Source organism: Pirellulales bacterium (assembly GCA_019694435.1).
Taxonomy (GTDB): Bacteria; Planctomycetota; Planctomycetia; order Pirellulales; family JAEUIK01; genus JAIBBZ01.
The window spans coordinates 57,672-251,721 of sequence record JAIBBZ010000005.1 but is presented as its reverse complement, the minus strand read 5'-3'; the positions used below and the strand labels follow the sequence as shown (position 1 = coordinate 251,721).

Below are 194,050 nucleotides of genomic sequence, written 5' to 3'. Positions count from 1 at the left end.
CGGCGTCGGCTGCGCCGCGGCGGTGTCGGCCGCGGTCGGCTGGCGCTGGCCATGCAGGAAACCTGCCAGTTCGTCCTTCGATGCCGGTTCGTTGTCCTGCATCAGGCTCTCGTCGTCGCGATCGCCTTTATGGGCTTCGTTGTTCAGCAGGTCGTTGGCCAGCGCGCCCTCGGTGGCCGACGCTTCGTCGTCCTCGGGGCTGCGCATCACCAGGCGGATCTTACCCAGCTCGGTGGCGAGCGTGATCAACTCGGCGTCTTGGGGCGTGACCAGCAGCGTGATCGTTTTGGCGGCAATGGCCGATTCTTCGGCTTCTTTTTCTTCGTTGCGGAAGACCTCGTTGATGGCGAACACCTGCACGTCCTGCAGGATCGTGCGTGTCACGGTCTGGCCGATGCCGCGGGCCGGGTCGGACTTGATGTGTACCAACACGTCGACGCGGTCGTTGGGCAGGATCAAACCGCTGCCGCCGCTGACCGAGTCGACCCGCACGGAGACCGCACGGAAGCCCTTGGGAATCAGGCCCGTCGCGCCGGTCTTGCTGGCGCCGGGGCTCAAGAGCTTGGCTTCGAGGATCGGTTCGCCCTGATAGATCTTGGTCCGCACGCGGCGGCCGTCGAGATTGTCGAGGGTCTTAATCGCCCCGGCCGGGATGCGTTCGCGCGGCCAGTCCTCGAGCTTGACGTTCTGAACCGACAAGGGTTCCCAGGTATCGACGTCGGCAATCGCGACGAAAATCGCATCGGTCTCGCCGCGCGGCGAGTCGGGCTGCGCGCGGCGGTTCGCTAGCACCTGGTTGATGCCGATCGAGGCCACGAGGCCGCAGCCCAGGGCCAGCAGCAAGAGCACCAGCGACTTCGGACGCATGCACGCCTCCTGGCTACCGCGCACCGCACGGGGACCCGACGCGGGTCCCGGCGGCCGCCGCCGTACTTATTGGGCGGTCTCTCGGCGCATAGTGGTAGTGGCGCTGAGAGTCTTCCCCCCCAGGTACAACGGCGTAGGCAACCAGCTGACTTGATTAAATGGTACGGACACCGACACGTTCACCGGCGCGCCATAGCCAGCACTACTCGGCGGGCTCGGCGTGACCGATACAGTTGCACCGCTGATGTTGGCACTGAGCAGGTACGTATCGACCGCGTCTTCGACGTCAGCCGTCGTGGTCCCGTCCAGGACACCGAGCCGGGCGCCTTCGCGCGAGGCGTTGGTCAGCACTTGCTGCACCATCACCATGCGCCCGTACTCGATCATGCCGAACACGAGGAGAAACAAGATCGGCGCCACGATGGCGAACTCGACCAGTGCAGCTCCCTTTCGGTTCCTTCGGCAGGACCGCCAGACTTTCTCCACGCGGAACGGCCCGACCTGGCCAAAGTTTTCTCCGACGGCGGCTTTGTGCCCGCGTGCGGTGAGCGAATTTGCCAGCAAGTTCATAGCAGCATCCCCGTCCAGGCGAAGTACACGATGGTGCCAATGGCGATCGGAATCCCGTAGGGCAGCAACAACATCGAGCTCTTGCGCTCGGCCGCGATCACTGCTAGCTGATTCGGGTCGCGGATCGTGAGGATCTCGTTGAGGATCACCTCAAACTGGGCTCGGTGCTTCGGCCAGGCCCGGCGATAGAGCACCATGCCGACGGCGATCACGGCGCCGAACACGGCCGACACGCAGAAGGCATAGAAGGTGATAGTGCCCCAGACCCAGGCGCCGACGCCGGCGAGCAGTTTCACGTCGCCCGCGCCCATGCCGCCGATCGCATAGGCGGGCAGCAACAGCGCCAGGCCCACGGCGGTACCGGCCAGGCTCCAGCCCAGCCCGGCGAAGCCATAGAAGGCCAGGCTGTAGATCCAGCCGCTGATGATCATCGGGAAGGTGATGTAGTTCGGCACCTTCAGCTTCCAGCCGTCGATCACGGCCGCGTAGATCAACACGACGGACACCAGCCACACGTGCCAGTTTTCGATAATCCCAGCCATCATTCAGTCCCTTCTCGATGCGCACTGTCGGGGGCACGACGCCGCTTGCGGCACGCCCCCCCGAGGGCGCCGCGGCAGATCAGGTCCGCACTGCGAAACAGTAGCTCATGATTGCGGTGAAGCAGGCACAGACCCCCATGGCGATCGCCAATAGAGAGTCGGCCGGTGCGTGATGCAGCAATGGATACATCGCTACGTCTCCGGGGTAGGCAGTCGATCGGCGGAAAAACTCGCCGGTCCCTTTAGCAAAGCAGCCCCTCGGGGTCCGTGAGGACCCCGAGGGGTGCAGCAATCCAAACATGTCTTGTGGACCGCGCCGTGGCCAAAGGCTGGCGACGCGACCCGTTCTGGACTTAGGCAATCGAGTTGGCGACGTTCGTGAAGGTCGTATTGGCGTTGGTGCCAATCGAGCTGATCGCCGTCAAGCACACGATCACGATCAGGGCCAGCATCACGGCGTATTCGACCGCGGTCGGGCCATCTTCCGAGACGAGGAAACGGTGCAACTTCGTAGCGAGCGACTTCATAGGTTTTCCTCCCGTTAGTGTGGATAGCCTCATGGTCGCCGTGACGTGACGACCGGGTGATGTGAAGCTACCGACAGGATTGCAGTCTTCGCCGCCGCTTAGCGCACCGAACGGTCCGCTAACGGCCTGTCAGGGCGACGACGAAAACTCCCGTGTCCCGTACAAACCCCCTCGTCCGCTCGCCGCTGGGAAGGCACACGCCATCCTTTCGGCAGCCAGGCTGCCGCTCGGGCTTGCGCCGCGAGTGGCCCTGTGCTTTGCGTCCCGGCCTTGCGACCGGTTTGCCTTTTTCGAGGATGAAGAGGCAACAGGCCCTTTCGTACTCCGAGGCCGCGCGGCCCCCGAGCCGCAACGGACACACGTGGTGTCTGTCGCGTCATTGCAAACCTAGGTCAGCTTCGTCCCTTGTCAAATCACGCACGGGCCCGCGACTTGAGATTTTCCCGCAAGATTTTCCCCGTTGCCGACATTCCACGTCGCGCGTGGTGCGCCTGGCACGGGTTCGTCGCTTTATGTCGGCGCGCGTCGCGTTACGACAACGGACAACGCGCGCCAAGCGCATAATGCGACGCGCGTGACGCAATCGGGATCAGCGGCCCGCCGTCGAGACGCCGAAAAAAATCTACTGCGCGGGTGGAAAGATCACTGCGGCGATCGGGTGACCGGCCTTGTCGAAGATCAAGACTTCGCGATCGCCGGGAACCCGTGGCACCGCGGTGTCGATCCAGGCGAATTGGCCCGCGTTCTGCGCCACCGCGAGACTTGTCGCGCGCATCTCCGCGGGGGCGAACGCCCCGTCAGCGACAATCTGCAGTTCGTTGCGATCGGCTCCCAGATAGGCCAGTGGCCAAAACGACCACCAGTCGTGCGCAACGATCGGCAACGGGCGCACGGACTCGTTTCGGCGCGCGGCGCGGCACGCCAATTCCAGCGCGGCTTGTTTCGGCTCGACCGCGCCCGTGCGAAACGCGCGATGAGGATGCCCCCAGCCGCGATCGAGCGGTACGAGATAGCAGGCGACGAACACGAGCAGCGCCGTCCACGCCAGCACCATGCCGGCCAATCGCGCCGGGACGCGCGTCGCCTGGTGGATCGCGGCCTGCCATCCGCGCGCGAGCACCAGCACGCCGACGCCGATCAGGCCTTGACCGTAGCGCTCGTAATGGGGTTGCAAGGCGCCCGCGCCTGCAACCAGGTAGAAGCCGACCAGCGTCACGGCCCAGGCCGCGAGCACCTGCGCGTCGCGATGCTCGCACGGCCGGCGCTGCAGCCAGCCCCAGGCAGCGGCCAGCGCCAAGAGCAGGCCCCCGACCGTGAGCCCGATGGCCCCCGGCGCGTACGCGTCGAGCAAGGTGCCCGGCACGAAACGAAAGACGGTCAAGCCGGTGAACAAGTCGAGGTACAACCGCAGAAAAGCGGCCAATTCGTGCGGCGAAATCAGCCGCGAGCCGGCCAGTACCCACCACCGGCGACCCAGCCAGGCGAAGGCGACGAACAACAGCAAACCCAACGCGCCGGCAGCGAACTGTGGAGCACCACCCAGTCGCCGTGACAGTTCGGTCCGGTGCTGCCAGGCCAGGACGATCAGCGGAACCACGAGCAGCGGCGCCGCAAACACGTTCGTGGGATGGACCAGCACAGCAGCCGCCAGCGCGACGCCGCCGAGGGCCCACCAGCGCCACGCAGAGCGACCGCGGGCAGCGATCAGTGGCGCGTACAACACCGGCAATGTGAACAGCAACGATTGGCTCGCGTCCCACGCAAACCGGCTGTAGACCAGGTTCACCGGCAGCACCGCCAACACGGCGCTGGTAGTCCAAGCCGTTTCACGATCGTACGCTCGCCGGCATAATCGATAATTCACGGCGATTGCCAGCAGCCCGCTGGCGACGGCAACCCAGCGCAAATGGGCGACGCTCGGCGCAAACAGCGCATGCGATGCGACCAAGGGCAGGATCGCAAACGGATTCAGCGGGTTGCCGGTCGGTGTGTGCCAGGCAACCTCTTGCCCGCCGAGCCAGTGCAGGGCCTGCACCCCCGACCAGGCCTCGTCGCCATTGAGGCCCGGTAGGCGATCGATCGCCACGATGCGGAGCAGCGCGGCGACCACGAATAGCGCCACCCCCTGCCAGCGCAGCGGCACGCGGCACCCGGCGTCTTGCCGATCTGGCTCGATCGCATCGATTGCAACCGGCAACGGCTCGATTTCGGCGACGAGAGACATGGCCGGACGTGTGGAGAGCGTTGGGGGATTCGGGGACACCTCGGTCACAGCAAACCTAGCCGCCAATTCCGTGCGATTTGCACCACAAGCTAGGGTTTCTTGCGGCGCTCGTGCTGCGCGCCGAGCTGCCAGCACGGCGCAGCCCCCCACCGCTCGTTATCACCCCTGCGACCCCTACAACTGCGACGCATGGCATCTGGGCCAATGACCTTTGGACCGAATCGGCGCTGCGCCGAGCGGCAGCTCGCCGCTTGGACGGTGCTCTGCGCGCTGGCGCTGTTTGCGGTCCTGTCGCTGCCCTTCTATTTGGGCCAGGTGTACACGGCCGACGATCTGGCGGCGTTTCATCTGCCCCTGCGGGCGTTCTACGCGACGTGCCTGGCACGCGGCGTAGATTTCGCGTGGCTACCCGACGTATTCAACGGCTACTACGCCCACGGCGAAGGGCAGGGCGGTTTCTATCACCCGTTGCACTTGTTCGTTTACCGCTGGTTGCCGTTGCGGGCGGCGTTTTGCTGGGAGGTGTTGGCCAGCTATCCCCTGATCTGCGTCGGCACTTTTGCGCTGCTGCGGCGGCAGGCGTTGCCGCGCTCGGCCGCATGGTTCGGTGGTGTGCTCGCCGCCGCCAGCGGGTTCAGCCTGTTGCACCTGATGCATATCAACGCCCTGGCTGTGCTGGCGCATACGCCCTGGCTGCTCTGGGCCGATGAGATCCGCCTGCGGACGCACCAACGCCGTACCGCGGCGCGTTGCGAGCTGGCGATCGCCTTGCTCACAGGTTCGCAACTGCTGCTGGGCTATCCGCAGTATGTCTGGATGTCGCTGGTGGCCGAGGGTGCCTACCTCGCGTGGCGCAGCCGCGCGTTGCGCGTCGGCTGGCGGCCGTTGCTCTGGATTGCCGGAGCAAAGCTGCTGGGCCTGGGCCTGGCGGCCATTCAACTGTTGCCGACGCTCGAAATGCTGCAACACTCGACCCGCGAGACCGTCGCGCGCGACTTTGCCGGGTGGGGTTCGTTGCAGCCGGCGAACCTGGTGCAGCTCGTCGCGCCGTACGCGCTGGCCAACCGCGTGGTAGGCGGCAACACGCACGAGTTGGGCCTGTACCTGGGCAGCGTTCCGTTGACCTTGATCGTCTGGCTCGTGGCGGCGCGGCCCCGGATGTCGGCCGCTCGTCGCCGACTGGCCTGGGCGGCGGGCCTGATGGCCGTGGTCGCGCTGCTGTTTGCCTGCGGCGAATACGCTGGTCTTTATCGTTGGCAAACGTGGCTGCCGGTCGTGGGCAAGTTTCGCTTTCCGTGCCGGTACCTGGCCCTCGTGCACCTGTCCATCGCGGTGTTGGCCGCGGTCGCGCTGGCTGCGCTCGCGAAGCAACCGCAACTCCACACGGCACAAATCGAACGCGGCCGACGCGCTTTGGCCCTGCTGCCCCTTGCGGCGATCGTCGCCGCGACGGCCATCGCGCTGGTCTTTCCGCGTGAGCAGCAGGCCGCCTGGCCGCTGATGCTCGTCGGTCCGCTACTGCTTGCCATTGCGGCCCTGCTGATCGAGCGCGCCGCGTGCCTGGCACCCTGGGCCCTGCCCGGGTTGATCGCCTTCGGCTTCGTCGACCTGGGCGTCTATGGGTTGAGCTACTCGGTGTGGCCGCATCACGGGCCGCTGCCGGCCGCGTATGCCGAACGCGACTTGCCGCCGTCGCTTGCTTCCGAGCGCGTCGTACTCGACCTGGCACCCTTCAATCGCCCGGCACAGCATCGCGGCAACCAAGCGGCGCTCGACGGATATCAGCGCGTCGACGGCTACGCTGGCCTGCAACCGGCCCGGCGCCTCGACTACACGCGCAGCAAGACTTTGCGCGTCGCGGGGGTCGGCTGGGCGAGTGCGCTGGCCGCGACGCGGGTGACGGACCTCACGCCAGACCCAACCACGGGCGCGGGCGGTGTGCATCTCGCCAATCCTCTGCCGCGCTGCCGGCTGGTTTCCCGGGTGCTCGTTACGCGCGATCCGGCCCGCGACCTCGAAGCCATCGACCCGGCGGAGACGGCCCTGGTCGATCGGCCCGTTGAGCTGGACGCGGCCGCGCCGGGCTGCGTGGCAATGGCCGACGAGCAGCCGGGCCGCGTGCGCCTGCTCACTGATGCGCCGGGCAGACAACTGCTGGTCGTCGCCGACAGCTTCGATGCCGGATGGCAGGCAGCGATCGACGGACAGCCCTGCCCCGTCGTTCGGGCGTATGGCGACTTTCTCGCCTGCGTCGTGCCGCCGGGCATCCACCAGGTCGAGTTCACGTTTCGCCCGCGCAGCTTGCGGCAGGGTGCGATTGTTTCGGCCGTAACGCTTCTGGCGACGCTGGCGTTGTTCCTCGGGCGTGCCTGCCTGGTCCCCGTCGATTGCAAGGCGAAACGTATAGTTTCGAAAACCCTGCCTACTGAGCCCATGCCATGACCACGACCTACCCGACCACCCCAACGATCGCCTCGCGCGGGGGCACCGTCAGCATCGTCTTGCCGGTGTTCAACGAGCGCCGCGTCCTGGAGTCGCTCGTCGCTCAGGTCAGCGCCGCCGCGCAAGCGACCGGGCTGGACTACGAAATCGTGTTCATCAACGACGGCTCGACCGACGGCAGCACCGAGCTACTCGACCGGCTCGCAGCCGCCGACCGACGAATCGTCGTACTGCACTTGTCGCGCAATTTCGGCCACCAGGCCGCGGTCCAAGCGGGTCTCGCGCACGCTCGCGGCGATTGCCTCGTCGTGATGGACAGCGATCTGCAGGATGCCCCCAGTGCGATCGGCCGGTTTGTCGATCAATGGCGCCAGGGCTACGACGTGGTCTACGCCGTGCGCGTGGGTCGCAAGGAAGGTCGCGTCAAGCGATTCTTGTTTACCGGCTTTTACCGGCTGCTCTCTGCGATCGCCAATACCCGGTTGCCGCTCGATGCGGGTAACTTCGGGTTGATGGATCGCCGCGTGGCGCAACAGATCGTCGCCCTGCCCGAACGCGATCGCTACTTCGCGGGCCTGCGCAGTTGGGTCGGCTATCGCCAGGTGGGGATCGTCGTCGAGCGCAACTCGCGCTACGACGACACGCCGCGAGTCTCGCTGTGGGGGCTGTTCCGACTGGCAAAGACGGCCATCTTTTCCTTTTCGACCGCACCGCTGGCGCTGTTCACCGTGATCGGCGCGGCGGCCGGCACGATCTTTCTGGGACTGGCCGGGTTCTCGCTGTTTTGCAAGTTGTTTACCGATCTGGCGATCCCCGGCTGGACGTCGCACATCCTCAGCGCGAGCTTCTTCGGGGCACTCAACGCCCTGGGAATCAGCGTGCTGGGCGAATACGTCGTGCGAATCTACGACCAGGTGCGCGCGCGGCCGTTGTTCCTCGTCGGCCGGAAAGTGAACGGCGATGCGGCCCGAGAAGTGTCTGGCCTCCGGCAGCAGGTCAACTGCGGCGACGATCTGTACGCCGAACTGCTCGAAGATGCCAACCATCTGGTGGCCGAGGCAGAACGCTTGCGGGCCGATGCCGACGCCAGCGCCGTCGCCGGCGTTCGTTGACCGGTTCGGCAGCCTATCCGAGACGAGCTGTCGGCTCCCGATCCGGCGCGCCACCCGCGGCCGCTTGCCTCAGCTCGAAGAGGGCCTTGACCGACGCCGCCGCGCCGAAGCAGAGCAGCGGCGCGAGCATCGAGCCCCAGTATTGATTGAACGGCTGGCCGACGATCGCGAACGCCACAAGAAACATCATCGTCGTCGTGGCCAAGCGCCAGCCGGCCGGCGACTGCCACGCCGCGAGACCCAAGATGGCCAGCGGCAAGTAAACGGCCGCAGCCCATTGCGGCGAAACGAGCAGGTAGGCGTTCATTTGCGCGATCGCGATTAGGAACGCCCACCCGCCGAAGCATACCCAACCCTGGTCGTGGGCCCGGGCCCCTGGGTCGATGAGCGTCTGCACCATCGCCCAATGCTGGCTCAAGTAGAAGCCGTACACTGCCAGGCTCACGGTCCAACATGCCGCCTCGCGCCAGCGCCGCTGTGTCGCGGCCAGCACCAGGCACCATCCGGCATAAGGCAGAATCAATTCGCGCGTAAACAGCGCCGCCAGGCCAGCCGCAAAGCCCAACCGGCGGCGATCGACTCCATAAGCCGCCACCGACAGGGCCAGCAACACGCCTGCCCAGACTTCGGACATCAGATACAGGTCGCCCAGGATGCAGGGCATCACCGCGCCGCACAGTAAGACGCCGCCCAGCAGCGCGGTCCCCATACCGAGCTGCTGGTCGAGCCAGGCGAAGCCCACGCCGATGAGCGCGAGTGCGGCCAGCCCCAGTACGACCTGACCCCACACCGGGTCGGGCGCTTTGCCGATGGCCCACAGCAACAGCGGCGGCCGCCAATTGAAGACGCTGGCCGTCGGATAGCCGCGTTCGGCGAGCTCCCGGGCGACGGCCGGGTAATACGCCGCACCTTGTTGCACCCGATCGACGATCGCCCGGTAGAGTGCCACGTCGCCGGGGCGAGCGCGGACCGCATCGGTCTGATCGCTCCCGAGCGGTGACAAACTGATCGCCACGCTCGCCACGATCGCCACAATCGTCACGCCCAGTACCGCGCGCGCGGCAGTCGGTCCCAGTTGGGCGAACGACGTCCTCAGGACCGGATACATAGCTGTCTTCCTCCGGACGGCCGGCCGCTCGCCGGCAGCGTCCCGGATGAAGCCTAGGTCATCCCCCGCGCGGTTTCCGCGGGCGCTATGCCGCGGCGGCCGCCTGCCGCTCGGCCGAACGGTCGTGGAAACCGAACCAGAAGAAGACGAGCGTCGCCCCGGCCAGGCCCGCCGCCAAGAACCAGATGCTGGGCCAGTCGTTACGCTGGGCCCGTCGCCACTCTTCGCGCGTGACCTCGCCGTTGCGGTCCTCGTCGGCCACTTGGATGGCCTCTTCGAGCGTAGTCTTCATCGGCAAGCCGGCGTACTTCGCTTCGACCGCGGCGGCCGTGAGCCGGCCGTCGGCCGCCAGGCCCAGCTCCTGCGCAAAGCCGGTCTTGCCCGTCGGATCCCAATCGGGCAGCGGTTGTTGCGAGCTCGATCCGTCGGCCGCGGTCGTCGTGACCCGGGGCGGGTGGAAGTAGTCCTTCGTCCAGCCCGAGGCATTGCTGCCGACGAACATTCCCAGCCCCAGGGTGATGATTGCAAAGAAGCTCTGAGCCCGGGCGCGTTGCGAGACCTCGGCCTTCTTGTCGACATAGATGTAGCTGGCCACGAAGTAGAAGTCGTAGCACACGCCGTGCAGTATCAGGCCCACGATCACCAGCGGGAACGACATGCTGCCGAAGAACAGGTAGCGCACGACCCAGGCCAGCATGCCCACGGCCAGCATGCGCTTGATGCCCAGCCAGGCCACGAACAACGGCATCGCGGCCATGAAGAACACTTCGGAGATCTGCCCGAGCGTCTGCAGCACCGCGGGATAGGGATAGTCGCACTGGCTGAGAAACACGTTGCACAGCGTGTAGTAGAACGACAGCGGAATGCACAGCACGAACGACGCGACGAGGAACACGACGAACGACGGCTCGCGCAACAGGTGCAGCAGGCCCTCGCGTCCCGCGGCGTGCGATTCCTTCGATTTGGGCGGCGTGTGCGGCAGCAACAAGCTGAACAGCCCGAGCACCACCGAGCTACAAGACGCCATGACGAGGATGTTTTGCGACTGGTCCCAGTGCATCGCCCCCACGACCCAGTTGGCCCCGATCCAGCCAAACGTGCCGAACACGCGGATCAGCGGAAACTCCTTTTCCGGGTCCTTGATGTTCTCGAAGCTGATCGAGTTGGTCAGCGCCAAGGTCGGCATATAGCACAACGCATAGGCAATCATCGTGGGGAACAACTGCTCGTAGCTCGTGAGCGTCGACGCATACCAGAGCAGCCCGCCGCCCACGAGGTGCAACACGGCCAGGAGCCGTTCGGTGGCAAACAGGCGGTCGGCGATATAGCCGACCAGGAACGGCGACAAGATCGCGGCGATCGCCGTGGTGCCGAAGATCGAGCCCTGTTGTGCGCCGGTGAACTTGAGCTTCTGGTCCATGTACCCGCCGATGGCGACGCCCCAGGAGCCCCAGACGTAGTACTGGATGAACATCATCATGCACAGGCGTGCGTAGACCGATCCCATGGCGGCAATTCCTCGAGGCCTGACCGACGGCGAGCGAAAAAGACGTCGAAACCAGCGGCGGTTCAATCCAACCCCAACCAACGAAAGGGGGCATTCTAAGGAGCCCACCCGCTGGAAGGAAGCGCGGCCGCCGCACGGCACCCGGCGACAAGCGCGGAAGGTGTTTTGGTCAGGATCGCGCGGACGCCGCTGCGCGTAGGTTGCCGCCGCGTCATGCTGTTGGCCGTCTCGGCTTGCGGCTGCGACTCGCGGTATGCGTCTGCCCCGAACCTCCCGCTTCAGGCGACGCTCGCGATAGCTCCGACGGACTTTTCGGCCAGGGCAATTGGAGACCCATGCCGTGTATCAGGCACGAAAACCGGAATGTGCCGCCTGAGGAAGACCTGAGAGAAGACTCTCAGTAAGCAGTACCAAAACGAAGCAGCACGGCACCGTCGTCGACCGAAAACGCCTCGGCGTAAATCGCGTCTGTGCACACCCCAAACAAATACAGTGACTTCCCCTCGAGAATTGGTGCCAGTTCGTGAAATACAATTCCCGAGCCCCCTCCATGGGGATCTGCACACCAGACGTCACGGCTCCATGCGATCTCATGCTTGTTTGAATCGACACCATACAAACGATATGTACTTGACAGACACGAATAGACAGCAACCACTACCTTGTGCTTGGAAATAGGCACCGCGACAAGATTGACCAACTCGCCAAGCCGGTCCACAGAAGACAACAGGGCGCTGGTTGGAATCGCATACCAGACCCCAAAAACGGAAACAAGAACGTCGCTGGAATTACCGTCTTGCCTGATCGGGTGCCTTGAATTGACTTGCACGCCGGCCACCCTCCATGCCGACCGTTCGCCAAGCACCTGCTCGCTGTCGGCCCCGTCAAACGAGTAGTCAACATAGAACGTTTCGCGCGAAACATATCGACTGAAGAAGAACGCCGCCTGCCACGAATCGGGGATGTGCGCGCGCAAGCGACCTTCGACGAATCCCAGAAACCGCTGCAGCGACGGTGCATCGATCTTCTTTCCAACATTATTTTCGCCGTCGTCCATGGCCCGCCGCACTTCTTCCCATGCCGCGCGCACTGCGATGCTGGGGTTGCGGTGTCGCTTGAGGGCTGCGAGCGAACTCTGACTGGCGTTGGCAAACAACGCGTCGTATCGCTCAAAGACGTCCGAATCAATTGCGGGGTGATAATCGCGTGTGATGAGTTCTTCTAGCCGCTCGACAGCAGTCGGCTCGCAAGCATGCGACAGACAAGGAAAACAGACACCTGAAGACACAACGATTGCGTAGCAGAGGCGCATTACACAATCGTTCAAACACCTTGTTCTTTGAAGATTCATCGTGCCAATACCTTGGTGAGTCGGATCGACGGTGGCATGAAGCCCCGTCATCCCTGTGCAACAAGACCATTCCAGTCGGCAATCACGAACCTCGGGTTGCGCCGAACGACGAGTTGAAACCCGGGGCCAGAGAGTGACGCGGAGCATGGATTCGCAGGAGCGGCTTCCAGGCGAAAACATAACAGGAACATCGACAAGCCTCCTCCGAGATTCAACTCCGGACAATTCCTGCGCCCTCCAAGCGAGTTCGCAACAACCTGCGGCCATCTCGGCAAGCCGCCCGCTGGCGGGAATTCACTTGCGGAGCGCGTGGCCGTGCCTTACTATCCGCGAAGAGGGCAGTCTCGCAGATGAGTGAATCTGCCCGGCTTCATGGATTGCCGGTTGGTCGCGCGACCAGCGTGGACCGGTGATCCTCATACAGAGGGCCGCTCGTGACGTTCCGCCGGTGAAGCTCCGCGGAACCTCCGGTTTTCTTCGTCGGTGCACAGATCGGGCGATCCGCCGATTTGTTGTCATACATCGCAAACCGGATAGCGGTTTCTGCTCGCCATCTATGCAGGTTTACGAGTTGCCCGATCGCGCCCAGTGCTGCGCGTTATGGCTCTGTGCTGCGAGTTGGGCTCGTGCTTCTCCACAGAACGTCGCCGCGGCGCATTCGTAAAAGGGGAGAGCGAAGTGATGAGGCATTGCCTGGCATGGCTGGTATTTGTGTCGCTCTGCGTGTCGAGTTGCCCGACCATGGCGCGCGATATCCTGTTGATCGACGATTTTGCCACGGGCTTCGGACCTGCCGTCGGTCTGCTGACAGGTGCAGGTCATAACGTCACGCAGATCTTCAACGAGCGCGCCGGCGGCTACACGCATCTGAGCGATGCCAGCTACCTGTCCAACTTCGATATGGTCGTTTACTCGGTGCGCAGCCGAGTGATTCCCAACGCCGCGATCCTGGGTGTGGCCGAGAACTACGCCGCCCAAGGCGGCGACTTGTTGCTCACCTCGCTGGGTGAAAGCATCTCTCTGGACGACCCGAACGACACCCTGGCAGCGTTTCAGTTCGCTCGGCTGATGGGGCCCGAGTACGTATTTGGTACGCCGCCGGTACCGCAACAAGTCACGACGATCGATAATTTCATCACTCATGGCCCCTTTGGCGATTTTCGCGGAGCGGCGAGTGCGAACTCCAACGGCTACGATCAGTTTCACGCGAACACGGCCATCGGCGCCGTGCCGCTGGTCAGCGTGGCCGACGGCCGGACGGACAAGGTGGTGTTCACCGACTTGCCCGGCAGCGGTGGCTCGATCGGCATCTGGCAGGGCCATCAATTTCAGGCACCGGGCCTGCCCGCGCAGCCCGACTTTTTCGACGGCGACGTGTTTCAAGGCCTGTTCCTGAATTGGGCCCAGGGAGGGACCACCACGCAAACCGAAATCACCCCACAGGTATTCACCACCGAGGCTCACCCGCAGGCCTCGAGCATCACGCTCGACATCTACCTGGGAAACCCCACGACCGACGGTGTGCTCCTGGCCTCGGCCGGGCCGTTCCCCGTGCATGGCACGGCCAAGGTCGTCGGCTCGGTCGACGGCTCCGGCGATGGAACAGTCGCCTTGGCCGAAGGCATCGCCCACGTCGACGACGTCAACAATGCGTTGCTCGATCTCGGCGTGCTCGGCTCGCTGCGCATCGACGTGTCGAACACGACGATGTTCTTGAACAGCCGCGCCGTCGACGTGCTCGGCAATCAATATGACATTACACAGAACTACTACACGGCTGGGCTGTTGAGCGGGTCATTCAACGTCCACTCGCCGACCGGCGCGGTCGCGGCGCTGCTGCCCGGCACCTTCCCGGTCGTCCTCGACGTTCCCTCCTTTTACTTGGGAGGCCCAGACGACTTCGACGGCGCCACATTTGACGGGACGTTCGACGAAGGCGCCGGGTTGCTCGCGCCGGGCGCTGAATTCAACCTGAACGTCGACCGGGCCGGTTTACCCCTGATCTATTTGCCGGGCCTGGGCGATCTGTACGCCGTGCCGCGGAGCGATTTGCACTTCGCCGCGGTGCCCGAGCCGTCGTCGCTGGTGTTGATGCTGGCCGCCCTGGCGTGCGGCGCGTTGCTGCCGGCGAGGCGCAAGCTGCGGTAGCGGGCCGGCAATTAGAAGGTGCTCCACCCGCCGGCGGAAGGTCAGTACAAGATGTACTGGAACGGTGACGTGCCGCTCATGTCCATGGTCCACAGCAGCAGGCAATACAGCACGATCACGACGGCCAACGGAATCATCCACCAGAGCTTGTAGGCCCACAGCCCGCCGGCCAGTCGGGCCATCAGGCCGCGGTGACGGGGTCCGTGGGCGCCCGGTTCGGAAGGATGGTCGTGGGTTGGTTTCATGGGGCCTCGGTCTGCGAAGATTCCAGCGGCGGCTTCAGCACGGTCGTCGTCAATCCTCGGGCAATCGCCTCGGCGAGGATCTGGTGTCCCTGCGCGTTGGGGTGCGCGTCGCCAGGCGAGACCCAGAGCGTGGGCGGGTTCTGTCCGTCAAAGGCACTCGTCAAGTCGAGCACGCTTACCTGGGGGCCCTGGGCCAGCGCGGCGACCTTTTGGTGCACGTAGCGAAAGGGATAGTCGTTGCCCAATTGGTGCAGCTCCGGAATCAGCAACACGACCAGCGGCAGCTGGTGTTCGTGGCACAGGTCGATCAACTCGGCGATCGCCCCCCGACACGCCTGCCAGCCGGGCGCGGAGTCGCGATACAAGCCGGCGTAGTAGTCGCGCCAATCGCTGTGCAGGCCCCAGCCGCGCGAAAGTGAATCGTAGCCCGACGCCGCAAACACGTACAAATAGGAATTGCGAGCCAGGAAGTGCCGGGCCGGGTGCGACTGCGGCTCCGCGTCGTTGAGAAAGAAACCCAACATCACCAGGTCCGGTTGCAAGGCCAGACCGCGCTCGCGGAAATAGGCGACCTCCTGCACGGTGTTGTAGTTGCCCACGCCCGAGTTGATGACTTCGTAGCGCCGCACGGTGGCTGCCGGATCGGCCGGCGCCGTCGCGGCGGAGCGGTTCAAGATGCCTTGCAGCACGGCCGGATAGCTCGCGTCGAACGCGGCCCCCCAGCCAAACGTAATCGAATCGCCCAAGGCCAGGATGCGGTATACGCCGGGGGGCTTGGCGACGGAGAGCTCGGGGCCACGCAGACCCTGCGAGTTGATCTCGACGTCGACGCCCATCAACCGGGCCCGGCCGCCGGGAATGTGTTCGTGGCCCATGCCCGCCACCGGGCTCGGCCGCTTGAGCAGCCGCGCATATTTCCACATTTCGATCGCGTAGTGCATTCCGTGGCGATCGAAAATCGCGCGCGTGGCCAATTCGAGCGCGACTAGGCTGACGAGCGTCGCGAAACTGGCGGCCAAGACGCGCGGCAACCAGCGTCGTAGGAGCGATGCTCGAGGCGGTCGCCCGGGCAAAGTCCCCTGCGGTTCGCCCTGGCCGGTGGTCGCTGGATCAGCCATCTTCAACGCCCGTTGTCCTCGATTTCCAGAAAACCCGGCACATCGGTCCGGAGCCAACTCACGGTCGCCTCGGCCGCCAGAGCGTGTGCCTGGCTGTTGGGATGATGATCCGTGGCGTAAACCCAAAGGTCCGAAGTCCGGCGCCCTCGAAATACGTCGAGCAGGTCCAAGGTGGGCAACCCCGCCTCGCGCGCCATGCGGCCGACGAGCTCGTGAATCGGCGTCAAGGGATACCCGCTCTCCAAGTCGATCAGCAAGGGATACAGCACCAGTGCCACCGGGCAGTCGCGCTGTGCGGCCAGAGCCGCGATGGACTCGCGCATTCGCTCGAGGTTGTCGGCATTCTGCCGTGGATCATAGCAGTCGAGATACCATTGCTTGGTTTGTCCGGCAACGGCGCCCAATTCCCGGGACAGCATCAACGAAGTCAGCACCCAGGAGTGACCGTACCATTTCCCTGCCAGGTGCGCTTGGAGGGCGAGGTCCCGGGTATTCACCAGGTCGTTGATCACGTTCATGCGCTGTTGCAGCGAATCGGTCAGCAGGATGTCGTTCGGCGTGAAGACCACGAGCACACGCCGGCAACCGTACGCCTGGATCAGCTGCGGCAACAGGGCCACCATTTCGGCGGTCTTCATCCCGGGCCAGGCGGCATTGACCACCTCGCAATTCGGCCCCAATCGACTCTCCATCTTTCGAAACAGGCTCTTGTCGAGCGGCACCCCCTCGCCGAAAGCAAAAGACGCGCCGAGACCGCCAATGCGTAACACGCCCGCGGCGGGCGGACCGCCGTACGCTCGATCGCGCGTGCCTTGCTGGGAATACTCGTACTCGACGACCCAGGGTGTCTGGCGAAGCGCCGTCAACGGGTACTCGCGCTTGGCAAAATCAATCAACCGCCAGGCGCCGTGCGAGACATCGGGGGCTGGCGCGAAGTCGCCATGCGGATTCGTCGGGTAGCAGTGATAGTCCAAGCGGGGCTGGTGCCCGACGGCGATCAGATAGCGCTTCGACAGTGGTACGGGATTGGCACCCGCCAGCCGCAATGCGACCTCCAGCGCCAAACCGCCCAAGACCAGCCCCAAGACAACCATCGCGGCGCGCATTGCCAGGCGGGTCGAGCGACGCGAATGGGCCGCCGACGCGGGAGTTTCGAGAGCAGCGCGATCTGCCAAGGCTGTGGCTCGCCCAAACTTGCCTAGGGGGGCAAAACACCCATTCTACGTGCTCACCTGCCCGCGTTCACAGACGGACGAAGCGGGGGCACTCCCCGCGAGTTTGCCGGAGCCTGCGACGCCGCGACACGGTCGCGCTCGCCTGCCAGAGGACTCAACCTCCTGGTTTGGGCATCGCTCTTCTTGCCTACCGGCAAGTTGCCTGGTGCTCTCCCAGGGCCGCGCGATCGGCCAAGAGGGCAAGCCGCTAGAATACTTGACGCGCAGAGAGTGTTCCGAGGCTTCGCCCCACTGGGGCTTGAATGAGCGTGCGCCACATGCAGGCCTTGAGAATTACAACCGTCGTCGCTTGCTGTGCTCTTGTGTTCGGGGGGATGGCGCACGACGCATGTGCAGGAGCGCCTGCCGCGGGCAGTTGGCGAACCGTGGGATCGACCGCGGTGGGCCACGAGTCGGCGGGGCTGGCACTGCTGGGCGATGGCCGCGTACTCGTCGCCGGAGGTCACGCGCTCACGCGACGAAAGAAGTGGGTCTTGATCGACTCGGCGGAGCTGTACGATTCCAAGACCGAAACCTGGCAAGCCACCGGATCGCTTGTCGAAAAGCGACAGGGCATTTGGTCGCTCGTGGTTCTGAAAAACGGCAACGTCTTGCTCGCCGGCGAACACGACACGCTCCGTGGTACGGAGATCTACGATCCAAAGTCCGGCGCATGGTCCGAAACCGGCAAGCTGCTGACCGGCCGCGGCGGCCATTCCACGACGCTCTTGTCCGATGGCAAGGTCCTCGTTGCCGGCGGCATCGACTATTCAGCAACCGGGACGCCGATCTTTGCCTCGGCCGAGTTGTTCGACGTCGACCAAGGGGCCTGGAACGCAACCGGCTCGATGGCGGTGCCCCGCTTCAAGCACGCGGCGGTTCGACTGGCCAGCGGCGAAGTCTTGGTTGCCGGCGGAACATCGACTGAGCCAAGCGACGATCGCGCCCTGGCGAGTGCCGAGATTTACAATCCGGCAACTCGAACCTGGAGGACTGTCGGCGCGATGGCGACGGGCCGGGAATTGGTCAAGACGGTGTTGCTGACCGATGGAAGGGTGCTGGCCGTGGGGGGCTCGATCGGTCACTTCGGCAAGTACAAGGCACTGTCCAGCGCTGAACTCTATGACCCCCGAACGGAGCGCTGGACATCGACGGGAGCGCTTGCCGTGGCCCGTACGCAATTCACGATGACCGTGCTCGGCGACGGGCGGGTGCTGGTCGCGGGCGGTGCGCGACCCTACACGACCGCACTGTCGACGGCCGAACTCTACGATCCAGCTTCCGGCAATTGGAGCACGGCGGGATCGATGGAAACCGGCCGCTGGAATCACCGGGCAGTCCTCTTACCCAGCGGCGACGTGCTCGTCGTCGGCGGTTGTGATCTTTTGGGCGAGCTCACGAGTGTCGAGCTGTACTCGCCGGGACCGCGCGAAACGGAGAAGTAACTGCAGGCATGCACGCGCATACTTGCGCCCAAAGTTCGGTCCAGTGCACCGACTGCAAAGCGAAGCCGTCGAGCCCGGCGCATAAAAAAACCCTGGTCTTCCCAGTCTCTGCGCTTAGCGACGAGACTCGGCAAAACCAGGGAGTGGAGGATAGGGGACTTGAACTTCCCCCGGTTTCCTCGGGAAATATCGAGGCCCCGGCCAAAAGCGGCGCAGAATGCGGCGCACTTGACGCCGGAACGGTTCAGTCTACGGACCTCGCGGCCTTGCTGGCCGACCCGGACCTCGTGGCCGTCGTGCGTGCCTGGCCCGAGCTGCCGGCGGAGGCGTGGGCGGGCATCCTGGCCATGATCCCCGGACTGCCTGACGCATAGTCATATCCAATTGCTTTTTGCAAGAACCGAGGCGCGGCAATGGGCGGTTTCGGCAGCGGGCGGCGGGGGCGATGGGACGCCAAGAAAACCACCGAACAATGCTTCACGCTCCGGGTTGAGCATCTGGCCCGACAAGCGTGCCTGAGGCCCGGCGCGCGAAGCGTGGCTGAGACGAAGTTCAAACACCCGCTCCAACCGGCCGCCGCGTCTCGGTTGGGCTGCGCTGCTTTGTGCAGCCAAACGGCTGGCGTTATCTGTCAATTGCCTATTCGGCGAATGGTGATCCGATTGAGCTGTGGGTCAGCTTGGTGGCGACCCAACCGCATCTAGGCGGTTGTCGGTGGTGGTTTATCTGTCCGCAATGCGGTTGCCGCGTCGGGCGACTGTCCCTCGTGCGGCGACAATTTGCCTGTCGCCAGTGTCACGGACTGGCATACAGAAGCACTCAAACCGCGCACCAGCAAGAGCGATTGTGGACCTTGTTGCGTAAGCTGCCATAGCCAAGAAGACGCGACTGACGGTTGGATTTCGCCGCTAGGAAGCACCGCGGAGTTCCCAGCGTTGGACTGCGCCGATCGCGAACGCGTGCTGGCGGCAGCAATGGAGGCAATTGTGGGACGGGTACCAGTCGTCGCTGGGACTCACGAATACTGTACCTATCGCAGCCGTCCGAAACGGCTCGACGTGCTCTGTAGAAAAGCTGCCTTGCGACGCCTCGCTCGTATCAAGTCCGCAAATGCCAGTTGCTATTCTCTCAAGAAATTCGGGGCAACTACCTTGCGCACCGCGGAGTGATGCGACCAAGATCAGGGGTTTCTACAGAGCCGCTCGACGAGGTTTTTGCACAGGACGGGAGTGGCGCCAGCGCGTTTTCAGTCAGGTCCGGCCGGAACCGTAAGCGACTCGAGGATAGTAAACACCAGTTGATCTGGGCTGCGAAACCCGAAGTTCGATCCGTCAATTGGAAGAGTGCAATGGTACGAATTCACATCCCTGCCATCTGGGGTTGCGTGAATTACTGTCTCAAATCGCCTAGATGGATTCGCGCTGTCTACTACGCAAATTGAAATCGTGCGAGAATACGCCGGAGCAACGTCTGACCCGCGGGCAACGCTCCCCCATGTGTCATTCACGTATCTGCCGACCTCTTCATCGACTACGCCGAATACAACTACTGACATTGCTTTATGAATCGCGGACTCCCGTGACGGCATGCCGACTGGGCGGTATTCGCGGGATACGCATTGAATTACAAAGGGCGCGCGGAATTCGCGAGCCGTAGTCCGACCTGGATCGAAGGCCGTCAATGCCGAGAGATCATTGAGCAGCCTTTCGTTTCTGGCTTGAGTCTCAACCATTACCTTGAATCGTTTAGCTGCCTCTGCTCGATGTGACGACTTTGGAAACCTTTCCATAAAATCTTGGTAGCTACTTGGCCTGTCTAACGAAGTGGCAACCCTCCACGCGGGAGCTTCAAAACTCATCAGTATTGTCGCGATGACAAACCATCCAAAGCACGCCGCCAGTCCGGCTATCCAAGAAAAATGCTCTGCACGTAACGCGCCCCTGACCGTTACACCGAAAATCAACAGAGCCGCAATTGCAAAAAAACCGTCTGATAGATAACCGAACGCACTAAGCAGCATGCTGCCAAGCAGAACGAAAACACTCCACGGATGCGAGCCAACACCATGGCGAAGCCAACTGAATACCCGATACATTGCACACCATTTCTTTCGAGGCTGCCAAACAACCTCGCGCAATAACACTTTCACTTCGGCATGACATTTGCGCCCATCGAGTGCAAGCTTTTATCGAGACTACTTCCAGATTTGGCGTATCCTACAAGAAGCTCGTATACGTTGTGACACATGCGACGGCCCCCGCCGCGGAAACGTAGTAACCGTCCAACTCGACGGCCGGCATTTTCGCCCGCCGGCAACTCATTTTCAAGCTACGCCGCCCGCTGGGCCGCTTCCGCTCTGAAGTTGACTTCGGCTGCGTCTCAGCCAACTTCTCCGCTCCAGCCGCGCAGCGATCACCTACCCCCAGATTCTCTCATACACAACGGTCTATAGATCGGGGGAAGGTCACTTGGAATCCTGGCCCCGGCTGTGGCATTCGATGCGGGCAAGCTGCGAAACGGACCTGGCCCGACAATTCCCGCTAGCTGTGGTGGCCAAGTGGCTGGGCAACACGCAAGCCGTTGCCATGCGGCACTATGTAGACGTGACCGACACGGATTTTGAGCGTGCGGTGGGCCTCGATACGACGGCCAAAAAAGCGGCGCAGAAAGCGGCGCAGTTGGGTAGCGCCGAGCAGCGCCGGGAAGCGCAGGCGGGGAGCCTCGCGCATGAAAAAACCCCGGTTTTCCCGGTCTCGGCGCTATGCGGCGAGACTCGGCAAAACCAGGGAGTGGAGGATAGGGGACTTGAACCCCTGACCTTCTGGCTGCCAGCCAGACGCTCTCCCAACTGAGCTAATCCCCCCAATGTGCGAAACCCAGCATGGCGTGTCCCGCTCGCGGGACGTGCGGCCCATGCTGCGGGCCAGCACGATAGCAAAGACCGCAAGCTGCCGGCCTTCGCCGTCGCGTGGGCCATTGTACCGACTTTGCCAGCCAGGGCTACCCGGCGGCGGCGAGACCGCTACGACCGTGCGCAGCGAACCTCGACTATTCTTCGGCGCGACCGCCGGGGTTTCTTCGGCGTGGCCCGGCGAAATCCTCCGAATTGGCAGCGAGGTCCTCGAGCTGCCACGAGAAGCCGTCCGGACGAGAGCGACCCCGGTCGGCATGTTGTAAGATTTGCCTGGCAGCCGATTTGCCTATTGCCGCGCGTAGTTCGAGATGCAGTCCATCGAACGGCGGTCGCCGGGGAGGCAGCCGCGCGGGCCGTCCCCCCTTCTCAGCCCGGCCATGCTGCCGGCAAAATGGCGGCAACCCAACCCGATCGTGGAGCGATGGCTTGAACAAGTGGGTCTCCATCCTGGTGCGGTTGAGCGTCTCGCTCGCCATCCTGGGTTTCGTGGTGTGGAACGCCTGGAAGGACGCCACATTCCGCGACAATTTCTGGAAGCTGGTCAGCTCGCCGGCGGCCAACTGGTACATCCTGGTCGCGGCCTGGCTCGTCTCGTTGGCAGCCGTGATGATCACGATGGTCCGCTGGCACTTGCTGGTCGTGGCCCTGGGGCTGCCGTTCAAATTCCGCGACGCCCTGCGGCTGGGCTTCCTGGGCTACATGCTCAATCTCGTCTCACCGGGCAGCGTCGGCGGCGACCTGTTCAAGGCCATCTTTATCGCTCGCGAGCACCCGCAGCGCCGCGCCGAGGCCGTCGCCACGGTCGTACTCGACCGGATCATCGGTCTCTACGGGCTGTTCCTGGTCGCCTCGATCGCGATTTTCTCCGACGGGCTGCTGCACGAAAACATGCCGCGTCCGATACGAGTGATCGTCGTGGCGACGCTGGTCTGCACGGCCATCGGGGCCGTCGGCATCGCCATGCTGCTAATTCCCGGCGTCACCAGCGGGCGGATGAGCGAGCGCCTATCGCGGCTGCCCAAGGTTGGCGGCATCGCCGTCAAGCTGATCGAGGCGATCCGCATCTACAGCCAAAAGCCGCTCGTCCTGGCGATCAACGTCGTGCTGAGCATGATCGTGCACCTGTTCGCAACGACCAGCGTGTACATGATCGCCACCGGCACCCCGGGCGTCGTCCCGACGTGGCTCGATCACTTCGTGGCCGTGCCGCTGGCGATGGTGGCCGGGGCCATTCCGGCCCTGCCCGCCGGCCTGGGGGCCATCGAGATCGTGATCGACTATCTGTACACGAATCTGCCCACTGGTTTGAAGGTCACCCCCGGCCAGGGGCTGCTGGTCGCCGTGGGTTACCGCATCACGACCTTGCTCAATGCGGCCGTCGGTGGCGTGATCTACTTGTTCAACCGCCGCGAGGTCGACGAGTTGATGCACGAGGCCCAAGAGCCGCACGCCCTCGAGCATGAGCTCGATCGCGATCGGCCGTCGGACAACAACGCCGAATGCCATGGCGATCGCGATCTGCACGGTGCGACGCCTGCCTCGAACTGAGTCGCTCGACCCGCGCGGCTCGAAGCGGACCGCTGTCCGTCCATCGAACTCGGCGCCCTTTTCCTAGCGGCTCTCTGCGCTATACTGCCCGCATGGCGGTCACTTCAACCGGAGCGCAGTCGCAATGAAGGTCCACGTCGTTTTCTACAGCACCTACGGGCACGTCTACCAGATGGCCGAAAGCGTCGCCGCGGGCGCCCGCGAAGTCGAGGGCGCGGAGGTCGAGCTGTTTCAAGTGCCGGAGCTGATGCCCGAGGCAGCACTGGAAAAAAGCGGCGCCAAAGCCACGCGGGCCACGTTTGCCCAGGTGCCGGTGATTCAGCCGGGACAACTGGCCGATGCCGACGCGATCATCTTCGGCACGCCCACGCGATTCGGGAACATGGCCGCGCAGATGCGCAACCTGCTCGATCAAACCGGCGGCCTCTGGGCGCAGGGCAAGTTGATCGGCAAAGTCGGCAGCGTGTTCACCTCGACCGGCACGCAACACGGCGGCCACGAATCGACCATTACCAGCTTTCACACGACGCTGCTGCACCACGGCATGATCATCGTGGGCGTGCCGTACTCGTGCCAGGAACTGGTCAATATGACCGAAATCACCGGCGGTTCGCCGTACGGCGCCGGCACGCTGGCCGGCGGCGACGGCTCGCGGCGCCCCACAGAAAACGAGCTGGCGATCGCGCGGTTCCAAGGCCGGCACGTGGCCGAGATTACCCGCAAATTGGTCGGCGGCTGAACCGGGTCGCGGCGCCGAACGTTTACCAGCGTCGCGGGGCCTTGGCGGCGTCTTCGACCAGTTTGCCGTCGAGATAGACCTCACCGCTCCGCTGGACAATGGGCGGCGCCGTGTTGCCGATCAGATCGCAACGGGCCACCGTGGCCACGGCGGGGCCTTCGCAATAGAGCTGTGCCCGGCCGTTGTCCCCCAATACGCAGTCAAGCACCTGCACGTGACTGGCGCCAGCGACCGTGAGCCCGGCACGCCCGTTGCCGCGGCAGGTGATGCCGGCCAAGACCGTCTCGCCGACTACATCGTTGGCGTTGATGCCGTCGAGGTGAAATCCCTGCACAGTGATGTTCGCCAGAATGATGTCGTGCGCGTGGTACAGCGTGATGCCCGTCTGCAAACCGGCGTGTGTCAGGTGGTAGTCGCGCACCAGCTTCTCGGCCTCGACGCGGAGATAGACGTAGCCGTCGAACAGGCACCACTCGAGCGGCTGCAACTCCGGCGGAATTCCGTCGGCCGTCAGCTCGCGGCGCACCAGCGGCAACTGATCGCGAAAGAGCTGCTGATAGGCCTGCCGCCGGGGGCGAAAGCGATAAACGTCGTCGCGAAAGTGTTCCCAGGCCATCAAGGGAACCTCGACCGAACCGTCGAGTACGGCCCCGCGCCCGTCGAGCACAAAAGGCGTGAAGCCGTTGCCGCTGTGCTTGTGGCCCACCAGCGCCAGCGACTCGCGATACGGCTGTCCGGTGGCCGTCAAGCGTACGCGATCGCCCTTGTAGGCCAGCGCCAACGCCCGGTTGATCGACCGGACCGGTCCGGTGCCTCCACCGCTGGCTCGTTCGGCGCTACCGTCGAACCCGTCGTCGCCGGCGACATTGTTGACGTAGTAATCGCGCGCAGCGGCTGGCCCTACGCCCACCAAGACCAACGCGAACACGAGCCAACGCAACCGGATGCACATCGAACAGCTCTCCTTATCGACTTTCGATCGGCTGCCGTGGCGCGATGGATGGTGTCGGCCGTGACCGCCCGGCTATGATCCGTACAATCCTCACAACCGCGACCCTGCGGTAGACAGCGTCTCTGCAACACGGCCCGGCGGTGGCAACCATGTGGCGCTCGCTCGGCAAGAAGCGATTGGAACTCGTCCAAGGCGACGTTACCGCCCAACAAGTCGACGCCCTGGTGAACGCCGCGAACTGCGCCCTGGCGGGGGGCGGCGGCGTCGACGGAGCGGTCCATCGGCGCGGCGGCCCGCAGATCATGGCCGAAACGCGCCAACGCTATCCCGAAGGCTGCCCGACTGGTTCGGCCGTGGTCACGCGCGGCGGCGCTCTCGCCGCGCGCTACGTGATTCACGCGGTTGGGCCCGTGTGGCGCGGCGGAAATTCGGGCGAGGCCCAACTGCTCGCCTCGGCCTATCGCACGTCGCTCGCCCTGGCCGCGGCGCACGATTGCCGCACCGTCGCCTTACCGGCCTTGAGCACGGGGGCCTACGGCTACCCCATGGACCTGGCCGCTCGCGTGGCCTTGAACACCGTGGCCGAATTCCTGCTCGACACGGGCCAGGCCCTGCCCGAGCTGGCGCGATTCGTCCTGTTCGACGCGGGCAGCTTCGGCGCTTTTTCGGCGGCGCTCGAAGAGCTTTCAGCCGCCTGGCCTCATCTACAGTGAACATCGCCGGCGAAGACCGGCGTCACTTCACGACGAAATTCACCATCCGCCCCGGCACGACAACGGCTTTGACGATCGATTTGCCGGCCAGGTGCTCGGCGATGCGACTGTCGGCCTTGGCAGCTCGCTCCAGGTCGTCTGCCGCGGCGTCGCTCGGCACGACGATGCGGGCCCGGACCTTGCCGTTCACCTGTACGGGCACTTCGACCGAGCTCTCGATCAGCCGCGCCGGGTCGTGCACGGGCCAGGGCTCGTAGGCCAGCGTCCGAGCGTGCCCCAGCAGTTGCCATAGCTCCTCGGCCAGGTGCGGAGCGAAGGGCGACAGCAACAGCACAAACGGTTCGAGGACGGCGCGCGGCCGAGGGTCGGCCTTAGTGAAGTAGTTGGTGAACTCCATCATCTTGGCGATGGCCGTGTTGAATCCCAACGATTCGACGTCGGCCGTCACTCCGGCGATCGTCTTGTGCAAGACGCGCAACTGCTCCTCGTTCGGTTCAATGTCCTGAACCGCGGGATTCAGCAATGCGGCCTCGGCCCGATCGTCGACCAGCATCCGCCAGACCCGGTCGAGGAATCCGCGTACGCCGTTCACACCGGTCATGCTCCAGGGCTTCGTCGCTTCGAGCGGCCCCATGAACATCTCGTACAGCCGCAGGGCGTCGGCGCCATATTCACGCACCACCGCGTCGGGGTTCACCACGTTCCCGCGGCTTTTCGACATCTTATAGCTGCGGCTGTCGAGACGGATCGACGGATCGGCCGCGAGGACGAAATGTTCGCCCTGCTTTTGCGCCGCATCGGGCGGCAGCTTCACGGCCTGCACCGCCGCGCCGTCCGCCGCGCAAATCGGCTTGCCCGCAGCATCCTCCGCAATTTCTGCCGCACTCACCCACCGGCCGGCCGCGTCCTGATAGCCGGTGATCTCCATTTCGCCGAGGATCATGCCCTGATTGACCAGCCGCGTGAACGGCTCCGGCGTCGCCACCAAGCCGCGATCGTAAAGCACCTTGTGCCAGAAACGCGAATAGAGCAGGTGCAAAACCGCATGCTCGGCGCCGCCGACATACAAGTCGACCGGCATCCACGCGCGCTCGACCTCGGGGTCGATCAGCCGTTGGTCGTTTCGCGGATCGAGAAACCGCAGGTAGTACCAGCACGAGCCCGCCCACTGCGGCATGGTGTTCGTCTCGCGCAGGTAGCGGCGTCCCTCGATCACCGGATACAGCCACTCCTCGGGCGCCTCGGCCCAAGGTGGCTCGGGCCGGCCGTGCGGTTTGAATTCTTTCATCTCGGGCAGGAGCACCGGCAACTCGTGCTCCGGCACCGGGCGCAGCAGTCCCGTGGGGCGTCCGGCGTCGTCCAACTCGTGCAAGATCGGGAACGGCTCGCCCCAAAAATGCTGCCGGCTGAACAACCAGTCGCGGAGCTTGTAGTTCACGGCGCCGCGGCCGCAGCCCGCGGCGGCCAGATCCGCGGCGATGCGCTGCTTGAACTCCACCGTCGTGAGTCCGTTGTAGCTGCCCGAGTTGATGGCCGTGCCGACGGCGGTGAAGGCCTGCTTGCCGGCCAGCACAGCTGCGCGCTGCGCCGCTTCGAGCTGCTCGCCCGGATCGACGACCGCGCGAACCGGCAGGCCATATTGCACGGCAAACTCGAAATCGCGGTTGTCGTGGGCCGGCACGGCCATGATGGCCCCGGTGCCGTAGCCCATCAGCACATAATCGGCGACCCAGATCGGCACCTCGGCGCCGTTGACCGGATTGAGAGCGTGACTTCCCGTGAACACGCCTGACTTGGTCTTGGCCAGGTCCGTTCGATCGAGGTCACTCTTGAGGCGTGCTTGTTGGCAGTAGGCCTCGACCGCCGCGCGCTGGGCCGACGTCGTCAACCGCTCGACCGCCGGATGCTCGGGCGCAATGACCATATAGGTCGCGCCGAACAGCGTGTCCGGGCGCGTCGTGTAGATCCGCAGCACGTCGCTGCCGGGCTGCCTCGGAAAACCATCGGCCCGCCGCTGTGCGCGCCAGGCCTCGAGCGCCCGCGCGGGATTCGCCCCGGCGGGGGGTAGCAAGAAGTCGACCTCGGCGCCCGTGCTACGGCCGATCCAGTTGCGCTGCAGCAGCTTGATGCTCTCGGGCCAGGCGACCAGGTCGAGATCCTGCTCCAAGCGATCGCCATAGGCCGTGATCCGCAGCATCCATTGCCGCATGGGCAACCGCTCGACCGGGTGCCCGCCGCGCTCGCTCACACCGCCGATCACCTCTTCGTTGGCCAAGACGGTGCCCAGGGCAGGGCACCAGTTGACCGGCGCTTCGAGCTGGTAGGCAAGCCGATGATCGTCCTGATAGCGCCGCACGGCCTCGACTCCGGCCGCCCGGACGTCGACCGGAATAGGTAACTCGGCGATCGGCCGGCCGCGCTGCTCGTCGGCGTCGAACCAGGTGTCGAAGAGTGTGAGAAAGATCCACTGCGTCCAGCGAAAATAGCTCACGTCGGTCGTCGCCACCTCGCGGTCCCAGTCGTAGCTGAAACCGAGCATCTTCAACTGCCGGCGAAAGTTGGCGATGTTTCTCTCGGTGGTGATGCGGGGCGGCGTGCCGGTCTTGATCGCGTGCTGCTCGGCAGGCAGGCCGAACGCGTCCCAGCCCATCGGATGCATCACGCTGCGACCGCGCATGCGGTGATAGCGGCACACGATATCGGTGGCCGTATACCCCTCGGGATGGCCGACGTGCAGCCCGTCGCCGCTGGGGTAGGGGAACATATCGAGGACGTAGACCTTTTCGCCCTGCGGCATCGCGGGCGCGGCAAAGGTCCGGTTCTGCTCCCAGTACTGCTGCCACTTCGGCTCGATCGTGGCCGGGTTGTATCGAGGCATGGGGCCTGTGCTTATTGCTCTAACAGTCTGGAATTCCACAAGTTGCGCGCAACTCGCCCGGCAATTTCGGCGGGGGCTCGATTCTACTTCTCGGAACCAACTGCGGCAAACCGGTGCCCGCCACGGCCAACTGACATTGAAGCCACCGCGCACGTTCGGGTACTTACTTCCACCCCGTCTTTGCGATCTTGTCCCGACACGGCCGCCCGCTGGGAGGCTCACCATGCCTGCGCGGATCTTATGGGCCGCGATGATTTGCGCCGCGATCGTCGCGCCGGCGACTGCCGAAGAGTTTCCCTACGTCGCCTTTGTCGTCGCTGACGACGTCTACGTGCGTGGCGGACCCGGCGAAAACTACTATCCGACCGATCGCCTGGCGCGCGGCGCGCAAGTCGAGGTCTACCGCCACGATCCGGGCGGCTGGTACGCCATCCGCCCGCCGGAGAACAGCTTTAGCTGGGTGTCGGGCGAGTTCCTGGAGATCAAGGAAGACAATCTCGCGGTCGTCAAAGGCGACCGCGTGGCCGCGCGCGTCGGCAGCATGCTGGGCGACCAGCGCGACGTGATCCAGGTGCAGCTCTATCGCGGCGAGGAAGTAGAAATCCTGGGTGCCAAGCGTTTCGGCGAGGGACCCAACGAACAGACCTGGTACCAGATCGCCCCGCCATCGGGCGAGTTTCGCTGGATTGCCGGACGCCTGGTCGATCGCAATCCGGCCTCGGTCGATCAGCCTCGCAATCGCCAGGCCTACAAGAACCGCATCATCGCGCGCCTTGAACGCGGCGGCGACTCGCCCGACGACGAGGCACTCGACGAGCTGGACGGCGCGCCAATCGTGCATGGTGAAGACGAGCCCCCGCAGCGCAGCTACGCAGGCACGCCCGGTAGCCGACGCGTCGCCTCGCGCGATCGCGATTTTGTCGTCGAGCCCGAGCCCGGCGACGCCGTCGACCTCGACCGGCAGCCGCGCACCGAAGAGGCGCCGCGCCGCAAACGAACCTCGAAACGCCTGTCGAGCGTACCGGCCGACGACTTCGACACCGAACTGACCGAGTTAGAACTCTACCTGTCGTTGATGGTCACCGAAGAGCCGGCCGATTGGTCGCTCGACGAGGTGCGTGCCCGCGCCGAACGGGCCTATTCGATTGCGACGACGGCGCTGGAACGCGGCCGCGCACGCGATCTGATCGCTCGCATCCAGCGGTTCGCCGATCTGCAACAGCGCGCGCGGCTGGTCGAGGCCGTCGACGAGCAGGCTCAATACGCCGCCAACGACCCGGCGGGCACGAGCGTCGGCAGCCCGCGCTACGACGGGCAGGGTCGCCTGGCACGCGTCAAATCGAGCCACGCGGGCGCTCCCGCCTTTGCGCTACTCGACCCCAACGGTGTGATCCGCAGCTTCGTGACCTCGGCGCCGGGGCTGAACCTGGGCCTGTACGTCGGCCGCGAGGTCGGCGTGATTGGCACCATCGGCTATGTGCCCGAGTTCGACAAACCGCACGTCACCGCGAAGCGAGTGACGATTCTCGAGCAGGCGCCGCGGCGTTAGGTCGCGCACGCAGGCCTGAACATCGAACGCGAACAGCCCAGGGTGCATGCCCCTGGGCTGTCGGTTTTTCGTCGTCCGCCAGGTTGCGAACGGAGCGGCTTAGAACTTCAACTCGCCGCCCAAGTTGATGCCCTGCAACCAGTAGTCGGTGTCGCGCAGATACGCGGCCGGTTCGGGCGAGCCGACGAGCACGCCGCCGCCCGCTTGCGAGAGGTTCAGGTTCAGGTCGATCTGATCGTCCGCGCGGACCACGCTGCTGATGTAGATAAACGTGTAGCCGAACGTCACGCGGAAGTAATCGGTCACCGAGAGGCCGACTTTCGCCCCGAACTCCGGAATTGCGCAGAACTCGTCTACGCGATGCATGCCGATGTTCGTGCTTTGGGCCAACAGGCCGTCGTTCACCACGGCCTGGTTGATCGTATCGTCGATCACGCTGTAGCCCTGCACCTCCATACGCTGCCGCATGTTGCCCAAGGCCACGCGTCCTAACAGGTCCAACGACCAGACGCTCTTGCGGAACTCGAGCAACATGCCGATCTCGCCGCCGTGAAATTCGTTCTCGGTGTCGAACAGATCAAACGTCTGGAAGCTCGTGCCCGGTACGAACGGGCCGCCCTGCGGGAAGACCGTATCGTGGATCGAGACGCCCTCGTCGAGGCGAAAGTAGCGATAGCCTCCCAGCAGATTAACCCGATAGTTGTCGTCGAAACTGACCCAGGTGGGCTTGCGCAGCCCGATGCCGCCGCCCTGCGTGCGGCTATGCGTGTCGATCACGATGCTGCCATCGAGATCGACCAGGGCCGTACCGAAGCGCGGATCGGTGATGCCGTTGCCGGCGATGATCGAGGCGTCGGGCGTCATCGTCTGTACGTTGTTGAACGGTCGCGCCAGGATGGGATCGCCCGTCGACTCCGCTGAGAAGGTGTTCTTCTCTTCGTCCAGCGCGAAGTAGTCGCCCTGGACACCGAGGAACTGACCGTCGATCAGCCAGAGGCCGAAGTTGATTCGGCCACCGGCACGCGGATCGTTGTCGAGATCCTGATTGCCGAACAGCACGGTCGTCGTCGGCTGTCCCAACACGCCCGCTACGGCTTGGGGTGTTCCGTCCGGGCTCGAGGTGGCCAATGGCGGATAGTTGATCGAGCGCGTGTACCAGCTCAGGGCTTGGGTCTCGAACCAAATGCGCCGGCCGGAATGCACCTCGTGCCAGAAGCTCTCAAACATCGAGCCGCAGGCGCACCAGCGGCTCAGCAACCCACCGCGGCACGCGCCACAACCGGCACCGCCACAGCCCCCACAGGCATCGCAGCCGCCGCACCCGCCGTACGCATCGCACGAGCCGTTGCAGGCGCCATCGCATCCCCCGTTGCAGTCGCCGACGGCACACGAGCCCGGGCTGCCGGTCGGACAGCCGGTCTGGCAGCCTTCGTCCGTGGCCATCGCGGCCCCGGCGTTCGGACCAGGCATCGTTTCGATCGGAAGTTCCGAGGCCGGCATCTCCGGCAACGCGGTCGGCGCCTGGTCTTCGACGACGGGGGCGTCGGTGGCGATGGCCGGATCGGGCTCGGGCTCGAGCATTTGCTCGTCCTGGGCCAACCGCACAGGCGTGACATCGCTGGCCATGGTGGCCCGCTTGGGGGCCGCCGGCGCCTGCTTCTCCTGCTCTGCGAAGGGAGTGTACTGTCGCGGGTCGCTCACGCGGGTTCGCGCAGTTTTCTTGGTACGCGGCGGCAGCAGCGGCTCGCCGGTATTCTCGGCCCAGGCCAGGCCATCAAAGGCGGCCAGGCCACAGAGGGCAACCAACATCCAAATGGCGCGTTTCACAGTCTTCCCTTTCGCGCTTTGCCGGGTCGAATGACGGTCGAAAGGATGGTCAGACGGGTTGCACGGGTAGTGCACGTTGTATCGATTCGACCGTCTGTGCCGACGATTCCAACAGAAACGCGCCCGGCCGTACGATCGTCCCGGCTTACCAGGTCGACCGAGCTTGCGATTTAACCACTCGCCGGGGCAAATTGCGGTGAGTATGGCGGCCCGCACAGGCAAAACAGGGCGTCTAGAAAAACACACAGCCGCGCTAGCAAGCGCGGCTGGCGGCCCCTGGCCATGGGATCGGAACTCCCCCTGGTCGCGTTAGCGACTACAGGAAGTTCTCGTTCGACGATAGCAAGTAGCTTTGTACGGCGCGCCAGTTCCAACCGCCGCTACGGAGCAGTTGCAAGAAGGTGTTCTTGCTCGGCGTGTCGGCGTTGCGTCCGAGGTAGCGGTCGTACCATCCGCCGAACGACACGTTGCCGTCGAGCAGCAGGCCCCGCATTTCGTCGCTGGAGAGCACGATGTCGATCAACTGCGTGCGGCTGTAACGCGAAAGTTGCTGCACGTCCGTGGCGCTCGGCACACGGCCCAGCAGATCTGCAAACAGCGCCGTCGTGAAGCCGCTCGTCGTGCCGCCGTGCTTGGCATAGTACTCGGGCGATCCAAGGATGAAGGCCAGCACCTGCTCTTCGGTCCAGCCGGCGTTCATCAGTGTGAAGAACTGGCCCAGGCCATAGTTGTCAATGTCGCGGCCGAGGTACTTCTGGAAGTACGACTTGATCAGGTTGCCGCGGTACTCGTACGAGTTGAGGAACGCGTTGACCACGGCCGTGCGCGACATTGCGCCCGTGTTGAGCTGCGTGGTCCAGTACGATACGCCGTAGGCGTCGCCTTCACGGAACAGCACTTCGTAATACAGATTGGCCACAAACGTGGCGCTCGTGCCGTCGCCGGTGCCGTTGCCGGTGATGAACAGGCTCGAGAGGAACTGGGGCGCCGCGTCGGTGGCCAGGAAGAAGCGGTTCGACACGTTGGCCGCCGCCGCATCGGCCCGCAGGCCGCGCTCGCCAAAGTTGAAGCCGATCGCCGCGCCGCCTGGAGTGAGCGTAATCGTGCCCAACAGGTCGTTCGCGACGACGCCCGGCGCCGGCGCGCCGGCCGTGTCGATGCCGTCGTTGAACTGCTGCGGATGGATTTCGACGATCGTATAGACGCCGCCCGGGAGCACAGGCTTGCCGGCGCCCTCGGCGAATAAATACTGCCCATCGGCGTCGGTCGTGACGATCAGGCCTTGGAACGTGTAGGGACCGTCGTCCTTGCGCAGCGTCACCATGACGCCCGGGATTCCCGCCTCGCCCGGATCGCGCACGCCGTTGTTGTTCAAGTCGGCATAGACTTGCCCGGCCAACTGCACGGGAGCCCCGATGCGGATCGTGACCCGGGCCGTGTTGGAAAGACCGCCATTGGTGTCCTTCACGCGGTATTCAAACAAATCGCCGCCCGTCTGGCCCGGCGAAGGAGTGTACAGAATGCCGCCGTTGGCTTGCGGCAGCGCAATCCCCTTGGTCGGATTCGTGACGATCTCGATGGTCGCCGGGTCGAGCGAACCGTCGACATCCGCGTCGTTGACCAAGACCGGGATGAACACGGCCGCGTTGATCGCGGTGGTCGCCTGGTCGTTGCCGGCCACGGGCAGGTCGTTGACTGGTACGACCGTGATGTTCACGTTGGCCACCGAGCTGCGCTTCGTGTCGTTGTCGGCAACCGAGTAGCGGAAATTGTCGGGCCCGTTGTAGTTGGCGAACGGCGTGTAGGTCACCTGGCCGGTCACCGGATTGACCGCGATCGTCCCGTGATCGGGCAGCTTGGCGATCTGCACGGTGGACGGGATGATCGCGCCGTCGACATCGAAATCGTTCGCCAGAATGTTGATGACGATAGACGTGTCTTCCGGCACGTTGACGACATCGGTAACGGCATTCGGGGCCGCGTTCGTATCGATATCCCAACCGATGAGGTCCAGAAACTGCGCCGTTGCCTGATCGAGCAGATTCGGAAATACGACGTTATTGTCATTGAAGAACGCCAGCCCGGCGGGAACGAACTCCTCGGTGCCGTCGTCGTACGTGTCATTCACACTCGGCGAGATCGAGCGGGCAAACGTTTGGAAGTCACTGATCGACTGCGGGTCCTTGCCGGGCAGGTTGTCGGCAAAGCGGAACAAGTCGCCGATCGTGATCGGCACCTGTCCAGCGAATCCCAGCGGCGGACGTTTCGGCACGAGCGATTCGGCCGTGCCCAGCCCCATGGTCTCCAGCAGCCGGTAGATGACCTCGTCGAGGACGTTGATTACGCCATCCTCGGCAGGCTGAATTCCGTTCGTTGGGTCGCCGTCTTCGTCGTATTTGAAGTTACTGTCGAAGATGATCTGGGCATCGGCAAAGCACTGTTGGCCAGCGTCGGTAGCCAGCACAGTCTGCAATCCGTAATCCACGGCTTCGTCGCTGGTGCCGGCGACGATTACCTCGTCGTCCAACGCGTAGGGTGTGAACGAGGGATCGAGCAGCGGTGGAAACGCGCTCCAAGAACGCATCTGCGTCTTGGTCATTACCAACTGGTTGTTCCAGAAATACGGAAATCTGGCTTCGACCTTCAACTGCCCCGGTAGTGGCAACGCGCCGACGATGCCGTCGTCCGGTTCATTCAAGGCGTCGCCGAACAAGGCGTTACGGACGAAGGTGTAGTCGACCAGGCTCGTACGCGGGATCAACTGCGTGGCGCCTGCCCCCGAGAACACGGGCACAAACGGCACATCGGGAGTCACCAACAGCGACTCCTTCGAAAGCACGATCGGGATGATCACATTGTTCGGGGGCTCGGCCGCAAACTGATCGATGATGTCCGTGAAATTGAACGCGTTCTTGACCGCCTCGGCCGCTGCCAATGCGTGGGCCAGCACGCCCGGATCGGCCTCTGGAAATGCACTGGAGCGCAACAAGAACACGAAATCGACCGCGAGCAGATCGCGGCGTTCGAGCGCTTCGCCCAGGCGTGGTTTGCGGCCAACAGACGGCTTACGGCGTGCGGAACGAGCCACGGGGCGCCCCCGACGGTTAGTGGAGCGACGGGCAGGTGACCTGCTCCGCCTTGCCGGCGCGCCCAATGCAACCTGGGCCGTCCACCGGAGAAATTCCACTCTTTACCGAGTCTGCGGGGGTGTCAAGGTATGCGCATCGCGCAAAAAACTCGGATCGTGCAATCGCGCGCGAGGGGGAATAACTTCTGCGGGCAGGCACGAAGTGCTTAATTGGCCGCAGAATCCGCACTACTCATCCAAACCGAACAGCAAGTCGATCTGCGCGGCCACGGGCGAGCGGCGGACCCCCACTGGTAGCAGGTCGGCCATCAAGTCCGTACCGTTGGCGGCCGTGTCCTCCAAGCCCAAGACGTGCCCCAATTCGTGGGCCAGCACGGTCAAGAGGTCGATCTTCGTTGCCGCCGCCGAGCCAGCTTGCGCCTGTTTCTGCCCGGCCACGGCCGCGGCGAATTCGCTGTCGTCCTGCGGCGAAGCATCGACGAACCAGCCATTCCCCGCGGCGGTCGTGTCGAGAAAGATCTGGCTGGCCACCGTGCGCGCGATCTGCGTACCCGGCAGATCGACAATCTGCACTTGGGCCAGCGCAGCCTGAGCGGCGCCCGCCGGATTCAGTCCTGCGGCCAGCCAGCGCGCCGCGGCCTCGTTCAAGAGCGCGCCGACCTGGCCCGGGGTCAGCGCGGCGCCGGCCGTCGCACTGCTCGTCGGCGTATCGAGCGAATACCCGGACACCGTCGTGACGGCGGTCCAGTGTCCGGCCAGCGGCCGCCAGTTGGGCGCGCCATACAGGAACGGTGGAAAATCGGCAGCGCCGCTGTTGTTGGTGTTGCGCAAGAAGAACCGCGCCGTCGCCGGATCGAACACGCCGATCGTGTCGATCAGGTCGCCGTTCCAATCACCCACGAACGGCACAAAGGTCGAGGCCCCGAAGGCAAACGTCGGAATGTCGTTGGGGCCCGTGCTGTTCGCGTTGCGCAGATAGAACGCGGCCTGCGTGGGATTGAAGACGCCGATCGTATCGGTGCCGTCGCCGTTCCAGTCGCCCGTGACGGCCGTCCACCCCGGCAGTCCGTAGAGGAACGTTCCACCGTCGGCTGCGCCCGCGCTATTGCTGTTGCGCAGATAGAAGACGCCGTTGTTGGGGTTGAACACGCCGACCGTGTCGACGCCGTCGCCGTTCCAGTCGCCCGCGAGCGGCTGCCAGCCCGCACCGCCGAATGGAAACGGCGCCACGTTCACCGGCCCAGAGCCGTTCGAGTTGCGCAGATAGAACGTCGCATTCACCGGATCGAACACGCCGATGGTCGTGCTGCCGTTGCCGTCCCAATCGCCGTACACCGCCTGCCAGCCGGGCGCGCCGAACGGGAACGGCGTGAAGTCGGGCAAGCCCGATCCGTTCGTGTTGCGCAAGTAGAACATCGCCGTGCTCGGATCGAACGCGCCGATCGTCTCCACGGCATCGGGCCCCGGCACTACGGCGGCCCCCGCCGAAACGTACAAGTCGACGCTCGAATTCGTGCCTTCGAGCTTGAGAAAATAGGGGCCCGTCGTCGAACCGGGATACGTAATCGCCGCGTTGCCCGCCGTCCTGGACGTGGCCAGTTGGCGGAACTGATTGTCGTACAGCGAAACTTGCGCGCTGCCCAACAGCGTGTTGGACGTCGCGTTCACGCTCAATGGGCCGACCCAGCCGCCGTCGAGCGCAAACCAGACGGGCCCTTGTGCGAGATTGATGTCTTGCGAGGACCCGCCCGCGGGCAGTACCAGGCCGCCGAGACCCGCCGAGGCCGTGAAGTAGGTGCCGCCAGCGATCTGCGCCAGGAAATCGGCCCGCAGCCCCAGCTCCGCAAAGTTGAGTTGGATGGCCTGCTGCGCGGCGCCGATCAGGTACGGGCCAAAACGGTCGTCGGCACCCGGCAAGGTACTCAGGATTTCGTTTCCTGGGCCGATCCGATACCCGGTGCCGGTGGTTCCCTGGTGGAACGCGGCCGGTTGGATTTCGGTCACGCTGTAGGTGCCTGCCGGCAGCAGCAAGTTGGGGACGTCGGCTTCGGTCAGCGAGTAATTGCCGTTTCCGTCGGTGACCACGACCCGATCCACGGCCAACGGCCAGGACTGGCCGGTGATGTGCACGCGCGCCCCGGGAATGCCAACTTCGCCCAGATCGAACGCGTTATTGCCGTTGGCGTCGACAAACACCTGACCCGAGAACGCGACGGCACCGCCGACGCGGATCTGCACCGACGCGACGTTCGACAGAGCTCCCTCGGCATCGCGCAGGCGATATTCGAACGTATCGCCGCCCGAGTAGCCGGCCTGCGGCGTATAGCGCAGCAACCCGCCGACGTCGGCAAACGTCCCATGATAGGGACCCGAAACGGGAATGAACGACGACGCTCCCAGGGGCCCGTCGTCGGTATCGTTGGCCAGGATGTTGATGTCGATCGGCTGGTTGATCGCCGTCGCGGCGCGATCGTCGCCGGCCTTCGGCGTCTGGTTGCCGGCCGCCGGCGCCGTCTTGACGTGGATCTCCGTATCGAACACGTAATTCGGCAGGCCTGGCAGATTGGGAAACACGAACTCGAGGAAGAACGCCGTGCCGCCGCCTGGCGGCGGTTGGACGCTGCCCAAATACGTCCCCAGCCCGATCGGCGAGACCACGCTCATGGTCCAGAACGGTGGATTAGGTTGACTGGCGCGGAAGTCGCGCCCATCGACGTCCGTGGCCTGCCAGAGCCGCACTTCCAGCGGCGGGGTGCTGACCAGAGCCAGGATCGAATCGTCGGCCTGGACGGTCCACGTGAACTGCGGTCGCGGCGTCCCGAGAATCGTCGACGTGACAAACGGCACCAGCGCCTCGGTCACCGCGGCAACGGTGCCGCCGGGCAGGTTGAGCCCGTGGCCCGTATTGGGGAAATAGCGCAAGTACGAGTCGCCGACCAGATCGTGGAAGTAGAATTGGGCCGAATCGACGACGAAGAATTCGTCGCCCGTCGAGTTGATCCCCAGCTTCGGCAGCGTCAGCCGGTCGCGATACTCGTACGGATCGACGATCGACAGCAATTCCTGCCCGCGCGGCGTGAACGCCCTGCCGGGAATGTCGGCCGCCACGTAATCGTCAAGCGCCGGCCCCAGCTCGCCGTAGACGGAAATCTGGTGCACAAATTGCTCGTCGAGGTTCAGCGCATCGAACACGACCGGCACGATGGCCCGCACGCGCTCGTCGACGGCGGCCGTCAGCCAGGTGGTCCACCCGCGCTTCGAGGCACCGGTCACGATAAAGTCGTTGATCGGCCGCGGGATCGGCAGGTGCGAGAGAAAGTCTTGCGCGGTGTCCATGCCGCGCACCGCCGATTTGACCATCGGCAGCAGGGCCGGCCACGTCGGGTCGCCCGTGTCGATAAACTTGTCGAAGGTATACGCGATGATCGCGTCTTCGCTCCGGGTGAAATTCTCGTCGGCGAACTGCAACGGCTCGCTGGGAATCGTCGGCACGTGCACCAACACCATGTTGGCGGCCAGCGCGGCTTGGACCAGCTCGGGCGTGACGGGCGGCGGCGTGGTGTGATCGTTGTTGCCGCCGCTGACGACGAGCACCGCCGTACCCGGGAGGGCCGTGGTGGGTACGACGATCTCGACCCAGTGCTGCCAGATGGGCTTGTCGACCTCTTGGGCCGTGCGCCATTGCTGCGACGTCATGTCGATGAGGTAGTGCGTAAAATTCGGCCCCGGCGTGGTCGCGACCAGCGAATAGTGATAGTTCGGATCGAACGCCGCGACGTAATCGTCGAGCGCGGTCAAGAGTTGCCGGCTTTCGAGCGCCTCGCACGCCAGCTGCGTGACGTAGGCCCCGTGGTCGCCGGCCGTGCTGCGAAGCCTGCCGCCGGCGCGGCGTCCGCCGCGCATGGTCAAACGCTTTGCTTGGCCGAACCTGATCACCTGGCACCTCGCAGACCGTTGGCAGGACTCCGCGCACATCCCTGAGCCGCGAAGCAAGTGGAGAGTATTTCGTACGCGAAAGGCCGCTACGCCGGCACCGAGGCTGTTCCGTGGCCCCGGCGATCCCCCCTGGAGCGCTCGGTCTGCACGCTAGAATGACTGGCGCGGATTATGTTTGCGCCCGACAGTGGCGTCAAGCAAACCGGGGTGTCGAGCAAGCCGGGGCCGGCCGCCGCTGCTGGTCGGCCCACTCAACGGTGTGTGCGGCGCCGCGCGGACGATCGCTGGGGAACAAGGAGAGCAGGCGTTGCTACTCGGAGATTGGCGGATCGATTTGGTCAGCGGAGGGCATTTTCGCCTCGATGGCGGAGCCATGTTCGGCGTCGTCCCGAAGCCGCTTTGGGAACCCCTCCAACCGCCCGATGACCGCAATCGCATTCGGATGGCGGCCAATTGCCTGCTGTTGCGCAACGGGCAACGGACGATCCTGGTCGACACCGGGTACGGCGCCAAAAACTCACCCCGCGAATGCGCGATCTATGCCATTGCGCCCGGCGAACCTCTGCTGGACAGCCTGCAGGCGATCGACGTCGCCCCCGAACAGGTCGACACCGTCGTCCTGACCCATTTGCATTTCGACCACGCCGGCGGAGCGACCCAACGCACCGCCGACGGTCGATTGCAGCCCACGTTTCCCAGGGCCAAGTATGTCGTCTCGCGGCGCGAATGGGCCGACGCGGTGGCCCAACTGCCCGAGTTGCAGGCCGCTTACCCGACCGACAATTTCCTGCCGCTGCGTACGGCCGGTTGCCTCGAGATCGTCGAGGGGGCCAGCGAGCTTGCCCCGGGAGTGCGCCTGGTGCCAACGCCGGGACATACGCGGGGTCATCAGTCGCTGGTGATCGCTGCCGGCGGCGAGACGCTGTTCTACCCGGCCGACCTCTGTCCGCAGTCGCATCATCTGCGGCATCTGTGGTGCATGGCGTTCGACGTCGAGGTCCTCGAGACGCGTCGCTTGAAGCCGCAGTGGCTGGGACGCGCCGCCGACGAAGGCTGGCTGGTCGTCTTCGAGCACGATCCGGACGTCGTGGCCGCGCGACTGGCGCGCGACGCGAAGCGCGAGTTTCAGCTCGTCGAGCCGCGCGCGACGCTCTAGCCGAGACCGCGGCAGCGGCGCACTTTGGCAGCCGTGCAACGTCGGCTAGGATGAGCCGCGCCTCGACACGACCAGTCACTCACACGGAACTCTGTTGCATGGCACCAGCGGCTTTCACCACGCTGCGTTGGGTTGACGGGCTCGACGGCCATCTCGCGCTGATCGATCAGACCTTGCTCCCGATGCAGTTGACCGAAATCCCCTGCCGCGACGTCGCCACGGTGTGGGAAGCGATCAAATCATTGCGCGTGCGCGGGGCGCCGGCCATCGGCATCGCCGCGGCGTACGGCGTGTGCCTGGGCCTGCAGACCGTCGCAGGGCAGGGCGAAGCCGCTTTCTTCGCCCGGTTGCACGAGGTCGAGGACTATCTCGCCTCGAGCCGGCCCACGGCCGTGAACCTGTTTTGGGCACTGGAGCGCATGCGGCGCAAGGCCGTATCGATGCGCGGCCGGGCCGAGCCCGAGGCGATCGCCGCCGCGCTGCTCGACGAGGCCCGGGCGATCCACGAGGAAGATCGGCAGATGTGCCGGGCCATCGGCCGGCACGGCGCCGAGCTGCTGGCCACAGGGCAGGGCGTGCTCACGCACTGCAACGCCGGCGGCCTGGCGACGGCCGACTACGGCACGGCGCTGGCCGTGTTTTTCGCGGCGCACGAGCAGGGCAAGACGTTGCACGTGTTCGTCGACGAAACGCGGCCGCTCTTGCAAGGCGCGCGGCTCACCGCCTGGGAACTGCAGCAGCGCGGCATCGACGCCACCTTAATCTGCGACAACATGGCGGCGCAAGTGATGCGCGAGGGGCGCGTACAGGCGGTCGTGACCGGCGCCGACCGCATCGCGGCCAACGGCGACTCGGCGAACAAGATCGGCACCTACGGCGTCGCGGTGCTCGCCGCCGCGCACAACATTCCCTTTTACATCGCGGCCCCGTCGAGCACGTTCGACCTTTCGATCGCGACCGGCGACGAGATCCCGATCGAGCAACGCGACCACCGTGAGATTACCCACGGTTTCGGCCGGCAGACCGCTCCCGAGGGCATCCAGGTCTACAACCCGGCGTTCGACGTGACACCGGCCCGGCTGATCGCCGCCATCATCTGCGAGCGCGGCGTCATTCGCCCCGTCACGCGCGAAGCGATTGCCGCGATGCTCGAGTCGAGCGAGGCGACAGGATCGCAACGCTAGTTCGCGACCCGGCCGGGCACTTCTGCAAACAGGCGCTCGGCGAAGTTTTGATACCCGGCACGATCCGCCCGTATACTGGCGGCGCTGCACCGCCCCAGGGATGTGCGCATTGCGCGAGGCAGACGCTCCATGTCGCCGACATTCGAACAATTCATACGCATCAACAACCTGCTGCTGTTGCTCTGCATCTACGTCGAATTCGTTTATCGAATCTATCGTTGGTGGGCGGCACGTAAACGGACCGGGGAACTGGGCGCTTTGATGACCGCAATTTTCATGCCCTGGTCGTCGGGGTACGCGACACCCATCCTGCACAAGATCGGCGCTGCACTCGCGATGTTTTGGGGACTGCTGGGTATCGTACTGTCCGTGATCTTACTCGTCGCCCTTCCGAAGGAGCCCTTTTACCTGGCAGAGTTCGCTGCCGGATTGATCATTAGCCGTACGTGCTGCCTGGCGGCACTAAGGCTGCGCGGCGGAAACCTGCAGTTCTACGGCCGCGGGCTCCGCTGGCACAACGAGGTGTGCACCTGGAACGACATCTTCAACTATCGCTGGAAGTTCGACAGCGGACGCGACGTGCTCGTGATCAGTCGCCGTGGGCTCTACTCTTCCGTGCCGCTGCGATTGTTCTGCACGTGCTCGCCGGCCGACGTCGCACGGATCGCCCAGTTGATGAGTCAATCGGCGAGCAACGCCGACCAATCGCAGCCGCGCACACCGCAAGTGGCTGCGAGCGCTGCCTGAGCGCGGGCAGCACTTTCCACCGGCAACATCGACGCGAGACTCTAAGCAATCCGACCGCGGGCCTTGAAGAGGCCGATTGCGGCTTACGCCTGGCGGCAAATTAGCCGACCAGTTCGCGGATCGGTTCGTGGCGGTCGACCAAGAACGTCGGGCGTCCGGCGCGGTCGACAATCGCCGTATTGAGCGTGTCGATGCCGATCGTGTGGTAGAGCGTCGCCAACACTTCCTGTATGTGGACGGGCCGGTCCTTCGGCACTTCGCCCAGGCGGTTCGTCGAGCCGATCACCTGCCCGGTCCGCATGCCGCCGCCGGCCAACAGCGCGCACGAGACGGCCGGCCAGTGGTCGCGGCCCGCGTCTTTGTTAATCCGCGGCGTGCGGCCGAATTCGCCCCACACGACGATCGACACGTCGTCGAGCATGCCGCGCTCTTCCAGGTCGTCGACCAAGGCCGTCAGGGCCTGATCGAGCATCGGCATCTCGGTCCGGCCCTGGGCAAAGTTGCCCCCGTGCCAGTCCCAACGGCTGAAGGCCAGGGTCACGCAGCGCACTCCGGCCGATACCAGGCGACGCGCGACGAGGAATTGATCGAGGGTTCGCGGGCCGCCGTCGTCCTTGTTTTCGTTGATGCCCCGGCCGTAGCGCTCGCGCAGCGCCGGGTCTTCGCGCTCGATATCGAGCGCCTCGAGCAGCTTGCTGCTGGTGAGCACGTCGAAGGCCCGCTGCGTGAACGCATCGAGGCCTTCCATCATCCCCCGGGCATCGACCTCGCTGCGGAACCGATCGAGCGCCATCCGCACGGCCTTGCGATCGTTCAGCCGATCGACCGAGACGCCGTTCAGGAGCATGTTTCCCCGTCCCTCGCCGTCGGGCTTGAACGGCCCGTGCGCGGGGCCCAGGAACCCCGGCTCGCCGGCATTGGCCCAGGGCATATGACCCATCCGCGGCGCCAAGCCGACGAACGGCGGCACCGCGCGATCGACGGGTCCCAGCAGTTTCGAGGCGACCGCGCCCACGCACGGATGACCGCCGGCGGGCTGCGGACCGCGGGCAGGCCAGCCGCTGTGACATTGGTAAGAGGCGTGATCACCATCGCAGCCGTAGAGCGACCGGATGATGGCGAACTTGTCCATCCGCTGGGCAATGCGCGGAAACAGTTCGCAAATCTCGATCCCCGACACGCTGGTCGAAATCGGGTTGAACTCGCCGCGAATCTCGGCCGGGGCGTCGGGTTTCAGGTCCCACATGTCTTGATGGGGGGGCCCTCCCGGCAGAAAGACCATGATCACGGCCTTATGACCCAGCCGTCCGCGGCTCACCTGCTCGGCCTGCAACAGCTCCGGCATCGACAGCCCGCCCATGGCGAGCCCGCCGATCTGTAGAAAACCGCGCCGGGTAATGCCGTCGCAGAAGCGTGAAGGACGACCGGGGATGGTAAGCATGGCGAGCACTCCTCTGCGGGGGCTGCGGCAACCATCGGGCAAACGCGTCCTGCCTGCCCGACAAGCCCTAAGGCCTCTGCCGCGAGCAGCTACCGCCTCGAAGTATAACGGCCCGCGCAGGGCGATTGCCAGAACAGATCAACAAAAGCTGATGGGTTTTTTGGGCATCCCCTTGGGGCGCTCGTGGTTGCGTCGATGCGGGCGGCAAATTCTGCTGGGGCAAGAATTTTATCTGGGAAAGGACTGCCGATGTTTGCGCCCAAGCGTACTGTGAAAAGCCCGCGGCCGGTCGTGACGCCGGCCGTCGCGCTGCTGGCCGTGTTGGTCGTGCAGTCCGCAGCCGGCAACCCGGCGCCGCGACGCCCGAACGTCCTGTTGCTGATCGCCGACGATATGAATTGCGATCTGGGCTGCTACGGTCACACGATCGCGCAGACGCCCCATCTCGATCGCCTGGCCGCCCGCGGGGTGCGCTTCGATCGGGCCTATGTGCAGTACACCGTCTGTAACCCGAGCCGGGCTTCGTTCTTGACGGGCCTGCGGCCCACCACGACCGGCGTTTGGGACAACGAAACGCAATTTCGACGCAACCTGCCGGACGTCGTGACGCTGCCGCAGTTGTTTCGGCAGCACGGGTACTTCACCGCCGGACTGGGCAAGGTGTTTCATCGCGGTCTTTCGCCCGACGACGTGCGACCTGAGCGTGATGACCCTGCTTCTTGGGACCACACCTTCTACGGCCAGGCAACCGAAACCGGCAATCGCGGCGAGCAGCGCGACATGTCGGGCGGCCGCGTGCGCTGGTGCCGCTGGAACGCCGCCGCAGGGACCGACCAGGATCAAGCCGACGGCCAACTCGCGGCCGAAGCGATCCGCCTGCTCGAGAACCGCGACGAGCGGCCATTTTTTCTGGCGGTCGGCTTTTACCGGCCGCACGATCCGTTTCAGAGTCCACGGGCCTATTTCGATCGCTACGCTCTAGAGCGGCTGCCGCTGCCGCCGGCGCTTGCGCCCGACGCACGCATGCCCGAGCTGGCGCTGCCGGCCGGTCCGATGCGACAGGTGTTCGCCGAATTCACGGCCACGGACCAGCGCGAATTCCTGCGGGCCTACTACGCAGGCATTTCGTTTGTCGACGCGCAGGTCGGCCGGCTGCTGGCGGAACTCGATCGCCAGGATCTGTGGGACCATACGATCGTGGTCTTGATCGGCGATCACGGCTATGAGCTGGGTGCCCGAGGCTGGTGGAACAAGAACACGTTATTCGAGCGGTCATGCCGTGCGCCGTTGATCGTCTGGGCCCCCGGGGCCGCAGGTAACGGGCAGTCGACACAGGCCATCACGGAGTTCATCGATCTCTATCCCACGCTGGCCGATCTTTGCGGAATCGCGGGGCCGGCGCAACTGGAAGGGCGAAGCCTGCGCCCTGTTCTCGACCGACCGGAACTTCCGGGCAAAGACTTTGCCCTGACCACCATTCGCCGTGGTCCGCAGGTTTGGGGCCAAAGCCTGCGGACCCGTGAATGGCGCTACACCGAGTGGGACCAAGGGCGGCAGGGACGCGAGCTCTATGGGCACGACGATGACCCCGGCGAGACGCGCAATGTGGCCAGCGAAGCACGTTTCGGCGACCGGGTCGAAGCGCTTCATCAACTCCTGCTGAGCACGGCTCAACCCGGCGATCTGGCCGGTGCGAAATCTCACGAAACTAAATAAAGTGAATATTGACTTTTGATTATTTAATTCTAAAGTTGATTCAGAATTGAATTTTTCGCAGGCATGGCCTCCGAGGACGGCCCGTGGGTAATCGGCCGCTGCGCGTGATCGACGTCGAGCAACCCGCCACCGAGCGGTGGTTCGATCGGCTGAGCGACGAAGACCTGGCGTTCGTCCGCCGGTTCATTCTTTGCTCCGGTTCGCTCAAAGAATTGGCGTCGATCTACAGCATTTCGTACCCCACGGTGCGTCTGCGCCTCGATCGCTTGATCGAGCGGATCAAGCTGCTCGAAAGCGCAGAGATCCGCAGCGAGTTCGAGCGCACGGCGCGGCTGCTCTATGCCGACGGCAAACTCGACCTGGCGTCGCTCAAGGCCTTGTTGGCGGCACATCGCAAAGAAGTCGAGGGGACCGAATCATGAACCGGCGCGTCGTCGGGGCGGGGATCGCTTGCCTGGTTGCTGCTTTGTGCCTGATCGGGCACAACCAGCCGGCCCAGGCGGCGAACAAGGTCGTCCGGGTGATCCGCTGGAGCGAATTAGCCAAGGCGGGAAGCCTGCTCTCCGGTGAATTGGCGAAACCCAGCGACAATAGGCAGCCCGACGCGCTTGTCGTGCGCGTTGCCGAAGGCGCGGCTCCGCTCGCAAAGGTCTGCGTGATCGACCAGCCTGGTGTCGGCGGTCCCGCCTACATGCTGCGCGGCAAGGTGCGCTGCGAAGGCGTCACCGAGCCCGGCTTTGTTGAAATGTGGAACCATTTCCCAGAGGGGTTCGCGTACTTTACCCGAACGCTGGCCGAGACGGGCCCCATGGGCCATCTGGCTGGCACGCAAGACTGGCGCGAGCTGGCCTTGCCGTTCGCGATTTCTCAACCCGGCGAGCCGGTCGATGCGGCGAAGCGCCCCCTGCGGCTCGAAATCAACGTCGTCTTGCCGCGCGGCGGCACGGTCTACCTCAGCGACTTGGAACTCGTACAGGTGAGCGATCTTGCGGGCCTCAATCAGGCACTGTCGCCGCAGGGCGCCGGCTTCGGCTGGCCAACGCTGGCGGCGGCTCTGTTGCTCGGCGGACAAATGCTCCTGGTCGTGCTGCTTTCCGCGCTTGCTGCACGGGGCCTGGCAAGCCCGACCTGGATGATGCGCCTGGCCGGCGCGTTTGCCGGTGTGAGCGCACTTTCGTTGCTCTGCGGTCTGCTCGCAGTGGCCTTGCCGGTCGAGCGCGCCGTGCAATTGCAGCTGCTCTTGGGGGGGCTTGCCGGCATCGGCGCGTCGGCCCTGTTGATTCCCGGATTACGTCGAAAGCTCCACGAACGAGAGCTGCGCCAAATGCAAGCACTCGACGTCTAGACGATCGGCGCCAGGCTGTCGAAACCGAGACGTCCGTGCAATGCAATCACCCCCGGCGCGTTGCATGAGCGGCTTCGCGCCAGTGTGACGCAACCGCTCAACCCCAAGAATTCCCAGCCCGCACACCGCTCTTCGTGCGTCATGGCCTTTCGTCCGGCAATCGGGCTTGGACCGGCCATTTCCTGGCTGCGCTGCAAAAGGAAGTGTCGCTGGGTTGTCGTGCGGCCACCCGTCACAACGCGTTGGAATGCGAATTGCTCACAATTCAGCTGGGGGAAGATATCCATTGGCAAGGTGAGTTGCGAAGCCGCGACCAGCGCTCGCTTCGCGGGAGGCAACCATGGCCAGCAAGACTACGTCGCGCGGGCGAAGCATCGTCGTCCGCCCCACGCCCGAGCAGTTGCATCGCGAACACCGCGCCTGGCTGGGAGAAGATGCGCTATGGCGCGATCAGATTCGCGCTTGGCAATCCGAACTGAAGCAGTCGGCCGCTGACCTGAAGAAGGTGGAAAAGGCCCTCGACGCACATGCCAAGGCGCTGGCTCGACACGCAGCGGCGATTCGGTTGTACGAACAGTCGATGCTGGAGCACGAGCACCTGCTGGTGCAAGCCATCAAGGGGGGCAACGGACAGGTTCCGCCGAACCTGATGCCGAGCCACGATGCCGTGGCCATCGAGCACTCCGCACAGCGCGAGCAACACGAACGGATCAAGCAGCGTCATCACACGGTGCTGGCGCATCTGCGCGTGTTGAGCCAGGCGCTGAGCAACGTCGAGTAGCGTGAATCGTGTGTTCTGCATTGCCGCATGAACCGGTTAGCGCAGTGACGCGCTGCATACAAGGAGACATAGCCATGCGTATCAGGATTACCGCGAGCGCCTTACTGGGCGCTGTCTTGCTTGCCTGCGTGGCGAGCATCGCTTGGGCCGAAGAGGCCGCAACCAGCGAGACCAAGACACCCCAGGTGCCCGAAGGGTGGCTGGTGCTCGAAGACGATGTTTGGTTTCAGCTCGCCGACGAGCCGAACCTGCACTTTCATCGCGCGCGGATCAGCTTTCTGAGCCGTGAAAAAGCCGAGGCGGCGAACAACATCCGCAAGGGCGGCGCCATGCTCAAGCTGGCCCTGGTCAATGCCCGGGGCAGTGCCAAGAAAGACCTGCAAGCGTCGGTCTTCGAGCTGTATGCCCTGGCAGAGGGCCTGAAGGCCGATAAGCCGGTGAACATCAAGCTGATGGACCGCGTGTTCGCCCGGGCTCACTTTGCCCTGGCCAAATACAACCAGGAAGCGGCCCGTGAACACTTTGATCGCAACGACGCCCGGGGGGCCGGCATGCACCTGCGTGCAGCGGCACATGCGATTGAACATGGCCTGGCCTGGGCCGGCGACGAGAAGAACGCTTCGCCGACCGTGGAAGTGCTCTCGGCCGAGAAGCTGGCCGAGGACCTGATCGCCGGGTCGCAAGTGGCCGCGATGGAAGTGCTCAAGGCCCTGCAAGTCGTCGCCGATGAGGTCGCGCGCATGCAAAAACTGCAAGACATGTTCAAATAGTCCGCTCGGCGGCCGACGCCGCGTGGTCTGAACCGTCCTGCTGAACAGAGAAAGGTCGATACCCATGAGGTGGCTAAATGGATTGGTAGCAGCCGCGGTGATCGCCGCGACGGCGACGATCGCCACGGCGCAGGAGCCCGAGGGTGAACAGCCCATGAGTGTCTGGATGAAGCGCAAGCTCGAGGCCTCGCAGCACACGCTCGAGGCGCTGGCGCTCGAGGACTACGACATGATCCGCAAGAGTGCCGAGTCGATGTACAACATGAGCCGGCTCGAAGGGCTCGTGCGACGGCGCGATACGGCCGACTACCGCACGCAGTTGCGGATCTTTCGCGACGCGAACCAGCAGTTGATGACCGCGGCCGACGATCACAATCTGGATGCCGCGGCCCTGGCGTTTACCCAACTGACGCTTAGTTGCGTGAATTGCCACAAGCAACTGCGCAACGCCGAGAAATAGGCCAGCATTTTTTCGCACCACGGCGGACGGCCGCGCACGAACCGGCGTGGCTTGTCCGCCGCAATGCTTGGGGATCGGATCTTTCCGGCACAGGCCCGTCGCAGTTCGGCGAACGGATCGGCCGGCAACCTCGTCCGGGCACGGCGCGGCCGCGCGCAACGAAATCGGCGGGCCTGCCCAAGATTCGCCGCGGAGGGCCGAATCTAGTTTACCGGCCGGATACCGTGCTTTGCGGCGCTGGGGCCCCGGTCGAACGTTACCATGGGAGCCGTCGCCTTCACTGCACGACGCGAGATCGCCGATGAACCGCCAGCTCGCTGCCCGGTGTCGATTGCTCGTAGGCCTGGCCGGTGTCGTTCTGAACTGCTGCGCTGCGCTGGCTGCCGAGGCACCGACGCAAGCGGCGATCGAGGCGGCCGTCGTTCCTTTGGTGTCGTACGATGACGAACCGGCACAGGCCACTTTGGTCGAGCGGATGAAGCACTACGGAGTGCCCGGCGTGAGCGTGGCCGTGGTTGCCGAAGGAAAGCTCGCCTGGGCCGCCGGCTACGGCACGACCGACGTCGCTCAGGGTTCGCCGGTGACGCCCGAGACGTTGTTCCAGGCCGCCTCGATCAGCAAGCCCGTCGCGATGCTGGGCACCTTGCAACTCGTCGCGGCGGGACGGCTCGAGCTGGATGCCGACGTGCAGAAATATTTGCAGCGCTGGCAGATTCCAGCGAACACGTTCACCACCCAACAGCCGGTCACGCTGCGATTGCTGATGAGCCATCGTGGCGGTACGACCGTGCACGGCTTTCGCGGCTACCAGGTCGACGAGCCGCTGCCGACGCTGGTGCAGATCCTTGCTGGTACCAAGCCGGCAAACAACGACCCGGTCCTGGTCGTCCGCACGCCGGGCGAGTCGTTCGTCTATTCCGGCGGCGGCACGACGATCGTGCAAACCGTCGTGAAGGACGTGACCGGCGAACCGCTCGCGGCGCTGCTCGAGCGCGAGGTGCTCAGGCCGCTGGAGATGCACGCCAGTAGCTATGCGCAGCCGCTGCCGACGGACCGACAAGACCAGGCCGCCAGCGGGCACACCAACGATGGAAAGGTTCTCGCAGGTCGCTGGCACGTTTATCCCGAGCAGGCGGCCGCGGGACTGTGGACTACGAGCAGCGATCTGTGCCGGTATGTGATGGGCGTGCAACGGGCGCTGGCCGGCGAACCGGGCGCTGTGTTGCCTCGTGAGTTGGCCGAGCAAATGGTCACGCCGGTGGGCGAGGGGCCGTTCGGCCTGGGACCGTTTCTGACGCTGAGCGACGGCCGCGTCGTGCGGTTCTCGCACGGCGGGTCGAACGCCGGCTTTCGCTGCGAGGTGGCCGGGACGATCGAGGGCGGCTGCGGCGCCGCCGTGATGACCAATTCGGATAACGGCGGCGAACTGGCCTCTGAAATCTTGCGCACGATTGCCCGCGCCTATGGCTGGCCCGGTGCGGCGCTCGAGAGCCGTCGGGCCATTCGGGTCGACGATCCAACGCTGCAGTCGTACGTGGGCAAATATGCCGCGGGGCCGCTACCGGTGGGCGAACTGGCCGTGCGCGACGGCCGCGTGTTCATCCAGGCCTCGGGCGGCGCGCTCGAGCTGTTTTTCGTTTCACCGACGACGTTCTTCAGCACGGCCGCCGAACTGGAAGGCGAGATCCACGTCGCCGAGGACGGCACGGTGACGATCCTGGCCGAGCTGGGCGGCAATCCGCTCAAACTCAGAAAACTCACGCCGCAGCCGCAGCCTGCTGCGGCCGGCAAGTGAAGCTTGAGATTTCAGCGCGCCTCCAGCGGCGCGTAGCGCGCCATGACCGCCTTCGCGGCCCGGAGCCCGTCGATCGCCGCGCTGACGATTCCACCGGCGAAGCCGGCACCTTCGCCGATCGGGTACAGCCCGCCGATCGTGGTGCTTTCGAGCGAGTCGTGATCGCGGAGGATGCGCAGCGGCGAGCTACCGCGCGCCTCGGGGCCGACGAGCGTCGCGTTGCGCAAGAACTGCCCCCGCCAGCGCCGGTCGAGCACCGGCAGATTGCGCTTGAGCGACTGCAGGACGACCGGCGGAATCAACTCGGCCAACGTCCCCGGCACCACGCCGCGACGGCAGCTCGAAGGCGGGCGGTCGCGCGTCGGTCGGTCGGCGAGAAAATCGGAGGCCCATTGAATGGGGGTCAGGTAGTCTCCACGCCCAGCGGCAAAGGCCAGCGCTTCGTAATGGCGTTGCAGCCGCATGCCGGCCAACGGATCGTCGCCGCCGAACTCATGCGGCTCGAGCGTGATCATCAGCCCGCTATTGGCAAACGGCGAACTGCGATTCGACAGACTCATCCCATTGGTGCAGAAATGCCCGAGCTCCGAGACACTCGGAATGACCTGTCCGCCGGCGCACATGCAGAAGCTGAATAGATCCTTGGGGCCCCGGGCCACGACGCTGTAATCGGCCGCTCCGAGGCGCTCCTCGAGGTGCGCGGCGCCGTATTGCACGCGGTTGACCTGCTCTTGCGGCTGCTCGATCCGCACGCCGAGTTGAAACGGCTTGGCGACCATCGCCACGCCCCGCTGCCAAAGCATCGTCAGCGTGTCGCGCGCGCTGTGACCGACGCCGAACAGCGCCACGCTGGTCGCGATGCGACCCGAAGAAGTCAACAAGGCCTTGACCCGGCCCTCGACAATCTCGACGTCTTCGACCCGGCACTCAAAGCGCACTTCGCCACCCGACTCGATGATCTTGCGCCGCAGTGCTTTGACCACGGCCGGCAGGCGGTTGCTGCCCAAATGCGGTCGATACTCGTAGACGATCGACGGTTTACCTTTGCACTCGGCGAACAGTTCGAGAATCCGCCGCAGATCCGGCCCCGTGGCGCGGCAGGTGAGCTTGCCGTCGCTGAAGGTGCCTGCGCCCCCTTCGCCGAACAGATAATTGCTTTCCGGATCGATCGGTCCGCCGGCCTCGAGCGCACGAACGTCGAAAATACGCTGCCGCACGCGGCGGCCGCGCTCGAGCAACAGCGGGCGATAGCCCTGCTGCGCCAGGAAGTAGGCGGCCACCAGGCCCGCCGGGCCGGAACCGACGATCACCGGCCGTTCGCCCAGCGGCACGGCGCCGCGCGGTGGCAATTCGAAGGGCGGCTCGCTGAACAACTCGGGCCGCAGCGCCGGGCGCCGTCGCGAGGCGCGAGCCACGAGCTGGGCCTCGTCCTCGGGCAACACCACCTCGGCCGAGTAGACAAAACGCAGGTTGCGCTTGTCGCGATAATCGAGACTCTTGCGCAAGATCCGCCAGCGATCGATCGCCTCCGGACGTACGTCGAGCGCCGCAGCGATCTCGGGCACCAGCGCCTGCTCGCCTTGGTCGATACCCAATCGCAGATTCGACAGGCGGATCGGCACGGGCAGATCGTCACTTTGCGCGGCTGGTGGGCCGCAGGCCGCGGAAGCCGATGTGTTCTTCCAGCACCCGGCGATACTCGTCGACTTCGACGTCGCGCTCGCTGCAGACCAGCAGCAGCGTGCCTTCGTTGGTGAAATTGTCGTCCCAGGCCATCAACTGCTCGTCGCTCCAGGCGGGGTCGTAGCTGAGCAGCCGATCGTCCGTCATCCGGCTGAAGTACGCGCGGAGATTGATGTCCGTTTCGTCCATTTCCATGCCGGCAGGCAGACGCTCGTAATTCACATTCGGATCCGAAGGCATGGCCACAACTCCCAGGGGTTCGCGACGCCAGACGGCCGTAAGGGGGCAACTGGCCGGGCCCTGACTCCGGGGCCCTGACTTTCCGTCCGGATTGGCCCTCAGTTTACCACGCCGCCGGACCGCGTCAGGAGGGAGCCCTAGCGGCCCATGCGCAAGGCAAGTCTGGCTTGCTGCACGCACCGTGCGGGGGCAGAATGTGGAGTGCCAAACAGGGGTTTTTCCGCTGCCTTGGGGAGCACGATCCGATGTCGTCGCACGATCGCTTTCAATCGTTCACCGAGTTCTGGCCCTACTACGTCGGCGAACACAGCCACTCGGGCTGCCGTTGGCTGCACTTTATCGGCACGACCCTGGTCATCGGCCTGGTCGGCTACATCATCTATGCCCAGAACTGGTGGCTGCTGCTGCTGGCCCCGGTCGTCGGCTACGGCTTCGCCTGGGTCGGCCATTTCGGCCTCGAAAAGAACCGCCCGGCCACGTTCACCTATCCGCTCTGGTCGCTGATCGGCGACTTCAAGATGTGGGGCCTGATGGTCACCGGACAGATGAACGCCGAGATTGCGCGAATCCACACCCTGGCGCAATCGCGTTAGCCTCGCATCGAACCGACGCGAGCGGAGTTCCAGGACGGTGCTCTCGGCGCAAGCCGCACAGCGCGGGGCTGCGCTTGTGCGCAGATTCCAACGCGCCATCTACCTACCGAGTGATAGTCCGGTCGTAATGGGCCCCGTGATCATGGGCCCGGGAGTGATGGCACCGATACGGACCTTGCGTTGCGGCGTTCACTGCATCTGCGACGCTAGACGAGCAGCAGACTGATCCCGCCTTGGCAGTGCGACGCGTCGTAGAGCGTGTCGTTTTGTGGCTCGATCAGCCAGAGCTTGCTGGTCGAGTCGAGGAACCAGTTGACTGCGTGATAGCCGCTCACCCAATCGAAATTGCCCCAGACGATACCCAGGCACAGGCCATAGGCCAGGTCGCCGGTGTCGTAGGCGTGAACACTGGCTTCGCCTTTGAGAGCGTACGCGAAATCGTCGCAATCAAACCGCTCGGCAAGCCAGGTGCGTCGATCGAGTTGACTCGCCGACAGCAACTGTTCGACTTCGTTGCGCGTGGGCAGATAGAACATCGAATCGCCCAGGCGAATACCCGGGTCGCTACTGAACTTGCCGTTCAACTGCTGTTGCGCCACGGTCTGGACGTAAGAGCTTTTCGCCACGGTTCCGCCGGCCGCGGGCGTCTCCCCTGCTCCGCGCGTGCCGCCAAACCTGCGCCCCGTCAACACGCCCGATGCCGGGCGAGTGCGCGTGAAAGCGCCGCCTGAGTTTGCTCCTCGCGCATCGGCTCCCGCCGGAGGTGCGTCCGTGCAAAACGGCCTTTGGTTCCGAAAACCGTCGGTCACCGGCCCATACTCGTTGTACTGGGCATCCTGACCGCCGAGCTTGGCGCGGATCGCCTCGAGAAACGGCCGATACGAGCCTTGGAACGCGCCGTTCTTCCAAACTTCGCACGTAGCGACGGTGAACGCGCCACCCGCTTGGTAGCCGGCCGACGTCGCGCCGTCTCGACAACCGCCGAAATGGATCATTTGCGCCCGCATCGACTCGGCGGTTGCCGCGTCCAAGGGCATGATCGGAGATGCATCCGCTAAGGCGACGTCCCGGATTGCGCGATAGTTCGTGCCCGAGTTACAACTATCGCTCACCATGACGATCCGGACGCCGGGGCGAAACTTCAGCCAGATAGCGTTAAGGTCATCGTCAATGAGTTCACCGTCGTACATGCACAGGGTTTCGTCCTGTCCGTCGGTTTCGTCGCCGTTCTTGTCGGGTTGCTGGCCCCCGTGTCCCGAATAGTAAAACACGAGAATATCCCCGCTCTTGAGCGAAGTCGCCGCGGCGGAGAGAGCCTTTTTGACACGTGTACAGGTCGCCGCGCCCGTCTTGATGACCTCGATGCTGTACCCGACCTCCGACAGAACTCGCTCCATATTGTCGACATCGAGCTCACAGCCCCAGCAGCCATTCACGCCCTCCCAGCCGTTGTATTTCGTGGGATCCACCTTCTTCAGGCCGACCAGGATGGCAATTGCTTTACTCATGGCAGATACTCTCGCCGTGGTTCATTGTTGAGACAGAATTGTCTTCTATCGATGTAAAACATCGAGATGGGCGATAACCTACCAAGGCAAATTGACACCTGCAAGCAACGCCATCTTTTACATCGCCACTTCGCCGGCAATCACCTTGCACCCTACAGATATAGTAAGAATTAACATCCAAGGCAGGGCACCGGCGAAGTGCGCGGCAAGGCCAGACGCCCGGCGTGGCTGGAAAACTGCCGCTGGGGCGCCGTCGTGTGCGGCGCGCGCGAGGAGGCCAGGGCGATAGAAATGAGCTACAGCGTCACGCCGATGCGCTTCGCGCGGATGCGTAGCGCCTGTTGGAAATAGGGAAAAGGCGTGCGCGGCTTGCGGCTGGCCCAGGCATAGGTCGATTGAACGAGCGTCACCGGCAGCGTCTTGTTTTCGACCAGCGCTACAACCCGGGCGATGAACACGAAGTCCTCGGGCTTGCGGGCCCGTAGGCCTTTTTCGAGTGTCGTCTTGAGATCGGTTGTTTGCGACGAACTGCCAGGCGTGCGGAACCGGGCCATGGCTCGAGCCGCGGGCGACAGTGGCTGGGCCGCCGATACGGGAACGGCCTGAGCCACGGCTGCAAAGACAAGAGCCCCCAAGGCAATTGCGCCAAGGCGCATGTCGGCGCTCCTTCCTGTGATCGCCCCGAACGGGGCGCACGGACGAAATGCAAGATCAGACGCGCATCTCCGAGCGACGGTAATTACCCGACGCGAAGGCCGCGCAGCAAGAGCGCCCGCGTCACGCCAGCCCCCTGGTTCCTGGCAGCTAGCAGCAGGCGCGGCGCCGACGAAGCCAGGGCCGTCAATCTGGCAGCGTGGCAATCACCCAGCCATCTTCGACGCGCGTCGGATAGCTAGCCACGGGCAGAGCGTGGGTGAGGCCCTGGCCGGTGCGGACATCGAACCGCCACGCGTGCCAGGGGCAGACAATCTCGTGACCGCACAGCTTACCCTTGGCCAAGGGAGCCCCGACGTGCGGGCAGGAATTCGCCAGCGTGTAGTACCGGCCTTCGACGTGAAAAACCGCCAGCTCGCGGCGCCAGCCTTTGACCAGGCGTGCCTCGCCCGGCGGCACCTCGCCGGTCGCAATCAGGCGTCGGTCAACGGGCATCGGGAAAGCGATCCTCGAGCGGACAGTTCGGGGTCTTGCCTGAGCGTAATCGAACGCGGTCCGGGGCCCAAGCGAGCTGCCAGCCGGCACCGACCCTGGGCACGCGCGGTGACTGGCGGTATGCTTGCGGCGCGTGAAATTGGCACTCGCGGAGGGTCGCGGAAGATGACATCGAGCGCGCCGCTGGCAGCTTGGCTGCTGTTCGCACAACGCGAAACGTTGGGCTACGCCATCACGGCGTTCGTGGTCCTGCTGCTGATTTTGATCGGCGTGATCCTGGCGATTGCCTTCCTCGCCTACGGCCGGCTGTGGCTGCAGGCACTGATGTCGAACGCCCACGTCGGCTTTGCAAGGCTCATCGCCATGAGCCTGCGTCAGGTCAACGCGCGGACGATCATCCAGGCCCGGATCATGGCGATGCAAGCCGGGCTGAGCCGGGACAAGAAATCAGGAATCACCAATCAGCGGCTCGAGGCGCATTATCTGGCCGGCGGCAATGTGATGCGCGTGATCGAAGCCCTGATCGCCGCGCAGCGTGCCGATCTCGACCTGGACTTTGATCGCGCCGCGGCGATCGACCTGGCCGGTCGCGACGTGCTCGACGCCGTGCAGACGAGCGTCAATCCGAAGGTTATCGACTGCCCCGACCCGGCCAAATCGGGCCGCACCATGCTCAGCGCGATCGCCAAGAACGGCGTCGAGTTGAAGGTCCGTGCACGCGTGACGGTGCGCACGAACCTGGCCCAGTTGATCGGCGGTGCCACCGAAGACACGATCATCGCCCGCGTCGGCGAGGGCATCATCACGGCCATCGGCTCGGCCGAGAGCCATCTGACCGTGATGGAAAACCCCGACTTGATTTCCAAGGCCGTGCTTCGCCGCGGGCTCGATGCACAAACGGCCTTCGAGATCGTCTCGATCGACATCGCCGACATCGACGTCGGCGAAAACATCGGTGCCCGGTTGCAGGCCGACCAGGCCGAGGCCGATACCCGCGTCGCCCGCGCCCGGGCCGAAGTGCGCCGCGCGATCGCGATTGCCGAAGAACAAGAGAACCGGGCCAAGGTGTCGGAGAATCGGGCCCGCGTCTTGCTGGCCGAGGCAGACGTCCCGTTGGCCATGGCCGAAGCGCTCAAGGGCGGCCGGCTGCACGTCGACGGCAAGAAAGGCATCTAGGCCGCAGCGGTATTCAGCTGCCCAGCACTGCTTTCGACGGACCGATCGCCAATCTTGGTGCCCTGCTCACCGCGATTCCGCAGGCGTCGACCCCGGCGGCGATGATTGGCGGAAAATATCGGAGCGCGACACGGCGGCTCAGGCCAGCAGCGCCGCAACAATACTCGACAACACGATCCCGTCGAACGTTCCAGCGCCGCCGATCGACATCATGCCGGTCGAAATCCTGCGCAGGTCTTTGAGATGTAGCAGATCGGCGCCGACCACCGGCCCGGCCACGCCGGCCACAAAAGCCACGGCCGGTCGCAGCGCCGCGTACTCATCGCCGGCGAGCAGCAGCCAGGTGATCCCCACCGCCACCAAGGGTGACACGAACCAGGGCATGCCGATGCCTAACCCTCGAATCGGCCGTGCCACGCGGTAGCACGCGGCCACGTTGGCGATCACGGCGATTCCCAGCGCGGCCAGCGGCCACCCCCCGGACGCGGCCACGAACCGCAACTGCCACAGCGCCACCAGCACCGGGATGACGCAGCCGCCGACGTTCACGGCGACGACGGTTTCATACTGTGGCGAGGAAACCTGCGGCACCCAGGTCCAGACGCCCAGCATCGGCCGCATCTCGTAAAGCTGCGGCGCATCGCGGGTCACGCGAAACAGCGGCAGGTTGATCAGGCTGCCGAGCACGATTCCGACCAGCGCCAAGGTCGCCCCGGCCGACGACAGGTGCAGCCGCTGCAGAGCGCCGTGCATCGCATCGACCAATAACACAGGCATCAGGCACATCAGCACCAGCACGAGGGCCAACACGAAACAACCCGCCGTTTGCATGCGTCGAAAACCGCGGACTTCGTAGCTGTTCATCGAATACCCTTTGCGTTCGCGCGACGTGCGCCGCCGCACGACGATTCCAGAGCCTGTCGGTAGGCAATATTGTTGGCGATTTTCTCCGGGGGGAAACCCTTGACCCGCGCCGAACGGAGGGATTGAATAGAGGCGACGAGGGACGAGCTTCGATCCAGGTGCCGCGTATGACCCGCGGTTGCCGTAACCGAAATCCTGGGATGAGCTCGCAAGCCACCTGGCTATGTGTTCGACGCCACGCTCCGCGATTGCTCGCGGTCGGCGCCGCGTTGGCGCAATTGGTGCTTGCCTCGGGGTTCCCGCTCTGGCCGGCCAACGTACACCCGGTCGCTGCCAAATCTGCCGAACACCAGCGATATCCCTGCGAAGACCATCGCTGCGGGTGCCTTTCGGCCGACCAATGCTGGCGGTCTTGCTGCTGCCATACTCACGCTGAAAAGCTGCAATGGGCCCGGAGCCAGGGCATCCGCCCGCCTGATTACCTGCTGGCGCTGGTGGAAGCCGAGACTCGCGAGCGCCAAGTGGCAAGTCCACGTCGCAGTTGCTGCCATGCCCGGCCGGCGGCCGCGCCGCGATACGCCGCCGCGAAACCGGCGCGCGGCCCCGCGGCCGCGCCGCAACGCCCCGCGCGTGGCGGTTGGGTGATCGGATTTCAAGCCCAGCAATGCCAGGGGCTCATCACGACTTGGGTTGCCTTGGGAGCCGTCGTGCCGCCTCCGCCGCGCGTGGTTGCGCCCGGCGAGCAAATCTCGATCGACACCCTTGCCTTCTGCACCTGGCGGCCCATTGCTGTCGTCCACCGGCCGGAAGTGCCGCCCCCGCGCTGCGCTTGACGCGCCGCTTTCGTTTGCCCTCAGGTCGCGAGACCACCCTGCGCCAACGCCTGTAGGCTTGCGCGCAGGCGTCCGGCGATTTGCAGTCGGCAGATGTTGGCCGCGCGTCGGTGTGGCGCGGTGATCCGGCGCGCTCGCGCCGGTCTTCAGGCAGCTCGTTCCTCGTCCGTCCGATCTGTACGAGATCACGCGAGCGCGCCGGATTGCCGAATTTGCCCGCATTTGTTTTGCAGTTTTGAACCGGCAGGCCCTCGCCGGCCAGCCGTTCGGCCCGAAGTGTGTTGCCATGTCGACCGTTCCCGACTCGCCGCGCCTTGCCCGCCTGGGTCATCCTGCGCTGGGTTTTGGCGTAGGCCTCCGGAGCGTCCACTTCTCGCACGTCCTCGAACACTGGCCGGCGGTCGATTGGTTCGAAATCATCTCGGAAAACTTCATGGACTCGCGGGGGCGACCGCGCGCCGTGCTCGACCAGGTGGCCGAGCGCTACCCGATCGTCATGCACGGCGTTTCGCTGTCGATCGGCAGTACCGACCCCCTGAATTTCGAATATCTGCATAAGCTCAAGCGGCTGGCGACCGAAGTTCGGGCCCGCTGGATCTCGGACCATGTCTGCTGGACGGGCGTGCTGGGCCGCAATACGCACGACCTGTTGCCTTTGCCCCTGAACGAGGAGTCGCTGGCTCACGTGGCCCACCGGGTGCGCGTCGTTCAAGACGTGCTCGAGCGTCGCATCGTGCTCGAGAACCCCAGTTCGTATGTCACCTTCGTCGATTCGACGCTTCCCGAGTGGGAATTCATCTCTCGCTTGGCCGAGGAGACCGACTGCGGCCTGCTGCTCGACGTGAACAATGTGTATGTCTCCAGCGTCAATCACGACTTCTGCCCGGAACACTACTTGCGATCATTGCCGCACCACCGGGTCGTTCAGTTTCACCTCGCCGGGCACACCGACTTGGGCACGCACTGCATCGATACGCACGATGGTCGCGTGGTCGAGCGCGTCTGGGAGCTGTATCGCCTGGCGAACACCTTGACCGACGGCGTCTCGACCTTGCTCGAATGGGACGCGCGAATCCCGACGTTTCCCGAGGTCCATGCCGAGGTGCTCAAGGCCCGACGCTACCTGGCCGGCAGCGACGAGCGGTCGCCGGACGCCGGCGAAGCGGTGGTGGCGGCGCACGACGCTTCGGCCGTGCCGCACCCAGTGCACCTGGTCACTCCGGAGGTGGTGTGATGGGGGCATCCCGTTCGCTCGAACAGATTCAGCTCTGGATGCAGACCGTGGTCACCGATCCCGGCGGGGTCCTCAACGGCGCGTCGTCGCCCGACGCACAAGCGGCGGCGGGCACGGACCGCACACGGGTCGAGGATCTGATCTTGCCGAGCCGGGCGTTGTCGAGCGTCGACCGGCTGGCCGTGTATGCCAACGCCTACTACACCCGGTTGCTGCATTGCTTGCAGGAGCTGTTTCCGGCGCTGCGGTTCGCCGTGGGCGAAGAGGTCTTCGACGATTTCGCCTTCGCCTATCTCCAGCGTTACCCGTCGCAAAGCTACACGCTGGGGCACCTGGCCGATCGCTTCGCGCAATTCCTCGACGAAACGCGGGTCGAGTATTTTGCCGCCGAAGCGTCGCCGCCTGCCGGCGAGGGTGACGATGCCAGAGCCGACTTGCCTGCGTGGTCGGATTTCATCGTCGAGCTAGCGCGGCTGGAATACACGATCGACGACGTGTTCGACGGACCGGGAATCGAAAACGAGCCGCCGACGTTTGCCGAACAGTTCGCCGCGCTCGACCCGGCGCAGGCCGAACAAGCTCGCTTCGAGTTGGCCTGCTGCGTGCGGCTGTTGGCGTTCGAGTACCCTGTGAGCGAGTATTTCACGGCCTTCAAACGCGGAGCAACGCCCGAATTGCCCGAGCGGCAGGCGACGTGGCTCGCCGTCACGCGCCGCGATTACGTCGTGCGTCGCTATCCGCTCAGCAGCGAGCAATATGCCCTGCTGACGGCGCTGCAATCCGGCGCCAGCCTTGGCGACGCCCTGGCAGCGGCACTGGCCACAGGCCTTGAGGAAGACCGCCTGGCCGCCGCTCTCAAGGCCTGGTTTGCCCAGTGGGCCCATGATCGGTTTTTCGTCCACGTCGGTGTTCCCGGTTCTTCCGTTTAACCCTTGGAGCGATTCGATGAGCGAAAGCAATCATCCCAACCGCCGCGATTTCACGCGGCTCACGCTGGCCGCAATGGGCGGACTCGTAGCTGGTCTGCAGGCGTCGGACCAGGCCCGCGCCGCGGACGAGCCGGCCGAGGAGGGCAAGGAGAAGAAGAAAGAGCTGCATGTCTGCCGGGGCCTGAACGCATGCAAAGGCCAGGGTGCCGAGGTCGATCTCGACGGCGACGGCAAAGTTGATCCGAATGCCTGCGCTGGCCAAGGTGCATGCGCCACGGCCAAACACATCACCTGCGGCGGACAAAACGACTGCAAAGGCCAAGGCGGCTGCGGCGCAACGCCGGGCGAAAACGATTGCAAGGGCGAAGGCCATTGCCACGTGCCGCTGATGGATAACGCCTGGAAGAAAGCACGGGCCCGCTTCGAGGCACGGATGAAAAAAGCCAAAAAGGAATTCGGCATGCCGCCGGCGAAAGAAAAGACGCCGCAAGGCAAGAAGAAATAATCCGGCCGCGGCAACGCGAGCCGCGACGCAATGGCCCCATTGCGGCGCGTCCGGCTCGCGTTGCCAAGTGCCTCCGTGCGAAGAAGCAAGCGACAAGCCAGGGGGGCAGGTCGTTGATCGAGCGCGCGCTCACGATCGATCCCGACAAGCGCTGCGCTTACAGATTATTAGCACCGCGCGAGTAAAGGATTCTTCAGAAATACTTGCATCGTGTCGCCGGCGGTCGCATCATTACGCCGCCCGCTTTTTCCTCTTCGATTCTGGAGACTTGACGATGAAACGTGGATTGACGCTCGGTTTGTGCGTGATGATCGCGCTGGCTTGTTCTTGGCATGCCGTGGCGCAGGTCAAGCAAGGCAAGACCCGCGCCGCGAAGACGAAGCAATTGATGAAGGGTCTCGTGGCTGCGAACTGCGGCCCGTTGGGCGAAGGACTGAAGGCGGCTCCGACCGACGACAAGGGCTGGGAAGATCTTGCCCTCAAAGCGGCACTCTTGAACGAAGCCGGATACCTCTTAATGGACGACGGCCGCTGCCCCGATGGCGACTGGGCCGGCGCCGCCAAGACGCTGCAAGAGGGCAGTGCCGCCGTACTGGCGAAGCTCGACGCCAAAGACGCCGCCGGCGCGCAGGAGGCCTTCAAGGCGATGACGCAAGCCTGCGGCGCCTGTCACAAGGCGCACAAGAAGTAGGCGCCGCTAAAGCGGATGCGACCGATACCTGTCGCCGCGATTCAAGCTGGGACCGTGCGCCCGCTTGAGTCGCGGCGACATCAATCAGCGAAGGATAAGTGCAGCCGACTGCGGCCAGGCTCGCGCCTAGCGTGCGGCCGGCTGGCCTTTGTCCGTCGGCGCCGTCTCATCGGAGATATCCGGCAGCGTGAACGTGTGCTGCGACGCCACGTGCTGGAGCAGGTCTTCTTTGCGCCAATAGGTCGGCTTGAGCTTCCGCTTCGAGTACAGCTCGCGCCCTTGGTCCATGTAATGCGGTGACTCGGGATCGCCCGATTGTCCCCACATGACGCAGCTATACGATTCCACGCCATCTGGCCCGAAGAACATCAGGATCGGCGAACAGGTGCCATTGTAAGCGAGGTAGCGTTTGTCGTCGCTGGCATCGGGCTTCGACTCGACGTCGAACAACGTCTCGGAGTAGTTGTACTCGTCCTTGCGGTCGCCGAAATCGGTGCCCGGCGCCGGCGCGAATTGGCCGCCGCGCCCCAGGCGATACACCTCGCCCCAGGCGACGTCCCAGCGACCGTAACGTTGGCGGACCTCGTCCCACGCTTGAGCGAGCGTCTTGACCAGCTCGCGCTGAGCCTCGCTCGACAAGGGCTGCTTCTTGGCCAAGGGCGCGAACTCCTCGCGATGTTCGAGCTTCTCACGCCACGACTTGAGCAGCACGGTCTGTTGCGCTTCGGGCGTGAATTGTCCGTCCCACGACAGGATGGCCTGCGTGGCGGCGGCGAATTCGGGTGCATCAGGCCGTTCGAGGCCCGGTACGCCGAGCGCGTCGCGCAGCGCCTGCTGCCAGGCCTGGGCCAGCAGATCGTAGACGTCGGTCGCGTAGCGTAAGGCCGCGTCCTCGGTGACCTTGCCATCCTCGCGCAACAACTGCGTCGCCCGCAGGCCGCGCGGCCCCTGCTCCCAGCTATACACGTTGAAGATATACGGGGGATACTTGTCGCGCACCAACGGCGAGTCGTGCATCATGGCCGCCGGGCTGATGTTGCAGTTCTGCATGTAGCCGGTCGGCGGATTGAAGATCTGCACGAGGTCTGCCAACGGGTGAATCCCTTTCCAGGCCGTGGCCGAGCTGTCGCCGGGCACCGGGGCGTTCCAGTCGTAGCCGTCGGGCCTGATCGGCGTGCGACCGTTGCGGACATAGGCGATGGTCCCCTGGGTGTCGGCGAACATCACGTTTTGCTCGTTGTATTCGAGCATGGCCAGCGCGTCGTAGATCTCCTGGGAATTCTTGGCCAGGTTCATCTTGTAGAACTGTTCGAACAACCGCGTCGCATCGAAATACGGACAGGCAGCGGCATAGGCCACGTCGCCCTCGGGCGCAGAGACCAGCGGTCCCAGGTGTGTGTACAACGCCGGCCGGCCCACCGGCTTGCTGTCTTTCACCTCGATGCGGTTGAACACGAGCTTCATGGGCCGCCACTGGCCGTCGTAGAGGTATTCGTAGACGGGAATGAGCCCGGGCTTCTTGCGGACAGTCAGCTTGTAGACGTCGGCCGTGTCGGGCCCGCCGGTCGTATTGGCCCAGCCGACATGCTGGTTGTGGCCGTAACCCATGATCGGCGTACCGATCAAGAAGAAGCCGCACATGTGCAAATCGCCCGCATGGACCCGGGCCTCGTACAACACGGCGAGGCCGTCCCAGGTCATATGCGGGTCGGCCAGCAAAATGGCGCGGTGGTCGGCGGTGCGTGCCGGCGACACCGACCATTCGTTCGACCGCATCAGCACATGTTCGCGCTCCCGGTTTTCCAGGTCGTCCTGGATCGTGCCCAGGGGCCAGCGCAGGATCATCGCCCGGCCCACGGTGCCAAACATCCACGGTTCGAGCGGCAGCGCGCTCTTCGGCACGCGATCCGGGTGCTCGGCGATATAGGCCTCGATGCCGGCGTGAAACGCGCGGGCGAACTGGACCAGCTCGGGCGGGCACTTCGGCCACGCCTCGCGCATCACCTCCTCGTTGCGGCAGAGCCGCATGATGTAGTCCTGATCGACCCAGTCGGGTCCATAGGCCTCGGCCATGCGGCCCAGGCCCGTGCGTACGGCGAAATAGATATCCTCGAGCCGATCTTCGGCCTGGGCGTACCCAAGCCCGAACGCGCCGCCGGCCGGCGTGTCGGCATAGATATGGGGCACGCCCCAGTCGTCGCGATAGACGGTCACCTGCTCGCCGGAGTTGGCGCCCACGAGGTGACAGGCGCAGACCAGCGCCAAGGTTGCAGCATTCACGATGGCGGAACTCCGGCACGAAGGGATGGCGGCCCCGAGCCACCTATCGTACGTGCGGCGATCGCTCGACGACAGCCGCCGGGACGAATTGTCGGCCCTCAAGTCGCCCCACGGCAGCGCCGTCGGTTATCATCGCGGAGACTTCCTGCCGCACGAACGATATCTCACGCATCGCGACGTTTGCATGACGCATCAAGAACGCACCCCCACGCTGTCGCCGGAGTTGCTGCGCCTCGCCTGGATGACCGTGGCCCTGCTCTGGCCCGTCGCCCTGCTCAACTATCTCGACCGCCAGATGTTGGCGGCGATGAAGTTTTCGGTGATGGGCGAAATCACCTCGATCGGCAGCGAGACCAACTGGGGCCACATGCTGGGCCAGTTCAAATGGGTCTATGCGGTGCTCAGCCCGGTCGGCGGCTATATCGCGGACCGTTTCAGCCGCCGGCTGGTGATCGTCAGCAGCCTGTTCGTCTGGTCGGCCGTGACCTGGGCCACGGGGCACGTGACGGACTTTCACGGCCTGCTGTGGACGCGCACCTTGATGGGCATCAGCGAGGCGTTCTACTTTCCGGCGGCTTTGGCGCTGATCGCCGACCATCACACCGGCGATACGCGGTCCCGGGCCGTGGGCGTGCACCAGATGGGCATCTACTGCGGCGTGATCGTCGGCGGCTTCAGCGGTTACGTCGCCGATTCGCCGCAGCTCGGCTGGCGCTTCGCCTTCGACATCACCGGCATCGTCGGGGTGCTATATGCGATTCCCTTGTTCTTGTTCCTGCGCAATGCCCCACGCAGCGAGCAGCGTCGGGCGGACGCCCAGGCGGTCAAACCAACGCTGGCCCTCGCCGTTGGCGAATTGTTGACGAACCGCTTCTACTTACTATTGGTCGGGTACTTCACCCTGCCGTCGCTGGCCGGTTGGGTGGTGCGCGATTGGATGCCCGCAATCCTCAAGGAACGCTTCGACATCACACAAGGGGCCTCCGGCGTGTTTGCCACGCTGCCGATGAACGTGGCGGCACTGGGCGGCGCATTCCTGGGTGGCTGGATTGCCGACCAATTGATGGGCCGCACGCTGCGCGGTCGCATCTACACCAGTGCGTTTGGCATGAGCTTGTTGATCCCCTCGCTGTTTGGCGTGGGCAACGCCGGGTCGCTCTCGATGGCGATCTTGTTCCTCGCACTGTTCGGCATCGGCTGGGGTTTCTTCGACTGCAACAACATGCCCATCCTGTCCCAGATCGTGCGGCCCGAGCTACGGGCCACAGGCTATGGCATCATGAACCTGGTGGGTATCAGCGTCGGGGGCTTCGCCGATCGGGGATTCGGCATGCTGCTCGACCGGCACGTACCGCTGAACGTGATCTTCGCCGTCTTCGCCAGTACGGCGTTGCTCTCGGTCATCCTGGTCTTGTTGATTCGCCCGCAGCGCCACGGGGATTAGTCGTACCGCGAGGACCACGCATGCAGCCTGCGCCGTTTCGCTTGTGCCACCCTGAGATTCGAACGGTACTCTTCGCGCTGCTCCTGGTCGCGATGACAACGCCGGTCAGCCGCGCCGCCGACGCAGAGCCGGCGCCGGCCGACGCGCGCGGGCAAGCGACCGCGGCGATCCGTGAATACCTCCGCCTGCGCGTGCAAGAGCTGCACAAGGCCGAGCCCGCCGCGACGTTCGATCCGGCGACCTGGCAACGCCGCCGCGGCGAGCTGCGTGGCCAGTTGTTCGAGATGCTGGGCCTGGCACCGCTGCCGGAAAAAGGCGACCTACGCGCGACGGTCGTCGGCCAGGTCGAACGCGACGGCATCGTCGTCCAGCGGCTGCATTTTCAATCGCTGCCCGGCTTGTATGTGACCGCCAACTTCTACCGGCCAGCCACGGTCGACCAACCGCTGCCGACGATCCTCTATCTCAACGGCCACGCGCGGAACGCAGCCAACGGCGTCTCCTACGGCAACAAGGTCTCCTACCAACAGCATGGCACCTGGTTCGCTCGACACGGCTACTGCTGCCTGTCGATCGACACGCTGCAATTGGGAGAAATCGAAGGTGTACATCATGGCACTTATCGCCTGGGGATGATGTGGTGGATCGCTCGCGGCTACACACCGGCCGGCGTCGAGGCCTGGAACGCGATCCGCGCCTTGGACTATCTCGAAACCCGGCCCGAGGCTGATCGCACGCGAATCGGCGTCACCGGTCGCAGCGGCGGCGGTGCCTACACCTGGTGGCTGGCGGCGCTCGACGATCGGCCCGCTTGCCTGGTGCCGGTCGCCGGAATCACCGACCTGGAGAACCACGTCGTCGACGACTGCGCCTATGGCCATTGCGACTGCATGTACCACTTGAACCAATACGGCTGGGATTTCGGCACGATTGCCGCCTTGGCGGCGCCGCGGCCGTGCTTGCTGGCCAATACCGACAAGGACACGATCTTTCCCTTGAGCGGTGTGCTCAGGGTCCACGAGCGCTTGCGACGCGTCTACGCCGGCTATCACGCGGCCGAGCGGCTGGGCCTGTTCATCAGCGAGGGACCGCACGCCGATACGCAGGAACTGCAACTCGCGGCGTTCCGTTGGATGAACCGCTGGCTGAAGAACACGAACGAACCGATCGAGGCCCCCGGCGAAAAGCCGTTCACGCCGCAGGAGCTAAGGGTCTTTGATCAGCTGCCGGTTGACGAGCGCAACACCACCATCCAGGAATCGTTCGTCCGCATCGCCGACCTGGCCCCCGCTACGACCATGGACGATTGGGAGCGCCAGCAGGCGACCTTGATCGCGGCTCTGGCACGCCAATGTTTTGCATCGCGCATGCAAACCGAGGGCAGCGTGTCGACGGATTCGACCGCGCCGGTCGCGGTTGCGGCGCCGCGCGTGGTCGCCGACGTGCAACGCCACGGACTGCGGCTGCAGTCGATCGAGTTCACCAGCGAAGCCAATCTGAAATTTGTGGTGCACGTGGTTACGGCGGCGGACGAACGCCCGGTCGATCGCATCGTGTTCGAAGTCGCCGCGGACCCTGCCTGGGAACGATTCGTCAGCCGCTTCGGTGGCAGCTTTCCCGAACTCTCCCCGGGAAGCGCGCCCGCGACCTCTACTGCCGCAGGGAATGGCACTGCTCTCGCACCGGGCGAGGCACTGGCTTGCATCGCTCCGCGCGGCTGGGGCCCCAACGCGTGGTCCGACGATGAACGATTCAACACCCACTTGCCCCGACAACACGTGCTGCTCGGCACGACCATCGACGAAGGCCGGATGTGGGACGTGCGCCGCGCGATCCAGACGCTGAGCGAAACAGGACTGCGGGCCCCCGAGCTCGAGTTGCGCGGCGAAGGGATCGCGGCGGGCGTTGCCTTGTATGCCGGTCTCTTCGAGCCCAGCGTGACGCGCTTCGACCTGACAAGCTTGCCCAGCACCCATCGCGAAGGGCCCTCGCTAATCGGTGTCGAGCGCGTGCTGGACATGCCGCAGGCGGTGTCCCTGGCTTTTCCGCGCCAGGTCACGCTGCACAAGGCCGATGCGCGGGCCTGGCAGTGGCCGCTGGCCATCGCGGGGCTCTACGGCGAGAAGCCCCCCTTGCAGGTGTCTGCCGACGGCGCGCCTTGAGCCAACAAGCAACGAGCGCAGCCGTTTCAGGCCTCGCTGTTCTGGGCGCAGCGGCGCGGAACTTTTCCGGCCGCGCGGGGTTCAGTGGGCAGACCATACGGCGAACGATCTTAAGATTTGTTCAGTAGATGGTCCGCAACTACATTGTGGCTCGCTCTAGCGGCTCTCCAGGGGATTCATCGAGAGCCTCGCTGCATGCGGCACGCCCTAGGAGCCCCCACCACGTGCTCAATACGCCTGGTCTGCGTAAAAAACCTACCCCGCGGTCCGCTTGCCGCCGTCCTTATCGCCTGCCGTCCAGCCCGGCTGCCATCGAGCAACTCGAAACGCGTTCCCTCCTGAGTGCGTCGCCGCTGGGCAGCGAATCTGTCGTCAACACGACCGTGGCGAACGATCAGCGCACGATCGCGATCGCTTCCAACCCACATAGCGCCCAGGTCGTCATGGCCTGGGTCAGCGTCGGCGAAGACGGCAGCGGCGACGGCGTGTATGCCCAGCGATACGATCGGTATGGCGGGGCGATTGGCACGCCGTTTCGCGTGGCGAACACGACCAGCGGCAATCAGTCGGCGCCGGCCGTCGGCATGGATTCGCTCGGCAGCTTCGTGGTCGCGTGGCAGTCGTCCGATGGTGCAAGCGACGGCGTCTACGCGCGGCGCTTCAACTACGACGGCACGGCGATCGCCAACGAATTCCGGGTCAACTCGTCGACGACCGGGGCGCAGCAGGCCCCCTCGATCGCCATGAACGACGACGGCGCCTTCGTCATCGGCTTCCAAAGCGCCAACCGCGACAGTAGCGGCAATGCGGCCATCGCCCGGCTGTATTCCGCGGCCGGTACTGCGGTGACGACCGACATGATCGTCAACACCACGACTTCGGGCAACCAGCAAGCCGTGAGCGTGGCCATCGACGCGACGGGACAGTTCATCGTCGCCTGGCAAAGCGCCTCGCAGGACGGTAACGGCGACGCCGTCATCGGGCGACGCTACGGTAACACCGGCACGGCCCTGGCCGGCGAGTTCCAGATCAATCAGTTCACCAGCGGCAACCAGAACAACCCCTCGGTTTCCGCGGCCAGCGACGGCTCGTTCGTCGTCGCCTGGCAGAGTGCCGGCCAGGACGGCAACAGCGACACGATTGTCGCCCGGCGTTACGACGCGGCGGGCGCTGCCCTGGGCAACGAGTTTGTCGTCAACCAGTTCACCACGGGCAGCCAGGCAAACCCCTCGATCGCCAACTCGGACACGGCCGGGTTCGTCGTCGCCTGGCAAAGCGCGGCGCAGGACGGCAACCTCGACACGGTCGTCGCGCGGACCTACGACGCGGCCGGCGCGTCGCTGGGCAACGAGTTCATCGTCAACGGCTTCACGACCGGCGCCCAGAACAACCCCGCCGCGACGATCGACGACAATGGCGACCTGCTCATCGGCTGGCAAAGCCCCGGACAAGAAACCGGCGGCGGCACCAGCCTGGGCGTGTTCGCGCGGCGCTATACCCAGGCCAACGACGCGCCCGAGCTGAAACAGATCGCCAACCAGGTGATCGACATCGGTTCGACGCTGACGTTTTCGGCCCTGGCCAAGGACCAGGATCTACCCGTCGACTCGCTGACGTTCAGCCTCGCACCCGGGGCTCCGGCCGGCGCCTCGATCAACCCGACTACGGGCCAGTTCACCTGGTCGCCCGACGGCAGTGTCACCCCGGGCCGCTACTCGGTGACGGTTCGAGTACAGGATCTCGGCAGCGCGGTCGACCAGAAGGTCGTGCCGATTACGGTCTTCGCCAGCGGTGGCATCGGCGTGCTCGACCAGTATGTGAACACCATCGAATCGAACTACAAGTGGGAGATTCGTAACCGCATCGATGGCGACGGGTTTACGAAATACAACATCCAGCTCACGTCCGGCACCTGGCGCACGGCGGCCGAAGTCAACAAGCCCACCTGGACGCACTGGCTCGTGGCGTACGTGCCCGACGAGATCACCAACAACAAGGCCCTGGTATTCATCGACGGCGGCAGCAACAGCAGCTCGCCTCCCGCGACGACCGACCTCGACTCGTATGCCGGTCCCTTGGCCGCCTCGACGGGTGCGGTCTTCGTCGACCTGTTGACTGTCCCGAACGAGCCGCTGCTCTTCGCCGGCGAGAGCAGCTCGCGCACTGAAGACGAGATCATCGCGTATTCCTGGCGCAAGTTCCTGGAAACGGGCGATGAGACCTGGCCCGTGAACCTGCCAATGACCCGGTCCGCGATGCGAGCCATGGATGCGATTTCCGATTTTGTCGGGTCGCCGTTCGGCGGCAACGTGGACATCGAGTCGTTTATCGTCTCGGGCGGCTCCAAACGCGGTTGGACGACGTGGTTGACCATGGCCACCGACCCGCGCGTCTCGACCGGCGCGCCGATCGTGGCCGACTTGCTCAACATGCAAGCCAGCTTCGTGCACCACTATGCCTATTACGACGGGACCTTCTCGGCGGCCGTGCAAGACTATGTCGACGAAGGCATTCTCGACGTCGACAACTTCGGCACCGAGGCGATCAACGAACTGCTGACGATCGTCGATCCGTATACCTATCGCGACCGCCTGACCGCGCAGAAGTTCATGGTCTATGCCAGCGGCGACGAATTCTTCGTGCCCGACTCTTGGCAGTTCTATTACGACGCCCTGCCCGGCCCCAAGGCGATTCGCTATCTGCCCAATTCGGGCCACGGCATTTCCGACCCGGCCTATTTATTGGACGCGGTCAATCTGCTGGCCACGTTCCTCGAAGACGGTTTTGCGCCCGAGTACAGCTTTCACCAGCTGGCAAACGGCTCGATCGAGCTGACGACCTCGGCCACGGTGACCGACGCCAAACTGTGGCGTGCGACGAACGCGAACGATCGCGATTTCCGCTATGCCGTCGTGGGTTCGATCTTCACCTCGAATCAATTGTCCGACCAGGGAGGCGGCGTCTATCGCGGCAATGTGCCGACGCCCGCCCAAGGCTGGACGGCCTATTTCATCCAAGTATCGCTCGCCAATCCCATCGGCGGGCTGCCGATCACGGTCTCGTCGGGCGTGTACTACAAGGGACCGCCGACGAACCAGCAGCCGACGATGGACCCGATCGCCGACCTGGTGTGGCAAGAGGGTGTTCCGCTGGTGCTGCCGGTCGTCGCCAGTGACCCCGACGCCGGCCAGACGCTGACCTACAGCCTCGAGCCGGGCGCGCCGGCGGGGTTCTCGATCAACCCGACCACCGGCGTCATCACAGGGTCCTTCGCCGATCAGGTACTGGCGCCGGTGCCAATCACGGTGACGGCTTGGGACAACGGCAGCACTCCGTTGCCGGCGCGGCAGACCTTCCGCATCAGCGCGACCAATGTGGCGCCGACGGCCAGTGCCGGCGGCCCCTATGCGACCGACGAGGGGAGCGGTGTCTCCCTGTTGGCGAACGCCAGCGACCCAGCCGGCGCGAATGACCCGCTCACTTACACCTGGGACATCAACGGCGATCTGGTATTCGGCGACGCCGTGGGAGCCAATCCCACGCTCAGTTGGGCACAGCTCAACGCTCTGGGCATCACCGACGGAACACCAGGTTCGATATACAGCGTCCGTGTTCGGGTCGACGACGGCGACGGCGGTGTTACCACATCGGCCCCGATGACCCTGACCATCAACAACCTCGCGCCGACGGCCAGCGCCGGTGGTCTCTACGCGACCGATGAGGGAAGCGGCGTCACGCTTTTGGCCACCGGTGCCGATCCGATCGGCCCCCTCGACCCGCTCACCTTTTCCTGGGACGTCAACGGCGATCTGGTATTCGGCGACGCCGTGGGAGCCAATCCCACGCTCAGTTGGGCACAGCTCAACTCTCTGGGCATCACCGACGGAACACCAGGTTCGATATACAGCGTCCGTGTTCGGGTCGACGACGGCGACGGCGGTGTCACCACATCGGCCCCGACGACCCTGACCATCAACAACCTCGCGCCGACGGCCAGCGCCGGTGGTCTCTACGCGACCGATGAGGGAAGCGGCGTCACGCTTTCGGCCACCGGTGCCGATCCGATCGGCCCCCTCGATCCGCTCACCTTTTCCTGGGACATCAATGGCGATCTGGTGTTCGGCGACGCCGTGGGGGCAACGCCGACGCTGTCGTGGGCCCAATTGCAGGCACTCGGGATCGACGACGGGAACGCCACATCGATCTACAACGTCCGCGTACAAGTCGACGACGGCGACGGCGGCGTCACCGTTTCTGCGCCGGCGACGCTCACGATCGACAACCTGCCGCCCACCGCGTCGGCCAATGGTGCGTATGCTGCGAGCGAAGGCTCAGGCGTGTCGCTGTCGGCCACCGGTAGTGATCCGGTCGGCGCCAACGACCCCCTGACCTACAGTTGGGACATCAACGGCGATCTGGTCTTTGGCGATGCAACCGGCTCGAACCCAACGCTCAGTTGGGCGCAGCTCGTGGCCCTGGGCATCGACGATGGCAACGCAACTGCGATTCACGATGTCCGTGTGCGCATCGACGATGGCGACGGCGGTCTGACCACCTCGGCGGCCACGACGTTGACCATCGGCAACGTCGCGCCCGCCGCGGCAATTTCCGCGGCCGTCGCGGCACAATTCCGCGGCGAAAGTGTCACCTACAGCCTCACGACCACGGACCCGTCGCCGGTCGATCAGGCGGCGAGTTTCGCCTGGGACATCGACTGGGACAACGACGGCGTGTTCGATCAGACCGTCGCCGGCCCGAGCGGTACCACCGTGACCCACGCCTACCCGACCATCGGCACGAAGAACTTCGTTGTCCGCGCCACCGACCAGGACGGTGGTCTAGGGCTCGTCTCTTCCCCGGTCAGCGTCAACGTGAGCAAGTATGTGGTCCGCAACAACGGCGCGACGAACGACCTGCTCTGGGGCGGCACGCCCGGACTCGACGCGGTGTTCCTCTTCGGCAGCGGGACCTCGGTGACTCTGATCACCCAGTTCGAAAACTCGGTGCTCGGCTTCAGCACGACGGTCATCCCCGGCGTCAATGGCCGCGTCAAGCTCTATGGCCACGGCAGTCTCGACGTGCTCGATGCGGAGTTCATCAGCTCGCGCGTGGTCGAGCTTTACGGCGGCGACGGTGACGACGCCCTCTATGGCGGTTCGCGCGGCGATTCGCTCTACGGCGGCCAGGGCAATGACCTGCTCATCGGCGGTACGCAGGGCACCGACCTGGGCGACCGACTGTTCGGCGAAGACGGCTTCGACGTGCTGATCGGCTACTACGGCGCCGACTCCCTCGACGGCGGCGCCGGCGAGGACCTGCTCGTGGCCGACGTCGTCAGCTATCCCGACGATTACTACGGGCTGGTCGGCGGCACGCAAGGCGTCTGGTCTTCGGGCGACGCGTATCCCGATCGCGTCGCGTCCCTGTTGTTCGACACGCTCCTGCCCGGCGAGACGGTGTTCGACGACGGCGCCGTCGATCGACTCACCGGCGGCAGCGAACTCGACTGGCTCTTCTACAGCTTTGGCCAGGATATCGTCAACGGCTTGCAACCCGGCGAAACCGAGACCGATACCTGATCCGCCGCGCAAGCGTCGCTATTCACTCTCGCTCGCTGGTGCCGGGGGCGCGGCGGCATCGGCCGGGCCAAGTTTGCGCCGCAACGTGACCCGATGCAGCCCGAGCTGCCGCGACGCCGCGAGGTATTGTCCACCGTGCCGCTGCAGGACCGCCCGGAGCAACGGCGGTTCGACCGTCTGCAACAGTCGTTCGTGAAGATCGCAAGCGTCGGGCTCGATCGCGAGTTGTTGCCGGGTCCAGCGGTCGATGACTTGCTCGAGCGACAATTCGGCTGCTGCGTTCGGCGACTGCGGGGACGACGCCGGCGGCGGCAGATGCTCGGGCAAGATCGATCCGCCGCGTGCCAGGATCATGGCATGTTCGAGCGCGTTGCGCAGCTCCCGCGCGTTGCCCCACCAGGGGCGTCGCTCGAGTTCCTCGACGGTCTCCGGTGCCAGCGCAGGACATGCGCTGCGGTTCTTCGCGGCCAGACGCTGCAGAAAGTGTTGGGCCAGATCGCGAATGTCGCCGGCGCGCTCGCGCAACGGCGGCAACAAGATTTCGAACGCCCGCAGGCGAAAATAGAGATCGTGCCGAAACTGGCCCTCGGCGACCATGGCGCCGAGCTGTTGATGCGTCGCCGTGACCACGCGGAAGTCGCACAGAAGGGGCCGCTCGGCGCCCACCGGCCAGATCTCGCCGCGCTCCAGCACGCGCAACAGCTTGACCTGCACGTTCAGCGGAATGTCGGCCACCTCGTCGAAAAAGACGGTACCGCCATGGGCCTGCTCGAGCAGCCCTTTGCGTTGGACTTCGGCGCCGGTGAACGAACCCTTCACGTGGCCGAACAGCTCGCTCTCGGCCAGGCTGGGGCTGAGTGCCGCCAGATTGACCGGCACAAAAGGTCCGGCGTGCCTGCGGCTGAAGCGGTGAATGGCCCTGGCAATGAGCTCCTTGCCCGAGCCGCTCTCGCCTTGCACGTGCACGCAAGCGTCGGTCGCGGCGACCATGGCGACTTGCTTGAACACCTCTTGCATGCCGGGCGACGAGCCGATGATTTCGTCGTCGGTCTCGCTCGTGACTGGTCCCGGCGGAGTGCGCTGGTCGACTGCTGCGGATGGCGAGGCAATGGCCCGTTCGATGGCACGTTGCGCGACCTTCAGGTCGAACGGCTTGACGAGGTAGTCGAAGGCGCCCTTGCGCACGGCGGCCACGGCCACGGCCAATTCGCCAAACGCCGTGATGACGATGATCGGCACCTGCCCGAGCCGCTGCCGAAATCGATCGATGGCCGAGATGCCGTCGATGCCCGGCAGCCGGACGTCGAGCACGATGACGTCGGGCGCAATCGTGTCGAGCCGGTCGAACGCCTGCTCGGCCGACGACGCCGTCGAAGCCGTATGGCCCAGCTCGCGCACCAACTGCGCAAGACCCCAACAAACCGCCTGCTCGTCGTCAACAAGAAAGACGTGCGCCATGTTCCTGACTCACCCGGGGAAACTCGAAAACAAACCGCGTGCGTCCCGCCACGCGCTCGTACCGCAAACTGCCGCCGTGCCGCTGCGCCGCCTGCTGGGCGCAATACAGGCCCAGCCCCACGCCGTTGCGCTTAGTCGTGACGAATGATTGAAACAATCGTGGCGCGATGGCTGCTGGCACGCCCGCGCCGGTGTCCTCGACAATCAAGTTGCCGGTCTCTTCACCGCTTGCGGCGAGCTCGACGCGGACCTCGGCCGCCGTGGCCGATTCCACGCGCGCCGCCTCGAGCGCGTTGAGCAGCAGGTTCGTTGCCAACTGGTGCAGCGATTCGCGATCGCCGAGCAGCCTGGCAGGCTCGATCTGGCTGGTATCGAGACGCACGTCGGCGTGGGCAAACAGCGGCGCCACGAGCTCGACGGCGTCGGCCACGATCTCGCCGAAATCGACGCTCCGCAACTCGATTGGTTCGTGATTGTCCACTGCCAGAAACTGCCGCAGGAACGATTCCATCAAGCGGAGTTGACGCAAAACCACGGCCAGCGATTCGTCGCTCTCGGCCGTCAGGCACCGCCGTTGGTGCAGTTCGACGGCGATTCGCGTGCCGGCGGCCGTGTTGCGCAACTGGTGCGCCATCGCCCCGGCCAATTCGCCCATCGAGCGCAGCCGCTCGTGTTGGCGCACCTCGCGCTCGTACGAGGCCAAGCGCCGCGCCATGGCGTTGATCGATTCGGCCAGATCTCGGAACTCGTCGTTGCGATCCGGCGTGGGCAGGGGGGCGAATCGCCCCACCGAGATCGCCGCCGTCTGGCGAACCAACTCGCGGATCGGCAATGTGAAGCGGCGTGCCAGCCAACTGGCGATCGCCGACGAAATGATCGCCGCCAGCCCGCCCGCGAGAATCGCCGGCAATACCGACTGGCGGATTTGCGCGGTCAATTCGTCGCGCGGCTGGAGCACGACCAGGATGGTCGCGTCGCCGGTGGGCTGCCTGGCGAGCCGCGCCGCGCGGGCCAGGTATCTGCCGCGCGCGCAATCCAGTTCGAAAGAATCAGCGAACGGCCCTGGGCCTTGGTCGGCCAGCCGCGCCGCTACGACGCGCGCATCGGCCGCCGGCAACTCGAGCGTGGACTGTGCGATCGCGTGGTCCGCGTCGAGAATCACGAACTCGGCGCCGGACAGCGCGCGCGATTGCTCCAGCACCCGCGCCGTCAGGGGAAACGTGGCCTCGGCCAGCGTTGCGGCGGTTTGCTCCAACCGCTGCGCCTGCTCTTGGCGCACTCGGCGCACGGTCCATGCGGCCGTCAATCCCGTGGCCAGGCAGGTCGTCAGCAGGACCAGCGCAATCGACGGCCCCAGCAACTGCGCCTGTAACGGCCACCGCAGGCGGTGCGTGCGGGGTGCCCGATCGGCGTGCGCAAATGACGGGTGTTCGTCGGTCATCATGCCATCGCGTCGATGCGAGGGAGCCTGAATGCAAACGGTGTCGAGGAAATCGCGAATACCACGATCCTAATGCCTCGCCGCCTGGCGCCCTAGATGCCCCGTCGAGGCCAGCATGCCCAGGCTCTTGTCAGCCTGTCGCGTCGATAGCCGCGTGTGTCGCGCCGTTCGACATGCCCCATCGCGGTCGGCAGCCTGGTCGGACGTCGCAGTGTGCAAGAATTGCCGTAAATCGCCGGGGATTGCCTGGCATCGACCCGTGGCATGGACATTGCCTGGGACGGTCAGCGGCCTGCGGTCGGCACATCACGCCACGGTGCGTCGACGACGGCCGCGCTGCATTCCAGGCCGTGGCTCGGTGGAAGATTCTCGGCCAGCGAACGCACGCACAGGCTCTGCAGCGCCCACGACGAGCGCAGACCCGCCGCGCGATGCCGACGACTAAGCGCTCGCCTTACCGCCGGTGAGGATCTGCATCAAGTTGCCGCCGGTCGCGGCGTCGATCGCGAACACCGCAACGATCGTGATCGTCACGAAGGCGAACCACAGCCAGAAATCGGACCAGCGCGAAGGCGCCAGCCGCGGATCGGTGCGGCGGTAGCGCAGGTAGAGCGCCGCGCCGGCGATGATCGGCAGCGTCGCGGCCTGCACAAAACCGCCGATGATCACCATCAGCTTCGGATCGCGGTAATACAGATAGAGCAGCAGCCCCACGGCGGGGTAGATCACGCAGAACACGCCGGTCCACCAGTGGCGCTGCGCGTCGCTGCGATACCGGACCGCCTTGACCAGGCCCAAGAAGTCGGCCGTCAATCGGCTGTTGGCCGCCGAAGCCACGTACAGCGTCTTGAACAGCACGGCCCAGACCCCGATGAGGAAGAAGATCTTCGTCCACTCGCCAAAGGCCGGGACGTACATCTCGGCCAGTGTGGCGATCATCTGCCCCTTTTCCGGATGCAACCCTTGGCGGTGCAGCACGGTCGCCCCCAGCAGGTAGAACGCGACGGTAGCCGTGGTGAACACCACCATGCTGACCCAAGCATCGAGATACATCACCCGCAACCAGCCCTTGGCACGATCGACCCATCGCGGATCGGGACTGCAGGGGCCCGTGAATCGCGCATAGCCCTTTTCCAGGCACCAATACGGATAGGCGTACAGCTCCGAAGCCCCGACGCCGGTGATGCCAAACGCGCCAAACGCCGCCGCGATCGCGGTACTCGACAAGAACAACGCATCGAGTGAAAAACCCTCGCGCAGGTCGCCCAGCCGTAGCGGGTAACCCGTCGCCGGCAGCATGCACACGCAAGCCACGGTGATCAGCGTTACGGCGGCCACGAGCAGCGTGGTGATGCGCTCGATGCGCCGGTACCCGCCGCTGAGCAACAGCAAGATCGCGGCCATCGCGGCCAGCACGGCCCACGGGTGCTCGGGCTTTTCGGCGATCGCCTGGCTGATGCCCGGCCAGATGCCTTTCAACCGTTCGGCCAGCCACGGCGAACCCTGGGGAAAGGCCAGGTGCACGGCCTGGCCCACGCCACCGGCCATGGCGCCCAGTTGCACGACGGTGATCAACAACATGATGAACCACCACCAGACGAGCCAATGCGTCCCCAGGCGCGGTCCCGGCAAATCATCGAGCCCGGCGAGGGTCGGCTTGCCGGAAGAAATGGCGTAGCGCCCGAGCTCGATCTGGACGAAGACCTTGATCACGCAACTGAACAAGATCAGCCACAGAAACACGAAGCCGTATTGCGCGCCAAGCGCGGTGGTCAGCAGCAATTCGCCCGAGCCGACGATGCTGCCGGCCAAAATGATGCCGGGCCCGATTTTGCGCAGGGCCGCCGGCAGGCTGCGCGGCGGCTCCTGAATCGTTTCGTTCGACAGGGCGTACGGTTCGTACGGCGCTTGGTTTTCCATGCCGAGAAGCGGCCCCCTGGGACTCGCGGCCATCGAGCAAAGCAACTCCCCGACGGCAACTTGCTCCTCCAGCCGGCTGCCGTCGGCGTCCCGTTCTAACACGACACCGGGCGCAACCCAAGCTGGGGAATCCAGTCTTCGTGTTCGGCAAACGAGCCGCGAAGGCTGATCGTGCCTGCCTGCGAATTTGCTTGACTTCGCCCACTCTCTGGCTACGATTCACCGACGTACGTCGTACAGACGTAGACAGATCACTCCCCCGGGAATGGCTGCCTTTCACGGAACAACATGGCACATTTCGACGTCAAGTCGCTGGGTCCGCTGCAACGACAGCTCATTGAATTCCTCTGGGATCGAGGGCCGGCGACCGTGGCCGAACTGCACGAACGCCTCGGTGCCGCCGGCCACGAAGTGACTTATACGACCGTTCTGGTTGCCCTGCAGAAGCTCGAAAAAAAGGGCTGGGTACAACACCGCGCGCGGGGTCGCGCCTATCAATACTCGGCGCGCGTTAGCCGCAAACAAAACCGCACCAGCAGTCTCGGCGAACTGCTGCACAAGCATTTCGCCGGCGATGCCCGAGAGCTCGTTTCGCAGCTATTGGAACTCCATCCTGCGTCCGACGAGGAATTGCGCGAGCTGCGGCAACTGATCGAACAACGTCGCCGGGAGCTGCGCCATGGCTGAACTCGGGGCGGATATCCTGGCCAGTTTGATGTCGCTGGTCGAGCGCGACGCCTGGCAACTGTTTGCCTGGAACTGCCTTTGGCAATCGACCGTCGTTTGCCTGATTGGCTTGGCGGTCGAGCGGCTGTGCCGCAAGCAGTCGGGGGCTTGGAGGGCGGAGGTCTGCCTGGCGACGGTGTGCCTGGCGGTGGTGACGCCGCTGTTGACGACTGCCCTCCGCTCGACCAGGCATGAAATCACCTGGTCGCTGCCGCACGCGTGGTCAACTGCGCTGCCAGTACCGGAGGCGGCTACGGGAAGCGTTGCATACAGCAGGTCGATGCCCGGCGCATCAACTGCCGGGGCCAAGCCGGCGCCAGTTGCGGCAACACACCCAACACTGCGGTCATTGTTCGTACCGCAAGGCGAATTACCTGACAGCGAACCGTTCGCGGACCAGGCAACCGCCGATACAGCGGCGCTGAATGCGGAGCCTGCAAGGGTCCCCAGGCATGTTCCAGCGGCGAGCAGCCTCGATGACACGGCCTTGCTGCCTGAATTCACGTCGGCCGCGCAGCTCGAATCGCTGGCCGAGCATGACTCGAGACTTCTGCCCAATCCTTGGCTCGTCACAGCAATGGGCTGGGTATTACTGGTTGGTTGGCGATTTGCAAGGATCGCGCACGACGTCCAAACCCTGGCCCGGCTTCGACGACGCTCGTTGTACGATGTACCGGCGAAGATCACGGCTGAGTTTAACCGTGCGGCAGCGGCCCTGAGATTCGCCGGTCGATTCCAGGTGCGCCACTCATCCGACATTAAGGTGCCGACGTTGTCGGGCATCCGTCGGCCAGTTGTCCTAATTCCCACTCAGGCGCCCAGGAATGCAGACTGGTACCAGGTCGCCTGTCACGAACTGGCGCATGCCCAGCGCCGGGATAATCTGGCCCAGGCAAGCTTTCAGCTCGCGTTGCTCGTCCTGCCGTGGCAACCGCTGTTGTACGTTGTGCGGCGCGCATTTCTTGTCGCCGCGGAACAAGCTGCCGATCACCGTGCCGTGCGTGGCGGGATCCATCCTGTGGACCTGGCCGAGCAGCTCACGATGTGGCTCGCGGCCACGGGAAACGCGCGCTCGCCAGGAACTGCCATGGCCCATCGTCACCCTTCAACGAGGAGGAGAATCATGGATTTGCTCGCTTTACCTCCAGAAAACTGCCCCCAAGCCATGCGCCCCGTGATGCACTGGTTCGTCCTCGCCTCGGCACTGCTACTCTGCCTGGCACTGTCGACGCTTCGGATCAACGCAGAAGAAACCGCGCCTCCTTCCACCGGCGGCGCCAATCGACCCGCGCCCGTAATCGCCGTGGCACCTCCCGTGAGCGAAGTCGCGACTGACGAGGAGCGGCAACCACGATCCAATGACGAGATCAATGCGGCCATCGTCGAGCGTGACGCTTTCCGCCTCGGGCCGGGTGACCGATTGCGAATCGACGTCAGGCTAACGCCCCGCGACGAGCGAATGCTCCAGCCCGGCGATGTGGTGCATGTTTCGGTCAGTAACACGCTGGCCAGTGAGCCGGTCGAAGGCCCGTATGTCGTCGCCTTTGACCATAGCCTGCACTTCAATGCCAGCTATGGCGCTGTCGACGTGAAAGGCAAAAACCTTGCCGCCGCCCGGGACGCGGCCGCAAGTCACTTCAAGTCGATGTTGGGCGATTCCGAGCTGCAAATGTATTACGCTCCCGCTGCCTTTACGCTCAACGCGCTTGTCGATTCGGCGCCCAGGTCAATTCAGGACGACAAGCAGCCGAGGGAGCCGACGTGGAGGGTAGCACCCGACGGCACGCTGAAAATCCCACGATTCGGCAGTTTTGCAGTCATTGGCAAAACGCTCGCCCAGGTCGAACAGGCGATTGCCATTCGGTGCGAGGAGCAAGGGTTCGACGCTCGAGTCGAAGTGATCCTCGACGACATGGGTCAGCACTATTGTTTCGTCGGGGTCATGGATCAACCGGGCACTGTGAAACGTCGTCCGCTACACGGTGGCGAGACGGTGCTGGATATGTTGACGGACCAGGACGCAGGAATTAGCGCGTTATTGTCGGAGGGCGCGGTTGTCGAGTACATCGGCCGAGCGCCGGTTGGGGTCGCCAATCAAATCGTTCTTACACTCAACGCGATCATTCGCGATTCCAGCGGTGAGCAAAACCCTCGCGTGCATCATGGCGACCGGATCCTCCTTCGCCCGCTGGAACAGCGAAAAACAGGTTCTGGCCAATTCTGAAGAACGCTTCCTAGAAAAGTTCAAGCGGTGCCTCCCTATTTTGGCCACGGTCTACCTGATCGAGTTCAGTCCGGCTAGCCTCCCATGGTAGTCTGCGTTCTGTCGCAGCTAACCAGGGAGAGTATTGCCATGTCCGACCGCCTACTTACCGTTGCGCTTTCCGTGATGGCGACCTATGGCCTGCTGAAGCTGGCGCCCGGCGATGCGGTGGCGCCCCGGGAACTCGTGGTCGATCGGCTGGTCGTGCGACACGAGCTGATCGTTTCCGACACCGAGCAGCCCTGGGAGTCGGGCTACGAGCGCCAACAGATTCCACGCGGCCTGTATGCCCGGGCGCTCCACGACGGCCCCGGCGGGCTCTGGGTGCGCAGCCGGCTGATCAAGGGCGAAATCGACGATCCGTTCGACGACCGGTTTCACGCCCTGGAGCGCGACGGCTCGCTGCGCCGCGCGCCGGGTCACATCTCGTGGAACGTCTGGCTCGACGACGCGTGGCGACAAACGACCATCATTCAGGGCGAAGGCGTCGAGCTGTCCGAAGTCCCGCGCGAGCAATGGAACGGCGCCACGCATCCCGGTCGATTTCGCGTGCAGACTTTTCGACCCGGACACAGCGAGCCACTGACCGATGCCTTGATCGGGCAGGGCATGATGTCGCTCGGCGGCGGCGGATACGGCGGCGGAGGGCTGCCCTCGGCCGACGAGGTGCTCGAGCTCTGGGGCGGCCGCGTGCAGGAAATGCCACTTCCCGTGCCGGCCGCTCCGCAGATCGTCCGCACCGACGGGACCGACCCGCATCGTTATGCATTAATCGCCGTCGGCGCCCAAGGTCTGCGGTCCGCGGCTTCGCCGGCGGTGGCAAGCCGGGGACTGGCGACCTTGGCCTGGGACAGCGTGGCAGGGGCCGACGCTTACATGGTGCTGCGCGACGGTCAAGAAGTTGCCGGCCCGCTGCGCATCGAAGGCGCGCGGAAGGAATGGCGCGACTCGGGCCGTGCACCTTGACCAGGTGAACGGCGCGCGGCGAGGCGTTATAGTGCCCCCTTGCGGAAACGAATAAGGGGCCTTGGGCAACGACGAACAGAGCATCCGGTCGCCATGAGCAAGCAAAAACAATCCGTCAATGTCGCCATCATCGGCCTGGGCTTCGGGGCTGAGTTTATCCCGATTTACCAGGCGCATCCGCAGGCCAACATGTATGCGGTTTGCCAGCGGAACGAGGCGCATATGCGCGAGATCGGCGAGCGGTTCGGCATCGAGCGCCGATACTCCCGCTACGAAGACGTCCTGAAGGACCCGGACGTCGACTTCGTACACATCAACAGCCCGATTCCGGACCATGCGGCCATGTCGCTGGCCGCGCTCGACGCCGGCAAGCACGTCATGTGCACCGTGCCGATGGCCACGACGGTGGCCGAGTGTGAACAAATCGTCGCCAAGGTTCGCGCGACGGGCCTCAAGTACATGATGGCCGAGACGGTCGTTTACAGCCGCGAGTTTCTGTTCATCAAGGACCTGTACGACCGCGGCGAGTTGGGCAAGATCCAGCACCTGGCCGCCTCGCACCCGCAGGACATGGACGGCTGGCCGGCCTACTGGGAACGGATGATCCCCATGCATTACGCCACGCACGTGGTCAGCCCCTGCCTGGGCCTGCTCGACGCGCGGGCCGAGTACGTGAGCTGCTTCGGCTCGGGCACCGTGCGCGAAGACATTCAGCAGAAGTCGGGCAACCGCTTCGCCGTCGAGTCGTGCCACATCAAGATCAAGGACAGCGACGTCACGGCCCACATCTGGCGGTTTCTCTACGATGTGGCGCGCCAATACCGCGAGAGCTTCGACGTGTACGGCACGAAGCAGAGCTTCGAGTGGACGCTCGTCGAGGGCGAGCCGCACGTCCTGCACACGGCCAAGAAGCCCGAACCGGAAATCGCCTCGAAGGTCGAGGTGCCCGACTTTGCCCATCGGCTGCCGGAGCCGATCCAGAAATTCACGCGCTCGATCCAGGACGCCGATCACCTGTCGTTCATCCAGGGTGGCGGCCACGGTGGCTCGCATCCGCATCTCGTCCACGAGTTCGTCAGCGCACTGCTCGAAGACCGCGACCCGTGGCCCAACGCCGTGCAATCGGCCAACTGGACCTGCGTGGGAATCTGCGCTCACGAATCGGCCCTCAAGGGCGGCGAGATCGTACGGTTGCCGGCATTCACGCTGGTCTAAGTCCCAAGCCAAGGTGAGGTCGTCATGACGCTGCCGTTGTCGCAACCGCTTCGCGCGGTCTTCGCGTTCGTGGTCGCCGGTCTGGGCCTGCTGTCGGCCCGCCCGGCTTCACTGCAACAAGCCTGGCGGACGAGCCCGCTTTGCCAGCCGTCACCGATCCCGGGCCGAACACGGCCGATGAGCCGCTGGGAAGCTTTTCGGTGGCTCGGGCCGCCCAGTTTCTCGACAACGCCTCGCTCCATTGGCAAGAGCAGCGCAAGTGCATGACCTGCCACACGAACTACCTGTACTTGCTGGCCCGGCCCCAAATGCCGACCCGTTCCCCGGCCGAGGCGGCCGTGCGGACGTTTGCCGAGCAGATCGTCACCGAGCGTTGGCCCGACAAGGGGCCGCGCTGGGACGCCGAAGTGGTGATGACGGCCGCGGTGCTGGCCTCGCACGACGCCGCCACGACGGGCAAGCTGCACCCCACGACGCGCTTGGCCCTGGATCGGATGTGGGAAGTGCAGCGTGCCGACGGCGGCTTCGACTGGATCAGTTGCAACTGGCCGCCGATGGAATCGGACGAACACTTTGGTGCCACGATGGCCGCCTTGGCGGCCGGTTGGGCGCCCGAGGGCTACGCGCGCGAAGCGGCCGTTGTCGCAAATCTAGACAAGCTGCGGGCCTATTTCCGCGAGCACCCGCCGACGATGCTACACCACCGCGCGATGCTGCTGTGGGCCTCGGCCAAGGTGGACGGCATTCTCACGGCCGATGAACAGCAGGCCGTGCTCGACGAGTTGCTCGCCTTGCAGCGACCTGACGGAGGCTGGGTGTTTGCCAGCTTGGGCAATTGGGATCGCTCCGACAGCTCGCCACAGGACCTCGAACATAGCGACGGCTATGCGACCGGACTGGTTGTCTATCTCGCGCGTGTTGCCGGGGTGGCCGCCAACGATCCACGCCTGGTGCGCGGCGTCGACTGGCTTCGTCAGAATCAGCGGGCCAGTGGACGCTGGTTTACGCGATCGGCCTGGGCCGACGGTAAGCACTACATCACCCACGCAGGCACGGCGATGGCCGTCATGGCGCTGGCCGCCTGCAATGCCCTGGACCCCGCGCCCGAAGGCACGGCGAGCGCAGCGACGAACTGACCCGGCCGCGCTGGCCGGATCGTACTTCAGGAGTGCAGACGTGAACATCAATCGACGTCTTGGGAACGCTTCGCTGGGCGTGCTGCTGACAGCGTTGGTCGTCGGGCACACGACGGCGGGCGTGGCCGCCGACTGGGCCCAAGTGACCGAGGACGAACGGGCCATCAAGATCGAGACCGAGCAGCTCGAAGCCGTCATTCCCAAGCGCAATCCCAAGCATTGGATGACCGGGATCGAGAAGGGTTCGTTTCTCGACAAGGCCACCGGGTTTCGCGAGGTGGGCGACGGACTGATGGTCATCGACTGGCTCATGGAGCCCGGCAGCGACGCCGAATGGGCCGAGCAGGTGTTCGCGCCCGACGGCAACGGCGTGGGCCGTTACACCTGGTACGAAAACGAGACTGACCCGGCGCGGCGCGAATATGCACTGATGGCGCACGGCAGCAGCCACCGCAAGCGGATGGTGGAAGGCCCGCAGCTTTGCCACCGCATGAAACCGGTCGAGCCCGAGGTGATCCGTGGCGCCGATTACGTGGCCGTGCGGACGCGCTACAAGTTCGAGTACGCCGCCCCCGGCCGCAAGGCGGGATCGCAATGGACGCAGCTCATCGTCTTTCCGCGCGGGCAGCGGTTCTTTGTCTTGATGGACAAGATCGACTCGGTGAACGACGCCGAAGAATTGTTTCTTCGCAACGACACGCCCGGCTGCGTGCGCCACGAGCGCGGCGATACGTTCAGCGAGATGTACCTCAGCTACCTGAGCGGGCCGCAAGGCGTGCATATCCCGGCCAGCGAATTCTTCGCGCCGTTTCCGCCCGATCTGAAATTCGGCTATCGCCGCGACACGCACCACACGCCCGAGCGGTTCATCCGCGCGTATCATCTGCGCGATCCGCAAACGGGGCGCGATGGGCCGTGGCTCGCCGGGCTCACGCTCGATCCGGAGATCGTTTACGAGGCGTGGTGCAGCCAACGCCCCGGCGGCATCATCGTGATGATCGAAGAAGTGTACGGCCGGCCGATTCGCGCGGGGCAATCGTTCAGCGCGGCACACGTCGTCGGCTTCTTCGACGATCTCGACGCGATGAACGCCACCTACGACCGATACCGGGGGCACACGGCCCTGGAAGTCGACGGGCAGGGCTGGCGGCTGGTGAAATAGCCGCTGCCTCCGCGGCCGGTCACGGTGTGCTCTGGGCACACGGTTGGCCGCCGGCTTCTCCGCAAACTCGCCGCAGGCCGCATAGGCGGAACAGACAGCGAGGGCTCGCCCCGCCGAATGGGCCGTGTCTCCTGCTTGCCAGCGTGCTCCGCGGCTGACCGGCCCGATGAATCTCAGTGACCCGGAATCGTTGACATTGCCGGAACGGTCGTAACCCTGGTCGCATTGGGCTCATGTCGCGCGCTTGGCTGCTTGCGATTCTGCTGTTGGCGGTCTGCGGCATGTCGCCCGGCCCAGTAGCTTGCCGGATCTGCAGGGCGGTCGAGTTGCAATCGGCATCCTCGCCGACCGCGGCGAGCAGCGCAGCCAAAGCACCCGCAACCGACCCTATCTGGCGGCGCACCTGGCAGCTCTCTCCGACGGTCACCTTGAAGCTGCGGGGGCGCATCGACACCGACTCGCTGTGGGTCGTGCAAAGTGCCGCGAGCGAGGCGATCGTCGGCCACTACGGCGACGTCACCGGGTTGCGCCGGGCTCGCGTCGGCGCCGAGGGCAAGTTCGACGATTGGGGCCGCTACGTCACCGAGATCGACGTGGCCACCGGCGAGGTCGTGCCGCAAGACGTGTTCGTCGGCCTGGGCAATCAGGGCGAGGAGGGCGAGTTTCGCTGCGGCCACTTCCGCGAACCCTTTAACCTCGAAGGCTATACGAGCGCTCGTTTCTTGCCATTCATCGAACGCTCTCCCGCCGGCGTGTTCGACCCGGTGCGCAACTGGGGACTCGGCTGGTTTGCCACAATGTTCGAACAGCGCGGCACCTGGGCCGTCGTGGCGGCGCACGCCGGTGACGGTCCCGGAGACTTCGCCTCGGGCGCGGGCAGCACGGTCGATTTCACCGAGCGGCTGACCTATGCCCCCGTCGTCGAAGATTCCGGGCGCCGGCTGCTGCACTTCGGATTGGCACTTTCCGAGCGGCTGCCCGAGCATGGCGAGATCGACGTCGCGCAGCGACAGCAATCGTTGCTGCTCGATGTGGATAATCCGCCGGCGGGGGCCTTCTCAAGGCAAATCAAGATCCCAGCCAACTATCAGCAATTGGTCAATCTGCAAGCGGCGGCGGTTCGCGACGGCTGGTGGGCGCAGGCCGAGTGGTATGGATCGTGGATCGATCAGCCCGACGCCGGCGCGGTCTTCTACCATGGCTGTTACGCGGCCGGCGGCTGGTTCCTCACGGGCGAGCATCGCCTCTATTCAAAAGAGATGGGGACCTTCCGCAACGTCGAAGTACGTCGCCCATTCTTACGCGGATCAAACACCGAAGACCGCTCGCGCGGGCCCGGCGCCTGGGAACTCACCACGCGCTTCGCCTGGCTCGACACGGTCGACGGAAACGCGCCGCTCGGATCGAACGGGTTCCCCCAGGGCCAGCAGCTGCCGCAGTTTACGTGCGGCGTCAATTGGTACCTGTCCGACTACGTGCGTCTGATGTTCAACTACAGCTACGAGTCGCCCGTCTACCCGGACCGAGGCACGGGCGTCGGGCAACTGCTCGCCGCGCGGCTGGCCGTGTGGTGGTAAGACCGCTTTCGGCCAGCCGCCGCGCACGATGAGCGCTCGCGTTCAGTGCTGCTGAGGCTTCTGCAGCGAATCCAGGACCTCGTCCAGGTTGAAGGACGCCGCCTTCTGGCGCTGCGGAAACTCTCGGAAGGTCATCAAGAACTTGGCGACGTAATCCTGTGCCGGCACCAGCATGAAGGCGCGGTCGATCATCCAGTCGTAATAGGTGTTCGACGTGATGTCGGCGCGCTCGAATGGGTCCAACCGGATATTGAAAATCTTCGGCACGCGGAGGGTCGTAAACGGCTCGGCCCAGACGCGCAGAGTGCCGGGAGCCCGCTGCTCCATGAACACAAACTTCCAGTTGTTATAGCGCAGGCAGGTCAGCTCCTGGTCGTCGTTGCAATAGAGGAACGACTCGCGCGGGCTCTTTTCCTGCTGACCCGTGAGGTAGGGCACAAGGTTGAATCCGTCGAGATGCACCTTGTATTGCATCTCTCCGACCTGAGCCCCCTTGGCCAGTCGCGCGACCACGTCCGAATCACCCGCCACGGCGAGCAGCGTCGGCAACCAGTCGTGATGGCCGACAATCTGGTTGGAGACCTTGCCCGGCTTGATCTTGCCCGGCCATCGGACGATGCACGGCACCCGATAGGCGCCTTCCCAGTTCGAGTTCTTCTCGTTGCGGAAGGGCGTCATCGCGCCGTCGGGCCAGGTGTTCATGTGCGGTCCGTTGTCGGTGCTGTACATCACGAACGTGTTGTCGGCGACACCCGCGTCGTCGAGCGCCTTGAGCACCGTGCCGACGTTCTTGTCATGATCGATCATCGCGTCGACGTATTCGCTCATGCCTGGGCCCGACTGGCCGCGGCTTTCTGCCTTGACGTGCGTGCGGAAATGCATGTGCGTGAAATTCACCCACACGAAGAACGGCTTGCCGGCCGTGGCCTGTCGCGAAATGAATTCGGACGCGCGGTTGGCGACGTCGTCGTCGATCGTTTCCATCCGCTTGCGCGTCAGGGGCCCAGTATCCTTGATCACCTGTTTGCCGACCTTGCCGAACCGCGGATCGACCGTCGGATCGTCCTGATCGGTCGCCTTGCAATCGAGCACGCCGCGCGGACCGTACTTCTCGCGGAAAGCCGGATCCTTCGGATAATCCGGGTGCTCCGGCTCTTCCTCGGCGTTCAGGTGGTAAAGGTTGCCGTAGAACTCATCGAACCCATGCACCGTGGGCAGGAATTCGTTGCGATCACCCAGGTGGTTCTTGCCAAACTGGCCGGTCGCATAGCCCAACGGCTTGAGCAACTCGGCGATCGTCGGGTCTTCCTTGCGCAGGCCCAGGGTGGCGCCGGGCAGGCCCACCTTGGTGAGCCCGGTGCGCAGCCCGTGCTGCCCGGTCAGAAACGACGCACGACCCGCCGTGCAGCTCTGCTCGCCGTAGTAATCGGTGAACATCATCCCTTCGCGGGCGATGCGGTCGATGTTCGTCGTGGTATAGCCCATCAGCCCCAAGGAGTACGCGCTGATGTTCGTCAGCCCGATGTCGTCGCCCCAGATGATGCAGATATTCGGCTTTTTTCCAGTCGCCTGGGCATTGGCCGCAACGACGGCGTTGTGCTTGTTCACCATGGCCACGAGCGTCGCATCGCAGCAGGGCTGCTGCGTTGGCGCAGGGCTGCTTGCTGCTTGCTGTTCCGCTATCAGGCCAGCGACCGGCCCGGCGGCAATCGGCTGTTCCACGACTCCACTGGAGGCGGCAAACCAGCCCAAGACACCGCCGATCGCCACGCAAACCAGCGCAGCAGACAAAGATTGAATTCGCATCGCGCGATCTCCCGAGCATGACAAGAGCCGAACTGAGAACAATTGTCGAGCGACAATTGTGCCCATCTTAGCGGCCGGAACTCGCTTGCCAAGCGAATTGCAGATCGAAGAGCGGCTGATGATCGACGCGCACCATGCCGCGGGCAGGCCGGTCGAAGTCGAGCACGACGAACAACACCAGGGCCAACAGCACGTTCGAGGCGACCCACAAGCCCGCGTGCCGGCGCTCGACCTGGCCCGACGAGTGACCGATCAAGACGCTCGAGACAAGCGTGCACGTGACCAGCAGCGCCAGCACGGCCGGGGGCACATGATTGCGCACGGCCCAGGTTCGCGTCGCGTGCAAATCGATGACCGCGTTCGCGGCCGGCACAACCATGCTCGTGAGCGTGAGCTGCTGGTTCGCCTTCGCGGCGGCGCTCACGGCGCGCCATAGCGCGTCCAGATGCCCATCAATCTCGCGATTCGTGGTCTCGACGACTTGCGGTTCGAGGGCATGCGCATGCTGGTGGAGGCGCGCCGCAAGGTAGCTGGCGAGCGCCTGGCGGATCGGCTCGCCGGCCGAGCCGTCGAGTAGGCCCGCGCGCAGATAACAGGTACCTAGGGCGTTGGCCTCGTCGAGCACGACCCGACGGCGGACGTCATGGCGCGCGGCCGTCATGGAGAAGGTGAACCCCAGGAGCAAGGCCGACAAGCCGAACACACTGGCCTTGAGCGTGGACGAAACGTGACGCGAATCCTCGTTCTCGCAGCGATGCCGGCTCCGTCCCAGCCAAAACCCCAACTCGTCGCACACGAACATCAACGCGAGCAGCAACACGACCAGGGGCCACGTCGGCCAAACATAGATCCAATTCATCGAGGCGACCTACGGCAAGCGTACGCAGCGAAAACCCACGTGTGACATGCCCGTGTCGGGCGTGCAGCCGTGCCGCGCGCTGGGCCGATAGCGCGAGCAGTAGCTGTCGTTGCACAGAAACGAGCCGCCGCGCTGAGCGCGCCGCTGCTCATACGGATGCAGCGGATCGTTGCTGGCGGCGGGGCCTTCTGGGTTGACCGTCAACGCGTCCGCCCGGCGCGGGTACAGCTCGCGATCGTACCAATCGTTGCACCATTCCCAAACATTGCCGGCCATGTCGTACAGCCCGTAGCCGTTGGCCGCGAACGAACCGACGGGGGCCGTCCGAGGATAACCGTCGGCCTCGGAGTTCCGGTCAGGAAAGCTGCCTTGCCAGAGATTGGCCATGCAGCGCAGGTCGTTGGGCGGTTGATCGCCCCAGACATATGGCTGCCGGCTCAGACCGCCGCGCGCCGCACATTCCCATTGCGCCTCGGTCGGCAGTTGCTTCTCGGCCCAGCGCGCATAGGCCTGACAGTCGTCCCAGGAAACCTGCACGACCGGATGCTGCTGGCGACCCTCGAGCGTGCTGCCTGGCCCCTCGGGATGACGCCAAGATGCCCCCGGCGTCCAGCGCCACCACTGCGCATAGTCGTCGAGCGGCACCGGATGATCTGGCGGAGTGAATACCAAGGAACCGGGCACAAGAACTTCCGGGGGCGGCGGTGGAGTGCCTGGTGGAGACTGGCGCAACAACTCCTCGACATTCGGCGCGCGTTCCGCGGTCGTTCGATATCCGGTCGCTTCGACAAACTTTTCGAACTGCGCGTTGGTGATCTCGTAGCGATCCATCCAGAAGCCGTCGACTCGAACACGGTGGGCGGGCCGCTCGTCGTCCCAGGCCGACGGATCATCCGAGCCCATCCAGAACTCGCCGCCGGGGACCCACACCATACCCTCGGGCGCCGCTCCTCCCGCGGCGGGCGCGTTGGGAACGCCCTGAGATGACTTCGAACCAGCTTCGCCTGCAGTTGCCGCAACAGTCGCCGCGTCGGGTTCGCTACTACTACCTTTGGAGGGTGCAGGTCGCAGCGCAGCGCGGGCCAGGAAAGCTAAACCAAACGCCAAAACAGCCAACAGCGCCAAACGCCATCCGGACATCGGTCGTGTTCTCGCGGTGCGCGGGTCCTTGAACACAATGCGAACAAAGTCTCGCATCAGCCGCTGTGGTCCGCAACGGACGGCAACGGTCTGCGTGCCCGAAAACCATCTCCCCAACAGCCGACGCCGGCACGCGAGAATTTTTGTTTTTTGCTACCAATCGTCCTGAGATTGCGTAATCTGAAGCCGTCTTATGGGGGTTGTTAGGGAGACGTGTCGTGACGCGAACATTGGCTCGCAGTTTGTCGCTCCTTGCGGTTTCGCTTGCCCTGGCGTGTGGAATCGGCAGTTCGCTCGCCGTGGACTCGGATGACGCGGCCGCGGTGCGCAAGGCGCTCGCCGCGCTCGTCGAGGCTGTCAATCGACATGATGCGGCCGCGGTCGCTGCCGGCTGGAGCGAAGACGCCGTATACGTCGATCCGGCGGATGGACTGCAGCTCAACGGGCGAAGCGAGATTCAAGCCCGTTACGAGGCCATCTTCAAGGAACAGCCCCAATTGAAGCTCGTCGCGACGATTACCGAATTGCAGCTCGACGGCGACAGTTCGGCCCGCGTGCGCGGCACGACCGAAACCGACGACGGCAGCGGCAACAAGACGGCCGGCGCCTTTCTCGCCGAGCTGGAGCGCAAGGAAGATCGCTGGCTGATCCTGGCCGCCGAGGAAACCGATCCCGATCCGTTGACCGACCTCGCGTGGCTCGTCGGCGATTGGGCGGACGAAGCCAGCGCGACGAGCACGCAATCGACCTTTGCCTGGGCGGCCGACGGACGCATGCTCGTACGGACCTATTCGCTGACCACCGAAAACGGTCCGCAGGAAGGCACGCAATACATCGCCTGGGACGCGCGCCGTGACGAGATCCGCACCTGGGTCTTCACTTCGATCGGAACCTGGGCCGAAGGCACCTGGACTCCGCAGGAAGACCATTGGGCGATTCACTGGACCGGAACGCTGGCCGACGGCCGCGCCGCTTCGGCGACCCAAGTGCTCAAGCCGATCGATGAAGACACCTTCCAGGTGCAATGGACCGACATCGACCTCGACGGCGAGTTGCGCCCGGCCACTGAGCTGGTTACGGTCCGCCGTGTCGCCCCGACCGCGAACGCCAACGAACCCGCCCAACCCTCGCAGGAAGGCGATTCCCCATGAGCACGTGCTCTTCAAAACTCCGCTCGCTGGCCTTGGCCGCAATCGCCTGCGCTGGCGCTGCAATGATGTGTGAACAGGCGTTTGCCATCGGCGCACGGGGTGGCGGCGGACGAGCCGGCGGCGGTGCCAGGATGGGTGGCGGCGGCCGCCCGGCGCCGCGCCCGGCGTCACGGCCAGCATCTCGCCCCGCGTCTCGACCCACGACGCGGCCCGTTTCGCGGCCGCAATCTCGTCCCCCGGGACATCCTGTCTCCGGCGGACGTGGCGGGGCCGGCAATCTCGCGGGCGGGAACTTGGGTGCAAATCGCCCGAGCCGCCCGGGCAATCTGCCCGCACCCACCCGGCCCTCCAAGCCGGGCGGCGCATTAGCGGATCGTCGCCCCAGTCCCGGTTCGGCACCACATTTTGGCGGCGGCGATGGCCTCGGTCGGCCCGGCAACGGCAACCCGGCAGGTCGTCCCACGACGCTGCCCGGTCGCGTGCCCGGTGCCGGTCGGCCTGGTGGCGATCGACCCGGCTTGGATCGGCCTGGCATCGATCGGCCGGGAGCAGGGCGACCCGGTACCGGACGTCCTGGCGTAGGTCGCCCCGGCGACGTCGGTCGGCCGACGACTTTGCCCGGCAGGGTACGGCCCGATCAACTCGGGAACTTTCTCGGCATGGACGGCCTGCGTCCCAACGCGCAGCGACCGCCCTGGCAGAACCTGGGCCCGGATCGCATCGGCCAGATCAACAATCAGTGGAACACGGCGATCGGCAACCACTTCAACAATTTCAACGTCAACAACTGGAACAACCTGCATCCCGATCGCGCCGGCTACTGGAACGGTTGGGCCGACGGCGTGCGCCGCAACTGGGCCACGACGTTGCCGGCATACCGGCCCTGGTTTAACGGCTCGTGGTGGGCGTCGCATCCCATCCACCACGGCTACTGGCACTACGGTTACATGAATCGTCCGTGGCGCTATTGGTGGACGGTGCCGACCTGGGCGGCGGTCACCTCGTGGTTTCCCAGCTATGGCTGGTCCGACAACGGCTACTACTATGACTATGGCACCGGCGGCAATGTCGTCTATCAAGACAACCGCGTGATGTGCGACGGCGAAGACGTCGGCAGCGCCGAGGAATACTCGCAGTCGGCTGCCGATCTGGCGGCCGTCGATCCGCCGGCCGACGACCAGGCAGCGGCCGATTCCGAGTGGTTGCCCCTGGGCACCTTCGGGCTCTCGACCTCGAAAGACGACACCGACCTGACGCGCGTGTTGCAGTTGGCCGTGAACAAACAAGGCGTCGTCAGCGGCACGATGTACAACACCAAGACCGACGCCACCTACACCTTGCAAGGGCGCGTCGACAAACAATCGCAACGCGTGGCGTTTTCCGTGGTCGATCGTCCCAATTCGGTGATCGAAACGGGGCTCTACAACCTGACGCAGGATGACGCGCCGGCCCTGATCCACCACGGCAACAACAAGACGGAGCAGATTCTCCTCGTCCGCATGGAGGCTCCGGAAGATACCAGCCAGGAATTTTAGGCGCAACGCTCGTCGCACCCTTGCACCCGGAGAATCCCACTTGAACCGTATCCTGCTTGCCTCGTCGGCGGGCCTGCTGGCTTGCTGCGTGTTCGCACCGCCGCTGACCACCGCACCGGCCCAGGCCGCCGAAGCCGCGGCCGGCACGCCCGACGTGCTGCCACGGCCCGACTTCCGGTTCCCGGGCAAGGTGGGCCGCACCTACCTCGAATCCGACCCACCGCAATTCCCGCAGCCGATCGAGGCGCCCGCCGGGGCGCCCAACGTGTTGTTGATCCTGCTCGACGATACGGGCTTCGGTCAGTATTCGACGTTCGGCGGCGGGGTACCGTCGCCCACGCTCGACCGCCTGGCGACCGAGGGGTTGCGCTACAACTGCTTCCACACCACGGCCCTGTGCAGCCCCACGCGCGCGGCCTTGATCACGGGCCGCAATCATCACTCGACCGCCACGGGCGTGATCACCGAAGCGGCTACGGGCTACGACGGTTACACCTGCGTGTTGCCGCGTAGTTGCGGGACCATCGGCGAGGTGCTCCGTCAAAACGGTTATGCAACCGCGTGGTTTGGCAAGAACCACAACACGCCGGCCTGGGAAACCAGCGTGATCGGCCCGTTTGACCGTTGGCCCAACGGCTTGGGCTTCGATTATTTCTACGGCTTCAACGGCGGCGACATGAACCAATGGGACCCGGTGCTGTTCGAAAACCGCAACCTGGTGCCGCGCGATCCGAATCCCAACTATCACCTGACGGAAGACCTGGCTGACAAGGCCATCGCCTGGGTCCGCCGGGCGAAGAGCATCTCGCCCGATCGCCCATACTTCCTTTACGTGGCCCCCGGCGCCAATCACGCGCCGCACCACGCTCCGCAGGATTGGATTGACCGGTTCAAGGGTCAATTCGACGGGGGCTGGGATGCCTATCGCGAAGCGACGTTCCAACGCCAACTGAAGCTGGGTGTCATCCCGCCGGGCACCAAGCTGACGGCCCGCAGCGAGGGGCTCCCGGCCTGGGACTCGTTGTCGGCCGACCAGCGACGCGTGTATGCCCGGATGATGGAGGTCTTCGCCGGCTTTGCCGCGCACGTCGATCATCACATGGGCCGGATCGTCGACGCCGTCAAGCAAATGCCCGATGCGGACAACACGATCATCGTCTACATCGTCGGCGATAACGGGGCCAGCGCCGAGGGCGGCATCGAAGGGAGCCTCAACGAAAACTTGTTCTTCAACGGCTACCCGGAGTCGTGGAAAGACAACTTCAAGCACATCGACGAACTGGGCGGACCGAAATGGTTCAACCATTTTCCGTGCGCTTGGGCGCACGCGATGAACACGCCGTTTCAATGGACCAAGCAGGTCGCCAGCCATTTCGGCGGCACGCGCAACCCGCTGATCGTCTCTTGGCCGGCGAAAATCAAAGAGCGCGGCGGCGTGTGTTCGCAGTTCCTGCACGTGATCGACCTCGTACCGACGTTGTACGAGGCCATCGGCATCACGGCCCCCAAGGAACTCAACGGCATCGAGCAAAAGCCGATCGAAGGCACGAGCTTTGCCGCCACGTTCACCAACCTGAAAGCTCCGGAGACACGGCCGACGCAATACTTTGAGCTGCTCGTCAATCGTGGCATTTACCACGAGGGTTGGATGGCCTCGAGCCGCAGCTTTGTCCCCTGGTCGCCGGTGCGCGGCAAGTTCGATCCGCTTACAGCGCCGTGGGAGCTGTATCACGTGACCGAAGATTTCTCGCAAGCCAACAACGTCGCCGCGAAATATCCCGAACGCGTGAAGGAGCTCGAGGCATTGTTCTGGAAAGAAGCCGAGCGATATCAGGTGCTGCCGCTCGATTGGCGCGCCGTCGAACGGCTCAACGGCGAGTTGCAACACCGGCCGAGCCTGGCCGGGCATCGAAAACAGTACACTTATTACCCGGGCCAGGTCGCGCTGCCCAGCGGCGCGGCGCCCCCCGTGTTGAACAATTCTTTCTCCCTGACGGCCGATCTCGATCTACCCGCCGGAGGAGCAGAAGGCATGATCTACACCCAGGGCGGGCTGACCGGCGGTTTCGGGCTCTATCTGCACCAGGGCAAGGCCCACTTCGTCTATAACCTGCTCGCGCTGGACCGGTTCACGATCTCGTCGTCCGCGTTGCCCGCGGGCAAGGTGCGCATCGAGGTCGATTTCGCCTACGACGGCAAACCCGGCGAACTCGGCAAATCGGCCACGGTGACGCTGCGCGCCAACGACAAAGTCGTCGGCACCGGCAAGTTGCCGCGCACGATTCCGCTGGTCATGTCGCTCGGCGAAGGCGTCGATGTGGGCCTCGACACCGGTTCGGCGGTGTCCTTCGACTACGAGCTGCCGTTTGCCTTCCAAGGCACGATCGAGCGCGTCACCGTCGAACTGAAATAGCGTCGCTGGCGCGGCTCTACAGGGGCGTCGCTGGCGCGACGATGTAAGCACTTGAATCTTTTTCAATGCAGGCCTGACCGCTGCGCGCGAACTGCAGCGGGCCGCGCAAAGCTTACCGGCTAGGCAGCCGCTTCCGACGTCGGCGCAAAGCCCCATCGCAACGCGGCTTGAAAGCCGCCGGGAACACGCCGGTCTTTTTTCAGGCTCCCGGCACACTGGTTGCTCTTCTGACGAACGGCGGCCGGTCAACCCCTGGCCCGCCCATCCCGTCCCCCGGGGCGTTCGAGCCCTGACGTTGCGATTGATCTGCTTCCCGCTCCGTTCGGAGCTTACCAGGAGTTCACATCATGGTGCATGCGCATGTCTGCGTTCTGGTCGCCGACGAAGATGAATTGGCCCGCGGCGTGAGCGAGCCGGCGCTGCGCGAGGTCGCCCCTTGGACCGATCCGCTGATTTCCCAATTGCTCGTGGGCCGCGGTTGGCGGCTGCCTCTGGCCGACATGCTGGCCCGCTACGAGGACACCCCGGGAGAACCCGTCGTCGTCGATCCGACGCGCTGCGAGCTGCGCAGCGATGAGCCGCGGCTACGCCGCGACTGGGATCGCGCCTGAACCGCCGCCACGCTCAGACGACGTCCGAATCGTCCCCAACGACAACCCGGGAGTGCCCCAAGATGCGGCACCTTTGGACCACGACGGTTGATTGGCTGCGCTCGCGGCGCAGCCGCATATCACTGGCCCGCGCTCGCGCCGTAATACCCTTCGACCGCCAAACCCGTCCGCGTGCGAACCCGTTCGACGATTTCGTCCACCTGCGCGTCCGCCAATGGCGCGACGAACGACTCGGCCGGCTGTCGGGCGACCGTATAGATCTGCACGAGCCTTAATTGGCCTCCGGCGGCGATTTCGGCGAGACGATCGCAGAAGGCGTCGAGCTCATTGGCCGAGGGCGGTTGGCCGTCGAGCAGCATGAACAGCGCCTGAATCGTCACGGGCCAACGCTGGGCCGTGGCCGTGATATTGGCTAACACTCTGGCCAACGGCACGCTGGTGCGCTCGACGCGCCGGTAGTAGGCCTCGGTGCCCGCTTCGAGCTTGGCCCAAATCTCGCCGCCGGCGGCCATCATCGCTTCGAGCCCCGCAATCACCGCTGGCCGGTGCAACATGGTGGCATTCGTGATCAGCACCAGTTTCACCGCGCCGAGCGCGCGGCGCCGCTTCAACTCGACAACCTGAGTCATCAACTCGGCAAAACGGCGATAAGTCGTCGGCTCGCCGTCGCCGCTAAAGGCGATGTCATTCAGCCGGCGCAGCTCGGGCGGAGTGGCGGCAAAGCGCGGATGTGCGAAAAGCTGTCCGCCAAGCACCAGGTCGAGCGCCGCCTCCAACTCGCCCAGCAACTGCGCTTCGTCGACTTCGCGAACCGCCGGCGGCGTGCTGCGATCGACCTGGCAATAGACGCAATCGAAGTTGCAGACCTTGTCGGGGTTCAGATTCACCCCGATTGAAACGCCGCGGCTGCGGCGGCTGACCACCGGGTAGACGTAGCGAAACTGCTCGAACAAGCGCGGATGCGTCGTGAAGAGCGACGCGACTTGCGCCGGCAACTCGGTTCCGGCCGCCGGTTCCTTGCCGCGCGGCAAGGTGGGCCGCTCGGTGCGATCATCGGCTGCGCCCATGGCAAACCTCGGCGCCCGATCAACCCCGGGCAGCGGAGTGGCCGCCCCGTGCGAGCCCGGAGCGTCTCAGGCCCGATACAATTCCGTCCACTCGTCGATGGTGACGGTGGTCAACTCGCCGTCGTCGCGTTTTAACAAGATCAAGTCGCTCCAGACCTTGTCGTCAACGTTGCGGCGATTGTGCAAACCGTGGCGGCGGCGGTCGGTAGAGACCACCGTGCCGCGGGTCTCAGTCTTCCAGGTCTTCAGCCCGACCTTGACTTCGTGCACCACGCGCACGCGATCGCCGGGCTTGAGCTCGGTGAACAGCCGACGGGTCGCCAATTCAAACGTCGTTTGCGGCATCGTTCGATTCCTGGGCCGAATCGTCGGGGTCGTCGATCTCTGTCGGTACGCGTCCCGATCCTCGTGTTATTCTCCGGCTACCGCTCCCCCAGACAAGGGCAAACTCTGACGAGTGCAAACCAAAACAAGGGCAATTGCCCCCCCGCAGCGAGCGCTCACACCACCTTGGCGTTGATCCACGACATCAGGCTCCGCAGCTCGCGGCCCACCGTTTCGATGGCGTGACCCCGCTCGCGGCGGCGTTGGGCCTTGAATGCCGGGGCATTGGCCTTGTTTTCCAGGATCCATTCCTTGGCGAACTGGCCGGACTGGATCTCGTTGAGGATTTTCTTCATCTCGGCCCGGGTCTCGTCGGTGATGATCCGCGGACCCCGGGTGTAGTCGCCGAATTCGGCCGTGTTCGAGATGCTGTATCGCATGTAGTTGAGCCCGCCCTGGTAGAGCAGGTCGACGATCAGCTTCAGCTCGTGCATGCACTCGAAGTAGGCCATCTCGGGCTGGTAGCCGGCCTCGACCAGCGTCTCGAAGCCCGCCTTGACCAGGGCGCTGACGCCGCCGCAGAGCACGACCTGCTCGCCGAACAGGTCGGTTTCCGTCTCTTCGGCGAACGTGGTCTCGATCACGCCGGCGCGGGTACCGCCGATGCCCTTGGCATAGGCGAGGCCCAACTTGCGCGATTGCTCCGAGGCCCCTTCGCTCAGCGCGATCAGGCACGGCACGCCGCCGCCACGTTCGAATTCGCTGCGCACGAGATGCCCGGGACCCTTCGGGGCGACCAGAACGATGTCGACGCCCTGCGGTGCCACGACCTGGCCGAAGTGCACGTTGAACCCGTGCGAGCACATCAAGATGCTGCCCGGCTTCAGGTTGTCGCGCACGCTGCGGTTGTAGATATCGGCCGCGACCTCGTCGGGCAGCAGCATGTTCACCATGTCGCCCCGTTTCGTAGCCTCTTCGACACTCACCGGCTCGAAGCCATGCTTCTTGGCAAGGTCGTAATTGGCACTGCCCGGCCGCTGGCCGACGATCACGTTGCAGCCGCTGTCGCGCAGGTTCTGGGCGTGCGCGTGCCCTTGCGATCCGTAGCCGAGAATCGCGATCGTCTTTCCCTTGAGCAGCGACAGATCGGCATCGTTGTCGTAGTAGATCGTTACGGGCATGGCAGAATAATTCCCATCGCTAAGGTGATTGACCCGGACCAGGGGTGCAGGCTGCCGGTCACTGGCCGAACTAGCCGTCGCCGCCGCGCCGGGATTGTGTGCCTGTCAGCCTTCGCGAACCTCGGCCGGTTCGCGGGCATCGCGGCGGGCGGCATCGCCCAGTCCGCTGCGGACCATCGCGATCCGCCCGGTACGCACCAGTTCGCAAATGCCGTACGGCCGCATCAGTTCGATAAACGCACCGATCTTGCGCTCCTGGCCCGAAATCTCGACCGTCACCTCCTCGGGGCTGACGTCAACGATCCGGCCGCGGAACACCTCGGTCAGCTCTTTCACGGCGCTGCGGGCAGCGCCGCTGGGGGCCGCGACCTTGATCAGCATCAGGTCGCGCTCGACGAAGTTTTGCGAGCTGATGTCCATGACCCGTACGACGGTCACGATCTTCTCGAGCTGCTTGCGAACCTGTTCCAAGAGGCTGTCGTCCCCCTCGAGCACGACCGTCATCCGTGAGAGGTGCGCGTCCTCGGTTTCGCCCACCGCGAGGCTCTCGATGTTGTAGCCCCGCGAGGCCAGCATGCCGGAAATGTGCGCCAACACCCCGGGCACGTTCTGCACGAGGGCCGATAACACGTGGCGCATGGACAACTCCCTAGAGAAACAGAGGAAAGGGTGATAATAATCGGCGCGCCGCAGGCGGACAAGGGCCCGCGCAACGGCGCAGCCCGAGCCCGAAATACCTTGGGCGCCGGCAATTGCGACACAGACCGAACGGCCCGTGTTCGCGCGGAAGTTGTCGCTGGACGAGGGCTCTGGTAGCTTCGCAAGTTTGTGACCGTGCCGGCACAGGCTCCCTGGTCCAACGACCCCGCCGCGATGTCTACCCGAACGACGCAAGGCCCCCCTGCTTCCGCGCCCGCCGCCCCCCCGGAGCCGGCTTCTCCGGGCGCCAACGGCAGCCCCGAGGCCATCCGCATTCGCGGCGCCCGGGTCCACAACCTCAAAAACATCAGTCTCGATATCCCCCGCGACCAGTTGGTCGTCATCACGGGCCTGAGCGGATCGGGCAAGAGTTCGCTCGCCTTCGATACGGTCTACGCCGAGGGCCAGCGCCAGTACATCGAGAGCCTGTCCACCTACTCGCGCCAGTTTTTCCATCAACTCGAACGGCCCGACGCCGACCTGATCGAGGGCCTGCAGCCGACGATCTCGATCGACCAACGAGCCGGCAGCCACAATCCGCGCAGCACGGTCGCCACAGTCACCGAGATTTACGACTACTTGCGGCTGTTATTTAGCCGCGCAGGCGAGGCGTTTTGCTATCGCTGCGGCGAGCCGATCCGGCAGCAAAGCCCCCAACAGATCCTCGACCTGATCCTGGGCTTTCCCGAGGGCACCAAGGCGATGCTCTTGGCGCCCCTGGTCCGCGGGCGCAAAGGGAGCCACGCTGAGGTCTTCGAATCGATCCGCAAGGCCGGGTTCCAGCGGGTCCGCGTCGATGGCCAGGTGCACGACGTCGAGGCGGTGCCCGAGCTGGTGCCGCAGCGCGCTCACGAGATCGAGGCCGTGATCGACCGTATCATCGTCAAGCCGGCGGCGCGCTCGCGGCTGGCCGAAAGCCTGCAACTGGCCATCAAACACGGCGAAGGCGCCGTAGTCATCACATCGCAGAACCCTCAGGGGGCATGGATCGATCGTCTGTTCAGCACGGAGTATGCGTGTCCCAAGTGCCAGCTCAGCTACGAAGAGCTCGAGCCGCGGACGTTCAGTTTCAACAGTCCTTACGGCGCCTGCCCCACGTGCCAGGGACTCGGCGGACAAGTCGAATTCGATCCCGAGCTGGTGATCCCCGACCCGAGCCTGTCGATCGCCGGCGGCGCGATCGCACCCTGGCGCAACGGGGCCCTGCCCAAGCGGCTGCGCACGCTGATCGACGAACTGCTTGCCGGCGGCGGTGCGAGCTCTCAGGTGCCCGTCGCCGATCTCAAGCCCAAGTTGCTCGACAAGCTGCTCCGGGGCGACGGCCAGAGTTGGCCCGGCGTGCTGCCGCTGTTGACCCAACAATACGACGCCAGCGAAGACGATCAGCGCGAGCCGCATGAGGCGTTCCGGGGCTGGGTGGCGTGCCCCGACTGCGCAGGTTCCAGGCTCCGCCCCGAGGCCCGGTCGGTGCGGATCGGGGGCCGCGCCATTCATCAATGCACGGCCGAAACCGTGGCCGCGGCCGAGGCGCTGTTTACCGAGCTGAAATTCCTCCCGGAGCATGCGCCCATCGCCGAGCCGCTCGTGCGCGAGGTGCTCGCTCGCCTGCGGTTCTTGCAAAAGGTCGGGCTCGGCTACCTGACGCTCGATCGGCGCGCCGACACTCTGAGCGGCGGCGAATCGCAGCGGATTCGCCTGGCCGCCGGTATCGGTTCGGCGCTGGTCGGCGTGTGTTACGTGCTGGACGAACCGTCGATCGGCCTGCACCCGCGCGACAATGGCCGCTTGATCGAGGCCTTGCGCGAGCTGCAGCAACAGGGCAACTCGGTGCTGGTCGTCGAACATGACGAGGCCCTGATGCGCGAGGCCGATCATCTGATCGACCTGGGGCCCGGCGCCGGGCTGCACGGCGGCACCCTGGTTGCTCAAGGCACGCCCGTCGAGGTGATGGCCGACGCGCGCAGCATCACCGGCCAATACCTGACCGGGGCGCGGACGATTGCGGTGCCTCCCGCGCGCCGCAAGGTCTCGTTCAAACGCGCCATCACGCTCGAAGGCGCGTCGATCAACAACCTAAAGCAGATCACCGTGCGGTTTCCGCTGGGGGCGCTGGTCTGCGTGAGCGGTGTGAGCGGCTCGGGCAAGAGCTCCCTGCTCAACGAAACACTGGCACCCGCCTTGACGCGACGGTTGGGCGGCGTGGCTCCCAAGCCCGGCGCGCACGACAGCCTGCGCGGCGCCAGCCTGATCGACAAGCTGGTCGTCATCGACCAATCGCCCATCGGGCGCACGCCGCGCAGCAACCCGGCCACATTCACCGGCGTGTTCGACGAGATTCGCAAGATGATGGCCACGACCCGCGAGGCCCGCGCCCGGGGTTACAAGGCGGGGCGGTTCAGCTTCAACAGCAAGGGCGGCCGCTGCGAGACCTGCCAAGGGCAGGGCGTGCAGCGCCTCGCCATGAACTTCCTGCCCGACCTGCACGTCACCTGTCCCGAATGCCAGGGCGCGCGTTTCAACCGGCAAACGCTCGAGGTCCGCTACAAGGGGCGCAATATCGCCGAGCTATTGGAACTGCGGATCGACGAGGCGGTCGAGTTCTTCGCCAATTTCCCGGCCATTACCCGCGTGCTCGCCAAGTTGCACGACGTGGGCCTGGGCTATTTGACGCTCGGCCAGGCCTCGACCACGCTGTCCGGCGGCGAGGCCCAGCGGATCAAGCTGGCCACCGAGCTGGGCCGCACGAACACCGGGAACACGCTGTACATTCTCGACGAGCCCACCACAGGGCTGCACTTCGACGACGTGCGCAATCTCCTCGCCGTGCTCAACCGGCTGGTCGACCTGGGCAACACGGTGCTCGTCATCGAGCACCATCTCGAAGTGCTCAAGTCGGCCGATTGGATCATCGACTTGGGCCCCGAGGGCGGCGCGGCGGGCGGCCAACTCGTCGCCGAGGGCACGCCCGAGCAGATCGCCGCGTTGGCCGACAATCACACGGGCAGGTTCCTCCAACCCCTGCTGGCGTCATGACCACGGCCGTCGACGAACGCCCGCGCGGGCGCATCGAGCGCTGGATGGCGCACCCGGTCAGTTGGCTGGCCTGGTTCGCGCTGCTGGCGATCTGGCGCTCGCCCAACTTCGACTTGCCACCCAATTACGGCGCCACGCTCGCCATGTGCCGCGAGGCCGATTACCTGGCTCGCACCGATTTCGACTACTACGCGCTGCGCTATGCCGAGCCCACGCATTACCAGCACGGCAACCGGGTCTACATGACCAGCTTCGTGCCGTCGTTGGTGGCCCTGGGCATGCGCTTCGCGCCTTCGCCCGCGACCAACCTGATCTGGTTTCACTGCCTGGGAATCGCCGCGGCCACGGTCATCGGCGTTGGTTCGACGGCCCTGGCCGCGCGGTGGGTGCATCCGGGCGTGGCGCTGCTCGCGACGGCCACGGCGCTCACGTTTCCGGCCATGGTGGTCCAGATGGACAACGCCGGCATGGACTTGTTCCTCGGTGCGTTTGTCGTCGCGTCGGCGCTGGCCGTGGCGCACGAGCGCTGGTTGCTGGCCAGCTTGCTCATCGTGCTGGGCTTCCTGGCAAAGTCGACCGGCATGGTCCATACGCTGGCCCTGGCATTGTCCTTGGCCTGGCTCGCGCTGTGGGGATGGCGCGGTTCCCCGGCGCGGCGCCAGACGGCGCAGCGCTTCGCGGTCGTGCTGCTCGCCGCAGCGCTGGTCGGCCAATATGCGCTGATCCGGTGGGGCGGCACGATGAATGTCCTGTTCAAAGACCTCGGCGCCGAATCGCGCAGCAAGGGTCTGGCCGAAGTGCTGCTGTTCACGCCCGAGTTCGCGGCGTTGAGTCTCGCGATCCTGGGCTGGTATGCCTGGCGCTCTGCGCGGCTGGTGCTGGTCGCCCGGCGCGGGCCGGAGACCTGGGCCGCCTTGGGCCGTGAGTTTCACGCCGACCGCGTCGCCCTGGTGCTGGCGGTGGGGTTGCTCGGCATGTACCTGGCCGGCGAATTCTTCGAAATCATTCCCCGCTACCAGGCCAGTATGATTCCCGCGGCCATGATCCTGCTGACGATGGCCGTGCGCCACTGGTCGCCGCGCTGGGCCGCGGCCTGTTTCGCCCTGCTCATCGTCGTCAATCTGACCGACGTCGAGCAGCGGTTCTGGCGCCACTGGGTCGAATCGGGACTGCGCCGCGGCGCGCTCGAAGCAGGATATGACCAATCGTCGATCGTGCGGACCGACACCGGGCGTAGCCGGGCAATCGCCGAGAAGTATCGCGACTTGCCCTTGCTTGCGATGGGCTTCTATGAGAGCTATCTCATGTTGCCCACGCACGGTTGCGTCGAGCGACCTCTGCAAGGTTATGCCGTCGACAACAATCTGGTGCCGGGTCTGAAGAACCGCATCGATTTGCTGATCGACCAGCCGGACGACGTGGTGGTCGTCGTGGCTCCCATCGCGCTGGCGGGCGAGCCGCGCGTCCCCGATCCCGTGCCCGGCGACGAGATCCTGTTCCGCGAGCCGGAGCCCGACGGTTCGTATGCCTATCGCAAGCGCTGGAGCAATGCCGACGCGCGCCGCGGTGAGATCCTCGACTGGTACCTCAGCTGGCTGCAAAACCGGGTCGAGCCCGAAGTCGTGGTCGCCGCGCTGTTGCGCGCGGGCCGCGAGGCCGACGCCTGGAGCTTTGCGGCGCGGCGTGAGGCGACCGCATCGACCACGCTGGCCAAGGCCGGCGGCCTGCTCGTCGAGCGCGGCGACCTGCCGCTGGCAGACAAGGCCGTAGCGGCCGCACTGGCACGCCAGGCCGACAATGCCGATGCGGTCTTCATTCTGGCACTGATCCAGTTGCGCCGGGGAGAACTGCAGGCGGCCGTCGATTCGCTGCAACGGTCATTGGCGATCGAACCGGGTCATGAGCACGCCGCCAAGGTGCTGGCCTCGATCTTGCTCCAGGCGCGGCAGCCGGCGAATGCCCTGGCGGTGCTGCGCTCCGCGACTCGGCACAACCTGACCAGCCAGGGACTTTGGGAAGACTACTTGCGGCGGCTGCAAGAGCTACTGTCCGACCCCCAGACCCAATCCCTGGTCCGTGCCGACGAGATGGAACAGGCCGAGCAGCGGCTCGAGACAATCATCCGGGAAACTCCCCCCTAGCCTGCCGCCGGGCGTCGAGAGGTCGGGCCGAACCTTCATCGGCCCGCGAATGTCGAGGTAAACTTGACCTGCGGCAATCTCGGCCAGCGGTTCGGTTGAACCCCCCCGAGAACGGCCCTAGGATAGGGTGTTTCGCCCGTCCTGCCGGGCGGAACGGGCCGCGGTCCTGGCGAGGAGGGTCGCCGGGAACCATTGGGGCTCTGTTCAATATTTGATGGGTCTTTGCAAGGGAACACTTACACCGTGGCTACCATTTCGCGCTCGACCGAAACGGAACTCATGTCAGGCGCCGACATCGTCGTGCAGTCGCTGGTCAACCACGGGGTTGAAGTGATCTTTGCCTATCCGGGCGGCGCCAGCATGCCGCTGCACCAGGCGCTCACCCGGTATAAGGACCGCATCCGCACGATCTTGCCGCGCCACGAGCAAGGCGGCGGCTTTGCGGCCCAAGGCCTGGCCCGCTCGACCGGCAAGCCGGGCGTGTGCATGGCCACGAGCGGCCCGGGCGCGACGAATCTGGTGACGGCCATCGCCGACGCCAAGCTCGACAGCATCCCGCTGGTTTGCCTGACCGGCCAGGTGCCCACGCGCGTGATCGGCACCGACGCCTTCCAAGAAACGCCGATCGTCGAGATCTGCCGCGGCATCACCAAGCATCACTACCTGGTCACGCGCGTCGAAGACGTCGCGCGCGTCATGCGCGAGGCTTTCCACGTCGCCACGACCGGGCGCCCGGGCCCGGTGCTGGTCGATCTGCCCAAGGACGTGCAACTCGCGACGACGGTGCCCAACTTCGACGCCCCGATGGACCTGCCGGGCTACCGCGTCATGCGCCCCACGGCGCGGCCCGAGCAGTTGGCGCAAGTGGCCGCGGCGATCAAGCGTTCGCGCCGTCCGGTGATCTACGCCGGCGGCGGCATCATCACCGGCGAGGCCAGCGCCGAGCTGCAGGCCCTGGCCCGTAAAACGGCCATTCCGGTCACGACCACCTTGATGGGCATCGGCTGCTTCCCGGGCGACGATATTCAGTCGCTCGACATGCTGGGCATGCACGGCAGCGTGTATTCCAACTATGCCGTCGATCAATGCGATCTGCTGTTGGCGCTCGGCGTGCGATTCGACGATCGCGTGACCGGCCAGGTCTCGGCTTTCGCCAAGAACGCGAAGATCGTCCACATCGACGTCGATGCCTCGGAGATCAACAAGAACAAGGCCGCGCACATCCCGATTTGCAGCGACGTCAAGTATGCCCTGACCGAGCTGAACAAGATCGTCGAGGCGCCGGACGATCTCTCGGACTGGTACGCCCAAATCGCCGAGTGGAAGCAGAGCGATCCATTCACCTACAACAAACAGTCGGAACACATCCTGCCGCAGCACGCCATCGAAACCCTGTGGCAGATCACCAAGGAAATGGACCCGGTGATTTCGGTCGGCGTCGGCCAGCACCAGATGTGGGCCGCCCAGTTCTACAAGTTCCGCAAGCCCCGCACCTGGCTCTCCAGCTCGGGCCTGGGCACGATGGGCTTCGGCCTGCCCGCGGCGATGGGTGTGCAAGCGGCCTTCCCGGGCCGGCTGGTCGTCGACATCGACGGCGACGGCAGCATGCTGATCAACATCCAGGAACTGGCCACCTGCTACTGCGAGAACCTGCCGGTCAAGGTGCTGCTGTTGAACAATCAGCATTTGGGCATGGTCGTGCAATGGGAAGACCGGTTCCACGCCGGCAATCGGGCGCACACGTATCTCGGCCCGATCGACAATCCCGAGGCCGTCGGCCAGGGCGAAGGTCTTGGCCCCGACCAGCGTTATCCCGATTTCGTGACGATCGCCAAGGGTTTCGGCTGCGGCGCGGCCCACGTGCAGAAGAAGGCCGATCTGGCCGACGCGATCCGCGCGATGCTCGCCTACCCGGGTCCCTACGTCCTCGACGTCGCCGTGCCTTACCAGGAACACGTGTTGCCGATGATTCCCGCCGGCAAGACGGTGCACGACCTGATCAAGGCGTAGTGAAAAGGCGTAGTGAAGTAGTGAAGCTGATCAAGGCGTAGAGAAGCCCCAACTGTGGGATAACCTCCCGCAGTCCGTGCGGTAGCGTCCAGGATCGGGTAGCCGTTAGGCCAGCACGCTTTCGATCGGCCGGCCGCCGTGGGCGATTTCGACGGGGCGGCCTTGCGCGTCGCGGACGCGCATCGCCGGGTCGATGCCCAGCAGGCGATAGATCGTTGCACAGACGTCGCCGGGGCTGACCGGGTCGGTCTTGGGGAATGCGGCCTGCGCGTCGCTGGCCCCGTGGATCGTCCCGCCACGGATGCCGGCGCCCGCCAGCAGGACCGAGTAGCAATGGGTCCAATGATCACGGCCGCCCTTCGCGTTGTGCCGCGCCGTGCGGCCGAAATCGCTCATCACCACCACGAGCGTCTCGTCGAGTAGCCCGCGCGCGTCGAGATCCTCGATCAAGGCGCTGTAGGTCAGATCCAACTGCGGCAAGTTGTAATCGCGCAGCACGCCGGCGTTGCGCTCGTGCGTGTCCCAGCATTCGTACTGCAATTTCAACCGTTCCCAATAGCAGTCCCAGGTGACGTTCACGAAACGCACGCCGGCCTCGACCAAGCGCCGGGCCACGAGCGTGCTCGCGCCGAACAACGAGTTGCCGTAGCGCTCGCGCAACGCCGTGGGCTCCTGGTCGAGGTCGAATGCGTCGCGCACGCGCGACGACAACAGGATGTCCCAGGCCTGGCGCTGCTGCCGGTCGAACTGCGCAATGGCCAGTTGCGGCTCGATTTCACGGCGCGCATCGTCGATCTGCGCGAGCAGGTCGCGCCGGCCGTCGAGCCGGTCGATCGTCATGCCGTCAAGCAGCTTGCTGTTAGGCAACACCGGCCGGCCCCGCAGCACTTGGGCGTGGTACGGCGTGTCCGGCGGGTTGTCGACATACGGCTCGCACTCGGTGAACAGCGGGTCGAAGCGTTTGCCCAAGAAGCCGGCGTAGGGTCCCGGGCGGCGAATGGCCTGCCCCCAGCCCAGGTAGCACGGCAGGTAGAAATAGGCCGGCGTGTGCGGATCGTCGTTGAGATACTCGCAGATCGAGCCCATGCTCGGCGGGTAGCTGTCGCGGGTCGAAACGATATCGGGCAGGACTGCGCCGTAGCCCGTGTAGCTGGGCAGCGTGTTGTGGCAGCCGCCCGTGTGGTTGACGGTCCGCACCAGCGCCGCGCGATGCATCCACTGCGCTGTCCGGGGCAACAGCTCGCAAATCTCCACGCCCGGGGCGCTGGTGGAAATCGGGCGGAACTCACCGCGGACTTCCTCGGCAGCCTGAGGCTTCAGATCGTACATGTCCTGCGTCGGTGCGCCGCCGAGCAGGTACAGCACGATCACGCTCTTCGCCTTGGGCGGCACACCGGGCGCTAATTCCTGGGCGCGGAGCAGATCGACCAACCCCAACCCGCCCAGCGCCGAAAGCGCTCCGACTTTGAGCGTTTCGCGCCGCGAGATGCCGTCGCAGCAGTGCCGCCGACTGCCGAGCATGGTCCACATGGCACGACCTCCCGTCATCGTGACTCCCGCGGAAAACCCCGACGCCCCCCGATCGTACAAGGCCGCGCGTGTCGAAGCGAAACAATTCTCAGCCGGTCGGCGCCGCAGATGGCGCTAGGCCGGCGCCTTGCGCAGCTCGTAGATCCGCGCCACGCCGTCGTGCTCGGCCGTCGCCACGAGCAGGCCGGCCGGGTGCAACGCCAAATCCCGGGCGCTGGCGGCCAGCTTCAGCCGGTGAAACTCGAACTCTTCCTCGGGCCGCCAAAAGGCGAGAAAGCCACCGGCGCTACCGCCCAGTGCGCCGATCAGGTAGCCGTCGGGATGATAGGCCACGTTCCAGAGCACATCGTTGATCGCTTCCTTGATCCGATGCACCACCTTCTGCTGGCCGGCGGCAAAATCGAACGTCGCCGCGATGGGCTGCCCGAGTCCGGCAAACGCATTGGTGACGTTCGTAATTCCCGCGCAGGCCAACAGCGCGCGGTCGGCCCGCAGCGCCATTCCGCGCACGCCGCCGATGTCGGCGCGAAAGCCTTCGTCGTATTTCCACAGCACGGCGGCGTCGAGCTTGCGCGTTTCGCTGCCGGCGGCAACATCCCATTGCCGGACGACACCCTTGAGATCGCCCGATAGCAGCGACTTGCCGTCGCTATCGAAGAGCAGGCTGTAAACGTGCGATTCGTGGCCGGGCAGTTCGCGCACCAAGGTGCCTTCGCCGAGCGACCAGAGCCGGACCACCAGATCGTTGCCGGCACTGGCCACCAGTTGCCCGTCGGGACTGACGGCCACGGCACGAATCCAGCCGGCATGCGCATCGAGCGCCCTGCTCGGTTGCGGCGCCGGCGCGTCGGCCGGCCACCACAGCAGCCGCCCGTCGCAGCCGCCCGAGACGAGCGTCTTGCCCGAGGGATCGATCGCCAGCGCGAGCGGCCAGCTTTGATGCCCGGCGAGCGCGATGTGCTCGTCGCCGTCGAGCCGGAAGCGGCGCAAGGTGTTGTCTTGAGCCGCGGCGAAGAGAAACTGCCCCGCCGGATCAAACCGGCAAGCCAGCAGCGGGCTGCCGTGCTTCAACTCTCGCAGCACGTGCGTCTGCGTCGGATCGGTCGCGGGGGCCTGCATCGGCGATGCTCTTTCTTCGACCGACTTAGCTGGGGATCGCCTGCCGGGCGCAACGGCTCACGCCAGAACCTCTTCGATGGCATGCGCCGAAGGATCGGCGATGGGCAGCGGTCGTCCGTTGATCGTGAACGACTCGCGCGAATCGAGACCGAGAGCGCGAAAATAGGTGTGGAACAAGTGCCCGCCGTTCACCTGGCCATCGACGACTTCCGTGCCGCGGTCGTTCGTGGCGCCGTACACGCCGCCGGAGTGCAGTCCGCAGCCGGCCAGGGCGACGCTCCAGGCCTTGCTCCAGTGATCGCGGCCGAACAGGTGGTTGATGTTCGGCGTGCGGCCGAACTCCGATTTGACGACGACCAGCGTCGAATCGAGCATGCCGCGCTGGGCCAGGTCGTCGATTAACGTGGCAAAAGTGCGGTCGAACTCGCCGAGCTGTTCGATGTGGAAATTGAAATTCTCGTTGTGCGTGTCGTAGTTCGAGTGCGAGACTTTTACGAACGTCACGCCGTTTTCCAGCAGCCGCCGCGCGAGCAGGCAATGCCGGCCGAGGTCGTGGTTGCCATACCGCTCCTGGTCGGCGGCCGGCTCCTTCGTGACGTCGAACAGCTCGCGCTTGCGCATCAGCGCCGCGGCCTGGTCGTAGGTGGCGCTGTAGGCCTCGGTCTCGGCCGTCCGCCGGCGGCGCGAGAAGTGATCGTTGACCTGACCGCGAAATGAATTCCGCGCTGCATCGGCGGTTTCGGTAATCGCTTGCGGCAGCACCGTGTTCTGCGGCGGCGCGCCGTTACCCAGCGTCACCGAGCCGAACCGTGGCCCCAGGTATGCCGCCTCGCTCGCGGCCAATCCCCCGCCGCCGCCCGGCGTGATGTGAATATAACCGGGGAGGCTGGCGTCGGCCGGTTCGAGCAAACGCGCCGCGAGCGAACCAAAGTGCGGATACTCGATCGATGGCTCCGGCCGGCGGCCGGTGTGCATGATCTGGTACCCCTTGCCGTGGTCGTCTTCGGCGGTGTTGACGCCGCGAATCAACAGCAGCCGGTGCATCTGTTGCGCCGTGTGCGGCAGCAGGTCGGCAATCTGCACGCCGGGCACGCTCGTCGAGATCGCTCGCGTGGGCCCGCCGGTGTCGGTGCCGGGCTTGGGGTCCCAAGTCTCCAATTGGCTCACGCCGCCCGACAGCCAGATCACCAATACCCGCTTATGCGCCTTGGCGATCTGCTCGGCGATCGCCGGCCGCACGAACGTCCCCAACCCCGCGGCGGCCAGACCTCCGGCCGAGAGTCCGGCGGCGACGCTCCCCAGGAATTGACGACGGGCCAGCAGATGATCCGCAGTGCCGCAGGCATAGGTGCACTTCATGATCGAACCTCCTGCAAACCGGATCGGGCGTTAGTGATTGAATCGAAACTCGGTCGAAGTCAGCAGCCCCCAGGCCATTTCCTGGATCGCGACGGTGCGGTCACCGGGGCGCGCCGCCAAGTAACCGACCACCATCCCGCGCTCGGCATCGTCGGGATGCCGCGCCAACACGCTCAGGTACAACTCGTCGGCCAGCGCCGAGTTATCCGCGATCGCGGCCAGCCTGGCCGTCAGATCGTTGCCGCCGGGGGTCAGCCAGCTTTGCAGCACGCCCGCGTTGGCCAGGAACAACGCCTGGTGCACGGTCGACTGGCTGTTGTCCTGCGGGCTGCCGGCCGGCAATCCGAACAGCGCCGTGAAACTGCCCAAGTTCGGTGCCAGCCGGGCATACAGGGCCCGTTCGAGCAGATCGTCGCGCCGCGCAGCCTCGTCGGCCGTGAGCGGCAGCAAGTCGCTCAGCTTGGGATCGACCGTGGGAAACTCGCTGGCCACAGCGGTACGCTGCACGTCGGTCTGACCCGTGGCTTGCAGCAGCGCAAGTCCTAGCTGTTCGGGCGACAGCGGCTTGAGCGGAGCGACGCCGTAACTCTGCGGCGGCAGCGAATCCTCGGATTGTCCCGCGGGGAGCTGGCTGGTGCGTTGATAGGTCTCGCTCAACGCGATCTCGCGCATCAACGACCGCACGTTAAAACCCGACGCCACGAGCTCGTTGGTGAGCAGCGCCAGCAATTCCGGATGCGACGGTGGATTGTCGGCGTGATGCATATCGGGCGGATGCACGATGCCCCGGCCCAGCATGAAGGCCCACAGCCGATTGGCCAGGTTGCGATTGAAGGCCGCGTTCTGTCCGCCGCAGGCATCGTGCGCCAACTGCTGCCGGCGGCTGAAACGCGGGACCGGCATCACGCCGTCGGCCGGGGCGACGACATGCTCGCAGCCGGCCAGGTACTTCGGCTCGGCCGGTACCGATCCGCCGGGCAACTGCGGAGTGGCCTGAGCCGATTCGCCGGTGAACACCGACTTGAAGGTCACCGGCTCGGACGCGCCCTTCTCGGCGTAAAACACCTTCTTGGCCTTGTCGGTAAACAACACGCCGCGTTCGAGGTAGGCCAGCAGGCCGTAATAGTGCGCTTGCTCATAATCGTTGACCAGCGGATGGTCGTGACACTGCGCACATTGCAGGTCCATCCCGAACATCAGCCGGCCAACGTCGCGGACCAGCAGGTTCGTGTCGCCATTGCGATCGAGATAGAACTTGGCCGCCGGCCGCGCGACCGGATCGGTGCCGTCGGCACTGAGGATTTCGCACAACAATTGGTTCAACGGGCGGTTTTCGCGAAACGCGGTCCGCAGATATTCCTGCCATTCGGGCGCGGCCACGTTCGCGTCTGGACGGCGTTCCATCCAGGTCACGTCGAACCAGGTGGCCAGACGCCGAGCGTGCTCGGGCCGCTCCAGCAATTCGTCGATCAGCCGCACCCGCTTGTCGGACCGCTCGTCGGCCAGGAAGCGTTGGACTTCGTCGAATGCAGGGACCGACCCCAACAGATCGAGATAGATGCGCCGGACGAACTCCTCGTCGCTCGATCGTTCGGCCGCAGGCGCCGGAAGCGCTTGGGCGATCATGTGGTCGATCTGCTCGTGGAGCGGCGCCGTCGAGGGAGTTGGCGTGCTATCGGCGGCCCGCGCCAAGGGCACGGCGACGGCAAGACAAACGAGTAACCACGCGACGAGGTCGGCTCGCGGCGCGGCGCGCCCGAATCCGATCGTGAGCCAGGTGCTCAATCGCGCCACCCGGCGTGAACGAGGCCACGGCATACGCAATTCCCGCGTGTTGGTGGGGCAGGGCTTGGGTGGGGGGGTTCGCGGCCCGGTGGGCCCAAGTGCCCATCAGCGGCCGCTGCTCCGGTTACTCCTGGACCCGTTCAAGGCCAGAGGTCGCACGGAGCCCATCTCGGCGGAGTGCGATCCATGAATGCTGGTGCATATGTTAGCGCCGGAAGAAACAGGCGTCAAACATTTGCCCCCCCAATGCAGGGGCCACTGGGTAGACCGGAAACTGAGCTATTCGATCGGTTCCTGCGGCGCTGCCGTCTCGGCCGCCTCGGCACCTTCGGTTTCGGCCGAATCGCTCGATTGCTGCAACTTGGCCGGCGGCTTTCGAGGACCGTGCAGCTTTATCACGTCGGCCAAGATGAACGGATCGGGGAACGGCTCGTCGAGCTGCTTGAGAATGTTGGCATATCGCGCCGTGGTCCGCACCAGCTCGTCGCCCGTCAGGCCATCGGCGATCAGCCGCGGGTACTTGTCGAGCACCGCGCGCCACAGCTTCAGCCCCTCTTCGTAGCTGGCCCGAGCCGTCTTCAAGTCGGCATTGCCGAGCGCCGCATTGCCCTCGAAGATCAGCCGCCGCGCGGCGATGCAGTCGTTGCCCTTCTCCGCTTCGCAGCGGACTTTCCAATAGTCGTAATTCACCTGGTGCCGGAAATTGCCGATGGTGCTGGCCTTGTCGCCGTATTGACGGATCTCGCTGGCCAGTTCGCGCCCCTTGGCGCGCAGCTCGGGGGGCAGCTCGTCGGCCAGCTCCCAGGCCGTGGGCACCAGCCGCTGGTCGAGCTGCTGGCGCGCCATGATCTCGCTATACGACAAATCGTCCGGATTCTTCTTCGCCAAGGCCTGCTGCTCGGGCAGCAACTGTTCCAAGCGGCGATCGCGAATCTGTTGTGCCAGGCCAGGTGCCAGGCTGAGCAACTCCTCCTGCTTTTCCCGCGTCAACTGGGCCATGACGTCGTCGTTCAGACGGATCTTGACGCCCTCGCTCATGACGAATTCGCGATCGCCATAGCGGGCCCAGTCGCTGGCCGCGCGGCTCCAGGCCACGGCGGCGCGTTCGCCAAAGGTGCCGTCTTCCTCGAGGCCCACGGCGTAGTTGATCTGCGCGAGACCCGGTTCCGAGTAGAAGATGATCGGGCTGATGCCCATCAACACGGCGCCCTGGTTATCGACCAGGTCCTCAGCCTCGAGAAAGTAGCGTTTGCCCACGAGCCAGTTGTCGCGGAGTGCCTCGGGCACGTCGGGGCCGTGAAAATCGTCATCCTTCTTGAACAGGGCGCGGAACAGCTTGCGCTCGTCGGAACGGCCGATCTTGTGGCTGATGAAGTGCCCCATCTCGGCGCGCAGCCTGGGCTCGCGCTGGTTATAGCGAATCCCTTCCTTGAGAAAGTTGATGCCCTTGATCACCCAGAAGTAGCGGTCGCGATAGTCGTCGAACTCGACCGAGACGTTGTAGGAGAGGTTCCAGCACTGAAAGCGCCAGGCGCTGATGTAGTTGGGCTGCAACTTGGTGATCTGCTCATACAACGCCGACAAGGTGTTGTAATCCTCGTCCTTGTTCATGGCCTGAAAGGCCTTGGACCAGAGCAGTTGGGCGGCGACGCCGCGCATCCCCAAGGTGGCCAGCTTGAGCGCCTCGCTGGTCGGATCGATCTGACCCAGGTTGGCCTGGCTCAGCCCCAGCCGGTCGCGCATTTGCGATAGCTTCCCGCCGGCCGACGCACCCGGCGTGCCGGGGGCCCCGGTCGAAGGGCGGCTCAACCAGGTAATCGCCAACAGCAGCGCGCCGATGCCGACGAAATAGGGCACCTTTCGCATCAACCGCCGACGAGCGTTCATCGCGCCACCTCGCGCATCTTGAAGAACAAATAGCCCACCACGAACACCGGCACGACGTATGCCAGCGCCATGAGCACCTGGCTTACCAGCGGATTCCACGGGATGTCGTAGCCCCGGGCGACGAGCGTCGTGCCGCTGAGCGACGACAAGTCGGGCACCGCGTTCGCCATCACCTTCAGCGCGGCCCGATATCCCACGTCAAGCGACTTGATCGCCGTGGTCGTGAAGCCGGGCTCGAGAGGAATCGTCTGGTTCATCTGCCTGACGATGCGCACCAGCGATTCGATCGGTCCGCCGCCGATGACGCGATCCGTGGCCACATCGAGGATGTATGGCTTGACGAAGCCACCCAGGATCAGGACCAGGTTGCCGAGCATCGCCACGGCGGCGTTGAGAAACGTGCTCAGGGTGACGCCGACCGTCGTGATGATCAGCATCTGCAACCAGATGCCGATGTAGCCTTTGAAGAAGTTGAGTGCGAACGAGCCGTCGGTGGGCCGCAGATAAGCGTCGGTCTGGCCCATGCCGAGGTATTGTTCGCCCTGCAAGCAGGTGATCTCGATTTCCAATCGTCCGTCGTGCACCAGGTCGCGGTACAGGTCGAGCGTCGAGCCGTCGGGAGCTTGCACTTCGCGCGGAATCCGGTGCAGGTCGCTCTTGTAGTCCTGGGCCACAAAATTGCGCGGCGCGCTGACCTTCGTCCGATCGTGCGGATTGCGCAGCGTGATCGCACCGAGCACGCCCTGGCTGACGTCGCCCTGCGCTGTGCGAAACACGCCCAGCGTCAATTCGAGTGGCAACCCGTCGGGAAACTGCTGTTCGCTCAGACCCGAAAAGGTCCAGATGGCCGCGGCCTGCGTCCCGCCTTCGATCCAGGACTGCCGTTTCGATTCCTTGCCGATATCGATGCCGCCGGGCTCGCCTTGCCGGTTGAGCATCTGCAACTGGCCGTAGATTGGCCGCCGGGCGACCAGGTGGCCTCGCGGTGGCCCCAGGCGGTAGCGCGTCTTGCCGCCGACTTCGACCCGGGTCACATCGTGATCGTGTCCCTGGTCGAACGACGTTTGCCCCGTGCCGCTTTGAGCGTCGATCCGCACCTGGTGGCGATGATTGTGCACGGCCGAGGTCCGCCCGACGAGCGCACCGCTCGAGCCCGCGGCGCTCGCCTCGGGTTCGAGCGAGGCGTCGACCACTTCGTGGCTGTGGTCCAAGCCGCGCAATACGAAGAAATAGCTCGAGACACCCGTCAGCAGCAGCATCACGGTGCCAATCAATGAGAACCCCAGGATCCGGCCGAGCACGATTTCGCTGGGCCGAACGGGCTTGGTCACCACCGTGTAAATCGTACGCGTCCGGATGTCGTTGGGCAGGCTGAAGACGCTCAGGAACAACGCCAGCAGGGCGCTTAGCAAGCTGGTGGCCGAGAGCACGAAGCTCAGATACAACCGCGCCGGATTGCTGCTCGTGGGGTCGAGATACCACCCCGCGAACAGCAGGATCACGACGAACACGACGAAAGCTGCCAGCACCATGCGGCGAATCGATTCGAGCACCGCCAGCCGGGCCAGCGCGAATACGCGACGCGGCGAAATCCGGGCCAAATCTCCCACGGCCGACGCGACGAACCGACCCACGCGGCGCGCCCCGGCCAGGGGACCCAGGCGAACGCTCGACAGCACAAACCCCACGATCAGCCCCAGGACCGTCAGCGCAGCGATTTGCAGGCCCCAGTCGGCAGCCGCCGCGGGGAACCATTTCGCCAAATCGAAATCGGGATTGAGCTCGGGCATACGTTCCGTGATCGGCGCGGGAAGCCTGGCAGGCAGCCGCCAGGAAGTCGATGGTCAGTTGTGCGATGCCGGAGCGGTGCCGTCGGCGCGATCCGGCACACCGCCGGAGGTGCCGTCCGTCGTGGCCCGGCGGCCAGGTCGCGATTCGCTTTCGCGCACGATTTTCAGGAACAGCTCTTCGAGCGTCGTCGTGGGATTGTCCATGCTCAGCAACTGGCCGTGATGCCTTTCGATCACGCTCCGTAGCTCGGACTTCGCCTCTTCCGACAGGCCCGAGACGCGGACTTCGGTCAGATCCTGCACTTTGAGCAGCGCGTCGACGCGCCCCAGCTCCTTGAGCTCGCCCTGATGCAGGATGGCGATTCGATCGCACACGTCTTGGACGTCGGCCAGCAGGTGGCTCGACATGACAACCGTCTTGCCGTCGGCCTTGAGCTGCAGGATCAAGTCCTTCATCTCGCGCGTGCCGATCGGGTCGAGGCCGCTCGTCGGCTCGTCGAGCAGAATCAGTTCGGGATCGTTGATCAGCGCCTGCGCCAGGCCGATGCGGCGCGTCATGCCCTTCGAGTATTCGCGCAGCTGGCGGCGGCGAGCCCAGGTCAGCCCGACCATGTCGATCAGCCGCTCGATCCGCTGCTTGCGAATTGCCCGGGGCATGTCGAACAGCCGGCCGTAGAAATCGAGCGTCTCTTCGGCGTTGAGAAATCGGTACAGGTACGATTCCTCGGGCAGGTAGCCGATGCGCTCGTTTTTTTGCACGTCGTCGGCCGGCTTCCCCAGCACGAAGGCCTCGCCGCTGGTGGGAAACAATAGCCCCAAGAGCAGCTTCATCGTGGTCGTCTTGCCCGAACCGTTGGGTCCGAGCAGTCCGAAGATTTCGCCGCGCCGCACTTCGAGGTCGAGCGCCTTGAGGGCCCGTACTTTCTGGCGTCCCCAGAAATCGCGATAGACCTTGGACAAATTACGCGTCTGAATGACGACCGAATCGTTCATGCGGCCATGGCCCTGGGCAAAAGTTAGTCGACCAGCGATTGGGCGCGTGGGCACCGCCAGCGCAGCACGTCCCCCGACGGCGCCGGCTCAACCGCTCGACGATGCGAGCTGCCGGAGAACCTCAAGCGTGGCCTCTTCTCGCTACGCCCAAGTGCTAGCGACAGTTCGACGCGGCCTCGGCCCGCACTCGCGGCATCGCGCCGGAAGCGAGCGTAGACCCGAAATCGCGATTTGTTCCGAGTGTTCCGCCACTATAGATGCCTGCTCGCCAGGTGACAAGCAACCTGCTATGGCCTAACGGTTTGCGCAATCCGCCTGAACAGCGGCCACGATCGACGCGCGGCGACACACGGCAGGAAAAAACGCCTAGCGGACCGCTTCCCCCGCCAATTCGCCTGTGATACAGTGCGGGGCTCCGGCATCCGTTGCATTGAAACCCGACCGAGCCTGATCCATGCCCCGTCCGTCTTCGCCCAGCGGTAGCTCGAAGAAACGCTCGAAAACCAGCGCCCGCAAGCGCAAGGACCCGCTGTTTGTCGACGGCGCGCGTCCGCGGCCGTTGTGGATCGACTACAAGGACTTGGACCTGCTGTCGAAGATGTGCAGCCGCCACGGCAAGATCACCGGTCGCCGCAAGACGGGCTGCACGGCCGTCAGTCAGCACGCCGTGAGCAAGGCGATCAAGCGGGCCCGATTCATGGCCTTGCTGCCGTACGTCGGCGAGTAAGTACGTCGGGCCACTGTCTGCCAAGGGCCGCCGTCTGCGAAAAAACGCGTGAACCACGAGCGCCTCGGAGCACGGCTCCGCGGCGTTTTTCTTTGACGCTCGCTGCGGCGATCTACCTCGTGCCGAGGCGGCAAGATTCTCGCCCTGGCCATTGTTGACAAGCCAGTGCCGAGCTGTACAATCGGCCGCAGCAATCTTGATACTGAGTCTCAATTGCTTTAAGCAACCTCGCCTCCCGAGACTCGACGTCGATTGACACGGCCTTCACCCAGCGCCGTCAAGCCTGAGGTCTTGCTCCACCCCTTTGGTTGGCATGAGGCACGTCGATGGAGTCCTCGCGAAAAGGCCGGATGTCAGGCTTTACCCTCGTCGAACTGTTGGTCGTCGTCGCGATCATCGCGATTCTGATCGCCTTGCTCCTGCCCGCTGTGCAGTCGGCGCGTGGCGCCGCGCGGCGGACCCAATGCACGAACAACCTGAAGCAGATCGGTCTCGCTCTGCACAACTACGAACTGAGCTGGACGACTTACCCGCCGAGCCGTTGCGGAGTGATGGGCGACCAGGGCGGTACCTGGTCCGCGCAGGCACGGCTGCTGCCCTACCTGGAAAAGGGCAACCTGTATGCCGTGATCGATTTCGGCAAACCCTATGCGAATGTCCTGTTCGACGGGGCGAAGGTGGCCAGCATTCGGCCCGAGGGCTTCATGTGCCCCGCGGAAACCCACGATCAACAGCGCTATGACAGCACCGGCAAACCCGAGCATTGGCCGATCAATTACGCGGTGAACCAAGGCACCTGGATGGTCTGGGACCCGGCCGACCCCTACCAGAGCGGCGACGGCGTTTTTCACCCTAACTTGGAAGTCCGGCCCGCGCATCTGTTGGACGGCTTGTCGAACACGCTGGGATTCTCCGAGGTCAAGGCCTTCACCTCGGGACTTCGCAACGCGTCGAAGCCCAAGCCCCTCGCGATGCCGCAGACGATTGCGGAATTGCTCGCCCTGGGTGGCGATGTGAAGCTCGGCCCCAACCTCGCCAACAACTCCGGCCACACGGAATGGGTCGATGGCAAGGTTCACGAGACCGGATTTACGACCGTGTTTAGCCCCAACCAGAAAGTGCTCTACCAACACTCGACCGGGCAATACGATGTCGACTGGATCAACTCGACCGAGGCCAAGACGCTGACGATCCCCACGTATGCCGCGGTCACCGCACGCAGTTACCACGAAGGCGTCGTTCACGGCCTGCTGATGGACGGCTCCGTACGCGTCTACACCGACGGGACCGACATCTTTCTTTGGCGCGCACTTTCCACGCGGGCCGGCGCCGAGGTCATGTCCACTGGATCGTCCAACTAGACGGTCGCTGCTTGCTACGGCGACATGCCGCCGCGAACCTCCTGACGCAACCGATCTGGGTACGGCCGAAACCTCGGCCGTACCCAGATCGCCTTGCAATTCTTACAACGCACGGCACGATGCTGGCGCTAGATGCGAGTGCCGCCAAGCGCGGTGCTCTCGCCCCAAGTACTTCATTGCAAGTCGCTTAGGATTCAAGACTGGCCGCGCGCCAGCATTGCCAGCCTGGTTGGCGGCATGAGAGTTGCCCTTGGCCCGGGGCGTTTGACCCGAAACGCCTTTCCTCGCCGCTGCAAAGGGAGCCTGTCATGGAACGACGAGCCAAGTTCTTGTGGATGAAGGACGTGCTCGATCATCTGACCCGATCGTTCCAGGCCTGGGAGTTGGCCGACGGCCGCGACGAGCGCCTGCTGGCCGACACGGTGCGGCGCGACCTCGACGAGATCCGCCGGATTTGCGAGTCGCTGCACGTCGAAGCACGCGGTCGCGGCCTGCGCGAATTGGTCGCCTGAGCGGCTCGCCGCGGCGGTCCGCCGCGCGAAGCTGGGTCAAGCAGACAACCGACACGCACGTCGGTAGAATGGGCCATCGCTTCTCAGACCCTTTGTTGTGCGGGCAAGAGACCCGATGGACCCGATCGTCGCCGGCGAGCCCCCTTCGGGTCCTTATGCAGCCGCCCTTGAGTTCCTCTATGGGCGGATCAATTACGAGCGGTCGCTGCGGATGCCGTATGGCGCCGGGGTGCTGAAGCTCGATCGCATGCGGCGGCTGCTGGAAGAACTCGGCTCGCCGCACCAAGAGCTGAATTTCGTCCACGTCGCCGGCACCAAGGGCAAAGGTTCCACCTCGGCGATGACGGCGGCCGTGTTGACCGCCGCCGGCTACCGCACGGGCCTGTTCAGCTCGCCGCACCTGTTTCGTGTCGAAGAACGCGTGGCGATCGACGGAGTGTCCTGCTCTCCCGAGCGGCTGGCCGAGTTGGTCGAAATCGTCCGGCCCGTGGTCGAGTGGCTCGACGCACAAGGCGAAGAGAGCGATTTGCGCTCCCCTACCTATTTCGAAGTCTTGACGGCCATGGCGCTGGTCGATTTTGCGCGCCAAGGGGTCGATGCCGCGGTGCTCGAAGTCGGGCTTGGCGGACGCCTCGACTCGACCAACGTCGTCACACCCCGCACGGCGCTGATCACGAGCATCAGTTACGACCACACGCGTCAGTTGGGCAACACGCTGGAATTAATCGCCCGCGAAAAGGCCGGCATCGTCAAGCCGCAGGTACCGACCGTGAGCGGTGTCGGCGAGCCCACGGCGCGGGCCGCGATCTGCGAAATCTGCCGCGAACGTCGCGCGCCGCTGATCGAGCTCAACGTGGAATTCAAGGCCGAGTATCATGCCCCTGCCCGGCTCGATCTGGCCGATCAGTGCCCGACGATCGATTTTCACTACGACGATGGTGCCGGCAAAACGCACCTGGCGGACGTCGAGCTGGGGTTGGTCGGCCAGCACCAGGCGGCCAATGCGGCCGTGGCCATCGCCGCCCTGGTACAGTTGCGCCGCCAGGGATGGGACTTGCCCGAAGCGGCGATCCGCCGGGGATTGGCCCAGGTGCGCTGGCCGGCGCGGATCGAGGTGATCTCTCGGCAGCCGACCGTGGTGGTGGACGCGGCACACAATGTCGCGTCGGTCGTGGCCCTGCTCCAGGCGCTCGAGGAGAGCTTCGTGGCGCGCCGGCGGACGTTGCTGTTCGCCACGAGTAGCGACAAGGACGCACCCGGCATGCTGCGCGAGCTGCTCCCCCACTTCGAGCGCGTCGTGATGACGCGGTTCTTGAGCAATCCCCGCGCGCAGTCGCCCGAAAGCCTCGTCGCCTGCGCCGCGGAATTGGGCCGGTCCGATTGCCTGGCCGTGGCCGATCCCCTCGCGGCGTGGCGGACGGCGCGCGAGTCGCTCGACCCGGCCGACTTGCTGTGCGTGACAGGTTCGTTCTTCATCGCCGCGGAAATCCAGGCCGAGTTCAACGGACGGCCGATCCAGATTCCCGGCTCGCTGGTGTAAACCGCCCGAGCCCGATCGTTGTTCCAAGGAGGGTCGTTGTCGATGAACGCGCAAGTGCGTTGCTCGATCGTCTGCCTGGGCTGGCTCTGCTTCGCGCCGGTCGCGAGCCTGGCCGCCCAGCCAAGCGAGCCCCCGCCGGTCGCCGTGCCCGATGCCGTGACGGAGCGGATCGAACTGTTTTTCCGCGATATTTCGGCCGACCGCGTGCGCGACGCGTTTACCGGGCTGCTCGCGGGATCGCCGCTGGCAAAGCAGACGGCGGCCGTCGACGCGCTGGTCACCAAGACGCCCGAATTGGCGCGGCTCTATGGCCCCGCGCGCAATTTCGAGCAGATCACGGCCCGGCGCATCGGCACCGACGTCTTGGTGCTCAAGTATCTCTATAAATGCGAAACCTTTCCGGTGGTCTGGTATTTCACCGTCTACCGCACGTTCGATCGCACGGCCGCGGCCAACGACCCCGGCCGGTGGATTGTCGTGGCGGTGCGCTTCGACACGGAGATCGAGCGGCTGGCCGAATAATCTCGCGCGCCCTCCCTCTCGCCGCAGCCTGAGACCATAATGCGGGCCGGTTTGGGGGAGTTTCGAGATCGCGGCAGGCTACGGCCGCCGCTTGCGCCAGGATGCGTCGATGGACTTTCAACTTTCGCAAGAACAGCGGTTGATCCGCGACCTGGCCCATAATTTTGCGGCCAAGGAAATTGTCCCCGTTGCGGCCAAGCACGACCGCGAACAGAGCTTTCCGCACGAGCTGTACGCGCGGGCCCGAGAGCTGGGGCTGGTGAACCTGACGGTTGCGCCGGCCTACGGCGGCGCGGGATTGGGCGTGCTCGACCTGGCCGTCGTCACCGAACAGTTGGCCTGGGGCTGCACGGGCATCGGCGGTGCGCTGGGACTGAACGCCGTCTCGGCCGATGCGCTGGCCGTGGCCGGGACCGAAGCGCAAAAGCGCGAATACCTCGGCCGGCTCACCAGCGGTCAATTCGGTTGCTACGCCGCGACCGAACCGGCCGCCGGATCGGACGTCGCCGGCATCCAGTCGACCGCGCTGCGCCGCGGCGACCGCTATTTGCTCAACGGTACGAAGATCTGGATCAGCAATGCCACGGTGTCGAGCTTTGCCATCGTGTTTGCCAAGACCGATCCGACGCAACGACATCACGGCATCTCGGCCTTCGTCGTCGACCTGGATCAGCCGGGCGTGACGGTCGGCCGCAAGCTGGAAAAACTCGGCCAGCGCGCCTCACCCGCCGCGGAGTTGAATTTCGTCGACGTCGAACTGGAGCCCGCGCGGCTGCTGGGCGAAGAAGGTGCCGGGTTCCAAATCGCCATGCGGGTCTTCGATCGTTCGCGACCGATGATCGCCGCCTCGGCGGTGGGCCTGATCCAGCGCTGCCTGGACGAAGCGCTGGCCTATGCCAAGGAGCGCACCTCGATGGGACAGCCGCTCATCGCGCATCAGGCGATCGGCCACAAGCTGGCCGACATGGCGATCCGGCTCGAAGCGGCGCGGCTGCTGACGCTCGAAGCCTCTTGGCTGATCGACTCGGGCCAGCGGAACACGATGCAAGCCGCCTATGCCAAGGCTTTTGCCGCCGACTCGGCCACCTGGGCCGCGAGCGAAGCTGTCCAGGTCTTCGGCGGCATGGGCTACAGCACCGAGTTTCCCGTCGAGAAGCTCTATCGCGACGCCAAGGTGCTGCAAATCTACGAAGGCACGAGCGAAATTCAGCGCAACATCATTGCCCGCGAACTGAGCCGCAAGTAACCGCCTGCGCCGGCCCCGCGCGACCCTCTGGGAGATCTCCGCACATGCACGGACTGATGATGGACTTTCAGCTGACGCTGCCCGCTATGCTGCGCCGCTGCCAGCAGCGGTTTCGCGACAAGCCCATCGTCACGCAGCGCACGGACAAGTCGATCCATCGCTACACCTACGGCGACATGCTGGACCGCATGCAGCGATTGTCGCTGGCGCTGGCCAACCTGGGCATCGGCTCCGGAGATCGCGTCGGCACGCTCTGCTGGAACCACTACCAGCATCTCGAGGCGTACTTCGGCATTCCCTGCGCCGGTGCCGTGCTGCACACGCTCAATCTCCGCTTGCACCCCAACGACCTGGGATACATCGCCAAGCACGCCGGCGACCGCGCCGTGATTGTCGACGAGTCGCTGTTGCCGCTGCTCGACCAGTTCCGCGCGGCGGCCGGGTTCGAGCACGTGATCGTCGTCTGCGAGCCGGGGCACCGCCCGCCGCCCGGGATGCTCGATTACGAGGACCTGCTCGCGTCGGTCGAAGGACGACGCTTCGAGTGGCCCGAACTCGACGAACAGCAGGCCGCCGCGATGTGCTACACCTCGGGGACCACGGGCCGGCCCAAGGGCGTGCTCTACTCGCACCGCGCCATCACCTTGCACTCGTTGGTGACCACGATGGTCGACGCGCACGGCGTGTGCGAGGCCGACGTCTGCTTGCCCGTGGTGCCGATGTTTCATGCCAACGCGTGGGGGCTGCCCTTCAGTTGCGCGCTGGTCGGCGCGACGCAGGTGTTTCCCGGGCCGCACCTCGACCCGCCCAGCCTGCTCGACTTGTTGGCTCGCGAACGCGTGACGCTCACGGCCGGCGTGCCGACGATCTGGCTCGGCATGTTGCAGATCCTCGACAAAGACCCGAAACGTTTCGACCTGTCGTCGCTACGGGCCATGATCGTCGGCGGCTCGGCCGCGCCGCGTTCGATGATCGAAGGCTTTCAACGCCGGCATGGGCTGCACGTGCTGCACGCCTGGGGTATGACCGAGCTGAGCCCGATGGGCACCATTTCGAACGTCCCGAGCCGGCTGCGCAACGCGGGCGAGGACGCGCAATTTGCCTACCGCGCCAAGCAGGGCGGTCCGGTGGCGTTTGTCGAAGTCCGCGGCCGCAACGAGAACGGCGAAGTCCCCTGGGACGGGCAATCGATGGGCGAGCTCGAAGTCCGCGGGCCCTGGGTGGCCGCCAGCTATTACGACTGTCCCAGCGGGGCGGCGTCGTTTACCGAAGACGGCTGGTTTCGCACCGGCGACATCGTGGCCATTGAGCCCGACGGCTGCATCCAACTGCAAGACCGGGCCAAGGATGTGATCAAGTCGGGCGGCGAGTGGATCAGCTCGGTGGCATTGGAAAACGCGCTGATGGGGCACCCGGCCGTGGCCGAGGCAGCCGTGATTCCCGTCGCCCACCCCAAATGGCAGGAGCGCCCGCTGGCCGTGGTAGTCTTGAAGCCGGAAGGCCGGGCCACGAGCGAGGAATTGATCGAGTTTCTGCGACCACAATTCGCCAAATGGTGGCTGCCCGATTGCGTCGAGTTTGTCACGGCGATTCCCCGCACCTCGGCGGGGAAGTTCCTCAAGTCGGCGCTACGCGAGCAGTTTCGCGACCATTATACTGAGGGCCGCGGTTCGACCTGACCGTCCCACGCATCTACCCGACACGTTCTTTCGATCCGCGGCCCGACGCCGCGCGAGGAGTATCGAGCCATGCCGCAACCTGTGATCGTCGAGGCCGTCCGCACGCCGTTTGGCCGCCGCGATGGCGCCTATCGCGAAACCCATCCTGACGCCTTACTGGCCCACACGCTCAAGGGGCTGCTCGAGCGCGCCAAGGTCGATCCAGCCAAGATCGACGACGTTGTCACCGGTTGCGTCACCCAGGCCGGTCAGCAGGGGGCCAACATCGGCCGCCTGGGCGTGTTGCTGGCGGGCTTTCCCGTGCACGTGCCGGCCGTGAGCCTGAACCGCATGTGCGGCTCGAGCCAGCAGGCGATCCATTTCGCCGCGCAGGAAGTGGCCGCCGGCGACTCCGATTTCGCCATCGGCTGCGGCATCGAGAGCATGACGCGGGCCCCCATGTTCAGCGACGTGGGCGACCTGGGCAACTTGAACCCGGCCCTGTTCAAGCAATTCGAATTGGTGCATCAAGGCGAAAGCGCCGAGCGGATGGCCGAGAAATGGAACATCACCCGGCAGGACGTCGACGATTTCTCGATCGAGAGCCATGCCCGCGCCAGCCGCGCCGCCAAGGAGAATCGCAACAAAGAGCTGTTGCCGACCACAGGGGTCGACAAGGAAGGCAAAAAGATCGACGTGACCCGCGACGAGGGCGTGCGCGACGTGGTTGATCGGGCCAAGATGGCTTCGCTGGCCACGGTGTTTCGCCCGGACGGCAACGGTGTCGTGACGGCCGCGAACAGCAGCCAGATTTCCGACGGGGCCGCGGCCGTGTTGATCGCCAGCGACGAAGTCTCGCGGAGCGAAGGCCTCAAGCCGCGTGCAAGGTTCCTGGCACGCGTGGCCGTGGGCGACGATCCGACCCTGCAATTGGCCGGCGTGATTCCCGCCACGCAAAAGGCGCTGAAGCGCGCCGGTTTGACGATCAAGGACATCGACTGGATCGAGATCAACGAAGCGTTTGCCACGGTCGTGCTCGGTTGGGCCCGCGAGCTCAAGCCCGATATGGCCAAGGTCAATCCCTGGGGCGGCGCGATCGCTCACGGCCATCCGCTGGGCGGCACCGGAGCCGGCCTGATGTCGAAGATGCTGGCCGGGCTCGAAGCCACGGGCGGGCGCATCGGCCTGCAGACCATGTGCATCGGCCACGGTCAGGCCACGTGCACGATCATCGAACGGCTCTAGTTTCACCCGGCCCGGGACGAATTCCAGCGCATCCGCGACCAGGCCGCCAGGAATCATTGCCTCCAGGTTTTATTGCAACTCGAAGCACACCTTCTGGGAAACCCGCGCGCATGGATATTCAAGGTAAGACGTTTCTGGTGACCGGCGGAGCTTCGGGCCTCGGCGAGGCCACGGTGCGCCAGATTCTCGCCAAGGGCGGCAATGCGATCATCGCCGACTTGAAGGACGAGCAAGGTCAAGCCCTGGTGAAAGAGCTGGGCTCGTCGGCCCGATTCCTGGCGACCGACGTCAGCAAGACCGAGCAGGTGCAGGCCTGCATCGCCGCCGCGCAAAGCCACTTCGGCGGCCTGCACGGCGCGATCAACTGCGCGGGCGTCGGCTGGGCCGCGCGGGTCTGCCCGAAGGAGGGCCCGCATGATCTGGAGCTGTTCACGACGATCGTGAACATCAACCTGATCGGGACCTTCAACGTCATCCGGCTGGTGGGCGCGGCCATGACCGGCGCGCCGCCGGTGAACGAAGACAACGAGCGCGGCGTGATCATCAACACGGCCTCGGTCGCCGCGTTCGACGGCCAGATCGGCCAGGCCGCTTACTCGGCCTCGAAAGGGGGCGTCGTGGCGATGACCCTGCCGATCGCCCGTGAACTGGCCCGTTTCGGCATCCGCGTCGTGACCGTCGCGCCGGGCCTGTTCGATACGCCGATGATGCAGGCCCTGCCGGACGAGGCCAAGAAGTCGCTGGGGGCGCAGGTGCCGTTCCCGTCACGGCTGGGCCAGCCCAAGGAGTACGCCGCCTTGGCCTGTCACATCATCGAAAACCCGATGATCAACGGCGAATGCATCCGCCTCGACGGCGCCATCCGCATGGCGCCGAAATAGGCCCGGCTGCGCTTTGAACAACGCCAATCGTTGACGGGCCTTCCGCTCGCTGCGAACGGCTCGCCGAATGTTGGGCGCCTGCGCCTTTTCGTTGGTGCAGCAAGAGAACGATCGATGACCGAGAACAAGGCGAAGCCCAAGGCCAAGAAAGGCGTCGTGCTGCTTTCGGGCGGCAATCCGCAAATCGCCAAGGCCGACGGCGATGCGCCCGTGCAGGCGTATATCGCCGCAATGCCGGGCTGGAAGCGCGACCTCGGCAAGCGGCTCGACGCGCTGATCGTGAAGTCCGCGCCCAAGGTGCGTAAGGCCGTGAAGTGGAATTCACCCTTTTATGGGATCGAAGGCCACGGCTGGTTCCTGTCGTTCCACGTATTTACCCACTACGTGAAGGTGACGTTTTTCACCGGCGCCTCGCTGCGACCGGTCCCGCCTGGTGGCACCGAGCGCAGCAAGGACGCGCGCTGGATCGACATCCGCGCAGGCGATCAACTCGACGAAGCACAAATGTCGAAGTGGGTCAAGCAGGCCGCGGCGCTGCCCGGATGGCTGACGTAACGATCTCCCTTCGCGCGTCTCGTCGCGCTCACGCGTCGACAAACACCACGTTCGCGTCGATCGGCTCACGGGTTTGACGCGTGCGGTTGGCCGGTACCGCCGGGTCTTCGTAGCCGAACGTCACGCCGCACAACATGCGCAGCTCGTCCGGGATCCCGAGCACCGATTTGAAAATCGTCGGGTACTGCCGCAGGCTGGCCTGCGGGCACGATTGCACGCCACGCGACCAGAGGGCCAGCATGAAGGTCTGGACCCACATGCCGACGTCGAGCGCGACGCCGAGCCCGTAGTATTTCTCCATGCAGACGATGGCCACGTGCGGCGCGTCGAACAGCTCGAAATTGCGCATCATCGCCTGCATCCGTCCTGCGTGGTCGTCGCGGCCGATGCCCATCTCGTTGTACATCCGCACGGCGCAGTCGACCTGCAATCGCCGATACGGCGGCGGAAACTTGTCCTGCTCGTCCTCGGGGTTGGGCATCTCACCACGGCCAATGGCTTCGGCCAGCGTGCGGCGCAACCGCTCGCAGCCCGCGCCCGACGCCAGAAACACGCGCCACGGCTGCACGTTGCAATTCGAAGGGGCCCGCTGCGCCAACTCGAGGCACTCGCGGATCGTCGCCGCGGGCACCGGCCGATCGGGCAAGAACCCGCGCACGCTCCGGCGCTCGCAAATCGTCTGATCGAGATCGTACATGGCAGGCCTCCCTACGAGCGCGGCTCTGGAAAAACGCCGTTCGGTCTACAGCCCGTATCGCTCGTGCAAGACGCAGGCGCTGAGCACCGTCGTCAGGATGTACGAGACGCCGGAACGCTTGCGATCGTCGAAATCGGCCATCTTGTCGAGCAAATAGATCACCGCGGCCGGTTCGTAGAACGGCTGCGACTCGAGCACCGGCCCGCGCAGCACGTCGTTCATCATCTGGCTCAGCCGACCCTGCGGATCGAGCCCCGAGGGCGGCGCGAGGAACGGGTGTTTCTGCCGCTTGTAGACCGTGTCGGTGAGCACGGGGCGCGCCGCCTCGCGCAGGGCATATTTCTCGGTCATACCGTTGATCTTCAGATGCACCGGCATGTCGCGGATCAGTTCGACGACCTTGTGATCCAGAAACGGCACGCGCCCCTCGATCGAATGGGCCATCTCCATCCGGTCGCCGAGGAAGTTGAGCAGGTAATTCGGCAGCATCGACTTGGTCCACAAGTACAGCGACTGGTTGACCGGATCGCGGCCGCGCAACTGGCCCCGTAGCGGCATCCGCTCGAGGAACAGGCGAAACGGATCGCGGGCGCCGAACCCCTCGAGAAATTCCGGCCGAAACATCCGCCGGTAGCGGACGCTGTTGGCGCTGCGCGTCTCGATCCACGAGGGCACGAAGCCGAGCATGTTGCGCACGACGTCCAACTGCATCACCTGGCCGGTGGGCAGCAGGATGCCGCGCGAGACCTCGTTGGCGTCTTCCAATTCGGCCAGCAGCCGCTCGATTTCGGCCGGGTCGCGCGGCGGTGAGTTGTACAGCAGCATGTCGCGGCGGAAATGCGCGTAGCCGCCCAGGATCTCGTCCGAACCCTCGCCGGTGAGCACCACCTTGTAGCCATGCTCGCGCACCCGCTCGCTCAACAGGAACTTAGCCACGCCGTGCGGGTTCGAGGTGATCGTTTCGCTGTGCCAGACCGCGTCGGCAAAGCTGTCGGCCAACTGCGGCTGGCGAATCGGCAGCGCGTGAAAATCAGCCCCCGCGAGCCGGGCCATTTCTTCGGCCACGTGTTGCTCGTTGTAGGCGGCGGCATCTTCGAAACAGAGCGTGAACGCCTTGATCGGCTCCGGGTGATGCTGCGATGCAATGCCCAGCAGCGTGCACGAATCGATGCCGCCGCTCAGGTAGCAGCCCACCGGAACGTCGGCCCGCAAACGCAGCCGCACGGCGTGATCGAGCTCGGCCCGCAAGCGCTCGATGTATTCCCGTGGGTCCTGCGGCTTGGCGGCGAGCACTTCGCGCTGCGGATAATCGAAGTCCCAATAGCAGACCACTTGCACGCGTTCGGGCGTGGCCAGCAGATAATGTCCCGGCGGCACCTGGTAGACGCCGGCGAACAGGCTGCGGTCCTGGTCGAAATAGACGTGCGCCGTTTGAAAATAGGACTCGTAATCCCACCGCGCGGGCACGCCGGCCGCGAAGAGCGCCTTGGCCTCGGAGGCGAGATACAACCGCCCTTCGTGGTGCGCATAGTACAGCGGCTTGATGCCGAACCGATCGCGCGCCGCGAGCAAGATCTGGCTCGACTCGTCCCACAGCACCATCGCGAACTCGCCGCGCAGCTCGTCCAGACACAGCGCGCCGCGCTCTTCGTACAAGTGCAGCGCGATCTCGCTGTCCGATTTGGTGCGAAATCTGTGCCCGCGTTCTTCCAGCTCCCGGCGAATCCGCTCGAAGTCGTAGAACTCGCCGTTGACGACCAGGTGCAGCCGCTCGTCCTCGTTGGACAACGGTTGATCGCCCGTCACCAGGTCGATGATGCTCAACCGGGCATGTCCCAACGCGACGCGGCCGTGCGGCGCCACCCAATGCCGCTGACCGTCGGGGCCACGATGGTGCAAGCGCGCGGTACCGCGCGATAGTGCCTCGAGCGGGACGGGCTCGCGGCCCGAGTAGATGGCCATAATGCCGCACATCGACGAACTCGCCTCCCGCCTGGAGCACCATGTACGAGGGGACGACAACTCCCCTCTCCAGAGCCCCCCAACGGCCCGGAATGCGTCGAGTTGAATCGACGCGCATGGCAGGGTCAAGCCGCGCCGCACGGCAACCGTACAAGCGCGGCGCCGATTACAGCCAGCCTTGCTGCCGGTACCACGCGTAGGTCTGCCGCAGGCGCTCGACGAGCGGAGCCTGCGGGCGATAGTCCAGATCGCGCTTGGCGGCGGCATTCGAGAACAGCCAGGAACCGGCCGCCGAGTCGCGCATCTTGTCGAGCCCCATGATCGTCGATTGTCCGGCCAGCCGCGTTGCGCCCTCGATCACCGCGGCCCCCGTCCAGACGATCGCCTCGGGGACCCGGGGGGTCAGCACCCAGCCATAGCCCAAGGCTTGTGCGGCCATTTGCCCGAATTCGGCATAGGTGGGCATTTCGTCCGCCGTGGCGAAGTACCACCCGGTGGGATCAACCTCGGAGTCGTCGCGGATGCGTTGTCCGCGTTCGGCCGCCCGCCAAATGACGTCGACCACGTCCGACACATGCACAAACGACAGCCGCCTGTTGCTCCGGGTGGGTACGCCGTGCAGCCGCCACCGGGCGACCGGGGCAAGCATCTTGAACATGTTGGAATCCCCCTCGCCAAACACCAGCCCGGGCCGCACCACGGAAACCGGCAACCGGCCGGCGTACCGCGTGATCACCCGTTCGCCTTCGCGTTTGCTCCGGCTGTACTGCGAGACGGGCCGGCAGGGGGCCGATTCGGACAGGGGTTCATCGTCCGGGCTGGGCCCAACCACGCTCACCGAGGAGACGAGGACGAACACCGGAGGGGCCGCACGGTCCGCGCACGCGGCGGCCAGGTTCTTCGTACCGTGGGCATTGACGCGCAGGAACTCGGCGAAGCCCCGAGCCTTGACCGCCCCGGCGACATGAAACACCACGTCGGCGTTTGAAACCGCCGCCGGCAGGCTTTGCGCGTCCGTTATGTCGCCTTCAATCGTACGCACCTCGAGACCGGGAATCGTCCGTTTCGCGGCGTTTCGAAGTAGGCAGGTTACATCGTAACCCCTTGACTGCAGGAGCCTTACCAGGTGATTCCCAATGAATCCGCTGGCGCCCGTCACAAGTGCAGAGGGCATCCGAGTCGATACTCCCATCTGGCTATGCTGGCGTGCGGTCGATCGGGGCGTTCCCGACCGGCCGTGGAATGAACCAATTGGCAATTTCTCAGGCGAGTTTTTAGCACGGTTGCAACAGGCGCAGCGAGCGGGTTCGATCGGAACAACAGACGCAGGCCACGTTCCACCTCGCACTGTCTAGCTGCATGAGGAGTCTCGGCCTCGCGGAGGGGGCATCCCAAAGGCGTAATTGCCCGAACCCCTAACCCTGCGCGATCGAGACACCCCAAGTCTTTGCAGTTTAGCCACTTAACGCAATCGGAAAATCCGTAATTCGAATGCATCGAACTCTGCCAATCCGCCCGAAAATCCTTGTTCAACGCTTCTAGCCCCGATAAACTAACTCCCCTAACAGATTACTTGCTCGCGTTAGATCGACCGGTTGCTGGCTGGGTCAAATTTGGAAGGCAACCGGAAGAACCCTGACGAGGGCGACCGATCGCGGTGTGTCACCCCTCCCGCCACCGCGCGCACATGGGCCCAGGGAAAGAGGGTCATTGCATGGCAACGAGCGATATCAGCTCCAGTCGGCAGTTTACATTTCGTACGGGGCCAGTCTCGGCGAATCACGCGGAAGAGTTTCCGCAGGTCGCCGAAGACGCCGATGTGGTGATCGATTCCGAAACCGCACTGGTGGATTTTATTCGCCGGCGCGAGCAAGGAATTGACTTCCGCGTGGCGGCGACGGCTTTCCACGCCGGCGTAGCCGTTTACGAGGAGAAGGGTCACCACCTTTACCGCCGCCAATTGCTGGGCCCCAGCGACGCGAATTCGCGCGTGCACTATCCGCGCGAATCCTTCGACCGGGAAATGATCATCCTGGCGTCGAACAACTATCTGGGCCTGACCACCCACCCGCGGGTGATCGAAGCTGCTCGCGATGCCGCGACGCGCTACGGGACCGGCTCGGGCAGCTCACCCTTGTTGGTGGGCACGTTCCCCGTGACGGGGCAACTGGAAAACAAGCTGGCCGCTTTCAAGGGAGTGGAAGAGGTCTGCCTGTTCTCGACGGGCTACGCGGCAAACGTCGGCGTGATTTCGTGCGTGGCCTCGAAGCACGATTTGATCGTGGTCGACCGGCTAGCTCATGCGAGCATCGTCGACGGCGCCAAACTCTCCGGCGCGAAGCTGCGGACCTTCAAGCACAACGACGCCGATCATCTCGATCGCGTTTTGCGGCGCACCAACGACGTCAACCTCAAGCTGGTGTGCGTCGAAGGCATCTACAGCATGGATGGCGATATCGGCCCCATCGACAAGATCATGGAGGTCTGCCGCCGTCACAACGCGATGCTGCTGGTCGACGAGGCCCATTCGACGGGCGTCCTCGGACCGCAGGGTCGCGGTGCCGTGGCCCACTTCGGACTCGACCATGAGCCCGACCTGTTGATCGTCGGCACGCTGAGCAAGGCGCTGGGTGCCTGTGGCGGCTTCGTCGGCGGCAAGGCTGAATACGTCAACCACCTGCGCTACTTTGCCCGCAGCGGGATGTTTTCGACGGCGCAAAGCCCGATGGTCACCGCCGCCGCGAACGCCGCGGTCGACGTGATCATGGCCGAACCACAACTGCGCGAGCGGTTGTGGGAAAACGTGCGGTTTTTGCACGGCGAGCTGAAGCGACTCGGTTTCGTGATCGGCGAATGTGCCAGCCCGATCATCCCGGTGATCCTGGGCTCGATGACCGCGCTGCGCCAGATGACGCTCGAACTGCACAGCCACAACGTGTGCGTTAACTCGGTGCCGTTCCCGGCGGTGCCGCACGGCAGCGAGCGGTTGCGCGTCAGCCTGACCGCGAACCACACGATCGAGCAGCTCGAACAGGCGCTGGAGATCATCCAAACGGCCGCGCGGCACGCCGGTGTGCTGTAAGATTCGATCGCTGTCGTTGGTGTTTTGCCCGGCAGGCGCTGCGTCGCGCAGCCGCCTGCTGGGCGTTCCGCCCGCCTGAGACCACGTCACCCGTAGCATGCCTGTCGTCGTCTCCCCGGTTCGCACCCGCCAAGACCGCCGCCTGTTTCTCGAGCTGGCGTGGTCGCTCTACCACTACGATCCTTGTTGGGTGCCGCCGATTCGCGAGCAGATCAAGGAGCTCGTCGGCTTCCGGCATCATCCATTCGACGAGATTGGCGAGGTCCAGCCCTTTCTGGCCCGCCGCGACGGGCAGGTTGTCGGCCGGATCGTGGCCATCGTCAACCGCAAACACAACGAGGTGCACGGCGAGCGCCGCGGCTTTTTCGGGTTTTTCGAAGCGATCGATGACCAGCAAGTCGCCGACGCGCTGTTCGACGCGGCCTCGCGCTGGCTGGCCGACCGCGGGCTGTTCCAGGTCCGCGGGCCACTTAACCCCTCGATCAACTACGAAGTCGGCCTGCTGGTCGCAGGCTTCGACAGCCCGCCGACTTTCATGATGACCTACAACCCGCCGTATTACGCGCGGCTCATCGAGGGTGCCGGCTTTCGCAAGACGCACGACGTATATGCCTATCAAGGCCTGGTCGCCCAGTTGCCCGAAGTCCAAGCGCGCCTGGGGGGCATGGCCGAAAACGTGCTCGAGCACCTGGGCGCCATCATCCGTCCCATGAACCGGTCGCGGTTCCAGCAAGAGGTCGAAATGTTTCTCGATCTCTACAACCGCTCGTTCGTGCAGATGTGGGGTGCCGTGCCGATGACTCCCGGTGAGGTACGTCACAGCGCTACCGGGCTCAAGCATCTGCTCGTGCCTGAGATGGCCATGCTGGCCGAGATCGATGGCCGACCGGCGGGCTGCGTGTTCGGGTTGCCCGATTACAACCCTGCGATTCGCCGCGCCGATGGCCGGCTGTTCCCCGACGGCATCTTTCGTATGCTGGCCGTCAAGCGCCACCCGAAGCGCATCCGCGTGCTGAGCATCAACGTGGTGCCCGAGTATCAACGCTGGGGCCTGGGCCTGGCGCTGATGGCCAGCCTGGTGCCGGCGGCGCTGCGCTACGGCGTCCAGGAAGCCGAGTTCTCCTGGGTCTCCGAGACCAACCTGCTCGCGCGTCAGGGCCTCGAAAAAGGCGGCGCAACCATCGCCAAGACCTACCGCGTCTACGACCTCGATCGGTAATCGCCTGCGAGTGCCGCGAGCGCTTCGTTGCAGTTCCAGGCTCATTCGATCGGGTATAGGGCCGGCCAGAATACACAGCGATGTATTTTGGCGTTCGCTCGGCCCTAGAGTAATGCCAATGCCGAGCCGATAAGTCGCAGCTTTCACAGGGTATCTAAGCCCTGCAGGCGACTTGTTTGCTGCCACGACTCGGCCTCCTTGCCTAGCGCGATCTCCGCGCCAGTCTCGCGCGCCGCTGACATCGACGGGGCAAATGCGCATCGGCAAGGCATGAGCATGAGAAACGGGGAAAGATCATGCACAGAATCATGCTCAGCGGCCTGGCGGTCGCATGTCTGGGACTGCCGGTCGCCGAGGCACCGGCCGGCATCGTCGTCGGTGGCTTCGACGACGCTCGCGGCGGCATCAGCGCTGTCTTCAATGGAAGTTTTGTCGACGACGCTCGCAACTCGCTGCTCAGTCACTTCGACGTCGATGCGATTGTCGGCACTACGGAACTGACGCCGGCGTTCTTGTCCGGCATCGATTTGCTGATTCTCAGCAATGCCATCACACAAAGCGTCGGTACCCCGTTGTCGCCGGCTGAGCAAACTGCCGTACACGATTTCGTTCACGCCGGTGGTCGCGCCATGGTTGTCATTGACGGCTTCATGACCGGTTCGAGCCAGAGCTATGCCACGCCGTTCGGTCTGACGATCGAAGACGATGACCTGAGCGGAGTCCTCCCGGTTATCGGCATCGATCCTCCACATCCGGTTTGGGACGGGCCTTACGGCGATCAACTGCTCGCCTTGTTTTACGGCGCAGGCAAGTTCACGTTCTTGAATGGGGCGAGTCCGGTCGCTCGCGCATTCATTGTTCCTGAACCCGGCATCGTTGCCTTTGACCATGACGTCTTGGGGCCCGGGAGCGGACGCGTGGTTGTGTTCGGGGATACGACGCCCTTTATCGATGGCGACGTCAATCCAGCGGCGTTCCCGGCCCACGAGGCGCTCTGGCTGAACACACTTCACTACTTGATCGAACCCGTTCCGGAGCCGGCGACCTGGACGTTGGCCGTGTGCGGCGCAATCGGCTGGCTAGGCATGGCTCGATGGCAGCACCGCCGCCGCGCAACCTGAACGCAACTCCGCCAGAGCAAGGCGGCAAACCCGCGGCCGGCTGCGCCTCGCTGCGCAGCCGGTCGACGCGGAAGCGATGGTAATCGCGTTAGAACCCGTGCCGGCGGTAGGCCGTTTGGCAGAGTTCCTTGAGCGAGCCCCAGAGGCTCTCGGACTGCGTCCGCCGGTAAGGCGAATCGGCCGGCAATTGCTCCAGCAACCGCGCGTTGGCCGTGCCCAACGCGTGGTACGGCATCGACGGGAACAAGTGGTGCAAGGCGTGGAAGCGCAGCCCCACGGGAGCCCACAGCACGTTCACGGCCGGCCAGCGCGGGAAATTGAGCGAGTCGAGCAATTGCTCGACAAAGGTGACCTGCGTCTTGCCGTCGAGCAGATAGCGATGGGCCGCCAGCGTGCGTACCGCGTTGAGCAGAATGATGCCGACAGCGACCAGGTAAGCGTGGGCCAGGAAGTGCCAGGGAAGCAAGCCCGTGGCGATCAGGAACGCGACTTGCAGCCCGAACAAGAAGCAGGCCACTTCCTGGAGCTTCCAGATGCGTTGTTCTTGCGTCGTCGGCAGCGGGCGAATGAACGTCGGGTCGATGATCATCGACGAGGCGTGCTGGTAAACCCAGCGGCGCAAGGTCGGGCTCACCCAGGTCAGCGGCGACAGCACCATGAATCGGGCGATCCCCAGCGCCGGAATGATAAAGCTCTCCGCCAGATAGCGCACCATGCGCCGCACCGGCCGATGAGCGAACGGAATGTACTCGCCGTCCATGTCGGTGCCGTAGTGCTTGCGCACATGGTGCAGCATGTGAATGTGATACAGAAACGACGGCATGAAAAAGGGAATGCCGACTAGCAGGTTCCAGGCGATCCGGAACCCGCGGAACTTGCCATGGCGCAGGTGCACCAATTCATGGGTGAACAAGGCCGCGCGGTAATAGGCGATGCAAGTCGCGACGTACAGCAGGATCTGTACTGGGTGGAACAGCGGGAACTGCCGTGAGCCGAGAAAACAGGCGACGCCTACCGCGAGCGATACGATCAGATCCGTCCAATAGATCAGCGGGTTGGGCTCAAACAGGTCTTTGACGATCGTGCGCGCCTCGGCAATCGAGAACTCGCCGCTGGTGGTCCGATGCGGCCCCGACTCCTTGTTCAGCCGGATTGCCCGGTTCCCGTCGTCATCGTGGCCAGCAGCATCAATTCGTGCAGAAACGTCAGTCGCCATAAGCTTCCGTAAGCCTCTCCGTGAGATCGCGCTGAACGGGCAGACTCGTCACGCGATTTGGGGCCCCCATGCGGACGTTATTCTCGTGGCATCGACCGTGCGCAGCGGCCAGGGCCATCGCTGGTATTCCAAGGCGGGAAAGACTGCGCAGATCGGCTAGCTTGCCCCAGACGCAAGGCATGACCAGTCGTTACATAGGTCCGCCGCAAGCGCCCGAGGGTCATCCTACGAGACCCCCACCCAGGGTCAAGCACGGCAAATTGCCGCCAATTTGCGCCCTGGCAATTGTCCACCCCGCGCGTAGGTGGATTCTGCCGCAACGTCTTTCAAGTCAGGACATTAGCGCTGCCCAAGGAGCCCACGAACGGAGTCGGCGGCGGGCCAGTTTGGGGTCGCTCACCCCGCTTGAAACCTCGGCTGGAGAAGAAGGCCTGCAAGCGGCGATAGCACTTAAGGGCTATCCCTGCACGGAAGCAGCTACTATGTCGGTGGTCCAGACCGCTAACTACCGGTACTTACATCGCCCGGGTTTGCGCAAGTCTGGCTGCGCATTGGCCGTGCTCGGATTATGCCTCACCGCGGCGGCGGCCACGGCCCAGGTTCCCGACGATCTCGCGGAACAGGCCGAGGCACAGCCTGCCTGGCCCCGGCCGCGTCCGACGGCTGTCTCGATTGCCACCGCACCGTCGCCCGACATCCTGCGGGCACATCCGATTTTTCCGCTGCTCGAGACCGCTCACAAGGCCGCCGAACAGTCGCAATGGAACTGCGACTACACCTGCACGCTGGTCATTCGCGAGCGCATCGCCGGCCAGCTCAGCGACTTTCAATATGCCGAACTGAAAGTGCGGCAGGCCCCGCGCAGCTTCTACCTGCGGATGCTTTCTCCCGACGACCGCGCGCCGGAATTGCTGTTCGTAACGGGCCGCAACGAGGACATGCTCTGGGCGCGCTGCGGACGTTGGCCGCGGCTCCCCGACACCACGATTTCTCTGGCGCTCGATAGCCCCCTGCTCCGCCAGGGACATCTCCGCCCTCTGACCGAGTTGACGATGGCCGATCTACTCTCGCGATCGATCCGCCAACTGGAGTCGGACGCGCACTTCGGCGAATGCGAGGCGCGGATCTATCACGGCGCGAAGGTCGATGGGCAATCGTGCACCTGCCTGCAGGTCACGCACCCGGTGCCGCGACGCAATTTCACCTATCACCTTTCGCGTCTGTACCTCGACGACGCCAGTTCGCTGGCGGTTCGCTTCGAAGGATATACCTGGCCCGAGTTGCCCGGCGGCGATCCGGTGCTCAGCGAGGAATACACCTTCACGCGGATCAAGCTGAACGCCAGCCTCGGCGAGCGCGATTTCGATCCGCAGAACCCGGCCTACGGCTTCGATCGGCCCTAACCGCGCGGGACGTGGTACACCGAGGACCGCTCCGCGCGGCCCCCTCACTTGCGGCTGGCTTCCAACTCGCGCGGTGCGTTTGTCGCGGGGTGCTGCAGCTCGCTCTTGGTCGAACCGGCCCAGGTGGCCATGGCCGTGGTCGTGCCGAAGACCTCCGAGAGCCAATCGAACACGCGTAACGGCAACAAGCCGCGCAGCAGCGGCGACAATCGCACCAGGGCCGGCTCCATGACGAACGCCCGATTCGCCAGCACCGCCCGCACGATTCGATCGGCCAGGTAGGCGGGCTGCAAGACGCGCGTCGTCTTGGGCGGAGTCGTGCCGCGAAACAGGGCCGTGTTGACCACGCTCGGACAAACGCTGGTCACGCCCACGTGGCGGTGCCCCTGTTTCTTCAGCTCGAGCCGCAACGATTCAGAGAATCCGATCACCGACCATTTGCTCGACGCATACGTCGAGCCAAAGGGCAGCCCGACCAGGCCGCAGGCGCTGGCGATGTTCACCAGATGCGACTCGGGCTGGGCGATCAACTGGGGCAAGAACGCGTGGCTCATCGCCACCAGCCCCAGCGTGTTTACGCGGTAGGTTTGCAAGTGTTTCGCCCACGGCACGTCGAGAAAGGGCCCACCGTAAACGGTTCCCGCGTTGTTGACCAGCACGTCGATCGTGCCGACCTCGGCAGCGATCTGTTGCCGTAGCAGCTCAATGGCGTCGAAGTCGGTGACGTCGAGCTGGTAGCCATGTGTCACCGTGCCGGCTTGCCGCAGCTCATCCACGGTGTTGCCCAAGGTTTCCGACTGCAAATCGACGAGCACTAGCGCGGCCCCCTCGCGCGCGAAGCGCAAGGCCGTCTCACGTCCGATGCCCTGGGCAGCCCCGGTAATCAACACCCGCTTGGCGCGCAAGCTACGCATGCTCGGTCTCCGGCCCCTGGATGGCACCCCCCCGGGCCTTATCATGCGCTTTCGCGAGGTGGCAGGCAAAACGCCCGACGGCTACTTTCCAGGCGGCGGCGGTGCAACGCGTTCGATGGGCCCGGGCGGCGCGGCCGGACCAGGTGTTGCCGCCGGCACGGCGATGGCCGGCATCGAGTCGACGCCCAGCGCCGCGCGATACTCGGCCACGGCCTTGAAGTACTCGGCCGTCAGGTCCATTTCGAGCACCCGAGTCTCGGCCGTGGCCTGCTCGCGCAGATTCACTTGGAACAGGCTGCTGAGGCCCTGGTCAAAGCTCTTGCGTTCGAGCTCTTCGAGGCGGCTGTTGTACCGCACCGCGTCTTGGGCGCGTTGCACTTGCTCGAAGCTGGCCGCGATGGCGCTGGAGATGTCGCGGACTTCGGCCACGATGGCGTCTTCCGCGTAACGTTGCTTCATCGACAACTGGGCGATCTTGGCCTGGTACGCGCGCACCTTGCCTTCGGCATAGCGGCGCTGCAGCGGCACGTCGACGGTCACCCCCGTCTCGAGTTCGAAGGGCCCTTTGTCATTTCGATCGTCGGCGCGATAGCCCACGTCTTGCGAGGCATACAGCACCGCATCGACGCCTGGCTGCAACAGGTTTCGGGCCTGGGCCAGGTCGACCATGGCACTGTTCCGCTGCAGGCCGAGATATTGCAACTCGGGCCGCCGCGCGCGGGCGATTTGGATATCTGCTTCGACCCGCCGCGGATGCAAGGGCGCCAGCGGAGGAAACTGGGCCGGTAATCGCACCGCCGGCGGCAGCACCGGCTGGCCGACGCCATCGCGATAGTAAAGCGACACCGCGATGGCCGCTTGTTGGAATTTGCGCTCAGCACCCACGAGCAAACCGCGGCGGGTCGCGATCAACCGGAGATTCTCAGTGACCGCCAGTTGGGGAATCGCTCCGGCCGCCGCGCTGCGTTCCAGGGCCTGCTGCCGCTCCAGCGCCAAATCGAGCAAGTCGCGGGCAATCTCGTAGCGACGGCCGGCGTTGAACCACGCCCAATACGACTTGGCCGACTCTTTGACGTAGGTCAGGCGTTCCTTGCGGATCCCTGGTTCGGCCAGGCTGCGCGCGATCTCGGCCTGACGCACGGCAACGCGGCGATAGTCGATCGGCCGGTCGCGCAGCAGCGGTGCGTCGAGGCCAGCCCGAAACTCGCCTCCTTCGTTGGTCTTGCGCTCGAAGTACCAGGGCTGGATATCGCCGCGGCCAAGCTGATAGCCGCCGAACAGCTTGGTGCCGTTCCACAGCGGCTGCTCGAGCCCAAGGTTGTAACGATAGTTCTTGTAATATCCCAAGGGCGCCGCCAAGGCATGGCCGGCGATCTGTAGGTCGAAGCCTCCCCAAGATGCGAGCTGCTCGCCCGCCGCAATGGCTCGTTCCTGTTCGATCGCCGCGAGCAGCGGATACTGATACAGGACTGCGTCGATCACTTCCTGCTCGAACAATGGCGGCGGTTGCGGCGCAGGAAGTTCGCCCGTTGGCAACTGCGGCGGGCTCTGCGGCCAAAGCCGCGGCAACACGGGCGGCAACGGAACCTCGCCGGCGTTCGCCTGCGGGGGCGGAGAAGTCGGCCCCGTGCGCGGTGGTTCGGCGCAGGCTGGCGCGCCGTGCGGCGCGCAGCAGCAGACCAGCAGAACCAACGAGATGATTCTGCGACGCGAGCGGCCTCGTTCCTTCTCGGCGCGACGCACCTTCACGCACTCTTCCTATTTCGGCAGCGGGGGCTTTGCCTTTTCCTTGCCGTCTTTTCCCGTCGCCTTCTCCTTGCCGGGCTCGTCCATCGCCACCACCGGCGGAAATCCGTTTAGTTGGCGCCAGATCTCGTAGGCGATCGGCACCTGGCCGAGCAGCACCCAGCCGTTGGCGCGGACGCCCTGCTTGAGCCAACGCCGGCCCGGCCACGATTCGTCGGCCGGGTCGGGGCGCACCACGACGCGAAAGTTCCCCAGACCATCGTCCGCCGCGTCGACCAGTGCCACCTCGCCACCAAAGGTGCCCACGGCCGCCGAAGGCCAGCCCGGCACCTGCACGGCGGGCCAGCCCTCGAATTGCAGCCGCACCTTGCGCCCCTCGGCCACCAGCGGCATGTTGAAGCCGTCGACGTACAGCTCGACGGCCAGTTCTTCCGTGTCGGGCACGAGCTCGAACAGCGGATCGCCCGGTTTGACGTTCTCGCCGCCTTGCATGGCCGCCAGTCGCAACACGCGTCCGGCGAACGGCGCGCGAACCACCGTGGCGTTTTGTTGCTGGTTGAGTTTGATCTCGGCCGCCATGAGTTCCTTGTTCGCCTCGGCCAGATCGGCCTGCGCCGTCGCCAGGTCGGCCTCGGCGGCCTGAATCTTCGACAGCGTCTCGTGATCGATCTTCAAGACGTACTGCCGCTCGGCTTCGAGCTTGTTCTTGGCCGACGTGAGCTTGGCCTCGGCAGCCTGGACCTTGGCCTCGGTCTCGGCCTGCTTGGCGGTGGCCAGCTCGGTATCGCGCGTCGAGACGATTCCGTCGTTGACCAGGTCCATGAGCCGGTTGTAGTGCAGCAGTGCGGCCCGCGCGTCGGCCTGCGCCGCCACGAGATCCTGCTCGGCGGCCAGCACCGTTTGCTCGGCGGCGGCGACACTTTGCCGCGCCGCCTCGAGCGTCGGCTCGCGCTGGCCGCGCATGGCCTCGAGATAGGCCGTGTACTGCCCGACCTTGGCGCTGTACTGGTTGCATTTCTCCTGGGAAGCCGCGCGCAGTTGACGCAGGCTGGCCACGAGATTGGGATCGTTGTCCAGGATCTCGACGATCGGGTCGTGTTGGTTAACGTAGCTGTTTTCGCGGACGTCCCAACGGCTGACACGGCCGTAGATCTGCGCCTCGATCACCTGCCGGCGCTCCAGCGGCGCAAAGGCGACGACGCGCCCCTTGCCGGCCGCTGTCTGCTGCCACGGTACGATCCCCACCAGCAACAGCACACCTGTGAGCAGCACGCCCAGATACCGGGCCAGGCGGTGAATAAATCGCGGCGTGACGACTTGGGACATGGCCGGCAGATCGGCATCGACCTGCGCCGGGCGCGGCCATCGCCAGCCGAAGAGCTTAGGCATCGTCGTGGCCTCCCAGCGCGTCGAGCTGCTCGATCCGGTCGCAGCGGTCGGCCACGTCTTCCAGATTGGTCACGATCAACAATGTCCAGGGGCGCTGCGGCCGCAGCAGATAGTCGAGCAACCGTTGCCGCGCCGGACGGGACAAGCGATCGAGCGTCTCATCGAGGATCAACAGCCTCGGCCGGCCCGCCAAGGCCCGGGCCAGCGTCAGCCGCAGTGCTTGGGAATCCGACAACGGGGTCCCGCCCGCCGTGATGCGCGTCCGCAGGCCATCGGGCAGCTTGCCGATATCTTCCAACAGGCCGGCCGCCTGGATGGCTTCGTGCAGGTCGCGCCGCGACACCTCGGGCCGATCGAGCGTTACGTTTTCTGCGATTGTGCCGTCGAACAGTTCGGCCTGGCGCACCGTGACGATCTGCCGGCGCAGGGCTTCCAGCGAGTATTCGCGCACGTCCTCGCCATCGAGCAAGATCACGCCCGAGCTGGGTCGGCGCAGACTGTGAATCAGGTCGACCAGGGCACTCTTGCCGCTGCCTTCCCGACCGATCAGGGCCACACTCTGGCCCGGTTCCAGAACCAGGTTGATGCGATCCAACAAGCGGCTCCGCGGCGCAAACGAAAACGACAGCCGCCGCAGCTCGAGTCGCGCAGGGGCAGGGACCATGAGCGTCTGGCTTCCACCCGACGGTTCCAACGGCAGGTCGAGCAGGTGACCCACCTTGACCGTGGCGGCCATCAGGTCGTAGTAGCCTTCGATGTGTTTGCCGAGCTTGGCAAAGGCCGCCACGATGTTCGACAGCAGTAACTGGGCCGCCACGAGTTGCCCCAAGGTGAGCGTGCGCTCGATGACCAGCCACGCCCCGATTCCCAACAAGGCCGTCGTGGCGACGGCTTGCAGGCCGAGCGAAAACCCAATCTGTCGAAACAGGATGCGGAAGTGCGACTGGCGATTGGCCAGGTATTCCTTGATCAGGCTCTCCGAGCGGCGCCAGGCAAACTCGCCGCCGCCGGCCAGCTTGAACAGCAACAAATGCCGGGTCAGATCCTCGAGCCAGCCGACCACGGCATATTTCGATCGCGACTCGGCGATTGCCGAATCGACCGCGCCGCGGCCCAGCACGAACAGGGCGGCCGCAATCGCCGCCATCAGCAACAGATCGAAGCCCAGCAGGAAGGGATGATAAAACGCCAGCACCACCATGCTGACCAGCGCCACGATGACCAGGCTCAGGGCGTCCAGCAGCAGCGATGCGCCGACCTTCTGCACGGTCAGGATGTCGAAAAAGCGATTGACCAGCTCGGGACCATGATGTTCGTCCCAAACCGCGGGATCGACGCGGCGCAAGCGCACCGTGAGATCTGCCGCCACACGAACGAAGAGCCGCCGCTGCATCAACTCGACGACGTAGATTTGCAGCGCCTGGAGCGTCGAAGAAAACACGAGCGCCCCGCCGAGCAGCAAGGTCAGATAGAGCACCGGCTGCAACAAGTTGCCAAAGATGACCGAGCTGAACAGCAACTCGGCGGCGATCGGCACCGCCAGGCTCAGCAGACCGACGGCGACGGCAAAGATGACCACCGTCCACAGGTCGGCCCGATCGCGGCGCAGCAACTGGATCAATCGGCGCAGCGGCCCGATCGAACCAGGACCGTGAGGGTCCAAGGACTGCACCGCGGCCTGCGCGGGCCAGCCGGATTCCGGAGCTTCGCCGACGGCATACTCGGGCGCCACGATGCACCAGACGGTGCGCGGCTCCAACCGCCCGGATTGGGGATACAGATCGGAGATTCGGACTGTGAGCTCGCGCCCCTGCGAATCGACGGCCAATAGTTCGTTGCGCTTGCGGCCCACGACGAGCAACCACTCGCCGTCTGCGTGGGGGCCAGGTTCGCCTGGCACGGGGCGCCAAGTCACCAACAGTTCGCGTCCGGCGAGGCAGCGATCAAATTCGGCGGGCGTCAGCGACAACTCGACGGCCCGCATACCGCGTGCCGAGGCCGCGGTCGCAAACGCCGCGCTCCATGCCTGCGGCCAATCGCCGGCGGCCTGTTCGAGCGCAGCACGCGACGACCGGTGGTTCATCACCGAATCCAACAGCAGGCCCAAGCGCTGCGCCGCTTGATCGACCATGCCGGCCAGCGCCGCGACGCGTGCGGCAGGCACGGCTTCGACCTCGAGGACGCCGAGCGGCTCGCCGGGGCTGTCCGCTACGAATTCATCGCTATGCATGCAACACCCTGACGCGTCGAAACGACGCTGTATCCGGAAGCATCGGCATTCTCCGCACAATCGCGTGAGTCGACATCCGCCGCGCAGCCGGCCGGGCCTGAAAATGCCCCTTGATACATTGTTGCGTCGGGGGCAACAATCGACTAATAGAGTCGCTTAACGCTTTACATAGAAAATTTAGATCGATGGCCACGCCGGTCTCGCTCTACGACCTGAACTACCACCACCTGCTCTATTTCTGGACGGTGGCACACGAAGGTACGGTCGCCGCGGCCTGCGCGAAGCTCCATCTCGCGCAGCCGACGGTCAGCATGCAAATTCGCAGCCTGGAACGGGCGCTCGGCTGCAAGCTGTTCCGCCGAGCAGGCCGGACGCTGGCGCTGACCGAAGTGGGCCAAATGGTCTATCGCCACGCCGACGAAATGTTCGCCCATGCCCGAGAGCTGACGCAGGCCTTCGCCGGTGGTACGCCCGATCGCGCTCCGCGGCTCGTGGTCGGCGTGCCCGACGTGATGCCCAAGCTGGTGACTTACCGGCTGCTGGCCCCCGCCTTGCAACTGCCGCAGCCGGTGCAATTGGAATGCCGTGAAGCGAAGTTCGACCAATTGCTGGCCGACCTGGCCGTGCATCGCTTCGACGTGCTGCTCAGCGACGCACCCATTGGCTTAGGCGTACGGGTCAAGGCGTTCGAACACATCCTCGGCGATAGCGCCGTGGCCTTTTGCGCGGCGCGACCGTTGGCGCGCCGGCTACGCGGCAAGTTCCCACACTCGCTTCATCAGGCCCCGCTGCTGCTCCCCACCGAGAATACGCAACTCCGCCGCTCGATTGACGCCTGGCTCGAGGCGCGCCAACTCGTACCGCACATCTTGGGACAATTCGAAGATAGCGCCCTGTTGAAAGAATTCGGCCTGGCCGGCGTGGGCGCTTTTCCCGTGCCGTCGGTGGTGGTCGACGACGTCCGCCGGCAGTATCGCGTCGAGATCGTGGGCCAGGTGCCGGAAATCCGCTCGCGGTTTTATGCCATCACCACGCAACGGCGGGTCCAACATCCGGCCGTCCTGGCGCTGCTCGAGGCGGCAAGGAACGGATTCCTCGGCTCGACGGCCAACCGGTCGCACAGTGCATCTGGCGAACGCTGATGCACGGCCGCTTGGTGATCGCACGCAGCGCGCGTCGCCGAGGCCGCTCGGTCGGCATCTCGATCAACCGCCGACGAGTTTGCGCAGCGCGGGCCACTGCGAATAGACGATCAGCATCTGCCCGGGGCCATAGGTGAGCCAGACGGCATCACCACCCCAGGGAAAACTGCCGCGAAACAGCTCGAAGGCCAGGATCAAATCGCTCATCAGAAACAGGGCCCCGCCGAGGGCCAGTGGCGCGAACTTCGACGAGTGCCATCCGATCGCCTTGGCCATGCCGGCCGTGCCGGCCAAGAGCAGCGAATAGGGCAGGGCGGCCCAGTGGAGCGTGCCGACGTTGCCGGCGAGAAACACGACGCCGAACCACCCCGCCAGGCCGATCAATTGCCAGCCCAAGACGGCGACCAACCACTTGAAGCGGTCGTTGAATCCCGCGCGGCGTGCCAGATACACGCCGGCGGCGATGTAGAAGATGTGACCGATGGCAAACGAGACGATGCCGCCCATCGTCGGATTGTCGCGAAAAGCGAAATGGATCAGGTTGGCGTTGAATAAATCGCCCAGAAAGCCCGCGGCCATCCCCAGGGCCACAAGCACCGCATAGCGCAGCGCAGGCGTGCCGATGGCCCCCCATGCGCCGACGATGCCGGCGATCACCAGCACGAGCGACGAGCCCATGCGTCCCACCGTCGGAATGTGCTGCCTGGCGTCGGCATCATCCACCGTTGCGAGTCCGTAGCAGAACCCGCCCAGCAGCAGCACGGCCCAAACCACCCACAGCGCTCGCGCCACCACGCGGGGCATGTTGCCCGCCGGCACACTGCTCGCGCCCGGCGACTTCTCAAGAGCCAATTGTGAAGGGATTGCCATACAGGGCGGGCTCCGGACACCTGAGCGAACAAGCAGAGATCAGAGCCAGACGATACTCGCAGCGCGGGTGGCCCGCAACCAGTGCCTGCGGCGCCGCAGTCTCACGTGCCCTGCATTCGCCCCCGCTACAATGCCGGCAAGCAGCGGTCACCCGTTCTATTTTCCGGCCCAAGGTCTCACTCTCATGCAGATGTTTGTCCGCGGCGCCTGGCGCGATAAGCCACAGCAGATCGAAGTTCGCAATCCCTACGACGGCCGCGTGATCGACACGGTTCCCAAGGCCGATGCGGCCGACGTGGACGACGCCCTGGCCGGCGCCTGCGAGGGCGCCGTCGAAATGCGCCGCCTGCCGGGCTACGACCGCGGGCAGATCCTGCGTCGGGCCGTCACGGGGATGGAGCGCGCTGCCGACGACCTGGCTCAGACGATCAGCCGCGAGGAAGGCAAGACGCTTGCCGAGGCGCGATTCGAGGTGACCCGCGCCACGGAAACGATGCTGTTGTCGGCAGAAGAGGCGCGGCGTATCGCGGGCGAAGGCCTGCCGCTCGACGGCGCGCCGGGCGGCGCCGGCAAGCTCGGCTTTACACTCCGCGTGCCCTGCGGAGTGGTCGCGGCGATCACGCCGTTCAACTTCCCGCTCAATCTCGTCTGCCACAAGGTTGGCCCCGCGCTGGCCGCAGGCAACTCGGTCGTACTCAAGCCGGCCTCGGACACGCCGCTTTCGGCGTTGAAGCTCGTCGAGATCCTGCTTGCCGCCGGGCTGCCGCCCCTGGGTATCGCCTGCCTGACGGGCTCGGGAGCCGAGGTCGGCGACCCGCTCTGTGCGGACCCGCGCGTGCGCAAAATCAGCTTCACCGGCAGCCGCGATGTAGGCGAGCACATCTGCCGACAGGCGGGCCTGAAACGCGTGACGATGGAATTGGGCAGCAACAGCCCATTGATCGTTATGGACGACGCCGACCTGTACCAGGTAGTCGAGGCGACCGTTGCGACGGGCTATAGCAATGCCGGCCAGGTGTGCATCTCGACCCAGCGCGTCATCGCACAGGGGGGCGTCTACGACGACTTGCTCGCACAGCTCAAGCCGCGCGTCGAGGCGCTGCACATCGGCGACCCGCTCGATCCGGCCACGAAGATGGGGCCCATGATTCGCGAGCAGGACGCCGTTCGCGTCGGCCAGTGGGTCGACGAGGCGCTCCAAGGCGGCGCGCGGCTGATCGCGGGGGGCCAGCGCGAAGGCGCCCGATTTGCCGCGACGCTCGTGGCCGACGTCGATCCGCGCATGCGCGTCAGTTGCGACGAGCTGTTCGGGCCCGCCGTCGCCGTGCTGCGCGCCGATTCGCTCGACGCGGCGATCGCGCTGGCCAACGACAGCCGCTATGGTCTCGCCGCGGGCGTTTTCACGCGCGATCTGGGGCGTGCCTTGCGGTTTGCCCGCGAAGTCGATGCGGGCAACTTGCACATCAATTGGGGTCCACAGTGGCGTGCCGATCTGATGCCCTATGGAGGGCTCAAGGACAGCGGCATGGGCAAGGAAGGCCCACGTTACGCCATCGCCGAAATGACCGAGCTCAAGACGGTCGTCGTGCACGGGTTGTAACGGCACCCGACTTCGACAGACGTTCCGCGCGGCCGCAAGGTCGACTGCAGTTCGCCAACCAGCGCAGCCGATGAGAAACCCTGCCGGCTAAGGATGCTGGAGGAAGTGCGTCGACAAGCAGGCCTATGATCGCTCCCTGCGCGATCGCGGCCCTGGCTGTCGCCTGCCTCGATTGGGTCAAGGAACGATTGTTTTCCTTTGGGAAGGCGTTCTTGCCCCCGAGCAGGTGTGGCGCGTGAATAAGTCGATTCCTCCGTATTTACGGATCCATGTCGAGGATCCGCCGGCCGCGGTGCCGCTGCCTTCGGCCGAGCTGATTCCCGGCTGGAACCAGCTTTGCGCCGCCTTCGAGCAATCGACCGGCTGGCCGTTGCGCTATTACGAACAAGCGCCGGCGAACAATGTCGAGCTGCGCTGGAGCGCGCCCCTGACGGTCGAGCCCAAGGCTCCCTCGGGATTGCTTGCGCTGGAAAGCCCGGGCGAGAGCGCCCCGACGTCCGCCTCATTCGATGCCGCAAGCAAACTCGGCACCGCGCTGGCGGGGTTGGTCAACCACACGCTTCGGCTCGAGCACACGCTGTGGCTACGCGAGGCCGAACTGGCGGCCGGCGTGCCCGTAATCAGCGGCTCGGATTCCAACCGGCATCTGGCCCGGCGATTGGAAGCGGCCCTGCGCGGCGGGGCGCAGGCCCTCGGCTGCCAGGCGGCCGGCCTATACATGCTCGACGACGATACGACCGTGCTCAAGCTGCGCGCCGCCTGGGGATTGCCCAAGACGCGGCTGGCCGATCCGCCGCGCCGCTTGGCCGCCGCCATGGCCGATCTCGAGGCCCTCTTAGGCCATGCGGTCGTGCTCAACGACCCGTACCTGCTCGACCGCTGGAACCCGCCCGAGGATTTCGCCGCGGCCGTTTGTGTGCCCGTGTCGAGCCCGAGCACGCCGCTGGGCACGTTGTGGTTTTTCTCAACGACGCCGCGCGATTTCAACGACCAGCAGACCGGCGTGGCCGAGTTGGTGGCCGGCCGGATCGCCGCCGATCTCGAGCGCGAAATGCTCTTGCACCCGGCGGGGCGCGTCGCGGTCGAGCCGCAGCAATGCAGCGATGCGGCGGCCTGGCAGCGCAAGCGACTGCCGAGCGTGGCCCCGCTGGTCGAAGGCTGGCAACTCGCCGGCTGGCATCGCTCGTGCGCCGCGCTCAGCGGCGAATTCTTCGACTGGTGGGTGCTGCCCTGCGGTGCGCTGGCCTTGGCCGTGGGCGACGCCTTGCACCAGGGCGTCGTCGCGGCGCTGGCCGCTACTAGCCTCCGCGAGCAGGTTCGCGCGTGCAGCATGTTTCTGGCCCGGCCCGACTCGATTCTGGAAAGGGTCGGCCAGTGCCTCTGGAGCGGCTCGGCGGGCGATCAATTCGCGGCGCTGGGGCTGGCGCGGCTGCGGCCCGACGATCACCGCGTCGACGTGGCCACGGCCGGACCGGTCCACGCGCTGCATCTGCACGACAATGGCTGCACACGCCTGGGCAATCCGGTGCCGGCGCTGGCAAGCTCGCCCGAACAGCGCTACACGGCCTTGCCGCTGCGTCCCAAGCCGGGCGAAGCCGTGATCCTGGCCAGTGACGGCGTAATCGAAGCGCGGGACGACGCCGGGCGGCCTTGGGGCGCAAGCTGCCTGGCCGAGACCCTCAACGCGCACCGCCATGCCTCGGCCCAGGCGCTCGCCGATGCGGCACGCGCGGCGCTCGAGGCACACCAGGGACTGCGGGCCCGCGAAGATCAAACGCTGGTCGTGCTCAAACGGCGCGGGACATCCGCCTAAGGCACCCGCTGCGGGCACTCGATATCGGGTTCAAGCGGGCCAGCGGGCCGAGTTTTCAGCCGCAGCAGCGGCTACGGGCTCGCTTGACGATGCCCCGGCAGGGCTTAGACTTCATGGTTCGGCCCGTGAGTCCCCCCGGCATCCCCGGGGAACGCACAACCCAAGGGCCCCCAGACGGCGGCTCCGCGCGGGAGTGGCGGAATTGGCAGACGCGCCAGGTTGAGGGCCTGGTGATAGCAATATCGTGCAGGTTCAAGTCCTGTCTCCCGCAGTTGGCCGTCCCGGGCAGCTGGTCGCGTCGCACAGCGGCTATTTGGTGACCTGGCCCACACCGAATTGGTTGGCCGCGGCCACGGCTCGCCGGCCTTCAAAGGCGATTTCCAACAGCTTTTCGCTGTGCACCTGCCGGCCTTGCTCGTCGGCGAGCGCCGCGACGACCTGTTTGGTCGCCGCGTCGATGACTTCGCCCGTCGAGGCGTAAACTCGCCGCCCATCCAGGCTGAAACTGACCCAGCCGGGCTCTTCGCGCAGGGCGATACTCGCGCCTTGCCGCGGTGGCGACTGCGTCGCGTCGAACACGTGCAGCCGGCGGTTCACCGCGTCGCAAACCCAAATCTCGCGCTCGTCCGGGCTCAACGCGATGCCGTGGCTCGGGCAGCCGTGACGCGCGGGTTTGCCAAGCTTGAAGCCCTGCACTTCGACGCGGGCCAAGGGCTTGCCGGCCGTCAGATCGCCCAGCTCGAACCCCAGCAGGTTGTCGACCGTCACATAAACCAGCGTGCCGCGGCCGTTGACCGTGAACGGGCGGATCTTGTCGCTAAACGGACCACAAGACCGGGCCAGCGATTGCGTCGCGACGTCGGCAATCGCCAAGACCGGCGAACCGCGCCCCGCCAGGTAGGCCCAGCGCCCGTCGAGCGAGCAGATCGTGTTGTGGGCCTGGCTATTCGTCACCAGGCGCGTCGAGACATTGCCGGTGGCCGCGTCGACGACATGCCAATGCTCGCGCTCGAGCGAAGGCACATACAGCCACTTGCCGTCGGGCGTGATGTTCAACCGATCGCACCCGCCGGGCAGCTCACGCTCGTAGAGCGTCGCATCGGTTGCCAGATCGACGCGGTACAGTCGCGTCAGCGTCGTGAAATACAGGCTCTGAGAAGCCGCGTGCGCGCAAATCCCCTTGATGTTCTCAGGTTCCTCGCGCCGGCTAGCGGGCGTTTCAATGCGGCGGACAAAACGGTAGCCGTCGCGCACATCGAACACGACCAGGCCCGCCCCGCCCCATTCCGTGTAGTTGCGGACACCCGGCGCGGCCACGTAGAGCAACAACTGTTGCGGTTCTTCGGCCCGCGAGTGCGCCCCCATGCACACGGCAATCAGCACGGTTACCCCGCTGCGCAATCCTGGCATGTTCTCCTCCGGACATTTCGAGATTCGCCCCGTCGCTGGCGGCCAATTATGATGACGCACTTGGCTCGATGGCGAGTGTGCAACCGTTTATGGGAAATTGCGACATGCGACGCCTGAAAATCGGCTGGTTAGGGGCAATCGGACTCTGCGCGATGGCGGCCACGGCGCTGGCCGGCGACATCAGCGCCGAGGTCAAGTCCGACGTCGAGTACGGCAAAGGGGGTGACGAACCGCTGGTGCTCGACCTCTGCCAACCGGCCGACCCGAAAGGTCCGCTTCCGTGCCTGGTATTGATCCACGGCGGCGGCTGGCAAAGCGGCAACAAGCGCGTCTACCGCGAGCTGCTGCAAGATTGTGCCGGCGAGGGCTACGTCGTGGTGAGTGTCGGCTATCGACTGGCACCGAAGTACAAGTGGCCGGCGCAGATCGAAGACTGTAAGTGTGCCGTCCGCTGGATTCGCGCTCATGCGGCCGATTTGCACGTCGATCCGGCGCGGATCGGCGCAATGGGTCATTCGGCCGGGGCACACCTTTCGATGCTCCTGGGTTGCATGGACACCAGCGACGGCCTCGAGGGCGAGGGGGGCTGGGCAGATCAATCCAGCAAGGTGCAATGCGTCGTCAGCTATTTCGGCCCGACCGACCTGACGGTGCCTGAGAGCGACATCGACAAGCTGGCCGGGGCGGCCGACTTCAACCTGCCCGCGGTGCGGCTGATCTTGAAGAACTTCGTCGGGGGCAACCCGGCCGAGCAGACAGAAACTCTGCGGCAGGCCTCGCCGCTGACCTACGTCAATGCCGGCGACGCCCCGATGCTCTTGTTGCAAGGCACGAAGGACCCTTTGGTGCCGCACGATCAGGCGGTCTGGATGGCCAACGCACTGTCGAAATCGAAGGTCGAAGGACGGCTTGAATTGATCCTGGGCGCCGGCCACGGCTGGGGCGGCGCCGAGCGCGAGCGGACCCATCGCGAGGCGATGAGTTTTTTCGCCGCGCATTTGGGCAAGAACGACAAGAAATAGTTCGCCCCAGCGAGCGGCGAGAACGACATCGAGCACAGAAAAACAACGCGGCCCGGCGTGAAGCGTAGCACTTCGCACCGGGCCGCAGTTTGTTGTTGCTGGATCAAGCTGGGCTGCGTCGACCTATTCGCAGCGCAGCCGAACGTGGTGGGCAGGTCGCTCGCGGAATTAGCCGCGCCGGCCGCCACCACCGCCGTAGCCACCGCGGCCGCCACCACCGCCGCCACCGTAGCCGCCGCGGCCGCCACCGCCGCCGCCGCCACCATAACCGCCACCACCGCCGCCGCCACCGTAGCCGCCGCCACCGGCACGCGGTGCCTTGGGCTGGGCTTCATTGACCGTCAGCGGACGGCCCTGGAACTGCTGGCCGTTCAGGGCGCGAATCGCTTCATCGGTCGCTTCGTTCGATTCCATTTCGACGAAGCCGAAACCGCGCGATTGACCCGTTTGGCGGTCGGAGACCACCTCAGCCGTGCGCACGTTCCCGTACTGCCCAAAAAGTTGTTGAAGGTCCGCAGACGCCACGGACCAGGCAAGATTTCCCACGTAGATTCTTCTACCCATCACGAACTTCCTTCTGACTGACAATTCACTGACAAAAACAACAGTGCTCGAACCCGGCAGACTGCCAGGCGGACCAAGCGTGCGACGGGAGCCGCGCGGGGCCGGCGTGCCCTACGAACATCCGCACCGTCCAGCAGGCAGCGCGGAGTTTCGACAATCCTTCGGAGGCGGTTTCGAGGAAGAATGTCGTCCTCGACACCGTGCCGCAGAATCGCGCGACGTGAGCGAACGCAACCACAGACTCAACCCGACGAAGTACGCTCAGCCGCAAACGGCAGAACCGCTCGAGGAACTCTTCGGACATGCAGACAAGGAAGTCGATGGCCAAACGACCGGCGCACAGGCAAGAACTGCCAGCAAACCGGAGTAGTCGTCGAAAACCCCCGCACCCGTACCACATGCACTCCAGTCGAGCGACTCTGAAGCCATGCGCACACGCCGTAGCATAGAGACGCGAGCCGCAGTGTGTCTACGGCGATTTGGAAAAAAAGTTTACCTTGCTCGAATTCTTCGGCCCGCTCGTTCAAGACCCGGCGGCCTCGGCCGCCGTGCGCTGGCGCAGCGATTCGTAGAACAGCACTGCGGCGGCGGCGGAAACATTGAGACTGTCGGCCGCTCCGAGCATCGGCAGCGAAATCGCCTCGGCCGCCAGTGCGTCCCATGCGGCCGGCAGCCCCGTGCTTTCGGCACCCAGCACCAGGGCCAAGGGGCCGGTTAACCGCGCCTTCGTGTAACACACGTCGGCATCGGGGCGCGTCACCAGGCAGCGGATACCGCGTTGCCGCAGCCAGTCGATCACCGCCGTGCCCGTGGCCGCGGCCACGGGCAGCGAAAAGACCGTACCGAGGCTGGCCCGAATCGTGTTCGGATTGAACAGATCCGTGGCCCCGTCGGCGATGATCACTCCGGACAGGCCCGCCCCGTCGGCCGTTCGCAGGATCGCCCCGACGTTGCCGGGTTTCTCGAGCCCCACGAGCACAGCGACGACGGTCTGGCGATCGTTGGGAAACTCGCCCCATGCCTCGAGCGAACGTGCCGGGGCAAGGGCCACGGCGACGATCCCCTCGTGGCGGCTGCCATAGGCCAACCGCTCGAATACGGACGGCGTCACCTGGCAGACGTCGGCGCCGCAACGCACGGTCCGCTCGATCAGCGGCGCCAGGTCCTCGTCGTCGACGACAAACGCCTCGACGACCTCGATACCCGCGTCGAGCGCTCGATCCAGCTCGCGGCGCCCGTCGATCAGGATGCGGCGCTGCTTTTGCCGATGTCGCCCTTCGCGAAGGCGCGCGGCCTGCTTGATCCGTGGATTCTGCAGGCTCGTGATCACAGGAAGCGGCGACATGCAAACCCTCGAACGATCGCTATTCAACCGCCGCTGGGTGTACAGATGCAGCGCACCGCCACGCCGCTCGGCAACCTTCGACCGTCGCTGGTCACCAACTCCAGATCGACGGCACGCAGCCGCGCGGTTCGCGGCGCCCCAGGTTGAATCCACGCGGCCAGATCGCGCGCGGTGAACCCCTGCGTGTGACAACTGGCCAGCATGGCCGGCTGCGGCGAAGCGGCCAGCAGTGCCCAGCAGCCGGCCAGCAGATCGGGCAGATCGCGCACGAGCTGCCAGGCCGCGCCGCCGGCGCCATGACCGTAGCTCGGCGGATCGAGGATCACAAGGTCGTAACTCCGCCCGCGGCGGCGTTCCCGCGCGACGTACGCCCGGGCATCGTCGACGATCCAGCGAATCGGAGCCGCGGCCAGCCCCGAACGCTGTGCGTTCGCGCGCGCCCAGGTCACCGCGCCGCGGGCCGCGTCGACGTGCGTCACCTCGGCGCCGCAGGCCGCCACCACCAGCGTGCTGGCCCCGGTATAGGCGAACAGGTTCAACACACGCGCCGGCCGCCGGACGACGGCCGCGTACTGGGAAATGCTCAACCAGTTGCCGGCTTGCTCGGGGAAAAAACCGACCTGCCCCGCATCGGTGGCGCGCAACTCGACCGCGACAGTTTCCACACTGGTGCCCTGATCGACCGCAAAGCACAGGCTCCAGGCGTCCGGCGAAGCGCTCTGCCATTGCCAGCCTGCGCCGGCCGTGCGATCGAAGTGGCCAACGGCATCGCACCAGCGCTGCGGACATGCGCGCGGCGCCTGGTCTGCCGCTGGACAAGGCCGATCGACAACGACGCCGCCAAATCGCTCGAGCTTGCGACCGGCGCCGAAGTCGATGAGCTCGTATTGCTGCTCGGCGAAGTAGTGCATCGGGCGTCAGTCGGTCGATTGCCGCGGCCGGCGCTGCGCCGATTTTCGGCCCGGGCGATACCCCGGCGCCGCGTCCTTGGCCGGCTTGCGCTGCGATTTCTTCAGCCGCTTGTTCGCCTGTGCGCGCCGCTTATTCAAGGCCTCGGCCGGCGGTCGGGCAGGAATCAGGCAATCGCAGCCCGAGCCAATCAAATCCTGACGGCCGGCGCGCTCAAGCGCCTGGCGAACCTCGAAGTAATTCTCCGGTTTGAAGAATTGCAGCAAGGCCCGCTGCTGTTTGCGATCGCGCAGGTGCTTTGCCGTCTCGACGGGCTGCATGGTCATCGGGTCCAGGCCCGTGTGATACATGCAGGCCGCGATATCGAACGGGCTGGGGATGAAATCTTGCACCTGGTCGGGCTTGTAATTGTGCCGTTTGAGAAACACGGCCAGGTCGATCATCGCCCGCAAATCGCTGCCCGGATGGCTGGCGATGTAATAGGGCACCAGGTACTGCTTCTTGCCAGCGCGGGCCGAGGCGGCCTTGAACTGCCGATCGAACTGTTGGAAATCCTCCGCGTCCGGCTTCTTCATCAGCCGCAGCACCTCCGGATCGGTGTGCTCGGGCGCGACCTTCAGATAGCCGCCGACGTGATGCCGCACCAGCTCGTCCAAATAGGCCGGGTCGCGGCGGGCGAGGTCCATGCGAATGCCCGACGCCACGAGCACCTGCTTCACGCCTGGTTCCTTGCGCGCCCGCCGCATGAGCTGCACGAGCGGACCATGATCGGTGCCCAACAGCTTGCAGATCTTGGGGTGCACGCAGCTCAACCGCCGACACACCGCCTCGACCTCGGGACGGGTGCAGCGCATCTGGTACATATTGGCCGTGGGCCCGCCGATATCGCTCACCGTGCCGGAGAACTCGGGATCTTCGCTCATGCGGCGAATCTCGCCGAGCACTGATTCCTGCGAACGGCTTTGAATGATCCGCCCCTCGTGCGCCGTGATCGAGCAGAATGTGCAGCCGCCGAAACAGCCGCGCATGATCTGCACCGAATGCCGCACGACCTCAAAGGCCGGGATCCGCGCCTGGCCATATACCGGGTGCGGACGGCGCGTGTAGGGAAGCCCATACACGCGATCCATCGTCGCCTGGTCCAAAGGGAGCGAGGGTGGGTTGACGACGATCCATTCGCGATCGTGCTGTTGCAGCAGCCGGCGGCCATTGTGCGGATTCGTCTCGTGGTGCGCCAGCCGCGTCATGTCGGCAAACGCCCGCTTGTCGCGCAAGACTTCTTCGAAGCTCGGCAGGACGACGGATTTTTCGTCTTCGCGCGGGGTCGCTTCGCTCGCGCCCACGCGATAGGCCACGCCACGCAGCCCGCGCAACTCGCGCAGATGCTTGCCTGCCTTGAGTCGCCGGGCGATCTCGAGAATCGGCGTTTCGCCCATGCCGAAGACGAGCAGGTCGGCCTTGCAGTCCATCAAGATCGCACGCCGGACCGTATCGCTCCAATAGTCGTAATGGGCGATGCGCCGCAAGCTGGCCTCGACCCCGCCGCAGACGATCGGCACACCCTTGTAGGCCTCGCGCGCGCGTTGGCAGTAGGCCAAGGTGGCCCGATCGGGCCGGCAGCCGATTCGCCCGTCGGGACTATAGGCGTCGTCGTTACGAACCTTCTTGTTGGCCGTGTAGTGATTGATCATCGAGTCCATGTTCCCCGCGCTGACGGCGAAGAACAGCCGGGGCTGGCCGAAGGTGCGCCACGGCTCGCACGACCGCCAGTCGGGCTGGCTGAGCATGCCCACGCGGTAGCCTTCGGCCTCGAGCAGCCGGCCCAACAGCGCCATGGCGAAGCTCGGATGATCGACGTACGCGTCGCCGGTGACGAACACCACGTCGACCCAGTCCCAGCCGCGCGCCTCCATCTCGGCCCGCGTCATCGGCAGGCAAGGGGAGGGCGGTTGCGTCAGGGCCGCGATCGGCAGACGGGGCTGGGCTTCGTTGGCGGGCATGCCTGCATTCTACCGTCGCGGGCATGCCCGGCGCGGCTGCGACGCGCAGGCTATTGTGCCAGCGGCGTGCCGGGTGCGTCGGGTTGGAAGAATCGGGTCAACCGTGCCAGTCCCTCGAAGACGAATCTCGCGGCGGTATAGTGCCCGGCATTCCACCAGACAATCTCCGGCTTGCCCAACGCCTCCCACAGAGCCTCGGTGCATGCCGGCGGCACGACCTCGTCGTTCCGCGCGTTGAGCATCAGGATCTTGCGGCCGCGCACGTTCGCGGCAAAGGTCACCGGGTCGATCGGCTTGATGACCTCGGCCAGCTCCTCGATGGTCTTACCTTGGGCTTCCCAGCCCTCGCGCAAGGCCTTGGTCTCTTCCGACTCCCAGGCGATGCGGCTGAAGTCGCCGCCGGCGAGCATCAGGCCCACCTTGGCGAATCGGGGTTCGCCCGCTGCCGCCACCGCGCTGGTGATGCCGCCGAGGCTGATGCCGGTGATCCCCAACTGCGCCGGGTCGATCTCGGGCTGCGCGGCGAGCCAGGCAGCGGCGCGGCGAATGTCGAGCACCGCCTGGGTCATGCCTTTGACCGTCTGGTGCGGATCGGGCGAGATCATCTGCACGCCCGAACCTGGCTGTTCGCGCGGGCCATAGTACGGCAGCTTGAGGAACAACGCCGCGACGTTGTTATATGCCAACTGTCGCGCGACCAGTCGCGCCAGGTCGAAATCGCCGCCCAGGATGTGCAGCACCACCACGCCCGGATGCTTGCCTTCGGACACCGGCCGGAAGTACTCACAATGGACGGTGTTGTTGTTCGGGTGCGGCGTCTCCACCGGCGAGGGGAACGTCACCTCGGACAGCTCGACTTTCTTCGACACGCTGTCGAGGAACTTCTGCTGGAACTCGAACGTGTGCGCATCGAGATGAAAGTGCGGCGGCACGATCTCCTCGTTCGGCGCGGGTTCAAAATTCACCTGTCCGCTGCGCGGCGGCGGCGACGCGGCGGCGGCCGGCCCAGCTAGGAGCAGGAAGGCGACAACCAGCAACGCGTGACGAAACCGGCACATGCAGACATCTCCGGCGGCAATAGGGGGGGCAAAGCGGGTGGGCTGGTGCAGGCGGGCGACCGGGAACCAGCAAGAGTCATGTTCCCCGGCCCAGGGCACCTCGGCTACTATAACTGCCCCGCCGGGCGACCCCAAGCCAGCCCGGAAGCGAGAGGCCTCGCATGGATGCACGCAAGACCCCGCTGGCAGAGCTGCGCCCTGAGCGGATCTGCCTGATCAAACCGAGCGCTCTGGGCGACGTCGTGCAGACTCTGCCCCTGCTGGCCGGTCTGCGCGCACGCTGGCCGCAGGCCAAGATCACCTGGGTGCTCCACCGCGGCCTGGTGCCGCTCCTGGAAGGCCAACCGGGCCTCGACGGGATCGTGCCTTTCGATCGCCAGCAACTGGCCGATCGCCCCTGGGCGAGCGTTCCCGCATTGTGGCGCGAGCTGCGGGCAGGGCGGTTCGACCTGGCCATCGACGTGCAAGGCCTGCTGCGCAGCGGCGCCGTGACCTGGGCGACGGGCGCGGCCCGCCGGGTAGGTTTTGCCAATGCCCGCGAAGGTGCCAGCCTGGCCTATACCGATCTCGTCGCGGTGCCCGACGTCGACCTGCCTGCTGTCGAGCGCTATTGGCTGCTGGCGGCCGCGCTGGGCTGCGAGGGTGCGCCGCGCGTCACCGCGCCTTCGATTCCGGATAGCGACCGGCGCGCGGTCGTCGACCTGCTGCACGGCCTGCCGCGCCCGTGGCTGGCGATTCACCCCGGGGCGCGTTGGGAAACGAAACGCTGGCCGCCGGCCTCGTTTTCCCAAGTCGCAGATCGCGCGGTACGCGAATTCGGCGCAAGCATCGTGCTCCTCGGTGGCCCGGAAGAAACCCTGCTCACGGCCGCCGTACGGCAACACCTGAAAACCCGGCACGTTGTCGACTTGGCCGGCCGCACGACGCTCAAGCAGCTCGCCGCAGCGTGCGACCTGGCCGACATGTTGCTGTCGAACGACTCGGGCCCGATGCACCTGGCGGCAGCATGCAGTACACCGGTTCTTGGAGTGTTCACCTGCACGAGCCCGCGCCGGGCGGGCCCCTTTGGCGCAGGCCACCGGATCGCCGCCACGGGGGTCGCCTGCGCAGCGAGCTACGTACGAACGTGTCCCACGATGCACTGCATGGCCGAACTGGTGCCCGAACGCGTTTGGCCCCTGGTTCGCGCGGCCCTGTCCGATTGGGTGGCCCATCCGTCCCGGCAGGCGAGTTGAATGGCCTCGAACGGCACTCGGGACAGCAACCCCTGCACGGCGTGGAGCGGTACAATGGCCACACCCGACCAGGCCGGAGCAGACATGCGTAAACCTACCGGACAGACCTTGTTCCTGGCTGCCGTGGTCGTAGTCAGCAGCGTGGTGGCCGGTTACCTGCTCTTTACCCAGCCTGGCCACAGCGGCAGGCAAGCCGGCGAAAAATCGCGGCTGACACTGGAAGACATCGATTTCAACGGCCGCCGCGCCTACGGCTACTTGGAACAGCTCTGCGCCCTGGGCCCGCGGCCAACCGGTTCCGAGGCCATGTCCCGGCAGCAGCAATTGCTCATCGAGCACTTTCAGAAACTCGGCGGCCAGATCACACGGCAAGCGTTTCAGTTTCGCCATCCCGTGACCGGACAGCCCGTGATCGGCACGAACCTGCTGGTGACCTGGCATCCCCAGTCGCGCGAGCGCGTCTTGCTCGTGGCGCATTACGACACGCGCCCGTTCCCCGATCGCGACCCGCAGAACCCGCGGGGGACATTCGTCGGCGCCAACGACGGGGCCAGCGGCACGGCGCTGCTGATGGAGCTGGCTCACGATTTCAGCCAGTTTCAATCGCGCAAATGGCCGGGGCAGCTCGGCGTCGATTTCCTGCTGGTCGATGCCGAAGAATTCGTGTTCGACGATCGGCAGCCCTATTTTCTCGGCTCCGAGTTCTTCGCCGGTCAATATGCCAAGAATCCGCCGCCCTACCGTTACCGCTGGGGCATTGTGCTCGACATGGTCGCCGATGCCGACCTGCAGATTTATCAAGAGCGTAACAGCCTGCTGTGGCGCGATACGCGGCCGCTGGTCGAGGCCCTGTGGCAGACGGCCGCCGACCTGGGCGTGCGCGAGTTCGTCCCTCGACCTAAGCATGAAATCCGCGACGACCACCTGCCGTTGCGCAACGTCGCCCGGATCCCGACTTGCGACGTGATCGACTTCGACTATCCGCCGTGGCACACCCAGGACGACGTGCCGGCACGCTGCTCGGCGCTCAGCCTGGCCAAGGTCGGCTGGGTCGTGCGCACCTGGCTCCAGCAGGCCCGCTAGCGAGGGCATCGTGGGCTACTGGCTGGCATTCCCCGTGATCGTGCTGCTGGTGGGCCTGGTGCTCGTACAACGTCAGCAACGATCCTCTGAGCGCCGGGGCAGCCGCGAAATCGCCAACCTGCTGATGGTCGTCGTGGCCTTCTTGATGGCCGTGGGCCTGATCTTGCAGCCGCTGGAATATCCCGTGGCTTTCGCAGCGTGCTGGCTGGCCGTCGCGATCGGAGCGGCCGGCCTGTTGGTGCTCGCCGGCTGGGACGCCGGATCGATCATGCGTCAAGGCGCGACCCGCCGTCGACAATTGCGCCAGGAACTGCGAACCAAATTGAGCGAAACGGCCGCGCGGCGGCAGCCCCCCAGGGCGCAGCAAGAAGCCGACGACCGGCCCGGTTGACCGGGGGCCGGGGGCCTCGTACGCTGCGCGGGCACGCTCCCGACACGGTATTTGACCCCTAGCAGTCGACGATGGACCCTTTGCGCTTGGCGTTGGCCTTTGGACCCTTGGCGGTTTACCTGATCGCCGTGGGACTGCTAAATCTTTCGCGGAAGCCGTGGGTCGTCAGCGGGGGGCGCGAATCGTGTGCGCTGGCCATCGCGTTGGCAGGCATGCTGACCGTCGGACCGATCGAGCTCTTCCTGCCGCGCGCAGCGGCCACGGTCTATGGCGCCAAGGCCTGGGCGATGATCGCGGGCCTGTACTTCCTCGGTGCGACGCTGCTGATCCTGCTGCAGCGGCCCCGGCTGACCATTTACAACTGCCCGACCGCCATCGTCCGGCAGGCAGTCGGCGACGTGACCCGCCAGCTTGATGGCTGTGCGACGACCGTGGGCGACACCTACGTGCTCCCCAATCGACAGGTGCAGTTTCATCTCGACAGCGTGCCGGTCGTACGCAACACATCGCTGGTTTCGATCGGCGAACACCAGTCGCTCGACGGCTGGAAGGCGCTCGAGGCGCGGCTTGCCGACGTGCTGACGCCCAGGAGCGTCACGCCCAACGTGTCCGGTACCGCGCTGGTCGCGGTGGGCGTCGCGATTCTGGTCTTGATTGGCCAGCGCTGGGTCGACGGTGCTGTCGAGATCGCCAAGCTCATCGAGCAAATGCTGCACACGGCCGGTTGAGCAGGCCGACAGGTCAAGCACACCAATCAGTGATCAGTCGCGCTCGACGACCGGCAGGCTCGGGCCGCGCCCCGATTCCGCGGCACGGCGAATTTCCGCGGCGAGCAATTCCGCGCCCAGCGGGTCCGTCGGGTCCAGCGCGCGCAATTGGGCCAGCACGTCCAGCGCCAGGCGGTGATGACCCTGCTTGTGCAGGCACCAGGCGAGTCCCTTGCCGCTGTTCAACAGCGGCTGATTTGCGGCGATCGCATAGGGCAGGAGGCCCGATACTCCGGCCGCCGACAGAGCCGCGCGGCCCAGCTCCCAGGCATAGCCGAAATGTCCCCGGGCCAGTGCCCAATCTTGCCGCTCTAGGGCGATCTCGCCCAGCAAGGCGTGGGCGTCGAGAAAATCGTGGCAGTCGCCCAACAGCCAGCGCAGTTCGTCCTCGGCGATCTCCCATTCGCCGGCCTCGAGCATCGCGGCGACTTCTTCGACGTCTTCGGCTCGTTGGCGTGCGTCGCGCGGCGCGACGAGCATCCAGCCCGAACGATCCTCGAGCCGGCGCAGCGCGTAGCCCCCGCGCTGCGATTTGCCGCTTTCGTGCCGGCGCGGCGACGAGTGTTTTTTGTGCTTGGCCATGATCGCGTCGAATTATAGCTTGGGGCGATGGCCTCCTCGACTCGCTCGCGCCGCGCGCCGCATGATTTGTCCGTGCAACTCGATTCGCCCGCCGCCGTGCGCGCGTTGCAGCGGCGCTTGAAATCTTGGTTTGGCCGCGCGGCGCGGGCCCTACCCTGGCGTCAGGAACCCACGGCCTATCGCGTCTGGATCAGCGAGATCATGCTGCAGCAGACCCAGGTCGCGACCGTGGTGCCCTATTTTGAACGGTTCGTCGCCCGGTTTCCCGATGTCGGCACCCTCGCGGCGGCACCCGAACAAGCGGTCCTACGACACTGGGAAGGGCTGGGCTACTATCGTCGTGCCCGGCAGTTGCACCGCGCCGCACAGCAGATCGTCGCCGAACATGCCGGCGAGTTCCCGAGCGACGCCGAGGCCGTCAGACGCCTGCCCGGCATCGGGCGTTATACGGCCGGCGCGATCCTGTCGATCGCCTTCGATCGGCCCGAACCGATCCTCGAAGCAAACACGCTGCGCGTCTACAGCCGGCTGTTGGGCTACCGGGGCGATCCGCGTTCGACGGCCGGGCAAAAACACCTGTGGAAGGCCGCCGCCGATTGGCTCCCGCGCCGCGGCGCCGGCGCGTTCAATCAGGCGCTAATGGAGCTGGGCGCCACGATTTGCACGCCGCGCAGGCCGCGCTGCGAGGAATGTCCCGTGGCGGCGTTGTGCCGCGCGCGGGCCCTGGGCCTGGTCGAGCAGATTCCGCCGCCGGCGCGGCCGCCGCAGATCGAACAGGTGCACGAGGTCGCCGTCGTCATCCATCGCGGCCGTCGGGTGCTCGTGTGCCAGCGCGAACCGGGCGAGCGCTGGGCCGGACTTTGGGACTTTGTCCGCATTCCCTGGCCCGAGCCGTTTCCGGCCGTGCCCGACGCGGCGGTCAAACGTCAGCTCGTCGCGGCCATCAAGCAGGCGACTGGTCAAAAGGTCCGCCTCGGCGACACGTTGACGACTCTGCGTCACCAGGTCACCAGGTTTCGGATCACGCTCACCGTGGTCGAGGCGACGGCCGCCGATCCGCGAGACACGGCCCGATGGCTGACCCTGGATGAATTGGCGCACCTCCCGCTATCGGTGACCGGGCGAAAGATTGCCGATCTCCTCGGCCGCGACACGAATACCAAAGCGTAAACGGCTAAGATGACACTACTCATGATCGCGCGATTGACCACGCAGGAAGCAAGCATTCACTGCACAAGGCCCACCCGATGCGCCAACTGACTTTTCACTTGACGACCTTCATTGGCGCAACGCTTTTTTTCTGCCTCGCATTGGCAGGCATCTACGGTTACCTGCGTCAGGGAATTGCCTTGGACGCCGTTGCCACGCTGCTCTACCTCGCGTGCGGCATGACCTTGATGTATTACTCCTTGCAGATGGGCAGCGCAAATCGTCGGCGAAAAGAACAAGCGGCAGGCGCGTTCCAGCGGCGCGCGGAATCAACCCCCGGTCGCGCGGATCGCCACTGCTAGGGAATCAGCGCCCGAGCAGTTCTTCCACCGCGCGGCCGATATCGGCGCTTTCCATCAGCGCTTCGCCGACGAGAATGGCCTTCACGCCGGCGGCGGCCAGCCGCTCGACATCGGCCCGAACCCGAATACCGCTTTCGCCGACCACCAGGCACTCGTCCGGAATCTGCGGACAGAGCCGCACGGTATGCTCCAAATCGACCGAAAACGTTCGCAGGTCGCGATTGTTGATGCCCACGAGGGTCGCGCCGGTCGACAGCACCCGGGCCAGGTTGGCCGCTTCGAACAATTCGACCAGCGGCGTGAGCCCCAGCATCAGTGCCTCGCGGTACAACAGCCTCAGCCGCTGGTCGTCGAGGCATTCGGCGATCAACAATACCGCGTCGGCCCCTGCGGCCCGTGCCTGGTAGAGCTGGTAGACGTCGACGATGAAATCCTTGCACAGCAAGGGCACCCCCACGGCGGCCCTGACGGCTCGCAGATCGTCGAAGCTGCCCTGAAAATGGACCTGATCGGTCAGTACGCTGATGCAACTGGCACCGTGCTGCGCATAGGTGCTGGCAACCTGCACCGGGTCGGCATCGGGGCGAATCGGCCCGCGCGACGGGCTGGCCCGTTTCACCTCGGCAATCAGGCGGACCGGTCCCGGTGCGGCCAGTGCGCCGAAAAAGTCGCGAACGGGCGGCGCCGCCGCAGCCTGCTCTTTGAGCGCTTCGAGCGGCGTCACGGCCCGGGCCTGTTCGATGTCGCGCCATTTCTGGGCAACGATTTCATTGAGAATCGAGGTCATGCCAAATCCGACGGCTTCTATGCGGACCGACCAATCTGATTGCCTCCGGGCGCGTCAGGCAAGCTCCCACGGCCGGGGCAAATCCCCTTGAACTTACCGCACCCGCCAAGCTTGGGGGAGAGGGTCGCGATTGCCGCAGTCCGCTTTCGGCCCGGGGTGTGTAACCCGATCCTCACACTGGCGGGTGGCGTCAGTGCTTGAAGTGCCGCCGGCCGGTGAAGACCATCGCGATTGAATAACGGTCGCAGGCGGCAATGACTTCGTCGTCTTTCTTCGAGCCGCCCGGCTGGATGATGGCCCGAATGCCCGCCGCGGCGGCCAAATCGATCGAATCGGGAAAGGGAAAAAACGCGTCCGAGCCGAGCACGGCACCCTTGGCCTGTTCGCCGGCCTTGCGCAGCGCGATTTCGACGGAATCGACCCGGCTCATCTGCCCCGCGCCGGTGCCGCACAGCGCGCCCTCGTGGGTCACGACGATGGCGTTGGATTTCACGTGCCGAACCACGGCCCAGGCAAAGCTCAACTCGTCGCGTTCGCGCGGCGAGGGCTGACGGGCAGTCACCACCTGCCATTCGCTTTCCGGGTCGGAGCCGACGTCGGCGTCCTGGCAGAGGTATCCTCCGGAGATCCGCCGCAGCTCGCGATAGCCGCCGGTCACGGCAAGGGACCCCGTCGCCAGCAAACGCACGTTGACCTTCCACTTGGGGCGAGTGGTCAGGATGTCGAGCGCGGCCTCTTCAAAAGCCGGCGCGGCGATCGCCTCGATAAAGGTGCCCGGCGCCGTCAAGACGTCGGCCGTGGCGGCGTCGACCTTGCGGTTGATCCCCAGCACGGCGCCAAAGGCGCTCAGCGGATCGGCGTCCATTGCGCGGCGGGCAGCCTCGGCCAGGTTGTCCGCCGTCGCGGCACCGCACGGATTGTTGTGCTTGATGACGCTGACGGCCGGGCCGGGCAGGCCGCGGACGATCGCCAACGCACTATCGAGATCGAGCAGGTTGTTATACGACAGTTCCTTGCCGTTGAGCTGCCGTGCGGCGACCAGCCCGCCGCTACCGGTCTCGGCATAGACCGCGCCGCGTTGATGCGGATTCTCGCCATAGCGGAGCACCGCCGTCCGTTGCAGGCTGAGCTGTAGCGACCGCGGAAAGTCTCGCACCAGGGCCGCATCGTCGTCGGCCCCCTCGCCAGCGGGCCCGCCGTATCCGGCTCCGCTCAAAAAGTCGGCAATGGCGCGGTCGTAACGGGCCGTGTGCTCGAACGCCGCCAAGGCCAGGCGCCGCCGCAGCTCGGGCGTCGTGCGACGCGTCAACTGGATCTCGGCCAGCACCTCGGAGTATTGCTCGGGGCTGGTGACGATCGCGACGTGCGCATGATTCTTGGCGGCCGAACGCACCATGGTCGGCCCGCCGATGTCGATGTTCTCGATCGCCTCGTCGAGCGTTACCTCGGGGCGGGCCACGGTCTGCTGGAACGGATACAAATTCACCACGACCAGCTCGAAAGTCACGATGCCGTGTTCGGCCAGCGAGGTCATGTCGCTGGCCATGTCGTGCCGCGCGAGAATGCCGCCATGAATCTTCGGGTGCAGCGTCTTGAGGCGGCCTTCGAGCATTTCGGGAAAGCCCGTGTACTCGGACACCTCGCGCACGTCGAGCCCGGCCTGGCGCAAGTGCGCACAGGTGCCGCCGCTGCTGTAGATTTCGATACCGCAGGCGACCAGCTCGCGGGCAAAATCGGCGAGCTGCTGCTTGTCGCTAACGCTGATCAAGGCCCGCTTGACCGGGGGGGACGACATACGCTTGCTCCAGCGCGGCGTGAACATGTGCGTCGCGAGTTGCCGCCGCCGGCCGCTTTGGCCATTCCTCGGCTAGGCACCTCGAACAATGCGAGGCTTGTTGTTTACGTTGCGCTAAGCGAGCGGTCAACCAGGGAGCGACGCGACCTAGGGTCGTCGCCCTGCGTCGCGCAGACGCATTGTGGAGCGGCAGAAATCTGGCATAATTCGGGACTTGAAAGTCAGGTTCAGAGTCCCGGAGTGTCTATGTTTCGCTGCCTCAGCCTTGAAGCGCTGGGTATGACGGCTACCCAAAGCGAACTCAACGAGTTCGCCCTCTCGAATGGATTCAAAGGATTCGAGCTTCCGCTCGTCGAGTTCGCCGATCGGGTCAAGTCGCATGGATTGCCCCATGCCCGCAGGCTGATCGACAGCGCCCGGCTGAAGGTGGCGGCGTTCCGCCTGCCGGTTGACTGGTGCGGCGACGACGACGCTGCCTACAAGCGCGACCTGGAACGGCTGCCCGAGCTGGCCGAAATCGCCCAGCAGATGCAATGTACGCGCGCCCTTACCTGGCTGATGCCGGGCTCCGACGCGCGACACTATCACGCGAATTTCGAGTTTTGCCGGCAACGTCTGCAAGAACTGGCCGCCCTGCTGGACCGCTATGGCATTCGCCTGGGCGTCGGCATTCAGGCCGCGGCCGACCTGCGGGCCGGCAAGAATTTCGAGTTTATTCACACGTTCGATCAGTTGCTTCTGCTGGTGGGCATGATCAACGCCAAGAATATCGGCGTGCTGGTCGACACCTGGGACCTATACGTCGCCGGGCATGACGTGGCCGAAATGGCGGGCAAGCTCAACGCGGCGCAAGTCGTGAACGTGTACGTCGCCGGCGCCGCGCAAGACGCGGTGCCGTCCGAGCTGCCGCACACCGCGCGCCGGGCCGCCGGCGAAGGTGACGCGAACGATTCGTGCGCGGTGCTCGTCGCGCTGGCGCGGGCCGGTTATGACGGGCCCGTCACCCCCACTCCGCACCCGTCCGGCATGGCCGAAAAGAACCGCGCCGCCCTGGTCAAGCAGTGCGGCGAGTCGATGAACTATCTCTGGAAAGCGGCCGGGCTGTCGCCCGCCGGCAAACTGCTGGCAACGAGCTGAGCCGGGAGAGGGCCGCGTGTTTCACTACGACCGCGGCTTGAAGTTGACGCGAGCCGATCTGGGGCTCGACGTCCGGCGCCGCCAGCAGCGAGGCTTTATCTCGCACGCCCACGCCGACCACATGGCGTCGCACGTGCTGGCACTGTGCACGCCGGCCACGGGTGCGCTCTATCGGCTGCGCTATGGTCCGCGCGAGGTGCTGCCGCTCGAATATCGCGCGACGACGAGCTGGGGCGGCATGCAATTGACCGTCTATCCAGCCGGACATTGCCTGGGTTCGGCCATGCTGCTGGCCGACGACGGCCAGACGCGGTTGCTCTACACCGGTGACTTCAAATTGCAGCCGTCGCTCACGGCCGAAGCCGCCGAATTGCCGCAGGCCGACGTGTTGGTGATGGAGTCGACCTATGGCGACCCGCGCTATCGACATCCGCCTCGGGACGAGGCCATCGGTCAGTTGCTGAGCCTCGTCCGAGGCGCCTTCGAGCACGGTACGACGCCAGTCGTGCTGGCCTACGCGCTGGGTAAGGCCCAAGAGGTCACCGCAATCCTCACCCAGGCAGGGATTCCCGTCCTGCAACATCCGCGGGCCTTTGCCATCAGCAGGATTTACCAGGAATACGGTGTCGATCTGGGCAACGTCGCCGAATACCCCGGCCACATCCGCCCGGGGCATGCGGTGGTCATGCCACCTTGGGGCCCGAAGACAGCGGCCATGCCACGGCTGGGCCGCGTGACGACCATCGCCGTCACCGGCTGGGCCGCGTATGGCATGCCCTGGAACCGGAACCAGGCGCAGCACGCGGTGCCCTTGTCGGATCACGCCGATTACGAGGAACTGCTAGCAGCGGCGCGGCAAGTTCGGCCGCGCGTGATCTATGCGACGCATGGCCCTTTGAGCTTCGTCGAGCGCCTACGAGCGGAAGGTTTCGAGGCCTATCCGCTCGACACCACCAGCCAGCGTGCAGCCAACAACTGCTAGCACGCCTGCGGTGTTAACTTCGTGCGACTCTGCCAGTTCTGCTGCTAGCGTGTCGCCGTGCTGCGCGCCTGGCTGACCGCTTTTTGCTGGACGCTCTGCGCACGGCTGGTCGATTCTGCCAACGATGCCTTGGAGGATTTCAAGGGATCAGCAGCTATCGTTTCGAGCCAGCAGTAGACAGCGAGCGGGTCGAGCACGATGAAACAACAGCGACGTTATCACCGCGCGATTTGGCTGGCACCGATGTTTGGTGCCGCGGCCTGCTGGTTTTCGAGTGGCGAGCCGGCGCAATCGCCCGTCACGAGCACGCCCGCCACGTCGCAACGCGCCTCGCAGACCGAATCGTCGGCGATCGTGTTGACCGGCGGCGTTGAGCCCGTCGTCGAGTATGTAGGCGACGCTCACATCTCGCCCCACGCGCGTTCACGAGCCCGCCGTGTCGACAGTTCGAGCACGAACAATCGCCGGCTGCCTTCGCCGCACTCGGCGGCAGCCGTGGTCGAAGCGGTGCCCGACGCGGCACCCGCGTACGATCCCGCGCCTGCCCCGATCGCCGATCCGGCGCCGGAACCGCCGAGCCCCGTCGCAGACGAGGCAGAATACGCCGTGGATCCGCCCGCCGAAGTGATTTCCGAGGCCCGCCTGCCGTCGCCCAACGCGCGGCGCCGGCAATTCACTTTCGAAACTCCGGCGCCCGCTGCGCCGACGCCCGTAGCATCTTCTCCCGCCGCGCCGTCGTCACCAGCGCCGTCGCCCGGCGCACCTGTGGTCGAGGCGGTGATCGATGCGCCGGGCTATGGCGACGCCCCGTTGCTGGTCAACGAACCGGTCGAGGCGGGCGAAGCGGAAATCGAAATCTCGGAACCGCTGGCCATCGATGCATCGGCCGCCACCGCCGCCGGGGACACCGATGGCGTCGCGTCGGAAACTGCCGGTGATTCGCCGAGCGTACCTTCGCTACACCATCCGATTCCCCCGTCGCCCTCGACGAGCACGCCGGTGGTCGAGGTGGTCGTCGATGCACCGCCGGCCATCGCAGGTGTCGAGCCGGTCCAGACCGAAGAACCAGCAATCGTTGCCCCCGACACGGCCGCGCAAACCGCCTCGCAGCCACTCGCCAACGCGCCGCTGGTTGCTTCGCCGCAAAACGCGACACCGGTGGTCACCCCAGTCGAGGGCATGCCGGAAATGCAGCCCGTAGCTCCTGCCGCTGAGCCTCAGGTGGCCGGGCAGCAGTCGACCGCGCCTGCCGAAGCTCCGTCCGCTGCGCCCCGCGACCAGCGTTGGGCCAAGCTGCACACGCCGGGTGCGCCGTCCGGTGGCGCGCCGCTGACCGCCTATCCGCTGGCCGCCGGGCATTCGCCGCTGCCGACGATCAGCCAGGCCACGCCGCGCCTGCCGGGCCAGGGCTTCGGCCCGCCGAAGATCTTCGGCGAATTGCTCACGCGGCAGAATCCGCGTTCGCCCGAGTCGATGACCCGGTCGCGCGACCTGGAAATGGTCGCGCAACGCGCCGACGCGCACACGCTCAACGGTTTCCAGCTCGCCGGCCGCCGTGCGTTTCTCTCGGCCCAAAGCGAGTTCACCATCGCGTTGCGACTCGTGGCCGAGGCACTCGACGTGCATGAAGGCACCGACCGGCACAGCCGCGCACTGTCCGAAGGCCTCCGGGCACTCGAAGAATCTGACGAGTTCCTGCCGACCGGCAAAGGCCTCGAAGACGACTTGAATGTCCGCCTGATCGCCCAGGCGCACCGCTCGCAGGTACTGAATGCCGAAGAAGCCGCGCGGCTCCGGCCGCTCGAGGCCCGGCAACGTTATTACACCTATGCCCAGGAACAGCTCGCTGTCGCCGGCGGCAGCGAGATGGCTTTCAGCATGGCGCTGTTCGGCCTCGGCAAGCTGCACGCCGCGTTTGCGGCGATTCCCGAATCGAAGGTTCGCGCCGCCGAGCCCAAGGCGCTCGTGCTGCATCAGGCGGCCGTCATGGTCGACTCGCGCAACGCACTGGCTGCCAACGAGCTGGGCGTGTTGCTGGCCCGTTATGGCCGCTACGAACAGGCTCGCGATGCCTTGCTGCACAGTGCCCGGGTATCGCCGCAGCCGACCACCTGGCAGAACCTGGCGATCGTCCACTTCCAACTGGGCGAGCAAGACCTGGGCAAGTTGGCGCAGCTCGAAGCCAAGACCTGCGAAGAGCACCAGCGCCAATTGGCGGCCAAGCGCAATATCAGCCTGCATCCTCAAGTGCAATGGATGAGCCCCGAAGCTTTCGCGCAGACCTCGACCAACGAAGTGGGAGCACCTTCGCCGTCGAGCGCGACGGCGACGACTGCCGCCCAGGCGTCGCACGTCGGCAACAGTTCCAGGTCGCGCTGAGTAGCCCCAAAACCTTATTCGCCGGTCACCACGAGCTCGAGTTTTCGTCAGACAGGATGTCACTCGTGAACAACTCGCAGAATTCCATGTTGGCCCGTTCGCGGGCGGCGCGGTGGACGAATGCCTTGCGGCGCGCTTGTGCGCTCGACGGCTGGCCGCTGCCGACGTTCATCACTTGCGTCCTGCTGCTAGGCGCAGCCGTTTCGCAGATGAACCGACACCTGGCGGCCCGCGCCAGTGCCGCCCGGCCCGGACAATTGGCCGTCGAGCAGGCCGCCGCCCTGCGGGCACCGGCGGGAATTTCGCCGGCGTTGTTTCTGCCCAGCGGTCCGGAGCGCGAGTTGCGAGGTTCGGTCAACCTGTGCCAGGCGCTCGGCCCGGCGGCCCCCTACCCGATTCGCGGCGTTGATGCATCGGACACCGGCGGCTGTGGCGAGTTGCATTGGCAGACGGCGCGGATCTTGTTCTGGCAGGCGTTCGCCCAGGGCGAATATGTCGGCCACGCGCGTACGGCGCACGTGCCGGAGTATCGTCTCCGGGTCGATGACGAGCTGGAAGTCGTCTACCGGATTACGCGCGAAGAGACCTCGCGTCCCTACGAGTTGAACGTCGGCGACGAAATCCGCGTCGAGTCGTTCACCGACCCCAACCTGAACCGTTCGCTGGTCGTACAGCCCGACGGCACGATCGTGCTGCCGATCTTGAACGAGGTGAAGGCCACGCGGCGCAGCGTCGCCCAGTTGCGCGAGGAACTGCAAGAGCAGTACCGCAAGTACTACAACGACCCGGCCATCACCGTGTTGCCGATCAAGGTCAACACCCGGCTGGAAGACATCCGAGCCACGGTCGACAGCCGCCAGGGCCTGGGCGGCGGTCAATTCCGCCGCGCCCGGGTCACGCCCGAAGGCACGATCCAGTTGCCGGCCATCGGCAACACCTTTGTGCAAGGCATGACGCTCGAAGAAGTGCAGCGCGAGCTGAACCATCGCTATGCACAAGAAGTCGAAGGTCTGGAAGTCACCCCCGTGCTGGTCGTTCGCGCTCCGCGTTATGTCTACGTGCTCGGCGAGGTGGCCAAGCCGGGTCGCTACGACTTGACCGGCCCGACGACGGCGATGCAGGCCATCGCCATGGCCGGCAGTTGGACCGTAGGCGGCAACACCCGGCAGATCGTCGTGTTCCGCCGCGGCGACGACTGGCGTTTGCTGGCCACGATGCTCGACCTGCGTGCCGCGCTATACGGCAAGAAGCCGACGCCGGCCGACGAGATCTGGCTGAACGACTCGGACACCATCGTGGTGCCCAAGATGCCCATCAAGGTGGTGGACGAGTTCATCGACCTGGTCTTCACCCAGGGCATCTACGGCGTGGTTCCGTTCTCGTTCAACTACACCTTTGTCGAGCAGTCGGCGGTCGGCGGCGTAGTCGTGGCTCCGTAGCGCACTTGGTTACACGCCGCCACGCTCAGCCGCGGCGAAATTGCTCGTAGTCGAGCCGCCACGGGCGCGCCACGCGCCAACAGGAAAACGCCAGCGCCCCAAGCAGCAGCGCCGTCGCTGCCGCCCAGAGCTCGACGCTTCCGCCGACCTCGCTCAAGCCCAACGGCCAGCGGTCGCGCGACGTCGACAAAGCGACGAAAAACGCGAGCGCGTGCAGGCCGGCCGACGGCAGAAAGGCCCAGGCGCCGATCCACACGGTGCTCCAGTCGGGGAGCCGTGTCATCCAGGTGATGTAGCCGACCTGCACCAGACCGACGATCATCACAACCCAGGCCCACGGCGCCCACTGGGTGAGGTAGCCGATGCACGGCGCCACCATCAGCAGCGTGATCACCGTCGCCACCGCGGCCAGGAAATAGGCCCGGGACACGAACCGCGACGGCGAGACATACGTGCCCATGGAGCGGCCGGACACCGGTGCCGTCGCTGCGTCCGCGGCCTTGTCCGGGCGCGAAGGAGCCACCGCGGCGCGCGGCGTGGTCGCCGCAGGCGCCGGCTCGACTGCGGCGCGCGAGGCAACGGGGGCCGCCGCTTCGCCGGGCGCGATCGGATCGGGCAAATCGTCTTCCACCGCGGCGACGACAACCACCTCGGCGATCTCACCGGGGGCCGGCGGCTCAGGCAGGTCGTCGTCCAGGGCCAGAACGGCAGCCGCCGTGTCCGGCGCGGCCGCCGGGCTCTCCGCGCGCGGAATCTTCACCGGCTGCTGGCAAACGGGGCAGCGCCCGGCCTTGCCGGCGCGATGATCGGGCACGACCAGCGGGTGGCCGTCAGGGCAACTGAAGCGGATGGGCATGCCTCGAGTTTAGCCGCCCCGCGGCCGTTTGGGCATGCTGCTGCGGCTCAGGGCGGCCAACCGCGCCCGCCGCGCCGCGTCACTCGCCCGAGAAGACACGTGTGCTTTCTTCCTTGGTAACCGGCGATTGCATATCGTCGGAGAGCACTCGCACTCGAATGCGCGCGTCGCCCTCGCCGATCGCATTGGCGCGGACCCGGAACGTCGTATCGGCCTTCGGCGCCAATTGCGGCAGCCCCTCGAAGACCACCTGCTGGCCGTTGACGCGATTGCGTACGGGCCCTTCGGCCGTGATCGGCTTGAGTTCGGCGGGCAAATCCACGACCAGGCGTACATTCGTGGCCGCCTTCGAACCCTGGTTGACCACGTGGATTTCGTAGGTCGTTTCTCCCCCCACCTCGATCGGATCGTCGACATCGACGACCTCGAACTGGAGCGCTGCGACGCCTTCGACCAGCACCGCCTGCACCGCTTCGTCGCGTAAACCCTGTCGCGCCGTGCCCGTCGCTCGAAGCGTATGCTCTCCCGGTTCGATCGGCCGCGCGGTCACGGTCACTTGCCCGGCGTCATGCGGCGGCAGCTCTTCGAGCAGCCAATGGACCGCACCGGTTTGCGGATCGAATTCGCCGTAGTTGTCCGCCTCGACGAACTCCAGGCCTTTGGGCAGATAGGTCACCAACTCAATTTGCTTGGCCGGCGCAGTCCCGGGATTCGAAACCGACACGGTATACACGGCCGGCTTGTCGAGATAGCGCCGCGAGGGACCCTCGAGCGCCAGCTTGAGCGCGGGGGACACGACATCGACTGACCAGGTCGATTCGGCCTGCAATTGGCCGTCACCTTGGGCAGTGACGACGTTGTCGATCCGACCGGGCTGGGCCGCGGTCAGCGTCAGTTGCATCTGCTTCGATTCGCCCGGTTTCAGCGATCCCACCTCGTACTCCAGCGCGTCGCCGGCCGGATGCCGCAGTCCCGGCGGCAGGTTGTTGACGAGCACTACCCCCGTCGCCGCGCCGGTGCCGGTGTTGGTCACCTTGATCGTGAGCGTGACTTGCGAATCGATCATCACTTCCTGGGGGCCGTCGATGTCGATCGCCAATTCCGGACGCGTCGCCACGGTCCGTACCGACGCCGAGGTCGTATAGCTCACCCGGGCCACGCTGCCCAATTCGCCTTCGCGTTCGGGCATGACCTCGACTTCGACGGTCGCTTCGGCGCCGGCGGAAAGATTCCCCAGGGCCCAAACCAGCCCGCCGGTCGACTCCTGGTCGGCGCGCGGATGCGTTTGGACCAGTCGCGTGCCCTCGGGCACTTCGTCCGTCAGCCGTACGTCTTCCACGGCCACGGTTCCGGTATTACGGACGACGATTTGCAGCTTGGTGGGTGCACCGACTTGGACTTCGGCCGGCGCGATTTTGTGCAAGGTGATCGTCGGAGATTGCGGCCCTTCGAGTTGCGTGTCGCCGGGCCTGCCCGTGGCGGCGACTGCGGCCGCAGGCGCTGTCGCTGCTCCGTAGGCACCCTGCGGATCGGCGGCAAAGGCATCTTCGGCCGGCTCTTCCGCCGGCGTCGGCTCGTTGACCGCGTCAAACTCCTCGGCCGGAGGAATTGCATCGGCGGGCTCTTCGGTTTGCGGAGTGGGTTCTAGCGCGAGCTCGCCGCCGGGCGCAGGTTCGAGCGTCGGCTGCCGCGCAGCATAGCGCCCCTGCGGCACGGCAAGCGGCGCCTGCTCCGAGGTGTCTGCGAGCGTCGGTTCGGACTCGGCGACTTCGGTTTGCGGCGCGGTGAATTCGGCCGGCTCGACTGGCGCAGCGGCCGCGGGCATGGCGGCCAGCGGTTGCGCGTCGGCGACCGGGGCAAAGGCGGCCGGCTGCTCGGCTTCGCTCGCCGGCATGTCCTGACCGTCGACCGCCACGAATTCACCCTCGACAGCCTCGGCCGGCTGCGCGGCGGTACCGTCGTCGAATGGGTTGGCGGCCAAACGCGTCGGCTCTTCCTCGCGCAAGGCGTCGAACACCTGCGGGGCCTCGCCGCCGGCAGCCTCGGTCACTTTCGCCTCGGCCACGTTGAACATGCGCTGGGCCTGGGTCACGCCCAGCACGCCGGCTGCCACGATGGCCAACAACAGTGAAAACCGAACAACGAAGCGCTTCATGCGTCGCCGACCCCGAGCGGTAATTGCGAGAATTGCGAGGAAGAGAAACTACAGCCGTCGGCGTAAGTACCAAAAACCGCGGGCGCACAGAAAGGCCAATCGACCTGCGCGGCCGGGCCGCTAGCGTTGCTAGCCGGCTGCCGATGCGGCGTCAGCGCTCGACCGGCCGGGGGTCGTCCGGTCCGTAGCGGCCGCGAAACCCTTCGATCGGGTACTTGAGCCGGTTCTTGACCATCTTGTCGCGCAGGGCGGTCGCGACGTCGAGCTCGAGCTCGTTCGCCATGGCCAGCACGTAGCAAAAAATGTCGGCCAGTTCTTCGCCCACGGCGGATTTGGCCGCGGGATTGGCCGCAACGGCCCGCGCTTCCTCGGGCGAGAGCCACTGGAAATGCTCCATCAGCTCGGCCGCCTCGACGGCCAAGGCCATCGACAGATTCTTGGGCGTATGAAACTGTCGCCAATTGCGCTCGGCCACGAACTCGGCCACTAACTGCCGCAGCGTCGCGATGGTCGTCGTCGGATCAGCCGGTTCGCTCATAGTTCATGCCGCCAGGAGATCTCCATCGAAGCCCGGCAACAACTTTTGCCGCGGCGGATCGACCGCGTCGCTCCATCTACGACGGTAACCCTCGGCCAGATGTATCATCACCTCGAGTGCCATCAAGTCGCCGCGGGTCATCACGTGGCGCGTGCTGCGGCTGCCCAGGCCGCGAATCAAATCTTCCAGCACTTGCAGATGGAGCTGCAAGGTTTGATCGGCAGAGATCCCCGCCGCGACGAACAGGCCGGCCAATTGCTTGATCTCGTGGACCAGATTCCCCGAACCCATGATGACGTACATCCGCAGCAATTCGCGGTAGTGGGCCACTAATTGAGCGGGGGGTTCGAAGCCGGCGCGTGCGGCCGCGGACGGATCACCTGCCGTGACCGGCGCGGACGCTTCTTCCTGGTCCGTCGCCGCCACGGGCATCGCGCTGCTGCGCAGCGCCTCGAGATCACCGATCAAGGCCCGTTGTTGCTCGAGCAGCCGCTCGACTTCCAGGTGTTCATGCTGCAGGCGTTGCCGTTCGGCTTGGGCCAGGCGGCGATGTTCACGCATCAACTGGCGCCGCTCGACAGCCCTGGCGAGCAGCCAGATCAGGTTTCGCACGGTGCCGCTGCGGACGCACAGGTAGCCGTCGGCGCCCGCTTCATAGCACAGGCTGGCCATGTCCGGGTCCTCGGCCGAACCGAGCACGATCACGGGCAACTCGCCCTCGGCCGCACGAAAACCCTCGAGCAGGTCCAGGGCATCGAAATCATCCGGTTCGTGACTGATCAGGACCGCGTCGAACACCTCCTCGCGCAGCCGGGCAAGTCCCTCAGTCCTGCCGCCGGATTCCTCGAGTTCGACGCGCGAGGCGCTGTCGCCGGCCAGGGCCTCGGCCAGCGCGCGCCCCGTCCGCTCGCGGCCGGCCAGATAGAGCACGCGCATCTGCGCCGGCAGGCTGCCCCAGGCGGCGTGCACTGCCGAATTCTTGGCCGATTGCGGTGTCGCCATGCCGTTCGCCGTTTCTGCTGAGCCCGCGGCACTTCGCCCCCCGAGCGAACGCTTGCTACCGCCTCGGGGCGGCCAGACGATACGTCGGTCGCAGCCTGAAGGTCAATTGCGCCCGCCGCGTGTACGGCGCCAGCAGCGGCAGCAGGCCGGCGAAAACGGCCTTGCTGGCCGCTTGCGCCGGCCTACAATTTCGGCTCCTTACGGATTCCCAGCAGCAAACCCACGACAGGAGACGCGGCGTGCGCGTGGCCTATCTCGATTGCGCCAGCGGTATCAGCGGCGACATGACGCTCGCCGCGCTGATCGATGCCGGCGCCGATCTTGCGGCCATCAACGCGGGCATCGCGTCGCTCGGCCTAGCTGGCTGCCGGATCGTCGCGCAGGAAGTCAAACGGCACGGGTTCCGCGCGACGCACATTACTGTCGAACATGAACCCGAGCACAAGCACCGTCACCTGCACCACATTGTCGACATGATCGACAAGAGCCAGGTACCGGCCGCGGCGCAACAGCTTGCCAAGCGGATCTTCACACGGCTGGGCGAGGCCGAGGCCAAGGTGCACGGTACCACGATTCAAAAAGTGCACTTCCACGAGGTCGGCGCGGTCGACTCGATCGCCGATATCGTCGGCGCGGCCATGGGCTGGACGCAGTTGGGCGTCGATCGAGTCGAATGTGCGCCGGTTCCGACGGGCACCGGCTTTATCGAAATCGCGCACGGTCGTTGCAGCGTGCCGGCCCCGGCCACGGCCGAGTTGCTTCAAGGCGTGCCGTTGGCACCCTCGAGCGTCGACGGCGAGCTGACCACACCGACCGGTGCCGCGATCGTCGCGACGCTCGCCGCCGCGTTCGGCCCGCTGCCGGCCATGCGCGTGGAAAAGATCGGCTATGGCGCCGGCACGAAAGATTTCGCCGAGCAGGCCAACATCTTGCGACTGCTGATCGGCGAAGCGGCCGGCGATGCCGTGGCCGACCCGTCGGGTACGACGGATCAGATCGTCGTCCTCCAGACCAATCTCGACGATATCAGCGGCGAGATGATCGGTTGGTGCATCGCCCGGCTCTGGGAAGCAGGTGCACTGGACGTCTACACCACGGCGATCCAAATGAAGAAACACCGGCCCGGCACGACGCTCACCGTGCTCTGCCCGGCGGCCCAGGTCGAAGCCATCGAGGCCATCCTGTTCGCCGAGACGGGCACCTTGGGCATTCGCCGCTGGACGGCCAGCCGGCGCAAGCTGGTCCGCAGCGCGCACGAGGTCGAGACCCCCTGGGGCAAGGTCGCCGGAAAGTTGGCCTGGATCGGCCAACAGGCGTCGTTTTCGCCTGAGTTCGACGCGGCCGCTGCGCTGGCGGCGCGGCACAGCGTCGCGCTGCGCGACGTATACGCCGCTGCGCAACAGGCCTTTGCGGCGGCTCCCCCACCCCCGCGCCCCTGATATCGACAGTCGGCAGACAACGATTGGCCCCAGTTCCAAGGAAGGACGTGGCCCGATGCTTTTCGCTGAGCTTTCCGGCGGTACGGCCCTGTGTTTGATGGGCTTGCTGATGGTGGTCGGCGTGCTGCTCATGCGCACTTCGCGCCAACTGCGCCGCGGGGCGACCGCGGCCGCATCGAAGGGCGCGTCCTTGCCCCGCCTGGTCCCGGGCGAGGCGACGCTGCCTGCCGATGCGCCGAAACAATTGACTCGCTGGGAAGTCTCCCTGCACGAGGTGGCCCGGGAACATACGGCCCGGCTCGACTCGAAGATCGTCGCGCTGCAACAACTGGTGATCACCGCGCAACAGGAAAGCGCGCGGTTGGAGCGCTTGCTTGCAGACGTCACGCGCGCCGATCTCTCGCGCCGCAGCGACGAGGCCGCCAGCGCAATCGCCGGACCTCATCTGACCCGCAACACGGCGCCCCCGCGAGTGGCGACGGCCGTCACGCAGGCAGCGGCCATTCAAGGCACAGCCGACTCACGCTATGACGCCATCGTCGAATTGGACAGACAGGGCGTCGATCGTGCGGCCATTGCCCGCCGCACGGGCCTGCCGATCGGCGAAGTCGACCTGGTACTCGACCTGCGACGACCGCAATAGGCGCGAATCTCGGGTCTCGCATCCGACTATCAGCGGCGCCGCTTGAGCTGTTTGACTACGGCCGGCCAATGTTGCTCGTAGAGCCGCATGTCGAGCGGCTCGGCGACCATCACCGTCCGCCGGCTACCGTCACGCAAATCTTCGGTGCCCGAGATAACCACCGGGACAAGAACCTGGTAGCGCTGGCGATCGGCCACGGTGTCGCTGGGAAAACCGCGTAGCGCGACGATTACGTCGTCTTTTTTTGTTTTCGTGCTGGTCCATGGTCCCTGTAACAAGACCAGCATCGTGCGATCGTCGATGACCTGCACGATTGTCACCCAGGGATCGGGCAGCCGCCCCTTGTCGCCGACGCGCGGCGTCTCGGGCATCTCCGGAGAATAGGGCCCGCGCGGCTTCAAGTGTTCGCGTAACTCTTGCTGCGCCGCATCGAGCCTCTCGACCCAACCGGGCGGCTGCTCCTGCTTAAGCCGTGCGGCTTCGCGTTTCAGCTCGGCGACCCGCTGCTGGCGAGCCGTTTCGCCCTCGGCGATGAACTCGAAAACGTCAGCCGGGATCTCGGCTGCGCCCTGGCCGAAGGCCGGCGCACACGTGGCGAGCAAGGTGCTCACCCAACAACACCGCGCGAACCCGCTACCTAGCTGCCCCGCTCCCATGCAAGCACCCTGGCCGTGGCCCCTGGAACGAACATGCGACAATTCGACCAGTCAATATGGTCCACGGTTTCGCGCCAAGCAAATCACTTGCGACCAATCGGGGCCGCTACTATTCTGAAATCCGCGTTGATTGCCGTCTCTTTTCCCCGCCGAGACCTGCTCGTGAACGGATCGACCGGACTCGTAAGTCGATCGCTGCTGCTGTAGTTCACGGGTTTGCATTCGCTGTCTCGAGATCGTTCGTGCACCGGGCCCTGGCGTTTTTTCTGGGCCGCGACGAACACCCTAGGGGAATCAATCCATATGAAATCTGTCCGCTGTCTGTTGGTCTTGGCGATGTTGTGCGGTGCAGCGAGCGCCCGCGCTCAATCGGTGGCGCGGCAATGGGACGAACTGTTGCTCGATGCAATTCGCCACGATACGCCACGCCCGACGGTGCATGCCCGCAACTTGTTTCACACCTCGGCCGCGATGTACGACGCCTGGGCCGCATTCGATACGACGGCGACCGGCTACCTGACGCACGACCACTACGCGGCGCCCGATATCGAAGCCGCGCGGCAAGAAGCCATCAGCTTTGCCGCGTACCGGCTGCTTTCCGAGCGGTTTGCCGCTTCGCCCGGCGCAGCGACGATCTTGCCGTCGTTCGATGCCGAAATGGATACCCTGGGCTATGACCGCACCTTCACTTCGACGGTCGGCAACTCGCCCGCCGCGATCGGCAATCGCATCGCGCAGCAGTTTATCCAATATGGTTTGACCGACGGTTCGAACGAGGCGGGCAACTACGCCGACACGAGCGGCTACACTCCCGTCAATCCGCCGCTGGTCGTCAGCTCGCCCGGCACGACGATGAACGACCCGAACCGCTGGCAGCCGCTAACGATCGGGCCCACCACGCAAAAGGCGCTGACACCTCACTGGGGCGACGTGCAGGGCTTCGGCCTGCCTGCGGCCCCGCCCGGCGGAGTGCACATCGACGCGGGCAGCCCGCCACAACTGGGCGGCGCCGGCGATGCCCTATTCAAGCAGTCGGCACTCGAATTGATCCGTTACAGCAGTTGGCTCGATCCGGCCGATCCGACGACGATCGACATCTCGCCCGGTGCCATGTTCAACAACACCCTGGGCACGAACGACGGCACCGGCCACGCGTTCAACCCGGCGACCGGCCTGCCCTACGGCTCGAACGTGGTGAATCGCGGTGACTATGGCCGTGTGTTGGCCGAATTCTGGGCCGACGGCCCGAAATCGGAGACTCCGCCTGGTCATTGGAACACGATCTTCAACGACGTCTCCGACAACCCGCTGTTGTCGAAGCAGATCGGCGGAACTGGACCCGTTGTGAGCGACCTGGAATGGGACGTGAAAGGCTACTTTGCGCTCAACGGCGCCGTGCACAACGCGGCCATCGTGGCCTGGGACAACAAATTCTACGACGACTACACGCGGCCGATCTCGATGATTCGCTACATGGGCGGCCTCGGCCAGTCGACTGATGCGGGCGATCCCTCGTACAACCCCAACGGCTTGCCGCTCGAGCCCGGCCTGGTCGAAATCATTACCGCCGCATCCACGGCTCCTGGCCAAAGGCACGAGGCGCTGGCAGGCCACGAAGGTGAAATCGCGATCCGTGCCTGGCTGGGCCACCCGGCGGTTCCGACCGACACGGGCGGCGTCGGCTGGATGCTGGCCACCGAGTGGTTGCCGTATCAATTGGCGAACTTCGTCACGCCGGCGTTCCCCGGCTATACGTCGGGGCATAGCACGTTCAGCCGCGCCTCGGCCGAGGTGTTGGCCGCCTACACCGGCAGTGAATTCTTTCCAGGCGGCATCGGAGAGTTTTCGTTCCCGGCGAACACCTATCTGAAGTTCGAAGGCGGCCCCAGCGCCGACCTGACCTTGCAGTGGGCCACCTATTTCGACGCTTCCGACCAGGCCGGCCTGTCGCGATTGTTCGGCGGAATCCACGTCGCGGCCGACGATTTCGACGGCCGGATCACCGGCTCGCTCATCGGACAGAACGCCTACGCCTTGGCCGAGAACTATTTCGTCGGCGTGCCTGAGCCTTCGACCTGGGTGCTGACGCTCACCGGGCTGCTCGCCCTGGCGGGTTCCCGGCTCCGCGCGCGGCGCCGTCGAGTCGTGGCGTGACAACCGGGCCGAATTCGTCCGGCGCAGAAAACGACCAAACCTGCGGCCCGGTGTGCGATTACCCTGCCCGGCCGAGGCGATTCGGCTAAGCCGCGCCGGGCGGGGGAGATCCGTTCGTTGGCGCCATGCAGGCGATGTGCTCGGCCAAATCGGCGATCGTCGGAAAGTCCCAGGCCAGGGTCGGCGGCAGCGAGCGGCCGATCCATTTGCCCAAGTCGCCGGCCAGGATCACCGCTTCGGCCGAGCTCAATCCGTAATCCGTAAACGGCTTGTCGACGTCGACCGCCGCGGCGTCGACGGCCAACAGGGCCGCAAGTTGATCGACGAGCCAGGCGCGCAATTCCTCGGCGCTGCGCTCCTTCCGGGACGCTGCCCCGTTCGTCGTACCTGGAATCTGCTCGCGGCTCATGCGGATCGCTCGTTTCGCTCGCTGGTGCCGATTTACGACGGGACAACCGCCAGCGCTTCGAAATCGGGCTCTTCCAGTTGGCCGAGGCCCAGGTCGTAAATCTTCCGCCGCTGCATGACGCCTATCGCCTGGCGGCCGAAGATCAGCGCGGTCATCAAGGCGCTCGTATCCTTGCCGCGGAAGTGGCGCACGGCGCGCCGCGGCACGAGGGCATATTCCTCGCCGAGGGCCTCGTACGAATCGAGCAGCCGCTGCCAGATCGCAGCCGAACGGGCTCCCGTCACGACCATTTCCCGCTCGACCGGCAGGTGCTCGGCCAGGCTCGCGATGCGCTCGAGCAAGGGCTGCGGCGCATAGAGCTTGTTCAGCAGCCATTGCGTCCCGCGGCGGAGCTGCTCGAGGCTCATCTGCTTGGGGACGACATTCGTCGAGAACGACCCCAATTCGGCGTAGTCCCCGCGCAACCGGCCCTCGTCGCGCATCCTTCGTTCCAGCGGGGTGCCCTCGGGAGCGTGCAGCATGTTGACGTTAACCATCGGGAACCCGGCGGCCTGCACGAAATCGTACAACACACGAAACGTAGCCGGCGTGTCGCTGTCGAATCCGGTGATGATGCCGCCGTTGACCATGATGCCGTTTTTGTGCAGCGTCTGCACGTCGGCAACCATGTTCTGGCGGACGTTTTGGTTCTTTTTCACCTCGCGCAAGGCGTCGGCCGTCGGCGTTTCCAACCCTACGAAGGCCTGCTTCAACCCAGCCCACGAGCACAGTTCGAGCAATTGCTCGTCGCGCACCACGTCGATCGACAACTGGGTCGCGAAATAGGTCCGCTCGGGCTGGCGGCGGTTCCAGTTCCCGACGGCCTGCATGATGTCGGCCGCCCGCTTGCGCGCGGCGGTGAAATTATCGTCCGACAGAAACACACTGCGATATCCGGCCGCGTACAAGCGTTCGAGCTCGGTCACGACGCGTTGGGGCGATTTGTGCCGTTGTTTCCGTCCGAGGTAGACGATCACATCGCAAAACTCGCAACTGAACGGACAACCGCGGCTCGTCTGGACGACCCCCACCCAGTATGCGTCTGGCTTGAGGGCCTCGATCTTCGGTAGCGGCGACTGTTCCAGTTCGGCGGCCGCCGACGCGGCGTATTGCGTCTGCCAGGCGCCGCGGCGAAAGTCGTCGAGAAACTGCGGCCAGGTTTCTTCAGCCTCACCGGTGAACAAGATGTCGCAATGCGGCCGCACGGTTGCGCTGGAGAGCGTCGCATAGGGACCGCCGATGGCCACCAGCAAGCCGCGCTTCCGGAAATCGTCGGCAATCTCGAACATCCGCCGGCTTTGCGAGATGTAGCCGGTGATCCCGACCAGGTCCCAGTGGCCTTCGCGCGGGACGTCTTCGACTTGCTCGTCGACGAGCGTCAATTCGATGTCGCTTGGTGTCAGCGCCGCCAAGGTCGGCAGCGCCAGATTCGGCATATAGCCGGAAACGCCCGTCTCCTGAACGACTTCGGAGAACCCGAAGAAAGTTTCTTCTTGGGCCGGGTTGACGAGCAAGATGCGCACGCAGCGAGCCCCCCACAGGCTTGTCCGCGATCCGTCGGATTCACCGCCGAGATTGGCCCGGCGCGTAAAGCTTTAAGGTACCCTCGCTAAACTGGCGTCGGCAAGCGTTTCGCTGGATTTTGCCGCTCGAAGTCTTGGGGATCGTTCCCGGTTCGATCAATACGACCGCCCAAGCCCGCATTTGATGCTCCTCGCTAACCACCCGGCGAATGACCGCGTCGATCTCTGGCAGCAGGACCTCGGGGGTCCCGGCCCGCAGTTCCTGAACAATCACCAATTGTTCGGTTTCCCCCTCGACGGCGAACGCAGCGCAGCAGCCTGGCCGGCACGCATCGTGGCTTTGCTCGACGCTCAATTCGATGTCGTGCGGATAGTGGTTCCGACCCTCGGTGATGATCAAATCCTTCATCCGCCCGGTGATGTACAAGGCACCCGCGCGAATGAATCCCACGTCGCCTGTCCGTAAATGCGGGGTGCCCTCTTCCGCGACGACCTGAGCTCGAAATGTCTCGTCACTTGCCCGGGGCTGCTGCCAATACCCGCCGGCGACATGCGGCCCCGACAGCCAGATTTCGCCGATCGCGTCGGTGGCGGCGCGCCGTAGCGTTTCCGGATCGACGATCGCAACGCGGCTCGGCCCCGTCGGCAGCGGGCAACCGACCAGGCGGCGCACCTCGCCGGGACCACTTTGGTGCGGCAGCACTGCGCCGCGCCGCAAAGGTTCGGCCGCAAAGTCTTCGATCACCGGCGGCCGTAAGTATTCGCCGCCCGCCACGAACAGTGTCGCCTCGGCCAGCCCATACACGGGAAACAAGGCTTCGCGGCGAAACCCATACGGCGCGAAGGTCTCGGTAAATCGTTCGAGCGTTTCCGCGCGAATGGGCTCCGCGCCGTTGTAGGCCACGGTCCAAGGGCTCAGGTCGAGCCCTCGTCGTTCGTCGGGCGTGGTCTTGCGCACGCACAGATCGTAGGCAAAGTTTGGCGCTCCGCCCGCTGTTCCTTGATAGCGCGAAAGCGCTTGCAGCCAGCGCACCGGGCGAACCAGGAACATCTCCGGCGACATGAACACGCAAGGGAACCCGGTGTAGCACGGCTGCAAGATGCCGCCGATCAGGCCCATGTCGTGGAACAGCGGCAGCCAGCTGACCATGCACGAAGTCGTGTCGAAGCGCATCGCCTGCCGCACCATCTCTTCGTTGGCGAGCAGGTTGGCATGCGTCACGACGACCCCTTTGGGCTCCGATGTCGAGCCCGAGGTGTACTGCAGCAAGGCCGGTGCATCGCCGGGCGTTTGCGCGTCGCTCCACGCCCCGGCGTCTTCGATGCTGCCTTCTTCGACCGGCAGCCAGGCCACGGCATCCAGTTCGTCGAGGTGCGGGGCCAGCGCGCCGGCCATGGCCTGAATCGAATGCGTGGTCAGGAGCACGCGCGGCGCCGCGTCGCGAATGATCTGTCCCAGCCGGTGCAAGTCCCGTTCGAAGAATCGCTCGTGTGGACGCGGCGGAAACACCGGCACCGCGATGACGCCGGCATACAAGCAGCCGAAAAACGCTTCGATGAATTCCAGGCCCGAGGGGAATAACAGCAGCGCCCGTTCACCCAGGGCAGCCGCTGATCTCAGGCGGACGGCGATGGCACGGGCCCGGGCGTCGAGTTCGCCATAGCTCAAGTGTCGCTCGTCGGCCTCGCCATCGGCCAGGAACGTGTAGGCGCGGCGAGCGGGCGACTCGTGCGCTCGCCGGCGCAGCACGTCGGCCAGGTTGCGGCAAGGCGGCAGCGATTCGTCAGCCATCGCACGGTTCACGGGTGAGTGTCCCCCGCCCAGGTGCAAACCTTGGCCGGCCGTTGCTCCAGGGCGATTTTGCCCGGGAGCAACCTTTCGCTGCTTCGCGTGGCAGCCATCCGGCAGCCTCGTTCGTGGCGCAGCACAGCCCGACCAGCGTCGCCCATTTCAGCAAAGATAAGAGGTGAACAGCATCGCGACAATTGGCCGCCTCGAGTCGCACGATCGTTGTCGCCCGGCGCAGGCGTCGGCGCATTTCGATCCGGTCGCCCCGCCCACGCGGACCTGGACGTTTAGCGAGCGTGATGCGTCACGCAGGAACGGACCAGTTGCGTCAGCACCCGGCGGTCCTCGTCCGTAGCGGCACCGGCGCCGCAGACATAGCAACGGCGCCCGCGTTTCGTGCAGCGAGCGATCCGCAAGATCGTCTTTTGAGTGCCGGGTAGATAGATCTCGACTTCGTCGCCCGGGAAGAGTTGCTTGTGGCACAGCAGCGACAGGCCGCCGGTCGACAAGTCACAGGTGATTACCGACCAATACACGGCACCGACTCGCAACACGGCGTATTGGCGGTAGAACACGCGGCGAAACTGGCGGGCATCCGTGGCACAGGTGTTCGCCGGCCCTCGCACCTGCAAATAGTCGGACCACTCGTGAGGCAACTCGACGAGACACGCATTGGCCAGGACTTCTTGTTCGTCGGCCCCCAGCATGCGATCGTCGTCCGCCAGGGCTGGTCGCGTGTCGATTGCAGAATTGGCTGCCGATAAGTCAATCACGGGAGCGTCTCGCCGGGGCTCAAGTCGCTTGGCGCACGATGTGCAACCAGCAGCGGACGTAATCGGGGTCGAACAAGCTGCCTGCGTTCTGCAACAGGTGGGCCGCGGCGGTCGACTTGCTCAAGCGCGGCCGATACGCGCGCGTGCACGTCATCGCGTCGAACACGTCGGCGATCATACAGATCTTCGCATAGGTATGGATCTCGCCCGCGTCGATGCCGACTGGGTAGCCTGAGCCATCGAGGCGTTCGTGATGCTGATAGACCATCATCAGCGCGCCCCAATCGCTGAGCACGCCGCGCAGCTCCTCGAAACCCATGATCGTGTGCTTGCGGATCGAGTGCTCTTCGGCCGGCGTCAGCGGCGTCGTCTTGCGAAGCACGTGTGCGGCCACGCGCCGTTTGCCGATGTCGTGCAGCATGGCGCCCGTCGTGATCTGCTCCAGTTCGGCCGCGTCGCGGATGCCTAGCTCGACGGCCAGCAGCGTGGCATAGGTGGCCACGTTGACCATGTGCGTATACGTGTAGTAGTCGTGGCGCAGCAGGTTGAAGACGCGCGCCGGCATGACCTTGGCGTTGCCCAGCAACCGGGCCAGGCGCTGACTGAGCTGCGTGGCGGTGTCGACGATTTCCTGGGTGCTGACCCGTTGCAGCGCCTGGCTCAACAGCGGTGCGGCCGTGTCTTGAAGAATGGCCAGTCGATCGAGGGTGGGTACATCTTCGTCGGCCAGCGCGTCGTCAAGTGACGCGCTCAACAGCGATTGGAATTGATCCAGCGCCGTGGCGCGGATGAACAGCGACCGCACGCCGCGCGCCTCGAGCGAGGCCACATCCTCGCGCGTCAGCTCGACTTGCCGGGCGCGGAACAAGACGGGACGCCGGACCGCTTCTTCGAACAGGTACAGGTCGAACGTCAACTGCCTGGCAGTAAACAGGCTGGCCAAGGCGATCGGGACGAATTCGTCCGTCGCCGGTTCGCGTCGATTGCGCGCGATCGTTGCTGTCGCACCTGCGCCAGTCATCCATCCTGCCCCTGCTGCTGAGATTGCGAAAACCTAAGCCGCGATTTGCACGTGGTCAAAAACCGCTCACCACCGCCGCGGGGGCAGCTACCGGATTTGGCGCGCATGGCGCCTTTGCGGGCCGACTGGTTCGCGTGCGCATGGCGCTCTGCAGTTGCTGATGACAGGGCGCGTGTTTAGAGCCGGCCTCTTGCGGCGCGCAGCGCGGCTTGCCGCTCAGGGTGAGCAACCGGCCCGGGGCGACCTACGAATGCCGTAGCGACGACCGGTGCTTGGCCCAGTCGATCTTAAGTTTGCGCATGCGGGCACGCAGTGTATGAGGGTTGATGCCCAACAGTTTCGCCGCCCCGGCTGGCCCTTCGATGCGGCCGCCCGTTTTGGCCAGGGCAGCCTCGATGTGACGCGCCATGGCCTCGTCGAGCGTCGGAAATGTCTCGGAGGACGCGCTGGCCACCCGCGCCGCGGCGTCGAGGAAAATGCTGCCGTCAGGGCGACTGGGTACGGCGGCAGGCGCGTTGCCTAGCGCCTTGGCGATTTCGAGTCGATGCCCTTCACCCAAGATGGCCGCACGCTCGATCACCGCCGCCAGCTCGCGAACATTGCCTGGCCAGTTATAGGTCACCAACTGATTCAGGTCGGCCGTCGAAGGCAGGCAAGGCGGGAAGCCCAATTTGCGGGCGGACTTGAGCGCGAAATGTGCGGCCATCTCGGGGATGTCCTCGAGTCGGTCGCGCAGCGGGGGCAAATGAATCGGGAAGACGGCCAGGCGGTACCAGAGGTCCTGGCGAAAAGCGCCATCCGTCACCATCGCCTCGAGGTGGCGGTGAGTCGCGGCTACGATGCGGACGTCGACGTGCATCGCCTGCTCGCCACCGACACGCTCGAAGGAACCATCTTGCAGGACCCTCAGCAGCCGCACCTGGACGGCCGGCGGCAGCTCGCCGCATTCGTCGAGGAACAAGGTGCCGCCGTCGGCGCGTTCGAACCAGCCTTTGCGCAATCCGCTGGCGCCGGTAAAGCTGCCGCGCTCGTGGCCGAACAGCTCGCTGTCGACCAGCTCCGGGGGAATGGCGCCGCAGTTAACTCGTAAGAAGGGACCATCGGCGCGGCGCGACCGCTGGTGAATCGCCCGGGCCACAACCTCTTTGCCCGACCCGGTTTCGCCCAAGATCAGCACAGGCACATCGGTCCGCGCGACCTGCTCGATACGTTCCATGACGGGGCGCAAGCCCGACTCGGCGCCGACGATGGCTTCGTTGAGGTCGGTGCGGCCGAGGCGTGCGAGCAAGGCCTGTCGATCGGCCTCAGCAGCTTCGCGATCGCGGCGCAGCTCGCGAATCCGTCGTTCGTTCGCCAGCCAGATCGAAAACGGCTCGAGGAGCAGCGCGACCAGGTCGCTGTGGCGCTTGCTGAATTTGCGCGGCGCCGTGGCAACACACACGAGCACTCCGAGCGCTCCCGAGGCGTCGTTCAAGGGACCAGCAAGCACGTCGCCGCGCAAGCCGCCGGCCAGGAGCGTCGCCAGCGTGTCCGCACCTTCGGCGCCCGAGTGCAGCACTTCGCCGCGTTGGCACCAATCAAGCAGCCCTTCCAGTTGCGCGGGTGCGAGCAAGTCGGCCGAACGCTCAGGCACCGCGTGCCGGCTGGCCAGTCCCGTGACGACGGTTTCGAGAATCGAGCGTTCGACGTCGAGCCGGCGCACCGCAAGCACGTCGAGCGGCAATTGGCGAAACAACTCGGGCGCGGCAATCGTCACCGCCTCGCCCGATTCGGCGTGCCGCGACGCCTCGCGCCAGACGTCTAAGAGCAGGTTGGCGAACCGGTCCATCGCAGACGGTAACCCGTGATTAGTAATGGAACCGTGATATTATATTGAACCAGCCCGTAATTGAACACGGAAAATCCGTTAAATGTGCTGGTCTCGGACGCATGGGGCAGGCTTCACGGGCGTTTTTCCGAGTTTTCAGCGGGTCGGTCCGATTGGCACGCCTGTTGCGATGAGTCGCCCGCATGATCGCTTCTGGCGCTCCAGCTCAGATGAATGAACCTGCCGCGAGCAGAACGGCCGAGGGCTCGGGCCGCGCGCGGGACGGTCTCTGCAGTTGGCGATGTTGCGAGGCGGTCGCGCGGTAAGGAAGCCGCCCTCGACCGCCTGACATGACCGACTTCCTGCCGCTCGATTCTCCATCGTCGTCGCATCGCGCTGAGATGCGCGACGCCTCCCATTCCCAAACTGCCACTCCCCGTTTGCCCGGAAGGAAACCGCGATGCGATTCACGTCGAATGCCGCCGTCCACCTCGCTGCTTGCCTGGCCATCGTGGCGTTGTCGTTGACAGGCTGTAACAACAGCGCCGCCGGGAATTCCGGCGCCAGCGCACCCGCCAGATCGGGCAAGTCGTTCGAGTTGCTCAACGTCTCGTACGATCCGACGCGTGAGCTGTGGAAACAGCTCAATGAGCAATTCATTGCTCAATACAAGCAGCAGACTGGCCACGACGTGACCATCAAGCAATCGCACGGCGGCTCGTCGAGCCAGGCCCGGGCGGTGATCGATGGCCTCGAGGCCGACGTCGTGACGCTGGCGATGGTGACCGACACCGAGGCCGTGCAAAAGTCCGGGCTGATTGCCGCCGACTGGAGCACGCGTCTGCCCAACGGCTCGCTGCCCTACAGTTCGACGATTGTGTTCGTCGTCCGCAAGGACAACCCCAAGGGAGTCAAGGACTGGAACGACCTGATCAAGCCCGACGTCCAGGTGATCACGCCCAACCCAAAGACCTCGGGCAACGGAAAGCTGAGCTTCCTGGGCGCCTGGGGCTCGGTCCGCCTGCGCGGCGGCTCGGACGAAGACGCCTTGAAACTCGTCACCGAGCTGTACAAGCACGTGCCGGTCCTCGATTCGGGTGCCCGGGCCGCGACGACGACCTTCGCCCAGAAGAACATCGGCGACGTGCATCTGACCTGGGAAAACGAGGCTCATCTCGAGGTCCACGAATCGAACGGTGCGTTGGAGATCGTCTATCCGCCGATCAGCATTCTGGCCGAGCCGCGCGTGGCCTGGGTCGACAAGAATGTCGAGCACAAAGGCACCGCGGAAGTCGCCAAGGCTTACCTCGAATTCCTCTACACGGAGGACGCCCAGCGCACGATCGGCCGCAATTTCTACCGCCCCTCGAAGGCGGAGATCCTGGCCGAGTTTCGCGAGCAGTTCCCCACGCTGCAGATGTTCTCGATCAAGGAGCTGGCCAGCGATTGGGCCGAGGCCGACAAGCGATTCTTCGCCGAAGGCGCCGTGTTCGACAGCATCTATACGAAGCCATAACCACCCGCATTTGCCGCCCACCATGCAAGGACATATCCCCATGATCGCTACCGCCAAACCTAATACAGAACGCTACGAAGACCTGATCGCCGAGCTGACGATCGCCGCTTACGACGTCACGCTCAAGTATCACACCGGCAAGGCGTCGCTGTTCGAAAGCGAAGACAGCTTCATCGACGCCGAGCTGGCGCTCTGGGCGGCCCTGCGCCGCGTGTTGGACAACTGGATGTTCAGCGAGCCTGCCGCGGCGGCGTCGAACAAGCGTCAACCGGTCGTGACCTCACTGGGGGTGAGCTTTGCCCGCCCGGGCACGGCCGCCTGATTGAAACGAAGTTCGAACGGACTTCCACCACGAAACCCCTACTGCCATGAAACGCTTGGTCCTCCCCGGATTCCGCCTCAGCCTGAGCTACACGGTGCTCTACCTGGCCGTGCTCGTGCTGATCCCGTTGGCGGCGTGCCTGCTGAGAGCAGCGTCGCTCACCTGGGACCAGTTCGTCGCGGCGGTGTGGACCCAGCGTGCCCAGGCGGCCTACGCCTTCACGCTCGGAGCCGCACTCACGGCCGGGCTGATCAGCGTGGCGCTCGGGCTGCTCGTGGCCTGGGTGCTGGTGCGCTACGAGTTCCCGCTCAAGCGGATCGTCGATTCGCTGGTCGACCTGCCGTTCGCCCTGCCGACGGCCGTGGCCGGCCTCGTCTATTCGAGCCTGTACGTGCAGAACGGTTGGCTGGGCCAGTACCTGGTGCCGCTCGGCATCCACGGGGCCTATTCACGGCTGGCGGTCGTGCTCGTGCTGGTCTTTCTCGGCTTCCCGTTCGTCGTGCGCACGGTGCAACCGGTGCTCGCCGCGCTCGAAGCCGACGTGGAAGAAGCCGCGCACCTGCTCGGCGCCAACCGGCGGCAGACGTTTTCACGGGTCATCTTCCCGGCGATTCTGCCGGCGTCGATCACCGGCTTTGCCTTGGCCTTTGCCCGGGCGCTCGGCGAGTACGGCTCGGTGGTGTTCGTCTCGGGCAACATGCCGTTCAAGACCGAGATCGCGCCGGTGCTGATCGTGGCACGGCTCGAAGAGTTTGCCTATCGCGAGGCCACGGCCATCGCGGTCGTGCTGCTGGCGATGTCGTTCGCGATGTTGCTGGCCATCAACGCCCTCCAGCGCTGGAGCTTGCGCCATGCTGCCTGATTCCGCGATCGTCGCGGCGCCGGCCCCGCGTCTGCAGCCGCGTCAAGATCCGCTGATCGTGCGTGTGATCCTAATCGGTCTCACGCTGGGAGTGATCGGCTTGCTGGTCGTGGTGCCGATCGTCCAGGTGTTCTACCAGGCCTTGCGGCCAGGCTGGGCCGCCTACTGGCAGGCGCTTACGGCCGATGCCGACACGCGGCACGCCATCGGGCTGACCCTCACGGTGGCGCCCGTCGCCGTGTTCGCCAACGTCGTGTTCGGCGTCGCGGCCGCCTGGCTGCTGGCCCGGTTTCGATTTCCGGGACGGACCCTGCTGGTGTCGCTGATCGACCTGCCATTCTCGGTCTCGCCCGTCGTGGCCGGACTGATGCTCGTGCTGCTGTTCGGCTTACAGGGCTATCTCGGGCCGTGGCTGCGCGAACACGATGTGAAGGTGATCTTCGCCGTGCCGGGACTGATTCTCGCCACCTCGTTCGTCACGTTGCCGTTCGTGGCCCGCGAGCTGCTGCCGGTGATGGAGGCGATCGGCGCCGAAGAGGAAGTGGCCGCGGTCAGCCTGGGGGCGCGCGGCTGGCAGGTCTTCTGGCGGGTCACGCTGCCCAACGTCAAGTGGGGCCTGCTCTACGGCGTGATCCTCTGCAATGCCCGCGCGATGGGCGAGTTCGGCGCAGTGTATGTCGTCTCCGGTCACATTGCCGGTCAGACCGACACGATGCCGCTGCGCGTCGAAAAACTGTTTCAGGAATATCACACGCCGGCGTCCTTTGCCGTCGCGTCGGTGTTGACCTCGCTGGCCCTGGTGACGTTGTTCATCAAGGTCGCGCTGGAACGCAAGACGCGGTCGGACGTGGCCGCCGCACAGTCCATGAGGTCCTCTGAGGAGACAACTCCATGAGCATCTCGGTGCAAAACGTCGGCAAACGCTTCGGCGAGTTTGCCGCGCTCGATCGCGTCTCGCTCGAAGTGCCGCAGGGATCGCTGGTCGCGCTCCTGGGCCCGTCGGGCTCGGGCAAGACCACGCTGCTGCGCATCATCGCCGGCCTGGAAGAGCCCGACAGCGGCAGCGTCCACTACCAGGGCGCCGATGTGACCAACCTGCGGGCCCGCGAGCGCAACGTGGGCTTCGTATTTCAGCATTACGCCCTGTTTCGACACATGACGGTGTTCGAGAACATTGCGTTTGGCTTGCGAGTGCGTCATGTGGCCCGAGCCGAGGTCCGCCGCCGCGTCGACGAGCTGCTGCAATTGGTGCGGCTCGACGGATTGGACAAGCGCTATCCGGCGCAGCTTTCCGGCGGTCAACGGCAGCGCGTGGCCTTGGCTCGGGCCCTGGCCATCCAGCCCCGGGTGTTGCTGCTCGACGAACCTTTCGGCGCGCTCGATGCCAAGGTTCGTCAAGAGCTGCGAACCTGGCTGCGGCGGCTGCACGACGAGATTCATATGACCAGCGTGTTCGTGACCCACGACCAGGACGAGGCCTTCGAGGTCGCCGACAAAGTCGTCGTCATGAACCACGGCCGCGTTGAGCAGGCCGGCTCGCCCACCGAGGTGTTCGATCACCCGGCGAACCCGTTCGTGATGGACTTCCTGGGCAACGTGAACGTGTTCCACGGCCGCGTGGCCGAGGGGCAAGCCGTGATGGGCGGCATGGTGCTCGACTTCCCCGACTATCCGCACGCCGAGCCGCGGGCGGCGCACGTCTACGTGCGGCCGCACGAGCTCGACATCGAGCGCGAGCGCAATGGCCGCCCTGGCCTGCCGGCCGCGATCGAGCGAATCACGCCGGCGGGCAGCGTCACGCGAGTCCGCCTGCGCAGCCAGGAATTCGGCTTTGGAATCCACGTCGACATGCCGCCCGACCGGTTTGCCGAGCTGGCGTTGCGCGACGGCGAGCAGGTGTTCGTCGTGCCGCGGCGCGTGCGTGTTTTCGTCCCACAGGCCGAACAGACGCCGGAGTACGTGATTTGAGCCATTCAGGAGCGTCCGTCATGAACTCACTCGATCCACTGCAATCTGTGAACCCGGCCCCTGCCCGGCGGCGCGATGCACTGACCGAAGAAGCCCTCGGCTATCTGGTCGAGGCGCTGGCCGGCCTGCGCTTTGGCGATATCCGCCTGACCGTGCAGGACGGCGTGGTCGTACAAATCGAACGCACCGAGCGTCGCCGCCCTCAGCGACCGAGTCGCTGACCAGGTACGAATCGCGCACCCGAACACTGCCGAACCGTTGGCCTCGAAGCCACAATCCGTCCTTCCTACTGTTGACCTGCACCGCTGACCGGACTCACCGGAGGCACGCGAACGACTCACGAGGAGTCACGCATGCCTGCCGAAACCCGGTCGTCTGAATGGGCCCGTCCTGCAACGACGTCGC

151 protein-coding genes, 2 tRNA genes and 1 riboswitch are annotated in these 194,050 nt (G+C 65.2%); of the genes, 81 read left to right on the top strand and 72 right to left on the bottom strand.

The window, feature by feature from the left end; translation table 11 throughout:
* From cpaB to K1X74_07155, 5 genes are all read right to left on the bottom strand, one after another.
* Positions 1–867 (bottom strand): Flp pilus assembly protein CpaB (gene cpaB / locus K1X74_07175; protein ID MBX7166115.1); only part of this gene is annotated, 867 nt, incomplete at its 3' end.
* A gap of 66 nt (positions 868–933) precedes the next feature.
* Positions 934–1,437 (bottom strand): pilus assembly protein, encoded by a 504-nt coding sequence (locus K1X74_07170; GenBank protein MBX7166114.1) that lies wholly within the window; start codon positions 1,435–1,437, stop codon positions 934–936.
* Positions 1,434–1,982 carry a prepilin peptidase gene (locus tag K1X74_07165; GenBank protein ID MBX7166113.1) on the bottom strand — a complete coding sequence of 183 codons (549 nt, stop codon included), beginning with the start codon at positions 1,980–1,982 and terminating at the stop codon, positions 1,434–1,436. The genes K1X74_07170 and K1X74_07165 overlap by 4 nt, the downstream gene beginning before the upstream one ends.
* A gap of 350 nt (positions 1,983–2,332) precedes the next feature.
* Entirely contained in the window at positions 2,333–2,506 is a 174-nt protein-coding gene (locus K1X74_07160) for a Flp family type IVb pilin (protein MBX7166112.1), read from the bottom strand.
* Positions 2,507–2,713: 207 nt separating this feature from the next.
* A riboswitch (cyclic di-GMP riboswitch) is annotated at positions 2,714–2,802 on the bottom strand.
* Positions 2,803–3,128: 326 nt separating this feature from the next.
* Complete coding sequence (locus K1X74_07155) at positions 3,129–4,730, bottom strand: glycosyltransferase family 39 protein (GenBank protein MBX7166111.1); 1,602 nt, start codon at positions 4,728–4,730, stop codon at positions 3,129–3,131.
* Positions 4,731–4,934: 204 nt separating this feature from the next.
* On the opposite strand from K1X74_07155, the gene K1X74_07150 reads away from it, so the two are divergent.
* The gene (locus tag K1X74_07150) at positions 4,935–7,172 is read left to right on the top strand and encodes a YfhO family protein (GenBank protein ID MBX7166110.1); all 2,238 of its coding nucleotides are present in this window, start codon (positions 4,935–4,937) and stop codon (positions 7,170–7,172) included.
* Entirely contained in the window at positions 7,169–8,284 is a 1,116-nt protein-coding gene (locus tag K1X74_07145) for a glycosyltransferase family 2 protein (GenBank protein MBX7166109.1), read from the top strand. Before K1X74_07150 ends, K1X74_07145 begins: the two co-directional genes overlap by 4 nt.
* Positions 8,285–8,297: 13 nt before the next feature.
* Here the strand turns inward: K1X74_07145 and K1X74_07140 are convergent, their stop codons facing one another.
* The 3 genes from K1X74_07140 to K1X74_07130 all read right to left on the bottom strand — a co-directional run bounded on the left by K1X74_07140 (position 8,298) and on the right by K1X74_07130 (position 12,211).
* Positions 8,298–9,392: a hypothetical protein gene (locus K1X74_07140; GenBank protein MBX7166108.1), complete on the bottom strand. Its 1,095-nt coding sequence runs from the start codon at positions 9,390–9,392 to the stop codon at positions 8,298–8,300.
* Between the two features lie 85 nt (positions 9,393–9,477).
* Entirely contained in the window at positions 9,478–10,899 is a 1,422-nt protein-coding gene (locus K1X74_07135; GenBank protein MBX7166107.1) for an MFS transporter, read from the bottom strand.
* Between the two features lie 397 nt (positions 10,900–11,296).
* Positions 11,297–12,211, bottom strand: coding sequence for a hypothetical protein (locus tag K1X74_07130; protein ID MBX7166106.1), 915 nt, complete (start codon positions 12,209–12,211; stop codon positions 11,297–11,299).
* A 720-nt stretch (positions 12,212–12,931) separates the two neighbouring features.
* On the opposite strand from K1X74_07130, the gene K1X74_07125 reads away from it, so the two are divergent.
* A complete protein-coding gene (locus K1X74_07125) occupies positions 12,932–14,398 on the top strand; it encodes a PEP-CTERM sorting domain-containing protein (GenBank protein MBX7166105.1) in 1,467 nt (488 codons plus the stop codon).
* A 41-nt stretch (positions 14,399–14,439) separates the two neighbouring features.
* Here the strand turns inward: K1X74_07125 and K1X74_07120 are convergent, their stop codons facing one another.
* Genes K1X74_07120 through K1X74_07110 form a run of 3 tightly spaced genes read right to left on the bottom strand, consistent with a single transcriptional unit; the run spans position 14,440 to position 16,855 of the window.
* Positions 14,440–14,643 carry a hypothetical protein gene (locus tag K1X74_07120; protein MBX7166104.1) on the bottom strand — a complete coding sequence of 68 codons (204 nt, stop codon included), beginning with the start codon at positions 14,641–14,643 and terminating at the stop codon, positions 14,440–14,442.
* Positions 14,640–15,761 carry an SGNH/GDSL hydrolase family protein gene (locus K1X74_07115; GenBank protein MBX7166103.1) on the bottom strand — a complete coding sequence of 374 codons (1,122 nt, stop codon included), beginning with the start codon at positions 15,759–15,761 and terminating at the stop codon, positions 14,640–14,642. The genes K1X74_07120 and K1X74_07115 overlap by 4 nt, the downstream gene beginning before the upstream one ends.
* A gap of 2 nt (positions 15,762–15,763) precedes the next feature.
* A complete protein-coding gene (locus tag K1X74_07110) occupies positions 15,764–16,855 on the bottom strand; it encodes a hypothetical protein (GenBank protein MBX7166102.1) in 1,092 nt (363 codons plus the stop codon).
* Positions 16,856–17,361: 506 nt separating this feature from the next.
* Here K1X74_07110 and K1X74_07105 point away from each other — a divergent pair.
* Positions 17,362–18,420: a hypothetical protein gene (locus K1X74_07105; protein ID MBX7166101.1), complete on the top strand. Its 1,059-nt coding sequence runs from the start codon at positions 17,362–17,364 to the stop codon at positions 18,418–18,420.
* 2,540 nt (positions 18,421–20,960) lie between these two features.
* On the opposite strand, the gene K1X74_07100 is transcribed toward K1X74_07105, so the two are convergent.
* Positions 20,961–21,149, bottom strand: a complete 189-nt coding sequence (locus K1X74_07100) for a hypothetical protein (GenBank protein MBX7166100.1) — start codon at positions 21,147–21,149, stop codon at positions 20,961–20,963.
* A 61-nt stretch (positions 21,150–21,210) separates the two neighbouring features.
* Positions 21,211–21,283, bottom strand: a tRNA-Ala gene (locus K1X74_07095).
* 477 nt (positions 21,284–21,760) lie between these two features.
* On the opposite strand from K1X74_07095, the gene K1X74_07090 reads away from it, so the two are divergent.
* Positions 21,761–22,882 (top strand): flippase-like domain-containing protein, encoded by a 1,122-nt coding sequence (locus tag K1X74_07090; GenBank protein ID MBX7166099.1) that lies wholly within the window; start codon positions 21,761–21,763, stop codon positions 22,880–22,882.
* A 124-nt stretch (positions 22,883–23,006) separates the two neighbouring features.
* Positions 23,007–23,621 carry an NAD(P)H:quinone oxidoreductase gene (gene wrbA, locus K1X74_07085; GenBank protein MBX7166098.1) on the top strand — a complete coding sequence of 205 codons (615 nt, stop codon included), beginning with the start codon at positions 23,007–23,009 and terminating at the stop codon, positions 23,619–23,621.
* A 22-nt stretch (positions 23,622–23,643) separates the two neighbouring features.
* On the opposite strand, the gene K1X74_07080 is transcribed toward wrbA, so the two are convergent.
* Positions 23,644–24,573 carry a right-handed parallel beta-helix repeat-containing protein gene (locus K1X74_07080; GenBank protein ID MBX7166097.1) on the bottom strand — a complete coding sequence of 310 codons (930 nt, stop codon included), beginning with the start codon at positions 24,571–24,573 and terminating at the stop codon, positions 23,644–23,646.
* Positions 24,574–24,722: 149 nt separating this feature from the next.
* On the opposite strand from K1X74_07080, the gene K1X74_07075 reads away from it, so the two are divergent.
* Positions 24,723–25,286, top strand: coding sequence for an O-acetyl-ADP-ribose deacetylase (locus K1X74_07075; GenBank protein ID MBX7166096.1), 564 nt, complete (start codon positions 24,723–24,725; stop codon positions 25,284–25,286).
* Positions 25,287–25,308: 22 nt separating this feature from the next.
* Here K1X74_07075 and leuS read toward each other — a convergent pair whose 3' ends face one another.
* Positions 25,309–28,164, bottom strand: coding sequence for a leucine--tRNA ligase (leuS, locus tag K1X74_07070; GenBank protein ID MBX7166095.1), 2,856 nt, complete (start codon positions 28,162–28,164; stop codon positions 25,309–25,311).
* A 223-nt stretch (positions 28,165–28,387) separates the two neighbouring features.
* Here leuS and K1X74_07065 point away from each other — a divergent pair, with 223 nt between their 5' ends.
* On the top strand, positions 28,388–29,713 hold the full coding sequence (locus K1X74_07065; protein MBX7166094.1) for a hypothetical protein: 1,326 nt from the start codon (positions 28,388–28,390) through the stop codon (positions 29,711–29,713).
* Positions 29,714–29,812: 99 nt separating this feature from the next.
* On the opposite strand, the gene K1X74_07060 is transcribed toward K1X74_07065, so the two are convergent.
* From K1X74_07060 to K1X74_07050, 3 genes are all read right to left on the bottom strand, one after another.
* The gene (locus tag K1X74_07060) at positions 29,813–31,522 is read right to left on the bottom strand and encodes a BBP7 family outer membrane beta-barrel protein (GenBank protein ID MBX7166093.1); all 1,710 of its coding nucleotides are present in this window, start codon (positions 31,520–31,522) and stop codon (positions 29,813–29,815) included.
* A 334-nt stretch (positions 31,523–31,856) separates the two neighbouring features.
* Positions 31,857–34,628: a tandem-95 repeat protein gene (locus tag K1X74_07055; GenBank protein ID MBX7166092.1), complete on the bottom strand. Its 2,772-nt coding sequence runs from the start codon at positions 34,626–34,628 to the stop codon at positions 31,857–31,859.
* A gap of 228 nt (positions 34,629–34,856) precedes the next feature.
* Positions 34,857–38,531: a hypothetical protein gene (locus K1X74_07050; protein ID MBX7166091.1), complete on the bottom strand. Its 3,675-nt coding sequence runs from the start codon at positions 38,529–38,531 to the stop codon at positions 34,857–34,859.
* 340 nt (positions 38,532–38,871) lie between these two features.
* Between K1X74_07050 and K1X74_07045 the strand changes: the two genes are divergently transcribed.
* The 3 genes from K1X74_07045 (at position 38,872) to K1X74_07035 (ending at position 41,651) form a co-directional block, all read left to right on the top strand.
* Positions 38,872–39,720 carry an MBL fold metallo-hydrolase gene (locus tag K1X74_07045; GenBank protein MBX7166090.1) on the top strand — a complete coding sequence of 283 codons (849 nt, stop codon included), beginning with the start codon at positions 38,872–38,874 and terminating at the stop codon, positions 39,718–39,720.
* 98 nt (positions 39,721–39,818) lie between these two features.
* Positions 39,819–40,904 (top strand): S-methyl-5-thioribose-1-phosphate isomerase, encoded by a 1,086-nt coding sequence (gene mtnA / locus K1X74_07040; GenBank protein ID MBX7166089.1) that lies wholly within the window; start codon positions 39,819–39,821, stop codon positions 40,902–40,904.
* 129 nt (positions 40,905–41,033) lie between these two features.
* Complete coding sequence (locus K1X74_07035) at positions 41,034–41,651, top strand: hypothetical protein (protein MBX7166088.1); 618 nt, start codon at positions 41,034–41,036, stop codon at positions 41,649–41,651.
* Positions 41,652–41,751: 100 nt separating this feature from the next.
* Here the strand turns inward: K1X74_07035 and K1X74_07030 are convergent, their stop codons facing one another.
* On the bottom strand, positions 41,752–43,092 hold the full coding sequence (locus K1X74_07030; protein MBX7166087.1) for a DUF1501 domain-containing protein: 1,341 nt from the start codon (positions 43,090–43,092) through the stop codon (positions 41,752–41,754).
* A gap of 249 nt (positions 43,093–43,341) precedes the next feature.
* Here K1X74_07030 and K1X74_07025 point away from each other — a divergent pair, with 249 nt between their 5' ends.
* From K1X74_07025 to K1X74_06995, 7 genes are all read left to right on the top strand, one after another.
* Positions 43,342–44,808 carry a sulfatase gene (locus K1X74_07025; GenBank protein ID MBX7166086.1) on the top strand — a complete coding sequence of 489 codons (1,467 nt, stop codon included), beginning with the start codon at positions 43,342–43,344 and terminating at the stop codon, positions 44,806–44,808.
* Positions 44,809–44,891: 83 nt separating this feature from the next.
* On the top strand, positions 44,892–45,230 hold the full coding sequence (locus K1X74_07020) for a DUF2089 domain-containing protein (protein MBX7166085.1): 339 nt from the start codon (positions 44,892–44,894) through the stop codon (positions 45,228–45,230).
* Entirely contained in the window at positions 45,227–46,153 is a 927-nt protein-coding gene (locus K1X74_07015) for a hypothetical protein (protein MBX7166084.1), read from the top strand. The genes K1X74_07020 and K1X74_07015 overlap by 4 nt, the downstream gene beginning before the upstream one ends.
* A gap of 340 nt (positions 46,154–46,493) precedes the next feature.
* The gene (locus K1X74_07010; protein MBX7166083.1) at positions 46,494–46,934 is read left to right on the top strand and encodes a hypothetical protein; all 441 of its coding nucleotides are present in this window, start codon (positions 46,494–46,496) and stop codon (positions 46,932–46,934) included.
* A gap of 74 nt (positions 46,935–47,008) precedes the next feature.
* A complete protein-coding gene (locus K1X74_07005) occupies positions 47,009–47,704 on the top strand; it encodes a hypothetical protein (GenBank protein MBX7166082.1) in 696 nt (231 codons plus the stop codon).
* Between the two features lie 64 nt (positions 47,705–47,768).
* A complete protein-coding gene (locus tag K1X74_07000; protein ID MBX7166081.1) occupies positions 47,769–48,164 on the top strand; it encodes a hypothetical protein in 396 nt (131 codons plus the stop codon).
* A gap of 301 nt (positions 48,165–48,465) precedes the next feature.
* Positions 48,466–49,959, top strand: coding sequence for a beta-lactamase family protein (locus tag K1X74_06995; GenBank protein ID MBX7166080.1), 1,494 nt, complete (start codon positions 48,466–48,468; stop codon positions 49,957–49,959).
* Positions 49,960–49,970: 11 nt separating this feature from the next.
* Here the strand turns inward: K1X74_06995 and K1X74_06990 are convergent, their stop codons facing one another.
* Together K1X74_06990 and K1X74_06985 are read right to left on the bottom strand one after the other, a co-directional pair.
* Positions 49,971–51,581 (bottom strand): NAD(P)-binding protein, encoded by a 1,611-nt coding sequence (locus K1X74_06990; protein ID MBX7166079.1) that lies wholly within the window; start codon positions 51,579–51,581, stop codon positions 49,971–49,973.
* Positions 51,582–51,591: 10 nt separating this feature from the next.
* Complete coding sequence (locus K1X74_06985; protein MBX7166078.1) at positions 51,592–51,882, bottom strand: hypothetical protein; 291 nt, start codon at positions 51,880–51,882, stop codon at positions 51,592–51,594.
* Between the two features lie 245 nt (positions 51,883–52,127).
* Between K1X74_06985 and K1X74_06980 the strand changes: the two genes are divergently transcribed.
* Positions 52,128–52,475, top strand: a complete 348-nt coding sequence (locus K1X74_06980; GenBank protein ID MBX7166077.1) for a DUF962 domain-containing protein — start codon at positions 52,128–52,130, stop codon at positions 52,473–52,475.
* Between the two features lie 206 nt (positions 52,476–52,681).
* On the opposite strand, the gene K1X74_06975 is transcribed toward K1X74_06980, so the two are convergent.
* The 3 genes from K1X74_06975 to K1X74_06965 form a co-directional block, all read right to left on the bottom strand.
* Positions 52,682–53,983: a caspase family protein gene (locus K1X74_06975; GenBank protein ID MBX7166076.1), complete on the bottom strand. Its 1,302-nt coding sequence runs from the start codon at positions 53,981–53,983 to the stop codon at positions 52,682–52,684.
* Positions 53,984–54,279: 296 nt separating this feature from the next.
* The gene (locus tag K1X74_06970) at positions 54,280–54,639 is read right to left on the bottom strand and encodes a hypothetical protein (protein ID MBX7166075.1); all 360 of its coding nucleotides are present in this window, start codon (positions 54,637–54,639) and stop codon (positions 54,280–54,282) included.
* Positions 54,640–54,823: 184 nt separating this feature from the next.
* Positions 54,824–55,132: a Rieske 2Fe-2S domain-containing protein gene (locus tag K1X74_06965; protein ID MBX7166074.1), complete on the bottom strand. Its 309-nt coding sequence runs from the start codon at positions 55,130–55,132 to the stop codon at positions 54,824–54,826.
* 165 nt (positions 55,133–55,297) lie between these two features.
* Between K1X74_06965 and floA the strand changes: the two genes are divergently transcribed.
* Positions 55,298–56,308, top strand: a complete 1,011-nt coding sequence (gene floA / locus K1X74_06960; protein MBX7166073.1) for a flotillin-like protein FloA — start codon at positions 55,298–55,300, stop codon at positions 56,306–56,308.
* A 138-nt stretch (positions 56,309–56,446) separates the two neighbouring features.
* Here floA and K1X74_06955 read toward each other — a convergent pair whose 3' ends face one another.
* On the bottom strand, positions 56,447–57,172 hold the full coding sequence (locus K1X74_06955; protein ID MBX7166072.1) for a DUF1614 domain-containing protein: 726 nt from the start codon (positions 57,170–57,172) through the stop codon (positions 56,447–56,449).
* Between the two features lie 200 nt (positions 57,173–57,372).
* Here K1X74_06955 and K1X74_06950 point away from each other — a divergent pair, with 200 nt between their 5' ends.
* The 5 genes from K1X74_06950 (at position 57,373) to K1X74_06930 (ending at position 61,364) form a co-directional block, all read left to right on the top strand.
* Positions 57,373–58,005, top strand: a complete 633-nt coding sequence (locus K1X74_06950) for a hypothetical protein (protein MBX7166071.1) — start codon at positions 57,373–57,375, stop codon at positions 58,003–58,005.
* A gap of 286 nt (positions 58,006–58,291) precedes the next feature.
* On the top strand, positions 58,292–59,239 hold the full coding sequence (locus K1X74_06945; protein MBX7166070.1) for a DUF692 domain-containing protein: 948 nt from the start codon (positions 58,292–58,294) through the stop codon (positions 59,237–59,239).
* Positions 59,239–60,168: a DNA-binding domain-containing protein gene (locus K1X74_06940; protein MBX7166069.1), complete on the top strand. Its 930-nt coding sequence runs from the start codon at positions 59,239–59,241 to the stop codon at positions 60,166–60,168. The genes K1X74_06945 and K1X74_06940 overlap by 1 nt, the downstream gene beginning before the upstream one ends.
* Before the next feature lie 16 nt (positions 60,169–60,184).
* Positions 60,185–60,673, top strand: coding sequence for a hypothetical protein (locus K1X74_06935; GenBank protein ID MBX7166068.1), 489 nt, complete (start codon positions 60,185–60,187; stop codon positions 60,671–60,673).
* Positions 60,674–60,947: 274 nt separating this feature from the next.
* Complete coding sequence (locus K1X74_06930) at positions 60,948–61,364, top strand: hypothetical protein (GenBank protein ID MBX7166067.1); 417 nt, start codon at positions 60,948–60,950, stop codon at positions 61,362–61,364.
* Between the two features lie 126 nt (positions 61,365–61,490).
* Here K1X74_06930 and K1X74_06925 read toward each other — a convergent pair whose 3' ends face one another.
* Complete coding sequence (locus K1X74_06925; GenBank protein MBX7166066.1) at positions 61,491–63,644, bottom strand: penicillin acylase family protein; 2,154 nt, start codon at positions 63,642–63,644, stop codon at positions 61,491–61,493.
* 184 nt (positions 63,645–63,828) lie between these two features.
* Here K1X74_06925 and K1X74_06920 point away from each other — a divergent pair, with 184 nt between their 5' ends.
* From K1X74_06920 to K1X74_06910, 3 genes are all read left to right on the top strand, one after another.
* Positions 63,829–65,088, top strand: coding sequence for an MFS transporter (locus tag K1X74_06920; protein ID MBX7166065.1), 1,260 nt, complete (start codon positions 63,829–63,831; stop codon positions 65,086–65,088).
* Between the two features lie 20 nt (positions 65,089–65,108).
* Positions 65,109–67,250, top strand: a complete 2,142-nt coding sequence (locus K1X74_06915; protein MBX7166064.1) for an acetylxylan esterase — start codon at positions 65,109–65,111, stop codon at positions 67,248–67,250.
* Positions 67,251–67,633: 383 nt separating this feature from the next.
* On the top strand, positions 67,634–72,829 hold the full coding sequence (locus tag K1X74_06910) for a putative Ig domain-containing protein (GenBank protein ID MBX7166063.1): 5,196 nt from the start codon (positions 67,634–67,636) through the stop codon (positions 72,827–72,829).
* Positions 72,830–72,847: 18 nt separating this feature from the next.
* Here the strand turns inward: K1X74_06910 and K1X74_06905 are convergent, their stop codons facing one another.
* The 3 genes from K1X74_06905 to K1X74_06895 all read right to left on the bottom strand — a co-directional run bounded on the left by K1X74_06905 (position 72,848) and on the right by K1X74_06895 (position 77,648).
* Complete coding sequence (locus K1X74_06905; GenBank protein ID MBX7166062.1) at positions 72,848–74,287, bottom strand: sigma-54 dependent transcriptional regulator; 1,440 nt, start codon at positions 74,285–74,287, stop codon at positions 72,848–72,850.
* Positions 74,265–75,731 (bottom strand): HAMP domain-containing histidine kinase, encoded by a 1,467-nt coding sequence (locus K1X74_06900; GenBank protein MBX7166061.1) that lies wholly within the window; start codon positions 75,729–75,731, stop codon positions 74,265–74,267. Before K1X74_06900 ends, K1X74_06905 begins: the two co-directional genes overlap by 23 nt.
* Positions 75,732–76,169: 438 nt before the next feature.
* Positions 76,170–77,648, bottom strand: coding sequence for an Nramp family divalent metal transporter (locus tag K1X74_06895; protein ID MBX7166060.1), 1,479 nt, complete (start codon positions 77,646–77,648; stop codon positions 76,170–76,172).
* Positions 77,649–77,936: 288 nt separating this feature from the next.
* On the opposite strand from K1X74_06895, the gene K1X74_06890 reads away from it, so the two are divergent.
* The 7 genes from K1X74_06890 (at position 77,937) to K1X74_06860 (ending at position 86,693) form a co-directional block, all read left to right on the top strand.
* Positions 77,937–78,335, top strand: coding sequence for a BlaI/MecI/CopY family transcriptional regulator (locus K1X74_06890; GenBank protein MBX7166059.1), 399 nt, complete (start codon positions 77,937–77,939; stop codon positions 78,333–78,335).
* On the top strand, positions 78,328–80,598 hold the full coding sequence (locus tag K1X74_06885; GenBank protein ID MBX7166058.1) for a hypothetical protein: 2,271 nt from the start codon (positions 78,328–78,330) through the stop codon (positions 80,596–80,598). Before K1X74_06890 ends, K1X74_06885 begins: the two co-directional genes overlap by 8 nt.
* 129 nt (positions 80,599–80,727) lie before the next feature.
* Positions 80,728–81,603: a hypothetical protein gene (locus K1X74_06880; GenBank protein ID MBX7166057.1), complete on the top strand. Its 876-nt coding sequence runs from the start codon at positions 80,728–80,730 to the stop codon at positions 81,601–81,603.
* 93 nt (positions 81,604–81,696) lie between these two features.
* Entirely contained in the window at positions 81,697–82,818 is a 1,122-nt protein-coding gene (locus tag K1X74_06875; GenBank protein ID MBX7166056.1) for a Gfo/Idh/MocA family oxidoreductase, read from the top strand.
* Between the two features lie 140 nt (positions 82,819–82,958).
* The gene (locus K1X74_06870; protein ID MBX7166055.1) at positions 82,959–83,954 is read left to right on the top strand and encodes a squalene--hopene cyclase; all 996 of its coding nucleotides are present in this window, start codon (positions 82,959–82,961) and stop codon (positions 83,952–83,954) included.
* 40 nt (positions 83,955–83,994) lie between these two features.
* Entirely contained in the window at positions 83,995–85,116 is a 1,122-nt protein-coding gene (locus K1X74_06865) for a hypothetical protein (GenBank protein ID MBX7166054.1), read from the top strand.
* A 428-nt stretch (positions 85,117–85,544) separates the two neighbouring features.
* Entirely contained in the window at positions 85,545–86,693 is a 1,149-nt protein-coding gene (locus tag K1X74_06860) for a hypothetical protein (protein MBX7166053.1), read from the top strand.
* 42 nt (positions 86,694–86,735) lie between these two features.
* Here the strand turns inward: K1X74_06860 and K1X74_06855 are convergent, their stop codons facing one another.
* The 3 genes from K1X74_06855 to K1X74_06845 all read right to left on the bottom strand — a co-directional run bounded on the left by K1X74_06855 (position 86,736) and on the right by K1X74_06845 (position 90,291).
* Positions 86,736–88,304 (bottom strand): arylsulfatase, encoded by a 1,569-nt coding sequence (locus tag K1X74_06855; GenBank protein ID MBX7166052.1) that lies wholly within the window; start codon positions 88,302–88,304, stop codon positions 86,736–86,738.
* 262 nt (positions 88,305–88,566) lie between these two features.
* Complete coding sequence (locus tag K1X74_06850; GenBank protein MBX7166051.1) at positions 88,567–89,358, bottom strand: hypothetical protein; 792 nt, start codon at positions 89,356–89,358, stop codon at positions 88,567–88,569.
* A gap of 9 nt (positions 89,359–89,367) precedes the next feature.
* A complete protein-coding gene (locus K1X74_06845; GenBank protein ID MBX7166050.1) occupies positions 89,368–90,291 on the bottom strand; it encodes a formylglycine-generating enzyme family protein in 924 nt (307 codons plus the stop codon).
* Positions 90,292–90,716: 425 nt separating this feature from the next.
* On the opposite strand from K1X74_06845, the gene K1X74_06840 reads away from it, so the two are divergent.
* The 5 genes from K1X74_06840 (at position 90,717) to K1X74_06820 (ending at position 96,208) form a co-directional block, all read left to right on the top strand.
* Positions 90,717–91,649: a nuclear transport factor 2 family protein gene (locus K1X74_06840; GenBank protein ID MBX7166049.1), complete on the top strand. Its 933-nt coding sequence runs from the start codon at positions 90,717–90,719 to the stop codon at positions 91,647–91,649.
* A gap of 417 nt (positions 91,650–92,066) precedes the next feature.
* Complete coding sequence (locus K1X74_06835; GenBank protein ID MBX7166048.1) at positions 92,067–92,231, top strand: hypothetical protein; 165 nt, start codon at positions 92,067–92,069, stop codon at positions 92,229–92,231.
* 77 nt (positions 92,232–92,308) lie between these two features.
* Complete coding sequence (locus tag K1X74_06830; protein ID MBX7166047.1) at positions 92,309–93,184, top strand: hypothetical protein; 876 nt, start codon at positions 92,309–92,311, stop codon at positions 93,182–93,184.
* A 40-nt stretch (positions 93,185–93,224) separates the two neighbouring features.
* Positions 93,225–95,597 carry an arylsulfatase gene (locus K1X74_06825; protein MBX7166046.1) on the top strand — a complete coding sequence of 791 codons (2,373 nt, stop codon included), beginning with the start codon at positions 93,225–93,227 and terminating at the stop codon, positions 95,595–95,597.
* Between the two features lie 347 nt (positions 95,598–95,944).
* The gene (locus K1X74_06820; GenBank protein ID MBX7166045.1) at positions 95,945–96,208 is read left to right on the top strand and encodes a hypothetical protein; all 264 of its coding nucleotides are present in this window, start codon (positions 95,945–95,947) and stop codon (positions 96,206–96,208) included.
* Positions 96,209–96,327: 119 nt separating this feature from the next.
* Here the strand turns inward: K1X74_06820 and K1X74_06815 are convergent, their stop codons facing one another.
* The 4 genes from K1X74_06815 to ilvN form a co-directional block, all read right to left on the bottom strand.
* Entirely contained in the window at positions 96,328–97,275 is a 948-nt protein-coding gene (locus K1X74_06815; protein MBX7166044.1) for a radical SAM protein, read from the bottom strand.
* Between the two features lie 66 nt (positions 97,276–97,341).
* Positions 97,342–97,620 (bottom strand): hypothetical protein, encoded by a 279-nt coding sequence (locus K1X74_06810; protein ID MBX7166043.1) that lies wholly within the window; start codon positions 97,618–97,620, stop codon positions 97,342–97,344.
* Positions 97,621–97,775: 155 nt separating this feature from the next.
* Complete coding sequence (ilvC, locus tag K1X74_06805; GenBank protein ID MBX7166042.1) at positions 97,776–98,780, bottom strand: ketol-acid reductoisomerase; 1,005 nt, start codon at positions 98,778–98,780, stop codon at positions 97,776–97,778.
* A gap of 105 nt (positions 98,781–98,885) precedes the next feature.
* Complete coding sequence (gene ilvN, locus K1X74_06800; GenBank protein MBX7166041.1) at positions 98,886–99,419, bottom strand: acetolactate synthase small subunit; 534 nt, start codon at positions 99,417–99,419, stop codon at positions 98,886–98,888.
* 234 nt (positions 99,420–99,653) lie between these two features.
* On the opposite strand from ilvN, the gene uvrA reads away from it, so the two are divergent.
* The 3 genes from uvrA to ilvB all read left to right on the top strand — a co-directional run bounded on the left by uvrA (position 99,654) and on the right by ilvB (position 106,663).
* On the top strand, positions 99,654–102,512 hold the full coding sequence (gene uvrA, locus K1X74_06795; protein MBX7166040.1) for an excinuclease ABC subunit UvrA: 2,859 nt from the start codon (positions 99,654–99,656) through the stop codon (positions 102,510–102,512).
* Positions 102,509–104,653 (top strand): hypothetical protein, encoded by a 2,145-nt coding sequence (locus K1X74_06790; protein ID MBX7166039.1) that lies wholly within the window; start codon positions 102,509–102,511, stop codon positions 104,651–104,653. The genes uvrA and K1X74_06790 overlap by 4 nt, the downstream gene beginning before the upstream one ends.
* A 279-nt stretch (positions 104,654–104,932) precedes the next feature.
* Positions 104,933–106,663 carry a biosynthetic-type acetolactate synthase large subunit gene (gene ilvB, locus K1X74_06785; GenBank protein ID MBX7166038.1) on the top strand — a complete coding sequence of 577 codons (1,731 nt, stop codon included), beginning with the start codon at positions 104,933–104,935 and terminating at the stop codon, positions 106,661–106,663.
* Between the two features lie 105 nt (positions 106,664–106,768).
* On the opposite strand, the gene K1X74_06780 is transcribed toward ilvB, so the two are convergent.
* The 7 genes from K1X74_06780 to K1X74_06750 form a co-directional block, all read right to left on the bottom strand.
* Complete coding sequence (locus K1X74_06780) at positions 106,769–108,193, bottom strand: DUF1501 domain-containing protein (GenBank protein MBX7166037.1); 1,425 nt, start codon at positions 108,191–108,193, stop codon at positions 106,769–106,771.
* Positions 108,194–108,307: 114 nt separating this feature from the next.
* Positions 108,308–109,312, bottom strand: a complete 1,005-nt coding sequence (locus tag K1X74_06775) for a WD40 repeat domain-containing protein (GenBank protein MBX7166036.1) — start codon at positions 109,310–109,312, stop codon at positions 108,308–108,310.
* Between the two features lie 57 nt (positions 109,313–109,369).
* Entirely contained in the window at positions 109,370–110,671 is a 1,302-nt protein-coding gene (locus K1X74_06770; GenBank protein MBX7166035.1) for a DUF1501 domain-containing protein, read from the bottom strand.
* A 30-nt stretch (positions 110,672–110,701) separates the two neighbouring features.
* On the bottom strand, positions 110,702–112,489 hold the full coding sequence (locus K1X74_06765) for a DUF1549 and DUF1553 domain-containing protein (protein MBX7166034.1): 1,788 nt from the start codon (positions 112,487–112,489) through the stop codon (positions 110,702–110,704).
* Between the two features lie 246 nt (positions 112,490–112,735).
* A complete protein-coding gene (locus tag K1X74_06760) occupies positions 112,736–114,343 on the bottom strand; it encodes a hypothetical protein (protein MBX7166033.1) in 1,608 nt (535 codons plus the stop codon).
* Positions 114,340–116,133: an ABC transporter permease gene (locus K1X74_06755; protein ID MBX7166032.1), complete on the bottom strand. Its 1,794-nt coding sequence runs from the start codon at positions 116,131–116,133 to the stop codon at positions 114,340–114,342. The genes K1X74_06760 and K1X74_06755 overlap by 4 nt, the downstream gene beginning before the upstream one ends.
* Before the next feature lie 54 nt (positions 116,134–116,187).
* Complete coding sequence (locus tag K1X74_06750; GenBank protein MBX7166031.1) at positions 116,188–117,126, bottom strand: ABC transporter ATP-binding protein; 939 nt, start codon at positions 117,124–117,126, stop codon at positions 116,188–116,190.
* Positions 117,127–117,580: 454 nt separating this feature from the next.
* On the opposite strand from K1X74_06750, the gene rpsR reads away from it, so the two are divergent.
* From rpsR to K1X74_06700, 10 genes are all read left to right on the top strand, one after another.
* The gene (gene rpsR, locus K1X74_06745) at positions 117,581–117,853 is read left to right on the top strand and encodes a 30S ribosomal protein S18 (GenBank protein ID MBX7166030.1); all 273 of its coding nucleotides are present in this window, start codon (positions 117,581–117,583) and stop codon (positions 117,851–117,853) included.
* Between the two features lie 326 nt (positions 117,854–118,179).
* A complete protein-coding gene (locus tag K1X74_06740; GenBank protein ID MBX7166029.1) occupies positions 118,180–119,214 on the top strand; it encodes a DUF1559 domain-containing protein in 1,035 nt (344 codons plus the stop codon).
* Between the two features lie 308 nt (positions 119,215–119,522).
* On the top strand, positions 119,523–119,726 hold the full coding sequence (locus K1X74_06735) for a hypothetical protein (protein ID MBX7166028.1): 204 nt from the start codon (positions 119,523–119,525) through the stop codon (positions 119,724–119,726).
* A gap of 115 nt (positions 119,727–119,841) precedes the next feature.
* Positions 119,842–121,266, top strand: a complete 1,425-nt coding sequence (locus tag K1X74_06730; GenBank protein MBX7166027.1) for a bifunctional folylpolyglutamate synthase/dihydrofolate synthase — start codon at positions 119,842–119,844, stop codon at positions 121,264–121,266.
* Positions 121,267–121,308: 42 nt separating this feature from the next.
* A complete protein-coding gene (locus tag K1X74_06725) occupies positions 121,309–121,788 on the top strand; it encodes a hypothetical protein (GenBank protein ID MBX7166026.1) in 480 nt (159 codons plus the stop codon).
* Positions 121,789–121,897: 109 nt separating this feature from the next.
* The gene (locus K1X74_06720; GenBank protein ID MBX7166025.1) at positions 121,898–123,034 is read left to right on the top strand and encodes an acyl-CoA dehydrogenase family protein; all 1,137 of its coding nucleotides are present in this window, start codon (positions 121,898–121,900) and stop codon (positions 123,032–123,034) included.
* A gap of 44 nt (positions 123,035–123,078) precedes the next feature.
* Positions 123,079–124,713: a long-chain fatty acid--CoA ligase gene (locus tag K1X74_06715; protein MBX7166024.1), complete on the top strand. Its 1,635-nt coding sequence runs from the start codon at positions 123,079–123,081 to the stop codon at positions 124,711–124,713.
* Between the two features lie 69 nt (positions 124,714–124,782).
* Entirely contained in the window at positions 124,783–125,937 is a 1,155-nt protein-coding gene (locus K1X74_06710) for a thiolase family protein (GenBank protein ID MBX7166023.1), read from the top strand.
* A 110-nt stretch (positions 125,938–126,047) separates the two neighbouring features.
* The gene (locus K1X74_06705; GenBank protein MBX7166022.1) at positions 126,048–126,818 is read left to right on the top strand and encodes a 3-hydroxyacyl-CoA dehydrogenase; all 771 of its coding nucleotides are present in this window, start codon (positions 126,048–126,050) and stop codon (positions 126,816–126,818) included.
* Between the two features lie 114 nt (positions 126,819–126,932).
* On the top strand, positions 126,933–127,373 hold the full coding sequence (locus tag K1X74_06700; GenBank protein ID MBX7166021.1) for a DUF1801 domain-containing protein: 441 nt from the start codon (positions 126,933–126,935) through the stop codon (positions 127,371–127,373).
* A 28-nt stretch (positions 127,374–127,401) separates the two neighbouring features.
* Here the strand turns inward: K1X74_06700 and K1X74_06695 are convergent, their stop codons facing one another.
* The 3 genes from K1X74_06695 to K1X74_06685 form a co-directional block, all read right to left on the bottom strand.
* On the bottom strand, positions 127,402–128,070 hold the full coding sequence (locus tag K1X74_06695) for a nitroreductase (GenBank protein ID MBX7166020.1): 669 nt from the start codon (positions 128,068–128,070) through the stop codon (positions 127,402–127,404).
* A 45-nt stretch (positions 128,071–128,115) separates the two neighbouring features.
* A complete protein-coding gene (asnB, locus tag K1X74_06690; GenBank protein ID MBX7166019.1) occupies positions 128,116–130,044 on the bottom strand; it encodes an asparagine synthase (glutamine-hydrolyzing) in 1,929 nt (642 codons plus the stop codon).
* A gap of 154 nt (positions 130,045–130,198) precedes the next feature.
* Positions 130,199–131,206, bottom strand: a complete 1,008-nt coding sequence (locus K1X74_06685; protein MBX7166018.1) for an NAD-dependent epimerase/dehydratase family protein — start codon at positions 131,204–131,206, stop codon at positions 130,199–130,201.
* A gap of 540 nt (positions 131,207–131,746) precedes the next feature.
* On the opposite strand from K1X74_06685, the gene K1X74_06680 reads away from it, so the two are divergent.
* The 3 genes from K1X74_06680 (at position 131,747) to K1X74_06670 (ending at position 135,454) form a co-directional block, all read left to right on the top strand.
* Positions 131,747–133,114 (top strand): aminotransferase class I/II-fold pyridoxal phosphate-dependent enzyme, encoded by a 1,368-nt coding sequence (locus K1X74_06680; GenBank protein MBX7166017.1) that lies wholly within the window; start codon positions 131,747–131,749, stop codon positions 133,112–133,114.
* Between the two features lie 97 nt (positions 133,115–133,211).
* Positions 133,212–134,333: a GNAT family N-acetyltransferase gene (locus tag K1X74_06675; protein ID MBX7166016.1), complete on the top strand. Its 1,122-nt coding sequence runs from the start codon at positions 133,212–133,214 to the stop codon at positions 134,331–134,333.
* 296 nt (positions 134,334–134,629) lie between these two features.
* Positions 134,630–135,454, top strand: a complete 825-nt coding sequence (locus tag K1X74_06670; protein ID MBX7166015.1) for a hypothetical protein — start codon at positions 134,630–134,632, stop codon at positions 135,452–135,454.
* 88 nt (positions 135,455–135,542) lie between these two features.
* Here the strand turns inward: K1X74_06670 and K1X74_06665 are convergent, their stop codons facing one another.
* A complete protein-coding gene (locus tag K1X74_06665; GenBank protein ID MBX7166014.1) occupies positions 135,543–136,670 on the bottom strand; it encodes a fatty acid desaturase in 1,128 nt (375 codons plus the stop codon).
* 482 nt (positions 136,671–137,152) lie between these two features.
* On the opposite strand from K1X74_06665, the gene K1X74_06660 reads away from it, so the two are divergent.
* Positions 137,153–138,073 (top strand): DUF1571 domain-containing protein, encoded by a 921-nt coding sequence (locus tag K1X74_06660; GenBank protein MBX7166013.1) that lies wholly within the window; start codon positions 137,153–137,155, stop codon positions 138,071–138,073.
* Between the two features lie 44 nt (positions 138,074–138,117).
* On the opposite strand, the gene K1X74_06655 is transcribed toward K1X74_06660, so the two are convergent.
* From K1X74_06655 to K1X74_06640, 4 genes are all read right to left on the bottom strand, one after another.
* Positions 138,118–138,987 (bottom strand): SDR family NAD(P)-dependent oxidoreductase, encoded by an 870-nt coding sequence (locus K1X74_06655; GenBank protein MBX7166012.1) that lies wholly within the window; start codon positions 138,985–138,987, stop codon positions 138,118–138,120.
* An 81-nt stretch (positions 138,988–139,068) separates the two neighbouring features.
* Positions 139,069–140,568, bottom strand: coding sequence for a TolC family protein (locus K1X74_06650; GenBank protein ID MBX7166011.1), 1,500 nt, complete (start codon positions 140,566–140,568; stop codon positions 139,069–139,071).
* 177 nt (positions 140,569–140,745) lie between these two features.
* Positions 140,746–142,122 (bottom strand): HlyD family secretion protein, encoded by a 1,377-nt coding sequence (locus tag K1X74_06645; protein ID MBX7166010.1) that lies wholly within the window; start codon positions 142,120–142,122, stop codon positions 140,746–140,748.
* On the bottom strand, positions 142,115–144,352 hold the full coding sequence (locus K1X74_06640) for an ATP-binding cassette domain-containing protein (GenBank protein ID MBX7166009.1): 2,238 nt from the start codon (positions 144,350–144,352) through the stop codon (positions 142,115–142,117). The genes K1X74_06645 and K1X74_06640 overlap by 8 nt, the downstream gene beginning before the upstream one ends.
* 185 nt (positions 144,353–144,537) lie before the next feature.
* On the opposite strand from K1X74_06640, the gene K1X74_06635 reads away from it, so the two are divergent.
* Positions 144,538–145,494 (top strand): LysR family transcriptional regulator, encoded by a 957-nt coding sequence (locus K1X74_06635; GenBank protein MBX7166008.1) that lies wholly within the window; start codon positions 144,538–144,540, stop codon positions 145,492–145,494.
* Positions 145,495–145,557: 63 nt separating this feature from the next.
* Here K1X74_06635 and K1X74_06630 read toward each other — a convergent pair whose 3' ends face one another.
* On the bottom strand, positions 145,558–146,364 hold the full coding sequence (locus K1X74_06630) for a lysoplasmalogenase (protein MBX7166007.1): 807 nt from the start codon (positions 146,362–146,364) through the stop codon (positions 145,558–145,560).
* 184 nt (positions 146,365–146,548) lie between these two features.
* Here K1X74_06630 and K1X74_06625 point away from each other — a divergent pair, with 184 nt between their 5' ends.
* The 3 genes from K1X74_06625 to K1X74_06615 all read left to right on the top strand — a co-directional run bounded on the left by K1X74_06625 (position 146,549) and on the right by K1X74_06615 (position 150,048).
* Positions 146,549–147,964, top strand: a complete 1,416-nt coding sequence (locus K1X74_06625; GenBank protein ID MBX7166006.1) for an aldehyde dehydrogenase family protein — start codon at positions 146,549–146,551, stop codon at positions 147,962–147,964.
* A 235-nt stretch (positions 147,965–148,199) separates the two neighbouring features.
* Complete coding sequence (locus tag K1X74_06620) at positions 148,200–149,777, top strand: SpoIIE family protein phosphatase (GenBank protein MBX7166005.1); 1,578 nt, start codon at positions 148,200–148,202, stop codon at positions 149,775–149,777.
* A 187-nt stretch (positions 149,778–149,964) separates the two neighbouring features.
* Positions 149,965–150,048 (top strand) — tRNA-Leu (locus K1X74_06615).
* A gap of 38 nt (positions 150,049–150,086) precedes the next feature.
* On the opposite strand, the gene K1X74_06610 is transcribed toward K1X74_06615, so the two are convergent.
* Positions 150,087–151,187 (bottom strand): hypothetical protein, encoded by a 1,101-nt coding sequence (locus K1X74_06610; GenBank protein ID MBX7166004.1) that lies wholly within the window; start codon positions 151,185–151,187, stop codon positions 150,087–150,089.
* Between the two features lie 104 nt (positions 151,188–151,291).
* Between K1X74_06610 and K1X74_06605 the strand changes: the two genes are divergently transcribed.
* Positions 151,292–152,209, top strand: coding sequence for an alpha/beta hydrolase (locus K1X74_06605; protein ID MBX7166003.1), 918 nt, complete (start codon positions 151,292–151,294; stop codon positions 152,207–152,209).
* A gap of 168 nt (positions 152,210–152,377) precedes the next feature.
* Here the strand turns inward: K1X74_06605 and K1X74_06600 are convergent, their stop codons facing one another.
* The 5 genes from K1X74_06600 to K1X74_06580 form a co-directional block, all read right to left on the bottom strand.
* Complete coding sequence (locus tag K1X74_06600; GenBank protein MBX7166002.1) at positions 152,378–152,773, bottom strand: RNA-binding protein; 396 nt, start codon at positions 152,771–152,773, stop codon at positions 152,378–152,380.
* Between the two features lie 523 nt (positions 152,774–153,296).
* Complete coding sequence (locus K1X74_06595; GenBank protein MBX7166001.1) at positions 153,297–154,118, bottom strand: hypothetical protein; 822 nt, start codon at positions 154,116–154,118, stop codon at positions 153,297–153,299.
* A gap of 23 nt (positions 154,119–154,141) precedes the next feature.
* Positions 154,142–155,029, bottom strand: coding sequence for a class I SAM-dependent methyltransferase (locus K1X74_06590; protein ID MBX7166000.1), 888 nt, complete (start codon positions 155,027–155,029; stop codon positions 154,142–154,144).
* 6 nt (positions 155,030–155,035) lie between these two features.
* The gene (locus tag K1X74_06585) at positions 155,036–157,027 is read right to left on the bottom strand and encodes a YgiQ family radical SAM protein (GenBank protein ID MBX7165999.1); all 1,992 of its coding nucleotides are present in this window, start codon (positions 157,025–157,027) and stop codon (positions 155,036–155,038) included.
* Between the two features lie 50 nt (positions 157,028–157,077).
* Positions 157,078–158,085 (bottom strand): alpha/beta hydrolase family protein, encoded by a 1,008-nt coding sequence (locus K1X74_06580; GenBank protein ID MBX7165998.1) that lies wholly within the window; start codon positions 158,083–158,085, stop codon positions 157,078–157,080.
* A 161-nt stretch (positions 158,086–158,246) separates the two neighbouring features.
* On the opposite strand from K1X74_06580, the gene K1X74_06575 reads away from it, so the two are divergent.
* The 4 genes from K1X74_06575 to K1X74_06560 all read left to right on the top strand — a co-directional run bounded on the left by K1X74_06575 (position 158,247) and on the right by K1X74_06560 (position 161,522).
* Entirely contained in the window at positions 158,247–159,320 is a 1,074-nt protein-coding gene (locus tag K1X74_06575) for a glycosyltransferase family 9 protein (GenBank protein MBX7165997.1), read from the top strand.
* A gap of 84 nt (positions 159,321–159,404) precedes the next feature.
* Entirely contained in the window at positions 159,405–160,403 is a 999-nt protein-coding gene (locus K1X74_06570; protein MBX7165996.1) for a M28 family peptidase, read from the top strand.
* A 10-nt stretch (positions 160,404–160,413) separates the two neighbouring features.
* Positions 160,414–160,794 (top strand): hypothetical protein, encoded by a 381-nt coding sequence (locus K1X74_06565; protein ID MBX7165995.1) that lies wholly within the window; start codon positions 160,414–160,416, stop codon positions 160,792–160,794.
* A gap of 71 nt (positions 160,795–160,865) precedes the next feature.
* Complete coding sequence (locus tag K1X74_06560) at positions 160,866–161,522, top strand: hypothetical protein (protein ID MBX7165994.1); 657 nt, start codon at positions 160,866–160,868, stop codon at positions 161,520–161,522.
* A gap of 33 nt (positions 161,523–161,555) precedes the next feature.
* Here K1X74_06560 and K1X74_06555 read toward each other — a convergent pair whose 3' ends face one another.
* Positions 161,556–162,143, bottom strand: coding sequence for a hypothetical protein (locus K1X74_06555; protein MBX7165993.1), 588 nt, complete (start codon positions 162,141–162,143; stop codon positions 161,556–161,558).
* Positions 162,144–162,248: 105 nt separating this feature from the next.
* Between K1X74_06555 and mutY the strand changes: the two genes are divergently transcribed.
* Together mutY and K1X74_06545 are read left to right on the top strand one after the other, a co-directional pair.
* Positions 162,249–163,313 (top strand): A/G-specific adenine glycosylase, encoded by a 1,065-nt coding sequence (gene mutY / locus K1X74_06550; GenBank protein ID MBX7165992.1) that lies wholly within the window; start codon positions 162,249–162,251, stop codon positions 163,311–163,313.
* Positions 163,314–163,390: 77 nt separating this feature from the next.
* A complete protein-coding gene (locus K1X74_06545; GenBank protein MBX7165991.1) occupies positions 163,391–163,654 on the top strand; it encodes a hypothetical protein in 264 nt (87 codons plus the stop codon).
* A gap of 4 nt (positions 163,655–163,658) precedes the next feature.
* Here the strand turns inward: K1X74_06545 and trpC are convergent, their stop codons facing one another.
* Positions 163,659–164,441, bottom strand: a complete 783-nt coding sequence (trpC, locus tag K1X74_06540) for an indole-3-glycerol phosphate synthase TrpC (GenBank protein ID MBX7165990.1) — start codon at positions 164,439–164,441, stop codon at positions 163,659–163,661.
* Between the two features lie 190 nt (positions 164,442–164,631).
* Positions 164,632–166,236, bottom strand: coding sequence for a bifunctional phosphoribosylaminoimidazolecarboxamide formyltransferase/IMP cyclohydrolase (purH, locus tag K1X74_06535; protein ID MBX7165989.1), 1,605 nt, complete (start codon positions 166,234–166,236; stop codon positions 164,632–164,634).
* Between the two features lie 246 nt (positions 166,237–166,482).
* Here purH and K1X74_06530 point away from each other — a divergent pair, with 246 nt between their 5' ends.
* The 4 genes from K1X74_06530 to K1X74_06515 all read left to right on the top strand — a co-directional run bounded on the left by K1X74_06530 (position 166,483) and on the right by K1X74_06515 (position 172,173).
* Positions 166,483–167,373, top strand: a complete 891-nt coding sequence (locus K1X74_06530) for a sugar phosphate isomerase/epimerase (GenBank protein ID MBX7165988.1) — start codon at positions 166,483–166,485, stop codon at positions 167,371–167,373.
* A 16-nt stretch (positions 167,374–167,389) separates the two neighbouring features.
* On the top strand, positions 167,390–168,355 hold the full coding sequence (locus tag K1X74_06525; protein MBX7165987.1) for an MBL fold metallo-hydrolase: 966 nt from the start codon (positions 167,390–167,392) through the stop codon (positions 168,353–168,355).
* A 198-nt stretch (positions 168,356–168,553) separates the two neighbouring features.
* Positions 168,554–170,734 carry a hypothetical protein gene (locus K1X74_06520; GenBank protein ID MBX7165986.1) on the top strand — a complete coding sequence of 727 codons (2,181 nt, stop codon included), beginning with the start codon at positions 168,554–168,556 and terminating at the stop codon, positions 170,732–170,734.
* Positions 170,735–170,943: 209 nt separating this feature from the next.
* Positions 170,944–172,173 (top strand): polysaccharide biosynthesis/export family protein, encoded by a 1,230-nt coding sequence (locus K1X74_06515; GenBank protein MBX7165985.1) that lies wholly within the window; start codon positions 170,944–170,946, stop codon positions 172,171–172,173.
* A 25-nt stretch (positions 172,174–172,198) separates the two neighbouring features.
* Here the strand turns inward: K1X74_06515 and K1X74_06510 are convergent, their stop codons facing one another.
* From K1X74_06510 to K1X74_06495, 4 genes are all read right to left on the bottom strand, one after another.
* Positions 172,199–173,029 carry a hypothetical protein gene (locus K1X74_06510; protein MBX7165984.1) on the bottom strand — a complete coding sequence of 277 codons (831 nt, stop codon included), beginning with the start codon at positions 173,027–173,029 and terminating at the stop codon, positions 172,199–172,201.
* Between the two features lie 79 nt (positions 173,030–173,108).
* Positions 173,109–175,184, bottom strand: a complete 2,076-nt coding sequence (locus K1X74_06505; GenBank protein ID MBX7165983.1) for a DUF11 domain-containing protein — start codon at positions 175,182–175,184, stop codon at positions 173,109–173,111.
* Between the two features lie 151 nt (positions 175,185–175,335).
* Positions 175,336–175,722, bottom strand: coding sequence for a nucleotide pyrophosphohydrolase (locus K1X74_06500; protein MBX7165982.1), 387 nt, complete (start codon positions 175,720–175,722; stop codon positions 175,336–175,338).
* 3 nt (positions 175,723–175,725) lie between these two features.
* A complete protein-coding gene (locus K1X74_06495) occupies positions 175,726–176,724 on the bottom strand; it encodes a hypothetical protein (GenBank protein ID MBX7165981.1) in 999 nt (332 codons plus the stop codon).
* A 239-nt stretch (positions 176,725–176,963) separates the two neighbouring features.
* Here K1X74_06495 and larC point away from each other — a divergent pair, with 239 nt between their 5' ends.
* A complete protein-coding gene (larC, locus tag K1X74_06490; GenBank protein MBX7165980.1) occupies positions 176,964–178,163 on the top strand; it encodes a nickel pincer cofactor biosynthesis protein LarC in 1,200 nt (399 codons plus the stop codon).
* Between the two features lie 55 nt (positions 178,164–178,218).
* Positions 178,219–178,806 (top strand): hypothetical protein, encoded by a 588-nt coding sequence (locus K1X74_06485; GenBank protein MBX7165979.1) that lies wholly within the window; start codon positions 178,219–178,221, stop codon positions 178,804–178,806.
* Positions 178,807–178,835: 29 nt separating this feature from the next.
* Here the strand turns inward: K1X74_06485 and K1X74_06480 are convergent, their stop codons facing one another.
* Positions 178,836–179,417, bottom strand: a complete 582-nt coding sequence (locus tag K1X74_06480; GenBank protein ID MBX7165978.1) for a hypothetical protein — start codon at positions 179,415–179,417, stop codon at positions 178,836–178,838.
* A 348-nt stretch (positions 179,418–179,765) separates the two neighbouring features.
* Here K1X74_06480 and K1X74_06475 point away from each other — a divergent pair, with 348 nt between their 5' ends.
* Positions 179,766–181,616: a vanadium-dependent haloperoxidase gene (locus K1X74_06475; GenBank protein ID MBX7165977.1), complete on the top strand. Its 1,851-nt coding sequence runs from the start codon at positions 179,766–179,768 to the stop codon at positions 181,614–181,616.
* An 85-nt stretch (positions 181,617–181,701) separates the two neighbouring features.
* Here the strand turns inward: K1X74_06475 and K1X74_06470 are convergent, their stop codons facing one another.
* The 6 genes from K1X74_06470 to K1X74_06445 all read right to left on the bottom strand — a co-directional run bounded on the left by K1X74_06470 (position 181,702) and on the right by K1X74_06445 (position 188,998).
* Complete coding sequence (locus K1X74_06470; GenBank protein ID MBX7165976.1) at positions 181,702–182,025, bottom strand: acyl carrier protein; 324 nt, start codon at positions 182,023–182,025, stop codon at positions 181,702–181,704.
* Positions 182,026–182,057: 32 nt separating this feature from the next.
* Positions 182,058–183,587 carry a B12-binding domain-containing radical SAM protein gene (locus K1X74_06465; protein MBX7165975.1) on the bottom strand — a complete coding sequence of 510 codons (1,530 nt, stop codon included), beginning with the start codon at positions 183,585–183,587 and terminating at the stop codon, positions 182,058–182,060.
* A gap of 40 nt (positions 183,588–183,627) precedes the next feature.
* Positions 183,628–185,379: a fatty acyl-AMP ligase gene (locus K1X74_06460; protein ID MBX7165974.1), complete on the bottom strand. Its 1,752-nt coding sequence runs from the start codon at positions 185,377–185,379 to the stop codon at positions 183,628–183,630.
* 284 nt (positions 185,380–185,663) lie between these two features.
* On the bottom strand, positions 185,664–186,149 hold the full coding sequence (locus tag K1X74_06455) for a PilZ domain-containing protein (GenBank protein ID MBX7165973.1): 486 nt from the start codon (positions 186,147–186,149) through the stop codon (positions 185,664–185,666).
* Positions 186,150–186,168: 19 nt separating this feature from the next.
* Positions 186,169–187,170 carry an HD domain-containing protein gene (locus tag K1X74_06450; protein ID MBX7165972.1) on the bottom strand — a complete coding sequence of 334 codons (1,002 nt, stop codon included), beginning with the start codon at positions 187,168–187,170 and terminating at the stop codon, positions 186,169–186,171.
* Between the two features lie 244 nt (positions 187,171–187,414).
* Positions 187,415–188,998 (bottom strand): sigma-54 dependent transcriptional regulator, encoded by a 1,584-nt coding sequence (locus tag K1X74_06445; protein MBX7165971.1) that lies wholly within the window; start codon positions 188,996–188,998, stop codon positions 187,415–187,417.
* A gap of 439 nt (positions 188,999–189,437) precedes the next feature.
* Between K1X74_06445 and K1X74_06440 the strand changes: the two genes are divergently transcribed.
* From K1X74_06440 to K1X74_06415, 6 genes are read left to right on the top strand one after another with little or no spacing between them, the layout of a single operon-like run.
* Complete coding sequence (locus K1X74_06440) at positions 189,438–190,493, top strand: sulfate ABC transporter substrate-binding protein (protein ID MBX7165970.1); 1,056 nt, start codon at positions 189,438–189,440, stop codon at positions 190,491–190,493.
* Positions 190,494–190,533: 40 nt separating this feature from the next.
* Positions 190,534–190,815: a hypothetical protein gene (locus tag K1X74_06435; protein ID MBX7165969.1), complete on the top strand. Its 282-nt coding sequence runs from the start codon at positions 190,534–190,536 to the stop codon at positions 190,813–190,815.
* A gap of 46 nt (positions 190,816–190,861) precedes the next feature.
* Positions 190,862–191,677 carry a sulfate ABC transporter permease subunit CysT gene (cysT, locus tag K1X74_06430; protein MBX7165968.1) on the top strand — a complete coding sequence of 272 codons (816 nt, stop codon included), beginning with the start codon at positions 190,862–190,864 and terminating at the stop codon, positions 191,675–191,677.
* On the top strand, positions 191,667–192,572 hold the full coding sequence (cysW, locus tag K1X74_06425) for a sulfate ABC transporter permease subunit CysW (GenBank protein ID MBX7165967.1): 906 nt from the start codon (positions 191,667–191,669) through the stop codon (positions 192,570–192,572). The genes cysT and cysW overlap by 11 nt, the downstream gene beginning before the upstream one ends.
* Positions 192,569–193,645, top strand: a complete 1,077-nt coding sequence (locus K1X74_06420; GenBank protein ID MBX7165966.1) for a sulfate ABC transporter ATP-binding protein — start codon at positions 192,569–192,571, stop codon at positions 193,643–193,645. The genes cysW and K1X74_06420 overlap by 4 nt, the downstream gene beginning before the upstream one ends.
* A gap of 20 nt (positions 193,646–193,665) precedes the next feature.
* Positions 193,666–193,866: a YezD family protein gene (locus tag K1X74_06415; protein ID MBX7165965.1), complete on the top strand. Its 201-nt coding sequence runs from the start codon at positions 193,666–193,668 to the stop codon at positions 193,864–193,866.
* The last annotated feature ends 184 nt before the right edge of the window (positions 193,867–194,050 follow it).

Bases quoted from the DNA above. Each gene is read 5' to 3' on its own strand.
- K1X74_07135 (MBX7166107.1), bottom strand. From the start codon at position 10,899: ATGGGATCGGTCTACGCACGCCTGTGCATGATGATGTTCATCCAGTAC.
- K1X74_07150 (MBX7166110.1), top strand. From the start codon at position 4,935: ATGACCTTTGGACCGAATCGGCGCTGCGCCGAGCGGCAGCTCGCCGCT.
- K1X74_06640 (MBX7166009.1), bottom strand. From the start codon at position 144,352: ATGCATAGCGATGAATTCGTAGCGGACAGCCCCGGCGAGCCGCTCGGC.
- K1X74_06665 (MBX7166014.1), bottom strand. From the start codon at position 136,670: ATGGCGACTGACGTTTCTGCACGAATTGATGCTGCTGGCCACGATGAC.
- K1X74_06590 (MBX7166000.1), bottom strand. From the start codon at position 155,029: ATGCACTACTTCGCCGAGCAGCAATACGAGCTCATCGACTTCGGCGCC.
- K1X74_07170 (MBX7166114.1), bottom strand. From the start codon at position 1,437: ATGAACTTGCTGGCAAATTCGCTCACCGCACGCGGGCACAAAGCCGCC.
- K1X74_07125 (MBX7166105.1), top strand. From the start codon at position 12,932: ATGAGGCATTGCCTGGCATGGCTGGTATTTGTGTCGCTCTGCGTGTCG.
- K1X74_06780 (MBX7166037.1), bottom strand. From the start codon at position 108,193: ATGTGGACCATGCTCGGCAGTCGGCGGCACTGCTGCGACGGCATCTCG.
- K1X74_06895 (MBX7166060.1), bottom strand. From the start codon at position 77,648: ATGGAAAACCAAGCGCCGTACGAACCGTACGCCCTGTCGAACGAAACG.
- rpsR (MBX7166030.1), top strand. From the start codon at position 117,581: ATGCCCCGTCCGTCTTCGCCCAGCGGTAGCTCGAAGAAACGCTCGAAA.
- K1X74_06845 (MBX7166050.1), bottom strand. From the start codon at position 90,291: ATGGTGTGGGTCCCCGGCGGCGAGTTCTGGATGGGCTCGGATGATCCG.
- K1X74_06955 (MBX7166072.1), bottom strand. From the start codon at position 57,172: ATGAACAGCTACGAAGTCCGCGGTTTTCGACGCATGCAAACGGCGGGT.
- purH (MBX7165989.1), bottom strand. From the start codon at position 166,236: ATGTCGTCCCCCCCGGTCAAGCGGGCCTTGATCAGCGTTAGCGACAAG.
- K1X74_06440 (MBX7165970.1), top strand. From the start codon at position 189,438: ATGCGATTCACGTCGAATGCCGCCGTCCACCTCGCTGCTTGCCTGGCC.
- K1X74_07015 (MBX7166084.1), top strand. From the start codon at position 45,227: ATGAACCGGCGCGTCGTCGGGGCGGGGATCGCTTGCCTGGTTGCTGCT.
- K1X74_06670 (MBX7166015.1), top strand. From the start codon at position 134,630: ATGCACAGAATCATGCTCAGCGGCCTGGCGGTCGCATGTCTGGGACTG.
- K1X74_06570 (MBX7165996.1), top strand. From the start codon at position 159,405: ATGCGTAAACCTACCGGACAGACCTTGTTCCTGGCTGCCGTGGTCGTA.
- K1X74_07160 (MBX7166112.1), bottom strand. From the start codon at position 2,506: ATGAAGTCGCTCGCTACGAAGTTGCACCGTTTCCTCGTCTCGGAAGAT.
- K1X74_06790 (MBX7166039.1), top strand. From the start codon at position 102,509: ATGACCACGGCCGTCGACGAACGCCCGCGCGGGCGCATCGAGCGCTGG.
- K1X74_06630 (MBX7166007.1), bottom strand. From the start codon at position 146,364: ATGGCAATCCCTTCACAATTGGCTCTTGAGAAGTCGCCGGGCGCGAGC.
- cysT (MBX7165968.1), top strand. From the start codon at position 190,862: ATGAAACGCTTGGTCCTCCCCGGATTCCGCCTCAGCCTGAGCTACACG.
- K1X74_07115 (MBX7166103.1), bottom strand. From the start codon at position 15,761: ATGGCTGATCCAGCGACCACCGGCCAGGGCGAACCGCAGGGGACTTTG.
- K1X74_06655 (MBX7166012.1), bottom strand. From the start codon at position 138,987: ATGCGTAGCTTGCGCGCCAAGCGGGTGTTGATTACCGGGGCTGCCCAG.
- K1X74_06460 (MBX7165974.1), bottom strand. From the start codon at position 185,379: ATGGCTGACGAATCGCTGCCGCCTTGCCGCAACCTGGCCGACGTGCTG.
- K1X74_06605 (MBX7166003.1), top strand. From the start codon at position 151,292: ATGCGACGCCTGAAAATCGGCTGGTTAGGGGCAATCGGACTCTGCGCG.
- K1X74_06930 (MBX7166067.1), top strand. From the start codon at position 60,948: ATGAAACGTGGATTGACGCTCGGTTTGTGCGTGATGATCGCGCTGGCT.
- K1X74_06645 (MBX7166010.1), bottom strand. From the start codon at position 142,122: ATGCCTAAGCTCTTCGGCTGGCGATGGCCGCGCCCGGCGCAGGTCGAT.
- cysW (MBX7165967.1), top strand. From the start codon at position 191,667: ATGCTGCCTGATTCCGCGATCGTCGCGGCGCCGGCCCCGCGTCTGCAG.
- K1X74_06575 (MBX7165997.1), top strand. From the start codon at position 158,247: ATGGATGCACGCAAGACCCCGCTGGCAGAGCTGCGCCCTGAGCGGATC.
- K1X74_07025 (MBX7166086.1), top strand. From the start codon at position 43,342: ATGTTTGCGCCCAAGCGTACTGTGAAAAGCCCGCGGCCGGTCGTGACG.
- K1X74_06980 (MBX7166077.1), top strand. From the start codon at position 52,128: ATGTCGTCGCACGATCGCTTTCAATCGTTCACCGAGTTCTGGCCCTAC.
- K1X74_06485 (MBX7165979.1), top strand. From the start codon at position 178,219: ATGCTTTTCGCTGAGCTTTCCGGCGGTACGGCCCTGTGTTTGATGGGC.
- K1X74_06950 (MBX7166071.1), top strand. From the start codon at position 57,373: ATGAGCTCGCAAGCCACCTGGCTATGTGTTCGACGCCACGCTCCGCGA.
- K1X74_06760 (MBX7166033.1), bottom strand. From the start codon at position 114,343: ATGAACGCTCGTCGGCGGTTGATGCGAAAGGTGCCCTATTTCGTCGGC.
- K1X74_07165 (MBX7166113.1), bottom strand. From the start codon at position 1,982: ATGATGGCTGGGATTATCGAAAACTGGCACGTGTGGCTGGTGTCCGTC.
- K1X74_06905 (MBX7166062.1), bottom strand. From the start codon at position 74,287: ATGGCGCACGTCTTTCTTGTTGACGACGAGCAGGCGGTTTGTTGGGGT.
- K1X74_07130 (MBX7166106.1), bottom strand. From the start codon at position 12,211: ATGCGCCTCTGCTACGCAATCGTTGTGTCTTCAGGTGTCTGTTTTCCT.
- K1X74_06420 (MBX7165966.1), top strand. From the start codon at position 192,569: ATGAGCATCTCGGTGCAAAACGTCGGCAAACGCTTCGGCGAGTTTGCC.
- K1X74_06475 (MBX7165977.1), top strand. From the start codon at position 179,766: ATGAAATCTGTCCGCTGTCTGTTGGTCTTGGCGATGTTGTGCGGTGCA.
- K1X74_06545 (MBX7165991.1), top strand. From the start codon at position 163,391: ATGCGCCAACTGACTTTTCACTTGACGACCTTCATTGGCGCAACGCTT.
- K1X74_06985 (MBX7166078.1), bottom strand. From the start codon at position 51,882: ATGCCTTCGGATCCGAATGTGAATTACGAGCGTCTGCCTGCCGGCATG.
- K1X74_07030 (MBX7166087.1), bottom strand. From the start codon at position 43,092: ATGCTTACCATCCCCGGTCGTCCTTCACGCTTCTGCGACGGCATTACC.
- K1X74_06500 (MBX7165982.1), bottom strand. From the start codon at position 175,722: ATGAGCGAACCGGCTGATCCGACGACGACCATCGCGACGCTGCGGCAG.
- K1X74_07065 (MBX7166094.1), top strand. From the start codon at position 28,388: ATGCCTGCGCGGATCTTATGGGCCGCGATGATTTGCGCCGCGATCGTC.
- K1X74_06885 (MBX7166058.1), top strand. From the start codon at position 78,328: ATGGCTGAACTCGGGGCGGATATCCTGGCCAGTTTGATGTCGCTGGTC.
- K1X74_06880 (MBX7166057.1), top strand. From the start codon at position 80,728: ATGTCCGACCGCCTACTTACCGTTGCGCTTTCCGTGATGGCGACCTAT.
- K1X74_06890 (MBX7166059.1), top strand. From the start codon at position 77,937: ATGGCACATTTCGACGTCAAGTCGCTGGGTCCGCTGCAACGACAGCTC.
- K1X74_06700 (MBX7166021.1), top strand. From the start codon at position 126,933: ATGACCGAGAACAAGGCGAAGCCCAAGGCCAAGAAAGGCGTCGTGCTG.
- K1X74_06770 (MBX7166035.1), bottom strand. From the start codon at position 110,671: ATGAAGTGCACCTATGCCTGCGGCACTGCGGATCATCTGCTGGCCCGT.
- K1X74_06675 (MBX7166016.1), top strand. From the start codon at position 133,212: ATGCCTGTCGTCGTCTCCCCGGTTCGCACCCGCCAAGACCGCCGCCTG.
- K1X74_06835 (MBX7166048.1), top strand. From the start codon at position 92,067: ATGGCCTCGGTCGGCCCGGCAACGGCAACCCGGCAGGTCGTCCCACGA.
- K1X74_06530 (MBX7165988.1), top strand. From the start codon at position 166,483: ATGTTTCGCTGCCTCAGCCTTGAAGCGCTGGGTATGACGGCTACCCAA.
- K1X74_06705 (MBX7166022.1), top strand. From the start codon at position 126,048: ATGGATATTCAAGGTAAGACGTTTCTGGTGACCGGCGGAGCTTCGGGC.
- K1X74_06495 (MBX7165981.1), bottom strand. From the start codon at position 176,724: ATGGCGACACCGCAATCGGCCAAGAATTCGGCAGTGCACGCCGCCTGG.
- K1X74_07005 (MBX7166082.1), top strand. From the start codon at position 47,009: ATGCGTATCAGGATTACCGCGAGCGCCTTACTGGGCGCTGTCTTGCTT.
- K1X74_06470 (MBX7165976.1), bottom strand. From the start codon at position 182,025: ATGAGCCGCGAGCAGATTCCAGGTACGACGAACGGGGCAGCGTCCCGG.
- K1X74_06735 (MBX7166028.1), top strand. From the start codon at position 119,523: ATGGAACGACGAGCCAAGTTCTTGTGGATGAAGGACGTGCTCGATCAT.
- K1X74_06725 (MBX7166026.1), top strand. From the start codon at position 121,309: ATGAACGCGCAAGTGCGTTGCTCGATCGTCTGCCTGGGCTGGCTCTGC.
- K1X74_07075 (MBX7166096.1), top strand. From the start codon at position 24,723: ATGTGGCGCTCGCTCGGCAAGAAGCGATTGGAACTCGTCCAAGGCGAC.
- K1X74_07050 (MBX7166091.1), bottom strand. From the start codon at position 38,531: ATGCGCGGCGGACGCCGCGCCGGCGGCAGGCTTCGCAGCACGGCCGGC.
- K1X74_06715 (MBX7166024.1), top strand. From the start codon at position 123,079: ATGCACGGACTGATGATGGACTTTCAGCTGACGCTGCCCGCTATGCTG.
- K1X74_06435 (MBX7165969.1), top strand. From the start codon at position 190,534: ATGATCGCTACCGCCAAACCTAATACAGAACGCTACGAAGACCTGATC.
- K1X74_06520 (MBX7165986.1), top strand. From the start codon at position 168,554: ATGAAACAACAGCGACGTTATCACCGCGCGATTTGGCTGGCACCGATG.
- K1X74_07145 (MBX7166109.1), top strand. From the start codon at position 7,169: ATGACCACGACCTACCCGACCACCCCAACGATCGCCTCGCGCGGGGGC.
- K1X74_06820 (MBX7166045.1), top strand. From the start codon at position 95,945: ATGGTGCATGCGCATGTCTGCGTTCTGGTCGCCGACGAAGATGAATTG.
- K1X74_07010 (MBX7166083.1), top strand. From the start codon at position 46,494: ATGGCCAGCAAGACTACGTCGCGCGGGCGAAGCATCGTCGTCCGCCCC.
- K1X74_06595 (MBX7166001.1), bottom strand. From the start codon at position 154,118: ATGTCGCCGCTTCCTGTGATCACGAGCCTGCAGAATCCACGGATCAAG.
- ilvC (MBX7166042.1), bottom strand. From the start codon at position 98,780: ATGCCCGTAACGATCTACTACGACAACGATGCCGATCTGTCGCTGCTC.
- K1X74_06450 (MBX7165972.1), bottom strand. From the start codon at position 187,170: ATGACTGGCGCAGGTGCGACAGCAACGATCGCGCGCAATCGACGCGAA.
- K1X74_06965 (MBX7166074.1), bottom strand. From the start codon at position 55,132: ATGCCCGTTGACCGACGCCTGATTGCGACCGGCGAGGTGCCGCCGGGC.
- K1X74_06695 (MBX7166020.1), bottom strand. From the start codon at position 128,070: ATGTACGATCTCGATCAGACGATTTGCGAGCGCCGGAGCGTGCGCGGG.
- floA (MBX7166073.1), top strand. From the start codon at position 55,298: ATGACATCGAGCGCGCCGCTGGCAGCTTGGCTGCTGTTCGCACAACGC.
- K1X74_06765 (MBX7166034.1), bottom strand. From the start codon at position 112,489: ATGCCGTGGCCTCGTTCACGCCGGGTGGCGCGATTGAGCACCTGGCTC.
- K1X74_06585 (MBX7165999.1), bottom strand. From the start codon at position 157,027: ATGCCCGCCAACGAAGCCCAGCCCCGTCTGCCGATCGCGGCCCTGACG.
- K1X74_07060 (MBX7166093.1), bottom strand. From the start codon at position 31,522: ATGTTGGTTGCCCTCTGTGGCCTGGCCGCCTTTGATGGCCTGGCCTGG.
- K1X74_07000 (MBX7166081.1), top strand. From the start codon at position 47,769: ATGAGGTGGCTAAATGGATTGGTAGCAGCCGCGGTGATCGCCGCGACG.
- K1X74_06995 (MBX7166080.1), top strand. From the start codon at position 48,466: ATGAACCGCCAGCTCGCTGCCCGGTGTCGATTGCTCGTAGGCCTGGCC.
- K1X74_07120 (MBX7166104.1), bottom strand. From the start codon at position 14,643: ATGAAACCAACCCACGACCATCCTTCCGAACCGGGCGCCCACGGACCC.
- K1X74_06855 (MBX7166052.1), bottom strand. From the start codon at position 88,304: ATGGTGAACAAGCACAACGCCGTCGTTGCGGCCAATGCCCAGGCGACT.
- K1X74_06610 (MBX7166004.1), bottom strand. From the start codon at position 151,187: ATGCCAGGATTGCGCAGCGGGGTAACCGTGCTGATTGCCGTGTGCATG.
- K1X74_06510 (MBX7165984.1), bottom strand. From the start codon at position 173,029: ATGCCCATCCGCTTCAGTTGCCCTGACGGCCACCCGCTGGTCGTGCCC.
- K1X74_06970 (MBX7166075.1), bottom strand. From the start codon at position 54,639: ATGCGCCTTGGCGCAATTGCCTTGGGGGCTCTTGTCTTTGCAGCCGTG.
- K1X74_07100 (MBX7166100.1), bottom strand. From the start codon at position 21,149: ATGCGCGAGGCTCCCCGCCTGCGCTTCCCGGCGCTGCTCGGCGCTACC.
- K1X74_07035 (MBX7166088.1), top strand. From the start codon at position 41,034: ATGTCGCCGACATTCGAACAATTCATACGCATCAACAACCTGCTGCTG.
- K1X74_06730 (MBX7166027.1), top strand. From the start codon at position 119,842: ATGGACCCGATCGTCGCCGGCGAGCCCCCTTCGGGTCCTTATGCAGCC.
- K1X74_06945 (MBX7166070.1), top strand. From the start codon at position 58,292: ATGTCGACCGTTCCCGACTCGCCGCGCCTTGCCCGCCTGGGTCATCCT.
- K1X74_06935 (MBX7166068.1), top strand. From the start codon at position 60,185: ATGAGCGAAAGCAATCATCCCAACCGCCGCGATTTCACGCGGCTCACG.
- K1X74_06940 (MBX7166069.1), top strand. From the start codon at position 59,239: ATGGGGGCATCCCGTTCGCTCGAACAGATTCAGCTCTGGATGCAGACC.
- wrbA (MBX7166098.1), top strand. From the start codon at position 23,007: ATGAAGGTCCACGTCGTTTTCTACAGCACCTACGGGCACGTCTACCAG.
- K1X74_06740 (MBX7166029.1), top strand. From the start codon at position 118,180: ATGGAGTCCTCGCGAAAAGGCCGGATGTCAGGCTTTACCCTCGTCGAA.
- K1X74_06555 (MBX7165993.1), bottom strand. From the start codon at position 162,143: ATGGCCAAGCACAAAAAACACTCGTCGCCGCGCCGGCACGAAAGCGGC.
- K1X74_07080 (MBX7166097.1), bottom strand. From the start codon at position 24,573: ATGTGCATCCGGTTGCGTTGGCTCGTGTTCGCGTTGGTCTTGGTGGGC.
- K1X74_06710 (MBX7166023.1), top strand. From the start codon at position 124,783: ATGCCGCAACCTGTGATCGTCGAGGCCGTCCGCACGCCGTTTGGCCGC.
- K1X74_07155 (MBX7166111.1), bottom strand. From the start codon at position 4,730: ATGTCTCTCGTCGCCGAAATCGAGCCGTTGCCGGTTGCAATCGATGCG.
- K1X74_06660 (MBX7166013.1), top strand. From the start codon at position 137,153: ATGTCGGTGGTCCAGACCGCTAACTACCGGTACTTACATCGCCCGGGT.
- K1X74_06850 (MBX7166051.1), bottom strand. From the start codon at position 89,358: ATGAATTGGATCTATGTTTGGCCGACGTGGCCCCTGGTCGTGTTGCTG.
- K1X74_06685 (MBX7166018.1), bottom strand. From the start codon at position 131,206: ATGCCCTCTGCACTTGTGACGGGCGCCAGCGGATTCATTGGGAATCAC.
- K1X74_06915 (MBX7166064.1), top strand. From the start codon at position 65,109: ATGCAGCCTGCGCCGTTTCGCTTGTGCCACCCTGAGATTCGAACGGTA.
- K1X74_06810 (MBX7166043.1), bottom strand. From the start codon at position 97,620: ATGCCGCAAACGACGTTTGAATTGGCGACCCGTCGGCTGTTCACCGAG.
- trpC (MBX7165990.1), bottom strand. From the start codon at position 164,441: ATGACCTCGATTCTCAATGAAATCGTTGCCCAGAAATGGCGCGACATC.
- K1X74_06580 (MBX7165998.1), bottom strand. From the start codon at position 158,085: ATGTGCCGGTTTCGTCACGCGTTGCTGGTTGTCGCCTTCCTGCTCCTA.
- K1X74_06875 (MBX7166056.1), top strand. From the start codon at position 81,697: ATGAGCAAGCAAAAACAATCCGTCAATGTCGCCATCATCGGCCTGGGC.
- mtnA (MBX7166089.1), top strand. From the start codon at position 39,819: ATGGCACCAGCGGCTTTCACCACGCTGCGTTGGGTTGACGGGCTCGAC.
- K1X74_07140 (MBX7166108.1), bottom strand. From the start codon at position 9,392: ATGTATCCGGTCCTGAGGACGTCGTTCGCCCAACTGGGACCGACTGCC.
- K1X74_06900 (MBX7166061.1), bottom strand. From the start codon at position 75,731: ATGATGACCGACGAACACCCGTCATTTGCGCACGCCGATCGGGCACCC.
- K1X74_06515 (MBX7165985.1), top strand. From the start codon at position 170,944: ATGAACCGACACCTGGCGGCCCGCGCCAGTGCCGCCCGGCCCGGACAA.
- K1X74_06975 (MBX7166076.1), bottom strand. From the start codon at position 53,983: ATGAGTAAAGCAATTGCCATCCTGGTCGGCCTGAAGAAGGTGGATCCC.
- K1X74_06415 (MBX7165965.1), top strand. From the start codon at position 193,666: ATGAACTCACTCGATCCACTGCAATCTGTGAACCCGGCCCCTGCCCGG.
- K1X74_06775 (MBX7166036.1), bottom strand. From the start codon at position 109,312: ATGCAGGCCCCCGCGACCGATCCGACGCAGACGCACGTGCTGCGAGAG.
- K1X74_06815 (MBX7166044.1), bottom strand. From the start codon at position 97,275: ATGGGCGCAGCCGATGATCGCACCGAGCGGCCCACCTTGCCGCGCGGC.
- K1X74_06720 (MBX7166025.1), top strand. From the start codon at position 121,898: ATGGACTTTCAACTTTCGCAAGAACAGCGGTTGATCCGCGACCTGGCC.
- K1X74_06755 (MBX7166032.1), bottom strand. From the start codon at position 116,133: ATGCCCGAGCTCAATCCCGATTTCGATTTGGCGAAATGGTTCCCCGCG.
- asnB (MBX7166019.1), bottom strand. From the start codon at position 130,044: ATGTGCGGCATTATGGCCATCTACTCGGGCCGCGAGCCCGTCCCGCTC.
- K1X74_06445 (MBX7165971.1), bottom strand. From the start codon at position 188,998: ATGGACCGGTTCGCCAACCTGCTCTTAGACGTCTGGCGCGAGGCGTCG.
- K1X74_06920 (MBX7166065.1), top strand. From the start codon at position 63,829: ATGACGCATCAAGAACGCACCCCCACGCTGTCGCCGGAGTTGCTGCGC.
- K1X74_06635 (MBX7166008.1), top strand. From the start codon at position 144,538: ATGGCCACGCCGGTCTCGCTCTACGACCTGAACTACCACCACCTGCTC.
- K1X74_07110 (MBX7166102.1), bottom strand. From the start codon at position 16,855: ATGGTTGTCTTGGGGCTGGTCTTGGGCGGTTTGGCGCTGGAGGTCGCA.
- ilvN (MBX7166041.1), bottom strand. From the start codon at position 99,419: ATGCGCCACGTGTTATCGGCCCTCGTGCAGAACGTGCCCGGGGTGTTG.
- leuS (MBX7166095.1), bottom strand. From the start codon at position 28,164: ATGCCTCGATACAACCCGGCCACGATCGAGCCGAAGTGGCAGCAGTAC.
- K1X74_06750 (MBX7166031.1), bottom strand. From the start codon at position 117,126: ATGAACGATTCGGTCGTCATTCAGACGCGTAATTTGTCCAAGGTCTAT.
- ilvB (MBX7166038.1), top strand. From the start codon at position 104,933: ATGTCAGGCGCCGACATCGTCGTGCAGTCGCTGGTCAACCACGGGGTT.
- K1X74_06830 (MBX7166047.1), top strand. From the start codon at position 92,309: ATGGACGGCCTGCGTCCCAACGCGCAGCGACCGCCCTGGCAGAACCTG.
- uvrA (MBX7166040.1), top strand. From the start codon at position 99,654: ATGTCTACCCGAACGACGCAAGGCCCCCCTGCTTCCGCGCCCGCCGCC.
- K1X74_06600 (MBX7166002.1), bottom strand. From the start codon at position 152,773: ATGGGTAGAAGAATCTACGTGGGAAATCTTGCCTGGTCCGTGGCGTCT.
- K1X74_06505 (MBX7165983.1), bottom strand. From the start codon at position 175,184: ATGAAGCGCTTCGTTGTTCGGTTTTCACTGTTGTTGGCCATCGTGGCA.
- K1X74_06625 (MBX7166006.1), top strand. From the start codon at position 146,549: ATGCAGATGTTTGTCCGCGGCGCCTGGCGCGATAAGCCACAGCAGATC.
- K1X74_06560 (MBX7165994.1), top strand. From the start codon at position 160,866: ATGGACCCTTTGCGCTTGGCGTTGGCCTTTGGACCCTTGGCGGTTTAC.
- K1X74_06680 (MBX7166017.1), top strand. From the start codon at position 131,747: ATGGCAACGAGCGATATCAGCTCCAGTCGGCAGTTTACATTTCGTACG.